The sequence below is a fragment of the Paraburkholderia sediminicola genome (assembly GCF_902859805.1).
In the GTDB taxonomy this organism is placed as follows: domain Bacteria; phylum Pseudomonadota; class Gammaproteobacteria; order Burkholderiales; family Burkholderiaceae; genus Paraburkholderia; species Paraburkholderia sediminicola.
The window spans coordinates 288358-489455 of the sequence record NZ_CADIKC010000006.1 but is presented as its reverse complement, the minus strand read 5'-3'; the positions used below and the strand labels follow the sequence as shown (position 1 = coordinate 489455).

General features: G+C 61.2%; 181 protein-coding genes and 2 pseudogenes (1 of these 183 running past the window's edge). 95 read left to right on the top strand and 88 right to left on the bottom strand.

Annotation, left to right across the window (positions count from 1 at the left end):
- Nucleotides 1–219: 219 nt before the first annotated feature.
- The 3 genes from R8871_RS23115 to R8871_RS23105 are packed head-to-tail and all read right to left on the bottom strand — an operon-like array spanning nucleotide 220 to nucleotide 5790.
- The gene (locus R8871_RS23115; RefSeq protein WP_175052536.1) at nucleotides 220–3270 is read right to left on the bottom strand and encodes an efflux RND transporter permease subunit; all 3051 of its coding nucleotides are present in this window, start codon (nucleotides 3268–3270) and stop codon (nucleotides 220–222) included.
- Nucleotides 3267–4394, bottom strand: coding sequence for an efflux RND transporter periplasmic adaptor subunit (locus R8871_RS23110; RefSeq protein WP_175052535.1), 1128 nt, complete (start codon nucleotides 4392–4394; stop codon nucleotides 3267–3269). The genes R8871_RS23115 and R8871_RS23110 overlap by 4 nt, the downstream gene beginning before the upstream one ends.
- A complete protein-coding gene (locus R8871_RS23105; protein WP_175052534.1) occupies nucleotides 4384–5790 on the bottom strand; it encodes a TolC family protein in 1407 nt (468 codons plus the stop codon). The genes R8871_RS23110 and R8871_RS23105 overlap by 11 nt, the downstream gene beginning before the upstream one ends.
- Before the next feature lie 202 nt (nucleotides 5791–5992).
- Here R8871_RS23105 and R8871_RS23100 point away from each other — a divergent pair, with 202 nt between their 5' ends.
- The 3 genes from R8871_RS23100 (at nucleotide 5993) to R8871_RS23090 (ending at nucleotide 8971) form a co-directional block, all read left to right on the top strand.
- Entirely contained in the window at nucleotides 5993–6652 is a 660-nt protein-coding gene (locus R8871_RS23100) for a response regulator (RefSeq protein WP_175052533.1), read from the top strand.
- Nucleotides 6652–8016, top strand: coding sequence for an ATP-binding protein (locus R8871_RS23095; protein ID WP_175052532.1), 1365 nt, complete (start codon nucleotides 6652–6654; stop codon nucleotides 8014–8016). Before R8871_RS23100 ends, R8871_RS23095 begins: the two co-directional genes overlap by 1 nt.
- 250 nt (nucleotides 8017–8266) lie before the next feature.
- On the top strand, nucleotides 8267–8971 hold the full coding sequence (locus R8871_RS23090) for a ProQ/FinO family protein (protein WP_175052531.1): 705 nt from the start codon (nucleotides 8267–8269) through the stop codon (nucleotides 8969–8971).
- A gap of 16 nt (nucleotides 8972–8987) precedes the next feature.
- On the opposite strand, the gene R8871_RS23085 is transcribed toward R8871_RS23090, so the two are convergent.
- Complete coding sequence (locus R8871_RS23085) at nucleotides 8988–10331, bottom strand: TAXI family TRAP transporter solute-binding subunit (protein ID WP_175052530.1); 1344 nt, start codon at nucleotides 10329–10331, stop codon at nucleotides 8988–8990.
- 150 nt (nucleotides 10332–10481) lie between these two features.
- Here R8871_RS23085 and R8871_RS23080 point away from each other — a divergent pair, with 150 nt between their 5' ends.
- The 19 genes from R8871_RS23080 to hypB all read left to right on the top strand — a co-directional run bounded on the left by R8871_RS23080 (nucleotide 10482) and on the right by hypB (nucleotide 28339).
- On the top strand, nucleotides 10482–10937 hold the full coding sequence (locus R8871_RS23080; protein WP_175052529.1) for a DUF2946 domain-containing protein: 456 nt from the start codon (nucleotides 10482–10484) through the stop codon (nucleotides 10935–10937).
- Nucleotides 10938–11043: 106 nt separating this feature from the next.
- A complete protein-coding gene (locus R8871_RS23075) occupies nucleotides 11044–11940 on the top strand; it encodes a hypothetical protein (RefSeq protein ID WP_175052528.1) in 897 nt (298 codons plus the stop codon).
- A gap of 31 nt (nucleotides 11941–11971) precedes the next feature.
- A complete protein-coding gene (locus tag R8871_RS23070; RefSeq protein WP_175052527.1) occupies nucleotides 11972–12352 on the top strand; it encodes a copper resistance CopC family protein in 381 nt (126 codons plus the stop codon).
- 159 nt (nucleotides 12353–12511) lie between these two features.
- Nucleotides 12512–13567, top strand: coding sequence for a HoxN/HupN/NixA family nickel/cobalt transporter (locus tag R8871_RS23065; protein ID WP_175052526.1), 1056 nt, complete (start codon nucleotides 12512–12514; stop codon nucleotides 13565–13567).
- A 402-nt stretch (nucleotides 13568–13969) separates the two neighbouring features.
- Nucleotides 13970–15028, top strand: coding sequence for an NADH-quinone oxidoreductase subunit B family protein (locus R8871_RS23060; RefSeq protein ID WP_171929114.1), 1059 nt, complete (start codon nucleotides 13970–13972; stop codon nucleotides 15026–15028).
- Nucleotides 15029–15076: 48 nt separating this feature from the next.
- A complete protein-coding gene (locus R8871_RS23055) occupies nucleotides 15077–16891 on the top strand; it encodes a nickel-dependent hydrogenase large subunit (RefSeq protein WP_175052525.1) in 1815 nt (604 codons plus the stop codon).
- Nucleotides 16888–17538, top strand: coding sequence for a NifU family protein (locus R8871_RS23050; protein WP_175052524.1), 651 nt, complete (start codon nucleotides 16888–16890; stop codon nucleotides 17536–17538). Before R8871_RS23055 ends, R8871_RS23050 begins: the two co-directional genes overlap by 4 nt.
- Entirely contained in the window at nucleotides 17535–18170 is a 636-nt protein-coding gene (locus R8871_RS23045) for a DUF5947 family protein (protein ID WP_175052523.1), read from the top strand. The genes R8871_RS23050 and R8871_RS23045 overlap by 4 nt, the downstream gene beginning before the upstream one ends.
- Complete coding sequence (locus tag R8871_RS23040) at nucleotides 18163–18810, top strand: DUF6084 family protein (RefSeq protein WP_175052522.1); 648 nt, start codon at nucleotides 18163–18165, stop codon at nucleotides 18808–18810. The genes R8871_RS23045 and R8871_RS23040 overlap by 8 nt, the downstream gene beginning before the upstream one ends.
- Nucleotides 18807–20255: a hypothetical protein gene (locus R8871_RS23035; RefSeq protein ID WP_175052521.1), complete on the top strand. Its 1449-nt coding sequence runs from the start codon at nucleotides 18807–18809 to the stop codon at nucleotides 20253–20255. Before R8871_RS23040 ends, R8871_RS23035 begins: the two co-directional genes overlap by 4 nt.
- Nucleotides 20252–20803: a hydrogenase maturation protease gene (locus R8871_RS23030; RefSeq protein WP_175052520.1), complete on the top strand. Its 552-nt coding sequence runs from the start codon at nucleotides 20252–20254 to the stop codon at nucleotides 20801–20803. The genes R8871_RS23035 and R8871_RS23030 overlap by 4 nt, the downstream gene beginning before the upstream one ends.
- A gap of 74 nt (nucleotides 20804–20877) precedes the next feature.
- Nucleotides 20878–20979, top strand: coding sequence for a DUF6893 family small protein (locus R8871_RS38860; RefSeq protein WP_372341842.1), 102 nt, complete (start codon nucleotides 20878–20880; stop codon nucleotides 20977–20979).
- A 24-nt stretch (nucleotides 20980–21003) separates the two neighbouring features.
- Nucleotides 21004–23415 carry a carbamoyltransferase HypF gene (gene hypF / locus R8871_RS23025; protein ID WP_246287652.1) on the top strand — a complete coding sequence of 804 codons (2412 nt, stop codon included), beginning with the start codon at nucleotides 21004–21006 and terminating at the stop codon, nucleotides 23413–23415.
- Between the two features lie 90 nt (nucleotides 23416–23505).
- On the top strand, nucleotides 23506–23847 hold the full coding sequence (locus R8871_RS23020; RefSeq protein ID WP_175052519.1) for a HypC/HybG/HupF family hydrogenase formation chaperone: 342 nt from the start codon (nucleotides 23506–23508) through the stop codon (nucleotides 23845–23847).
- 30 nt (nucleotides 23848–23877) lie between these two features.
- Complete coding sequence (locus R8871_RS23015) at nucleotides 23878–24594, top strand: D-sedoheptulose-7-phosphate isomerase (RefSeq protein ID WP_175052518.1); 717 nt, start codon at nucleotides 23878–23880, stop codon at nucleotides 24592–24594.
- A complete protein-coding gene (gene hypD / locus R8871_RS23010; protein ID WP_175052517.1) occupies nucleotides 24591–25871 on the top strand; it encodes a hydrogenase formation protein HypD in 1281 nt (426 codons plus the stop codon). The genes R8871_RS23015 and hypD overlap by 4 nt, the downstream gene beginning before the upstream one ends.
- Nucleotides 25868–26959, top strand: coding sequence for a hydrogenase expression/formation protein HypE (gene hypE / locus R8871_RS23005; RefSeq protein ID WP_175052516.1), 1092 nt, complete (start codon nucleotides 25868–25870; stop codon nucleotides 26957–26959). The genes hypD and hypE overlap by 4 nt, the downstream gene beginning before the upstream one ends.
- Nucleotides 26960–26975: 16 nt before the next feature.
- The gene (gene hypA, locus R8871_RS23000; protein WP_175052515.1) at nucleotides 26976–27305 is read left to right on the top strand and encodes a hydrogenase maturation nickel metallochaperone HypA; all 330 of its coding nucleotides are present in this window, start codon (nucleotides 26976–26978) and stop codon (nucleotides 27303–27305) included.
- Nucleotides 27305–28339, top strand: coding sequence for a hydrogenase nickel incorporation protein HypB (hypB, locus tag R8871_RS22995; protein WP_175052514.1), 1035 nt, complete (start codon nucleotides 27305–27307; stop codon nucleotides 28337–28339). Before hypA ends, hypB begins: the two co-directional genes overlap by 1 nt.
- A gap of 861 nt (nucleotides 28340–29200) precedes the next feature.
- On the opposite strand, the gene R8871_RS22990 is transcribed toward hypB, so the two are convergent.
- From R8871_RS22990 to R8871_RS22980, 3 genes are all read right to left on the bottom strand, one after another.
- Nucleotides 29201–30403 carry a porin gene (locus R8871_RS22990; RefSeq protein WP_175052513.1) on the bottom strand — a complete coding sequence of 401 codons (1203 nt, stop codon included), beginning with the start codon at nucleotides 30401–30403 and terminating at the stop codon, nucleotides 29201–29203.
- Nucleotides 30404–30534: 131 nt separating this feature from the next.
- The gene (locus R8871_RS22985) at nucleotides 30535–31998 is read right to left on the bottom strand and encodes an amidase (protein WP_175052512.1); all 1464 of its coding nucleotides are present in this window, start codon (nucleotides 31996–31998) and stop codon (nucleotides 30535–30537) included.
- A gap of 45 nt (nucleotides 31999–32043) precedes the next feature.
- Nucleotides 32044–33357 carry an MFS transporter gene (locus R8871_RS22980; RefSeq protein WP_175052511.1) on the bottom strand — a complete coding sequence of 438 codons (1314 nt, stop codon included), beginning with the start codon at nucleotides 33355–33357 and terminating at the stop codon, nucleotides 32044–32046.
- 363 nt (nucleotides 33358–33720) lie between these two features.
- Here R8871_RS22980 and R8871_RS22975 point away from each other — a divergent pair, with 363 nt between their 5' ends.
- Nucleotides 33721–34653, top strand: a complete 933-nt coding sequence (locus tag R8871_RS22975) for a LysR substrate-binding domain-containing protein (RefSeq protein ID WP_175052510.1) — start codon at nucleotides 33721–33723, stop codon at nucleotides 34651–34653.
- Between the two features lie 43 nt (nucleotides 34654–34696).
- Here R8871_RS22975 and hpaC read toward each other — a convergent pair whose 3' ends face one another.
- Nucleotides 34697–35245, bottom strand: a complete 549-nt coding sequence (gene hpaC / locus R8871_RS22970) for a 4-hydroxyphenylacetate 3-monooxygenase, reductase component (protein WP_175052509.1) — start codon at nucleotides 35243–35245, stop codon at nucleotides 34697–34699.
- A 269-nt stretch (nucleotides 35246–35514) separates the two neighbouring features.
- On the opposite strand from hpaC, the gene R8871_RS22965 reads away from it, so the two are divergent.
- Entirely contained in the window at nucleotides 35515–36177 is a 663-nt protein-coding gene (locus R8871_RS22965; RefSeq protein WP_175052508.1) for a response regulator transcription factor, read from the top strand.
- Here R8871_RS22965 and R8871_RS22960 read toward each other — a convergent pair.
- The 5 genes from R8871_RS22960 to R8871_RS22940 are packed head-to-tail and all read right to left on the bottom strand — an operon-like array spanning nucleotide 36167 to nucleotide 40209.
- Nucleotides 36167–36910 (bottom strand): SDR family NAD(P)-dependent oxidoreductase, encoded by a 744-nt coding sequence (locus R8871_RS22960; RefSeq protein WP_175052507.1) that lies wholly within the window; start codon nucleotides 36908–36910, stop codon nucleotides 36167–36169. The genes R8871_RS22965 and R8871_RS22960 overlap by 11 nt on opposite strands.
- Nucleotides 36911–36938: 28 nt before the next feature.
- A complete protein-coding gene (locus R8871_RS22955; RefSeq protein ID WP_175052506.1) occupies nucleotides 36939–38060 on the bottom strand; it encodes an amidase in 1122 nt (373 codons plus the stop codon).
- A complete protein-coding gene (locus tag R8871_RS22950; protein WP_175052505.1) occupies nucleotides 38057–38572 on the bottom strand; it encodes a nuclear transport factor 2 family protein in 516 nt (171 codons plus the stop codon). Before R8871_RS22950 ends, R8871_RS22955 begins: the two co-directional genes overlap by 4 nt.
- Nucleotides 38573–38592: 20 nt before the next feature.
- Complete coding sequence (locus R8871_RS22945) at nucleotides 38593–38970, bottom strand: hypothetical protein (protein ID WP_054041509.1); 378 nt, start codon at nucleotides 38968–38970, stop codon at nucleotides 38593–38595.
- 48 nt (nucleotides 38971–39018) lie between these two features.
- The gene (locus tag R8871_RS22940) at nucleotides 39019–40209 is read right to left on the bottom strand and encodes an acyl-CoA dehydrogenase family protein (RefSeq protein WP_175052504.1); all 1191 of its coding nucleotides are present in this window, start codon (nucleotides 40207–40209) and stop codon (nucleotides 39019–39021) included.
- Between the two features lie 252 nt (nucleotides 40210–40461).
- Here R8871_RS22940 and R8871_RS22935 point away from each other — a divergent pair, with 252 nt between their 5' ends.
- Nucleotides 40462–41952: a PAS domain-containing sensor histidine kinase gene (locus tag R8871_RS22935; protein ID WP_175052503.1), complete on the top strand. Its 1491-nt coding sequence runs from the start codon at nucleotides 40462–40464 to the stop codon at nucleotides 41950–41952.
- A 7-nt stretch (nucleotides 41953–41959) separates the two neighbouring features.
- On the opposite strand, the gene R8871_RS22930 is transcribed toward R8871_RS22935, so the two are convergent.
- The 4 genes from R8871_RS22930 to R8871_RS22915 are packed head-to-tail and all read right to left on the bottom strand — an operon-like array spanning nucleotide 41960 to nucleotide 45528.
- Nucleotides 41960–43276, bottom strand: coding sequence for an MFS transporter (locus R8871_RS22930; protein WP_175052502.1), 1317 nt, complete (start codon nucleotides 43274–43276; stop codon nucleotides 41960–41962).
- Nucleotides 43277–43314: 38 nt separating this feature from the next.
- Nucleotides 43315–43707: a tautomerase family protein gene (locus R8871_RS22925; RefSeq protein WP_175052501.1), complete on the bottom strand. Its 393-nt coding sequence runs from the start codon at nucleotides 43705–43707 to the stop codon at nucleotides 43315–43317.
- Between the two features lie 40 nt (nucleotides 43708–43747).
- Nucleotides 43748–44248, bottom strand: coding sequence for an aromatic-ring-hydroxylating dioxygenase subunit beta (locus tag R8871_RS22920; RefSeq protein WP_175052500.1), 501 nt, complete (start codon nucleotides 44246–44248; stop codon nucleotides 43748–43750).
- Nucleotides 44245–45528 carry an aromatic ring-hydroxylating oxygenase subunit alpha gene (locus R8871_RS22915; RefSeq protein WP_154560755.1) on the bottom strand — a complete coding sequence of 428 codons (1284 nt, stop codon included), beginning with the start codon at nucleotides 45526–45528 and terminating at the stop codon, nucleotides 44245–44247. Before R8871_RS22915 ends, R8871_RS22920 begins: the two co-directional genes overlap by 4 nt.
- Nucleotides 45529–45633: 105 nt before the next feature.
- Between R8871_RS22915 and R8871_RS22910 the strand changes: the two genes are divergently transcribed.
- On the top strand, nucleotides 45634–46554 hold the full coding sequence (locus tag R8871_RS22910; protein ID WP_175052499.1) for a LysR family transcriptional regulator: 921 nt from the start codon (nucleotides 45634–45636) through the stop codon (nucleotides 46552–46554).
- Nucleotides 46555–46580: 26 nt separating this feature from the next.
- Here the strand turns inward: R8871_RS22910 and R8871_RS22905 are convergent, their stop codons facing one another.
- The 5 genes from R8871_RS22905 to R8871_RS22885 all read right to left on the bottom strand — a co-directional run bounded on the left by R8871_RS22905 (nucleotide 46581) and on the right by R8871_RS22885 (nucleotide 52521).
- Nucleotides 46581–47960 (bottom strand): 2-hydroxycarboxylate transporter family protein, encoded by a 1380-nt coding sequence (locus R8871_RS22905; protein WP_175052498.1) that lies wholly within the window; start codon nucleotides 47958–47960, stop codon nucleotides 46581–46583.
- 48 nt (nucleotides 47961–48008) lie between these two features.
- Nucleotides 48009–49376 carry a short-chain fatty acid transporter gene (locus R8871_RS22900; protein ID WP_175052497.1) on the bottom strand — a complete coding sequence of 456 codons (1368 nt, stop codon included), beginning with the start codon at nucleotides 49374–49376 and terminating at the stop codon, nucleotides 48009–48011.
- 60 nt (nucleotides 49377–49436) lie between these two features.
- Nucleotides 49437–50330, bottom strand: a complete 894-nt coding sequence (locus R8871_RS22895; RefSeq protein ID WP_175052496.1) for an amidohydrolase family protein — start codon at nucleotides 50328–50330, stop codon at nucleotides 49437–49439.
- A gap of 51 nt (nucleotides 50331–50381) precedes the next feature.
- Nucleotides 50382–51587, bottom strand: coding sequence for a CaiB/BaiF CoA transferase family protein (locus R8871_RS22890; RefSeq protein WP_175052495.1), 1206 nt, complete (start codon nucleotides 51585–51587; stop codon nucleotides 50382–50384).
- Between the two features lie 61 nt (nucleotides 51588–51648).
- Entirely contained in the window at nucleotides 51649–52521 is an 873-nt protein-coding gene (locus R8871_RS22885; protein ID WP_175052494.1) for an HpcH/HpaI aldolase/citrate lyase family protein, read from the bottom strand.
- 103 nt (nucleotides 52522–52624) lie between these two features.
- Here R8871_RS22885 and R8871_RS22880 point away from each other — a divergent pair, with 103 nt between their 5' ends.
- Both R8871_RS22880 and R8871_RS22875 read left to right on the top strand, forming a co-directional pair.
- Nucleotides 52625–53527: a LysR substrate-binding domain-containing protein gene (locus R8871_RS22880; RefSeq protein ID WP_175052493.1), complete on the top strand. Its 903-nt coding sequence runs from the start codon at nucleotides 52625–52627 to the stop codon at nucleotides 53525–53527.
- A gap of 167 nt (nucleotides 53528–53694) precedes the next feature.
- The gene (locus R8871_RS22875) at nucleotides 53695–54651 is read left to right on the top strand and encodes an alginate lyase family protein (protein ID WP_175052492.1); all 957 of its coding nucleotides are present in this window, start codon (nucleotides 53695–53697) and stop codon (nucleotides 54649–54651) included.
- 19 nt (nucleotides 54652–54670) lie between these two features.
- Here R8871_RS22875 and R8871_RS22870 read toward each other — a convergent pair whose 3' ends face one another.
- Nucleotides 54671–56491: a DUF4832 domain-containing protein gene (locus R8871_RS22870; RefSeq protein WP_175052491.1), complete on the bottom strand. Its 1821-nt coding sequence runs from the start codon at nucleotides 56489–56491 to the stop codon at nucleotides 54671–54673.
- Nucleotides 56492–56848: 357 nt separating this feature from the next.
- On the opposite strand from R8871_RS22870, the gene R8871_RS22865 reads away from it, so the two are divergent.
- Nucleotides 56849–57877: an alginate lyase family protein gene (locus R8871_RS22865; RefSeq protein ID WP_175052490.1), complete on the top strand. Its 1029-nt coding sequence runs from the start codon at nucleotides 56849–56851 to the stop codon at nucleotides 57875–57877.
- A 64-nt stretch (nucleotides 57878–57941) separates the two neighbouring features.
- Here the strand turns inward: R8871_RS22865 and R8871_RS22860 are convergent, their stop codons facing one another.
- The 3 genes from R8871_RS22860 to R8871_RS22850 all read right to left on the bottom strand — a co-directional run bounded on the left by R8871_RS22860 (nucleotide 57942) and on the right by R8871_RS22850 (nucleotide 61124).
- Nucleotides 57942–58931, bottom strand: a complete 990-nt coding sequence (locus tag R8871_RS22860) for an alpha/beta hydrolase family protein (RefSeq protein WP_246287651.1) — start codon at nucleotides 58929–58931, stop codon at nucleotides 57942–57944.
- A 101-nt stretch (nucleotides 58932–59032) separates the two neighbouring features.
- Nucleotides 59033–60178, bottom strand: coding sequence for a hypothetical protein (locus R8871_RS22855; RefSeq protein ID WP_175052489.1), 1146 nt, complete (start codon nucleotides 60176–60178; stop codon nucleotides 59033–59035).
- Nucleotides 60179–60236: 58 nt separating this feature from the next.
- A complete protein-coding gene (locus R8871_RS22850; protein ID WP_093642783.1) occupies nucleotides 60237–61124 on the bottom strand; it encodes a LysR family transcriptional regulator in 888 nt (295 codons plus the stop codon).
- A 102-nt stretch (nucleotides 61125–61226) separates the two neighbouring features.
- Here R8871_RS22850 and catB2 point away from each other — a divergent pair, with 102 nt between their 5' ends.
- The 3 genes from catB2 to catC all read left to right on the top strand — a co-directional run bounded on the left by catB2 (nucleotide 61227) and on the right by catC (nucleotide 63788).
- Nucleotides 61227–62384: a muconate cycloisomerase CatB2 gene (gene catB2 / locus R8871_RS22845; RefSeq protein ID WP_175052488.1), complete on the top strand. Its 1158-nt coding sequence runs from the start codon at nucleotides 61227–61229 to the stop codon at nucleotides 62382–62384.
- Between the two features lie 47 nt (nucleotides 62385–62431).
- Nucleotides 62432–63340 carry a catechol 1,2-dioxygenase gene (gene catA, locus R8871_RS22840; protein ID WP_175052487.1) on the top strand — a complete coding sequence of 303 codons (909 nt, stop codon included), beginning with the start codon at nucleotides 62432–62434 and terminating at the stop codon, nucleotides 63338–63340.
- Nucleotides 63341–63497: 157 nt separating this feature from the next.
- On the top strand, nucleotides 63498–63788 hold the full coding sequence (gene catC, locus R8871_RS22835) for a muconolactone Delta-isomerase (protein ID WP_175052486.1): 291 nt from the start codon (nucleotides 63498–63500) through the stop codon (nucleotides 63786–63788).
- A gap of 54 nt (nucleotides 63789–63842) precedes the next feature.
- Here the strand turns inward: catC and R8871_RS22830 are convergent, their stop codons facing one another.
- Together R8871_RS22830 and R8871_RS22825 are read right to left on the bottom strand one after the other, a co-directional pair.
- Entirely contained in the window at nucleotides 63843–64820 is a 978-nt protein-coding gene (locus R8871_RS22830; protein WP_175052485.1) for a PDR/VanB family oxidoreductase, read from the bottom strand.
- A 168-nt stretch (nucleotides 64821–64988) separates the two neighbouring features.
- Nucleotides 64989–65879, bottom strand: a complete 891-nt coding sequence (locus tag R8871_RS22825; protein ID WP_175052484.1) for a LysR family transcriptional regulator — start codon at nucleotides 65877–65879, stop codon at nucleotides 64989–64991.
- Between the two features lie 161 nt (nucleotides 65880–66040).
- On the opposite strand from R8871_RS22825, the gene R8871_RS22820 reads away from it, so the two are divergent.
- Entirely contained in the window at nucleotides 66041–66790 is a 750-nt protein-coding gene (locus tag R8871_RS22820) for a sulfite exporter TauE/SafE family protein (protein ID WP_175052483.1), read from the top strand.
- A gap of 152 nt (nucleotides 66791–66942) precedes the next feature.
- On the opposite strand, the gene R8871_RS22815 is transcribed toward R8871_RS22820, so the two are convergent.
- Nucleotides 66943–67902 (bottom strand): LysR family transcriptional regulator, encoded by a 960-nt coding sequence (locus R8871_RS22815; protein WP_054041525.1) that lies wholly within the window; start codon nucleotides 67900–67902, stop codon nucleotides 66943–66945.
- A gap of 139 nt (nucleotides 67903–68041) precedes the next feature.
- Here R8871_RS22815 and R8871_RS22810 point away from each other — a divergent pair, with 139 nt between their 5' ends.
- The 3 genes from R8871_RS22810 to R8871_RS22800 all read left to right on the top strand — a co-directional run bounded on the left by R8871_RS22810 (nucleotide 68042) and on the right by R8871_RS22800 (nucleotide 71454).
- Complete coding sequence (locus R8871_RS22810; RefSeq protein ID WP_175052482.1) at nucleotides 68042–69352, top strand: MFS transporter; 1311 nt, start codon at nucleotides 68042–68044, stop codon at nucleotides 69350–69352.
- 79 nt (nucleotides 69353–69431) lie between these two features.
- Nucleotides 69432–70454, top strand: coding sequence for a histone deacetylase family protein (locus R8871_RS22805; protein ID WP_175052481.1), 1023 nt, complete (start codon nucleotides 69432–69434; stop codon nucleotides 70452–70454).
- Between the two features lie 253 nt (nucleotides 70455–70707).
- The gene (locus tag R8871_RS22800) at nucleotides 70708–71454 is read left to right on the top strand and encodes a glucose 1-dehydrogenase (protein WP_175052480.1); all 747 of its coding nucleotides are present in this window, start codon (nucleotides 70708–70710) and stop codon (nucleotides 71452–71454) included.
- A gap of 128 nt (nucleotides 71455–71582) precedes the next feature.
- Here the strand turns inward: R8871_RS22800 and R8871_RS22795 are convergent, their stop codons facing one another.
- A complete protein-coding gene (locus tag R8871_RS22795; protein WP_175052479.1) occupies nucleotides 71583–72464 on the bottom strand; it encodes a LysR substrate-binding domain-containing protein in 882 nt (293 codons plus the stop codon).
- A 172-nt stretch (nucleotides 72465–72636) separates the two neighbouring features.
- Here R8871_RS22795 and R8871_RS22790 point away from each other — a divergent pair, with 172 nt between their 5' ends.
- From R8871_RS22790 to R8871_RS22780, 3 genes are all read left to right on the top strand, one after another.
- On the top strand, nucleotides 72637–73812 hold the full coding sequence (locus tag R8871_RS22790) for a 2-aminoethylphosphonate--pyruvate transaminase (RefSeq protein ID WP_175052560.1): 1176 nt from the start codon (nucleotides 72637–72639) through the stop codon (nucleotides 73810–73812).
- Between the two features lie 76 nt (nucleotides 73813–73888).
- A complete protein-coding gene (gene phnX / locus R8871_RS22785; protein ID WP_054041481.1) occupies nucleotides 73889–74692 on the top strand; it encodes a phosphonoacetaldehyde hydrolase in 804 nt (267 codons plus the stop codon).
- Nucleotides 74693–74976: 284 nt separating this feature from the next.
- Nucleotides 74977–76008, top strand: coding sequence for a diguanylate cyclase (locus tag R8871_RS22780; RefSeq protein WP_175052478.1), 1032 nt, complete (start codon nucleotides 74977–74979; stop codon nucleotides 76006–76008).
- Between the two features lie 31 nt (nucleotides 76009–76039).
- Here R8871_RS22780 and R8871_RS22775 read toward each other — a convergent pair whose 3' ends face one another.
- The 4 genes from R8871_RS22775 to R8871_RS22760 form a co-directional block, all read right to left on the bottom strand.
- Nucleotides 76040–78928: an Hsp70 family protein gene (locus tag R8871_RS22775; protein WP_175052477.1), complete on the bottom strand. Its 2889-nt coding sequence runs from the start codon at nucleotides 78926–78928 to the stop codon at nucleotides 76040–76042.
- Nucleotides 78925–80775, bottom strand: coding sequence for an Hsp70 family protein (locus R8871_RS22770; protein ID WP_175052476.1), 1851 nt, complete (start codon nucleotides 80773–80775; stop codon nucleotides 78925–78927). Before R8871_RS22770 ends, R8871_RS22775 begins: the two co-directional genes overlap by 4 nt.
- Complete coding sequence (locus tag R8871_RS22765) at nucleotides 80772–81356, bottom strand: DUF2760 domain-containing protein (protein ID WP_175052475.1); 585 nt, start codon at nucleotides 81354–81356, stop codon at nucleotides 80772–80774. Before R8871_RS22765 ends, R8871_RS22770 begins: the two co-directional genes overlap by 4 nt.
- A gap of 300 nt (nucleotides 81357–81656) precedes the next feature.
- Entirely contained in the window at nucleotides 81657–82553 is an 897-nt protein-coding gene (locus tag R8871_RS22760; protein ID WP_175052474.1) for a LysR family transcriptional regulator, read from the bottom strand.
- 133 nt (nucleotides 82554–82686) lie between these two features.
- Here R8871_RS22760 and R8871_RS22755 point away from each other — a divergent pair, with 133 nt between their 5' ends.
- Both R8871_RS22755 and R8871_RS22750 read left to right on the top strand, forming a co-directional pair.
- A complete protein-coding gene (locus R8871_RS22755) occupies nucleotides 82687–83346 on the top strand; it encodes an NADPH-dependent F420 reductase (protein WP_175052473.1) in 660 nt (219 codons plus the stop codon).
- Nucleotides 83347–83630: 284 nt separating this feature from the next.
- Nucleotides 83631–84218: an ATP phosphoribosyltransferase regulatory subunit gene (locus R8871_RS22750; RefSeq protein ID WP_175052472.1), complete on the top strand. Its 588-nt coding sequence runs from the start codon at nucleotides 83631–83633 to the stop codon at nucleotides 84216–84218.
- Nucleotides 84219–84232: 14 nt separating this feature from the next.
- Here R8871_RS22750 and R8871_RS22745 read toward each other — a convergent pair whose 3' ends face one another.
- Genes R8871_RS22745 through R8871_RS22730 form a run of 4 tightly spaced genes read right to left on the bottom strand, consistent with a single transcriptional unit; the run spans nucleotide 84233 to nucleotide 87718 of the window.
- Nucleotides 84233–85525, bottom strand: a complete 1293-nt coding sequence (locus R8871_RS22745; RefSeq protein WP_175052471.1) for an NAD(P)/FAD-dependent oxidoreductase — start codon at nucleotides 85523–85525, stop codon at nucleotides 84233–84235.
- The gene (locus tag R8871_RS22740; RefSeq protein ID WP_175052470.1) at nucleotides 85522–86271 is read right to left on the bottom strand and encodes an amino acid ABC transporter ATP-binding protein; all 750 of its coding nucleotides are present in this window, start codon (nucleotides 86269–86271) and stop codon (nucleotides 85522–85524) included. Before R8871_RS22740 ends, R8871_RS22745 begins: the two co-directional genes overlap by 4 nt.
- Nucleotides 86268–86924: an amino acid ABC transporter permease gene (locus R8871_RS22735; protein WP_175052469.1), complete on the bottom strand. Its 657-nt coding sequence runs from the start codon at nucleotides 86922–86924 to the stop codon at nucleotides 86268–86270. Before R8871_RS22735 ends, R8871_RS22740 begins: the two co-directional genes overlap by 4 nt.
- 29 nt (nucleotides 86925–86953) lie before the next feature.
- The gene (locus R8871_RS22730; RefSeq protein ID WP_054041519.1) at nucleotides 86954–87718 is read right to left on the bottom strand and encodes a substrate-binding periplasmic protein; all 765 of its coding nucleotides are present in this window, start codon (nucleotides 87716–87718) and stop codon (nucleotides 86954–86956) included.
- Between the two features lie 153 nt (nucleotides 87719–87871).
- Between R8871_RS22730 and R8871_RS22725 the strand changes: the two genes are divergently transcribed.
- Nucleotides 87872–88705, top strand: a complete 834-nt coding sequence (locus tag R8871_RS22725; protein ID WP_246287649.1) for an IclR family transcriptional regulator — start codon at nucleotides 87872–87874, stop codon at nucleotides 88703–88705.
- A gap of 1203 nt (nucleotides 88706–89908) precedes the next feature.
- On the opposite strand, the gene R8871_RS22720 is transcribed toward R8871_RS22725, so the two are convergent.
- From R8871_RS22720 to R8871_RS22700, 5 genes are all read right to left on the bottom strand, one after another.
- On the bottom strand, nucleotides 89909–90634 hold the full coding sequence (locus R8871_RS22720) for an aspartate/glutamate racemase family protein (RefSeq protein WP_175052558.1): 726 nt from the start codon (nucleotides 90632–90634) through the stop codon (nucleotides 89909–89911).
- A gap of 8 nt (nucleotides 90635–90642) precedes the next feature.
- Nucleotides 90643–91860: a DUF917 domain-containing protein gene (locus R8871_RS22715; protein WP_175052468.1), complete on the bottom strand. Its 1218-nt coding sequence runs from the start codon at nucleotides 91858–91860 to the stop codon at nucleotides 90643–90645.
- Entirely contained in the window at nucleotides 91850–94168 is a 2319-nt protein-coding gene (locus R8871_RS22710) for a sigma-54-dependent transcriptional regulator (RefSeq protein ID WP_175052467.1), read from the bottom strand. The genes R8871_RS22715 and R8871_RS22710 overlap by 11 nt, the downstream gene beginning before the upstream one ends.
- Before the next feature lie 447 nt (nucleotides 94169–94615).
- A complete protein-coding gene (locus R8871_RS22705) occupies nucleotides 94616–95746 on the bottom strand; it encodes a polyamine ABC transporter substrate-binding protein (protein WP_175052466.1) in 1131 nt (376 codons plus the stop codon).
- Nucleotides 95747–95815: 69 nt separating this feature from the next.
- Nucleotides 95816–97120: an NAD(P)/FAD-dependent oxidoreductase gene (locus R8871_RS22700; protein ID WP_217468909.1), complete on the bottom strand. Its 1305-nt coding sequence runs from the start codon at nucleotides 97118–97120 to the stop codon at nucleotides 95816–95818.
- Between the two features lie 155 nt (nucleotides 97121–97275).
- On the opposite strand from R8871_RS22700, the gene R8871_RS22695 reads away from it, so the two are divergent.
- Complete coding sequence (locus R8871_RS22695) at nucleotides 97276–98193, top strand: LysR substrate-binding domain-containing protein (RefSeq protein WP_175052464.1); 918 nt, start codon at nucleotides 97276–97278, stop codon at nucleotides 98191–98193.
- A 118-nt stretch (nucleotides 98194–98311) separates the two neighbouring features.
- Here the strand turns inward: R8871_RS22695 and R8871_RS22690 are convergent, their stop codons facing one another.
- Nucleotides 98312–99004: an NnrU family protein gene (locus tag R8871_RS22690; RefSeq protein WP_175052463.1), complete on the bottom strand. Its 693-nt coding sequence runs from the start codon at nucleotides 99002–99004 to the stop codon at nucleotides 98312–98314.
- Between the two features lie 182 nt (nucleotides 99005–99186).
- Here R8871_RS22690 and R8871_RS22685 point away from each other — a divergent pair, with 182 nt between their 5' ends.
- Entirely contained in the window at nucleotides 99187–99561 is a 375-nt protein-coding gene (locus tag R8871_RS22685; protein WP_175052462.1) for a VOC family protein, read from the top strand.
- Between the two features lie 78 nt (nucleotides 99562–99639).
- On the opposite strand, the gene R8871_RS22680 is transcribed toward R8871_RS22685, so the two are convergent.
- The 3 genes from R8871_RS22680 to R8871_RS22670 all read right to left on the bottom strand — a co-directional run bounded on the left by R8871_RS22680 (nucleotide 99640) and on the right by R8871_RS22670 (nucleotide 102130).
- Nucleotides 99640–100410 carry an SDR family oxidoreductase gene (locus tag R8871_RS22680; protein ID WP_175052461.1) on the bottom strand — a complete coding sequence of 257 codons (771 nt, stop codon included), beginning with the start codon at nucleotides 100408–100410 and terminating at the stop codon, nucleotides 99640–99642.
- 86 nt (nucleotides 100411–100496) lie between these two features.
- On the bottom strand, nucleotides 100497–101351 hold the full coding sequence (locus R8871_RS22675; RefSeq protein WP_175052460.1) for an alpha/beta fold hydrolase: 855 nt from the start codon (nucleotides 101349–101351) through the stop codon (nucleotides 100497–100499).
- An 83-nt stretch (nucleotides 101352–101434) separates the two neighbouring features.
- Nucleotides 101435–102130, bottom strand: coding sequence for an alpha/beta fold hydrolase (locus R8871_RS22670; RefSeq protein ID WP_175052459.1), 696 nt, complete (start codon nucleotides 102128–102130; stop codon nucleotides 101435–101437).
- A 178-nt stretch (nucleotides 102131–102308) separates the two neighbouring features.
- Between R8871_RS22670 and R8871_RS22665 the strand changes: the two genes are divergently transcribed.
- Entirely contained in the window at nucleotides 102309–102941 is a 633-nt protein-coding gene (locus R8871_RS22665; RefSeq protein ID WP_175052458.1) for a CGNR zinc finger domain-containing protein, read from the top strand.
- A gap of 21 nt (nucleotides 102942–102962) precedes the next feature.
- On the opposite strand, the gene R8871_RS22660 is transcribed toward R8871_RS22665, so the two are convergent.
- Genes R8871_RS22660 through R8871_RS22650 form a run of 3 tightly spaced genes read right to left on the bottom strand, consistent with a single transcriptional unit; the run spans nucleotide 102963 to nucleotide 105926 of the window.
- On the bottom strand, nucleotides 102963–103400 hold the full coding sequence (locus tag R8871_RS22660) for a hypothetical protein (protein ID WP_175052457.1): 438 nt from the start codon (nucleotides 103398–103400) through the stop codon (nucleotides 102963–102965).
- Nucleotides 103400–105358, bottom strand: coding sequence for an RICIN domain-containing protein (locus R8871_RS22655; protein WP_175052456.1), 1959 nt, complete (start codon nucleotides 105356–105358; stop codon nucleotides 103400–103402). The genes R8871_RS22660 and R8871_RS22655 overlap by 1 nt, the downstream gene beginning before the upstream one ends.
- A 25-nt stretch (nucleotides 105359–105383) precedes the next feature.
- Entirely contained in the window at nucleotides 105384–105926 is a 543-nt protein-coding gene (locus R8871_RS22650; RefSeq protein ID WP_175052557.1) for an SCO family protein, read from the bottom strand.
- 684 nt (nucleotides 105927–106610) lie between these two features.
- Between R8871_RS22650 and R8871_RS22645 the strand changes: the two genes are divergently transcribed.
- Together R8871_RS22645 and R8871_RS38740 are read left to right on the top strand one after the other, a co-directional pair.
- The gene (locus tag R8871_RS22645) at nucleotides 106611–107585 is read left to right on the top strand and encodes a response regulator (protein ID WP_175052455.1); all 975 of its coding nucleotides are present in this window, start codon (nucleotides 106611–106613) and stop codon (nucleotides 107583–107585) included.
- Between the two features lie 73 nt (nucleotides 107586–107658).
- A complete protein-coding gene (locus R8871_RS38740; RefSeq protein WP_175052454.1) occupies nucleotides 107659–109098 on the top strand; it encodes a sensor histidine kinase in 1440 nt (479 codons plus the stop codon).
- A 94-nt stretch (nucleotides 109099–109192) separates the two neighbouring features.
- On the opposite strand, the gene R8871_RS22635 is transcribed toward R8871_RS38740, so the two are convergent.
- The 3 genes from R8871_RS22635 to prs all read right to left on the bottom strand — a co-directional run bounded on the left by R8871_RS22635 (nucleotide 109193) and on the right by prs (nucleotide 112445).
- Nucleotides 109193–109690 carry an acyl-CoA thioesterase gene (locus R8871_RS22635; RefSeq protein ID WP_054041457.1) on the bottom strand — a complete coding sequence of 166 codons (498 nt, stop codon included), beginning with the start codon at nucleotides 109688–109690 and terminating at the stop codon, nucleotides 109193–109195.
- A 201-nt stretch (nucleotides 109691–109891) separates the two neighbouring features.
- Nucleotides 109892–111601: a nicotinate phosphoribosyltransferase gene (locus tag R8871_RS22630; RefSeq protein WP_175052453.1), complete on the bottom strand. Its 1710-nt coding sequence runs from the start codon at nucleotides 111599–111601 to the stop codon at nucleotides 109892–109894.
- Nucleotides 111602–111650: 49 nt separating this feature from the next.
- Nucleotides 111651–112445: a ribose-phosphate diphosphokinase gene (gene prs, locus R8871_RS22625; RefSeq protein WP_246287648.1), complete on the bottom strand. Its 795-nt coding sequence runs from the start codon at nucleotides 112443–112445 to the stop codon at nucleotides 111651–111653.
- Nucleotides 112446–112591: 146 nt separating this feature from the next.
- Between prs and R8871_RS22620 the strand changes: the two genes are divergently transcribed.
- Nucleotides 112592–113290: an NUDIX hydrolase gene (locus R8871_RS22620; protein ID WP_175052451.1), complete on the top strand. Its 699-nt coding sequence runs from the start codon at nucleotides 112592–112594 to the stop codon at nucleotides 113288–113290.
- A 112-nt stretch (nucleotides 113291–113402) separates the two neighbouring features.
- Here R8871_RS22620 and R8871_RS22615 read toward each other — a convergent pair whose 3' ends face one another.
- From R8871_RS22615 to R8871_RS38800, 4 genes are all read right to left on the bottom strand, one after another.
- Entirely contained in the window at nucleotides 113403–114875 is a 1473-nt protein-coding gene (locus R8871_RS22615) for a benzaldehyde dehydrogenase (protein WP_175052450.1), read from the bottom strand.
- Nucleotides 114876–114918: 43 nt separating this feature from the next.
- Complete coding sequence (locus R8871_RS22610; protein ID WP_175052449.1) at nucleotides 114919–116565, bottom strand: GMC family oxidoreductase; 1647 nt, start codon at nucleotides 116563–116565, stop codon at nucleotides 114919–114921.
- Nucleotides 116566–116689: 124 nt separating this feature from the next.
- Nucleotides 116690–117451, bottom strand: coding sequence for a LysR family transcriptional regulator (locus R8871_RS22605; protein WP_322789524.1), 762 nt, complete (start codon nucleotides 117449–117451; stop codon nucleotides 116690–116692).
- Complete coding sequence (locus R8871_RS38800) at nucleotides 117448–117621, bottom strand: helix-turn-helix domain-containing protein (protein WP_322789523.1); 174 nt, start codon at nucleotides 117619–117621, stop codon at nucleotides 117448–117450. The genes R8871_RS22605 and R8871_RS38800 overlap by 4 nt, the downstream gene beginning before the upstream one ends.
- 164 nt (nucleotides 117622–117785) lie before the next feature.
- Between R8871_RS38800 and R8871_RS22600 the strand changes: the two genes are divergently transcribed.
- From R8871_RS22600 to R8871_RS22575, 6 genes are all read left to right on the top strand, one after another.
- Nucleotides 117786–119045, top strand: coding sequence for an alpha/beta fold hydrolase (locus R8871_RS22600; RefSeq protein ID WP_175052448.1), 1260 nt, complete (start codon nucleotides 117786–117788; stop codon nucleotides 119043–119045).
- Between the two features lie 15 nt (nucleotides 119046–119060).
- Nucleotides 119061–119924, top strand: coding sequence for a VOC family protein (locus tag R8871_RS22595; RefSeq protein ID WP_175052447.1), 864 nt, complete (start codon nucleotides 119061–119063; stop codon nucleotides 119922–119924).
- A gap of 26 nt (nucleotides 119925–119950) precedes the next feature.
- Nucleotides 119951–121642, top strand: a complete 1692-nt coding sequence (locus R8871_RS22590; protein WP_175052446.1) for an AMP-binding protein — start codon at nucleotides 119951–119953, stop codon at nucleotides 121640–121642.
- 2 nt (nucleotides 121643–121644) lie between these two features.
- Nucleotides 121645–122784: an FAD-dependent monooxygenase gene (locus tag R8871_RS22585; protein ID WP_175052445.1), complete on the top strand. Its 1140-nt coding sequence runs from the start codon at nucleotides 121645–121647 to the stop codon at nucleotides 122782–122784.
- A gap of 158 nt (nucleotides 122785–122942) precedes the next feature.
- Nucleotides 122943–124280 (top strand): MFS transporter, encoded by a 1338-nt coding sequence (locus R8871_RS22580; protein ID WP_175052444.1) that lies wholly within the window; start codon nucleotides 122943–122945, stop codon nucleotides 124278–124280.
- 154 nt (nucleotides 124281–124434) lie between these two features.
- A complete protein-coding gene (locus R8871_RS22575) occupies nucleotides 124435–125130 on the top strand; it encodes a TetR/AcrR family transcriptional regulator (RefSeq protein ID WP_246287647.1) in 696 nt (231 codons plus the stop codon).
- 12 nt (nucleotides 125131–125142) lie between these two features.
- Here the strand turns inward: R8871_RS22575 and R8871_RS22570 are convergent, their stop codons facing one another.
- The 4 genes from R8871_RS22570 to R8871_RS22555 are packed head-to-tail and all read right to left on the bottom strand — an operon-like array spanning nucleotide 125143 to nucleotide 127793.
- Nucleotides 125143–125616 (bottom strand): nuclear transport factor 2 family protein, encoded by a 474-nt coding sequence (locus R8871_RS22570; RefSeq protein WP_175052443.1) that lies wholly within the window; start codon nucleotides 125614–125616, stop codon nucleotides 125143–125145.
- A gap of 28 nt (nucleotides 125617–125644) precedes the next feature.
- A complete protein-coding gene (locus R8871_RS22565; protein ID WP_175052442.1) occupies nucleotides 125645–126475 on the bottom strand; it encodes an SDR family NAD(P)-dependent oxidoreductase in 831 nt (276 codons plus the stop codon).
- Entirely contained in the window at nucleotides 126472–127371 is a 900-nt protein-coding gene (locus R8871_RS22560) for an NAD-dependent epimerase/dehydratase family protein (protein WP_175052441.1), read from the bottom strand. The genes R8871_RS22565 and R8871_RS22560 overlap by 4 nt, the downstream gene beginning before the upstream one ends.
- Nucleotides 127372–127403: 32 nt before the next feature.
- Nucleotides 127404–127793 carry a nuclear transport factor 2 family protein gene (locus R8871_RS22555; RefSeq protein ID WP_175052440.1) on the bottom strand — a complete coding sequence of 130 codons (390 nt, stop codon included), beginning with the start codon at nucleotides 127791–127793 and terminating at the stop codon, nucleotides 127404–127406.
- A 194-nt stretch (nucleotides 127794–127987) separates the two neighbouring features.
- Between R8871_RS22555 and R8871_RS22550 the strand changes: the two genes are divergently transcribed.
- A complete protein-coding gene (locus tag R8871_RS22550; RefSeq protein ID WP_175052439.1) occupies nucleotides 127988–128881 on the top strand; it encodes a LysR family transcriptional regulator in 894 nt (297 codons plus the stop codon).
- Between the two features lie 60 nt (nucleotides 128882–128941).
- Here R8871_RS22550 and R8871_RS22545 read toward each other — a convergent pair whose 3' ends face one another.
- Together R8871_RS22545 and R8871_RS22540 are read right to left on the bottom strand one after the other, a co-directional pair.
- On the bottom strand, nucleotides 128942–129709 hold the full coding sequence (locus R8871_RS22545; protein ID WP_175052438.1) for an SDR family oxidoreductase: 768 nt from the start codon (nucleotides 129707–129709) through the stop codon (nucleotides 128942–128944).
- A gap of 192 nt (nucleotides 129710–129901) precedes the next feature.
- A complete protein-coding gene (locus tag R8871_RS22540) occupies nucleotides 129902–130789 on the bottom strand; it encodes a LysR substrate-binding domain-containing protein (RefSeq protein WP_175052437.1) in 888 nt (295 codons plus the stop codon).
- A gap of 215 nt (nucleotides 130790–131004) precedes the next feature.
- Here R8871_RS22540 and R8871_RS22535 point away from each other — a divergent pair, with 215 nt between their 5' ends.
- From R8871_RS22535 to R8871_RS22520, 4 genes are all read left to right on the top strand, one after another.
- Nucleotides 131005–131997 carry a polysaccharide deacetylase family protein gene (locus R8871_RS22535; protein ID WP_246287646.1) on the top strand — a complete coding sequence of 331 codons (993 nt, stop codon included), beginning with the start codon at nucleotides 131005–131007 and terminating at the stop codon, nucleotides 131995–131997.
- A complete protein-coding gene (locus tag R8871_RS22530) occupies nucleotides 131994–132914 on the top strand; it encodes a polysaccharide deacetylase family protein (protein ID WP_175052436.1) in 921 nt (306 codons plus the stop codon). Before R8871_RS22535 ends, R8871_RS22530 begins: the two co-directional genes overlap by 4 nt.
- The gene (locus tag R8871_RS22525; RefSeq protein ID WP_175052435.1) at nucleotides 132911–134305 is read left to right on the top strand and encodes an MmgE/PrpD family protein; all 1395 of its coding nucleotides are present in this window, start codon (nucleotides 132911–132913) and stop codon (nucleotides 134303–134305) included. Before R8871_RS22530 ends, R8871_RS22525 begins: the two co-directional genes overlap by 4 nt.
- A 70-nt stretch (nucleotides 134306–134375) precedes the next feature.
- On the top strand, nucleotides 134376–135230 hold the full coding sequence (locus R8871_RS22520; RefSeq protein ID WP_246287645.1) for an ABC transporter substrate-binding protein: 855 nt from the start codon (nucleotides 134376–134378) through the stop codon (nucleotides 135228–135230).
- Nucleotides 135231–135240: 10 nt separating this feature from the next.
- Here R8871_RS22520 and R8871_RS22515 read toward each other — a convergent pair whose 3' ends face one another.
- On the bottom strand, nucleotides 135241–136119 hold the full coding sequence (locus R8871_RS22515) for a LysR substrate-binding domain-containing protein (protein ID WP_175052434.1): 879 nt from the start codon (nucleotides 136117–136119) through the stop codon (nucleotides 135241–135243).
- Nucleotides 136120–136231: 112 nt separating this feature from the next.
- Here R8871_RS22515 and argH point away from each other — a divergent pair, with 112 nt between their 5' ends.
- The 4 genes from argH (at nucleotide 136232) to R8871_RS22495 (ending at nucleotide 140285) form a co-directional block, all read left to right on the top strand.
- A complete protein-coding gene (argH, locus tag R8871_RS22510) occupies nucleotides 136232–137665 on the top strand; it encodes an argininosuccinate lyase (protein WP_217468908.1) in 1434 nt (477 codons plus the stop codon).
- 47 nt (nucleotides 137666–137712) lie between these two features.
- Nucleotides 137713–138567: an amino acid ABC transporter permease gene (locus tag R8871_RS22505; protein ID WP_217468907.1), complete on the top strand. Its 855-nt coding sequence runs from the start codon at nucleotides 137713–137715 to the stop codon at nucleotides 138565–138567.
- A 32-nt stretch (nucleotides 138568–138599) separates the two neighbouring features.
- Nucleotides 138600–139364 carry an amino acid ABC transporter ATP-binding protein gene (locus R8871_RS22500; RefSeq protein WP_175052432.1) on the top strand — a complete coding sequence of 255 codons (765 nt, stop codon included), beginning with the start codon at nucleotides 138600–138602 and terminating at the stop codon, nucleotides 139362–139364.
- A gap of 81 nt (nucleotides 139365–139445) precedes the next feature.
- Nucleotides 139446–140285, top strand: coding sequence for an ABC transporter substrate-binding protein (locus R8871_RS22495; protein ID WP_175052431.1), 840 nt, complete (start codon nucleotides 139446–139448; stop codon nucleotides 140283–140285).
- A gap of 149 nt (nucleotides 140286–140434) precedes the next feature.
- On the opposite strand, the gene R8871_RS22490 is transcribed toward R8871_RS22495, so the two are convergent.
- Complete coding sequence (locus R8871_RS22490) at nucleotides 140435–141355, bottom strand: LysR family transcriptional regulator (RefSeq protein ID WP_175052430.1); 921 nt, start codon at nucleotides 141353–141355, stop codon at nucleotides 140435–140437.
- 130 nt (nucleotides 141356–141485) lie between these two features.
- Between R8871_RS22490 and R8871_RS22485 the strand changes: the two genes are divergently transcribed.
- The 6 genes from R8871_RS22485 (at nucleotide 141486) to R8871_RS22460 (ending at nucleotide 147415) form a co-directional block, all read left to right on the top strand.
- Nucleotides 141486–142235: an SDR family NAD(P)-dependent oxidoreductase gene (locus tag R8871_RS22485; protein WP_175052429.1), complete on the top strand. Its 750-nt coding sequence runs from the start codon at nucleotides 141486–141488 to the stop codon at nucleotides 142233–142235.
- A gap of 52 nt (nucleotides 142236–142287) precedes the next feature.
- A complete protein-coding gene (locus R8871_RS22480; protein WP_175052428.1) occupies nucleotides 142288–142827 on the top strand; it encodes a carboxymuconolactone decarboxylase family protein in 540 nt (179 codons plus the stop codon).
- A 173-nt stretch (nucleotides 142828–143000) separates the two neighbouring features.
- The gene (locus R8871_RS22475; protein WP_175052427.1) at nucleotides 143001–143336 is read left to right on the top strand and encodes a YbjQ family protein; all 336 of its coding nucleotides are present in this window, start codon (nucleotides 143001–143003) and stop codon (nucleotides 143334–143336) included.
- Nucleotides 143337–143528: 192 nt separating this feature from the next.
- On the top strand, nucleotides 143529–144380 hold the full coding sequence (locus R8871_RS22470) for a hypothetical protein (protein ID WP_322789522.1): 852 nt from the start codon (nucleotides 143529–143531) through the stop codon (nucleotides 144378–144380).
- A gap of 204 nt (nucleotides 144381–144584) precedes the next feature.
- On the top strand, nucleotides 144585–145643 hold the full coding sequence (locus R8871_RS22465; RefSeq protein ID WP_175052425.1) for an ABC transporter substrate-binding protein: 1059 nt from the start codon (nucleotides 144585–144587) through the stop codon (nucleotides 145641–145643).
- Between the two features lie 74 nt (nucleotides 145644–145717).
- Nucleotides 145718–147415 carry a GMC family oxidoreductase gene (locus tag R8871_RS22460; RefSeq protein ID WP_175052424.1) on the top strand — a complete coding sequence of 566 codons (1698 nt, stop codon included), beginning with the start codon at nucleotides 145718–145720 and terminating at the stop codon, nucleotides 147413–147415.
- 98 nt (nucleotides 147416–147513) lie between these two features.
- Here R8871_RS22460 and R8871_RS22455 read toward each other — a convergent pair whose 3' ends face one another.
- The 6 genes from R8871_RS22455 to R8871_RS22430 form a co-directional block, all read right to left on the bottom strand.
- A complete protein-coding gene (locus tag R8871_RS22455) occupies nucleotides 147514–148941 on the bottom strand; it encodes an aldehyde dehydrogenase family protein (protein ID WP_175052423.1) in 1428 nt (475 codons plus the stop codon).
- A gap of 22 nt (nucleotides 148942–148963) precedes the next feature.
- A complete protein-coding gene (locus tag R8871_RS22450; protein WP_175052422.1) occupies nucleotides 148964–149758 on the bottom strand; it encodes an ABC transporter permease in 795 nt (264 codons plus the stop codon).
- Entirely contained in the window at nucleotides 149755–150621 is an 867-nt protein-coding gene (locus tag R8871_RS22445; protein ID WP_246287644.1) for an ABC transporter permease, read from the bottom strand. The genes R8871_RS22450 and R8871_RS22445 overlap by 4 nt, the downstream gene beginning before the upstream one ends.
- A gap of 38 nt (nucleotides 150622–150659) precedes the next feature.
- The gene (locus tag R8871_RS22440) at nucleotides 150660–151997 is read right to left on the bottom strand and encodes an NAD(P)/FAD-dependent oxidoreductase (protein ID WP_175052420.1); all 1338 of its coding nucleotides are present in this window, start codon (nucleotides 151995–151997) and stop codon (nucleotides 150660–150662) included.
- 4 nt (nucleotides 151998–152001) lie between these two features.
- Nucleotides 152002–152715 carry an HAD-IA family hydrolase gene (locus tag R8871_RS22435; protein WP_175052419.1) on the bottom strand — a complete coding sequence of 238 codons (714 nt, stop codon included), beginning with the start codon at nucleotides 152713–152715 and terminating at the stop codon, nucleotides 152002–152004.
- Between the two features lie 79 nt (nucleotides 152716–152794).
- A complete protein-coding gene (locus R8871_RS22430) occupies nucleotides 152795–153871 on the bottom strand; it encodes an ABC transporter ATP-binding protein (protein WP_175052418.1) in 1077 nt (358 codons plus the stop codon).
- A 101-nt stretch (nucleotides 153872–153972) separates the two neighbouring features.
- Here R8871_RS22430 and R8871_RS22425 point away from each other — a divergent pair, with 101 nt between their 5' ends.
- Nucleotides 153973–154986, top strand: a complete 1014-nt coding sequence (locus R8871_RS22425) for a LysR family transcriptional regulator (RefSeq protein WP_175052417.1) — start codon at nucleotides 153973–153975, stop codon at nucleotides 154984–154986.
- Nucleotides 154987–155070: 84 nt separating this feature from the next.
- On the opposite strand, the gene R8871_RS22420 is transcribed toward R8871_RS22425, so the two are convergent.
- Entirely contained in the window at nucleotides 155071–156345 is a 1275-nt protein-coding gene (locus R8871_RS22420; protein ID WP_175052416.1) for an MFS transporter, read from the bottom strand.
- Nucleotides 156346–156406: 61 nt separating this feature from the next.
- Nucleotides 156407–157597 carry a M20 aminoacylase family protein gene (locus R8871_RS22415; protein WP_175052415.1) on the bottom strand — a complete coding sequence of 397 codons (1191 nt, stop codon included), beginning with the start codon at nucleotides 157595–157597 and terminating at the stop codon, nucleotides 156407–156409.
- A gap of 113 nt (nucleotides 157598–157710) precedes the next feature.
- On the opposite strand from R8871_RS22415, the gene R8871_RS22410 reads away from it, so the two are divergent.
- Nucleotides 157711–158661: a LysR family transcriptional regulator gene (locus tag R8871_RS22410; protein ID WP_175052414.1), complete on the top strand. Its 951-nt coding sequence runs from the start codon at nucleotides 157711–157713 to the stop codon at nucleotides 158659–158661.
- 480 nt (nucleotides 158662–159141) lie between these two features.
- On the opposite strand, the gene R8871_RS22405 is transcribed toward R8871_RS22410, so the two are convergent.
- The 5 genes from R8871_RS22405 to R8871_RS22385 all read right to left on the bottom strand — a co-directional run bounded on the left by R8871_RS22405 (nucleotide 159142) and on the right by R8871_RS22385 (nucleotide 165337).
- Nucleotides 159142–160680 carry an efflux transporter outer membrane subunit gene (locus R8871_RS22405; protein WP_175052413.1) on the bottom strand — a complete coding sequence of 513 codons (1539 nt, stop codon included), beginning with the start codon at nucleotides 160678–160680 and terminating at the stop codon, nucleotides 159142–159144.
- Nucleotides 160677–161753 (bottom strand): HlyD family secretion protein, encoded by a 1077-nt coding sequence (locus R8871_RS22400; RefSeq protein ID WP_175052412.1) that lies wholly within the window; start codon nucleotides 161751–161753, stop codon nucleotides 160677–160679. The genes R8871_RS22405 and R8871_RS22400 overlap by 4 nt, the downstream gene beginning before the upstream one ends.
- 12 nt (nucleotides 161754–161765) lie before the next feature.
- Complete coding sequence (locus R8871_RS22395) at nucleotides 161766–163391, bottom strand: MFS transporter (RefSeq protein WP_175052411.1); 1626 nt, start codon at nucleotides 163389–163391, stop codon at nucleotides 161766–161768.
- Between the two features lie 328 nt (nucleotides 163392–163719).
- Nucleotides 163720–164298 carry a G/U mismatch-specific DNA glycosylase gene (mug, locus tag R8871_RS22390; protein WP_175052553.1) on the bottom strand — a complete coding sequence of 193 codons (579 nt, stop codon included), beginning with the start codon at nucleotides 164296–164298 and terminating at the stop codon, nucleotides 163720–163722.
- A gap of 31 nt (nucleotides 164299–164329) precedes the next feature.
- Entirely contained in the window at nucleotides 164330–165337 is a 1008-nt protein-coding gene (locus R8871_RS22385; RefSeq protein ID WP_175052410.1) for a GlxA family transcriptional regulator, read from the bottom strand.
- A gap of 407 nt (nucleotides 165338–165744) precedes the next feature.
- On the opposite strand from R8871_RS22385, the gene R8871_RS22380 reads away from it, so the two are divergent.
- From R8871_RS22380 to R8871_RS22370, 3 genes are all read left to right on the top strand, one after another.
- The gene (locus R8871_RS22380; RefSeq protein WP_175052409.1) at nucleotides 165745–168576 is read left to right on the top strand and encodes a 2-oxoglutarate dehydrogenase E1 component; all 2832 of its coding nucleotides are present in this window, start codon (nucleotides 165745–165747) and stop codon (nucleotides 168574–168576) included.
- Between the two features lie 395 nt (nucleotides 168577–168971).
- Entirely contained in the window at nucleotides 168972–170837 is a 1866-nt protein-coding gene (gene ilvB, locus R8871_RS22375) for a biosynthetic-type acetolactate synthase large subunit (RefSeq protein ID WP_175052408.1), read from the top strand.
- A gap of 53 nt (nucleotides 170838–170890) precedes the next feature.
- On the top strand, nucleotides 170891–171796 hold the full coding sequence (locus R8871_RS22370) for a LysR family transcriptional regulator (protein WP_175052407.1): 906 nt from the start codon (nucleotides 170891–170893) through the stop codon (nucleotides 171794–171796).
- Nucleotides 171797–171908: 112 nt separating this feature from the next.
- Here R8871_RS22370 and R8871_RS22365 read toward each other — a convergent pair whose 3' ends face one another.
- Together R8871_RS22365 and R8871_RS22360 are read right to left on the bottom strand one after the other, a co-directional pair.
- Nucleotides 171909–173402 (bottom strand): CoA-acylating methylmalonate-semialdehyde dehydrogenase, encoded by a 1494-nt coding sequence (locus R8871_RS22365; RefSeq protein ID WP_246287642.1) that lies wholly within the window; start codon nucleotides 173400–173402, stop codon nucleotides 171909–171911.
- A gap of 149 nt (nucleotides 173403–173551) precedes the next feature.
- On the bottom strand, nucleotides 173552–174820 hold the full coding sequence (locus R8871_RS22360; protein WP_322789521.1) for an MFS transporter: 1269 nt from the start codon (nucleotides 174818–174820) through the stop codon (nucleotides 173552–173554).
- Between the two features lie 143 nt (nucleotides 174821–174963).
- Between R8871_RS22360 and R8871_RS22355 the strand changes: the two genes are divergently transcribed.
- From R8871_RS22355 to R8871_RS22310, 10 genes and pseudogenes are all read left to right on the top strand, one after another.
- The gene (locus tag R8871_RS22355; RefSeq protein WP_175052405.1) at nucleotides 174964–175884 is read left to right on the top strand and encodes a LysR family transcriptional regulator; all 921 of its coding nucleotides are present in this window, start codon (nucleotides 174964–174966) and stop codon (nucleotides 175882–175884) included.
- 380 nt (nucleotides 175885–176264) lie between these two features.
- Nucleotides 176265–177578, top strand: a pseudogene (locus tag R8871_RS22350) (replication endonuclease); the annotation flags it as partial.
- A complete protein-coding gene (locus tag R8871_RS22345; protein WP_322789520.1) occupies nucleotides 177557–177856 on the top strand; it encodes an ogr/Delta-like zinc finger family protein in 300 nt (99 codons plus the stop codon). The pseudogene R8871_RS22350 and the gene R8871_RS22345, both read left to right, overlap by 22 nt.
- The gene (locus R8871_RS22340) at nucleotides 177853–178065 is read left to right on the top strand and encodes an ogr/Delta-like zinc finger family protein (protein ID WP_175052404.1); all 213 of its coding nucleotides are present in this window, start codon (nucleotides 177853–177855) and stop codon (nucleotides 178063–178065) included. Before R8871_RS22345 ends, R8871_RS22340 begins: the two co-directional genes overlap by 4 nt.
- Before the next feature lie 1360 nt (nucleotides 178066–179425).
- Nucleotides 179426–180751, top strand: coding sequence for a hypothetical protein (locus R8871_RS22335; protein WP_175052403.1), 1326 nt, complete (start codon nucleotides 179426–179428; stop codon nucleotides 180749–180751).
- A gap of 107 nt (nucleotides 180752–180858) precedes the next feature.
- Nucleotides 180859–181344, top strand: a complete 486-nt coding sequence (locus tag R8871_RS22330; protein WP_175052402.1) for a hypothetical protein — start codon at nucleotides 180859–180861, stop codon at nucleotides 181342–181344.
- A 627-nt stretch (nucleotides 181345–181971) separates the two neighbouring features.
- Nucleotides 181972–182301: a hypothetical protein gene (locus tag R8871_RS22325; RefSeq protein ID WP_175052401.1), complete on the top strand. Its 330-nt coding sequence runs from the start codon at nucleotides 181972–181974 to the stop codon at nucleotides 182299–182301.
- 31 nt (nucleotides 182302–182332) lie between these two features.
- A complete protein-coding gene (locus R8871_RS22320; protein ID WP_175052400.1) occupies nucleotides 182333–183010 on the top strand; it encodes a hypothetical protein in 678 nt (225 codons plus the stop codon).
- 320 nt (nucleotides 183011–183330) lie between these two features.
- Nucleotides 183331–184689 (top strand): DUF262 domain-containing protein, encoded by a 1359-nt coding sequence (locus R8871_RS22315; RefSeq protein ID WP_175052399.1) that lies wholly within the window; start codon nucleotides 183331–183333, stop codon nucleotides 184687–184689.
- 3 nt (nucleotides 184690–184692) lie between these two features.
- Complete coding sequence (locus R8871_RS22310) at nucleotides 184693–185331, top strand: HEPN domain-containing protein (protein WP_175052398.1); 639 nt, start codon at nucleotides 184693–184695, stop codon at nucleotides 185329–185331.
- Between the two features lie 190 nt (nucleotides 185332–185521).
- On the opposite strand, the gene R8871_RS22305 is transcribed toward R8871_RS22310, so the two are convergent.
- Together R8871_RS22305 and R8871_RS22300 are read right to left on the bottom strand one after the other, a co-directional pair.
- Complete coding sequence (locus R8871_RS22305; protein WP_175052397.1) at nucleotides 185522–186565, bottom strand: phage portal protein; 1044 nt, start codon at nucleotides 186563–186565, stop codon at nucleotides 185522–185524.
- Nucleotides 186562–186966, bottom strand: coding sequence for a terminase gpP N-terminus-related DNA-binding protein (locus R8871_RS22300; protein ID WP_175052396.1), 405 nt, complete (start codon nucleotides 186964–186966; stop codon nucleotides 186562–186564). Before R8871_RS22300 ends, R8871_RS22305 begins: the two co-directional genes overlap by 4 nt.
- A gap of 154 nt (nucleotides 186967–187120) precedes the next feature.
- Between R8871_RS22300 and R8871_RS22295 the strand changes: the two genes are divergently transcribed.
- From R8871_RS22295 to R8871_RS22265, 7 genes and pseudogenes are all read left to right on the top strand, one after another.
- Nucleotides 187121–187735, top strand: a complete 615-nt coding sequence (locus R8871_RS22295; RefSeq protein ID WP_175052395.1) for a GPO family capsid scaffolding protein — start codon at nucleotides 187121–187123, stop codon at nucleotides 187733–187735.
- Nucleotides 187728–187829, top strand: a complete 102-nt coding sequence (locus R8871_RS22290; protein WP_175052549.1) for a tail protein X — start codon at nucleotides 187728–187730, stop codon at nucleotides 187827–187829. Before R8871_RS22295 ends, R8871_RS22290 begins: the two co-directional genes overlap by 8 nt.
- A 27-nt stretch (nucleotides 187830–187856) precedes the next feature.
- On the top strand, nucleotides 187857–188198 hold the full coding sequence (locus R8871_RS22285) for a putative holin (protein WP_175052394.1): 342 nt from the start codon (nucleotides 187857–187859) through the stop codon (nucleotides 188196–188198).
- Nucleotides 188198–188431: pseudogene (locus R8871_RS22280) on the top strand (hypothetical protein); the annotation flags it as partial. The gene R8871_RS22285 and the pseudogene R8871_RS22280, both read left to right, overlap by 1 nt.
- 659 nt (nucleotides 188432–189090) lie before the next feature.
- Nucleotides 189091–190434, top strand: a complete 1344-nt coding sequence (locus R8871_RS22275) for a hypothetical protein (RefSeq protein ID WP_175052393.1) — start codon at nucleotides 189091–189093, stop codon at nucleotides 190432–190434.
- A 202-nt stretch (nucleotides 190435–190636) separates the two neighbouring features.
- Nucleotides 190637–190852 (top strand): type II toxin-antitoxin system RelE family toxin, encoded by a 216-nt coding sequence (locus R8871_RS22270; protein WP_246287640.1) that lies wholly within the window; start codon nucleotides 190637–190639, stop codon nucleotides 190850–190852.
- On the top strand, nucleotides 190836–191162 hold the full coding sequence (locus R8871_RS22265; protein WP_175052392.1) for a helix-turn-helix domain-containing protein: 327 nt from the start codon (nucleotides 190836–190838) through the stop codon (nucleotides 191160–191162). The genes R8871_RS22270 and R8871_RS22265 overlap by 17 nt, the downstream gene beginning before the upstream one ends.
- Before the next feature lie 71 nt (nucleotides 191163–191233).
- Here R8871_RS22265 and R8871_RS22260 read toward each other — a convergent pair whose 3' ends face one another.
- The 3 genes from R8871_RS22260 to R8871_RS22250 form a co-directional block, all read right to left on the bottom strand.
- Nucleotides 191234–191752, bottom strand: coding sequence for an IS21 family transposase (locus tag R8871_RS22260; RefSeq protein WP_175052391.1), 519 nt, complete (start codon nucleotides 191750–191752; stop codon nucleotides 191234–191236).
- Nucleotides 191753–192159: 407 nt separating this feature from the next.
- Nucleotides 192160–194991: a response regulator gene (locus tag R8871_RS22255; protein WP_175052390.1), complete on the bottom strand. Its 2832-nt coding sequence runs from the start codon at nucleotides 194989–194991 to the stop codon at nucleotides 192160–192162.
- Entirely contained in the window at nucleotides 194988–196121 is a 1134-nt protein-coding gene (locus R8871_RS22250) for a substrate-binding domain-containing protein (RefSeq protein WP_175052389.1), read from the bottom strand. Before R8871_RS22250 ends, R8871_RS22255 begins: the two co-directional genes overlap by 4 nt.
- Before the next feature lie 286 nt (nucleotides 196122–196407).
- Here R8871_RS22250 and R8871_RS22245 point away from each other — a divergent pair, with 286 nt between their 5' ends.
- From R8871_RS22245 to R8871_RS22235, 3 genes are all read left to right on the top strand, one after another.
- Nucleotides 196408–196560: a hypothetical protein gene (locus R8871_RS22245; RefSeq protein WP_175052388.1), complete on the top strand. Its 153-nt coding sequence runs from the start codon at nucleotides 196408–196410 to the stop codon at nucleotides 196558–196560.
- A 30-nt stretch (nucleotides 196561–196590) separates the two neighbouring features.
- Complete coding sequence (locus R8871_RS22240; protein ID WP_175052387.1) at nucleotides 196591–197088, top strand: RidA family protein; 498 nt, start codon at nucleotides 196591–196593, stop codon at nucleotides 197086–197088.
- Between the two features lie 229 nt (nucleotides 197089–197317).
- Nucleotides 197318–198058: a COG4705 family protein gene (locus tag R8871_RS22235; protein WP_407673184.1), complete on the top strand. Its 741-nt coding sequence runs from the start codon at nucleotides 197318–197320 to the stop codon at nucleotides 198056–198058.
- A gap of 83 nt (nucleotides 198059–198141) precedes the next feature.
- Here the strand turns inward: R8871_RS22235 and R8871_RS22230 are convergent, their stop codons facing one another.
- Together R8871_RS22230 and R8871_RS22225 are read right to left on the bottom strand one after the other, a co-directional pair.
- Nucleotides 198142–198681, bottom strand: a complete 540-nt coding sequence (locus R8871_RS22230; RefSeq protein WP_175052385.1) for a cytochrome b — start codon at nucleotides 198679–198681, stop codon at nucleotides 198142–198144.
- Nucleotides 198678–199739 carry a catalase family peroxidase gene (locus R8871_RS22225; RefSeq protein WP_175052384.1) on the bottom strand — a complete coding sequence of 354 codons (1062 nt, stop codon included), beginning with the start codon at nucleotides 199737–199739 and terminating at the stop codon, nucleotides 198678–198680. The genes R8871_RS22230 and R8871_RS22225 overlap by 4 nt, the downstream gene beginning before the upstream one ends.
- A gap of 321 nt (nucleotides 199740–200060) precedes the next feature.
- Here R8871_RS22225 and R8871_RS22220 point away from each other — a divergent pair, with 321 nt between their 5' ends.
- Nucleotides 200061–200996: an SMP-30/gluconolactonase/LRE family protein gene (locus R8871_RS22220; protein WP_175052383.1), complete on the top strand. Its 936-nt coding sequence runs from the start codon at nucleotides 200061–200063 to the stop codon at nucleotides 200994–200996.
- 25 nt (nucleotides 200997–201021) lie between these two features.
- Here the strand turns inward: R8871_RS22220 and R8871_RS38335 are convergent, their stop codons facing one another.
- Nucleotides 201022–201098: the 3' portion of an alcohol dehydrogenase gene (locus R8871_RS38335; RefSeq protein WP_217468913.1), read on the bottom strand. The gene runs 52 nt beyond the window's last position; the window shows 77 of its 129 coding nt (coding positions 53–129); its start codon lies beyond the right edge, outside the window; the stop codon is at nucleotides 201022–201024.

The window sequence follows — 201098 nt, the reverse complement described above, 5'->3', positions numbered from 1 at the left end:
CAGCAGCGGCTGCATTCGGCGGCCGGCAATATGCCGCCCGCCGAATACGAAATCACCATGCAGAAAAAGTGGAAAGCGGAAAAAGTGTCCAGGATTACTTGACCACCACAGTGCCCCCCCGCACAGGGGGAACGCTAATAGACCACTACCAAATCAAGGAAAGGCCAAAGCCCTAAGAACACAGACAAACAAGCACCGCGCAAACCAAACACCTGCCCATCAAATGGGCCCCTCCTTCATCAACAACTTCAAAAGAACAGGCAACAAAACCAACACCAACGGCAACTGCACAATCAACCCAGAAATAATAGCAACCGCCAAAGGCTGCTGCATAGCAGCCCCTTGCCCAAGGGCAAAAGCAAGCGGCAGCAGCGCCAGAATAGCTGCAATAGTGGTCATGGCAATCGGCCGCAACCGATTCCGCCCAGCCGCGATCAGCGCTTCCTCAACCCCCATACCTTCATCCCGTACCAACCCCTGCAGCTCCGATACATAAAAAATCGCCACCTCGGTCACGATACCGATAATCATCGTCATCCCCATCATCGCGGAGATGTTCAACTCGATACCGGTGATCCACAACCCGATAAACACCGCGCCTGCGGCCAGCAACGGCATCGCCATCACCGCCAGCGCGACCCGGAAGCGCTCGTACAGAAACAGCAGTAACCCAAACACCAACGCAATCGCAGCACCAAACACGGTCAACAAACCCTTGAAGGCAATCTGCTGTTGCTGGTACAAGCCGCCCAGTTCGTAATACACGCCGGTCGGCAACAAGCTCTTGTCGCTCAGGGTCTTCTGCACATCCGCGATCGTCGAACCCAGATCGCGGCCATCAATGCGCGCCGTCACCGCCACCATCCGCTTGAGGTTGTCGCGGCTGATCTCCGGCTGGCCAGTCACCGTCACCTGATCGGCAACGCGGTTCAGCGCGAACAGATGGCCGTCCGGTGCGCGAATCTGCAACAGCCCCAGTTGCGTATCGGTGAGCTTTAGTGCGCCCGCCACGCGCACCCGCACGCCCACTGTCTTCGGCCCGGTCTGGAATTGCGTTGCAACGTTGCCTTCCACCATGTCGGACACGGCCTGCGCAATCGACTGCGGGTCCATGCCTTCGGCCGCCGCGGCCTCGGGGCGGATGTGCAATTCGAGCGCGTCGCCCGCCGGATTGATGCCGTCGTTCACGTCCACCACGCCCTGAATCTTGCCGATCTGCGCGGCGACCTTGCGTGCGGTGGTGTCGAGTGTGTTCTGGTCGTCGGAATAGATCTTGATCTGGACTGGTTGCGGCACCGCGGTCAGGTCGCCGATCAGGTCTTCCATCAATTGCGCAAGCTCGATATTGACGCCGGGTACCTGCGTTTCGATCTTCGAACGGATTTCTTCCATCACCGTTTCGATCGGCTCGCGGCCAGTCGATTTCAATCGCACAAAGAAGTCGCCCTTGTTGGGCTCGTTCAGGTCGCCGCCGAGTCCGGCGCCGGTGCGGCGCGAATAGGTTGCTACGTTCGGATTCGCGCGGATGATGCCCTCGATCTGCTTCATCAAGCGGTCGGTTTCCGTGACGGACGTGCCCGGCTCGGTGTGATAGTCGAGCACGAAGCCGCCTTCGTCCATGCTCGGCATGAAGCCGCTGCCCACACGCGTGAACGCGAACGCGGCCACCACGATCAGCGGCAGCAGGCCGAACAGCACGAGAATCGGGCGTGCGGTGACGCGCTCGATCAGAAAGCCGTAGCGCCGGTTCATCCACGAAGCGAAGCGGGTTTCCTTGTGCTCCTCGGCGTCTTTCGGCTTCAGCCAGCGGTCGCACAGAATCGGCACCGCGAGCCAGGTGACGAGAAACGATATGAACAGGGCGCTTGCCATTGTCACCGAGAGCGCCTTGAAGAACGCGCCCGTCACGCCCGACAGAAACGCGAGCGGCACGAAAATGATCAGCGTCGCCGCCGACGACCCGGCGAGCGGCCGCGTGAATTCGAGCGCTGCCGCCATCACGCGGCCATGGAACTTGTGCGCGCCGCCCTCGCGCATGCGCCGCACGATGTGCTCGATCATCACGATGGCGTCGTCGATCACGAGGCCGACCGCGGCCGCCATGCCGCCAAGCGTCATGATGTTGAAGCCCATGCCGAACACGTCGAGCAGCAGGATCGTCGCGGCCATCACGACCGGCACCAGCGCGACGGCAATCGCGGTGATCTTCCAGTTGCGCAGGAAGGCAAATAGCGTGAAGGCGGCCAGCACCACGCCGATCATGATCGCGTCGCGCACGCTGGTCGCCGAGGCGATCACCAGTTCGCTCTGGTCGTACCAGTTCGAGAGATGCACACCCGCCGGCATCTGATGCTGGAAGTCAGCGAGCTTCGCACGGATCGCCTTGGCCATCGCCACGCTGTTCGCGCCCGGCTGCTGATAGACGTTGAGCAGCACGGCGTCCTGGCCGTCGGCGGTGACGCGCATCCATTGCGGCACGACACCCTGGCGGACGGTCGCGATGTCGCCGAGGCGGATTTGCGTTGCGCCGTTGGCCGACACCACCACGTTGCGCAGTTCGTCGAGTTGCGTGATCGTGGTGTTGGCAATCACAAGGTACAGCTTGTAGTGGTCCTCGATGCGGCCCGTGGCCATCAGCACGTTGCTCGCGCCGATCGCTTTCGACACATCCGGGAGCGCGATCTTGTAGGCGGCGAGGCGCGCCGGATCGATCGCGACTTCGAATTCGTCCTGCGCGCCACCGGTTACTTCGACGCGTGCCACGCCCTCGACTGACGACAGCAAGGGCCGCATCTGAAACTGGGCAAGATCACGCAGCGCCGACAGCGATTGCTGGTTCGACGTCAGGCTATACGCGAGCACCGGGAACACGGTCGGATCCATGCGCCGCACCTGCATCGAGGTGCCTTGCGGCAGCGTCGCGAGGATCTCGCTGATGGCCGACTGCGCCTGCAACGTGGCTTGCGCCATGTCGGTGCCCCAGTCGAAATTGATCGAGATTTCCGCCGACCCTCGGCTCGTAGTCGATTCAACGTCACGGACGTTCGGCACGCGCCGCAGCGCCTCTTCGACGGGCATCGTGACGAGCGTGGCCATCTGTTCAGCCGGGCGGTCGCCTGCGTCGAGCGAGACGACGGCGCGCGGAAACGCGACGTTCGGAAACAGCGAGATCGGCAGGCGAAACGCGGTCAGCGCGCCCGCGATCGCCAGCAGCGCGATCACGAACAGCAGCGAGCGCCGGTGCTTCTGCATCCATTGACCGAAATTCATCGCGGCGCGCCTCCGCCGGCCCGCACTGCCATGCCGTCCTTCAGTTCATAGTTGCCGCTGACGACGAGGCCCTCAGCTGCATCGATCGGGCCGTCCACGCCGTAGCGGTCGCCGTTCTCGACCTGCGTGACCACGGCCACGCGGCGCGCCCTGTTTTGCGGCGTGATCTGGAACACGTACGCGCCTTTGCCGTCTTTCAGCACGGCGGCACGCGGCACGACCCAATGCGTGCCGCTGCGGGTCGCGATATCGGCGCTGACACGCGTTCCCGGAATGAATGCGCTCTGTCCGAGCGGGACGTTCGCGCCGACATTGACGAGCTGGCTTTGCTGATCGACCGATGCCCCGACCAGCACCACGTGGCCGTCCGCCGCGGCCCTGGCGAGCGAGGTAGACAGGCCGTGCAGCGTGACCGTATCGCCGGCGTGGATGGCAGGGGCGTCCGACGGTTCGACGCCAAGCATCACATTCGCGCGCGCATCCTTGCCGTTTCCGCCCGCCAGCTGCAGGATCGCAGCGCCCGCTTGCACCTGATCGCCCTGTGCGGCCGATACCTGCAAAACCACGCCGTCGAGCGGCGCCGCGACGATCTTGTTGCCGCTCGCGACCCCCGTCTGGCTTTGCGCCGCGAGCGCCTGCTGCGCGTCCTCGGCTGCCTTGCGGGCCGCGGCGAGTTGCGATTGCGTGGCGAGCCCTTTGTCGTACAGCGATTGCGTGCGCGCGAGTTCGCCTTGCGCCAGCGTCACGGCGCTTTTCGCCTGAGTGGCGGCGAGCACCGCGGCAGGGTCGGCCTGCACGACGAAAAGCGGTGTGCCGCGTGTCACGCTCTGTCCGGCTTGCACGCGCAACTGCACGATACGTGCGAGGTAAGGCAGGTTGACCGTCGTCAGATTCGACGCGGACGCCGCGACGATGCCATAGGCGCGAACCGGTTGTGCGATGACGGCGCGCTGCACCCGTACGGTTTGCACGGATACGACGGCCTGGTCGGCCGCGTCGTCGCCGGCGGGCGCGCTAGCTGCACCGGCCGCATGCGCGACGATGCTCACCAGTGCAGTGCAGGCGAGAGAAATCGCATAAGCGGCGATGCGCGGCCGCCGCGCTGCAAGTGGGCTATTTCGCATGAGTTTCGGTGAAGGTCTGAGCGGAGGTAAAGGCGTCTGGGATCGCGCTGCCGAGCAACGCCTGCAAGCCGACGCGTTGTTCGGCGAGCGATTCGCGCAGCGTGGCGACGTCGACACGTTTGGTGAGCGCGGCGGTTTCTGCATCGGTGTAGGCACCGAGCACGAGATTGTGCTGCGCGTAGGCCGCTGCCGCATGCCGCGCGGCGAGGTCGACGTCGGGCAGCGCGGCCTCGGTCTGCTGCAACTGGTGCGTGAGAATCACACTGTCCGCACGCATATGAGCGACATCGGCATAAGCCTGATTCAGGCGCGACTGATACTCGTCGCGCAGGCGCTGGCGCGTCGCTTTTTCAATCGCGACGTTGCCTTGATTGCGGTTGAAGATCGGCAAACTCAGATTGATCTGGAAGCCGCTGGTGTAGATGTTCGAGGTGTCCCGCGCGCGCACGAAACCCACGGAAAGACTCGGAAACTGGCTGAGAATCGCCGCGCGGTATTTCTGCTCCTGCGCTTCGTAGCCCGCCTGCAGCGCAATCAGGTCCGGACGGCGCTGTGTGAGTTTGGCGAGTGCTGCGTCGAGCGTCGCGTCGGGCAGTTCAGTCGCGTCTTCGCTGCCGGTGAGTTGCAACTGCACCTCCGGCGAGAGGCCGAGCAGCGCGTTCAGATCGTGATGCGTCTGTTCCGCAGCCCGTTCGGCGTCCGTGTATTGCTTGCGTGCGTCGCTGTAGGCGGTGAGCGCGGCGCTCAGCGTATCGTCGGTGAGATTGCCGTCGCGATGCGCTTCGGCCATGCGCTCGTAGCGCGTGCGGGCGAGGTCGCGCTGCTGTTGCAGCAACGGCAGCGTGTCCTGCTGAAAGCGCGTCTTGATGAACAACTGCCGCGCTTGGGCGATGATCTGCCATTCCTGCCACAGCAGGCCGAGATCGGTTTTGGCGACCGTCGCGTCGGCGGACTGTTTGTTCGCACTGCGCAGCACGATCGCCATCACATCGATGCTCAGACCATAATTGAACGCGCGTGTGGCGCCGGCTGCGCCCGGATAATCGCTCGATACGCTCAGTTGCGGGTCGGGTAACAGTCCGGCTGAATACGCCTGCGCCCGGGCAATGCCGAGATCGTCGCGGGCCAGCTTCAGGTCGGGATTGTTCGCCACTGCAAGCATCGCGACTTCGTCGATGTCGAGTCCGTCGGACGGATCGAAGCGGTGCGCGGCCAGTTCCGGCAGCGGCATGGTGGACGGATCGATCTGGATGCGTTCGAGCGTGCGGGCCGAGGTCGACGTGTCCTGCGGTGCGAGCGGCTCGCGGTGATACCACGTGCACCCGCCGAGCAGCATCGCGCAGAGCGGCACGAGCACGCGCAACCGTGCTGCCGCGGCGGCGTTGAAAACGGGCAAAATTCGGCTCCTGAACGAAAAGTGGGACAACCGCGAGCGGATGTCGCAGAACAGGGCCGATTCTGCTGACGGGGTGCTTAAGGAACGCTTAACGGACATTAAGCCTCGCTTCAGCGTCCCCTAAGCTTCACATAAGCGAGGCATAAGGAAGCGTTAAGCTAACAGGCCGGACAATGCGGGCAAACTGGAGAGAGGAGAGGCCATGCGTCTGCTACTGGTCGAAGACGACGAGATGATTGCGGAGACCGTGCTGGGCGCGATGCGCCGCTCGGGTTACGCAATCGACTGGGCCGAAGACGGCCGTGCGGCGGAGCTGTCGCTGGGTAACGGCGTGTACGACCTCGTGCTGCTCGATCTTGGCTTGCCGAAGAAGGACGGCATCGAGGTGCTCAATGCCTACCGCAAGAACGGCGGTGCCGCGCCAGTGATCATCCTGACCGCGCGCGATGCGGTCGACGACCGGATTCGCGGCCTCGATGCGGGCGCCGACGACTACCTGATCAAACCATTCGACCTCGACGAACTGGCCGCGCGGGTGCGCGCGCTCTTGCGGCGGCGCACCGGGCAAAAACAGCCCGTCTATGCGCACGGCGAGCTCACACTCGATCCTGCGGCGCACGAAGTCACCAAAGGCGGCGAACTGTTGCCGCTGGTGCCGCGCGAATTCGCCTTGCTGCAGGCATTGATCGAAGAGCCCACGCGCGTGTTCACCAAGCCTGAGCTGGAAGAGAAGCTGTATGGCTGGGGCGAGGAAGTGGGCAGCAACACCATCGAAGTGCATGTGCACAGCTTGCGGCGCAAGATCGGCGCGGAGCAGGTGGTGACCGTGCGCGGCGTGGGCTACCGTCTGAAGAGGTGCTGATGACGTCGATTCGCCGCTGGTTGCTCGGCTGGCTAATTTTCGGGCTGGCCGCGGCCTCGGGCGTGGCCGGCTTCGGCATTTTCCACACCGCGCGCGAAGAAGCGGGCGAACTGTTCGACTACGAACTGCGTACCGTGGCGCTGTCCTTGCCGTCGAATCTGGCCGGTGCGGGCGACGGCGAGCACCGCAATCCCGACCTGGGCGATCTGGCCGACGACCGGGTCGTGATCGAAATCTGGGACCGCTCCGGCAAGCTGATCTATCACTCGATGCAGGAGCCGGTGTTCTCGCGTTTGCCTGCGGGTTTCAGCACGGTCGAGCGCGGCGAAAGTCACTGGCGCGCATTCGGTCTGGAACAGCGCGACCGTTATATCCAGGTCGCGCAACCGATCTCCGTGCGCGAAGACCTTGCGCTGCAACTGGCGCTGCATACGCTGTGGCCGCTCGGCGTGCTGGTGCCGGTGACGATCGTGCTGGTGCTGCTGGTGGTGGCAAGGGGACTGGCGCCGATCGGCGGCCTGACGCGCGCGCTGACCACCCGTTCGCTCGATTCGCTGGAGCCATTGCATCTGGACGGCAGCGTGCCGGTCGAAATCAAGCCGCTGGTACAGGCGCTCAACGATCTCCTGCAACGTCTGAACGTGGCTTCTCAGGCACAGCGCACGTTTATCGCCGATGCCGCGCATGAGTTGCGCTCGCCGCTTGCGGCGCTGAAGCTGCAATTGCAGGCGGCTTCCCGTGACGGCTCGTTAAAGGGCGAGGGCCAAACGCTGGAGCGCGTCGAGGGGAGGGTCAACCGGATCATTCACCTGGTGCAGCAGTTGTTGACGCTGGCGCGTGAGGATGCGCATCCGGTGACGTCGATGGTGCCGGTGAGTTTGCGACGGATCGGCGAGCAGGTTGTCGGCGATTTTTCGCTGCTCGCGGAGACGAAGGAGATCGATCTCGGCCTCGAGTGCGAAGACGCTCGCGCAAACTACGACGTCTATACCGTGCTGGCCGAGCCGCACGGAATGAGTGTTCTGCTAGGAAACCTGATCAACAATGCGATCCGGCATACGCCGCGCGGTGGGCGTGTCGACGTGATTCTGAAACGGTCGGGCGAGCGCGTGGGGTTTGACGTCGTAGACAGCGGGTCCGGAATCCCGGAGGCTGAGATCGAGCGGGTGTTCGACCGCTTTTATCGAGGGGAAGAGGCGAAGGGCGAGGGCAGCGGACTTGGGTTGGCGATCGTGGCGCGGATCGCCGCACGGCACCAACTGCAGCTTTCCCTGCGCAACAACGCCGGCCGGCCCGGCTTGTGCGTGTCGGTTTCTGGTCTGACGGCGGTTGAGGTGACGGCGCCTGTGGCGGTCAAAAGCTAATTTTCTCCTCTGTTTTTACCTAAGCGGCAAAAAACAAGATCTTCAACCCCATCCTTCGAAAAGCGCAATGAAATACGGGCTTTATTCGAGGTCAATGAAATGTGAAAGCAGCAAGCGGGGCGGAAAGTATCGAGTTTAATCGTGCCACAGCAGAACCTTCGCCGCCGCTGGCGCACAGCGTCTTACCGCCTCTCACGAGTATGTTTCAACACGCTGCTACAATCCTGTCTTTCTCGATTGATTGTGCGCTATGGGTTTCGAACAACTCGCTGAATTGAAGAAGCAACTGGCCGCGGCACGCGCCGAAGCTGCGCCTGCGGCCAAGCCGGTCGCCAAGCCCGGTGCGAAGCCCGCGCGCAAGCCGTCGCCGCCGCGCCGTGCCGCGCCTGGTCACAAGCCAGCGACCGACGCCAAACCGGCGGCTGACGCCAGGCCGGCGGCCGACGCGAAGCCGGTGGACCCGGTGGTGAAATCGATCGGGAGACTGCAGAAGCGCTTCCCGAATGTTTTCCCGAAGAATCCGGCGCCCAAGCTGCCGCTGAAGGTCGGCATCTTCGAGGACCTCGTGGTTCACGCGAAGGAGCTGTCGCTGAGCGAAGCCGAGTTGCGCGACGCGATCAAAACCTGGTGCCGTGGCAGCCGCTACTGGAAATGCCTCGTTGAAGGCGCCGCGCGCGTCGATCTGACAGGCGGTGAAGCAGGCAAGGTCACGGCGCAGGAAGCGGCCGGTGCGCAGCGCCTGCAGGCGCATCGTGCGAACAGGGGCGCGGCGAAAGCAGCGGCTTCGCCGGCTGACGCGTCCGCTAATGCTTCTGCCCCGGTAGATGCAGCAGCGCAAGCAGCGGCCACTCCGCAAGCCGAGACTCAGAGCCAGCCGCAAGTCGCCTCGACGGACACGCCCGCCGTTGAATCGACCACGCCGCCGGCGGCACCGTCGGCCACCGCCGAAGCGTAAAAGTCCCGCCGCCCTGTTAAAGGCGGCTGCCTTGCGCCGCCAGCCGGATCCTCACGAAGCCGACGTGCTCGCGCAGCACATAGAACGCGTCGGCGTATGCGAGCGGCATACGCAAGCGGCTCAGCGAGGCCTCGATATGATCGAGCTCCGCGAAAAGCTGCTTGCGTTCCTCCTCGGTCGAATCGGCCAGTGCGCCGCGTTCGATCGCAATCAATGCGCCGTAATAGCGATAGATGCGCGAGCGTACGCGCCACCGGTACAGCGCCGGGATCAGGCGCATCGCCGGAAACAGCAGCACCGCCATCGGCAGCAGCAGAACGAGCGTGCGATCGCCGATGCTCGCGAGCCAGAACGGCAGCGTGCGGTATAGAAAACTCTTGCCGGTCTTGTAGTAGCGCTGCGCGTCTTCACTGACCTGATATTCATGAGCAACCGGACTCGGAAACTCCCCCGCATGCTGCAACAGCCCCGGCATGCCGTGCACCTCCTGCGCGGCCTCGATCAATAAGTCGGAAATCGCCGGATGCAGACCGGTCCGGGCCACGAGCTCGACCGTCGGGCTGATCAGGTGGATGGTGTCAGGCGGAATTCTGCGCCGGAGATCCAGCACGCCGGGCGGCAGGTCGATCTCGTCGAGGTAGGGAAAGAGGCGCGTATAGGCGCTCGCTTCGTCGAAATCCATCACCGAGATGCCGGGCACTTTCAGGAGCCGCAGCATCAGCCCGCGCGTTGCCGAGTCGCCGTTGAGAATCGCCGCGTCGACATCGCCCGCTACGAGTTGCGTGGCGGCCTGCATGCCGTCGCTCGGCACCAGCACGGTACTGCCGCCCGGCTGGATGCCGTTTGCTTCCAGCAGTTTGAGCGAGAGGAGGCGCGTGCCGCTGCCTTCGCGGCCGATTGCAATCCGTTTGCCTTCCAGTTCTGAAAGCTCGCTGATACCCGTGCCGCGATAGAACACCACCACCGGAATATAGAAAACGCTGCCGAGCGACATCAGCGATGATGTATCGCGCCCATCGGCCACACCGCCTTGCACGAGCGCGAGATCGACATGCTGCTTCGGGTCTAGCAGACGGCTCAGATTCTGCACCGAGCCATCGGACTCCAGCACCTTCAGTGTGATGCCGTTGCGCGCGAGGATCTTCTTGTACTGATTCGCGGTGACGAGGAACGAACTATCGTGCGGACCCGCGCTGATGGTGATGGTCTTCGGCGGCGCCGGATCGACCACCCAGACGATCAGCGTGATGATCAGCACGATCAGCGCGGCCACGATGATGTAAGGCACGGTGTGATCGCGCCACTCCGCATGCGACTGATCGCCGGGAAAATGCGGGGGACGCGGGCGATACGCTTTCATGGGCACTCCGTACCGGTAGCCGGGATGAGGCATTGTCCACTGTCTGCAGCCTATCGGCCAAATGTTCGGCATAACCGACGCGTTGCCGGCCAGGACACGCGATTGGCCATGGCATAATCTGCGACAGCTTCTTATCGTGTCGCCGGGCGCATGTTGAGTCGTTTCCATCGGAAGATCGGCAGTTGGCTGGGATTGTTTGCGATCCTGATGGCCACGCTCGCGCCTACCATCTCGCATTCGCTCGCCGCACGCAATGCCGGTGAAGCCGGAATGGAAGGCGAGCATTGCTCGATGCCGTCGATGGCTTCCATGTCGGACATGGAAGCCATATCGTCGATGCCGTCGATGCACGCGATGCCTTCCATGCACGATCCGGCATCGGATGACCCCGGCAGCAAACACGCTCAACACTCGGCCACATCCGACGGCGACGCCTGCGGCTATTGCAGTCTGCTCGCCCACATGCCGGCGGTGCCCAGCGTCGAGGCGCTGTTCTTCGTCACCGTTCGTGCTGTCCAGCACACCGTTGCGACCCGCTTCGAGCGCGTTCGCCGCGTCGAGCCGCTCACCTTCGCGCAGCCTCGCGCCCCTCCGTTCGCATCCTGATTCGAGTCATACCGTTGCGATGCCATGACCGCATCGCGACGCCGCCGCACGTCCATCAGCCGATGGCGCGCGCCGGCATTGTCACGACCCATGAACAGGATGAACCATGCAAATCCAGGCAACGCGCAGTGCGATACCGCTGCGCGCGGCGTCGCTCGTTGCGGCTACCGCCAGCGTATTTCTCTTCGCTCCTTCACTCGCCAGCGCTCACGCAATTGCGGGTAATCGCATCTTTCCGTCGACGATGGCGGTCGACGATCCGGGTGTCGGCGACGAAGCCAACCTCGAGTACGGCCACCAGCGCGTGCCGGGCGACTCCGGCGATCAAAGCATCAATACCTTCGACTTCGAGTACGACAAGCTGATCACATCGCGACTGGCGGTCTCGGTAGACGGCACGTACGCGATGCAAAACAATCCCAGGGCGCGTGGCTTCGACAACTTCGGCGTCGGTCTGAAGTACCTGCTCTACGTTAACGATGAACACGAGTTCATGACCTCGGTCGGTGTGAACGCTGAACTCGGCGGCACGGGAAGCCGTGCGATCGCGTCCAACTTTTCGACGATCTCGCCAACGATTTATGCCGGCAAGGGCATGGGCGATCTTCCCGCATCACTTGCCTATTTGCGGCCGATCGCAATCACGGGTGAAGCCGGCCCGGCGCTGACAACCGGAGCGGGGCAGCCGAACGCGTTCAACTACGGCTTCACGGTGCAATACAGCCTGCCGTATCTGCAGCAGCACGTGCACGACATCGGCTTGCCGCAGCCGCTGGCGAACGTGATTCCGCTAGTGGAAATTCCGCTCTCGAGAAGCCAGGGGCAGACAACCGGCACGGTCAATCCGGGCTTCATCTGGATCAACCGTTACGGCCAGTTCGGCGTTGAAGCTCAACTCCCGATCAACCACGCAAGCGGCTCGCATGTGGGCATTCTGGTTCAGGCGCATATCTTCTTCGACGATGTCGCGCCCACCACGATCGGCAAGCCTCTCTTCCAGTAAGGTATGAACAACCGTAACGCAGGAGCAAGCGATGAAAAACGATCGACATGACTGGCTGCGCGCCGCAGCGAGGGCGCCCTTGCTGATTGCCGGGCTCGCGTTCGCGAGCGCCGCTTTCGCCCATGTATTTCCGCAGAAGCAGGAGCCGGGTGCGGGTGCGGCCGTGGCGTCGCCCGCTCAGGTGCGGGTGATATTCGACGGGCCGCTCGAGCCGTCATTCAGTTCATTGACGGTAACCGACGCGAGCGGCAAACAGGTCAACACGGAGAAATCCGCAGTCGACGCGCATCAGGCGGCGGCGATCGCCGTACCGCTGCCGCCGCTCGCGGCCGGCCACTACACCGTGCACTGGGTGGCGGTGGCATCCGACGGGCATCGCACGCATGGCGACTACGCATTCGACGTGAAGTAGCGCTGAAACCGTGCCGCGCTGCGTCATCGCAAGAACGGTGACGCAGTGTGTCCGATTTCGCCCGGGATCGGATGCGCTTGAAAAGTACTATCATCGAATGCAGGCATTAAGCGCCTGGCTGTGCAACGCAGCCGGCCTTGGCCTCCCGGGAGAGAACCCATGGTGGAGTTTGTGAAGGCGCTCCTCGGCGAGGAAAACGGCCATCAACGCCGCCAGATCGCATGGCTTTACGCGTTACTCCTTACTTTCAATATCGCGGCATGGGTGGCGGCCTTCGTGGCGTTCCGCGGCTATCCGCTGCTGATGGGTTCCTGCCTGCTGGCTTACTCGTTTGGTCTGAGGCATGCGGTGGACGCGGATCATATCGCGGCCATCGACAACGTCACGCGCAAACTGATGCATTCCGGCAAGCGTCCGGTGACGGTGGGACTCATGTTCTCGCTCGGCCACGCCACCATCGTCGTTCTTGCGACCATCGGTATTGCGGCGACCGCCATGGCGTTGCAAAGCCGCATGAGCGGCTTCAGGGAAACCGGCGCCATGATCGGCACGCTGGTGTCGACGTTCTTCCTGTTTGCCATTGCGCTCCTGAATCTGCTCGTACTGCGCTCGGTGCTGCGCGCTTTTCGGCGCGTCCGCCGAGGCGAGCCTTACGTCGATGAAGACCTCGACATGCTGCTTGCGAATCGGGGCGTGCTCGCGCGCATTTTCCGGCCGTTGTTCCGCCTGATCAGCCGGAGTTGGCACATGTACCCGCTAGGCTTTCTGTTCGGACTGGGTTTCGATACCGCAACGGAAGTCGGGCTGCTCGGCATATCCGCGGCCGGCGCCGCGCAAGGCATGTCGATCTGGTCGATCCTCGAGTTTCCGGTGCTGTTCATGGCCGGCATGACGCTGATCGATACGACCGACAGCATCCTGATGCTGGGCGCTTATGGATGGGCTTTCGTGAAGCCGGTCCGCAAGCTCTACTACAACGTCACCATCACGACGATCTCGGTGCTCGTCGCGCTTCTTGTCGGCGGTATAGAAGGTCTCGGATTACTGGTGGACAAGCTGCATCTGAATGGCGGGTTCTGGCAGGTGGTGGGCAGTCTGAATGAGAACTTCGGCATGATCGGCTACGCGATCATCGGCGTATTTCTGGCGAGCTGGTTATTGTCGGTCGCGGTTTACAAATGGATGCGATTCGAAGAACTCGAGATCCACTCGTGAGCGTGACGGCATATCAACGATCGCGATTGATGACGCTTACGCGCGATGAGCTAAACCCTTAAGGGCTATCGTCAGAGAATTGCAAAAGCCACGAGAAGCCACGAGAAGGCACGAGAAGGCACGCCTGTCGAGTCCTTATCGGTTCAATACGCTGCGCGTAGTTTAATGAGTTAGTTACGGAAACTGGTTATTTCGTATCGCTGAACTATACTCAAAAAAGTTTTTCGGGCTCATCACGGTGGGCACCTATCCCCAACAATACATGCAGCAAATCCGATCGTTTTAACCGCATCGCGCGGAATACCTATCGATCGATTGCTGGACACGTGACTGCCGTGCGGCACTCGCCACGTATCTTTGCCTGACCTGAAAAGAACGTGGTTCGCAGTGGAGACACTCATCATGGCAGAAGCAGACAACGTCCCCTATGGGCGCAAGACTCAGCACGCGCCGGCTCTCAAGGAAGTGCACATCATCTGGATTACCGCCGGCCTCGGCTGCGACGGCGATTCGGTATCAATTACCGCGGCGACTCAGCCGAGCATCGAGGACGTAATTCTTGGTGCGATTCCCGGTCTACCAAAGGTGCATTTGCATAACCCCGTATTGGCGTATGAAAACGGCGACGAGTTTCTCAAACCGTTTCATCAGGCTGCGCGTGGCGAGCTTGAGAATTTCGTGCTCGTAATGGAAGGGTCGATTCCAAACGAACGTATCAATCGCGAAGGATACTGGGCCGCGCTGGGCACCGACCCCGATACGCAGGAACCGATCACGATTCCGCAATGGCTCGACCGGCTTGCGCCGCGCGCGCTGGCGGTGGTCGGTGCGGGTACTTGCGCGACCTACGGCGGCATTCATGCGATGGAAGGCAATCCGACCGGCTGCATGGGCCTCGCCGACTATCTCGGCTGGGACTGGAAGTCGAAAGCGGGCCTGCCGATCGTCAACGTGCCGGGCTGTCCGGTGCAGCCGGACAACTTCATGGAGACGCTGCTCTACCTGCTCTATCAACTGGCGGGTCTCGCGCCAATGATTCCGCTCGACGAGGCGCTGCGGCCGAAGTGGCTGTTTACGCGCACCGTTCACGACGGTTGCGATCGAGCGGGTTCCTACGAACAGGCGATCTTCGCCACCGAATACGGCAGCCCGAATTGCATCGTCAAGCTGGGTTGCTGGGGGCCGGTCGTGCAATGCAACGTACCCAAGCGCGGCTGGATGGCCGGCATTGGCGGCTGTCCGAATGTAGGGGGGATTTGCATTGGCTGCACGATGCCAGGTTTTCCCGACAAGTTCATGCCGTTCATGGATGAGCCGCCGGGAGCGGTGCTGTCGTCGAATCTCATCAAGAGCTATGGTCCGCTGATTCGCAGCTTGCGCAAGCTGACCAACAACACGCTCAATGACGAGCCGAAATGGCGTCACAACGGTTCGAAACTCACTACCGGCTACCGTCGCTGATTAGGCGGCGTAGTTGGCGGAATTCGACTTGTCAGCAGGGAGAAGGTCATGGCCGTTAGTACCGCACCTGAAGCGACCACCAGTGCCCAGGCAGCGCCGGGCAAGCTGGTCGAGATGAACTGGGATCCGATTACGCGGATCGTCGGCAGTCTGGGGATTTACACCAAGATCGATTTTGCGAACCGCCGCGTGGCGGAGTGCTACAGCACGTCGTCGATCTTTCGTGGTTACAGCATTTTCATGAAGGGCAAAGACCCGCGCGACGCACACTTCATCACGAGCCGCATCTGCGGAATCTGCGGCGATAACCACGCGACCTGTTCGGTGTACGCGCAGAACATGGCCTACGGTGTGAAGCCGCCGGCGATTGCCGAATGGATCGTCAATCTGGGCGAAGCGGCCGAATACATGTTCGACCACAACATCTTCCAGGACAATCTCGTGGGCGTGGATTTCTGCGAGAGGATGGTCAAGGAAACCAATCCCGGCGTGTGGGACAAGGCACAGAAAACACCTGCGCCGCACGCGGACAAGCACGGCTACAAAACCATCGCGGACATCATGACCGCGCTCAATCCGTTCACCGGCGAGTTCTATCGCGAGACCTTGATGGTGAGCCGCTATACGCGCGAGATGTTCTGCCTGATGGAAGGGCGTCACGTGCATCCGTCGACGCTCTATCCCGGTGGCGTGGGTACGGTACCCACCATTCAATTGTTCACGGATTACATCACGCGTTTGATGAAGTACGTCGAGTTCATGAAGAAAGTCGTGCCGTTGCATGACGATCTGTTCGACTTCTTCTATGAAGCGCTGCCGGGTTACGAAGAAGTCGGCCGCCGTCGCATTCTGCTCGGTTGCTGGGGGTCGTTCCAGGACCCTAACGTGTGCGACTACAGCTACAACACGATGACGCAATGGGGCCGCGGCATGTTCGTCACGCCGGGCGTGGTGGTGGACGGCGAACTGGTGACGACCGATCTCGTCGATATCAACCTGAACATCCGCATCCTGCTGGGCAGTTCCTATTACGACGACTGGGATCACGAAGAGACCTTCGTCAAGAACGATCCGCTCGGCAATCCGGTAGACCGTAAGCATCCGTGGAATCAGACCACGTTGCCGCATCCGCAGAAGCGTAAGTTCGAAGGCAACTACACGTGGGTGATGTCGCCGCGCTGGCTCGACAAGCGAACCGGCGATCACCTTGCGCTCGATACCGGCGGTGGACCGATCGCGCGCTTGTGGGCCACTGCGTTGGCGGGTCTGGTCGATATCGGCTATATCAAGGCGACTGGTCACAGCGTGAAGATCTATTTGCCGAAGACCGCGCTCAAGCCCGAAGTCGAATTCGAATGGAAGATTCCGAAGTGGAGCAATGCGATTGAACGCGATCGCGCCCGCACGTATTTTCAGGCTTATTCGGCGGCAGCGGCCTTGTACTTTGCCGAGCAGGCGCTGGCCGAGTTGCATGCGGGACGCACTCGCACGTTCAGCGATTTCACGGTGCCGGAAGAGGGGATCGGTTGCGGTTTCCATGAAGCAGTGCGCGGCGTGCTCTCGCATCACCTCGTGATCCGCGAGGGCAAGATTGCCAACTATCATCCGTATCCGCCCACGCCGTGGAACGCCAATCCGCGCGATATCTACGGTACGCCTGGACCGTATGAAGACGCGGTGCAGAACACGCCGATCTTCGAAGAGAACGGCCCGGACAAGTTCAAAGGCATCGACATCATGCGTGCGGTGCGCAGCTTCGACCCATGTCTGCCGTGCGGCGTGCATATGTACGTCGGCAACGGCAAGACGATCGATACGTCGCACTCGCCGACCTTTGGTTTGATGCAGGGAGCGCACAAGTGAGCAACGAGAGCGCGGTCGTCGCCCAGCAACACCGCATCGACGAGTTGATTGCGGCGCTGGAAGCGCTCGACGATCCGCGCGCGCGAGAGCCCGCCAAAGAACTGCTGCAGGTCGTCCTCGATCTGCATACGAACGGGCTCGCACGGTTGATGGAGATCGTGTCGGAGGCGGGTGTGATGGACGACGCGATGATCGAGGCGTTCGAGCGCGATGCCGGTGTGTCCGCGTTGCTGCTGTTGCACGGCTTGCATCCGCAGGATCTGCCGACGCGCGTATCGCGTGCAGTCGAGAAGATGCGGCCGTTGCTCGGCGTACAGGGCATCCAGATCGAGCTGCTCGACGCAGCGGAAGAGGCCGTGCGTGTGGGCGTGGCCGGCCGCTTGCAGGGCAAGCACAACTCAGTGGGCGAATTGCAGCAGGAAATCGAACGCTCGATTTTCGAAGCGGCGCCAGAAGCGATGCGTGTCGAGATTGCAGGCCTGCCGGACGTCAATGTGCATGAACTGCGCTTTGTGCCGCATCACACCGAGGCGTTGAATGACGTAGTAAAGGATGCGGCAAATCACGTAGCAAATCAGATAGCGAGCGACGTAGTAAGCGACGTAACAAGCGAGGTAGCAAGCCGGACCGAGGCCGGCGCGCAATGACGCCCGCCGCCCCGACACGCGGCTGGGTCGCGCAGCTGCGTCGATTCGTGCGCAAAGCCGACGACATCCAGTGCGAGTTGTGCGGCCTGCCGCTATTGCCGGATCATCCGCATCTGTTCGAAACCGCCAAACGACAGCTCTTTTGTTGTTGTCGCGCGTGCGCGCTGCTGTTCGGCAGTCAGCAGAATGCGCGCTATCGTCCGGTGCCGCGCGACGCACACTATCTCGACAGTTTTCGCATGAGCGATGCGCAATGGGACGCGCTGGCGATTCCCATCGATATCGCTTTCTTCTTTCATGACAGCGCGGCGCAACGCGTCGTGGCGTTGTATCCCGGACCGGCCGGCGGCACGCAATCGCTGCTGGAATTGCGGGCGTGGGACGAACTGGTCGCGGAAAACCCGTTGCTCGCGCAACTGCAACCCGACGTCGAAGCGCTGCTGGTCAACCGCAGCGAAGGCGCGCGCGATTACTACCGTGTGCCGATCGACCAGTGTTACGCGCTAACCGGCGTGATTCGCGCGCGGTGGCGCGGACTGTCCGGCGGCAGGGAGGCGTGGGATTCGATTCATCGTTTCTTCGCCGCGCTGAAGGCCCATGGCCGGTTGCCGGAGGGCCTGCTCCATGCCTGATCTCGAGTTCACTGTCGAGTCGGCGGAAGTCGTGCCGTTTGCCGCGGCGCCGCTGCTGACGTTCAGGCTGCACATCGCCAATACGCCCGCGCAGGAAGAGATTGCCAGCATCACGTTGCAATGCCAGATCCAGATCGAAGCGACGCAGCGCCGCTACGCGCCCGCCGAGCAGTACGGACTCGAGGACCTGTTCGGTTCGCCACCGCGTTGGGGCGAGACGCTGCGTACGCTGCTATGGGCGCATACGTCGATAGTCGCACCGCCGTTTGCCGGCGAATGCACGCTCGATTTGCCGGTGCCGTGCAGCTACGACTTCAATGTGGCCGCAACCAAATATTTTCACGGCCTTGAAGAAGGCGAGATTCCGCTGATGCTGCAATTCAGCGGGACGGTGTTCTATCGCGAAGACGACGGCGCGCTGCAGGCCGCGCCGATTCCCTGGCACAAGGAAGCGGCGTACCGGCTACCCGTTGCGCTATGGCGCGACATGATGACCCGCTACTACCCGAACGGCGCCTGGCTGTGTTTGCACCGGGATGTGTTCGATCGTCTATCGCGCTACAAAAGCAGGCGGGGTCTCACGAGCTGGGAGCAGGCGGTGTCGAGCCTGCTCGACGGCGTCGAGGAGGACATATCGTGAATGCGGTCGAGAGCGTGGTTCAGGCGGTGCTGTACGAAGGCTACATGCTGTATCCGTACCGGCCGACCTCGGTGAAGAACCGGCAGCGCTGGACCTTCGGCGGCGTGTATCCGCGCGCCTATGCCGAGGCGTCGGGTAGCGATCCGTGGGTGACGCAGACCGAGTGTCTGCTGCGCGGCGACAAGCACACCCGCGTGGTCGTGCGGCCCGGTTTTCTGCAGGTGATCGAGCGGATGGTGCTCGACGTGGACGAAGGGTCCGCCGCGCGGCCGGAGTCGGGTGAGCCTGCCTGGCGCAGCGTGCCCGTGCTCGATATCGACGAGCGGCGTTACACCCCATGGCAGGAAGCGGCCGAGCGGCACATCGCCGTACCGGTTCTGGTGATGGGTGAACTGCTTGACGCACCGCTGCGGATCGCGTTCTCGTTCGATGCAGCCAGCGATCTCGAACCGCTCGCTGACAGGCAAGGCACGCTGCGTGGCGCTCTGCGCCGTATCCGCGCTTCGCTGCAAGGTCATGTCGAATTGGGCGCTGAGAGTGTAGCCGCTGGCGTTTATCGTTTGACGGTGCGCATTGTCAATGAGACACCGCTCGACAATGCCCACGGCTTGAAGCGCGATGCAGCTTCGCTGTACGCGCTGGTGTCCTGTCACACGGTGCTGACCGTCGAGGGCGGCACGTGGATCTCCTCTATCGATCCGCCCACGGAGCTGGCCACGGCTGCCGCCGCGAGCCGCAATATCGGCGTGTGGCCAGTTCTCGTGGGTGACGAACAGCAGCCCGACACGATGCTCGCCTCGCCGATCATTCTCTACGACTTCCCGCAGATAGCGCCTGAAAGTGCGGGTGATCTATTCGACTCCACGGAGATCGACGAAATCCTCACGCTGCGCATTCTCACCATGACCGACGACGAAAAGCGCGAAATGATCGCCACGGACGAGCGCGCGCGTGCCTTGCTTGCACGTACCGAAAGTCTCGGTGCCGAGCAGATGGAAAAGCTGCATGGCACGTTGCGGCAAGTGTGCGTACTCGACGGGCCGAGTGTCGGCGGATTTTCACCGCTGGAAATGCCCGCCATGCCGGTGTCGCCATGGGCAGAGCTCGACGCCCGGCCTCATCTGGCTTGCGTGCGGGTGGCGGGTGTCGAGATACGGATCGGCGATCAGGTGCGTTTGCGTCCACGCGGTCGTGCGGACATCTTCGATATCGCGCTGAGCGGCATGGTTGCCACGATCGAATCGATCGAGCGCGATTTCGACGATCACGTGCACGTTGCCGTGACGGTCGACGACGACCCCGGCAAAGACTTCGGCCTGCAACGCATGCCTGGCCATCGCTTCTTCTTCGGGCCAGACGAGATCGAGCCGCTGGTCAGTAGTGCTGCCCCGTCCAGGCCATTCGGCTCGTCCCGTCACGCCAGCCGTAAAGGAGGGCATGCATGAGCGCGATTCTGGTGGCGGGTATCGGCAATGTGTTTCTCGGCGACGATGGTTTCGGCGTCGAAGTGGTGCGCCGTCTACGGGAGAAACTGGCGGCGGGCGAGTTGCCGGCGTTCGCTGACGGCGTGAGCGTGGCGGACTTCGGTATTCGCGGCATCGATCTCTGCTATGCGCTGCTCGACGGCGTGGACAGCGCGATTCTGATCGACGCGACACAGCGCGGCGGTGCGCCGGGCACGCTGTATGTGATCGAGCCGTCCGTTGAGGATGCCAACGGCGATGAACCGGGTGATCCGTATGCGGCGCCGATCCTGATGTCGCCGCACGAAATGGATCCGGCCAAAGTGCTGCAAACGGTGCGGATGCTGGGCGGTGGCTGCGAGGACATTGTCGTGCTCGGTTGCGAGCCGCAAGACTTCGGGTTCGAGCACGGCGAGGAAGGCAGGATGGGGTTGAGCGGCACAGTGGCGGCGGTCGTCGAGCAGGCGGTCGAACTGGCTGTGACGCTTGTGATGGCAAGGATGGAGCGGTTGCCCGCACGGGCTGCTTGAGCGATCGGGCAGCGGAGCGGCTGAGGGATGGGCCGTCACGGATACGGTGTGAAATAACTGAAGTGGGAGGCGTCATGAAAGGCTTTCTGAAGTACCTCTTGTTGCCGGCGTTGGTGCTCGGCGTGATGGCGAATATGAAGGACATCAAGCGCTATATCCGCATCCGCAACATGTAGGCAACGACAGTCAGGGAGGTGGCCATGAGCACGCATACACAGCCTGCAGGACAGTCTTCACCTCCACACCCGATGGTTCACGGACCGGTCGGCGAGGAAATTCGTGTGCGCGGACTGGTGCAAGGCGTCGGCTTTCGCCCGACCGTTTGGCGGCTCGCGCATGCGTGCGGTGTGGTCGGCGACGTGCGTAACGATAGCGACGGCGTGCTGATTCATGCGTGGGGCGATGCGTGGACGCTGCAGCGCTTCATCGAAAGCCTGAGCGCGGAGTGTCCGCCGCTCGCACGCATCGACGCCATCGAGCGGCATCAATTGAGTGAAGCGGCCGATGCCAGCGATTTCCGTATCGTGGCGAGCGAGACCGGCCATGTGCAGACCGGCGTCACGCCTGACGCAGTGATCTGCGCAGACTGTGCCGCGGAAATCGCCGACCCGGCGAATCGTCGTTACCGTTATCCGTTTACGAACTGCACGCATTGCGGGCCACGTCTTTCGATCGTCCAGGCCATTCCCTACGATCGCGCCAACACAACCATGGCCGACTTCGACCTGTGCGATGCGTGTCGCGCCGAGTATGAGAATCCTGCCGACCGGCGCTTTCACGCGCAACCGGTTGCGTGTGCTGTATGCGGCCCACGTGTCTGGCTGGAAACCCGGCACGGCGCACGGGCTGACGGCGACGATCCCTGCCGCGCCGCAAGCCTGCTGTTGCGGCACGGCTCGATTGTCGCGATCAAAGGCCTGGGCGGTTTTCAGCTCGCTTGCGACGCGTGCGATGAAGCCGCGGTCGCCCGTTTGCGTCAATTGAAACGGCGCGAGCGCAAACCATTCGCGCTGATGGCGCGCGATCTGCAGGCCGTACGCCGCTATTGCAAACCCGACGAGGCAGAGCTCGCCCTGTTGCAGAGTGCGGCCGGACCCATCGTCATCCTGCGTGCCGACGGCGCGGAGTGCATCGCGTCTGGCGTTGCGCCCGGTGTGGGCACGCTCGGTTTCATGCTGCCGTCCACGCCGTTGCATCGGTTGCTGATGGAGTCGATCGACACGGCGCTCGTGGTGACCAGCGGCAACACGAGCGACGAGCCGCCGTGCATCGACAACGCGGATGCCCGGGCGCGTCTCGGCCGTATTGCCGATGTTTTCCTGATGCACGATCGCGATATCGCACGCCGGGTCGACGATTCGGTGGCCCGCGTGGTGCAGGGCGAACCGCGCGTGCTGCGTCGCGCGCGTGGCTATGCGCCTGCTCCGTTGCGGTTGCCGGCGGGCTTTGCCGAAACGCCGGCGGTGCTGGCAATGGGCGGCGAACTCAAGAACACCTTCTGCCTTGCGGGCAATGCGCAGGCAATCGTCTCGCACCATCTCGGCGATCTGGAAGACGCGCTGACTTATGCGGACTATCGTCGCTCGGTGGCGCAGTATCTGCGACTGTTCGAGCATGAACCGCAGGCGGTGGCGCTCGACTTTCATCCCGAGTACCTGTCGCGCAAAATCGGTTATGACCTCGCACAAACGTGGCAGGTCCCGGTGGTCGAAGTGCAGCATCATCATGCGCATCTCGCCGCGTGCATGGCGGAGAACGGCGTGGCGCTCGACGCGCTGCCGATGCTCGGCGTCGCGCTCGACGGTCTCGGTTATGGCGACGACGGCACGCTGTGGGGCGGAGAGTTCATGCTGGCGGATTATCGCGGCTTCACGCGTCTGGGCAGATTCAAACCGGTTGCGATGCCGGGCGGCGCACGCGCGATCGACGAACCGTGGCGCAACGCCTACGCGCATCTGATGGCTGCATTCGACTGGCGCGGCTTCACGCGGCAATACGCTGGACTCGACGTACAGCGGTTCCTTAGCAGCCGTCCACGCGACACGCTCGATACGATGATCGCGCAACGCGTCAATAGCCCGCTGTCAAGCTCCGTGGGCCGACTGTTCGACGCCGTGGCGGCGACACTCGGCGTGTGCCGGGAACGCGTGCTTTACGAAGGGCAGGCGGCGATCGAGCTAGAAGCGCTGGTCGATCAGCACGCGCTGCGAAACGACAGCGACGCCCACGCGTACCCGTTTGAAATCATCAGCACCATGCCGGACGGCCTGCGTTGTATCGAGCCGCAGCCGATGTGGGAGACCTTGCTGGACGACCTGTTGCGCGGTACATCCGTGCCGGTGGTCGCAGCGCGGTTTCACAAGGGGTTGGCCATTGCAATTGTTCGAATGGTCGAATGCCTGGCCGACCTGCTGACTGGCCCGGTCGATGCACGCAGTGTGGCGTTGTCCGGCGGTGTTTTCCAGAATCGCATCCTGTTCGAACAGGTAGCCGGACGGCTCGGCGCAGCGGGCTTCCGTGTGTTGACGCACCGGCAGGTGCCGGCCAACGACGGTGGGTTGTCGCTGGGGCAGGCGGTCGTGGCGGCGGCGCAGGGACGCGACGGATTTTGAGCGTGGCGCTGAGACGGCGGTGTAGCGATATTGATGCGGAAGTAGCAGTGCAGAAATAGCGGCGCACAAGCGGGTTAAAGGGAGAACACCATGTGTTTGGGCATCCCGGGGCAGATCGTCGAAGTGACCGACGCGGCGAACGATCTCGCGCTCGTTAACGTCGGCGGCGTGCGGCGCGTGATCAACATTGCCTTCGTGATCGGCGAGGGACGGACGGCGAACTCGTGCGTCGGCGAATGGGTGCTGGTGCACGTGGGCTTCGCGATGAGCCGGCTCGACGAGCAGGAAGCGGCGCGCACGCTCGCGTTATTGCACGAATTGGGCGTCGCGCAGGCAGAGATGGACGACATGGCCACGCTAGACGAACTGCAGGGCGAACTGAAGAGCGAACTGAAGGACGAACTGCGTGAAGAATTGCGCAGCGCGCCTTAAACGTCCGATCGGAAGCCAACGGAGACCGGCATGCCCGAACATGAATCCCTGCAGGCGTTGTATCCGTTCCTGCATGGCGCACGCCAGGACGCGGACAAGCTCGACGCGGCGTTGCTCGATTCAGTGCGTCTGAAAGCCCAGGACAGCGTCGACACCAAACAACGCTTCTTCGACGAAAACGGCCCGGCAGTGGTGCGGATCGCTCACGCGATTGCGGAGATGTACCGCCGCGACGGCAGGCTCTTCACGATGGGCAATGGCGGTTCGAGCTGCGACGCCTCGCATATCGCCGTCGAATTTCTGCATCCGGTGACCACCGGTCGTCCGGCGCTCACCGCCATCAACCTCGTAGCTGACACGGCCATGATGACCGCGGTCGGCAACGATGTCGGCTTCAGCCATATTTTCGTGCGGCAACTGGTGGCGCAAGGCCGGCGTGGCGACGCGCTGATCGGCGTGTCGACCAGCGGAAATTCCGAAAACCTGCTGACTGCCTTTGCGAAAGCGAAAGAGATGGGCTTGCTGACCATCGGACTGTCCGGTCACGACGGCGGACGCATGGCTGCCAGCGCGGCTGTCGATCATTGCCTCGTGGTGGGAAGCGACAGCATTCACCGCGTGCAGGAGACTCACGTCGCGATTTATCACATTCTGTGGGACCTCGTGCATACGCTGCTTGCCGACGACCGCGGCGGCCTCGCCGGTTCAGTTGGGCTGGCCAGCTCGCCGGAGGGAGGTGCGCCATGAAATACGTCGATGAGTTTCGCGACCCGCACAAAGCGAAAACGCTGGAGAAGGAAATCCGCGCGCTGGTGTCCCGCATCGAGCGCGCCAAACAACGGCCGCTGCAAATCATGGAAGTGTGCGGCGGCCATACCCACACGATTTTCCGCTACGGCATTCAGCAAATGCTGCCCGATGCGGTGGAGTTCGTGCATGGCCCGGGTTGCCCTGTGTGCGTGCTGCCGATGGGCCGCGTCGACGATTGCGTTGCGTTGGCCGAGCGTCCGGAAGTGATCTTTACGACCTTCGGCGACGCGATGCGCGTACCCGGTTCGAAGAAAAGCCTGCTGAAAGCGAAAGCCGACGGCGCGGACGTGCGGATGGTCTATTCGCCGCTCGACGCCTTGAAGATCGCACAGCAAAACCCGGACCGCGAGGTGATTTTCTTCGGACTGGGCTTCGAGACGACCATGCCCAGCACTGCAATGACGGTCCTGCAGGCGCACGCGCAAAAGATCCACAATTTCTCGCTGTTCTGCAATCACATCACGATCATCCCGACCATCAAGGCGATTCTCGATTCGCCCGATTTGCATCTCGACGGCTTTCTTGGCCCCGGGCACGTCAGCATGGTAATCGGCACACGGCCCTATGATTTCATCGCGCGGCACTATCGCAAGCCGATCACGGTGGCGGGGTTCGAGCCGCTCGATATATTGCAATCGATGTGGATGGTGTTGCGGCAGATCGAAGAAGGGCGCTGCGAGGTGGAGAACCAGTATGGCCGGATCGTGACCGAGGACGGCAATGCGCAGGCTTTGTCGGCGGTGATGCGCGTGTTCGAGACGCGCGAGTTCTTCGAATGGCGCGGACTGGGTTCAATCGATCACTCGGGCGTCAGGGTTCGTGAGACGTTTGCCGCTTACGACGCGGAGCGCAAGTTCGACGTGCCGAACCTGAAGATCGCCGATCCGAAAGCATGCCAATGCGGCGAAGTATTGAAGGGCGTGATCAAACCGCATCAATGCAAAGTGTTCGGCACCGCCTGCACACCGGAATCGCCGCTCGGCTCGTTGATGGTGTCGAGCGAAGGCGCCTGCGCGGCTTACTACAACTATGGGCGTATCGATACGTCGCGGATCGATGAGCGGCGCGCGGCGCGGCAAAGCGTGAAATCAGCCGACGCGGCGGCACCCGCGTGCCTTGGCGCAAGTGGCCTGGCCGTTGTGTCTGACGTGCCTGGTGCGCCCGCGCTGATTGACGATGCGATCGCTACGACGGCCATGCGGGGCCATTCATGAACGACCGCGTGCCCGACCCTCTGCAGCCCGCGGCGCCTCGCCGCGTCGCCCGCATTCACGACGCTTCCGTCAATCTCGCACATGGCGGCGGTGGCCGCGCCATGCGGGATCTGATCGAAGACGTATTCGTCTCGACCTTCGACAATCCCACGCTCGCGGCGCTGGAAGATCAGGCGGTGTTCGCGCTAGCCGATCTTGCGATGCATGGGGACCGTCTCGCGTTTACGACCGATAGCTACGTAGTCGATCCGTTGTTCTTTCCAGGTGGCGACATCGGGACGCTGGCTGTCTCGGGAACGGTCAACGATCTTGCCGTATGTGGTGCGAGACCGTTATATCTGTCGTGTGCGGTGGTCATCGAAGAGGGTCTTGCCGTCGATATCTTGCGGCGTGTTGCCACGAGTATGCAGCGGGTCGCGCTCGAAGCGGGCGTCGCGATCGTGACGGGCGATACGAAGGTGGTGGAACGCGGTTGCGCGGACAAGCTCTTTATCAACACCGCCGGCATCGGCGTGGTGCGCCGCGACGTGTCGATTTCAGCCCGCAACGCGCGCCCCGGCGACGTCGTGATCGTCAACGGTTATCTCGGCGATCATGGTGCGGCGATTCTGGTCGCGCGCCAGCAACTTGCCCTGGAAGCCGATGTGGAAAGCGATTGTTGTCCCCTCAACGGCCTGATCGCGGCAATGCTCGATGCGTGCCCGCAGATTCATTGTTTGCGCGATGCGACCCGCGGCGGCGTTGCGACTGTGTTGAACGAGTTCGCACAGAGTTCGAACGTGACGATACGGCTACGCGAAGCGGACCTGCCGTTGCGGGAGGAGGTCAAGGGCGCGTGCGAGATTCTCGGCCTCGATCCGCTGTATCTGGCTAACGAAGGCAAGCTGGTGGCCGTCGTGCCCGCCGAGGCGGCCGGGCGGGTGCTCGCTGCCATGCGCGCGCATCCGGCGGGGCGTGAGGCAGCGGCAATCGGTACGGTGGAGGTCGGCGAGGCGGGCGCGGGTGGTCTTGTCGTCATGCAGACCGCGTTTGGTGGACAGCGCATCGTCGACATGCTGGTGGGCGAGCAACTGCCGCGCATCTGCTAACGCTGAGAGGCTCGCCATGCATGAGTTGAGCATTGCCAACAGCGTCGTCGAGATTTGTGCGGAACAGGCCAACGGCGCGCGCGTGCGCAGGGTGACGCTGGAGATCGGGCGATTGTCGGCCGTGATGCCTGACGCGATCCGATTTTGCTTCGACGTCTGCGCGAAAGATACCGCCGTGGAGGGCGCGACTCTGGAAATCATCGAAATTCCCGGGCAGGCACGTTGTCTCGCATGCGGTGAGACGCTCGACATCGATGTGCCGTTTGGGCAATGCGAATGCGGGAGCGAGAATCTCGAACTGATTTCGGGGCAGCAGTTGAAGATCCGGCAGATGGAGGTGGTGTGATGTGTACAACATGCGGATGCTCGAATACGCAGGGCGCGGCGGTGACCGATCTGGATGCGGAGGAGGCGGCGCAGGCGCAGGTGGACGCGCAATCGCAATCGCAAGCTACGCGAGAAGCCGTTGCAGTCGGCACGCGTGAAGCGTCGTATCGGCGAGTGAGTACACATGAAGAGGGGCATGCACACCTGCATCCGCAGAGCCATTCGCACGTGCACGGCCAGCCACATTCACACGACTTGCAGCATCCTCACCATCACGAGCATGAGCATTCGCACGACGGTGTCCACACGCATTCCCATCCGCATGAGCATTCACATGACGGCGACCACCCGCACGATCATACCCATACGCATGATCACCCGCACAACCACGGGAGCGGTCACGGCACGTCGATCACCCTGGAGCAGGACATTCTGGCGAAGAACCAGCTGCTGGCCGAACGCAATCGCGGCTGGCTGGCGGGGCGATCGATTCTCGCGCTGAATCTGATGAGTTCACCTGGTGCGGGCAAGACTACCTTGCTCGAGCGCACGATCCACGATCTTGGCGAGACGTTGCCGCTCACGGTGATCGAAGGCGACCAGGCGACGCTTAACGACGCCGAGCGAATTCACGCCACGGGGGCACGTGTGGTTCAGATCAACACCGGCAGGGGATGTCATCTGGATGCGGAGATGGCGTCGCGGGCGCTGACACAACTCGATCCGCCGATGCATTCGGTGGTGATGATCGAGAACGTCGGCAACCTGGTGTGTCCCGCGTTGTTTGATCTTGGCGAGGGGGCCAAGGTGTTGATTCTTTCCGTCACGGAAGGTGAGGATAAACCGATCAAGTATCCGCATATGTTTCGGGCTTGTTCGTTGTTGTTGTTGAACAAGATCGATCTGTTGCCGTATTTGCGGTTTGATGTCGAGAAGTGTATTGGCTACGCCAGGAGGGTCAATCCTGGGATTGAGATTTTGCGGGTGTCGGCGCTGAGCGGGGAAGGGATGGATGCATGGTATGGGTGGCTTCGTGCGAAGCGGGTGGGATGAGGAAGGTTTTTTTTATTCCTGCGCGGCGCTTGTTTTTCCGTGTTCCTGGGGCTTTGGCCTTTCCTTGAATTGTTAGTGGTCTATTAGTGTTGCCCCTGTGCGGGGCGGCACCTACTTCTCTTTGCCGGCTGCAAAGAGAAGTAGGCAAGAGAAAGCAGCTTAAACCGCTAATGCTAAGTGGGCACCGTAGCCTGCTGCAGGTAGTGGTGCATCTGGAATCTGTGTCCTCCCGCATTCGGCGCCAGTGACAAGGGCGTCATACTTCCGGCGGCGCTGCGCGCGCCGAAGAGCTGTTCATAAAACCGATCGCTACGCTTTGACGCCCGCGTCTCGCCATCAGACCATGGCCTCATCATCGCGTCGCCGTCGCCGTCGCCGTCGCCGTCGCCATCGCCATCGCCATCGCCATTTTCATTGGAACGGCATCTGCAACCGCACCCGCGCCATGACCATGATTGTGGGGCACCGACAAACCATTTGAAGTGGGGGGTTCCCGAGCAAACGCAGGAACGCGTCGCCGAGGCGAAGCCGACGGCCCCCCAGACCTCAACCGAAGCCGGCGGTTTCCCCTGCAGACCCGTCCGCGACGCACGCAGTGCGCAGTGGGAGCTGATGAGTCCTTTGTCACTAGCGCGGAATGAGCGAGAGCACGGATTCCAGTCGCACCACTACCTCAAGCAAACTCCGGAGCCCACTTAGCATTAGCGGTTTGAGCCGCTTTCTTTGCTTATCTTTCTTTGCGGCGGCAAAGAAAGTAAGTGCCGCCCCGCACAGGGGCAACACTAATAGACCACTAACAATACAAGGAAAGGCCAACACCCCAAGAACACAGACAAAAACCACCCCACAGGCAAAAAAAAATCAAAACTTATGCCGCATCCCAACCCGCACAACAGCCTGCTTACCATCAGCCGAAGCCGAAGGCCCATTAACAGCAGCCACAGCCTGCCGGCCAGTCGAGTCCGTCCCAGACGCCTTCTGATAAACCCCAATCAAATAAACATCAGTACGTTTCGACACGAAGTAATCAATCCCTGACGCGACCTGCTGATAGGTCGCCCCAGTCATACCTTTAACCGAACTGCCCTTCGTATAGTCATACGCCACCCCACACAGCAAATCAGCGGTGATCTGATACTTGAAGTTCACTTCCGCATTATTCAGCGTAGCGTTGCCACTCAGCCCAGCAGGATTCGGCCCCGACGACAGATCCCCCAGATCACGAAAACTCGTATTCGAATACGTCGCGCCAAACGTCGCAGCGCCAAACAGATACGACGCCCCAGCCCCAATCACGTGCAACGATTTCGCCGACGCGTACCCGGAATAAACAGGCGACACCATATTGCTGCCAGGCACGCCATTCACAGTAGCAGCCGCACTACCGGTACTACCAAAGAACGATGTATTCGGATTGGCGACATCGAGATAACCCACACCAAGCGCCAACGGCCCATTCACATAACCAGCCGACACCGACCAGATCCGGTTGCGCGAGAAATTGCCCGCGACGCCGCCAAGGCTGTACATACCTTCTACCGTCAAACCACCATACGTATTGCTGGTGAACTTGATCGCGTTGTTGGTGGAGTTGGTGTTGTTGATGTTGTCGAGGTCGCCAGGATGCGCCGCCATATACCCACCCCATTGATCGCCGACTTCAAAGGGGCCGAGAATGTCGACGTTCGTGTCGTACTGGCGGCCAAGCGTCACCGTGCCGAACGGGCCCGACAAGCCCACCCAGGCCTTCTTGCCAAACAGCAGCCCACCTTGCCCGAGCTTGCCGGTGCTGGCGTCGAAGCCGTTCTCCAGCATGAAGATCGCTTTCATGCCGCCGCCAAGATCCTCAGCGCCGCGCATGCCCCAGCGGTTTTGCTGCATCACGCCGCTCAGCAGGCGAACTGCGCTATGGCCCGAGACGCCGCCGTTGGCGTTCGCCGTCGCCGCATTGCTCGTGTAACTCACCCCTTCATCGATAATGCCGTATAGCGTGACGGCACTCTGTGCATGCACCACAGCCGGAAAGAGTGCGGTAAGGCTTACTGTCAGTAGCGTTTTTTTCATGTGGTTTGACGCTCGTTTAGAGAATGTGCGAAAAGTGACGGACGTGCTCGCTCCCGCGAGCCACGCGTTGCTTGTCTGCAAGCAGCCGGCGGCGAAGCCGGCTACTGGAAGAACCTCGGAATTAGCGGTGTTTAACGGTGCTCGCCAATCAACGGCGGCCGTATCGTGCGGTGGGCCGCAGCGGCCTCGTAGGCGTGGCCGAACTGCAGCAGGCCCCAGTCGTCGCGAAAGCGTCCGGCGATCTGCAAGCCGATCGGCAAGCCGGATACGCTAAAACCGCATGGCATAGCGAGCACCGGCGATTCAGTGGAAGACAGGTGCCAGCAGATGCGCATCCAGTCGATGTACGAGTCGTAGTGCGTGCCCATGAATTCGGTGGGCCAGCGTAGATCGGCGTCGAAGGGCAGCATCTGCGTGGCGGGCAGCACGTAGTACGCGTGGTTGTCCATGAAGCGGCGCATGCGCTCGAACAAGGCGGTCTTGCGCGCGAACATATCGCCCAGATCCGCGGCCGATAGCGAGCGGTGCAGACGGCACTCCGCTTCGATTTCCGGCTTCAGTTGTGCGCGAGCCTCGGCATCGAGCCGATCAACGAGGCTGCCGATCATCCAGGCGCGCTCGATCCGGAACACGTCCTCGGCATCGCCGAGATCGGGATCGGCGAATTCGACCTCGCAACCCATCGACTCGAACACGGCCGCCTGGGCCTGTACGGTCCGCTGAATCTCGGGGTCGACAGCAAGACCGGCAAGCTGGACCGACATGGCGACGCGTGTGCCACGAAAGTCGCGTTGCAACGGTTGTGCGAAGCGCGATCCTGGTTCGGTGATTTCGGTCGCGGTTTCGCCTGAGGGTCCGGCGATCGCGCTGAGCAGCAAGGCGGTATCGGCGACATTGCGCGCCATCGGCCCATCTACGCCGAGCGTTGCCCAACCGTTCGGATCCGGCGCGCGCGGCACGCGTCCCGGCGACGGACGCAAACCCACTACCGCATTCCACGCGGCGGGATTGCGCAGCGAACCGCCCATATCGCTGCCGCACGCAAGTGGATTCATCCCGCACGCAACGGACGCCGCCGCGCCGCCGCTGCTTCCGCCGGCGGACTTGCTCAGGTCCCACGGATTACGTGTTACACCAAAAACTTCGTTGAACGTGTGCGAGCCGGCGCCGAATTCAGGGGTATTCGATTTGCCGATCATCAGTGCACCCGCGGCGTCGCAGCGACGCGCGATCAGTGCGCTGTGCTCGGGTATGTGACGTGCGAAGGCCTTTGAGCCGAACGTAGTGCGCACGCCGCGCGTCGCGGTCAGATCCTTTTGCGAAACGGGCAGCCCATGCAGCGGACCTTGCCAAACGCCGCGCGCCCATTGCGCATCGATTTCGGCGGCACGGTTGCGTAAGGCGGACTCATCGGCGATCGTCACCAGTGCGTTGACTTGCGGGTTGACGGCTTCGATGCGCGAGAGGTGGGAGTTCAGAATGTCGACGGCGCTCACTTCTTTCTTGCGCTGTAGATCAAGCAAGGTAAGGGCGGACAGGTCGCAAAGATCGCTGCTCACAGCGAGCCGTGTATTGGCGTGAAGAGTATCTGACATGAGAATTTCGCGGTGTTGGAGAACGAATGACGTGTGTGTGGTGGCCTAGATGTCCTGACGTGTGCGGTCGACCACGAACAGGAGCGCGATCAGCGAGAGCACTCCGCAAACGATCACGTACCAGGCGGGGGCGGCCGGATTGCCGGTTGTCTGAATCAACCACGTGACGATGAATTGCGCAAAGCCGCCGAAGATCGACACGCCCGCTGCATAGGCAAGGGAAAGTCCCGTTGCACGCGTGCTGCGCGGGAACATCTCGGGAAGCATTGAACCGGTTGCGCCTGCGTTGATGGAGTGCAGCGCTGCGAGTGCGCAGACCACCAGATATAACGTGCTGACCGAAGGCGAATGCTGGATCAGATAAAAGCCCGGCAGAATGAGCACGGTCAGCAGCACGCGCGAGATGAAGGTCACGCGTTTGCGGCCGAACGTATCGGACCAGATGCCGCCCACCGGCGACATCACCAGCATGACCGCACCTGCGAGAATCCCGCACCAGAGTGCGGTATCCATCGGCAGATGTAGTACCTTGATCGCATACGTCGACATGTAATAGATCACGATGAAATGCGCCGACGTACCGCCGACCACGAGGAAAAGCGCTACCAGGACGAGGCGCCAGTCGCGTTGCAGAACAGTCTTTAGCACGCCGACGGAATCGGGCCCGGCGTCGGCAGGTGCATCCGCTTCGCCGCCCAGCCGCGAACGCAAATAGAGGCCGAGCGGCGCGATCAGCACGCCCGCGAGAAATGGAATACGCCATCCCCATGCTTCGAGCGAAGCCTTGTCGAGGTAGTGGGAGAGTAGAAAACCCACCAGCGAGCCGGCCAGCGCCGCCGCACCCTGGCTCGCAAACTGCCAGCTCGTGATGTAGCCACGTCGCGAGGAAGAGGCGCGTTCCGCGAGCAGCGTGGTCGCGACACCGACTTCGCCGCCCGCGGAAAAGCCCTGCAGCAAGCGCGCGGCGACGATCGCGAGCGGCGCGGCGATGCCGATTTGCGCGTAGGTGGGCATCACGCCGATCAGACCGGTGCCGACCGCCATCGTCACGAGCGTGAGGTTCATCGCGGCGATGCGGCCGAAGCGGTCCGCCAGCACCCCGAACAGTACGCCGCCGAGCGGACGCGCGATAAAGCCGATACCGAACGTGCCAACCGAGAGCAGGAGTTGCTGTTGCGACGAAGCGAGTGGGAAGAACAGCTTGCCGAGCAGCACCGCAAAGAAGCTGTAGACGGTGAGATCGAAGAATTCGAACGCGTTGCCGATCGTCGTCGCGACGATTAACCCACGCGTCGATGGGCCATACGTCGCGCTTTGACTGATATTGTTGAGCGACGAACTGAGTGACGGTGACTTCATGAACGGGATCCCTCTGGAGGTGAATCAAACCGTGATGCTTCGATATCGTTTCGAGCGCGCGTCACTATCAATTCGAGCGCTTTGGTCGGGCAGAGCGCCTTCAATAACGGCGACAGGAAAAGTCTAGGGAGTCAAAAAAGCATTCTGGATTTGCTTTTTCTTATTGTGATAACGCTGGGTTATCGCTCCCGGCCGGGCTGCGTTCGCACGGGAGCAGGGCTCGCGCGGGTCGCACGGCAATGGGTATTTGGGAGCATGGCCGGGGGTTTTCCTGCGGTGTACCATCGATTCAAGCCATCAGCCGCCGGTTGATGCCGGGCGTGATTCCTCTTTTTCCAACGGTTCATCCGACCGCTCTAACCCGTGAAATACAACCAGTTGCGCGCTTTAGTGGCGATTGCCCAGCACGGCAGCATTCGCGCCGCGGCCAAAACAGTGTGTCTGTCCCAGCCCGCGTTGACCAAGGCGATTCGTGAGCTCGAACAGGAATTGGGCGTGCCTCTGGTGTCGCGCAGCGCGCGTGGCGCGCAACTCACGCAGTTCGGCCAGGCCGTGTGCGCGCGTGCGAGGCTCATCCTCGCGGAGATGCAGCACGCGAAAGACGACGTGGTCCATCTATCCGGTCAGGCGGGCGGGACGGTGTCATGTGCGGTCACGCCGCTGGTGTCGCTGAAGTTTCTGTCGCGCGCCATTCACTCGTTCCGGCAGCGCATGCCGAAAACTCGGCTCTCGGTTCAGGAAGGCTTCCTGACTGCAGCATTGGCACGTCTGCGCGATGGTTCGCTCGATTTCGTGATCGCGATCGTCGATGAAAAAAAGCTCGCGCCGGAATTCATGTTCCGCTCACTGCTCGAAGGCGAATTGATCATTTCCGCGCGCAAAGGGCATCCGTTGGCGAATGCCGAATCGATCGTGGAACTGGAGGGCGCGGAATGGATGCTGAACACTACGCCCGAAAGCATCGGCCAGTCGCTGCAGGATTTTTTCGTGCAGCATGGGGCGAGCGCGCCGAAGGTGGTGGTGGAGTGCAGCTCGTTTAGTGCGAGCTTTTCGCTGTCGGTGAATAGCAACCTGCTGTCGTGCTGTCCGAAGAGTTTTCTGGAAGCAGACTGGATTCGCGAGCGGCTCGTTTCGGTGCCGGTGCGTGAACCATTGCCGCGCGTGTCGGTAGGCATCATCTCGCGGCGTGACGCATTGAATACGTCGGCCTGCGATTATCTGATCGACTGTTTCGTTGAAGCTGTCGCGGCGGTGCCGCAGTTTCAGTTCGACACCGATAGCGCGGGCGTGGTTTAAGGGGCCACGCGCCGCGGCTGGTTTCAATTGCTCCCGTCGCGCGTCAATGCGATGCCGAGCGCTTGATCCGGTGGAAATTGCGATCGAAGTAGATCAAGCCATCACCGTCCGTGCGCACGCTGATGCAGGTGGTTTTGACGAACATGACCGAGTGCGAACCCACTTCCTTCAGATCGACGATCTCGCCCTGCAGACTCGCAAGTGCGTCGCGCAAGACCGGCACGCCGTGCGTGCCGTCGTCCCAGATCGGCCAGCCAAAGCGTTCTTCCATCGGCACTTGCGTCATGCCGGCGAAGTGACGCGCGAGCAGTTCATGCTCACCGGGCAGTACGTTGATGCAAACATGCCGGTTGCGTTCGAACGTAGCGTGCATCGCGCTCGAGCGGTTCAGGCAAACGAGCAGCGTGGGCGGCGTATCGGTCACGGAACACACGGCGCTCGCGGTGACGCCGCAGCGTCCATGCGGACCGGCAGTCGTGATGACGTTCACGGCCGCGGAGAGATGCGCCATGGCCTGACGGAATTGCTGCCTGGCTGCGAGCTCGGGGTCGGCGGCGGGAGTCGCTTGCGTTACTTGTGAGGTCGGCGTCATGTTCTGGGTTCCTGGGGGCGCGGTAGGGATCTGGATTCAAGCGTAATCAATCCTCGCGCGGAAAAAAATCAGCGCGAGCGGTGCGCGTAGAGGCCTCTTTCCCAGTCCGTCTAAAGGTTTCCCCAATGTCTGTCTGCACAGTGCAGCGTATGAGCGGCTTTTATCTCCGTTACAGGGTAACTATCGCTTTGCAGCGCTTTTTCCACTGGTTATCATGAGCCCGCAAGACGCTTCGAATCGCACCCATCCCGAACCGTTCCACAGACTCCATGTCCCAGCAGCCTCAGTCCGCTCCGTCCCTCGCACCGATCGTCTATATCGTCGACGACGACAACGGCATGCGCACCTCACTCGCGTGGCTGCTCGAGTCGGTTGGCGTGAAGTCGGCGGGCTTCGCCAACGCGAGTGAATTTCTGAGCGCGTTTGATCCGGGTATGCCCGCGTGTCTCGTGCTGGATGTGCGCATGCCTGAGCAAAGCGGCTTTGACGTGCAGGCCGAGTTGAACCGTCGAGGTGCGACGCTGCCGATCATTTTCGTCAGCGGTCACGGCGACATTCCGATGTCGGTGCGCGCTTTGCAGAACGGCGCGATCGATTTCGTCGAGAAGCCGTATAACTCGCAGCAGATGCTCGATCGCGTGCAGCGTGCGTTGAAACTTGCGTCGCAACGTCACGCCGCTGATCAGAAGCAGCGCGAGTTACGCAAACGCCTGGCGTCGCTAACGGCGCGCGAAAAAGAAGTGCTGCGCGGTGTGATCGACGGTAAGGGCAGCAAGCGTATCGCCTCCGATCTATCCATCAGCGTGAAGACCGTCGACGTGCATCGCGCAAGCATCAAAGACAAACTTGGCGCGGCGTCTATCGCGATGCTGGTGCGCGACGTGATGGCGGTGTGGGACCAGGAGGCGGCCGCGTCGGGCACTAACGCATGAACAAGCCGCCGTTCACATCCCAGCATGCGCCGTTTGCAAAGTAAGCATTCTCGGCAGCGAGCATGACTGCGACATCGGCGACATAGTCCGCTGAGCCCAGACGTCCCGCCGGAATGTTGGCGATCACCGCCTTCAGCTTGTCGGCCGCAACGCTCTCGTGCACGATCGGCAAATCCATCGGCCCTGGCGAAATTGCATTGACGGTTACACCCGCTGCGCCGAGGTCACGCGCGAACACCTTGGTCAATGTGATGACACCACCTTTAGCCGCCGCATAGTGCGCGCCGGTGGCCGATCCGCCGTTCTGTCCCGCCAGCGAGGCGATATTGACGATGCGGCCCGCGCCGGCGTCGGCGAAATGCTGGCCGAACACCTGGCAGCCGAACAGCACGCTGCGCAGATTCACGTTGATCACCTGATCGAACTGCTCGGCGGTGATCTCCATCACGGATACGACTTTGGATGCGCCCGCGTTGTTGATCAACGCGTCGATGCGGCCCCAGCGTTGCAGGATCGCATCGCGTGCGGATTCGAATGCGCGCTTCGAGGTGACGTCGAGATTCAGCGCGAAGGCGCTCGAGCCGTCCGCGCTCAGATCGCGGGCGAGGGCGTGGGCGGCATCGAACGCGATGTCGCCGATGGCGACCGCGTAACCCGCTGCATGAAAGCGCGCGGCAATCGCGGCGCCAAGACCACGCGCGGCGCCGGTGACAAGTACGACTCTTTTCTGCATTGCTTTTTACTCCGTGAGAGGTGCGGCTTCAAATCGCGGCTTCAAATCGCGCCGCAATCGCGCACACCTGTTCATCCGCCCCTTTGCGTCCGATGATCTGCAAGCCCGCCTTGAGCGGCGAACCATCGATAGGCAAGGGCAAGCTCAGCGCCGGATGGCCGCTCAGATTGAACGGCCGGATCAACGACGACATGGCGATGACCGGAGTGCCGCCGCGTGCCTCGTCGAGCGTGATCGGCAGCGCGGGAAGTGTGGGCAGAATCAATACGTCCACGCTTTCAAGCGCGTGATCGACCGCGGCTGTGAACTGCCGACGTATCAACTCCGCTGCCTCGCATTGCGCTGCGGTTGTATTCGCAGCGGCGTGCAGCCGTGCGTCGAGATCGGCACCGAGCTTGCCGCTTGCCACGAGATGGCCGAACGCATGAAAAGTTTCTACGTTGATGATCGCGAGGCCCGCTTCGAAGGCGGCGGCAAGCCCTGCAAGTTCCAGCGTGCGAGCGGTGCAATCGGCCTGGTCCGCGGCGCGCGTGACGGCTTTAAGGATTTCCGGCGTGGCGTCGACCTGCACGATCCCGACGTTCCATGCGCCGCTTCGTGCCGGCTGGGCTGCCTGCGTGTCAAAGTCGGCGGTGATCGCCTGCATCGCGGCGACGATCATCCGCATCTCGCGCGCGAACGGCCCGACGCAATCGAGCGTCGATTCACGCGGTGCGACGCCGCGCCGTGAGACGCGTCCAAAAGTCGGCTTCAAACCGATTACGCCGCAACACGCTGCGGGGCCGCGAATCGAACCACCGGTGTCCGTGCCAAGCGCGACATCGGCAAGCTTCAAACCAACGGCCGCAGCCGATCCACTCGACGAGCCGCCGGGAATACGCGAGGCGTCCTGAGGATTTTGCGGTGTGCCGGTGTAATCGTTGATACCCGTCATGCCGAACGCGAGCTCGTGCATATTCGCCTTGCCGACGATGTGCCAGCCGGCATCGAGCAAGCGCTCCACGACTTCCGCATGCTGCTGCGCGGGTGCTGCGTCGGCCAATGCGCGGCTCGCCGCCGTGGTCGCATAGCCGGCGATATCGATCGAGTCCTTGATCGCGATGCTGGGGCCCGTGCCGCCTATCGACAAAGTCTCTATAAACTCATTCATGGGTTCGGTTTCCTTGCGTTGACCTGCCAGGGCGCATCGAAAAGACGTTCGGTGCGAAAGTGCGTGATGAGCCAGTCTCGGCCATTGTCAGCGGGCGCGAAATCCACTTCGAGGCGCGCCGAGATCAACTCGGCCTGCGCGTCGACGTAGCCAGACGCTTGCAGCATGATCCAACGGCCTTTCGCGGTTGCGCCATGCACTTCGATGGTTTCCGACGTGAGGAAATGCACATTGACGGAGAAATGCGGCGACGGCGGCAAGTAGCGCGTGAGCATCGCGAGGATTTCCGCATGGCCGGTGAGGCGGCCGAACTTGCTCGCGTACTGCGGGCCGATGCCCTCCCAGATCGCGTCGGCAGCGAAGAGGGCCGCGAGCGTTTCGCCTTCGAGCGTACCCGAGGGTACATCGCAGAGCGCCATATAGCGCGCCATCGTGCGGCGCACCGCTGATTCGGCCTCGAGCGCGGCAAGCCGTTCGGTCAACCTGACAAGCGTATCCGGGTTCTCGGTCATCGCATCGTGCTCCGGCGCGTTCAAGCCGCGTTGGCGTGTTGCGGCGGCACTTGCAGCGCGCGGCCAACACGCGCTTCGATCTTGCCGTAGCGCCACAGGTTGTATTCGCCGACCGGTGTGGTGCGATACAGATTGCACACCGCCACGGCGGTATCGAAGTCGCGCACGTCAGCCATGATGTAGAAGGTCCACGGCGAATTGTCGGCGTTGCCGACGGTGAGGCGATCGTCGTCCATGATGCCGAGCACGCTGACGCCGTCCATCGATTCGACCGCCGCCAGCATCTTGCCGTAAGCCTGCCAGACTTCACCGATTTTCTCGCGCGGCAAGTCGAAGAAATTCTGCGTCACGCCGCAGCAGAACAGAACGCGCAAGGGAAGGTTCGGGTTATCGGACATTGTGTGGTTCTCCATGAAATCGTTTGAACGGCAAAATCAGAAAATAGCTTACAGGTAGCCCGGAATCGGCGGCACGCCGACGAACACCGCACCGGCGCCGTCGAAGTTGCCCTCGCCGAGGAACGCATGCTGCGTGACCACCATGGCGTCGCGCACCAGGCGCTGCAGCGGATGCGAGCGGTAGATGGCCATCGTGCCACCGAGCCGGTAGGCGCGCTGCACGACGTCGGCGCCTTCGCGGGCGATCTGCGTAGCGGCGAGCCGCAGCAGGCTGGTCTGGTCGGGTGTAACGGGGTTGCCGGCGAGGATCGATTGCCAGACGTCGTCGGTGGTGTCGTAGAAGAATGCGCGGGCCGAACGCAATTGCGCTTCGGCTTTCGCCAGTTCGATCCGGTAGTACGCGCGGTCGGCGAGTTGCGGCGCGCCGGTCGTCGTCTTGCGGCCGCCGGCCATCTGGTTGGCGACATCGAGCGCGGCGCGCGCAAGGCCGAGGTTGACTACGGCCAGCACTTGCGCCGCGTAGGCGATAGTTGGATAGCGATACAGCGGTTCGTCCACGCACGGTTCGCCGCCCCGCACGAAGGTCCAATCGTCGGTGACGAACTGGTCGGTGACGCGCAGGTCGTGACTGCCGGTGCCTTGCATGCCGACCACATCCCAGTTCTCGACGATCTCGACCTGATGCGGACGGAACACGGCGGTGCGTGGTTTGCCCGGCGCGCCAGAGGCTCCCGAGCCGGAGCTGGCCGCACCGATTCCGACACCGAGCCAATCCGCGCCCTTGCAGCCGCTCGCGAATTTCCACGTGCCGTTCACACGCCAGCCGCCGTCGGCGGGCTGAGCGGCTTGCACCGGGAAGAGACCGCCTGCGAATACCTGATCGGGGCCGTCGGCGTAGATCTGTGCCTGAGTGGCCAGCGGCAACGCCGCGAGATACACGTTCGCCGAGCCGAAACTCGCGACCCACGCCGCCGAACCGTCCGCTATCGCAATGCGTTCGATCATGTCGAGAAACGCGGTAGGCGCGAGCGCATCGCCACCAAAACGCTTAGGCGTTGCAGCGCGATACACGCCCGCGCGCTTGAGCTTGGTTATCACATCGCGCGGCACATGCGACAGTCGCTCGAACTCCTCGCGACGTGCGGCGATTTCGACGATGACGTCGGCGAGCGGCAAACGCGCGGCATCGCGGCTGGTTTCTGCGACGTCGGCAACAGTGTCGATGGCGGTGTCTGACATGGCGGGGGCATCTCCTTGATTCGTTATCGGCTGGAACACGAGGCACGTTTCGGTCGCGGGCAAAGATGCCGGCGACGGCGCGTGCAGAGTGAAGCCAGTCTAGAAATGCAAAAAGAACGCTTCAATTGGGACGCAAGACGTGTTTTTAGGTACGGCGCCGGGGGTATCTAAAGAAATCTTCAGACGCGAATCATGCCGACTGGTGTTATGTTCCTCCACGTACGCGATCGAACTTTTGTGCAGCCTCGCCCGATGAATTTCCCCGCCGAAGAAGATTTTCACCGCCTGCTCGACGCGCTGACGCTGTGCGTGCTGCTGCACGACGCCGAAACGAAGGCGATCGTGTGGGCCAATCGCGCGGCTTGCGAAGCGCTTGGTTTCACGCTTGAGGAAATGCTCCCGCTCAAGGCGAAAGACATGACCCGCCCGGTGCCGAAGTACCGGCGCGAGATCGGCGTCGGGGCCATGGACCGTGCGATCACAGAGGGCCCGCAGGTCTACGAGTGGTGTTACCGCTCGCGCACGGGCGCCGATATGCTGTCCGAAGCCATTGCAACTTACGTGCCGCTGCAGGAGCGCGCGGTGGTGATGGTGCAGTTTCGCGACATCAGCGTCGAGGACACGCTCAAGCAAACGCTGCGGCGCTACGAGTCGCGGCTGCGCGAATTCATGCAGGATCTCGGTGAGGGCGTGGCCGTACTGACACCCGCGGGCGAAGTGGAATTCGTGAGCGAATCCGGACGGCGTGTGCTGGGCCTGGAAGAGGGCGCACCGATGGGCGACGTGCTCGACTATTGCAGCGAGCCGGATCGCGACCGCCTGCTCGCACAGCTCGCCACCGCACCGCGCATCCAGCCTTCGCCACCGCAGCGCTATCGCATCACACGTCGCGACGGCACGCCGGGCTGGTTGCGCATCACGTGCCGGCGAATCGAGATCGAAGACGATCTGAATGGACGCCTGCTGCACTTTCGTGACATCACGGATGAAGTCGCGGTTGAAGAGGCCCGTCGTAACGAGGCGCGGCTGCTTGAATACGCAGGACGCTACAACGCGATGGGCGAAATGGCCACCGCGATTGCGCACGAGTTGAGTCAACCGCTCGCTGCGGTGCGCAATTTCATTGAGGGCGCGATTCTGCGGCTCGGGCAGCCCGGTTCCGTCGACGATGCGTTGTGGGGCCTGCGCAGCGCCGATCGCCAGGCCGAGCATGCGGCGGTGATCATCAAGAGCGTGCGCGATTACATCGTCAAGCGGGAGCCGAGCGAGACCCACGCGGACGTGCGTGAGGTCATCGCGGATGTCGCGTACTTCATCGAATTGCGCGCGAGAGATGCGGGGGTTGCGGTCACCATTGAGCAGGCGCCTGAAGCGTTGCCGGTGTATTGCGAGCGTGTGCTGATTGGCCAGGTGGTGCTGAATCTGGCCTTCAACGCGATCGAGGCGCTGACGGAATGCCCCAACGCTGCGGCGCGGCGCGGTGAATTGCGCCTTGTCACCAGTCTGCGCGGGAAATACGCGCTCGTGCAGGTCATCGACAACGGTCCGGGCGTGCCCGCCGAAGCGCACGGCCGCCTGTTCGACGGGTTTTCTTCGTCGAAGGCGGGCGGCAATGGCATCGGTTTGTCGCTGTGCAAAAACATCGTCACGCGGCATGGCGGCGAAATCTGGGCCAAACCGGCGCGGCAAGGCGGCCTTCAATGCAGCTTCACGCTGCCCATTGTGGCCGTTCCTGCCGGCTGATCGCATTTCAATCATGCGCTGTGTTGATGTTCTTCGGAATGGTCATGAGCGTGATCGCGGTGATGAGGCCGAAGCCGATCAGCATCAACGCGACTGGCCAGGGCGCATGGAACTTCGAATACAGCGCGATAGCGACCAGAGGCGCGAGTCCGCCGGAAAACACCGAGGCAATTTCATGACCTAGCGCCATGCCCGAATAGCGGACCTCGGTGGGGAAGAGTTCACCCATCAGCGCAGGCTGTGTGCCGATCATCGCGGCGTGGCAGAAGGGCAAGCCTAACGCGAGCGAGAGAAACACGAGCAGCGGTTCATGCGTATCGATCAGCCAGAACGCGGGAAACGCGATCACGACGAGGCCGAGCGCGCCGATCATATATACCGGCCGGCGTCCGATCACATCCGACAATCGGCCCCACAGCACGATCGTGGCGAGTTCGAGCAGCATCGCGAGCATCACGCCGCCGAGCATCACCGGGACCGGCACACCGATCGCCTTGCCGTACACCAGCACGAACGAGAGGAAGATATACGTGCCGCCGTTTTCGGCGATACGCAACCCCATTGCCTGTAATACCTGCTTCGGGTGATTGCGCAAGACGGTCAGCACTGGCATGTGCTTCGGTTTGGCAGCGGTAAAGTCGCGGCTTTCAGGCAGGCTCCGGCGAATATAGACACCGACGCCGAAGATCAGCACGCTCGCGAGAAACGGCAGGCGCCAGCCCCATGACATGAAGCTCTCAAGCGGCAACCGCTGCACCAGATAGAACGCAGCCGCCGACAGCACGAAGCCACCCGCCACGCCCAACTGACTGAACGATGCGTAGTAGCCACGGCGATTGGCTGGTGCGCTCTCGCTGATGAGCAGCACGCCGCCGCCCCATTCGCCGCCGGACGCGATGCCTTGCACGACCCGCAAACAGATGAGCGCAATAGGCGCGAGGAAGCCGATCTGCGAGAACGTCGGCAACAGGCCGATGCCGAAGGTCGCCACGCCCATCATCATCAGCGTTACGACGAGTGCGCGTTTGCGCCCATGCCGGTCGCCGATGTGACCGAACACAATGCCGCCCAGTGGCCGTGCGAGAAAACCGATCGCAAAGCCTGCAAAAGCGGCGAGCGTGCCCATCAGCGGGTCGCCGTGCAGCGGGAAGAACAGCGGCCCGAAGATCAGGGCCGCGGCTGTGCCGTACAGAAAAAAGTCATACCACTCGAGCGCGTTGCCGATCACGGAGGCGACGATGATCCGTCGCAATGTCCGCGAGGTCGCAGGTGCCGCTGGCGTCGCGGCTGATACGGCCGTGGGAGAAAGCGTGTCGTTTGGCATCGTCGTGCTCGCTGGTTCGCTTGTGGGGGGAAGGGACGCTAGCGCCCGAGTGACTTCGCGGTCTGGCCGCCGATACCGAAGTCGGTATTCGGAATGTCCTTGATCATCACGCGGGCGGCGTCGAGCGGAGAGTTGAGCACAGAAGCACTCGTTTCACTAAGCTTGTTGATCAGCGCGGTCTTTTGCGCGGGTGTGCGGCCTGCAATCAGGATGGCGACGATCACGAGCAGCGATGCGCGGCTGCCTGCACGATCCGCTGCGCTCGAGCCACCGATGCCGAAATCGTGCGGCGGCAATTCGCTCAGCAGAACCCGCACCGATTCAGCGGGCGCGCCGATCGCGTCGACAGTGGCCTGAGTGAGACCGGCAATCAGTTGCGCTTTACGCGCTTCTGCGTGACCGGCCGGTAGATAAACCTCTAGTGTAGGCATTGTTTTGCTTCGCTTGCGTTTCCAGGGCTCACTGCAGAGTTCACAGCAGGAACCCGATCGCGCTGAGCGCCTCGGTCGAATCGATCAGACGGATCACCTTCTGCACGATGCGCGGCTCGCCGCTCGCGAAACTGATGCGATGCGTGAGATCCGCCGCGAACAGGGTCGACTTGCCGCGTTTGTATGCGACGATGATCTGCGCCGAGCTCACCTCGACCTCGTCGCTCGCATCGCTCGTCAGCGTGAAACGCGAGACCGTGCGCACAGTGCGGGCGGCGTCGCTCGCGGAGGCCGAATAGCCGGACGTCATGCGTTGCACGCGCTTCTCACGCATGTCCTGGTCGTCGTATGCGTAATTCAGCGTGGCGGCGAAGTCGGTGGTGTCGTGATCGATCGGCACCACGTAGAAGCCTGCCGGGTCCCACAGCGAAAGCCATGCGTGATAATCCTTGCGGTCCAGCAATTCGGCTTCCCGCCAGATCAGTTCGATCGCGCCGGCAAAGGTCTTCTGCGAGAACAGCGTGTTCCTGTCATCCATCATGCTTGCTCCATCATCGTGCGCCATTGCGCGTACGCTTCGCGCATCCCGGTTTCGTCCGTAGCGTGGGCGGTCTTTTCGCCGTTCGGCGCGGTGCTCTCGCGATTCAGGCCGCGGTTCACGAGGATCGGCAGATCGGGGCCGGCATGCGAGCCGCGCTGCACGCGTTCCCATGCTTCGGCGTCGTCCGGGCTGCCGAAACCGAACGGGCCCTGGAAGTGTTCGTGAATGCGCAGACGCACGCGGTTCGCTTCGTCCGGGCCGCCATCCATTGCAAGGGCGACGTGACGGATTTCCGTCTCGTTCGCGGAGATGGGCCGCAGTACGCGGAAAAACGCCATTGAGAGTGCGAGGTTCGGAAACAGATTCAGGTTGAAGCCGACGCCCATCAGCGAACGCACGATGCGGCGAACTTCATCGGGCGTGTGCTTTTCGCCAAGCGTGGCGGCAAGTTCCTGGAAGCGTTCAGGAATCGGTGCGCCGTCGTCCTTGTCGAGATCGACGAGTTCAGGCACCAGCACGGCGAGGCTATGGCCGTTGCCGAGCGAGCGGCAGAAGGCTTCGTCGCTCGTCATGAAGCTCGTGATCGCAGCGGCGGTTTCGTCGTCGATCGATTTCATCCACGACTTGTGGACGACCGGGAAGTGATACAGATCGGTGGTGTTTTCGAGCTGGATCTTCCAGTTGCCGTTAAAGCGGAAGCGATGTTCGCCGTTGGCTTTGATCGGATAGCCCGCGCCTTGCTTCATGAAGAGGTCGATCCACGGCTTGGCGCCGCCGAGGAAATCTTCGAGCGGCTCGATCTCCTGATTGAAGCTCGCGAAGATCAGACCTTGGTAGATGCCCACGCGCAAACTGGCGAGCGGCAACTCGGTCTTGTCGATCACGCCTTCGTAGCCGTCGCCATAGGGCAGCGCGCGCAAGGCGCCGTCGAGGCCATAGGTCCAGCTGTGATACGGGCAGGTGAAGCCTTTCGCATTGCCTTTGTGCTGTTCGCACACGGTTGCACCGCGATGACGGCAGCGGTTTTGCAGCACATTGACGGCGCCGCTCTTGTCGCGCACCACGATCACCGGCTGGCGGCCGATCGTGGTGGTGCGGAAGTCGCCCGGATTCGGCAGTTCGCTTTCGTGCGCGACCCAGATCCACGTCTTGTAGAAAATGCGCTCGAGTTCGGTTTCGAAAACCGCCGGGTCGTAGTACAGCGACGGGGCGACGCGGTCGGACTGCGCGCGCTGGTACAGAGCGCTCGTGTCGACGGTCTGATATGAGGAATCGCTCATTAGAATCGTAGGTGGGGTGGTCGATGGAGCAAAGTCTCGCTGAGCCACTGATATGCGTCAAATTGATCTAAAATAAAATATAAAATCAATCTCATGGATATCTCGATGAATTCGCTAGACCACGTCGACCTCAATCTGCTGCGCGTTTTCCAGGCGATCGTCGAGGAGCGCAGCCTCACGCGGGCCGGCCAGCGGCTTGCGCTGTCGCAGCCGGCGATCAGTTATTCGCTGGGACGTTTGCGAACCCTGTTCGACGATCCGCTGTTTATTCGCACGCGCGCCGGTATGCAGCCCACGCCGATTGCGCTCGAACTGTCGGGCATCGTCGCGCGGGCGCTGGATACGGTGCGTGAAGCGCTGCGTTACGCGGAGCACTTCGATCCCGCAGTGAGTACGCGCACGTTCCGCTTGTCGCTGTCCGATGCAGGGGAGTTGGCGTACTTGCCGCCGATTTGCGAGGCGTTGCATCAGCAGGCGCCGCGCGTGAAATTGCGCATCGAACCGCTGCCGGTGGAAGAAATCGAAGATGCGTTGCGTGCCAGCCGGCTCGATTTTGCAATCGGCAATCTGCCGACGTTGACCGCGCGCACGCGACATCAAGCCTTGTTCGAAGAGACTTACGTTTGCATGACACGCAAACGGCGCGGCCTGCCGCGCACGAAAGAACTGGCCATGAAGACGTTTCTTGACGCGTCGCACGTGCAGATCACGTCGGTCGAGCACAGCCACTATGCACTCGACGATGCATTTCGTGCCCAAGGCGTGGGCCGGCATATTGCGCTGGAGCTACCGCATTTCGTGGCCTTGCCGAGCGTACTGGCCGTGACTGACCTGTTTGCTACGTTGCCGCGGCGTCTTGCACAGATTTTCAATCGTGATGGTGGGTTTCAGCTTTACGAGTTGCCCGTTACGTTGCCGATGGCGGCGGTCACGATGCATTGGCACGAGCATTTCGATCAGGACGAAGGCAACGTGTGGTTGCGCAATCTGATGGGCAATATCGTGCGGCGTTTTGATGAGCGTTGAGACGGGCGCTGCAGTTGCAAACGAAGTCAGTGAATCCATGCAAAAGCGGCAAGCGCCACCATCACCGTGACGGCACCGCCGATACGGGTCGCAATCTGCGCAAACGGCATCAATTCCATTCGATTGGCGGCGGTCAGGATCGCGACATCGCCGGTGCCGCCCAGCCCGCTATGCGTGGCGTTGACGATCGCGGCTTCGACTGGATACATTCCGACCAGCTTCCCGACGACAAAACCGGTCAAAACGAGCGTCAAGACTGTCGAAACAGCCGTGACGATATTGACCCAATGAAAAGCCATAACGATTTCACCCCAAGGCGTCATTGCCACGCTGATCGCGAACATCAGCGGATACGTTACGGCGGTCGAAAAGAAGCCGTACATGAAGCGGGCACCTCCGCGAACGCGCGGCGACACGACGTGGAACAGCTGAGCCGCGACGACCAGAATCAGCATGACGACCGGCGCAGGCCAGTCGAACAGTTGATGACTGAGCACGCCGAGCAGATACAGCGCAATCGCCGTGGCACCCGCTGCGGCAACCGAACTCACGTCGAATTCGAACGACTGCGGCGCGTTGCGCATTGCTGCGTCGTCGGCGTGGCTCGCGACGGTCAAGCGGCCGTTGCCGGTCCAATGCGGCTTGCGCGTGCCGAGATAGCTCAACAGGCCTGCGCAACAGATGGCGGCGATATTGCCGAGCATCACCGCGGACAGCGCCTGCGCGAACAGCGGTCCCTGTTCGACACCCATGATCTGCGCATAGCCCGCCGACAACGGCAGCGCGCCTTCGCCCACGCCGCCGGCCATGATCGGGACCACGACCATGAACAATGCGTGCCGGAGGTCCATGCCGAGCGCGACGCCGACTCCGGTGCCGACGCATGCCGCCGCAACGGACCCTGCCGCGACCGGAATGAAGATACGCACGAAGCCTTTGATCAGCGTCTCGCGATCCATGCTGAGCACGCTGCCGACGATGATCGCGGCGATAAACAGGTAGAGGAAATTCGATGTTTTGGTGAAGTCGGTGACGGCTTTGACGACCGGCGCCGGCATCAGCTTGTAGTAGATGAGCATCGACGGAATGAACGCCGCGAAGATCGACGTCGCGCCGATATGGCGAATCCACGGAATGCGCTTCGCGAGTTCGGCACATGTGAAGCCGCCGACCGCAACGAGTGCGATGCCGGTCGGCAGATCGGAGGCCAGCTTGCCGCGCAGCGTCATCGCAGCAAGCACCGCGAGCAGCACGAAGTAGACCGGCACCGGCAACGATCCGATACGCGCATCGAAAATCGCCCACCAGCGATTTTTCAATGTTGCGTGGCCGGACGGCGAGTCCGTCGCCTTTGCAACCGTTGAATCCGACCCGGGAGTGGCCTGCTGCGTCGTGACTGCTTTCATCGAATTGTCTCCGTTCATATTTGTTGTCGGTGGGTGAGGTGCCGATGGTCAGACGAGTAGCAGCAGCGCGGCGCCGTACACGAGTGCGCCAACCACGAAGGTCATCACGGTGAAGCCGAGCACGCGCTGCACGCCAATACCCGCCATCGCGACGACTGGAGCGGCCCAGAACGGCTGCAGCATGTTCGACACCTGCTCGCCCATGGCGACTGCCATCGTGGTGGCTGGCACGGACGCGTGCAGCGCGACTGCGGCAGGCACGACGAACGGTCCCTGGACGGCCCAGTGACCGCCGCCGCTCGGAATGAAGAACGTGACGATCAGTGAGCACACATAGCTCCAGAACGGCAGCGTGTGCGCATTCGAAATAGCGATGAAGAAATGCGAGATCACGTCGGGCAATCCGGTCGCGTCCATCATCCCCATGATCCCGCCGTACAGCGGATACTGAAGCATCATCGAACCAGTCTGCTTCGCTGCGTTCTTGACGGCGTCCGCATAGGCGAGCGGATAGCCATGCAGGATCACACCGGCGATGAACATCACGAAGATCACCGCGTTCACGCCTGAAAACGCCAGATGGTCGACACGCGCGAGAATCAGAAACGCAATGCCGGCCGCACCGATGAAGGCGCTGCCAAGCCACGAATGTTCGATCCAGCGCGCGAAACTCAGCTTGCCGGTTGGGCGTTCGCGCGGCGGTGCATCAGGATGCTTTTCCGTGTCGAGCACGACTGCGTCTTCATCGGACGGTTTGAGCCAAGCGAACACGAACGGCATCGCGATCAGCATGATGATCGTCGGCACGAGGTTGAAGCCGGTGAACACCGTGCTGCTGAACGGCAGCACCTCGCCGGTCAGCTTCTGCACGACATTCATCGCGCTGCCGGGCGTGGATTGCGCGAGCGCGATCGAGCTCGAAATGCCGCTCGCCCACACGACCCAACCGGAAAAACCCGCTGCGACGATCCACGCGAAATCCACCCGCATCCGTTTGGCCACTTCACGCGCGAGCAGCGCGCTGACAACGAGCCCCAGGCCCCAGTTGCAGAACGACGCAACCGCGACGAGGATGAACGTGAGCGCCGCCGCTTGCACGGGCGTGCGCGCGACCGACACCAGCGCTTTGAACATGCGCTGCACGAGCGGCGCGTGCGCGAACGCGTGGCCAGTCACGAGCACCAGCGTGATCTGAAAAGCGAAGGTCAGAATATCGAAGAAGCCCTTGTACCAGCCACCGATCAGGTGCGAGGCCGACGCGTGCGGCGCGAACGCCACCGACAGCAGGGCGACCACGACGGTAATCAGGATGGCGAGCACGAACGGGTCCGGAATGGTTCGTTCGAAAAGCCGGATGGTCGCTTCGGTGAAGCGCGTCTTGCGGATGGTTGGCGGTGCGGCTGCTGCGGGTTTCATCTTGTGTCTCCGAAGAATCTTGTGGGTGACGCGTTCTATGCGCGCTCAGGTGTTGGGGATTCAGGCTGTGGTGACCAGGTTCGCCTGAGGGGGAAAGCCGTACAGCGTCGCAGCGTTGTCGACCAGAATGCGGTCGCGGATCGCATCGTCGCCGGTCCATGTGCCGAGCAGATCGAACAGCCGCGCGTCGTCGGGCTTGTGCGACTCCGTCGTGTGCGGCCAGTCGCTGCCCCACACGAGGCGCTCAGGCAGCGCGTCGATCCAAGCGCGCGCGGTCGAGGCGATGTCCGCGTAGTCGTTGACGATGCCTGCAACGGAGTCGAGATACGGGCCGGACAGTTTGACCCAGACACGGCCGGAATCGGCCAGATCGCGCACGATTCCGAACGCCGGATGCAACGCGCCATCGGGCATCGGCAGACGCGCAAGATGATCGAACACGATCGTCGAAGGCAGGCGCGCCAGCATCGCCCGATGCTCGACGATCTGCGCGGCGGTCCAGTGCAGTTGCACGTGCCAGCCGAGTTCCGCGACACGTCGCGCGAGCGGCTCGACCATCTCGAAGGTGACGGCGGCATGGGCGGGTGTGTACAGCGTGAAACGGATGCCGCGAACGCCGCCGTCGTGAAGCGCGGCGAGTTGCTGATCGGTGACCGCGGGCGTGAGCACCGCGACGCCGCGCGTCCGGTCCTGGCCGAGGCGCTGAATCGCATCGAGCGTGACGCGGTTGTCCGTGCCGTAATTGCGCGGCGTTACGACGACGGTGCGTTGGGTGCCGGTTCTGCGCTGCACGTCGAGATAGTCGGTGACGGTTGCGTGCTCGGGGAAGGTCGCCTGATTCGCGCCGTCCGCGAGGAAGCGGCGGTCGTAGATATGCATGTGCGAATCGCACGCACCTGCCGGCGCTTTGCTCCGTGGCAATTGCGTGCCGTCGTCGCACTGTTGCGTTTCCATCGTCGTCTCCGTTTTATGTCGCGCGGCGCTCATGCGTCACCGCAAGCCCGCTTACAGCACCGCGCGCTTCGCACGCAGTGCGGCGATTTCGTCGTCGCTCCAGCCGGACTCGCGCAGCACGGCATCGGAATGCTGGCCGAATGCCGGCGCGGCGAGCGGCGTGGGGCCGGTCGTGTCGCCAAAGCGGATCGGCTGACGGAAACCCCGGTAATGTCCGACGCCCGGATACGTGTAGGTCGCGACCATGTCTTCGGCCAGCACCTGCGGATCGTCGAACATGTCTTCGATGCCGCGTGCGGCGGCACACGGCACCGCGTCGCCGAACAACGCTTCCCATTCGAGCGCGCTGCGCGCCGCGAGTGCCGCGTGCAGTTGCGGCACGATTTCGTCGCAATGCAGCGCACGCTTGCGCACGGAGTCGTAGCGTTCGCTGCTCGCGAGCGCGTCGAGCCCGGTTTTCTCGCAGAGTGCCTGCCAGAAATGCGGCGTGTTCGCGGAAATGTAGAGATAGCCTTCGCGGGTCGGATGAATGCCGGTAATGCCGCCTGAGCGCATATCGCGGCCGATATCCTTCGGTTCGCCTTCGGCCCAGATCATCCGCGCGGATTGCATCGTCAGCGCACTGCGCAGCAGCGACACGCCAACGTACTGTCCCGTGCCTTTGCGCTCGCGCTCGAACAGCGCCGATGACACGCCCGCGGCGACCATCGCCGCGGCGTAGTAATCGACCACTGAGCCGTACAGGATCTCCGGCGGCCCGCCACGCTTGCCTTGCAGCATGCACATGCCGCTCATGGTTTGCAGCACCTGGTCGTAGCCGGCCTTGTCCTTGTTCGGACCGGTTTCGCCGTAACCGGTGACCGCGCAATAGATCAGACGCGGATTGACCTCGCGAAGCTGCTCGTAAGCAATGCCGAGGCGCGCGGGCACGCTGGGGCGGAAGTTATGGACGAGCACGTCGGCGGTCTTCACGAGTTGCATCAGCACGTCGAGCGCTTCGGGCTGTTTCAGGTCCAGCACGAGACCACGCTTGCCGCGATTCACGCCGAGAAAAGCACGGCTCTCGGCTTCGAGCGTAGACGGATATTTGCGCAGGTTGTCGCCGGAGGGCGGCTCGATCTTGATGACTTCGGCACCCTGATCGGCAAGCAGCGTACAGCCGTAAGGACCGGCAATGTACGCGCTCAGGTCCAGCACGCGAATCCCTGCCAGCGGGCCTGTTGCGCCGGCTTCGGCTGTGTTGGACGAACGTTCCATGATTGGCTCCATCGGTATCGGATTGGGGGCGGCTCGGCAGCGCTAGGCGTTCAGCGGCCGCCTAGCGGCTGTTCAGCAGGCCGAGGCGCGCGGCATCGCGAACCAGCACGCGCGCCCGTTCGACGAACGGCGGATCGATCATCTTGCCGTCCACCACATAGGCGCCGATGCCGTTCGCGTCGGCTTCGCGGGCCGCTTCGACGACGCGCAGCGCATGCGCGATTTCGTCGTCGGAGGGGCGGAAGACTTCGTTCGCGAGCGCGATCTGGCTCGGATGGATGCAGCTCTTGCCGAGAAAACCCATCGACCGGGCGAGTTGCGCCTCGGCACGAAAACCGGCTTCATCCTTGATATTGGCGAAGGCCGAGTCGTACGCGAACACGCCGGCTTCGCCCGCCGCGATGCGCAGGCCGAACATGGCCTGCTGAATGGCCGACGGTTCGCGGCGCGCGATACCGAGCGGCTCGAACAGATCGCCAAGCCCGAGTTGCAAACCCGCGACGCGCGGATGCGCCGCGGCGAGTTCGGCCGCAAGGTGGAACGCCTTCGGCGATTCGATGTTGAGCAGCAGCCGGATCGGCGTCGTTACACCGTTGGCGGCTTCGGCGCGTTCGAGCGCGGCTGCGGCGGCGCGCACGTCGTCGGCGGATTCGGGTTTCGGCAGATTGATCAGATCGAGGCCGCGTTGTGCGACGGCGTTGATATCCGCGCTGAAATGCGGCGTGTCGAGCGCGTTGACGCGGACGATCAGCACCTTTTGCTTGCCGGCGACGAGATCGGAGCCCAGCAGTTCGCGCAGCTCCACACGTGCTTGCGGCTTGCGGTCGGCGGCGACGGAGTCTTCGAGGTCGAAAGACAGCGCGTCGGCAGCGCTCGCGAATGCCTTCGCGAACAACTCGGGGCGCGAGGCCGGCACGAACAGTTTGCTTCTCATGTCTCCGCTTCCAGTTTCTGATTTATCGGAAGCCAGTCTAATTCCGGGCTGAATTTAGATAAACTATCCAGACCTATCTTCAAAAAGCACATAAACTATCTTTATGGACGTCGCCTTTCTCGCCAATCTTTTGCTGGTCGTCGATAGTGGTTCGATGGCGGAGGCCGCGCGCCGCATCGGCGTGACGCCGGCTGCGGTCGCGCAGCAGGTTCAGGCGCTGGAGCGTGAACTCGGCGTCGAGTTGCTGGTGCGTTCGGGGCGCACGGTGATGCCGACCGAAGCGGGCCATCGTGTGATCGAGCGCGCGCGCGGCCTGGTACGCGAATTCTCGGAACTGAAGGCGTTTGCGCTAGAAGGTGAAGCGGCGGGGGAATTGCGGATCGGCACGATCACGACCGCGCTGCTGAGTCTCGTGCCTGATGTGTTGTCCGGTTTCGCGGCGTCGTTTCCGCACGCGAACGTGCTGATTCGCGCGGGAACGTCGATGGAACTCTACGAGGCGCTACAGCGTGGCGATGTGGACGTCGCTGTCTGCCTGCACCCCGCATTCACGTTGCCAAAGGCGTACGACTGGCATCTGTTGCGCGAAGAACCGATCGTCGTGCTCGCGCCGTCGCGTCTTGCCGCGCACGCGCCTCACGACCTGCTGGCGCGCGAGCCGTTCATTCGCTACGACCGCTCGCTCGGCGGCGGCAAGCAGGCGGATCAATACCTGCGCGCGGCGAAGATCGTGCCGCACGAACTGTTCGAACTGAACTCGTTGATGGCGATTGCGATGATGGTCGATCGCGGACTCGGCGTGTCGCTTGTGCCGGATATCGTCTCGCCGCTGACGACCCATCTGAACGTCGCGAAGCTCCCGCTGCCGGTGCAGACGGAGCCGCGTCGATTTGGCGTGCTGTGGAATCGGGCGTCGCCGCGCGGGCGTCTGATCAGAGGTTTTCTCGCTTGCGCCGATGCGGTGCTGGAAGGCGAGCGGAAGGGGCCGGGAGCCGTTGCTACTTGATTGTGCCGTGCGTATGTGCCGACTCGCCGGCGTCTGCGCGCGAGACTTTCCTCGTGGTTATTGCGTTCTGGATTACTAGCGAGTCAAGGCGCTTGGGATATGCCAGCGCGACAAGGTGCGCATTGCAAAAGATCCATATCTACTAGCTAAACGTGACAGGAGTAGTTATGCGTAGTCGATTCATTCGAATACTCGGCGCTGTGTCCTTAATGATGTTCATGGGTCTTGGCATTAACCAGGCCGTCGCCGCGTGTACCGTACCCGCGCCGGTGAAGTCAATCGATCCAGCGGGGTTTTACGACGATCCGGCCGCCTATGCGCAAGCGGTCAAACCGATGCGGGACTATATCTACCGGCTCAACAATGCTGCTGAATCGAAGCAATGGACCTGCGTGCTCGCGCTTCTGGACAGTTGGGCCCGCGCGGATGCCTTAATGGGTCCGATCAGCGGGTACCAAGGCTACTACGAGCGTTCATGGGCCGGGACAGATTTCGCACTGGTGCTGCTGCGGCTACCTCGGGAAGTCGGCGAGGCCAATGCGGATCAGTTGCGCGTCATTACGTCATGGCTGACCCGCATTGCAATTGCCACGCGGGACGCGGATGCGATCAACCATTTGCACAACAATCTGGTCTATTGGGCAGGGCTGAATCTTGTCGCTATCGGCACGCTTGCGCAGCAGCAGGAACTGATCGATGCGGGACTCGCGCGTGCCCGGGAGGGCATTCGCGACATAGGTCCGCGTGGCGAACTGCAACGGGAGATCAAACGTGGCGATCGCGCGCTCCATTACCACACGTTCGCGCTGATCCCGCTGGTATTCACGGCGGAACTGGCCGAGCGGCAAGGCGTGAATCTCTATCAGGAGAATCACGGCGCAATTGGCCGGCTGGCGAATCTGGTGATCCGGGCGGTGCAGGACCCCGACACCTTTACCGAGATTACTCCGGTTAAACAGAAGCTCTTTCCCTGGACATTCCAGGACGAGCTATCGTGGATGGAGCCGTACTACGCTCGCACGCATGACCCCCGGCTCCCCATGCTGATTGCTCCGCGCCGTCCGTTCCGCGAATGGCGTCTTGGCGGTAACGTCACCATCGCGTGGGGCGTTGCACTGCCCTGATGAGCGTTGCATGGATGTCCTATGGCAATACTTTCCTGCCGCTACCTCGGGTGTTCCCGATCCGCACCGTACCGAGCCTGTAGTAGCCGTCGGCCCCACTATCCTTCAGTGCCAATTGCATAGGCGTTGAATAATGCCGCGGGTCGGTAACCCTAACATCCAGCTCATATTCGCCGGGGGGCAGGTCAGCCGGCAGAGCGAAGCTGTCTTCAAAGGAATAGGGACTACCTGGTAAGACGTTGCGCATCTCGACGCCGGATACAAAGCGGCCCGGTGTCTGCCACGGAGCCGCCTTGATACTACCCGACGCTCGCAACGCGAACTCGACCCGCCATGCAGTGTAAGTGGGCGTGATGCCGTCATTGCTCCATTGCGTATTCACTGAAAGAGCCGGCCGGGCCCGATCCGATCGAACGACCCGCACGGCAATTCTGCTGGGCCAATAGCGGTAGCCGGCCGCGAGGCCCGCCGTCCATACAGCCGCTTGCTCCGTCTGCGTCAGCGCGGACCATGTCCCTGTACAGAAAGCCCCGTTCTTGATTGCGGCGAGATGGTATTGCGGCACCTCTTCAAGAATGGCGAGCTGGTTCGTAGCGGGATCGGTCTCGAACGTTTGACACGGGAATTCCGGTGAGCTGCCGTTGCCGAATGGTTCGACGACAAAGGGTGCATGCTGCCAGCGCTCGGCCACGAGGTCTCGTCCGTCCGGCGACTTGCATTCGGAAACTGGTGGGAAGCCTGCCGCCCACCCTGTATAGGAGCCCAGACTGTCGCGCCGCAAGCCAATCGGCAGGTTGCCGACATTGATATGCATGGCGGTGCACAGGCTGCCGGCATCGTCGGTCAGCATGACGAGCTGCTTGTTTGGGAACGCCCTCACATGCGCCCAGATGATCGCCTGCTTCGAGGCTGTGCTGCCCGCCTGGTACGCGCCGGGCACGCCGTTGTTTGCCTCGTACGCCTGCTCGTTGAGCCCGTAGTACGTATTGTTGGCGGCGTAGGGAATGGCCCCCCACTTATAGTCCTTCGAATCGGGGAGTCCTGCCGTGTGCCATTCGCCCCAGCTGCCGTAGAGACCGATGTCGATTGTGCCGATCCTGGGATCGTCGTCGTATCGGCCGCCGAGGGCTTTGAGGAGCGCCCATATCCTGTCGATAACGAATTTGTCGTTCCAGTCCGGAACGAAGTAGTGTCCCTGTGTCACGTCGGTTGGGTTGACCGGCAACAGCCATCCATGCGCTTTCCCGGCACCGTCTTTAAGCAGATAGGCCGGTGAGTCGCTGTAGATGGGAAAACCGTCGTCGCCTGTCGTGACGTTCGTATCGGACTTGTATTGCGGATTGAGCGCCATCACGCGGAAGCCAAACGTCGCGCCTCGCGGCAGGCAAGCCGATTTCGGCTGCGATGGCGTACAAGGTTCTAAAACATGATCGATCACCGAGAAGTCGTAGCGCCCTTCGACCGGTTCGAGGGTATGCCATGACAAGCGCCCATAGACGTTTGCCGGCACACCGGGCAGAGGTGCCGCATCCGATGTATTAGGCTGGAAATCCAGATCTGGCGCACAGTGCGGGCAAGGCCGATTGTTTGGCCCGAGCTGCTTTTGAGCGACCACCGTATAGAAGCCACTGGTGGGATTGAACAACTCACCGGTGACGATCCATTGATGTGTTCCAGGATCGAGTGTTGCCTGGGCCGGTGGCAATTTCGCTGGCGTCAAAACTTGCGATCCGCTTTCGATAGGGGTGCGTTCGCTTTGGGCGACCGCCGCCGTTACGACGAAAAACAGGCAGGCGAAAACGGGGAATCGGGCGATACCGCGGAGTGTCTGGATGCGCATGTCGGCGCTCTCCTGTCGTCGTCAATTAGATCGTGGCGTGGCCAATGCAGCCTTGTATTCAATAGGTAACGCGCATATTGCCCCGCTCCCATTTCGAGAGTCATAGCATACGAATGAGGCACGCATGCAACAAAATTCCCGAGTCCTTCAGGATTCTGGTCGCGTGTGATGTTTTAATTTGGCAGGATCAGCCCCAGTAGTAGCCGGCCGCGTTTGTTGGGAATACCGCCTTCGAGTATCTGGAATACTCAACCCTCACGGAAAGCCGGGATAGGGCGTGACGCGAGCGCTGCGGAAAAAATAAAGATCTGGAACATTTGATCTTTCGTGAGAATGTAAACAAAGCCAAGGAAGGTCATGAAACATATAGCCATGGTTCTCCTCCTTTTATTTTCTCTTTCTGCCAAGGCGCAGTCCGGGATGCATTGCCCGAGTTATCCGCCTGTGCTTAACGTTAGCGGGCCGGAGTTCTACTCGGACGCCAGGGGATCAAAAGTCGATCCTTCAAAGGAAGCAGAACTCGACAAAGATAGAAAACCGATCAACGATTTCCTGTCCTACGAGACACAGTCACTCGATGGAGCACCGTCCTGGAGCAAGCTGACAGGACTCTCCCCTGCATGTGCCAACCTGCTGCTTGAAAAGTGGGCGGCGGCTGACGCCATGTCGACGACGGTCGACGCAAACGGAAACTACAGCCGTGAAGGAGGCGTTGATAAGGGCGAGTTTACGCGCGGCATGGTCATGCTTGCCATCAAGTTGAAGTCTCAAGGTTTGGACCTGGGTCCCGACGTCGCTCCCTGGCTTGGGCGACTTGTGAATGGAAAAATCGAAGGCGATCGCAAACATCTCGCGGAGGGAAACAGAGAGGGCAATCTTTACTACGAAGATGGCGCGACAGCAGCCGGCTATGCCTTATTGACGCGCAACGAAAATGCCAATGCATTTCAGAACGAGGTGTGGCGTTACTTTCTTGCATCCGTCCATGACGACGGGTATCTGGACTCCGAGCTTTCGCGAGGTTCGCGAGCACTCATTTACCACGATCGGGCATTGTCCATGCTGCTTTCTCTGCGAGAAATCCGCAAATCGCTGCACATACCCGACACGGCAGAGGATCGTGCCAGGCTGAAATCACTCTCCGATCTGGTCGGCCGTGCCATTTGCGATCCTCAGGAGATGGCAGCACGAGCCCACGTGCCATCTGAAGAGCCGATGGGCGATTGGGGCTATCGCGTTCAGCAAGCTTATGGCGCGGATCTCATGAACGAGGATTGGCAAACTTGCGGCATAAAAACGACTAACCTCATCGATCTGAATGGTGGCGGTGACCTGATCAAGATGCATCAAGTGCTTCTGAGCTTTTCAAATAGCATGACGAAATAAGAACATCCACGCTCGTCTGCTGGAACATCTTCAGATGTACTGGGCAGACTTCCTGAAATGGTCCCTATGGCAGTGTTGCCTGAAAAAACCGCACGACGTCGGCATTGAATCGATCATGAAAGCCTGCTCGGTCGAAGTCCGGCAGACTGCCGCAGACCTCCGGCCGCGCCTTGGCAAAACGCGCATCGCAAGGTGGCAGGAAGTCGTAGTGGCCTGCATTGCCAACCACGTGGTACTCAGGTGCACGGGGCAAGTCGTCGCGTACCGCCTCGTCATAGAAGGGATGCGTCTGATGACGGTCATCGCTCGCGCTCCAAAGCTGGACCGGGACGCGAACGCCAGTCAGCCCTGACTGGCCGAAAGCAAAGCCGAATGCCGGCGCGGCGATGACGATGGACCGGATGCGCGAATCATGGATCCACGCGCTGGCGGGAACACCCGGAATGGCATGAAGGTCGACGCCGGCTTTCCGCAGGGCCTCGCACAGATCTTGATCCGGGTGCGCCTCGCAAAACGGGCGGATGGTCGAAAGGTCTGGAGTGCCGCCAGCGGCCACAAGCGCGGTAAAGCCGCCGTTGGAAAACCCGAACGCACCAATGCGCGTTTCGTCCAGTTGTCCGTGCCCGCGCCACTCGCGAAGCATGTAGTCAACCAGCCGATGGAGCTGGGCAGGCCGACGCCAGAGTTGCAAGACCTTGCTCTGATCTTTGAACGTGTCGCCATCGTGGCTAACCGCTGCCGCGACAAAGCCCGCGTGAGCCAGCGCGAGCGCCGTGTCGTAATGGCCGTCGTACCAGCCACCTCCACCGTGTGACATCACCACAAGCGGCAGACGATTGCCTGCGACCGGCGCATTCGGCGCTACTGTCTGGCTGGCGTTACCCAACGCATGCGATGTCGCCGGTGCGTCGGTCGGATACCAGATGCCGGCAATGAGCGGCGGTTCGTCGCCACTCGGTATCTTGACCTCCTCGAAGCCGACATTCGCTGAAACGGCTTGTGCTTGTGTGACGGCCAGACACAAAAGGACGGTGAGGGCGACCAGAAGTCTCACGAAGTTCTCCGTTTGAGTATCAGTTCAGACTGAACCGGACTAACCAGGCCCGGCGAAAGCGTGCGTTGCTTGCGTCTCTGGTTGGAGCGAGGGCCACAGCTTCAGAAGTTGTGCGACGAAACCTGGGCAGCACGCACCGACAGAACGTTCGCGGCTGGAACAAATTTTCCTTGAGTATCCACCAGGCCACTGGGACGTCCGTCAGCATCCTGTAACCCGGAATTGTAGGAATAGAAAAACATCGGTCCAATTGGCACTCGCTGGCCGAGATCATCAAACGCGTTGAGAATCTCTTGCATCGCCTTGGCTGCAGTTTGTTCCTTTTGATTCGGAAACTTCGTGGCATCGGTAAACCCCCATTCTGTAATCCAGAAGGGCTTGTCTCGGCCGAGCGCCCATACGTCCTGGCGCAGGAGAGCCGTCGCAGTTGCACCAGGACTGCTCGGTGAGGCGTAAATGTGGGTGCCGTAACCATCGACGTGATAGCCGCTATTATCCAGATAGTTCACGTGATCCACATCCTTCAACATGGCAACGATTTTCGCCGGGTTTGAAAGAGACTGTGGGGGGTGGCCAGGCGCTATATACCCATGGGCGATACCAAAAGTGATGATTTTCGCCTCTGGATAGTAACGAGGGTCATGCAAAATCGTCGCACCGGTCTTCAAAAACTGTCCATAGCCCTGGAGCCATGTATGTAGCTCGGCCTGACTGGCGTAGTGTCCGTTTGGCACGTCTGCATCGTAATAGTAGCTGTCGTCCTCGTTACCGAGTTCGACCGCATCAATCGTGAGATTTGCGTGCTTTAAAGCACCAAGCAGATTGCTGAATCGCTGGGCAAATTTATCCAGATCTATTTCGCTCAATTTCTTGGATCGCCAGCCGTGATCATTCATAGGTGGCGCACTATCGTAGTCCTCGTCCATCTGAAGAATGTTGACTAGCACCTTTAATTTCTGCTGCCTGGCCTCCCGTATTTCTTCGACGAAGTTGGCAACTCCCTGGGCCGATCCAGAAGTGGGTTCATCACGAAACCAGGTAGCATGAAGCGCACGAATATCCTCAAACGTCTTTTGCCTCGTGGCTCCGTCCTGGCTACCCAGCCCTGAACGATCAATACCAATTTCTGAAATCGCATGCGCAGAATTGCCAGATGCTGCTTCTTGCGCGATTGCCGAACCGGACAATACCGAACCGAGGAAAGCCACAGGAATGATGAACGCGCTGCATCGCTTCGTGACACGCATGATCCTCTCCGTGAACGTACTGACGCTCAGAGTCCGTTTCAAACCTCCTTGCGCACCTTCAACCCCGCTTGAACAACTCCCGCGCCAGCGAACACAGCAACGTGGTTGTCGGCGACTCATCCTGCAGGCGTCGGCTCATGATGATCGGCGACGAGATATTGGCCGCCGGCACCGGCCGGTACACCACGCCATGCGCGCGCAAACCCTCGACGCTTTCCGGCACTAGACACACGCCGACCTGCGCCGCAACCAGCCCCAAGGCGGTTTGCAACTCCCGCACTTCATGCACCGCTTTCGGTTCCAGCGCGTGGTCGTGCATCGCCGATAACTGCTGGTCCGCATAGCTCGGCCGCGGCGTGCTCGGATAGACGATCAGCGTTTCCTCGGCGAGCGCGGCAAGCGTCAGCGCCTTCTTCTGGCGTGCGAGCGGGTGGTTTTGCGGCAATGCGGCAATCATGCGCTCTTCGACGAGCACTTCACGCGCCAGTTGCGCATCGTCGAAACGCAAGCGGCCGAAACCCACGTCGATACGGCCGCCTTTGAGGGCGCCGAGTTGCTCGATCGTGAACATTTCGATCAGCGACAACTCGATATGCGGCGCCGCTTCACGAAATGCGCGGATTACCGCGGGCAATGCACCATAGAGCGTGGACGGTACGAAGCCGATCACGATGCGCTCGGCCAGTTGCGCGAGGCGCCGCGTGAGCGGGGCGAGTTCGTCGGCGTCGTCGACCAGACGCTTGGCCTGCGCATAGAAAATGCGGCCGGCTTCGGTCAGCCGCAGCGGCCGCGAGCCGCGCTCGAACAGCGCGAGGCCAACGCTTTCCTCGATCTGCTGGATCTGGCGGCTAAGCGGCGGCTGCGTCATATGCAGGCGATTGGCGGCCCGCGTGATGTTCATTTCTTCTGCGACCGCAATGAAATAGCGGAGTTGGCGAAGTTCCATGCATACCCCTAAGGTATGGAAGTAGTCGGAATCGGTGTTGGACTGCTTCGCGGGTTCTTTCTACTATGAGGCTCTCATGAAAGCAGTTCAGGAGAGCACCGAATGATAGCAACACCCGTGAAGATCGAGAGCGTGGAGACGATTCTCGTCGACGTACCGACGATTCGTCCGCACCGGCTTTCGGTTGCAACGATGAATTGCCAGACGCTCGTGCTGGTGCGCATCCGCACATCCGACGGCGTGGTCGGCGTGGGCGAGGGCACGACCATCGGCGGCCTCGCCTACGGCGAGGAAAGCCCTGAAAGTATCAAGGTCAACATCGATACGTACTTCGCGCCGCTGCTCAAAGGCATGGACGCAACCCGTCCGGGCGCGGCGATGGCGAAGCTGCGCGCGCTGTTTCAGGGCAACCGCTTTGCGAAATCCGCGGTTGAAACCGCTTTGTTCGATGCCCAGGCGCAGCGTCTCGGCGTGCCCCTGTCGGAGCTGTTCGGCGGCCGGGTACGCGATTCGGTGGACGTGGCGTGGACCCTCGCCAGTGGCGACACGACCCGCGATATCGACGAAGCCGAGCGCGTTTTCGAAACGAAGCGGCATCGCGTGTTCAAGCTGAAGATCGGTTCGCGCGCGTTGGCCGATGACGTTGCGCACGTCGTGGCGATTCAGAAAGCCCTGGAAGGCCGCGGTGAAGTGCGTGTCGACGTGAATCAGGCATGGACCGAATCCGAAGCGATCTGGGCCGGCAAGCGCTTTGCCGATGCAGGTGTTGCGCTGATCGAGCAGCCGATTGCCGCGGAGAACCGCGCGGGCCTCAAACGTCTGACGGATCTCGCTCAGGTGCCGATCATGGCGGACGAAGCATTGCACGGCCCGGCGGACGCATTCGCCATCGCCAGCGCGCGTGCGGCTGATGTCTTCGCTATCAAGATCGCGCAATCGGGCGGTCTGACCGGCGCGGCGCAAGTGGCAGCGATTGCGCTCGCCGCGAATATCGACCTGTATGGCGGCACGATGCTCGAAGGCGCGGTGGGCACGATCGCCTCGGCGCAACTCTTCAGCACCTTCGGCGAACTGAAGTGGGGCACTGAACTCTTCGGGCCGTTGCTGCTGACGGAAGAGATTCTCACCGAACCGCTGCGCTACGAGAATTTTGCTTTGCATCTTCCACAGGGACCCGGTCTCGGCATCACGCTCGACTGGGACAAGATCGACCGCTTGCGGCGCGATACGCGCAAAGGCGCAAGCGTTACCACGAACTGACGGTTCATCCGCTAACCGCCGAGAACATTAAACGAAGGAGATACCCCATGAACAAGCAAGCTATCGACGCACTGCTGCAGAAATTCAACGACAGCGCCACCAGCGAAGGCAATCCGCGCACAAAGCAGATCGTCCAACGCATCATCCAGGATCTGTTCTATACGATCGAAGACCTCGACGTGCAGCCGGCCGAGTTCTGGACCGCGCTGAATTATCTCGGCGACGCAGGCAAGAGCGGCGAGCTGGGCCTGTTGGCCGCGGGCCTCGGCTTCGAGCATTTTCTCGATCTGCGTATGGACGAAGCGGAAGCCAAGGCCGGTATTGAAGGCGGCACGCCGCGCACCATCGAAGGGCCGCTGTATGTGGCGGGCGCGCCGGTGTCCGACGGCCATGCACGACTCGATGACGGCACCGATCCCGGCCAGACGCTGGTGATGCGTGGCCGCGTATTTGCCGAAGACGGCAAGCCGCTCGCGAATGCGCTGGTTGAAGTGTGGCACGCGAATCATCTCGGCAACTACTCGTACTTCGACAAGTCGCAGCCGGCTTTCAATCTGCGCCGCTCGATTCGCACGGATGCCGAAGGCAAGTACAGCTTCCGCAGTGTGGTGCCGGTCGGTTACTCGGTGCCGCCGCAAGGGCAGACGCAGTTGTTGCTCGATCAGTTGGGCCGTCATGGGCATCGTCCGGCGCATATTCACTTCTTCGTGTCGGCGCCGGGCTGCCGCAAGCTGACCACGCAGATCAACATCGACGGCGATCCGTATCTGTGGGACGACTTTGCGTTCGCCACGCGCGACGGTCTGGTGCCGGCGGTCAAGCAGGCCGAGGGCGCGGAAGGCAAGCCTTATGGCGTGGAAGGCCAGTTTGCGTTGATCGACTTCGACTTCACGCTGTTCAAGGAGCGCGACAACCTGCCGGGCGCTGAGATCGACCGGTTGCGCGCCGAAGCCTGAGGCTGCAACTGTGGCTGCGGCTGCGGCTGCGGCGCTCTAACGCGCCGATGTTTGAAAACGCATACACGTACCGCATGAATCAATCGACCCTGGCTGCGCGGCGGAGTATTCCGCGTAGTCGGGGTTTTTCATTACCGATCAAAAAAGGAGAGCCAGCATGCTGTTTCACGTTGAGATGACCGTCAACCTGCCGCTCGATATGGACGCCGAACGCGCCGCGCGCCTGAAAGCCGATGAGAAAGCCATGTCGCAGAAGCTGCAGGAAGAGGGCGTATGGCGGCACTTGTGGCGCATCGCCGGGCGCTACGCAAACATCAGCGTGTTCGATGTGGAAAGCCCCGCGCAACTGCATGACGTGCTGAGCCAGTTGCCGCTGTTTCCGTACATGGATATCGAAGTGCGCGCACTGTGCCGGCATGCATCGTCGATTCGCGACGACGACCGGTAAGGGCCGAAGGAAGAAGGTGCTGCGAACGCAGCACCTGGTTTGCATCAAAGAGTCTTAGAGATCGAGCACCAGCAGCGGTGACGTGGCGCGCGAGACGCAGCAGCAGATCACTTTGCCGCCGGCTCTTTCAGCTTTGCTCAGGCAATGGTCGCGATGCTCGGGCGTGCCGCTCACCACATCGACCATACAGGTCCCGCATACGCCTTCGCCGCACGAGGTATCGACTTCGATACCGATCGACGCCAGCGCCGCGACGATCGTCGTATTTTTATCGACGTGGACGATGGCGCCGCTGCTGGCGATCTGCACGTCGAATGCGTCGAGCGCGTTCGATTCGCTGCTAGCCGCCGAAGCGGGCTCGGCGGCGAAGCGTTCAAGGTGAATCGCCTCGGAAGGCACGCGCGTTTCGCCGATCGCCACCACGCGCTCCATGAAGGGCCCCGGACCGCAGGTATAAATGTGCGAACCCTCACGCGCATTTGCCACGCAGTCGGCCAGCACCGCATCGAGCTGTTCTTTTTCGACGCCGAAATGAGGCCGCACAAACTCACTGAACGGTGCGCGCGAGAGCAGCGGCAAGAACGCCGCATGCTCCGCGCTGCGCGCGAAATAGTGCAACACGAAGCGCTCGTTCTGCTTGAGCAGGCGATAGGCCATGCTCAACAGCGGCGTGACGCCAATGCCTGCCGCAATCAGAATATGCTCGCTCGCGCCGGCCGCAAGCTGGAACAGATTGCGCGGCGCGCCGATCGTCAATTCGCAACCGACCGTCACGTCGTCATGCAGCGAGCGCGAGCCGCCGCGCGATGCGTCTTCACGTTTGACGGCAAAGAGGTGCGCCTCACGATGATCGGGGTCGCCGCACAGGGAATACTGTCGCGTGATGCCCGAGGGCACGGTGACGTCGATATGCGCGCCGGGCTCGTAGCGGTCGAACGGTTGTCCGTCCAGACGCGAGATGCTGAACGAGCGCACGCCGTGTGCTTCGTCACGCACGCTGTCGACGCGTACGCTGAAGGTGGTTCTTTCCATGATCTTGCTGGCCAAAGGACAGGGAGGGGCAGAGCGGACGCCGCATGCAATGCGCGGCGGCCGGTTGTGCGTCAAGGATAAGAAACCGCCGACAATCAGGCAAATCGATTAAAAATCGGTTATGAAATAAGTGAGGTTGATAATAAGGTGTTCAGCCGTGCGCCCTCGTTACCCTTCGACACCGGCCAGATGACGGACCAGCGCCTTTTCCGGCCGTTTCAGCGCGTTCAGGTCGCGCATGCAGATCAGCAACTGACGCGTGGCCCAACTGTCCGTCAGTTCGATCGTGCGAATGCCCGGCGCGCCGCGATAGCGTTTGGCGGCGGTAGCCGGCACGATGGCGATGCCCGCGCCCTGTTCGACCATGCAGCAGATGCTATCGAAGGTTCGCATATGCGCCCGGACGCTGAGCGGCTGTCCGGATAGCAGGGCGCGTTCGCCGAGGTAGGCGTGCAACGCGCTGCCCGTACTCAAGCCGATGAATTCACGGTCAGCCACTTCCGCAAGCGTTACGCGGCGCCGCGCGCCCAGCGGGTCGTCACGGCTCGTGACCAGCACGAGTTTGTCCACGGCAAAGGGCAGCGTCTGCAACGCGCCGTGTTCGACGGCATCGGAGATGATGCCGATTTCCGCCGCGCCGGTCAGCACCGCTTTCACGGTTTCGCTACTTTGCCGCTCCTTCAGATCGATCTGCACGTTGGGGTGGTCGCGCAAAAAGAGCCCAACCGGGGCCGGCAAAAACTCGGTGATCGCGGCGGTATTGGTCCACAAACGGATAAGCGCTTTGCTCCCGGCCTGATGTTCGCCGAGCTCGCCTTGCATCCGGTCGATCTGGCCGAGCACGAGTCGCGCATGATGCGCGAGGGTATCGCCTGTTGCGGTGGACTCCACGCCGCGCCGGCCCCGCTCCAGCAAGGGCACGCCCAATGCGTCTTCCATGCCGCGCAAACGCGCGCTGGCCGACGGCAGCGACATGTTCGCGCGCGCCGCGCCGTGCGTGATGCTGCCGGTGTCGAGGATGTTAAGGAAAAGGCGGAGGTCGATCAGGTCGAAGCGCATGGGGTCGGATTTGAGTGGGTGCGGCAACCGTGACTGGAGTTGCGGCTGCCGTTGCAGTTTTAGCCTTAGCCCTGGCCTAAGTCACAGTACGTATCTTACGCATTGTGGACGGTGCTGCGGCAATCGAAAATCGCAGACATGACATCCAGAACCTCATCCCGATGACCTCTTCTTTTGCTCTGCACGCGAGCGTGGTTGCCGCGACCTTCCTGCTGGCCGGCTTCGTCAAGGGCGTGACCGGCATGGGTCTGCCGACGGTCGCCATGGGCGTGCTCGGCACGCTGATGCTGCCGGCGCAGGCGGCCGCGATGCTGTTGTTGCCGTCGTTCGTCACAAACGTCTGGCAACTGTTCGCGGGGCCTAGCGTGCGGGAGTTGGTCAAGCGGTTGTGGCCGATGATGGTGGGTATCGTCGCGGGCACGCTCGCGGCTGCGTCCTTCATTGCGGGCGGCGGGGGCGAATGGGCCGTGGCCGGATTGGGCGCCGCGTTGACGCTCTATGCTGCAGCCGGGCTGATGGCGTGGCGCTTCTCGGTGCCGGCACGGCACGAGCGCTGGCTGTCGCCCGCGGTCGGCGTGGTCACCGGTGCGATCACCGGCGGGACAGGCGTGTTCGTCGTGCCGGCAGTGCCTTATCTTCAGGGGTTAACGTTGAAGAAAGAGGACCTGGTTCAGGCGCTCGGGCTGTCGTTCACCGTATCCACCATCGCGCTTGCTATCGGACTGACACGGGAGCATGCATTTGCGGTCGACGACCTCGGCACGTCGCTTGGCGCCGTGGTGCCTGCCTTGCTCGGCATGTGGATCGGCCAACGCGTGCGCGGGCACATTAGTCCGGCGACCTTCCGCCGTTGGTTTTTTATTTGTCTGCTCGGCTTGGGTATTCAGTTACTGGCGCGCGCATTCGTTTGATCAGGAAGTGAGGAGTGTGAAGCAGGAGGGCTGATTGTGTGGTCGACTATTCTGGATACGTTAGGCGCGTTAGCTGTGCTGGCAAGTGTGGCGGTGCAGATCGCGTTCATCCGCAAGTGCGGAAATCGGTGAACCGGCAGGTTCATCTTCGGTTAGCGCGGCGCAAGCCGTTCGGGTAGCGCATAGCGTTGCATCGTGCGCTCCATTCCATCGAGAAATGCCTGCTCGGCGGCATTCATCTTGCGTGCGCGCAGCCACAGCAGATCGATGTCGACGTCGACCAGACCCTCTTCGGGCGGCAGACGCCACAGCCGCTGCTGCGCGAGATCGTCGCGCACGATGTGCTCAGGCAGGCAGCCGATGCCGTAGCCCGCGAAGATCAGTCGCCGCACTTCGTCAAGGCTCGGCGAGGCCGCCACGATGCGTCCGGTAAAGCCGCGTTGATCGCGAAACACGGTGAGGGGCGAGAGGCTGTCGCCGATCTGGTCGCTGGTGAACGACACGAAGTTTTCCGCCAGCAACTGATCAATCGACAATGCATGCCGCCCGAACAGCCGATGATGCCGCCCGCAGAAAAGTGCATACCGTTGCCGCAGAAAGCAGCGCTGTTCGAGTTTGTCGACGGGTGTGCGGCACAGGCCGAGCCCGGCGGTGGCCGTTTTTTGCAGCAGCGACGAAATGATGTCCGACGAGCGCATCACTTCGATCTGCAAATCCACACGCGGATAGGTCTTGTGGAATTCCGCGAGGAATTCGTCGTAGACGCCGGAGTCGATCCGGCTCACCGACAGAAGCCGGATCGACCCGGTGATGTCGTCGCTGCGGTCGTCGAGTTCGGTTTCCAGCCGCGACATGTGCCCGTAAATATCGCTCGCGATGCGGTACACCTCCTCGCCGGCGCGGGTCGGTTCGAAGTGCGGGCCGCGGCGCTGGATCAGATTGCGTCCGAGCGTGTCTTCAAGCCGTTTGAGCGCCTGGCTAACTGCCGGTTGCGTCAGGTGCAAACGCGCCGCGGCACGGCTGACGCTGCGCTCCTGCATGATCACGAGGAAGGTGCGCAACAGGTTCCAGTCGAGCCGGTCATTCAAAAAACGCGTGACGTCCGCGCGCAACTGAGTCATGGAATCACCTTCGACATTAGCCAGATTTATAGCCGGGATAATAAACCGAAATTTGACTAATATTTTATGGCTGGCGATAAAACACCTCATAAGATGCCCTGATATCAGGCATCGCGACTGAGGAGCCGCCATGAACGCTTCACCCCAAGCCACCCGTCAGCCCGTGCGAGCGGCCAGCGCCGCTTTCATCGGTACGATGATCGAGTGGTATGACTTCTACATCTATGCCACGGCCGCCGCGCTGGTGTTCGGCGAGCTGTACTTCCCCTCGCATGACCCGTTTGTCAGCACGATGGCCTCGTTTGCGACCTTCGCGGTCGGCTTCTTCGCGCGGCCGCTGGGTGGCGTGATCTTCGGCCACCTGGGCGATCGCATCGGCCGCAAGAAGGCGCTGATGACCACGCTGATGATGATGGGGGTCGCCACCGTGTGCGTCGGCTTGCTGCCGTCTTATACGAAGGTGGGCGTGCTCGCGCCGGTGCTGCTGGTGTTGCTGCGCGTGGTGCAAGGCGTGGCGGTGGGCGGCGAGTGGGGCGGCGCCGTGCTGATGGCCGGCGAACATGCACCGAAGGGGCGGCGCACATTCTTCGCCTCGTTCGCGCAACTGGGCAGCCCCGCCGGGCTGATTCTCTCGCTGATCGCATTTCGGGCGGTCACGTCGATGCCCCACGACGATTTCATCGCGTATGGCTGGCGTCTGCCGTTTCTGGCGAGCGCGGTGCTGCTTGCGGTCGGCATTTTCATCCGTATCGGTGTGAACGAGTCGCCGGAATTTCAGCGCGAGAAAGAGGCGAAGCGTACCGTCGAGTTGCCGATTGCCGAAGTGTTCCGTTCTTCCGGCGCGCTCGTTGCGCTGTGCATCGGCGCGAATACGATCGGCATCGCGGGCGTGTACTTCACCAACACTTTCATGATTTCGTACACCACGCAAAACATCGGCGTGTCGAAATCGCTGATTCTCGATTGCCTGTTCGCGGTTGCAATCATCCAGTTTCTTTCGCAACCGCTTGCTGCTTGGCTCGCTGAAAAGATCGGCGGTGCGCGCTTCCTCAAGCTGGCCGCGTTCGCCGCGATGCTCTCGCCGTATCCGATGTTCACGCTCGTGCAGAGCGGCAGCCGGCTGTCGATGATTGTCGGCATCGCGCTTGCCGTGGTGTGCATGGCGAGTTTCTATTCGGTGATCGCGGGTTTTGTGAGCGGCGTGTTTCCGGTGCGGGTGCGTTATTCGGCGATCTCGCTGTCGTACCAGGTGTGCGGCGCGATCGCGGGTGGTTTGACGCCGTTGGCGGGAACATCGCTCGCGCACAAATTTACCGGGCAATGGTGGCCGCTTGCGGTGTTTTACACGTGCCTCGCGGGCATCTCTTTGTCATGCATCGTCGCGCTGGATGCGCTGAAACACCGTCGTGCCGACGCACCCGAAGCACTGCCGGCACGCTGAATCAAATGAAATCAAGGACGTTGCCGGCGCGTGCGATGATGGACGCACCGGCCTACGCCTGAAGCAAAGGAACTGGAATATGCAGACGTTTTTTCATCCGGCGCAATTGAAGCATCATCCGCGCAGCTATCTGTCGCGTGGCCAGATGCGCACGCCGCAGGAAGTGCCCGAACGTGCGTTGCGGCTCGTCGAAGCCGTGAAGAAGCTCGGCTTCGACGTGCAGGAACCGGCGGATTTCGGCGCCGCGCCGCTCGCCGCGGTGCATGGCATGAACTATCTGCGCTTCCTCGAAGAAGCACACCGCGAATGGAAAAAGATTCCCGCGGAGTGGGGCGACGAAGTGATGTCGAACGTGTATATCCGCGAGAACAATCCGTTGCGCGGCGTGCTGGCGCAAGCTGCACGCTATCTCGCCGACGGCAGTTGCCCGGTCGGCGCGGATACCTACGAATCCGCTTACTGGTCGGCGCAGAGCGCGCTGGCCGGCGCGCAGGCGCTTCTCGACGGTGCGGGTGAAGCGTACGCGTTATGCCGCCCGCCCGGTCATCACGCGCGAGCCGAAGCGGCGGGCGGTTTCTGCTATCTGAACAATGCGGCGGTTGCAGCGCAGGCGTTGCGGCAAAAATATGGGCGCGTCGCGATTCTCGATACCGACATGCACCACGGCCAGGGCATTCAGGAGATTTTCTACGGCCGTGACGACGTGTTGTACGTGTCGATCCATGGCGATCCGACGAATTTCTATCCGGTAGTGGCGGGGTTCGAAGACGAACGCGGCGCAGAGAAAGGTGAGGGCTATAACGTCAATTTGCCGATGCCGCATGGTTCGTCGGAAGCCGTGTTCTTCGAGCAACTCGACGCGGCGCTGCGCGTACTCGCACGTTTTCAACCGGACGTGCTGATCGTTGCACTCGGCTTCGACATCTACAAGGACGATCCGCAATCGATGGTAGCGGTGACCACCGAAGGCTTCGGCCAACTCGGCGGCCAGATTGGTGCGCTGAAACTGCCGACGTTGATCGTGCAGGAAGGCGGGTATCACGTCGAAACGCTCGATGCGAACGCGCGGTCGTTCTTCGCCGGGTTTGCGTCGAAGCGATAAAGTCAGGCGGGTGTCAGCGTCGGCACCCGCGGTGCCCTTGTCTAACCTTGCCTCGTGCGTTCCGCCCCCAACGTCTTTCCGATTGTTCGGCTCATCCGACGTATCTATTCGTTTCCAGCCGCTTTATCCATGCGGCCAGTGTGCCTACATTGTGTCCAGTGACAGCGCCACTACATGTCTCGCTTCATCGGCGTCAGCCCGCGAATGTTCGCGACAGCGACGCCGGCGCGAACTCCATCCAAAGGAAACGATCATGAGCAAACTCACAGGTAAGGTTGCGGTTGTAACGGGCGCATCGAAAGGTATCGGCGCCGCAATTGCGAAGGCGTTGGCCGCGCAAGGTGCATCGGTGGTGGTGAACTATGCGTCCAGTAAGGCAGGCGCGGACGATGTGGTCGCGGCAATCACCGCGGCGGGTGGCAAGGCAGTGGCCGTTGGCGGCGATGTTTCGAAAGCTGCGGACGCGAAAGGCATCATCGATTCGGCAGTCGAAACCTATGGCCGCCTCGACATTCTCGTCAACAATTCCGGCGTGTATGAGATGGCGCCGATCGAAGACATCACCGAAGCGCATTTCCACAAGCACTTCGACGTGAACGTGCTGGGTCTGCTTCTCGTCACGCAAGCGGCAGTGAAGCATCTGGGCGAAGGCGGCAGCATCGTGAACGTCAGCTCGGTTGTCAGCCGCATCACGCCGCCGGGCAGCTCTGTCTATACGGCCACCAAGGGCGCGGTGGACGCCATCACCGGCGTGCTCGCACGTGAACTCGGCCCGCGCAAGATTCGCGTCAACTCGGTGAATCCCGGCATGGTTGAAACGGAAGGCACGCATACGGCCGGCTTCATCGGTTCGGACTTCGAGGCCTGGGCGGTCAGCACAACGCCGCTTGGCCGCATCGGTCAGCCTGACGATATCGCCGACGTCACCGTGTTCCTCGCCTCCGACGACTCGCGCTGGATGACCGGCGAAAGCCTGATCGCCAGCGGCGGTTCGCGGTAACAGGATTGGCGGGCGGCGTGTCGTGGTGGGTTCGTCTGGCGATGCCATGCACCACCCCGACACGCGTCCGCTGCGCCAGGACCGTATGAAAAAGCCGCCGGGCAATCGTTGCCCGGCGGCTTATTGTTTCATTGCGCTGCCGCAGTAGCGGCGCTTGTCAGCTCCACCGCAAACAAAGCATCCAGCAGATTCGACCCCGGCCTTTCAGCCAGCCGCGTGAGCGATTCGATCATCTGCACCTGGCAATCCTGAAGCGGAATCATCCTGATCCGCCGCGATTCCTTGAATTCGGCGCGTGCGATCACGCCGACCCCCATGCCTTGCGCGACCGCTTCCTCGAGCGCTTCACGCCCGTCCACATACATCACCGGCTCGACCTGCAACGACTCGCGCACCAACTCGATTTCCAGCAACTGCTGCGTGACCGATTGCCGCTCGCGAAAAATCATCGGCTGTTGCACGAGTTCCGCGTAACTCAGCTTGCGTTTCTTCGCCACCGCATAGCTCGCCGGCACCATCGCCACCAGCGGATCGCGACGCAGCACGCGTGACTCGAGCCGGCTATGTACCTGTGGGGCGGCGGTAATGGCGGCGTCGACCGCGCTCGACAGCACGCGCTGCATGCAGTCCGCGGCATTGGCGATCGAGAGCGTTACGACGATCCCCGGATGCAGCTTGCGAAACGCACCGATCAGCGCGACGGCGAGATCGGGCGCGTCTGCCGCCAGCGAGAGCGAGCCGGACTCGAGCCCACCTGCCGATTCGAGCAGTTGCCGCGCATCGCGCTCGCAGCTGAGCATCTGCCGCGTCACGGTAAAGAGACGCAGACCGAGCTCGGTGGTTTCGACACCGCGCGGGCCGCGCTCGAACAATTTGACGCCGTAATCCTGCTCGAGCCGCTTCACGTGATCCGACACCGCCGGCTGCGTGAGCGACAGCGCCAGCGCCGCTTTGGAAAACCCGCCGTGTTCCGCGACCGCATGAAAGGCCCGCAATTGCGCGTATTGCACGTCTGCCTCGCCGAGAGATAAGTTTTTGCGATATCAGCATCGATTATATCGATTTTGCCGATGGACAGCCTTTCTGTACTGTGTCATGACCGCAACAGCGATATCGGAGATTCCGACCATGGAAAGCGTCATCGACAGCGTCCCGACAGTGTCGGCACTGCCTTCAACCGTGATGTGCGCGGCGCCGGCTCAGGGCGAGCCGTATCTGTTGACGCCGGGACCGCTGACCACGGCGTTCTCGACCAAGGAAGCGATGCTGCGCGACTGGGGTTCGTGGGACGGCGATTTCCGCGCAATGACCGCTCAACTGCGCCGCAGCCTGCTGGACATTGCCGGCGACACCGCCGGTGAGTACGACTGCGTACCGCTTCAAGGCAGCGGCAGCTATTGCGTCGAAGCCATGCTCGGCAGCCTGATCCCGCGCGACGGCCACGCCCTGGTGCTGGCCAACGGCGCCTACGGCAAGCGCATTGCGACCACCCTCGGTTATCTCGGCCGCGCCTGCACGGTGCTCGACAAGGGCGACTACCTGCCACCGCGCGGCGCCGAAGTCGAAAGCATGCTGGACGCCGATCCGCGCATCACGCACGTGGTCGCGGTGCATTGTGAAACGAGCTCCGGGATTCTCAATCCGATCGAAGAAATCGCCGCTGCCACCGCCAAAAAAGGCCGCAAGCTGCTGATCGACTCGATGAGCGCGTTCGGCGCCGTGCCGCTCGATGTGCGTCAGATTCCTTGCGAGGCGTTTGTCTCGTCAGCGAACAAATGCATCGAGGGCGTGCCCGGCTTCGGGTTTGTGATCGCTCGCAAGAGTGCGCTGCAGGAGGCCAAGGGCCGCAGCCATTCGCTCTCGCTCGACGTGTACGATCAGTGGGACGTGATGAACCGCACGGGCCAATGGCGCTTCACGCCGCCGACGCACACCGTAGCCGCGTTTATCGAAGCATTGCGTCTGCACAAGCTCGAAGGTGGCCAGGCCGGGCGCCTCGCGCGTTACGCGAACAATCGCGACGTGCTGGTCGCGGGCATGCAGGAACTCGGCTTCGAGCCGTTGCTGAATGCTCGCTGGCGCTCGCCGATCATCGTGACGTTTTTCGCGCCGGCGCATCCGTCGTTCAAATTCGAGCACTTCTATGAATTGATGAAGAAGCAGGGTTTCATCATCTATCCGGGCAAGCTGACGGTGGTGGACAGCTTCCGCATAGGTTGCATCGGCCAGGTGGATGAGCGCGTGATGCACCGCGTGGTGCGCGCTTGTGCGCAGTCGCTGCAAGCGATGGGCGTCGCGCACGCCGCGCCGCCGGCAGCGGCGCTCGAAGAGCGCAAGACCCTGGCCGAAGCGGCTTGATCAGCGCGGCCTGAGTACGCCATACAAATGCGCGGCACGTCGCGCGAGCCTTACAACTTCCAGAGAACCGAAGTAAATGAAACACGTAAAAGCAGTGATTTTCGATTGGGCCGGCACGGTGGTCGATTATGGTTCGTTGGCGCCGATGGGCGCGTTTGTCGAGACGTTCGAGCAGTTCGGCGTGTCGATCACGATCGACGAAGCACGCGGCCCGATGGGCATGGCCAAGCGTCCGCATATCGCCGCGCTGATGGCCTTGCCGCGCGTGTCGCAAGCATGGGCCGACAAGTATGGCCACAAGCCGGGCGAAGCGGACATCGACGCCGTGTACGACGTCTTTGTGCCGAAGAACATCGCGGTGGCCGCAAGCTACAGTTCGGTGATCCCGGGCGTGGCGGAAGTGGCAAGCGCGCTGCGCAGCGACGATATCAGGATCGGCACGACCACCGGCTATACGCGCGAAATCATGGCCGAGATCGTGCCCGGTGCTGCGGCTCAGGGTTTTTCGCCGGATAGCATCGTGTGTACGGGTGACACGCCGGAAGGGCGTCCGTCGCCGTACATGATCTACAAGACGTTGCCGGAACTGGGCGTGTGGCGCGCGAAGGATGCGATCAAGGTCGACGACACTGAAGTGGGTATCGAGGAAGGCATCAACGGCGGCACGTGGGCGGTGGGTGTTGCCGTGAGCGGCAATGCTTTCGGCATGGCCGAGGACGACGTCAAGGCGCTGGCGCCGGATGAGTTTGCATGGCGGCGCAAGGTGGCGATCCAGAAGTTGCAGGCCGCCGGAGCGCATTATGTGATCGATAGCGTGGCGGATCTGATGCCGGTGGTGCGCGATATCGATGCGCGTCTCGCGCGAGGTGAGCGGCCTTAAGTTGTCGAAGCGCGGGCTTCGGTAAACGGACGTAGACTTTTCTTGCTGTATTTTTCGAAGGCGTACTGTTGAGAGACAGTGCGCTTTTTTGTTGTGCGCTTTTGTTGAGAGTAATCAGCCAGGTGATCGTGGTCGTTAAGGAGAGTCGCTTCGGCTGCGGCGCAGAAGATCGGAATTAAGCAAGGACGGGTTGCAATTGTCTGTTGAATGAACCCGATTCCTGCCACTCAAGTTTCGGATCCAGATGCCGTTGACACGAGCTAGTCACTTCCGGGAACCCAGCCGTGCAACTCGCTTACAGTAATGACCGTCTGTCCAGCAGAATGTCGGTTGATCCGTCTGTCGCCGTCGAACCCGAAGTGGAATCGTCGGTTATCGAATGGCTGTTGCATGACGATCAGGTGATGCGCGAGTGCTTCACCCACGCAGCGGAAATTCTGAAGAGCGTAACCGGTGCGGCGATCACCGCGATCACGCTGCTCGATGAGGAGCATCAGCACTACCGGGCTGAAGTCGGCATGGCGATGCCGCTCGTGACCCGCGCGCGCTCGCTGGCCGACTATGCGGTGCGCGACGCGGACCTGTTCGTCATCGAAGATGCCCACGACGACACCCGTTTCGGCGAATGCATGCTGGTGCAGCGCCATCCCTTCGTGCGTTTTTACGCGGCGATTGCACTGCGCGCGCCGAACGGTGAGATCGTCGGCGCCCTGTGCGCGATGGACCCCGCACCCGGCCGCCTCGATGCGTCGCAACGCGGCGTGTTTTACCACCTGCGCGCGATGATCGAAAACGATCTGAAAATGCGCACGGCCACTGCGATCGATCCGCTCACCCAGTTGTACAACCGCCGTTTCCTGCTGGAAAGCATCGCGCGCAAATGGAAAGACGCACGCGAGGGCGACGTGATGGGCTCAGTGGTGGTCGACGTGGACTGGTTCAAACAGTACAACGACACCTACGGCCATCAGGCCGGTGACCATTGCCTGCGCAAGGTGGCCTCGGTGATGCAGGCGGCGGCCGACGGCGAGCGCATCATCGCCGGGCGTATGGGGGGTGAGGAGTTCGGCCTGCTGGTGCTGCGAGCGGAGCCGGTGGCGCTTGAAGACACGCTCGAAGCGCTGCGGCAGGGTGTCGAAGACCTGGCGATCGAGCATCGCGCCTCGCCGCTCGGCATGGTGACGGTGAGCGTGGGCGCCTCGTTGACGCGCATGACCGAGGGGTCTCGGCTGGCGCATCGCGAGGGCTTCGCGAGTGCGGACCGGGCGCTGTATCGCTCGAAACACGAAGGCAGGAATCTGGTGACGATGGCCTAGGGGCAGGCCGTCTCGCCGCCTCGCCGTCTCGCTATGGCGCTGTCGTTATCAGCTGCAACCCGGCAGGCAGCGATTCACCAAACACACGGCCTTCGTCGGCGTCATCGAGTTCCACGGTCTCACCGACCATGGTGATCCATGCGCGCGGCGCATTGATCGCTTCGAGCTTGCGCACCACAGCCTGGCGCAGGTCTTCCGGCAGGTCGCGCGAACGGTCGCCGGTCATGCGGGCGATCTGCACGGCGGCGAACGCCGCGGGGTCGACCTTCTTCCAGTCGAGCGCGAGGATCGTGTTCAGCCAGGACGCCGCGACGTCCGGCGGCACGACGCTGTGCGCGCTGCCATAGAACGGCCGCCGTGCACCGATGCGGCCGACCGCCCACCAGCTCTGATGATTTTCTGCGGGCTTCTTCAGGCGCGTGAGCACGGACTCGCCAAGCTCGATCTTGCGTTCAACCGGAATGCGTTCGAGCGATGCGCTCAGCCGGACCATATCCGTGAAGCCGGTTTTCGACACGTCGAACGGCAACTTGTGACGCGATTGCGCGGCCGTTTGCAGATAGGCCATCGCGTCGAGCACGCGCAGTTGCGCGCTTTCGTCGAGGCCGCCCGCAGCGCGGCGCCATAGCGTCCACCATTCTGACCAGACCTGGCTTTCGTTGACGTACTGGATGCCGTCGTCGAAGATCGACCAGAGTTGCTCCACGCGCCATTCGTCGAGCGGATAGCCGAAGCCAGGCCGCACGCAATAGCCTGCGAGATTCAGCCACGAGCGTTCGTGATCCGCCGAACGCCGCCGGCGCCGCGCGCGTTCCCATAGCGCGCCGAATAGTTCGCGCAGCAACGCGCTGTTCCATCCGTCGCGCGGGCCGAGCAACTGTTCGAGTTGCGAGCGCAGGCGTTTGATTTCTTTCGGGTCGACGTTTTGCGCGCGCGTGCCGAAGCAGCGGTCGATATGGTCGATTGCCTGGTCGAGTGCGGGGTGCCGAGCTTGTGCCAGGTCTGCCGCCAGGTTCACCTGGGGATCTTCGCGGCGCAACTGGAATTCGAGCAGCCAGCGCTGCGCCGGATTGTCGAGTTCGATGCAGTGCACTTCAAGCGTGCCTACTTCGGTCAGCGACGTTGCGATCTGTACCGCGGTTTCGCCGCGCGTCGTGCTCGCGCCGCGCGGTTGCACGATCGTCGCAACAGGCGGCAGCCGAACAAAATCGCCTTGTGCAAGGTCGGCCATCTCGCCTGGTTGATAGATCGTGTCCGCGCTTGAAGAGGCCAGGTGAAAACGCACAGGGTGGCCGAGGCGCAGCGCGAACGTACGGTCTTCGATCCGGATTTCGTGACCTTCTTCGGTGCCGCGCGGCAGCAGGCAGATGCCGCGTTGCGTGGGTTCGGTGTCGCGTGCGCCATCGCCGGTTTCGTCCAGCACGAGGAAGTAACTGCGTGCCGAGCCGCCACCGATTTTCGGCGCCTGGCCCGCGCGGGCGAGAGCATAAGCGACCGCGCCACGCGCCACGGCGACGTCGGGATTGTCGTTGTGCAGAACGTTGAGCGGTTCGCCGCGCCACGTGCCCAACGTGCTGGACAGGCGCTGCGCGAGCGCTTCAGCACGGAACACGCCGCCGTTCAGTAACAGCGTGTCGGGCACCGGCAAAGGCTCGCCCTGAGCTTCGCCCGTATCGGAAGGAAGCGCGGAGGAATCGGTAGCCGAACCCAGCGCCTTACGCGACTGCGCCGCGAAGCGGTTCAGAAACGCGGCGATATGACGCGTAACCGCCGCGTCGGTGGCATAGGGCAGGCCGAACTCGACGATCGCGCCACGCGGCCTGCCGGGCCGCCCGTTCGATGCCACCGCCGGAAAGAATCCATCGACGATGATCTGCTCGACTTCCTCACGCGTGACCTGCGCCGTGCGTGCACCGCCGATCAGCTTCGAGCCCGCGCCGAGCAGCGTGATCGACGCCGACTCCGGCGCGTCTGGGCCGAGCAGTTGTTCCTTCGCGCCGCGGCAACGCTCGACCAGTTGCGAGAGGCTCGCCGCCGATAGACGCGTGCGCTCGTTGCCCGCTTGCGGCAAACGCGACTCGACCCGATGCGCGAGCGCGAGATCCATGTTGTCGCCGCCGAGCATCAGATGATTGCCCACGCCGATACGCGTGAGCTCCGGCTCGCCGTCACGCATGCGGACTTCGATCAGCGTGAGGTCGGTCGTGCCGCCGCCCACGTCGCAGATCAGCACGAGCCGCGTGTCCGACAGTTCGGTCGCAAGGCTTTCGCGATGATGAAACAGCCAGTCGTAGAACGCGGCCTGCGGCTCTTCGAGCAGCCTTAACGTGGGCAGGCCCGCCATGCGTGCCGCTTCCACCGTTAGCGCTCGCGCGCCTTCGTCGAAAGAAGCGGGCACCGTCAGCACGACGTCTTGCGCTTCGAGCGGCGCGTCGGGAAAGCGTTGATTCCAGGCGGCCCGCACGTGCGCCAGATAGCTCGCGCTGGCTTCGACCGGCGAGACCTTACGGACATCGTCCGCGGCGCCCCACGGCAGGATCGGCGCGACCCGGTCCACCGACGCGTGCGACAGCCAGCTTTTCGCACTGGCTACCAGCCGCCCGGGCACCTGGCCACCGAGGGCACGCGCGAGCCTGCCGATCACTACGGGTGGATCCTGCTGACTTCCGGCAGCGTTGCCGGTCGAACCGTCAGGCGCGCGCCAGGGCAACTGCAGATCGCCCGCATTCAACTCGCCCGGCGCCGCGTGATACCTCACCGAAGGCAGCAACGGCCGCGCGGCGACTTCGCCGAGACTCACCAACTGATCGATCTCGAAGACGCGAATTTCCTGCGAGCCCAGCGCGGCATAGGCCAGCACCGTATTACTGGTGCCGAGATCAATGCCGACGCTGTAGCGCTTCTGCTTCACTTCAGTCATGCATTGGCGTTGCCGCGCACGTCGAACTCGACCTTCCAACGTTCGTCGGTGCCGCGCGGCACGGCTTCGAGTTCGAGCGTGCCGGCTTCCGTCACCCGCGCATGCAGTTTCACCGGCACGACTTCACCAGCGGTGCGGCCGGCGGACGGCAGCGTCGCCTGGATTTCTTCGAGCTCCTGCAATTCCTCGGGGCCCCAGAAGTCGAGCAGCGTGCCGACCTGATCCTGACGACGCACCGACGAGCCGAAGAAGCGGAAGTGCACCGGTTCGCCGACAACCAGCCCGAATTCCTGCGCCGGTAATTCAGCGTCCGTACCTTCTTCCATGCCGAACGGTGCGACGCACAGCGCCTGCACCGGCGGCTCGAGACCGGGGACGGCGGGCATCGCCGATTCGATCGCGATGTAGTACGCGCGTGCGGTGCCCCCACGAATGCGCACGCCCTGGCCGCGCCGTACATAGCCGTAATAAGCCGCGCCGCGCGCGACGGCGAGATCCAGATCTGCGCCTTCGAGCAGGCGTGCTTGCGGCGCACCTTCGGCACCGAGCCAGCCATTGAGCGTGCCCATGATCCGCTCGACCAGCAGCGGCGACTTGAACACACCACCGTTGAAGAGCACGGCGGTGGGATGCAGGAACGTTGCACCTTCCGCCGTGGCGATATCGCGCAAACCTTCGAGTTCGGCCAGCGCGCCCACCTGACGGCCAAGGAAAGCCGCCAGATGCCGCGTGATGCCCGCGTCCTGTGCATACGGCAGGCCGAGTTGCGTCAGACCGGCACGCGCGCGGCTCACCGGACGCGCGGCGCTCTCCACCTGCGGGAAAAAGCCTTCGAGGATCGTCTGGGTCAGCTCCGCGCGCGTGAGTTCGGTGCGGATCGAACCGCCGATCAGCTTCGAACCGCGGCTCGGCACGACGAGCGGCACGGTATCCGTCGACGGATCGCTCAGCAGCGTTTCCTTCGCCGAGCGGCAGGCATAGGTGAGGGCGCGCAGTTGCCACGCGTCGGCCTGGGTACCTTGCGCCGCAAGTTTGCGCGCGACCACATGGGCAAGCGCCAGGTCCATGTTGTCGCCGCCGAGCAGAATGTGTTCGCCGACTGCAACGCGATGCAGTTCGAGATTACCTTCGCGCTCGATCACGGCGATCAGCGAGAGGTCGGTTGTGCCGCCGCCCACGTCGACCACGAGAATGATGTCGCCGACCTTGACCTGCTTGCGCCACTGGCCGCCGCTCTTCTGGATCCAGCTATACAGCGCTGCTTGCGGTTCTTCGAGCAGCGTCATGCGGCCGTAACCGGCGGCCTCAGCTGCTTCGGCGGTCAATTCGCGCGCGGCCGGATCGAACGACGCCGGGATCGTCACCGTGATGTCCTGCTGGCTGAACGGTGCGTCCGGATGCGCGTGATCCCATGCTTCGCGCAGGTGCGTCAGATAGCGCACCGAGCTTTCGAGCGGCGACACGCGCGCGACTTCGGGTGGCGCGTCGTTCGGCAGAATCGCCGCGCGACGGTCGACGCCCGGATGGCACAACCAGCTCTTGGCGCTCGACACGAGCCGGATCGGCGTGGCCGCGCCGCGGCTGCGGGCGAACTCGCCAACTGCGAATTCGCGCTGGCCGGTCCACGGCAGGTACAGGTCGCCCGAGGCGAGTTCGTCCGGATGCGGCAGGTAGAGGAACGACGGCAGCAGATCGAGGTTGTCGATCGCGCCCGGGCCTGTGAGTTGTGCGACCGGCAGCACGCCTTGCGTGGTCTTTTCGCCGTCGCTGGCGGTGGTGTCCACGTAGGACAGCGCGCAGTGCGTGGTGCCCAGGTCGATACCGATCGAGAAGCGTGCGTCGCTCATAGCTCCACCTCGGCCGGTGCGATCACCTTGGCATTGTGGCTGTCGGTCAGCTTCGGCAGACGCACTTCGTCGACACGCCAGCCGCGGTGGCTAATGCTGCCGTTAAACGGCGCCTTGCCGACCACATTGCCGGTCAGGCGAATCGAGGTGGCGTCGAAGCCTTCGGCCAGCGTCACGCGGCTGCCTTCGGCTTCGTCGCGCACCGGACGGATCGTGAAGTGCTCGCGCAGCGTCGTGCGGCAGCCGTCGTGCACGAGGCGGGCGGCGGCGCCGATGTCGGCGTCGCTATAGGCCTTGATGTCTTCTTCGACGAAATCGATGAAGCGCGCGTCGCGTTGCAGCAGGCCGAGCAGTTGGAGTGCGGCGTCCGGGCTCGCTTCCTTCAGCATGGGCGCCGGTTGCGGGGCAGGGGCAGGGGCCGCAGCGGGAGCGGGCGTGGGTGCGGGGGCGGCGCCACCGGCGGTGCCACCGTTACGCAGACGCAGCACGCCGGCGGCGAATTCGCCATCGCCGAGGATGCTGAAAAACGTACTGACGGCAAGTGAAATCCTGCCGAGGAAAGACGGGTTCGAATCGGTCATGAATGCTCCTGAGGGGCTCTGTTAAAGGACGAGCTGTCCTGGCTGCGCCGCACGCGACAGGTCCGACGTGCCTGATTGGCTCGATGGGCCGTCGCCATGCGTCTTTGCGAGGGTCCGCGGCAAGGCAAGCCTGCCGCCGAGATCTGATTCATCCGGATTCGCGGCGCGTTTTGCGCGCGCAAAACCAGTATTTTGCCTTGTCGCGCGCCCGACGCGGGCAAAGGCGGGAATTCTAGCGGCTAATGGGTGGAGATTGGCGGGTGGCGGAGGCCGTCTTCCAGCTATGCGCGGCTGCCCATTTCACGCTGCGTGCGGGCCGAATTCGGCCACCACCTGATCGATAAATGCGCGCAATTTCGGGGTGGCGCGGCTGGCCGGAAACACCAGATGCATAGGTCGCGCGGGTGCTTCGTAAGCGTTCAGCAGACGCACCAGCCGACCGGCGGCGAGTTCGTCTTTCACTGCCACTTCGGGCGCGAGGATCACACCACTGCCATTGAGAGCCGCGGCCAGCAGCGCTTTCACGTCGTTGGCCTGAAAGCGGCCTGAGATCGGCGCCACATGTTCGCCCTCGGCGTCGGAGAAACGCCATGCGGTCTCAACCGGCAGACTCGTATAGACGAAGCTCAGGCACTCATGCTCCGCCAGCGCTTGCGGCGTCTGCGGCTCGCCACGCTCGGCCAGGTAGTCTGGCGAGGCGCAGGCGACCAACCGGTACGGCATTAACGACCGCGCGATCAACGACGAATCCGACAACGAGCCGAGACGGATCGCGGCTTCATAGCCTTCGTCGATCAGATCGACGAAGCGGTCGGTCAGCGCCAGTTCGACCCGCACCTCGGGATTGGCCTTCAGGTAACGCGTGATCATCGGCGCGAGACAGCAAGTGCCGAAGGTCACCGGCGCGGTGATGCGCAAACGCCCGCGCGGCGAGGCGGACAGCTCCTGCGCGACCGATTCGGCCGCGTCGGCGTCCGCCAGCAGCGCCTTGCAACGCTCGTAGAAAATCTGGCCGATTTCCGTGAGGCTCTGGCGGCGCGTGGTCCGGTTGAGCAACCGTGCGCCGACGCGTTCTTCCAGCGTGCTGACATGCTTGCCGGCCATCTGCGCGGAGATGCCGAAGGCGAGGGCCGCCGCGGCGAACGAGCCGCTGTCGGCCGTCTTCACGAACACGGCCATGCTGGTCAAGCGATCCATGATTCACCACTGCTATTTTCGACAGTCATCAAATTACGCCCGTTTATCCGGCTGAAGTTTTGAATCATAGTGCTTCTCACCGATGGGAGGGCGCTCAACCGAGCGATCCGCGGATAAACATGGAGTGTGAAACATGAAGATAGGCATTCTCGGCGCCGGTTTTCTAGGCCGCGCGATGGCGATCGTCGCGAAGAACCATGGCCACGAAGTGATGATCAGCAATTCCCGTGATCCGCGAACCTTGATCAGTACGGCAGCGGCGCTTGGCTGTGCGCTCGGCACCGCTGAAGACGCGGCGAAGTTCGGTGACGTGGTGGTGGTGACCGTGCCCTTCAGCAACATTGACGGGCTGCCGGTTGCGGCGCTCGACGGCAAGATCGTGATCGACACGTGCAACTACTATCCCGACCGCGATGGCCACATCGAGGCGCTCGACAGTCGGTCGACGACCACCAGTCAGATGCTGGCCGCCGCCTTGCCGGGCGCGAAGGTGGTCAAGGCCTTTAACGCGATTCTGGCGAAGGACCTCGAAACGGATGGCAAGCCTGCGGATGCGCCGAACCGCCGGGCATTGCCGTTCGCCAGCGATGACGAACAGGCCAAACACGTCGTGCGCGGGCTTCTCGATCAGTTCGGCTTCGATCCAGTCGATGCCGGTGCGCTCGCCGACAGTTGGCGCTTCGAGCGTGCGAAGCCGGTCTACTGCATTGCACTGGATCGCGCGGGCATTGTTGAAGGATTGGCGGCGGCGCAGCGGGACGTCGAGTTGCCGCATGGATCGTGGCGGCATTGAGTAGCGCGCGGGGATGTGTTCCCAAACTTAGATCGATGTGCGACCATGCCCTCCATGGAATCCCGTAACGTACTGTTCAACTTTCACCACCATCACGGCCGCATGCTGTTGCGCCGTGGTTCGTTACGTCCATAGCAGGGAATCGGGACTTCACTGATCCCGTTTCATGCACCAACGACCAAGGCGCCCCAGGGCGCCTTTTTTCATTTCTACGCACAAGAGACCAGACATGACCATGATTCGTGGAACCCGTTTTATCGTCGGAACCGAAGCCGCACAGATTCGTGCACTCGAAAATCGCTTCCGGAGCTACCTTCATTGAAGCCGGGGCAGAGGAGGCGATCGTTCCCGCGCTGTGGGGGCAAGACACCTTCATCCAGAAAGCCGGTGGCAGTGAGGTCATCGGGCAGATGTGGGCTTTCCCGGACAAGAAAGGCAGACCCTGCTGTCTGATCCCGGAGGCGACCGCGCTCTTCCAGGAGCGCTGCACGGAATTACTGGGACGGCAGACGGAGCGCATGCTGTTCTACGTCGCGCGGTGCTATCGGTATGAGCGGCCTCAGGCAGGCCGATACCGCGAATTCTCGCAACTCGGTTTCGAATATCTGTGCCCGGACCCTCAAAGGGCCAACCTGCGCAGCCAGGAGATCGTGGCGGGTTTTCTGGATTCGTTCGGACTGCGGTACGAAATCGACAGTTCGGCTCGCCGCGGTCTTAGCTATTACCTGAACGGCATGGGCTTCGAGATGCGCTGCACCGAACTCGGCGCGCAACAGCAGATCGTCGGCGGTGGGGCGTATCGGGAAGGCGCGGGGTTTGGCATCGGTGCAGAACGGTTGCTGCTTGCGATGGTGGCCCAAGGCGTCGTGTAGAGGGCACGTTGGATTCAACTCATCGCATCGAGCAATCCATACCAGGCAACCCCAGCGCTGATATAAAAGCGTTGAAGCGCATGCAGCGGGATCCGCCGGATCGATGTCGGCGGCAACGGCAGTCCACGCGCAGCGCCTGCCAGATGCACGGCGAGGTGCTTGCCGAGCGTCGTGGCCATCGCGATCCCGCGGCCGTTGTAGCCTAACGCGATCGTCAGCCCCGGTGCGGGAAGATGAACATGCGGCAGAAAATCCCGCGTGATGGCGATGCGCCCGGCCCAGCGATACTCGTACTCGACGTCCGCCAGTTGCGGATACAGCAATCTGGCGGCACGTTCGAGGTGCGCCCAGTCCGCCGCGCCGCGTGGTTCGCGAAAAGGTCCGCGGCCGCCGATCAACAAACGGCCTTCGCTGTCGCGCCGGAAGTACAGCAGTAAGCGCCGCGAATCCGACGCCACTTCGCGCCCGGGCAGTATGCTTGCGCTGACGCTAGCGGCCAGCGGCTTCGTCGCCACGATGAAGCTGTTTGCCGCGATCACCGACTGCGCGATCCCCGGCCACAGCGAATCGCTGTATCCATTGGTGGCAAGCAGCACCTGACGCGCGTCAATGGTCAGTCCGTGAGCGGTGTGAATGCGCCACCCATCGGCGCGTTGTTCGAGACGGCTCGCGAGCGTCGCGCCGTGAATCGCGACGCCACGCGCGAGGGCAGCGCGCGCAAGTCCCCGCGCGTAGCTGAGCGGTTGCACGCTGCCCGCGCGCCGGTCCACCCAGCCCCCGACAAACGCCTCCGTGCCAAGGCGCTGTGTAATCTGCGCGCGATCGAGCAACTCGACGCGCGCGCCACGCGATTCCCACTGGCGCGCACGCGCATGCAGCGTATCGAGCAGCCTGGTCGAATGCGTGGGCTGAATCCAGCCGGCGCGTGTCGCATCGCATGCGATGCTGTGGCGCTCGATCAGATCGAACACGGTGTCGGCTGCGCCGCCCGCCATGCTGACGAGCGCGTTGCCGTCCTCCGGGCCGAAGCGGCGCATGAGTTCGTCGGGGTCATACTTGAGTCCCGGAATCACCTGTCCGCCATTGCGTCCCGATGCGCCCCAGCCCGGCTCGTTCGCATCGATCACGCAGACGTCCACACCGAGTTCGCTCAAATGCAGCGCCGTGGATAAACCCGTGTAACCCGCGCCCACAATAGCCACCTCAACACGCTTCGATGCATCGAGCGCTGGCGTGCGCACCGCGGCCTCAGCGGTGGCTGCCCAGAGCGACGGCGGCAGCGGCTGGCCGGCTTCTACTGACTTCATTGCGCGATTCCGTTCGACGTGGGCGTGAGCATGCGGCGCAGAAAATCGCGCGTGCGCGGATGAGTCGGCCGCTCGAGCAGATCGGCTGCCGCGCCTTCCTCGCAAATGGTGCCGTCGTACAGAAAGCACACGCGATCGGCTACTTCGCGCGCGAAGCCCATCTCGTGCGTGACGACGATCATCGTCATGCCGTCGTTTGCGAGTTGCCGCATTACGCCAAGCACTTCGCCGACGAGTTCCGGATCGAGCGCGGAGGTCGGTTCGTCGAACAGAATGGCTTTCGGCTCCATCGCGAGTGCGCGCGCGATGGCGACGCGCTGTTGCTGGCCGCCCGAGAGTTCGGCTGGATACGCGTCCATCCGGTGCGCGAGGCCAACCTTGTCGAGCAGATGCCGCGCTTTCTCGCGCGCCGCATCACCGGCTTCCTTTTTCACATAGAGCGGCCCTTCGCAGACGTTCTCCAGCGCCGTGCGATGCGGAAACAGATTGAAGCGCTGAAACACCATGCCGACCTGCGTGCGCAATTCATGGATGTGCTTCGACCTGGCGTCGACACGCGCGCCTTCGACAGTGATCGTGCCTGCGTCGTAGGTTTCGAGACCGTTGATGCAACGCAGGAGCGTCGACTTGCCCGAGCCCGATGGTCCGATCAGACAGACCACCTGGCCGGCGTCGACGTTGAGGCTGACGCCTTTGAGCACTTCCTGATCGTGGAAGCGCTTGTGAATGGATTGAACTTCGATCATCGCTTTCCCTTCTGAGCGAGACGGCGCTCGAGACGCCGCAAGCCGTAGACGAGCGGCAGGCTGAGCGCAAGATAGAGCAGCGCGACGAGCGTGAATACCGTCATGTTCTGGAACGTCGACGACGCAATCAGCTGGCCGGCGCGTGTCATTTCCGCGACGGTGATGGTCGAGGCCAGCGACGAGTCCTTCAGCATCATCACGAGCGTGTTGCCGTACGGCGGCAGCGCGATTCGAAACGCTTGCGGCAGGATCACGCGACGCATGATCAGCGCGTTACGCATGCCGATGGATTGCGCGGCTTCGATCTGACCGTGGTCGATTGCCTGGATGCCGGCACGAAAGTTCTCCGCCTGATACGCCGAGTAGGCAACGCCCAGCCCAATGAAACCCGCCTGGAACGCGCTCAACTGCACGCCGAGATCGGGCAGCACGAAGTAGATGTAGAACAGCTGCACGATGATCGGCAGGCCGCGAATCACGTTGATAAACGTGGCCGCCGCGTTCGAGAGCACCTTGTTCGACGACACGCGCATCAGCGCCAGCACGAGGCCGAGGAGCGTACTGAGAACGAACGCGCAGAAGGTGATCTCGACGGTGACGACCGCGCCTTTCAGCAGGATCGGCAGGAAGTCGAGCGCATTCTGGATGAACATGACGTGATCTCCTCAGGCAGCGAGCCGCGTCATTCCACCTGCCACTTCTTGATGATCTGCGTGAGCGTGCCGTCTGCCTTGATCTTGCGGATGCCGGCGTTCAGCTTCTCCAGCGTCGCGTTATCGCCCTTGCGCACCACGAAGCACAGTTGACCCTTCACGCTCGGCTGATAACCGTCGACGAGCCGCAACTGCGGGTTCGGGTTCTTCTGCAACTGGTACGCGATGATCGGATGGTCGCCGAAGCCCGCCTTGATGCGGCCGAGCGCGACGTCGCGCATGATGTCGGCGACCGAGTCGTACGTGCGCACTTCCTTGAAGATGCCTTTCTTGTTCAGCGCGTCGACGAAGGCGGTGCCCACTTGCGCGCCGACCACTTCGCCCTTGAGATCGTCCATCGACGTGTACTTGCCCTTGTCGTCGGCGCGCACGATCAGACCCTCGCCATACGAATAGACCGTGTCGGAGAAATCGACGACCTGCTCGCGAGCCGGCGTCTTCAGCATGGCGGCGGAGATCACGTCGATCTTCTTGGTGGTGAGCGACGGGATCAGCGCGGAAAAGGTGGTCTGTTCCACCTTCACGTCGAAACCGGCGGCCTTGCCGGTTGCGGTGATCGCATCGACCAGCAGGCCCTGGATCGAATTGCTCTTCACGTCGAGGAAGGTGAACGGCACGCCGGTGGCCGTCGCGCCGACCGTGTACTCAGGCTCGGCGGCCGCCATGGCCGGCGTTGCTGCGAGGACCAACAGCGCGACTGCTGCGCCGGCGATGCGCTTGACTAACTGGATCATGAGATTCTCCACGACGGTGACGGACTACGATTGAGGAATCGGTGACTGGTATGACTTCATCATATTCGAGTCAAAAATATCGAATAACATTATTTGCGTATCGACATTCGATATGCTAACGTCAATGCATCACGATCACCATTGGGTATTTCCATGAGCGGTAAAGGGGTGGAGCAGGCGAGCGAGAGCGAAGCACCGGATGAGGTGCCAGGTGAGGTGCCGGACGCGCTTTTCAATCAATCGCTGGAAAAGGGCATCGCGGTGCTGCGCGCATTCAGCGCGCAACGCCGGACCATGAGCCTGCCCGAAGTGGCCGAGGCGACTTCGATCACGAAGAGTTCGGCTCAACGGATGATCTACACGCTGGAGAAGCTCGGCTACGTGCGCAAACATCCCCGCACGAAGCGCTATCAACTGACCCCGCGTGTCGTGCAGATTGGTTTCAACTACCTCGCGGCGGATACGCTCATCGACGTGGCCAACCCGTTCCTCTCCGAGCTCACGAACGTGACCGGTGAAACGACCAGCCTGACCGAACCGGACGGCGCGCAGATGTTGTACGTCGCGCGTTTTGTCTGCATGAAATTCGTGCCGATTCACATGCCGATAGGCAGCCGTATTCCGATGTACTGCACCGCATCGGGCCGTGCCTATCTGAGCGCGCTGCCGGACGATGAGGTCCGCGCGCTGCTCGAGGCGAACGACCGGGTCGCGCACACGCAGTACACGGTGACGGACATCGGCGAGATCGAAGCGTTATTAGGGGAAGCGCGCCGCAGGGGTTATACGTCGAACCGTGAGGAACTGTTCATCGGCGATATGACGATTGCGGCGCCTGTGCTGGATGGCGAAAGAAGACCCGTGGCGTCGGTGCATGTGGTCGCGCCGACCAGTCGCTGGACGCTGGCCGACGCCGAGCAGCGCCTCGCGCCCGCGGTGATCGATTGCGCGCGCGGCATCAGTAATTCGATCAGGACGCTGGGTTGACCTATCCGTGCAATTCGCCGACAAGCTGCGAAAGGCGTGCAATACGATGGCGATACATCGGCGCCTGCGGGGAATTTTTCAGATGTTCGACGCGATCGCGCCAGTAGGTCGGGGGAAAAGGTTTTTGCGGCGCGCATGCGACTACGCGTTCAAGATGAACGAGCTCGCTTTCGAAAAGATGGTGATGCATTGTTCGAATTCCCCGTGGATGGCCAGTCTGGTCCGTTCGCGACGCCGCTAACTATCTGACACCGCTCAGGGCTTCTAAAGCAGATTCTCGTCCGCGCGGTGGATCTGCGCGGTAATGCAATGCAAAAAGACCGCTTACCTGGCTAACCTGGCTATCCGGGAAAATCTGTGGGGGCGGCCGGGTGCGTGAGTGCCGCAACGTGCTTCACGCAGGATCGGTCGATGTGCCGCGATTGACGCGGTCAAATTAAAAGGGCAGGCCGCCGCTACTGGTCCCCGCAAAGGGAGGCAACGACGGCCGAACCTCGCAGTGGCCCGCCTGATGCATAGCCAGGCGGATTCCACCATGTCGGTTTTACGCATTGCAACGATCTTCTCTACGGAAGTATTCGGTCGCCACGTGCCGACACACAGCAGTTACAGCTACAACAACAGCACAGCCCTCTCTCAATCTGCCGCCAGCGACTTCGCATCGTTGGCGTTGATCACGCGTCAGACATGGTTCGGATCACTAATCGCAGGATCGTGATCACTCACGGCGATCCCTCGATCAGCGGCGTCGGCGATCCGCAAACAAACGGATGTCGCCAGACGTTGGTGCGTCGAACACATGGCAGCGCGCGATCTTTTTTGGTCCCTCAGGTTCCCCGGCTTGTCTGGCAGGCTTATTGCACGTTCTGGGTATTACTGCCGCCCTGGTGTTTCGTTTTTATCGGTCCGTGGCGGCTAACAACCTTATATAAGCAATCAATGTGCCATGTTGCGGAGCCGCATGGCAGCGGGAATGCCGAGATATTTCGATCGCGGCATTGGTCAGTCTCGTCCATGCGTGCGCCCGGAAGTGGACGATTTCGTCCAATCGACAAATCGCGGTGCATCGAAGGACTAATTCGTCCGTATGACGGCGAACCCGGCGAGGAGGCAGGAAGATTTGCGGGGGGAAGGCTGATTGAGGCGAGGACATCCGGCGCGCCGCGCCGGATGGACAGACAGGCAGGGGGAAGGAAGCGCTGCTTACGATTGGAGACTGACCTTGCTATAGGTCAACCGGCTGGGGCGCACCTGCATACGCACCAGTGACACGAGGAAGCTGAACCCGGCCTGATTCGGATCGATCACCGGCACATAGGCGCCCAGTTCCTTGGTGAGCAACTGGGAGACGCGGCTCGCGACGTCCACGAAACCTGTGCACCCGAGCAGAATGGACTGCGCGCCGTCCTCGTTGATCGCCTTCAGCGCCGCTTCGAAGGTGCGAATGACCACCACGTCGACGTCATCGAGTTGCGCGACGGGGCAATTGATCGCACGGATCGACGCGAACGAGTCCTGGATGCCATAGGTCTGCGGATGACCACGCTGCATCGCGAGCGTGCTTTGCAGGATCGTGACGATCGAGAAACGCTGGCTAAGCGCGAGCGCCGTGAAGGCCGTAGCGGGAAAGCCGCCGATGATCGGAATGTCGATCACTTCGCGCGCGGCTTCAACGCCGCACATATCGAAGTCGGTCAGCCAGATACCGTCGAAACCGTCGTTTGCGATTGCCTGCGCAAGCTCGACCACCGGCATGCCGTTCTGCAGCCAGTTCGTGCGGTTCTCGATATCGGGATGCCCCTGCGTGATGTTGCGAATCTCGACGTGCACGTCCGGCGGCACGACCGGTGCGACCGCCTTCAGGATGCGCTCGTTGTATTGCGACGTGGCGACGGGCACGAGCACGCAGATGCGCAGAGTGGGATTCAAAGGCGTGTTCAAGATAGGTTTCCCTTGGTCGTGGAGGGGAGCGATTCCAGCGGCACATACGGTCCGAGATAGCCGAGCGAGTTCAGCAACTGCATGAAGCTGTCGAGAATCAGACCGGGCTTGCGCAGTTCGGCTTCGGCACGCCAGGCAATCAGCGTGACGGGGCGCTTGCCGATCGCCGGGTTCAGCGAACCGTCATCCTGCACGAGGTCGCCGTTGCTGTAGATCGACTGGCCTTCGCCGCCGACGAAATAGGCGACGCTGTCCGGCGACAGCACGATCGGCTGCGGACTCTCGCTGTCCCACGCTAGCAGCGACTCGTTCTGGTACATCACCGTGTAGGTATGTTGGCCGGCCTGGATGCGAATCTTGCCGACGTCGAAGCCGCCGCTCGTATCGACTTCGGCCGAGACCAGTTGGCCCGGCTCGGAGATCGCGCGCGCGGCGAGCCCGCAACGTTCGTCGAGATAGCCGATCATCTGCTGGGCGCTGCCGATCTGGCCGGCCTGCACCGCGCGCCCGAGATCCAGTGCGCGTTTCAACGTGCCGCGAATGGGTGTCGCGCGGCCGATATCGGCCGGCGTCATGACCCACATCGCGAGGCCGCCGAACTGCCCGAACTCGGGATCGGCGACGACCGGACGCATCATCTGCTCGACGATCGCCGACACGTCGCGCTGGTGGGTCGGACCACCGTGGTTGCTGTCGCGCGGCGTCACGTCGAGTTCGACGCACAGGCCGCCCTGGCTCACGAGGAACGCCGGGCGCGGGTCGATCTCGGCGGCCGCGAAGGTGAGCATCGGCAGTGAGGGGACGGCGCGGCCGGCTCCGTCAGCGTCGATGACCGCTAGGCCGAGTTTCGCCGCCACGAGCGCCGCCACCGTGAAGCCCAGCGCACCGCTTTCCGGCGGCATCACATAGGCGAGCTTCGTACCTTGCGATGCGAGCCGGGTCTGGACGTTCTGCACGGCCGTCACCGGTCCGAGCGGATAGGTGGCTGAATTGATCGCTTCAGGCGCGCCGAGATAGGCGACCATGACTGCCGCGCCTTCGGTGGCTTCTTCGACGGACACAACCTTGATCGTGTCGGTCGGGTAGTAATCGCCGGGGACAAAATGCGCAGCCAGATGCCGCGCGGATTCGATTGTGCCGCCGCCACCGCTGCCAAAGAATGCCGCGCCCAGCAGCAGCGGTTCCAGGTCTTCCTTGCGTAACTCATAGGCCATTTGTTATTCCTTTCGTGTAGACGTCGATAGAAACTTCGCGCTGGAGTTCGGCGAGCAAACTCATGGCGCTGGTGACACGCGCGGTTGAATCAGTCGTCAGCGAACGCAAACCGCGCTCGAGGATGTCGATTGCTTCGGCAATGCGGCCGGTGGCGCGCAACAGATCGGCGAGGTAACGCGCGGCATCCACGCGCGCCGGCACCGAGCCGAACGCGAGCGCAGTAGACAGCGCGGTACGCAGGCCCAGTTCCGCCGCGTTCGTCTCGCCGAGTGCCCACTGCGCGCGCGCCCGGGTAACCAGCAGCTCGCCCAGGTAGACACGTTCCTGACGGGCCAGGGTTTCATCGATCGCGGCGGCGAGCATTGCCTCGCACGTTTTCGCACGGCCGGCGCGCAGCAGCAGCTCGCCGTGCTGCCACGCCATGAAGGAATAGAACAGCGCACCGCCGTTGCAAACAACGTGGTTATCGTAGCCGTCGAGCATGACAGTTTCCGCTTCGTCGGAATGGCTGAGCGCACTCAGGTGGCATGCACGCAGGATCTGCCCGATGCCCCGGTAGAAGGCGAAGCCGTTCGCGATCGAGACCGACTCGAGTTCGCTCGCGAGGTGTCCCAGCCGGTCCATGTCTTCGAACAGGCAGGCAAGCCACGCGGCGCCCTGCAGGTTGACGGCATGAGCGAACGCGTGCGCGCCGGGCTCCGAGGCGCGCAGGATCAACATTTCCATGGCGCGCCGCGCCTGCCCGAAGGCGCCGATCTGGTAGGCCGCGAGTCCTTCAAAAGTCAACGCGAGACTGGCGAGATCGATCCCTTGCGAGCCCGTGCGGGTGTCGTCGCGTGCCACACCAAGCAGGTTGCCGCGCGCGAGACAGGCGAGGGCTTCTTCGCTGTCGCCGAGCCAGAAGAGGGTGTTCGTCATCGCGACGTGAGCTTCGTCGAGCGACACCCGGTCGCCGCCGTTCTGCGCGCGCTCCAGCATATTCTGCGCGGTTGCGCGCGCCTGCTTGAGCTGGAGCGTCGTCAATTGCGTGGTCCAGACGCCGAACTGGATCGCGGCGATTTCTGCGGGGGCACAGACGCCTTCGCCGACGGCCAGCGCGGCGGCGTAGCAGGCGGTGGCCTCCGCGTAGAGCCAGCCGTGCACGCTCCGCAGGCTCATGCCGAGCAGACGGTAGGCGTCGAACTGAAGACGGCGTGCGGCCTCCTGTTCGTGCGGCGTTTGCAGCAGGGCGAGGCAGCGGCGCAACGGCGGAATGGCTTCGGTGAACTTCGATTCCTCGATCAGCGCGCTCGCCTGTTCGAGACATTTGCGCGCTTCCCGGTGGTGTTCCTCGCGCGACTTCAGTCGCCGCTCGATTGTCTTGCGACCCACGCCAAGCATGGTGGCCGCCGCACTCTTGTTGCCGCCGGTCCGCTCGAGCGCGCGGTCGATCAGGAGATCTTCGGCGGCGGCGAGTTTGTCGCGCCCTTCGAGTTGCAAAAGCATGTCGGCGAGGCTTGCGCGCGACACCGGTCCGCCGGTTTCATTGGCAAGAAACGGTTCGAGCGCGTCGACGTCGATGCTCGTGTTTTCAGCGAGCACGCTCAACTGGCTGATCAGGTTGCGCAATTGCCGGATGTGCCCCGGCCATGCGTGCTGGGCAAGCCGGCGGACGGCGGCCGGCGAAAACTCCAGACGGCGCGTGTGCTGCGATGCGAAATGGGTGACAAGCGCGGGAATGTCCTCGATGCGCTGTTCGAGTCCGGGTACGGCAAGCACGAAGACCGCGAGACGGTAGAAGAGGTCCTCGCGGAAGAGCCCTTGACGTGCGAGTTCGCGCAGGTCGCGGTGAGTCGAGGCCACCACGCGTCCTGCGAAGTGCAGACTGGTCGACGAACCGATTGGACGGAAGGTTCGCGTTTCAAGTACGCGCAACAGCTTGGGCTGCAGCGCGAGCGGCAGTTCGCCGATTTCATCGAGCAGCAGCGTGCCTTTGCCGACCTGCTGAAAAAATCCCTGGCGGTTTTCGCCCGCGCCGGTGAAGGCGCCTTTGACGTGGCCGAACAATTCGGCTTCGACGAGGTTCTCTGGAATCGCGCCGCAGTTGACGTCGACGAAGGGTTGATCCTGGCGCAGGCTGTGCGCGTGCACGCGGCGGGCGACCAGTTCCTTGCCCGAACCGGTCGGCCCAAAAATGAGCAGGGGATGATCGGTGGGGGCAACCCGGTCGATCATGCGGACCAGTTGACGAAACGCTGGCGCGCCGCCCACGAAGGCGCCGGAATCAGCCTTGTCGTGAGCGAACGGAACGTCAGGGGTGTAACTCATTACAAAATACGCTCCACGTGACCCGCGCGTTGCGCAACGCGGAAATTACCGTCGAAAAGACGGGGCGGACAGTCATGCATCGATCCGGCTCTGGCGTCGGGCCAATTAGTCCAGTCGTATGGTCGAAATCGTCCACCGCAATAAAGAGACAGAGTATGACGGCTTGTCGCCGATGTTGTCTTTTCGAAAATAACCCTTGCAACAGCGTGATTGCGGATTGCATTGCGATGTGCTGCGTGCTCGGGCGAGTGGATGAGTGCTCTGCGACGGCAGGGGTCGCAGAGATGAAAGTATCAGTGGGGAATGTAAATATCGGCGGGAAATGAAGCGTGGGAAACGTGGGAAACGTGACCCGGATGCCGTGCCGGGCTCATCGAATGAATGAAAGGGGAATGTCAAACTCGATGGCTGCGCCGCCGCGGCTTGCGGCGGACGCGGGCCGGGACTTCAGTGAAGGGTTTTCAATTGCGCCCACAAGCGGTTTTCAAGGCGCACGATCTCAACCGGCGTCGGCTTCATCAGCGTCATCTTCTTGAGCACGTCGTCCGGCGGGTACACCGTTGGGTCCTGGGCCACGGCCGGCGTCACGAACTGACGCGCTGCGTGGTTTGCCGTCGGGTAGAACACCTCATTGGTGATTGCCGCATTGACCTTCGGGTCCTCGATGTAATTGATCCATCTAAGCGCGGCTTGCGGGTGCGGTGCGTCTTTCGGGATCACCATCACATCGAACGCCAGCAAACCGCCTTCCTTCACGTTTGAGAAACGGATGTCGTACGGACGCCTGGCCTCAGCGCTGCGCCGGTGTGCGATGCCGACGTCGCCCGCAAAACCGATCGCCACGCAGACGTCGTTGTTCGCGAGATCGTTGATGTAGCCGGACGAGTTGAACTCGGTAATGTATGGGCGCGCTTTTTTCAGCAACTCGAACGCCGCCTGGTAGTCGGCCGGGTTGGTGCTGTTCGGATCTTTATGCATGTACTGCAGCGCCGCGGCAAATACGTCGACCGACTCATCGAGGAAAGCGACGCCGCAGCCCTTGAGCTTTGCGAGGTTGGCCGGATCGAAGACCAGCGCCCAACTATCGACCGGTGCGTTCGCGCCGAGCGCTTTCTGCACGGCCTGCACGTTGTAGCCGATACCCGTGACGGCGAACGCCCAAGGCACGCCGTACTGGTTGCCCGGGTCGGCACCCGCCACCATTTCCATCAGCACAGGGCTGAGATTCTTCAGGTTCGGCAGTTGCGATTTGTCGAGCTTCTGGTACGCGCCGGCCTGAATCTGCCTCGCCATGTAGTTCGACGTCGGTACCACGATGTCGTAGCCGGAACTGCCCGCGAGCAGTTTCGCCTGCAGTGTGTCGTTGCTGTCGTAGTTGTCGTAACGGACGTGAATGCCCGTCTGTTTCTCAAAGGTCGGGACCGTTTCCTTCGCGATATAGTCCGACCAGTTGTACACGTTCAGTTCGACGTCCGCGGCGCGAGCGGCGGGCGCTGCCCATAGCGACAGGGTTGCCGCAATACAGGCGCTGGCGATGGCCGCGCGGCGCAGACGGGTGACAGGATGACAAGCGCGCATGGTGTTTTCCTTGCGGGGTAAAGATTGAGCAGGGGGGGCGAGTGGCTTTGCGGACGGCGCAAGCCGCTCTCAGGACTCGGTTCTTGCCTGATGCGCTTCATATCGCAAACGTATCGAGGCGCCGATGTCAAAAAACGGTCGGGGAGGGAGCCAGCCTGGGTTCGCGTTGCCAAGCACGGAGGTCAGCAAGGCTGACTGGCCTCCCGACGCCATTTCTGCTAGCAGCCGCCCCCACAGCGTGCCGCGCGCGACTCCGGAGCCGTTGCATCCGGCTGCGGAATAAACCCCTTCCGCCAGCTTGCCGAAACGTGGCTCACCGGACCGCGTGGCGCTCAGATGGCCGGTCCAGGTGAATTGCAGATGCTCATCCGTAATCCAGGGAAAGCGTCGCTGCAAGCCGCGCAGGTGCCTCGTCCGGCGCGCCACCAGAGAAGGGCCGGCAAGATCGTGGCGTCGATACTCCACGGTGTTGCGGATCAGTAGCCGCCGGTCCGGCGTCAGGCGTAACGTTGCGCCGGCAGGGCGCGTCGACAGTACGCCCCAAGGGGCCGCGCGCCCCAGGCGAAGATACTCGTCGTCGTTCAACGGCCGGCTCAGCGAGGCACTGAGTTCAAGCGGGAAGACAGTGCTGTCTGCGAGGCCTATCCGTGGCAAAAATGCCCCGACGCACGCCAGCACCTGCTTTGCCTCGATGTCACCGCCAACAGAGCGTGCGCGGATACCACCTCCGCTCAAGTAATCGAGACCCGTGATTTCAGTGTTCTCGTAGAGCGAAACATTCTCGGGCAAGGTGTCGAGCAGACCCTTTGCATACTTCGCCGGCTGCAATAACCCATTCCCGCCTCGACACCATATTCCCGCTTTGTAGAACGGCGTGCCCAGCCGTTGCGATAAAGCGTGGCCCTCCAGCAATTCGGCGCTCGCACCCGCTTCACGCAGGGTCTGCACCTGGATGTCCGCTTCCGCAAGTTTGGCCGGATCGTGGACCGCGAAGAAGTAGCCGGCATCGCTCAGATCACACGCGATGCCGAGCTTCGTCACACGTCGGCCAACCTCGGCGCACGCGGCTTTGCCAATGGCGGTCGCGGCGTGGTACTGCGCATGGCGTTGCCGACCAGGCAATTCGTCAGCCGCCGGCCGCTCGTAGGCGACCACGAAACCCGAGTTGCGCGCTGAAGCACCTTGAGCGGCGCGCTGCCGATCGACCACGATGATGCGCGATTGTGGATGCAGTTCGGCGAGCGTATGCGCCGCCGACAATCCCGTGAAGCCGCCGCCGATCACCAGCCAATCCGCTTTCTGCGTTCCGGTCAGGATTGCTCCGGGAGGCGAGACGCCGGCTTGGGCGATCCAGCCGCATATGTTCTTGACCAAAATAATGTCCCCTCTGCGCGCCATAGATGACCAGACTGCCGAAAGCATGAATAATCAGCATGCTTGCTCGGCAATCCATTCGCTTGAGTGTCAATATATTGGGAGCTGGATGCACGATCCAGCGTTATAAATTCATTGGAGAATTCCAAAAACGCATGGATAAGCTCTATCGACCGCCGTCTATCGGAGCCCTTCAGGCGCTGTTGCTCGTTGCGGAGTCGGACAACTTCACCGAAGCAGCAGAAAAGCTGCATCTGACCCAGAGCGCGGTGAGCAGGAAGATTCAGCAACTGGAAAGTCACTACGGCGTGCCGCTGTTCGTTCGCAACAGTCGCAGCGTGCAACTAACGCGGCAAGGCAAAGAAGTGCTGGAGGTGACGCGCAAGATACTCGACGAGCTCCAGACGCTCGACGAGCGGATATCGCCGCGGGACAGGCCGTTTCGCATCCGCATCTTCGTCTCGCTCGCAGTTCGCTGGTTACTGCCAAGGCTGACGGACTTTTATGCCCGGCATCCCGATCTATCTCTTTCAATTGAGACCGTCGCGACGGAAGTGGTCGATCCGTCGGGTCACTGCGACGCCTATATCCTTTACCTGCCCGAAGCGCGGGAGGAACCGACGCCGGAGTCGCCCACGTTCCTCAGGCTCTTCGACGAGATTCTGGTGCCGGTGTGCGCGCCTTTCTCCGTCGACAACAAGCCGCTGCCGGGGTCGCTGGAAGCGTTGGCACAGCACACGCTGATTCATGGTTCCACGGGTCAGCACGAGTGGTCGATCTGGCTGAAGGCCAACGGGGGATCGGCGGCCAAAAACTACAAGCACATCACCTTCAATCTCGACGAGCTGGCGATGAATGCCGCAGCTCGCGGGTTGGGCGTGGCGATGACGGACTTGACCCTGGCGCAGGAATCAATCAATCGCGGCGATCTGGTTATTCCTTTTGGTACGCCGTTGAAGACCAAAGGGGTCTATGTCCTTTGGTTGCAAACCGCAGGCGCGCTGCATCCAGGCCGGCAACGCATCCTGCAATGGTTTGCTGAGCAGGAGGGAGGGGCGCTGGGAAAAGCGTGATCTTCCGGACAGCGCGAGACGGCGTGAGACAGCGCGACGAGGCGCGACAGCCTCAGCGCCCTCACGGTCAGGGCGCATTGGCCAGCTACCGTTTTATGGTTCGCATGCCGCGCCGCGTTTACAGCCAGCGCCAGACACCCGCGGCCCATCCAGTAATCGGCATATGAGCCCAGGTCGCGACGAGCCACACAACGAAACCGCCCAGCAACGCGTGCAAGCCGAAGCCGCCGAGTCGCGCACGGCCAGCGGCGATCGCCGCGAACGGCAGGTAGCTCGTCTTCGACTCCCACTCAGGCCAGAGATCGGGCTGCAACTGCTCTTTCTTCCGATCCTGCAAGGCGGAGCCGACGAGCGCGAGAATCGCGATAGCCACCGCAACGATGATGCTCTTGGCCACCGGAAACACAGCGATGTGACACAGCCCCCACAGTACGAACGACCACATCATCGGGTGGCGCGTCACTGCGTACACGCCGAGCGCCGCTTGCGGGAACGCAGTGGGCCGGCCGCCGGTGGGCAGCGCCGGGTTGCGGATCAGAGAGCCCATCAGGAGGATCGATGCTATCAGCATGACCACGGTTGCAACCGCCCAGAGCCCGTCTCCTGCTTGCCATAGCGGTGCAGTCAAAGGCGCCTTCAGGTAGGCGGCGATCAACCAGCCGAGCGTCGCGAAGGCCACCAGCGAATAGACGCCCAGAAACCCCGTTTCGCCAATCGCGCTGACCAGCCGCCTGCGCAGCGGATGGGACAAAACAAAGTGACTTCCCACGAAGGCGACTGCTGCCGCCGCTACCGCGTTAGTGCTTCCCATTGGTCCGGCTCCTCACGTTATATCGCTGGTTGACCGTATTGCGCGTGCTCCATTTCCAGTACCGAAGATTACTCCTTTGCGGTTTCCCTTCTGGTGACTGCGTGTGGTTGCGTGTGGCAACATCGCGGAGATCTCTAAATCGCGTCCGGCCTCGCGCAGGCCCAAACACTTCAGGAGAGTTCATGTTCGATCACGTCAAATTCGGAGTCAGCGACTTTGCAGCGAGCAAAGCGTTCTTCCTCAAGGCACTCGAACCGATCGGCGTAGCGGTTGTCGGGGAGGGGCCGCCGACGTACGGGATCGAGCTTAGCCCGCCAGGCAAGGCTTCATTGTGCCTGTACCAGACTGATGAGAAGCCGGCGCATCTTCACCTGGCATTCACGGCCGACAATCGCCAGCAAGTCGACGCTTTCTATCGCGCGGCTCTGGAGACGGGGGCAAAAGACAATGGTGCGCCGGGTCTGCGCCCGCGCTACCACGCGAACTACTATGCAGCTTTTGTGATTGGTCCGGACGGGCACAACATCGAAGTGGTTTGCCACCGGCCCGAGGCCTGAGCTTTCCATTGAGCGGACTCGCGAAGCCCGGCGCGCGTCCGCTTCGGGCCTCGCTGCGAACGATCAGTTTGATGGTAGTCAGATCGACTTGACCTCGCCGCCATCCATCCTCAACGTCGAACCCGTCATCCAGTGTGCGGCGGGCGACACGATGAACGCCATCAGCTCGGCAATCTCTTCGGGTGTGCCGTAGCGCGCGATTCCCGCTTCGACCGGAAAGCGGGCCGTCGCTTCTTCGACCGTCATGTTGTGCAGCGGCGCCCAATGTTCCAGATACGATTGCCGCCGGCCTGTCATCACCGGGCCGGGCAGCACGCTGTTGACCTGCACGCCGTCTGCAATCCCACGGTCGGAGAAAGCCTTCGCCAGCGCCACAATCGCCGCGTTGATCGTGCCCACGGCCGCGTAGGGCGCTTTGGGAAACAGCGCCGAGTTACCCGACATCAGCACAACCGATCCTGAGGTTTTCTTCAACGACGGCCATGCCGCGATCGTCAATCGCCGCGCGCCGTGCAGTTTCAACGCGAAGCCACGATCCCATTGATCGTCGCTCATCTCGAAGACGTCGATCTGCGGCACTGCGCCCGCGATGTTGAGTAACGCGTCGATCTGGCCGAACGCCGACAGCGTCTGATCGACCACCTTCTGTGCGGCTTCCGGATCTGACAGATCGAGGTCGATTGCGAGCGCTTTTGCACCGGCCTTTCTGACTTCGTCCGCGGTCTGATCGAGATTCTCACGATTGCGCGCAACCACCACGACAGATTCGAAGTCTCGCGCCAACCTGATGGCAGTTGAACGGCCGATACCCTGGCTCGCGCCTGTAACGATTGCTACCTTGTTCGACATTTCCTTTCTCCTTCATTCCTGAACTGAACTTGATGAGTCGCCAAACCGGCGACTCAATGGACAACCCACCACGCTGCGCCCGCCTGTCAGCGAATCAGAAATCCGGAAATAGCCGCGGCGATCTCTGCCGCGTGCGTTTCCAGCGCGAAGTGGCCGGTATCGAAAAAGCGCACCTCGGCATTCGGGATGTCGCGTTTGAAAGCCTCAGCGCCGGGCGGCAGGAAAAACGGATCGTTCGCGCCCCACACGGCGAGCAAAGGGGGCTGGTGGCTGCGGAAATATTGCTGGAAGGCGGGATACAACGCGACGTTGTTCCGGTAGTCGCCGAACAGATCGAGCTGGATCTCGTCCGCGCCCGGGCGGCTCAGATAGAACTCGTCAAGCGAGTAGCCATCGGGCGATACGGAAGCCGCGTCCTGGACGCCATGCGTGTACTGCCACATGGTCGTTTCGTGCGTCAGCATCGCGCGAAGCGCCTCGCGATTGGCCTGCGACGGATCCTGCCAGTAAGCGCGAATCGGATTCCAGCCTTCGCTCAGGCCTTCTTCGTATGCGTTGCCATTCTGCGAGATGATCGCCGCGATCCGCTCAGGGTGCCGGACTGCAAGCCGGAAGCCGGTCGGCGCGCCGTAGTCGAATACGTACATGGCAAACCGGTCAAAACCGATCTGCTCGGTGAAGCGTTCGATCACGGTGGCGATGTTGTCGAACGTGTACGCGAAGGCATCGCGGCCAGGCATGTCCGACTGGCCGAAACCCGGCAGATCGGGCGCGACGATATGGAAGTGCTCGGCCAGCAGCGGGATCAGGTCCCGAAACATATGGCTCGAACTTGGAAAACCGTGGAGGAGTAGCAGTTTCGGCGCGGTCGGACGGCCTGCTTCGCGATAGAACACCTTGACGCGGTCGACGTCAGCATAGCGATAGGAAATGGCGGACATGAGTTGACTCCCGGTTGGGTAGACGTGCGTTCGAAATGGCAGGCGAGACGAGCGCCTGTCGGCATGACGGGTTTGAATAATCCCTAGCGGGTCGAGACGGCTTGAACCGCTTCGACGATCACATCGGTGACGACGTCAGGGGCTGTGACGATGGGCGTGTGATCGACCTGGTGTGAATGCACGCGGGCGTTCATGCGCTGTGCCATGAAATGTTGCGTGTCGGGACTGATCATGCGGTCCTGCTCCGCGCTCAGGAACCAGCTCGGCCGGTCCGTCCAGAGTGGGCGCTCGACCGGCTCGCCAATGCACGACACTGAAATGGGACGTTGAACCGCACCGAGCACCGTCAATTCCTGCGCCGTGGCGTTCTGTGCGAACGCCGCTGCGAATGCCTCTTCGGGCAGCCAGATCAGGCCATGCTGATCCGGTGACAGTTTGGGCGCCAGCGGATGCGCTTCGCCGCGGTAGAACACATCGCCCACTGTTTCCCCTTCGGCAGGCGCAAGCGCGGCGACATAGACCAGCGCCTTGACGCTGTCGGCTCGCGTCGAGCCGATTACTGCGCCGGCGTACGCATGCCCGGCAAGAACAACCGGACCTTCAATGCGCTCCAGCGTTCTGTTGAGGGCGGCCACGTCGTCGTGCAAGGAGGTCAGCGGCAACGGCGCCGCAACAGCGTTGATGCCGTGCGCCTTCAGGCGTTCGACCACCTTGCTCCAGCTTGATCCATCTGCCCACGCGCCGTGCACAAGCACCGCGCTCACATTGCCAATAGACATTTCTCGCTCCTTTGAAGGAAGGGGGTGCTGCTTGTGATGCACGGCCATCGTGTCGATGCTGTGCGTTGAGTAACCTGTTTAACGTGTTTTTAAAGGTTACAAACGAGACATGTAACTTGTCAAGTGCATTTTTAGTGGTTACGATGTAGTCATCGTCACTTCATATTCGTCATGAGAAATGGACTACCGTCAGATGCCCGCGATCCTGGTAGCCGATGCGCCGGGTCTGGATTTCCTGAACTCGGTCGCGACGCCGGTGGATGATCCGGTCGACTGGATCAGCGATGGAGAAGGTCTGCTCGCCTGGCTGGAGCAGACTGGGTTCGTGCCGCCCGCGGCGCTCGCGGAAATACGGACCCGCTCGACGCCGGCCGAACTCGACGGCGTTGCGGCACGCGCGCGCGAATTGCGCGAGTGGTTCAGGGGATTTGTGCGAAAGAGGAAAGGGCGGCCGCTTGCCGCCAAAGATTTACGCGAGCTCGAACCGCTGAATCAACTGCTCGAACAGGACCAGCAGCATGGCGAAATCGTGCCGAACACGTCGGGCGGCGCGGCAAGCTTTGAACTTCGGGCGAAGCGGCGCTGGCAGTCGGCGGAGTCGCTACTGATGCCCATCGCCGAGGCAATGGCGAAGCTGGTATGCGAAGAGGACTTCACGTACGTGAAAGCATGCGAAGGCCCCAAATGCACGTTGCTGTTTGCGGACCACACCCGTGGCCACGCCAGGCGCTGGTGCAGCATGGCGATCTGCGGCAACCGCGCGAAGGTCGCGGCGCACCGCAAGCGTCTCAAGGAGTTGGAGAACGGCTAGGTTGCGGCTGTCGCTACGCAACTAGCCGCTCGTGATGTAACGCCAAAGCGCAGCGCACTCGGTATCGGAAATCTGATAGTTGGGCATGGACTTGCGCAGCATGACGCTGGCCGGATCGACGCCGTCCTTGAGCACGCGGCAGAAGGTGTCGGGGTTATAGCGACTAGGCGGCCCCCCTCGGCGGCTGATCGCATCCAGCAGATAGCTGGGCGTCAGGAGCGGGGCGAAAGACTCCACCGGTTGCTTGCCGGTGTGACAGTTGATGCACCGGGTTGTCCAGTCCGGTAACGCACGATCGTCGTCGCGCAGATGGGCTGGGATCGCATGCTGCCCATTGAAGATCGCGCAGCCCAGATCAGCGGATTCACACGGCTGCCCGGCGTTGGCCAGACACGCCAGGGCGAAAAGCGCGAGGCCGATCGCGGAGCGTATCGTCTGGTGCCGGCGCCGTAATGCCATCACTGGATCAGCAGCGTGCGTGAGACACTCGGCACGCCCTTCGCGTTGAGGGCGAACAGCATGTAGTAACCCGGCACCACCACACCCGGATCGGACGGAATGCTCACCAGGTATTCGCCGGCCGTGCCCACCGTGAAACTCACCGGCACGCGCCGCTGCTCATTGTTGACCGAATGCGTCACCGACGACAGCCGCATCAGCGCGAACGCCTTCATCCCACTGGTAGCGGCCACGGCAATCGACGTTCCGAGTTGCGCCACTGTCGGCGCCGAACTGATAGTCGGCCGTGTTGCCGCTGACCCATCCGCATTGAGCAGATACGGCGGCGTGAGTATTTCGATGTTGGTGTGATTGGTCGAACAGCTGCCGCACACGCCGCCGCCGCCGCTTAGCACACGCCCGTCCGGCAGCAGCAGCGCAATGCTGTGATAGGTGCGCGGCACAGCCTGAGGCGCGAGCAGCGAGAAGGTCTTCGTCGTCGGGTCCCACAACTCCGGCGCCAGCACCGCGGTATCGTCCGAGAAGGGTTGGGCAAACGCCTGACCGCCCACCACCACGACCTGGCCGTTCGGCAGCACGACGCTGTTGTTGAATGCGCGCTGGTAGTTCATCGAATGGAGCGTCGTAGCGACGGCCGTGCCGCTACTGATATCGATGAGCGTGGCATCCGATGTGGCATTGGATTGCTCGTAGCTTGGCGCGCCGCCCACGGCGAGAATTTTGCCGATGTCGTACATGACGGCGTTGCCGTTCATCGCATCGTTGTCGCTGCCCCGATTCCCGGCCGGGGACACGTTGCCGGCGCCCGCCGTATCGAACCAGTGCATGGCCTTGCTGGGACCTGCGTGAAAGACCCGGCCGTTGGAGACCGCGAACAACCACGCGTGATTATCCTGGCGGAAAATGCCTGCTGCGTCGTTCGTGAGGATGTAGTCGGCGAGGATCGCGCTATTGACTTTCCAACCCGAACCCGATGTCCAGGTTTCGCCGGTCTTGCCGCCCAGGCCGCCGTTCCATGAGCCGCCCACCAGGAACACGTTGCCATTGCTTAACGTGACGCTGCCCTGGTAGCCGCGCGGAATATTCATCAGGTCGCCGGAAGACCAGGCGTGGGTTGAAGGCGTGTAGAAACTCGTCTTGTCGCTGCTCGAGCCGCCGGTCACAAAAATGCGGCCGTCCGGGAGATTGACAATGCCAGGGCAGAACATGTCGTGTCCGGTATTGGTGACCAGCACCTGTTTGCTCGTGCCCGTCGCCGGATTGAAGATCGCCGTATACGTGTTGCCCGGCGTGACCTCGCCCGACGTGAAATCCAGCTGGCTGTCAGCCGACCACACCACGACGGTCCCGTCGGGAAGATTGGCTGCCGCCGCCGGGACGAGCGTCAGGTTGTACGGCGCGGTCCACTTCGACGGCAGCGTCTTCACACTCATGCCGCTGATCTGCCAGGTTTGCAGCGCGGTCCCGTTACAGGCCTGCTGCGTGATCTGCGGACCCTGTGCGGTCAGGCTCGCCGAGGCCAGACACAGGCCGCTGTGCGCCGCGATGATCGCGAAACCATTATTTTGCGGCGTCAGCGTGAAGCTTTGGTTTGCCTGGCCGTTGCAGGTCCATTGATCGACGGCCGCGCCGGGATCCAGGCTGATTCCCGCCACGTCCATGCATAGCTTGCTGTTCTGATTGACGAATTTATATTGGGTGCCGGCGGGTGTCGGCACCCAGCTCTGATTGTTGCCGCCGTTGCAAGCCCAGGAAATCACCGCGGCGCCAGGTGTTTTCGATTCCGCATTGACGTCCGCACACAAACTCGTGCCGCCCAGGGTGATCGTGGCCGCCGTTTGCGCTTCGGCGCGTCCGGAAAATGCGCCAAAGCTTGTCGTAAGTGCAATGAGCAGCAGGACTTTCACGTACCTGTCGAGCAATGCGGATGAGATCCTGACGGAACGAACGCGTGTCATGGCCTTGCTTCCAGTTGAGGTCGAACTAGGTACGCCCCAGCGCGCTGAGCACATCGCAGACTTCGTCTACGCGCGGAAGGTCGGCACTGCGCCAGCGCAATCGGGCGCTCGCATCGAAGCAATAGATCTGGGTTGAGTGATCGGCGAGGTTGCCGAGCGGCAGCGCGCTACCCGAGAGCGCCGTGCGCATCCGGTCGACGTCGTGCAATGTCGGCGTGGCCGCATTCCACCCTGGACCGGCCTGAAAGCGCGCGAGCCACTCATGCAAAGCGGAAGGCGAGTCGGAGAGCGGATCGATTCCGATCGATAGCAATTGAACCGGATAACGACCCTGGAGGTGAGGCATGCGATCCTGAACGCCGCTAAACAACGCGCCCTGCAGAGGACATACCGAACTGCACCCGGTGTAGATCGTCTGTACTGCGGTAATGCGTTGAAGCAGCAAGTCGCTCAGCAGTTGCTTCCTGCCGGTCTGGTCGACCAACCAGGCATCGTCGAGACGAACCGGAGGGCTGACGAGCCCTATCGTTCCGTGCTGCGCGCAGGCAGGGAGCGACACCATGGCCATCGTGGCCAAGGCCGCGTCACACAGCAACGCACGTCGGGTCAATTTCCGAATCGACGCGGGCTCGGCCGATTCCGGTCGCTTACGAACCTTTTGATGGAACACCGCTTCGCTCTCCGCGGAAATTCGATGAATCCGCCAACTGCGCGCAGTCAACCATGCCGGCAGCGCGACAATCGGTGAACCAGGCGGGAGATCCGGGTGACGGGCTACGCAGGCTCGCTCTCGTACCCGCAAACAGGGAATGCACGCAAGCGTAGCAGGGAAGGTTGGCGCCGGTTGCGGTTCCAGGGGAACGAATTGCTCGCGTACGTGCTGTGGCCCACACTTCTCCGTGGCCAGGCAAGCGGCACGATGATTGCTGGAATGATCGCGGCTCGTTGTCTTTGCGCGAAGTTGACACTCAATTGACGCTCGGCAACAGAGAAGGAAACGGATGATGCATCGCGGCCAATTCCGGACTCAGACAGCGCCAGTTCCGGCGTAATTGCGGCAGAATAATCATCTCGACGCGATTGAGATTAATTATTCCATTCGCATACTCTGACGGAAAGGCCGCGCAAGTTTGCACTGTTCAAGCAAAGACCCCGGTACTATATGGTTCAGCGGGAATCGGCCCGGGAGCCAGCGTGAGAGAAGCCGGCGTGTAAGCCGGTGTGAAACGCGCCGCATATTCCACGTATAAACATGAACAATTTTATTCGACCCCCTGTTTCCTATCCGGCATCCGTCGTTTTCGTGGACGACAGCGACAGCTACCTCGATGCATTGCGCCGATTCTTTCCGGATATTTCAACCAATCTGTTTTTCACGCGGCCTCAAACCGCACTCACTTTCATCCGCAAGCATGCTCGCGAGCATTCGCTGGTGTTTGCGCCGGCGTCGGCCGGTTTAAGCGAGGTCGGTCTGGAACGGTTCGTCGAAACCTCGGCCGAGCGGGACGTACTGGCCCGGAATGCCCGATTTTCGGAGGTGGCCGCGGTTGTGGTCGATTACGACATGCCTGGACTCAGCGGCGTCGAGTTCCTGTCGTCCATATCCAATTTGCGTTGTGCGAAGGTGCTCCTGACCGGCGTTGCGGACGAGACCGTCGCGGTAAAAGCTTTCAATGCCGGCATCGTCGATCTGTATCTGAGAAAGACCGACGCGGATTCGGCTAACCGACTGGTTCATTTTCTGAAAGATGCCAGAAACCGGCATTGTTCGGAGGCAGGCTGGTTGGGTCTGGGCGAAAACGGGCTGACCTATTGCGATCCGCGAACGAGGAAGGCCATCGACACGGTGGTCGCCGCCGAAAATATCGTCGAGTATTACTGGCGTCCGGAGCAGAATGCCATCCTGATGTTCGACCGGGCGGGCAAGCCGAGCGTTTTCCTCGCCTGGGCTGAGAACGACTGGATCGCCCAGGCGGAAATTGTGGCGGACGAGAGCGGGCCGGCGGATCTGTTGAGGCGGATGGCGGTACGCGAGTCGATGCCCGTTTTCTGGCCGCACCTGGCCTATCGTCCCGGCACGAACTACAGAACGGTCACGCCGCAATCCATTCCGGGTTGGGACGACGCTTTCTATTGCTGGAGCAGAATCGATTCGGCCGACGTGGGTCTGAGCACGCAGACATTTTCGCAATGGCGCAGCGACCGGATTCAGCAAACCCACTCATGAGGGATCGGCCCCTTCGCATAGTCCGCTATGAACCTGCCGGAATAGACCAACGTTTTACGCCCCATTGAGCCACATGTACGCCATTCCGACCGCCTTTGTTTCTGCGCTGTTCGTGGTGTTCGGCCTCTATGTACTCATCACACAGGGCGTGACGCGCCTGTCCGCGCCGTTCCTGTTGATGTGTGCGGCGACATTTGCCTGGCAGGGCACATGGACCTTGCTGTTCCAGACGGAAGATCCGCACATTGCGAGCGTGCTGGTCCGTGTCGGTTATCTCTTCATTCTCTTTCTGCCCACTACGTTCTATCACTTCGTCACGGAGGTGGCGGCGCGGCGCCGCGAGCAGCCCATCTTGCTCGCGTCTTACGGCATGTGTGTTGTCCTCGCCGTGCTGCTGCCCGGCAACGAAGTCGTCTCCGGCTACCGGCACTTTTTCTTTGGCTACTATCCGAGCGCCGGCACATTGCACCCTTTGCACGTCTTGCAAACCGTGTTGCTTGCCGGGCGCAGCGGACAGCTTCTGCTCGCCGCCCGCAAGCAGGCCGGCAGTGAAGCGCGCAGGCGTCTCGATCTCTGCTTCGCAAGCCTCTGCCTATACTCGTTCGCGGCAGTCGACTATGCGGTCAACTACGGTTACCCGTTCTATCCGCCGGGTGTGCTGTTTATTGCGCTGAGCCTGGGCCTTCTCGCGATCACGATCGTTCGCTATCACCTGATTCACCCCTACGCGATCGCAGCGACAATCGCGCACGAAATCGCGACGCCGCTCGCGACGATCGCCATGCACGCCGACGAAATCGCCAGCGTATGGGCGCACGTGTTCAAAGGTTACAAGCTGGCGGTCACGCATGGGCTGTACGACGATCAGGAAGGGCATTCCGGGCAGTCCGAGCGCATCAGCCATCTCGCCACGGCGATCAGAAGGGAGGTGTCGGGCACCAGCGCGATGGTCGAGATGGCGCTCGCATCGTTCACCCTGGATCGTCTGGACCGTACTCGCTTCAGTCCTCACTCCATGCAGCAATGTGTGACGTCGGCGCTGGAGCGTTATCCGTTCCGTAGCGACGAACGCGTACGCGTCACCGTGGCGCCGATCGACCCGGCGTTATGCTTTTCGGGTTCGGACACGCTGGCGGTTTTTGTGCTGTTCAACCTTTTGAAAAACGCGTTGCACGCGATTCACGTGAGCGGCGAGGGCGAGATCGCCATCAGCGCGGTTCAGGAAAACGGCTTCTGCGTATTGCGATTCCGCGATACGGGGCCGGGCATCGCGCCCGACGTGTTGCCGCATATCTTCGACGCCTTCTTCTCGACCAAGCGCCACGGAAGCGGCGCGGGCATGGGGCTCGCGTTCTGCCGCCGCGCTGCGGAGCTTCTGGGCGGCACGATCGAATGCATGTCGATGCGCGGTTCGCACACCACCTTCACCGTGCGCTTACCGGTGCCGGGTTCGCCGGGGGACCGCGCATTGAGTAAAGCGCCGGCGCGCTCCTTGCGCCGGCGTCCGCAGTGAAGATTAAGGGTGGAAGTTAGCGGTGAAACTCAAAGATCAAACTCGAAGATAAAACTCAGCGGAAAAACTGAACGGCGAAAGTCCGCCGCTGAGATCAGGCGGCCAGTGCCGTCATCGGCAGTTCATATTCTTTGACCCGCTCGACGATTCCTTCCGGAAACCGCCTGATCTTCCGGTCCCGCCCGGCGTACAGGATCTGCTGGTAACCCTGCGAAACCTGGCGCCCATCCACGCAGAAGCGAAACAGCAGGTAGGCCGAGCATTGCTTGACCTGCACCGTGTTCAGATAGCAATCCACGTGCTGGAAGGGGAAGGTTTCGTGGACGTACTCCTGGTGCGCACGCTTGGTCACGAACATGCCGTCCGATCCCAGCAGGTCATTGTGGATGCACTCATGAAACCACCGCTCGCGGCAAACACCTTGCCACTCGAAGTAGCGTGAGAAGTACGTATTCATGAACGCGTTCGAGTCCTTTAGATAAATGTCGAACGTGTGGTGGAAGGTCTTGAGCGAGCCCGTGGCGATCGGGTCTTCCGAAAGAAGGGCGGATCCTCGGTTGAGGGCGGTAGGGATATTGTCACGCATCAACATACGATTTTCCTTTCGCAGGAACGGCTGCTTGCGGCAACCACGCATGCCTCCCTGTACGGCAGGCACATCCCATTCTGTTGGGGATGTGGGTCGTGTGGCTATTGGCTGACAAACATGCGACAAAGAAAACCTGGACTTTCGATGTCCACGATGCGGGGCCGCAACCCCGGAACGTGGACATCCCCGCGCCTGGCGCAGGCTTCAGGCCCAGCTAATCGAGCCGGGCTCCGGACACACCCACGACGATTGCAGCCGCTCGCGAACCTCCGCTAACGATTGCGTGACCAACAACTCGCCGTCGCGAAACACCGGCACCAGTGCGCCGCCTTCCGCCTGCCCGACAGTCTGCTGTTCGTACAGCACGAACCGGTCGCCTTCTTTCTCGACCCGCAGGAGCCCCTTGGCGGACTTTTTGGTCCCGTCGTCGGTTGCCGGATCCTTGTAGATGTCGACTGCTTCGCCGCCCACTTCGGCATAGATCGCTTTGAGCGCATAGCCGAAGGTGTCGCGGGAATTCATGCCATAGACATAGCTCCCGATACCGAGCACCACATTGCAGGACGCAAAGCCCTTTGACGCGAGGCGCAGCATGATGTCACGCGCGCGCGGCAGCGTGATCGAGTCGCCGTAAATCAGCCCGACGTGCGAATCCAGCACCTTATAGCCCTTGGCCGTGGTCGTGCCGCCATAGATATTCCACAGGCATTGCACCGCGCCCGTGCGCTCCGCTTCGCTAATCGACTCGCCGGTCGCCTTGACCGTGTACTTGCCGGCTTCGGACACGGCCAGCACGCCGTTGCTGTGGAGCAATTCTTCGTCGGTGTAGCCGGTCAGGATCTTCACCGGGTCGCCGGAATCCGGCCGGAACACCACTTTTGCGTTGCCGAGCGCGTCCGGCTTGCGGGCGAGGATGTCCGCCTTGAGTTCCTTTGCGACGACCGTCATCACGTTCCAGAAGTCGAACGTGTCGCTAACAATGGAGACCATGCCTTGCGGGTAGCCTTGCGTCACGAATTCGCGGACGACTTCCAGTTCCGCCTGACGGCGCAGCGCCTTGGGTTCGAGCGCCGCATGGGCGGGATCGCGTTCGAGGCGCTGCAAGGTCAGCAGAATCCGCAACGCCATCACGCTGTGCTCGGATGCCGGAATCGAGCCGCCGACGAGTTCGCGGTCGGCATCCGCGCCATAGTGGTCTTCAAGGTAGTCGATCGCCGGAATCGTGTCGGTGCCGGTGAAAGACAAAAGGTGGCCGGCGCCGCAGCGCATTGCATCGTGCACGCCGCTCATGCCGCGCATCGAGAAGTCGTGACCTTGCCAGTTCACGAAGTCGAGCGGCGCGCCGGTCAGGTTCGCGAAATAGGTCAGCAGCTTGCGGAATTCGAACGCAATGGTTGCAACGGTGGAGGGTTTCCACGATTCACAACTGACCACTGTTTCGAAGTACGTCGATACCCACGGGAAATCCGGATGCGTGTTGATGAAAATGACCGGGGGCACCTTGATATCGACACGCGAGCCTTCCGGCAGCGAGCGGATTTCGAGCGGCAGATAGCCCAGATCGTGCAAGCGTTCCAGATTCGACACCGGCACCGCATCCGGTCCCAGAGCCGTATCCATGCGGCGCTTGTATTTGCGCACGGCCTGCGCCTTGGGCTTGCGGAAGAACTCGTTGCCGAACAGCTCGATCAGGAATTCCTGAATGAAGCCTTGCAGACCGAACCAGACGACCTTGTCGTCGAAAAGTTCGCGCAGAACCGGCGCGTACTTTGCCGAGCGCGGCGTGAAGTTCGCGACGAGCTTTGTGGTCGCCTTCGGATACATTGAAGGGTGGCCGGTCTTGTAGAAATCGGCCAGGTTGAACGGGACGAGGTTGTTCTTTTCAAGGAATTCGTTGCGGTCAGGGGCGTTCATGAAAATCTCCTGGCGATGGGCGTAGGGCGATGGGCAATGAGCGATGGGTTCAGACAACCTGGCAGCGGGTGTCGCTGGTCCAGTTGTTGCGCGTGAAAATCGTCTGGTAGTGTTCGAGCAGCGGCCCGAGGCCTTTGCTGAAAATGCCGTGCGTCACGTAGAGATACAGCGCTTGGTCCTGGCGCTGTTCGGCCTGGCGGGTCTTGAGCACCGAGGCCAGTTCGGTGAAGGTGCGGCCACCGTCGCAGATATCGTCGACAACGAATAACGGGCAATCGGGCAGGGCGCCCACCACCTGGGTGCCGCTAATTTTGCCGGTTTGGGTATTGCGCACCTTCTCCGCAAATACGACATCGAGTTCCAGGGCGCGGGCCAGCGCTGTTACCCGCTTGCGCGCGCCGGCATCCGGCGCCACCAGCGCGACCCGCCCGAGGCTTGCGAGCGCCTTGCGAAGCGGAGGCAACGGATCGACGACAACGACCCGGTCCAGCAGGGCGGTCACCACGTCGCTGTGCGGATCCTGCACTTCGACCTGTGCATAGTTCTGTGTGTTGATCAGGTCGCAGAAAACACGCGCGCTGAGCGCTTCACCGGCATTCGCGACGCGGTCCTGGCGGGCGTACGGCACGTACGGCATCGACAGGCGAATCGGCGTGGCGGGGTAGCCGCGGCGCAACGCATCAGTCACCATCAGCAGCGTCATGACCGACCCGGCATCAGGGAGGTGCGCCTGAATGCGAAGCGCATCGGCCGGCTTGCCCAGCTCTACGGTGACGTTGACTTCGCCCCCGGGAAACACCAGCGTGCGTACCTCCAGCGCTTGCTCCTGCAGATCACGCGACACGGCAAAAACCTGAATCATGGCTATCCTCCGTCGGCCTTCGTCGAAATGTTCGACTAACTTGCAGCAAGTATATTTCAACTTAGTTGAGATTTACAACTATGTATGGAAAAATACTTATGCCGCATACGCGGTCGAGGGAGTTCTCAATGAAACAAAGCCATACCACGCCCGACGTAAGCGTCGATGTCGTCCTGCTGACCCTGGACGAGGGCATGCTGAAGGTGGCGCTGCACAAGCGCGCGAGCGCGCCAGGGAAGGGCAGTCTGGCGTTACCGGGCGGGTACGTGCATGTGGATGAGGACGCTTCGCTGGAAGCAACGGCCTATCGCGTGTTGAGGGAGAAGACCGGGCTTGAACCGCGCTATCTCGAACAATTGCGCACTTTCGGTGGTCCTGAGCGCGATCCGCGCGGCTGGTCGGTTGCGGTGTCGCATGTGGCACTGATTCCCCATGGCGAGTTGAGTCAGGCTGGAGCCGGTGTGTTTCACTTTTACGACGTGGACGATCTTCCCGATCTCGCATTCGATCACGCCGGGCAGATTCAGGAGGCGGTGCAGCGGGTACGCAACAAGGCAAGTTACTCGACGCTGCCGTGCTGGCTGCTGCCCGAATTGTTCACGCTGACACAGCTGCAAGGCATTTACGAACAGATCTTTGGGGAAACCGTCTCACGCGGAACGTTCCGCTCCCGTCTGGGGATCAGGGTTAGCGAAGTGACGCCGGGCGAATCGGCCGACGAAGCCGATATTCTGATTGCCACCGAGCAATTTCAGGGAGGCAACCAGCGGCCGGCGCGTCTGTTCAGGGTGAATCGCCTCAGTCTTTTCAAGCGTGCGTTCTGGTAGGAGTGCCTGTCGGACTTTCCAGATTTTCAACTCGCTGCGGTGAATGCGATCATTGAGATGAAGGCGGTGACGGGCGCGGATGCCGCATCTATGACATCCGCACCCAGCCGGATCAGAACGGATAAACAGGAATCTGCGACCGGGTCGTGATCCACTGCCACTCGCTGAACTGATCGGCGTTGGTCAGCGTGCTGTGATTGAAGCCATTGCCCGATGCGCCGACCCCGCCGATCGGACCATACACCTCGTGAAGCACCGTCTGATCGTTGATGTGGATGACACCGGCGTGAAGCCGGTCCGCAATGCTTTGCGCGCGGGCGAGATTGGCCGATGCGACGGCGGCGACGAGACCGTACTCCGTGGCATTGGCGAGTTCGACCGCCTCGTCGTCAGTTCGGAACGTGGTGATCGGCGCGACGGGGCCAAAGATCTCTTCATCGAACGCTGCCATGCCACGCGTCACGCCAGTGATCACGGTCGGTTCGAAAAAGAGCCCGTTACGCGAGCCGCCGGTCAATGCCTTCGCGCCTTTGGCGAGTGTCTCGGCAACAATACGCTCCACGTTGGCGGCCTGACGCTCATTGATGATGGGGCCGAGCTGCACCTTCTCGTCAAAGGGATCGCCGACGATCAGCGCCCTGGCTTTTTTCACTAGTGCTTCTGCATACGCATCGGCAACTTTCTCATGAACGAGGTGGCGCCCGGCGGTGAGGCAAATCTGTCCCTGATGGAAAAATGCACCCCACGCTCCGGCGCTCGCCGCCGCCTCGATATCCGCGTCGTCCAGCACGATATAGGGATTGTTGCCGCCAAGCTCGAGTGAGACCCGCTTGAGCTGTCCGCCGGCGATCGAGCCGATCTGCCGGCCCACGCGGGTCGACCCGGTGAAACTGATCATATCGACGAGCGGTTCCTTGACGAGTGCCGCACCCGTGTCGGCGCCACCCGGCAGAACATGGAAGAGCCCTGCGGGCAGGCCGGCTTCTTCGAACAGGCGCGCGAAACTCACACCGCCCGCCACCGGTGTTTGCGAATCGGGCTTCAGTATCACCGAGTTGCCCATCGCCAGCGCCGGGCCGATTGCTCGCGAGCCCAGAATGAACGGCGAGTTCCAGGGCGTGATGATGCCGACAACGCCAACGGGGATGCGCCTTGCAATGCTCTGGCGACCGGCCTCAGCGGTGGACGTAAGAACGCCCACGGGTTGACTGCCGAGTGCCGCGGCTTCCAGCACTTCGCGGGCGGACATGTGGACTTCCCACAATGCTTTCGCTCTGATCGAGCCGGTTTCCCTGACGATCTGATCGGCGAGTTCATCGGCATGCACGAGTACCAGCCGGGCAAACTCTCTAAGCACATCGCCCCGCAGCGGGCCCGGTGTTTTTGCCCAGTCCTTTTGCGCCTCGCGGGCGAGCGCGGCCGCTACCGACACATCCTCCGGCGAAGCGATGCCGATTTCACCAAGCTTCGCGCCCGTTGCCTTTTCGATTACGCTCTCTGCGCCGAGACCGGGGTTCTTCCATCCATTGCTGTAGATTTTCGCGCGCCAGACTTCTGTCGGCGTGAGCAATGCGTGGGTCGTCATTTTTGTATCTCCGGATACTGCAATTGTTGGAATTCACGCTGATTTACGCGGACAATTTTGCGGCGATGCGCTCGGCCACCATGATGGTCGTGACGTTCGTCGGCGCCGACGGGATGTCGGGAATAATCGATGCATCGACAACCCGCAGCGCTTCGACGCCGCGTACCTTGCCCCACGCGTCGACTACCGCAGTGGGATCGGAGTCGGCACCCATCGGCACGGTCGACGTAGGGTGCAGATACGCGGCGACATTCGACACGATGTTCGCCCTGAGAGCTTTGCCATCGTCCACGGTATTGCCCGGCGCCATCTCGTGATCGATCACGTCGAGGAACGGTGCGCTTCGGCCAATCCGGCGGGACAGTTGCACGGCTTCGACCAGCCGGTCGAGGTCATTCTGGTCATCGAAAAAGTTGTAGCGAATGTCGGGTGCCGCGCGTGGATCGCGGCTCGAGAGCCGCAATTGACCGATCGATTTCGGCAGTGTCACCGCGCAGGCGAGGACAATCGCTCCACCGGTGGGACTAACCTTAGGGTCGATCAGATGCGTGCCCGAGATGTGCAGGTCGAGATCGCCAGGACCTGCGCTCTGCGAGCGCGTCCACACGAGCGCGCCGGAGGCGGGCTTCATCGCGTTTGCTTCGCGCTTGAGCGCGTAGACGTTGTAGAAAAACGGATGGTCCTGCAGGCGGTTCCCCACCGGCAGGTCGGCGACGGTCGCAATGCCGAATTCGGCGAGATGCGCAGCAGGCCCAATGCCGGAGCGCATGAGAATCGCCGGGCTGCCGAACGCTCCTGAGGCGAGAATGACTTCACCCGCGGACAGAACGTGGCCGTCGACCAGCTTGACGCCCACGGCACGCTTGCCTTCGAACACCACGCGATCCACTTCGGCGCCGCCCTGGATCGTCAGATTCGGGCGTGCACGCACGGCAGCCGTGAGATAGGCCATGCCCGTATTGATGCGCACGCCATCGACGACATTGAGCGTGTAGGGCCCGGCACCGTGCTGGTTCGCGCCGTTGAAGTCCGAGACGTGTTTCAGCCCCAGCGTTTGCGCACCGGCCACAAAAGCTCGCATCGAGGGTGTGTTCTCCGCGGCAGTACGCTGCCGGATCGGAAATGGGCCGCTGCGTCCGTGCCAGGCGTCGTCGCCGGAGGGGGTGTTTTCCATCGACTTGTAGGCGGCCAGCACGTCCTCCCACGACCATCCTTCGATGCCGCGTTTGGCCCAGCGCGCAAAGTCGGCTTCTCGCGCGCGTATTGCAACGGCGGCATTGACTGCCGAGCTGCCACCGATCACGCGGCCTCGTGGCACAGGTATGTCGTGGCCCAGACTGGCGGCGTCATCGGTGTGGTAGTGCCAGTCATAGGCCGGCGAGCCCGCAACGATATTCGCGTCTTTCAGTACCTGAGGGTAGTCGTTCGGCGCGAAGTTCGGTCCCGCTTCCAGCAGCAGAACACGGCGCTGCGAGTTTGCGCTGAGGCGCGCCGCGAGAACGGCGCCGGCCGACCCTCCACCAACGATCAGGATGTCGAAATGCTTCGCGGACTTCGACGGCCGACCGGATTCGGTGCTGCCAGATTGCTTTTCCACTGCTATGGCTGACGCGGTGCCGGTAACCGTACCGACTGCGGCAATTGTCGCTGCCGCGCCTGCAATAAGGACTTCACGTCTGGACATCTTCATTGTTGTACTCCTGAACACGTTTGCAGCGCTTCAAGCGCTCGTTAAACCGTTCGATCGATGCCGACCGGCTGTGTGCTCAGAATGGGCCCGCTTCAGGGAGACAACAAGATGACTTGCCTGGACCTCAGGTCCAATGAGATGGACGATCCGACATTACGCGACGACCAGTGGGATGCGCTCGATCAGAAAGTCGAGAAAAGCGCGAACGGAGGGCAGCATGCCGTGACGAAACGGGATGACCGCGGTGATACTGGCTTCGCCTGCCAGCCAGGCGGGCAAAAACCCGCTGGAGCGTGCCGGATCGCAGGTCTTCGCTGCAGACGTAGGCGGGCAGGGCAACGATGCCGAGGCCGTCCTGCGCAGCCTGCTTGAGGGTGACGATGTCATTGCCGGCCAGCCGGGGGTTGAGCGGCACAACTGCTTCTCCGTTCACAGGGTGCTTGAGCTTCCACGCCATTGGACTGTTGTGCCTCAACATGACCAGCGTCTCGTGTCCGGCGAGGTTCTCCGGCGCGAGTGGCATACCGTGGCGTTCCAGATAGCTGGGCGCGGCGAACAGAAACCAGGGCGCCGGCGCCAGCGTGCGCTGCACGAGGGTCGAGTCGGACAGTGGACCGCTGTGCGAGCGCAGCGCGAGGTCATAACTGCCGCCCGCAATATCGACCTGCTCGTCGCTGATGTGCTGGACGACGTTGATCTTCGGATAGCGGTGAATGAAATCCGGGAGTATCTGGCGCATGGCGAACAGCGAGGTCGCCACCGCGGTGGTGAAGCGAATCGTGCCGCTTGGTTCGGCCAGCCGCTCGCGCACGGCGCTTTCGGCAAAGTCCGCTCGTTCCAGCATGGCGACCGCATGCCGGTAGAACACCTCGCCGGCATCGGTCATGCTGAGTCTGCGTGAAGTCGGTTGACGAGCCGCACGCCGAGCGCTGTTTCGAGCTGCTGGAGGCGATGGCTGACCGTCGACTTCGGCACGTTCAGATTGCGGCTGGCGGCGGTGAGTCCTCCGCACTCGACAATGCGAACGAAATAACGGAAGTCATTGAGATCTAGCATGGGCGCACCTTGCGAGTCCGGTTTGATAGACCGCGCCACTGTATACCGTTTGACGATCCGCTGAACTGATGACGTCGTTTTTGACACACCGGGTTCCTTTGTCAAAAATTTGACGACAACGTCAAAAAAGCTATACTAACGTCAACGAATACGGAGACATTGATATGAGCAATATGCAGGCCGGTACCGTTCTCGAAGGTCCTCACGCATTGACGATTGACTGGTTTCCCGATGCATTGCCGCATGCCACACAGCAGACCAGTGCGACGCTTCGCACTGAAGACGGCGCCGCCACCTGCGGGGTTTTGTATCAGGGCGCGTCGGCGAAGACTGTTGTTTGTCTGATGCACCCGCGCGAGAACTTCACGTTTCACTATCTGATTCCCGGATTGCTGCGAGCGGGGGCGTCGGTTTGGGCCCAGGCGGCCCGTTCAGTCGGCAACGACCTTCGGCTTGAGCATGAACTTGCCCTGCACGATGTCGCGGCCGGTTTGCGCTACCTGCGCGAAGCGGGTTTCGAGCGCATCGTGTTGCTCGGCAATTCGGGCGGTGCCGGGCTCTATAGTTTCTACATCCAGCAATCGACGCTATCCGCGCAAGACCGGATCGCAAAGACGCCAGGCGGCCGTCCCACCCATCTGGCAAGCGCGACCTTGCCGACGGTGGACGGCATGATCTATCTCGCACCGCATCCTGGACAGGGGCGTTTATTGATGGGGTGCATCGATCCGTCGGTCATTGACGAAGGCGATGCGCTATCGATCGACGATACGTTAAACCCGTTTAACCCCGAGAACGGCTATTCCCGCGAACCCGGGGCGACGCGCTATAGCGCTGAGTTCGTCTCCCGTTATCGCGATGCACAACGGGCGCGCGTGGCGCACCTTGACCGGATGGCGCGGCAACTGATCGCCGTGCGCCAGGACGCGCGGCAAGCCGTGAAGGACAAGGTGGCGACGCATCGGCAGAAACTCGTGGCCAACCACACGCCGGTCATGACCATATGGCGCACGGACGCCGATTTGCGCTGTCTTGACCCGTCGCTCGATCCCTCCGACCGTAAGCCCGGTTCGCTGTGGTCGCCGAATCCGGTGATCTCGAACTATGGTTCGGTGGGCTTTGGACGCTTGTGTTCTCCAGAGTCCTGGCTCTCGACATGGTCCGGTCTCTCGTCGAATGCAGCGTTGGAAGCCACCGCGCCTTCGGTCACCGTACCCTCGTTGCTGGTCGAATACACCGGCGATCAGACTACTTTCCCATTAGCCATTGCCGACATTTTTGCCGGTATCGGTTCGACGGATAAGACCCACGTCCGCGTGCGTGGCGATCATCACGGCAGACCGCTTGAGACGGCGGACGAACCGGGGCGGGCAATCGCCGCGCGCGCGGTCGGCGAATGGCTGCATCAACGGTCTTTCTTATAACTCGGGAGTTGACGAATGAATCAATCAGTACCGCTCAGGCTGTCGGGGGTCGATCACACGGCGCGCCCAACATGGAAGCTGCGCGAAACCATCGAGTTCTATCGCGACACGCTGGGCCTACCGCTTGTCCACACGATCTCCGCGCGAGGCTGGGGCCCGGAGAGCCACCCGGACTTTCTTCACTTCTTCTTCGATAGCGGCAATGGCAGCACGATCGCCTTTTTCTACTATCTGGGCGAACCGCGGCCGCAAGAACGTCCCTTGATGCCGCCCACACCCGACGATCACGTATTCGACGCGACGCACACCGCGTGGCTGACCGACAGCCCGGAAAAGTTGCTCGCATGGAAAGAGATGCTCGAAGCGAAGGGTGTCGAAGTCTCGTCGGCCACTCAGCACGAAGTGATCGAATCGATCTACTTTCGCGACCCCAACGGCTACTTCATCGAGATCACCGTCAAGCTGCGCGAACTGCAATCGCTGGACGCACGGGATGCTGCACTAACACTTGAGGCGGCGATCACGGCGGAGCAGATCGCCAGCGACCGTGCAGGACGAGTCCAGGAGATCGATACTGTATGGCAGGAAAAGGGCAGACTGTTGAGTGAGCAATGCGGCATAAAGAGCGACGGTCCGGGCATTTTCGTGCCGGCGCTGGCAGAGTTTGCGAGCCTGGTGGATGCAGCGCGGCGCAATTCCGAATATCGCGTGTCGCAACCGTCGCCGGGCTACTTTCTGATCGAATCGAACGAGGCACTCGAATTCAACCGTAGGGAGCTGGGTCTGAAACCGGCGATCTGGTATGGCCTCTTTACAGGCGGTTTGTGCGGGCGTATCGATACGTTTGACAAAGACCGCGTTCGCATCGTCGAACAATAAGAACGCGTCGACTGGAGAAGACAGACATGGCAGGTATTCACTATCCGCTCGAAGGTGTCGCGTATTGCGAGCCGTCGGTCGCTCAGCATTATTTTCAGGTCGGCGCGTGGGTCGACAGAACGTTCGGCGAGGCGCTTGCAGCGACGGCACGACGCCTTCCCGACAAGCTGGCCTTGATCAGCGACGAGCGCAGTATCACGTTTCGCGAGTTGGATGAACAAAGCGACCGTCTGGCCGCGGCATTGCTCAAACTCGGACTCGAACCTGGAGCACGTGCCGTGTTTCAGATGGGGACGACCGTCGACACCGCTCTCGCGCTGTGTGCATGCTACAAGAGCGGCATTGTTCCGGTCTGCGCGCTGCCGCAGTATCGCGAGGTCGAGATCGGCAAGCTGGCGAGCCTGTCGTTGCCGCAAGCGTATTTCGTGCAGGCCGACGTGGGGCAGTTCGATCAGGTCGGCTTTGCGCAGAAGATGTGCGTCGAGCATCCGTCGTTCAGGCACCTTGTCGTCGCACGCGGCGACGCGCCAACGGGGACGCATTCGATGTCCGCCTTGCTGGAGTCGATCTCGCTGGATGAGGCACAGGCCGTTCTGAACGGTGTGCACATCGGCTCGGAAGACGTTCTGAGCTTCCAGCTGTCTGGCGGCACGACCGGCGTGCCCAAGATCATCCCGCGTTTTCACGCGGAATACCTCGCGCATGCCGAAGCGTGGGCGAGGCACGTGGAGGCAGGTGAACACGCCACGTTGATCTGGTCACTGCCTTTGCTTCACAACGCGGCGCATCTGTATGCGCTGGTGCCCACGATATCCCTTGGGCAAACCACCGTACTCATGCCAAAAGTCGATATCGTACGGATGGCGGAATTGATCCAGCAGCATCGCGTGACGCATGCTGTTTCGATCGGACCGGTCGCGCCGCAGATCATGGCCTGTGCTGAAGTGCTCGACTACGACCTATCCTCGCTGAAACTGTTTTTCTGCCTCACGCGCGCCGATAGCCTCGAGGCCTTCCTCGGCGTGCCGAGTTCGAATTTGTATGGCACGACCGAAGGATTGCTGATCGGCTCGGGCCCGGCAGTCAAGGCATTCATTCGTCATCAAACGCATGGACGCTCGGGTTGCGAACATGACGAAATCGTTCTGCTCAATGCCGACAACGAATCGCCCGTCGCACCCGGCGAAATCGGTGAGTTGTGTTTTCGCGGTCCGTCCAGCCTGAGAGGCTACTACAACGCACCGGAGGCCAACGCCACAGCCTTTACGTCGAATGGTTTCTTCCGGACCGGGGACATGATGCGCGCGCATGTCATTGACGGCGTGACCTACTTTTCGTTCGAAGGGCGCCTGCGCGACAACATCAATCGCGGTGGCGAGAAGATCGGTGCGGAAGAAGTCGAGGCGTTTCTGAGCCGTCATCCCGCTGTTCTCGACGCGAAACTGGTGGCCATGCCCGATCCGTTTTACGGAGAAAAGGGCTGTGCGTTTCTGATTCTTCGTGAAGGACACGCCGCGCCCAATATCCCGCAGATGATCGAATTCCTCTCCTCGCAGGGGCTCGCGAAGTTCAAGTGTCCGGAGCGGATTGAAATCGTGGACGCGTTTCCGGTAACACGGGTTGGCAAAGTCGACAAACCGGCGATGCGCCGGATCATTGCCGAAGCTATCGAAGCCGAAACCGCCGCGCACGCTTCAACGTCCAGAACAGGAGGCTGAGGATGGACATCAATATCGTAGGAGGAGGGCCGGGTGGGCTGTTTTTCGCGTATCTGGTCAAACGACGCTTTCCGGAATGGACGATCCGGGTCTATGAACAGAACGACGCCGGCGCAACTTACGGCTGGGGCGTGGTGTTCTCTGATGTTGCGCTGTCGTTTCTTGAGAAATCGGATCCCGAGTTCTTCCGCCGGTTTACCGCCGGCCACGTGCGTTCGGAGCACATGGAAATCGTCCATCGCGGCTTGCATGTGCCGATCCATGGCAACTGCTTTTCGCGGGTCGCCCGCATTGCCTTGCTGCAGTTTCTACATGCCGAATGCAGATCGGCGGGCGTCGATCTGCGGTTCAATGCTCGCGTGGACGATCTGGGCGCATTGCGTCAGGCAGATCTCGTAGTGGTGGCGGACGGCGTGAACAGCCGGACCCGCGCGCAGTATGCGGATGCCTTCAAACCTTCCTTTGTGCAGCGTCGCAACAAGTTTGCCTGGTACGGAACCAGCAAGCCGTTTCATGCCGTTTCGCTAATCTTCCGCGAAACCGGATTCGGTGTGTTCATCGCCCATAGCTACGCGTACAGCGACCGGACGAGTACGTTTCTCATCGAAACGGATCCACAGACATGGGCACGCGCCGGCTTGGGCGAGATGAGCGACGCGGAGAGCCGCGCTTTCTGTGAGCAAGTTTTCGCCGACGACCTGGAAGGACACGGTCTGTTGTCGAACAAGTCCACCTGGTTTGAAGCCGTCACAGTCAAAAACGAGAACTGGCACCATGAGAACATGATTCTGATTGGGGATGCGCTGCGCTCGGTGCACTTCTCGCTCGGCTCCGGTACGCGTATGGCAATGGAAGATTCGATCGCGCTTTACGAAGGTCTGTCTGCCCACACAACTGACATCAAGGCTGCATTCGCGAATTTCGATGCGTCGCGCCGCTCCGCTTCGGACCGCTTCCAGCTGGCTGCGGCAAAGAGTCTTGACTGGTATGAAAACGTCGGCGACAAGCTGCATCTCGATCCGATCGGCTTCACCTACGACTATATGCGCCGTACCGGACGTGTCACGCATGAGGATCTGCGCGAGCGCGACCCCGAGTTCATTCGAGAATACGAACGGCTTTACGGTGAGCCGGTGAACTGAAGCTTCGACCGGTACGCTTCATTTTTTTACCCAGTATTTGTCAAACTCGTCAAATAAAAGATGTGAAAGTCAATTGAACGACAGACGAGTGGTGCGGCAGCGGTGCGTCCATTTACGGGCATCCGCACCGCCGATAGAAATCAGGTCAGGAGACAGACATGGCATCACCTGGGGAAGAGACCACTTTTTCGTTGTTTGACGGCAAACCCATTACCGCGACGCAGTGGCGCGTGCTCGGTTTATGTGCGTTATGCATGGTGATCGACGGCTTCGATGTCCAGGCGATGGCCTATGCCGCTCCCGCCTTGATAAAAGCCTGGGGCGCCAGCCGTTCCGTGTTGGGTCCGGTGTTTGCGGCCGGGTTGCTGGGGATGTTCGCCGGATCGCTAATGCTCGCAGGATGGGCCGACACGATTGGCCGCCGTCCGATGCTGATCGCGGCGACTGCCTGGATCGCGCTTTGCATGGTGCTGACACCTTTCGTCCACTCGATCGGCGCACTGATCGGCATTCGTTTTGCCGCGGGTATCGGAATGGGCGCGATCGTTCCGAATGCCATGGCTCTCGCAGGCGAATACAGCCCGGCACGCGTCCGCGTGAGTTTGATGATGGCGGTGTCGTCGGGTTACATCGTCGGTGGGGTGGTTGGCGGAGGGATTGCCGCTCTGGTGATTACGCCGTTTGGCTGGGGCGGTGTTTTTTACGCCGGCGCATTGCTCACAGCGCTGCTGTCCCTCTCAATGTTCGCGGCGCTTCCTGAATCGCTGCAATTTTGCCTGCTACGCCACCCGCAAACACCTCGTACCTTGCTACTGCTGCACCGGGTGGCGCCCGGCGCCGCCATGCCCATGGTGCCGCCCGCGAACAAAGTACCTGGCGGCGGCACGCTTACGATGTTGTTGAGCGAAGGCCGGCGAATCGTCACGCCTCTGCTTTGGGCCGCAAACTTCGCCAACATGCTGTGCGCGTACTTCCTCGCGGCATGGATCCCCGTGTTGATGAGCGGCACAGGCTATTCATCCAGTAAGGCGGTGCTGGCGGGCATGGCGCTTTGGCTCGGCGGACTAGTGGGCAATTTTGCGCTCGGCATGTTGATAGATCGCCGTGGTTTTGCAGCGGTGTTGTTTGCCAATTTCGCGCTCGGCGGCATCGCCATTGTCGGCATCAGTTACTTCCATACGGTGCCGCTTGCCGCCATCTCGTGCATCGCATTCGCCGGATTCTGCATTCTCGGCGGTCAATCCGGCCTGAATGCCCTGGCGGTCACGATCTATCCGACAAGGACTCGTGCTACCGGCGCGGGCTGGGCGCTCGGTTTCGGCAGACTCGGCGCCGTGCTTGGCCCGCTAGCCGGTGGCCAGTTGATGGCGCTCGCGTGGAGCGTCGATCAAACCTTGCTCGTGTCAGCCGTGCCGACCGTGTTGGCGGCGGTGGCTGTCGGCAGCCTTGGCCGTCTGCATGAGCGCCGCGTGAAGCGCATCCCGGCTTCCGGGTGAAAAGTGCCGGTCCGGCACAACACGTCCAATCCGCAGGACAAAGAGGCATAGCCGAGGGCAGTACGGAACGCCAAATCCGGGCGTTACAATCACGCAAACACAACACTACGGTAGGGCGGCATTCTGGCCGTCGACCGCTATCAGGAGTGGTTTCGTGGCAAAGGTGAATGCTGACGGACAAAAAGAACAGATACTGAACGCCGCGGCCGCGCTCTTCATCGAGAAGGGTTTCGGCGGTGCGTCGATGCAGGAAATCGCCGAGGCGCTCGGCGTGACACGTACTGCGGTCTATTACTACTTCAAGAACAAGGACGAGATACTCACGGCGCTGGTCGAGGAGGTCACATTAAGAGCAAGGCGGCTGTCGAGCCAGGCAGTGGCTGAGACGGACGCAGATCCGAAAGAGCGCCTGCGTCTGCTGGTTCACCAGCATACGATGCTGATTCTGAGCCACTACAACGAGTTCCGCGTGATCCAACGCACCGAGCAGCAGTTGCCCGAGCGCGCCTATCGTGCGAACGAAGATGCGAAACGCGCGGTGCTGAACAACTTTACCGCGGCAATCGAAGCAGGGGTGAGCGCCGGGGTGTTCCGTGTCGTCGACGCAAAGGTCACGGCGTTTACGCTCATTGGCATGTGCAGTTGGCCTGCGTTCTGGTACAAGCCGGAGGGCGCGAGCAGCGCAATCGAGATCGCCGACACGATCGCGGAGCTCGCAGTGCAATCGGTCGTGCGGCCGGCCAAACGGCAATTGAAAGGCAGCAGCGCCGTCAGCGAGGCGTTGGCGCTGCTGCGCGAGGACCTGGATCATCTGTCGTTGATGATCGACAAAGCACCGAAGGCCAGCTAGTGACTTATTCGCCTACGATTTGACGCTCTCGCTGCCCGCAACCGGTGTCCAGTTGACGAGCGGCGTGAGGAAATGAAGGTCGAAACGGCGTTCGACGAACGCCCAGCGACCGTCGCGACGTTCAAAGCGGTCGTGGTAGAGGCCGCTGATTTGCACCGGACCCAATTCGACGTGGGTGCACAGGCAATCGACGGCAGCCCGGCCGGTCGCCGTATCGCCGTCGATATCGATCATTGGGTTGGCCATCCAGTGATGCATGTGGGGCATCTTCTGCCAGTTCAGCCGGGCTGATTCGAGAATCGCTTCGACACCTTCAAAGTTGCCGAAGGCGTCGCCGAGCGACAGAAGCGCGCCCTCATGCCATATGCTGTGCAAAAGTTTTTCGTCATGGCTGTCGAAGGCTTGTGCGTATTCAGCGATCAGCCGTTCAAGAGCAAAACGGCTCTCCAGTGCATCGAGCCTTGAGTCCAGAGTTTGAACATTCATGAATGAAATGTTTCCTGTGATGGGCGATTTAGAAGTCGGTGGAGCGGGACAGCGCGCGCCAGCGCTCCACCTCGACGGCAACGCCTTTGAGCTTGTCGTCTACAACCTTGAGCGCATCGGCTCCGGCGACGAAGCGCAGCGGCGGGTCCGTTTCGTTAGCGAGCTGAACTAGCGCGCGGCCAAGTTTGTCGGGGTCGCCGACCTGGTTGTGATTGCGCGCTTCGAACACCGCATTGGCCTTGGCCCGGAAATCGGCGTAGTCATCCAGAGCGTGCGTGCCGCGTTTTAACGAACGGTCGTCGAGAAAGTCGGTGCGGAACGCGCCTGGCTCAACGATGGTGAGCTTTAAACCAAAGTCCGCGATTTCCTGCGCAAGAGCCTCGGAGAATCCTTCGATGGCGAACTTGGTGGCCGAATACATCGAGGCGCCACGAACGCCTTTGAATCCACCATTCGAAGACATGTTGATGACGAGCCCTGCACGTTGCCGGCGCATCACCGGCAATACCGCCCGGGTAACGTTGAAGGTGCCGAATACGTTGGTGGCGAACTGGCGTTCGATCGCCTCGGGCTCGATTTCCTCGAAGGGTCCGAATTGACCATAACCCGCGTTGTTGACCAGTACATCGATGCGGCCAAAACGGGTGAGCGTGGCTTCCACGGCAGCCTCGGCCTGCGCCGCGTCGCGAATGTCCAGTTGCGCTGTCAGAACGTGCGCTGCGTTCGCTGCATAGACCTGCTGCAGTCGGTCAAGGTCGAGATCGGTTGCAACTACGACGTCGCCTGCAGTCAACGCTGCCCGCGCAATGCCGGCGCCGATGCCACCGGCGCTGCCGGTGATGAACCAGACTTTGCTCATAGCGGCATGTCCTCTTCAATCCAGGTCAATGCCGACGTATGACGTGGTGTCCAGCCGAGCTCCTTGCGGGCACGCTTCGCGCGCACACGGCTATTCGAGCCGAAGGTATAGTGCGCATGGACCTTGCCCCAACGCTCGGTAGCTTGCTCCACGGTCCATGATTGAGCCGGCGCAAGCTTTAGACGCCGCGCGATAGCAGCGCCAATTTCACCGAACGACGCCTCGCCGTTTTCGATGAAATAGAACGCGCCGGCCGGTGCTTTCTCCAACGCGAGCAGATAGAGTTCGGCGACGTCTTCAATATGGACGTTCGACCAGCGATTCACGCCCTGTCCGACAATGTGCACCACACCGCCTTTGCGCGCGTCGTCGACCAGAAACGGGATCTGCACGCTGCGCGGATTGAGCCCAGTGCCGCTGCCGTAGATGTTGCTCGGGCAGATCACCACGGCGCGCACACCTTCCGCGGAGGCGGCCAGCACCCGCAGTTCAATGTCGCGACGGGGTTGCTTGACTGGCTCGACGACCATCGGCGTGTCTTCGTCGTAGATAGCTTCGGAAACGCGATTGCCCAATGCGTCATCGCCGATCACACTCGAACCGCTGGTGTGCAGCAATGGCTTGCCGGAGCCCCGCAGTCCTTCGAGAAGGGCTTCGATCGCCGGCCGATGGTCGCTGTCGGCAGCATGAATCACACCCTCCGATTGCTGCGCCTCACGCGTCAGCAGACTGCTGTCTTCGAGGCTGCCGATCACGGGTTCGATACCCAGTGCCTTCAACGCATCAGCTTTGCTTGCGTCGCGTATCAATCCACGAACGCTGTGGCCTGCGGCGAGAAGACGGCGAGCGACAGTGCCGCCGACGAAACCGCTGGCGCCAGTAATAAAAATGTTCACAATCTGTTCCTTTGGATAACGTAGTTAACGGCTCAAGCCGGCAGCAAGGTAGTCTGGTGCGCGACAAGCCGCCATGTTTCCTGCTCGCGGCGCCACACCACCATGAAGAGCGAATGGAGACTCCGTTCTGTTCCACGCACCGTTGCTTCCATTTTCAGAGCGCCGCTCGCGACGAACGATTCATCGCCAAGGGGCACGACGGTCTCGATGCGGCTATTGGCGCTTCGGTAGATCACCGTGCCCGCCCGGACGGCGTCGAGATAGTTCGTCTTGTCGTCCTTCAGGCCGCTCGAATGCACGAATTGCAGATCGTCGGAAAGAAGATCGGTTAGCGCGTTAGCATCCGCATTCAGCAGTAACTGCCATCGTGTGTCTTCGAGCTTGTGTGCGAGATCGAAAAAGTCGGGTCCGGTTGTCATCATGCGTTCCTGTTCAGGCAGCGGTGCGCTACCGCTGCATATTCAATTCGACGGAAATAGAGGTCGTGACCTCTACGAGGCAAAGCGTTCGCGTCGTGCCTGCCATGCAAAAGTAACGGCTTTTCAGGCTTGAATTAAGTAGGTTAGAGTTCCCGATAGAGCGGACAATGTGTCCGCGTAATGGATGCTGCGAGACTATGGATAGCGTTGCGCTTAATGTGTTTGTTCAGGCCGCCGAGACACGCAGCTTTGTCGCTGCCGGCCGCATTCTGGGTATTTCCGCTTCTGGTATTGGTAAAAGCGTGACTCGTCTCGAGCAGAGTCTCGGCGTCAGGTTGTTTCATCGAAGCACACGTAGCGTCACGCTGACGGCCGAGGGCGAGATGTTTTTCGAACGCGCGCGGCGCATCCTGGCGGAGTTCGACGCGGCGCAGGCCGAGTTGTCCGAGGCATCGGCGGTCCCCAAGGGGCGGCTGCGCATAGGCTTGCCTATGATCAGTGAGCCCTTTCTACCTGTGCTCGCCGATTTTCAGCGGCGTTATCCCGCGATCGAACTCGATCTCGACTTCGACAACCGGAAGGTCGATGTGATCGAAGAGGGTTACGACGCGGTCGTGCGCAGTGGCGACGTTGAGGATTCCCGGTTGACCTCACGGCGATTGGGCTCTTTCCGAATGCTGCTCGTCGGCGCGCCGGACTATTTCGAACGCTGCGGGAAGCCGGCGCATCCGGGAGAACTCGCCGAGCACGCCTGCATTCAATTCCGCATGCCGAACACGGGCAAACTGCAGGTCTGGCAACTGCGGCACGACGCCGACGAACCCGAAGCGCAACTCGCCACGACGGTGACGTGCAATACCAATGAGGCGCGCCTGTGCTTCGCGCTGGAAGGTCTCGGCATTGCCTATATGTCGGACTTCACGGTGCGCGACGCCCTCAATGACGGCAGGCTGGTGACGGTTCTGGACGACTACACGACCGACCACAACACCTTTCAACTGTTGTGGCCGTCCGGCAGACATATCACGCCAAAGCTACGAGCGTTCATCGATTTCATCAGTGAGCACGTGCCGCTCGAGAAGTCGCGTTAAATCGCAGACGAGCGGTGCATGTCGTAACGAAAACGTTCCCGGAGTAGATCGCCCAGCGATCTACCAGACCGAGTCGCCACGAATCACCGCATCGGCGCCGCCGTCGATGAAAATAGTCTGGCCGGTCATATGACCGTTCTTTTCGCTGGCGAGCCAGGCAAGGAACTCGGCCGCCGCTGCGGGCTCGTACGGACCGCCGAGTGGCATCGGGGTGCCGGCGCTAACAGCGCGCTTTTTATCGGGGTCTTCGAAAAGTCGCGCCAGCAATTCGGTCTTGACGAGTCCTGGCGCAAGCGCATTCAGCGGTATCCCCGAGGCTGCCCAGTCCGCACTGATCGCACTGCGCCGGATCCATCGTGATAGCGCTCGCTTGGTGGTCGCGTAGACGTAACTCGCGTCTCGTGCTCGCTCCAATGCCTGTTCTTCCGTGCCGTTGAGCAGCATGTTCAGGAGTTGCTCATCGTGAGGATGGACGGAGGTAATCCAGGAGACCGCCACGGCGCGAGGAGCCGACGATTTCAGCAGCAGTGGCCGGAGCCCTTGCAGCGTCGCCACGGCGCCGTAATAGTTGATTGCAGCGGTGGCGGGGCCCGCAATATCGACACCTGCCACGGCGAGAACGGCGTCGATCGAACCACCGCTTTGTCTCGTCACCTGCTCGACGAGCGCAGTGCGTCCTTCAGGCGTACCGAGGTCCGCAACGACTTCGGCATTGCGAATATCCGCGCCAATCACACGATGACCCTGTGCTTCGAGTAGCTGCCTGGTGGCCAGGCCAATGCCGGATCCTGCACCTGTAATGACGTAAGTTCTGAACGTACTGGACATACTGAGTTCTCCATTCAAGACGGGCTACGAGGGCGTACCAGCGCATGCACAAACCCGTAGCCGGGGTCGGTTTGCATGTCGCAAAGGTAGCGGCTTAGCCACGAAAGATGAAGAAGGGTGCGGTTCCTGACAGTGCGGACAAGTTGTCCGAACCGATGCCGCGTGCATGTGAAACACGCGCACTGCTGCGGACTACGCCGCAACACTCGCCTGCAACCACCGAAGAAGCGGCTTCAATTTCTCGCGATATTCATTGCGCGGCGGATGCACCAGATAATATCCAGCCCCGGTCTCCACTACTCGCCTGAACGGCGTCACCAGTGAGCCGCTGGTGAGATTCTCTCCGACCAGGTTCAGATCCCCCAGCGCCACACCCAACCCACGTGCCGCAGCGCTGAATGCGAGGTCCAGCGTGTCGAACACCTGCTCCCGATACGTATGTGCGGCAAGGTTGCCTTCCTGCTGCAGCCACAAAATCCAGCCGCGCCGGCCGAAGCTGGAATGCAGCAACGTGTGGTGTTTCAGATCTTCGGGTTCCACGAGCGGGGGTGTGCCGCTGGCGATCTGCGGCGAGCAGACCGGCGTCAATCTCTCGCGCATCAGACAGGTGGCTTCCAGTCCTTCCCAATTGCCGGTTCCGAACAGGATCGCGGCGTCGAGCGTGCCTTCACCGAAATTGGTCGGCAGGAACCATGCGGTGTCGATATTCAACTGCGTACCTGGAACTTCAGCGTAGAAGTCGGTCAGGCGCGGCAACAGCCAGCGCGCCGCCAGCGTGGGCGTGACACGCAGGGTAATGGTCTGGCCGCCGGAGTTGGTGATGTGCATCGAGCGGCGCGCGGTTGCCAGCAATTCTTCGACGATCGGCACCAGCCGTTGGCACTCCGCAGTCTGCACGACCATGCGGGTGTGCCTGACGAACAGCGCGCAACCGAAATACTCCTCGATCTGCTGGATATGCCGGCTCACCGCGCTCTGGCTGAGAAACAGCTGTTGCGATGCAGCCGTGAAATTGCCGCAACGAGCCACCACCAGCAGGGTTTGCAGCACGTTGAAGGGAGGATAACGTTCGATCTTCATTTATGCACAACTCGCATGGTAACCATGAGATTTTACCGTTTGTGGCCGGAAAATTGGCGTTCTTAAATCCCTTCAACAAGTCCGGATTTCCATACCCGAAACAGCCTCGCCGGGAGTGCCACGCGGCCAGCGCCAAGGATCGGGTTTGCCTTACCCAGCGGGCAGAAACACCGGATCGACGCCGTGTCGAACAATGCGTTCAAGGGAGTTTTCGTTTGATCCGATCTACCGTCACATTGCCCTTGCAACAGGGTATGCGAGCGTCGCAAAGCCATGCACACGGTGCAAGTGCGTCTGAGGAATCGGGCAACGTTTCCCGAATGGCGTATATCGAGCGCGAGCTGACTCTGAGCGCGCCGCGCTGGCCGGAAGGACACCGTTCCTGCGTCGCGCTCGCGTTCGATCTCGACGGCCCGACCGGCGATGCGATGCTCAACGGTTCGATCTGGACCAACCCGTCGTATTTCACCCTGGGCAGTTACGGCCCGTGGCGTGCGCTTGGCCGTCTGCTCGATATGCTCAACGAGCGGCGCGTGCCGGCGACCTTCTTCGTGCCGGCCTGGGTGGTCGAAAACTGGCCGGATCAATGTGCGGCGATTATCGCGGGCGGCCACGAGATCGCTTACCACGGGTACCGGCACGAGGCCTTCTGGACCTTGGATCGCGACGGCCAACGCGCCGTGATGGAACGCTCAGCGGAAGTCTTCGCCAGGTATCTCGGCATGCAGCCGGTTGGTTTTCGCACGCCGTCGGGCGACTGGGGGCCGGACACAATTCGCGTATTGATGGAAGCCGGCGTGCGCTATTCGAGTTCGATGCGTGGCGACGATCGTCCTTATCTGCTGCACGCCGAGGGTATCGCCGAGCCCATGGTTGAAATTCCGGGCCGCTGGGAGCTCGACGACTATGCGTCGCTGGCTTATCACCGCAACCCGGATTTTCCGGCGAGCCTCGATCGCATTGCCAGCTATGACACGACGCTCGACAACTGGCGCCGTGAATTCGACGGCTCGCATCGCGACGGACTTTGCCTGACCACGCTATTTCATCCAAAAGTGTCCGGCAAACCCGGCCGGATTGCGCTACTGGAAAGACTGATCGATCACATGCAGGCACAAGGCGACGTATGGTTCGCCACGTGCCGCGACGTCGCGCAATGGTGGCTCGATAACAATACGTCGGGACACGCGCAGGAGTTCAGCGCATGAATGCACTTCACTGGCCACACAACGCGCGCTGCGCGGTGGTCGTCACGGTCGACTTCAACGACGAACACGGCATCCTGACTCAGGAGCCGCGTATCGCGGGTCGCGAGAAATCGCTTTCGGTCTGGCGCTATGGGGCGAAGCGGGGCGTGGATCGCGTGCTCGACGCGCTCGATGAGTTCGATGTCCGCTCGAGCTGGTTCCTGCCCGGACGCGTTGCCCAAACCCACACGGATTTGCTGCATCGTATCGACGCGCAGCAGCACGAAATCGGCACAAGCGGATTTCGCTGTGAGAACTTCGACACCCTCACGTTCGATCAGCAACGGCAAGCGTTTCTCGCGGGCCAGCAAGCGCTCGTCGACACGCTCGGTCGGCGCGTGCAGGGTTTTCGTTCCTTCACCGGCAATTGGGCGCCAGGTTTCGCGGACTTTCTGCGCAGCGAAGGCGTCACATGGTCGTCTTCATGGCGCGGCGACGATCTGCCGTATTTCCATCTGCCTGATGCCGACGCGAACGCTGGTAGGGTCATGGCGAGCGACACGCCGCCGCTGATCGAACTGCCGCTTCACTATGAACTCGAAGACGAGCCGTACTTCGTCTATAACCTCTCGCCTGCAGTACCGGTTGGACAGCCAAGGATCCCCTCATATCGGGAAGTGCTGGCGAACTGGAAGCAGGATTTCGCGGCGTTCCGCCGCTTCGGTTTGTGCTTTGTGCTGAGGCTGCATCCGGAGCTCATCGGTACAGCGGGACGTATTGATGTGTTGCGCGAGTTGCTGGCGGAGATGCGTTCGCACGACGACGTGTGGTTCGCGACCGGCGCGGAAGTGGCGGACTGGTGGCGCCAGAATGTCGACGGTAACGAACCCGGTCATCCGGTCGACGTTTTTGCACGGCATCGCGAGGCTGCACGATGAGCGCGCGTGATCTTTCGCTGTCGGAGCAACTGGCGGCATTCGTCGCCGGCGTACCCAACGATGCACTGCCTGCTGCCGTCGTCCATAAGGCCAAGCGCCATATTCTCGACACGCTCGGCGCGTCGCTGGCCGGTGCCGCGGCTATCGAGTCGCGCAGCGCGCGGGCGGTCATGTCCGGCGACGGACCCGGTGTCGCGCAGGTCTGGGGCACGCGGCAGTCGCTCGGCCCGCGCAACGCGGCCTTCGTCAACGGTGTCGCCGCGCATGCATTGGAACTCGACGACTCCGGCGGCTGCGATCATTCCGGCGCGGTCGTGCTGCCCGCCGCATTCGCGGCGCTTGCCTGCTCATCGCGCCCGGTGTCGGGGCGAGAGTTTCTTGCGGCCGTGGTGCTCGGCTACGACGTTGGCCGACGAGTGCTCGAAGCGTGCGGCGGATATTCGCCGCACAACGCACGCGGCTGGCATTCGACCATGACCTGCGGCGTGTTCGGCGCGGCGGCGGCAAGCGCGCGCCTCCTTGGACTCGACGCCGTGCAAACCGGCGCGGCGTTCGGCCATGCGGGTAGCTTCAGCGGCGGCCTGTGGGGTTTCATTCACGACGCGTCGCAAACGAAACGCATGCACACCGGCCGCGCGGCTGAAGGTGGATTGCTGGCGGCATTGCTGGCGCGTGAAAACGTCAGTGGCCCGACGCAGGTATTCGCGGACGTGTGGGGCGGCTTCTTCAACGCGTTCGCGCCCGACACGCAGAAGCCCGAAGCCTTGCTGCACGAACTGGGCGACACGTGGAAGATCATGCGTTGCTCGATCAAGCCACACGCATCGTGCCGCAGCACACATGCGGCAGTCGATGCCACGCTCGATCTACTGCGTGACATCAGATTTGACCCGGACAGGCTCTCCAGCGTGCACGTCAGATTGAGCGCATTCGTCGAAGGCATGTGCGGTGGCCGCGACTTGCGCAACCTGGCCTCGTCGCAGATGAGTTTGCCGTATGCAGTCGCTTCGGTGCTGGTCTATGGCCACGCGGGAATTGCCGCTTATCTCGAGGCTGCGCGAACCGATCCGCGCATGGCCGCGATGATGGAGCGCATCACACTCGAAGTCGATCTGACGATGTCCGATCTGGACGAACCCATCGTCACGCTCACGATCGCCGATGAGATGCCGCGCTCGCGCCAGGTGCTCACGCCGCTCGGCGATCCGCGCAATCCGTTGTCGGATGCAGACCTGCTGTCGAAGTACCACGCGCTGGCCACCATGACGCTCGACGACACGTCGGCAAACGCGCTTGCCGATGCCGTACTCGATCTGGACAATCTCGCCGACGCGCGCACGCTTCTATCGTGGCTCGGCGGCGATGCCGAGGCCACACCCGTGCTGCGGTAGCGCGACAGGCCACAACGGAAACTCAATAGTTTTGATGACAAGCGTTCAATTCTTTAAAGGTATGTTCTCCATGTCCAAGCCGAACCCGCTGCGCGCTGCGTCCCGTTTGATGGCAGTCTGCCTGTCGACATTTCTCTTCGGCGCTGCTGCTCATGCGCAAGCGTTGCCTGATTCGATCGCCAAGGCCAAGGTCATCAAGGTCGCGGTCAACTCGATCTATCCGCCGATGGAATACAAAGACCCGGAGAGCGGCGAGTTGACCGGCTTCGATATCGACCTCGGCAATGCGATCGCGAAGCAACTCGGCGTCAAGCTGGACTGGCAGGAGTCGGCGTTTGAACAGTTGCTGCCCTCGCTCGCGACCGGGCGAGTGGACATGGTGCTGAGCGGATTGAGCGACGTGCCGGGGCGCCGCGATGCAGCAGACTTTCTCGACTACCTGAATTCGGGCGCGCAGTTCTACATCCTGACGGGCGCGCATGGCGGCGAGATCCGGCAGTCGGCGGATCTGTGCGGAAAGTCGGTCGGTACGAGCCGCAGCACGTCGTTCCCGGCGGACACCGCGGCATGGAGTGTGAAGAACTGCGTCGGCAAGACGCCGATCACGGTGGTGGGTACGGAAGACACGTCATCTGCGCGTATGCAATTGAAGCAGGGGCGAATCGTGGCGGGCGTGCAGGGCAGCGAAACCCTGCCATACGCAATGAAGCTCGAACCGAACACCTACAAACCGATTGGCGAACCGTTCGCCGCCTCACCTGAAGGGATCGCCTTTGCGAAATCCAATCCGAAGCTGCGCGATGCGGTGCGGGCCGCGCTCGACAAGCTGGTCGCCAACGGCACCTACAGTGCGATCGTGGCGAAGTGGGGCCTGCAATCGAGCGCGGTTCAGCAGGTGACGATGAACGGTGCGAAGGATCATTGAAGCAGCCGGATCACTCGACGTTTTCGCTCAGCCACATGGCGAACGCCGACACGAGCGGCGTATCGGACAACTCCTGCCGGGACACCAGGTAATACGCGTGTCGAGACGGGACGGTGATGTTGAACGGCCGGATCAGCGTGCCGTCCATCAGGTCGTCCCGCACCGAGAAACTGTCGCCGAGCGCCACGCCCTGACCGTGAATCGCTGCTTCGATACCGATATGCGCATTGCCGATTTCCAGAATCCTGATGCCCTCGAGTTTGTCCGCCGATGCATGTGCGAGCCATCGCATCCACGATCCCGAGTGCTCGCAAAACAGCGCTTTGCCCGCGAGGTCCTCGGTCTTGCGGATCGCATTGGGACCGTTCATCAAGGCGGGGCTGACCACCGGAAACAGTGCGGGATGCGTAATCAGCGTGACGTGACGATCGCGCCAGCGGCCTTCTCCGTAGCGCACGCATACGTCGACGTCCGGCGAATACACCTCGCGGTCGTCGTTGGAGGGGATCACTTTCAGATTGATGGCCGGGTACTGGTCGAGAAACTCGCCGATGTGCCGGGCCATCCAGCGCGACGTGAACAGCAGCGGCGTGGACACGACGAGATCGCCGGCCATCTCCGGTGAGTCCAGTTTGACCACGGCGTTGGCGATCATGTCGAAGGCGTTTTTGACGGGCTGCAGCAAGGCCTCGCCTTCGCGCGTCAGCTTCACGCGCGCCTTTGATCTGACAAACAGCGTGACGCCGAGTGACTCTTCGAGAATGCGGATCTGATGGCTGACCGCGCTGGCGGTCACGTGCAGCTCCTGCGCGGCGCCGGCCACGCTCGAGCGCCGCGCGGCGGCCTCGAACGCGCGGAGTGGATTGAGCGGTGGCAGACGGTTTCGCATGAGGTGGGGCGAGATGCTGAGAAAAATTTCATTTGAACGGAATTTAATTCTCGCTACAAGAAGAAAAACTGGATACGTACAGTAGGGTCAATTTAACTGAGGGCTGGCAGCGATGAACATTTCTGAACCGATCGAGCGTTTGTGGGGTGGGCGTTTCAAGACGGGGCCGTCGGCGGCGCTGAAGGCGCTGTCGCGCTCGGACCCGAGCTTCTTCCGGCTCGCGCCTTACGATCTGGCCGGTTCCCGCGCGCATGCACAGGAGCTGCGCCGTGCGCAGATCCTGACCGAGGAAGAACTGCAGCAACTGCTGGGCGAAATGGACACGTTGCAAGCGCAGTACCTTGCAGGCGAGATCGGACCGTCGCAGGATGACGAGGACGTGCACACGTTCCTCGAGCGCGAATTGACACAGCGTTTGGGCGCCACCGGCGGCAAGCTGCGCGCGGGCCGCTCGCGCAACGACCAGGCGGCCAACGACCTGCGCCTGTTTCTGCGCGACAAGGCACGCACGCTGACGCACGCGGTGATCGATTTGCAGAACGCACTGATCGAACAGGCCGATGCGCACACCCGCAGTGTGACGGCGGGCTTTACTCATCTGCAGCCGGCGCAACCGGTCGTGTTCGCGCATCACTTGCTGGCGCATGCGCAGTCGATTTACCGCGACGTCGATCGTCTGGTGGACTGGGACCGGCGCAGCGCGCGCTCGCCGCTGGGCGCGGCAGCGCTGGCGGGCTCGGCGATCTGCGTGCGCCCAGAACTGTCGGCTGTGGAGCTAGGCTATGACGCGCCGTGCGAGAACTCGATCGACGCGGTCGCCTCGCGCGATCACGTGGCGGAGTTCGTGTTCATTGCGAGCATGCTGTCGGTGAATCTGTCGCGGCTGTCGGAGGAAGTGATCCTGTGGACGACGCGCCAGTTCGGCTGGGTCGTGCTGGACGATGGCTACGCCACGGGCAGCTCGATCATGCCGCAGAAGAAGAACTCGGACATCGCGGAGCTCACGCGCGGCAAGGCGGGGCGGCTGATCGGCAATCTTGGCGGCTTGCTGGCGACGTTGAAGTCGCTGCCGCTCGCGTACAACCGCGATCTGGCGGAAGACAAGATCGCCGCGTTCGACAGTATCGACACGCTGGAGTTGGTATTGCCGGCAATGGCTGGCATGATCCGCACGATGCAGGTGAACGTGGCCGAGATGCGCCGCCAGGCGCCGCTAGGATTCACGCTCGCCACGGAGGTGGCCGACTGGCTCGCGCTGCGCGGTATTCCGTTCAGCGAGGCGCACGAGATCACGGGCGCGTTGGTGAGAACGTGTGAAGAGCAGGGCATCGAGCTGGGCGAGGTGTCAGTGGCGACGTTGGCGCAGGTGGATGCGCGGCTGGAAGCGTCGGTTCTGGAACACGTCACGCTCGACGCGGCGGTGGCCGCGCGCAGCGGCTACGGCGGCACAGCGCCGGCTCGCGTGGAAGAGCAGATCACCCGGCTGCGCGCGGCGATCGACCGGCAGACTGCGTGGGCGGCCGACTACAGGGGGCCATCATGGTAAGCGTTTCCAACGATCGGGCGGTACTGCCCGCGGAGGCTCAGAAGCAGATGACAGAGACGAATGAAGACGTCACCGACATTTCGCATCTGGAGCATGTTCGGCGCCGCTACTGGGGCCGTTATGTAGCCTCGGCGGCGATCATCGCGGTGATCGGGTATGTGGTGCTGGCGTTCGCGCATGGGCAGATCGAGTGGAGTTACGTCGCGCGCTTCCTGACGGCGCGTTCGATCCTGACCGGCCTCGTCAACACGATCGTGATGACGGTGCTGGCAATGATGCTGGGCGTGGCGCTCGGCGTGATCACCGCGCTCATGCGGCTGTCATCCAATCCGGTGTTGCAAGCGGTCGCGCAAGGCTATGTGTGGCTGTTTCGCGGCACGCCGGTGATCCTGCAACTGCTGCTGTGGTTTAACCTGGCGCTGGTGTTTCCGTCGATGGGCATTCCGGGCCTGTTCGAATTTCGCACGGTGGACATCATGACGCCGTTCCTCGCGGCGTTGCTGGGTCTGGGGATCAACCAGGGGGCGTACACGTCGGAAGTGGTGCGCGCGGGGCTGTTGTCGGTGGACACGGGTCAGTATGAAGCGGCCAAGTCGATCGGCATGCCGCGGCTGCAGGCGCTGCGCCGGATCATTCTGCCGCAGGCAATGCGGGTGATTGTGCCGCCGATCGGTAACGAGACGGTGAGCATGGTGAAGATGACGTCGCTCGCGAGCGTGATCCAGTACGCGGAGATGCTGCACAACGCCGAGAACATCTACTACGCGAATGCACGGGTGATCGAGCTGCTGATGGTGGCCGGAGTCTGGTACCTGGTGGTGGTGACGGTGTTGTCGTTCGCGCAGTCGCGGGTGGAGCGGCACTACGCCCGCGGGGCGGGACGTGCCTCGGGCCGGCAATGAAGGCGCCGGTGACGACAGGACAAGGAGCCGACATGAATTCAATCGTTCGCGCGGTCGACGTGCGCAAATCATATGGCGAGTTCAAGGCCTTGCAGGGCATCACGCTGGATGTGGCCAAAGGCGAAGTGCTGTGCGTGATCGGGCCGTCGGGCTCGGGCAAGAGCACGTTTTTGCGGTGCATCAACCAGTTGGAGAAAATCAACGACGGGGCGCTGTGGGTGAACGGCGAACTGGCGGGCTACCGGCGGGTGGGCAACCGGCTGCACGAACTGTCGGAGCGGCAGGTGGCGCGCCAGCGTCTGTCGACCGGCATGGTGTTCCAGAAATTCCACCTGTTCCCGCACAAGACGGTGCTGGAGAACGTGACCGAAGGTCCGGTGCAGGTTCTGAAACGGCGTCGCGCGGAAGCGGAAGAAGAGGCGCGTTCGTTGCTCACGCGCGTAGGGCTCGCTCATAAGTGCGATGCGTTTCCGGTGGAACTGTCCGGTGGACAGCAGCAACGGGTGGCGATTGCACGTGCACTGGCAATGCATCCTCAACTGATGCTGTTCGACGAACCGACCTCGGCGTTGGATCCTGAACTCGTGGGCGAGGTGCTGGCGGTGATGCGGGACCTGGCGCGAAGCGGCATGACGATGATCGTGGTGACGCATGAACTGGGCTTTGCACGCGAGGTAGCCAACCGGGTGGTCTTCATGGATCAGGGGCAGGTGGTGGAAACCGGCACGCCTGATCAGGTGCTCGGGCAACCAAAACACAAACGTACGCAGGATTTCATCTCGGCCGTGCTTTCCTGATCACAAGATGATCACAAGATGACACAAGCGCGGGTTCCGCCTGGGACCCGCTTTTCAGATTCTTCTAACAAGCGAGTTTCTATGAACGCGTCCCTTCGTTTGCGTGAATGGTTCACCCTGGTGGTTGGCGTCGTGGCGCTGCATGCACCGCTGCTTCATGCACAAACTGCTCCGTCAATTGGCAAGAGCACGCTCGTCGCGGCGATCGTGCCGAACTATCCGCCGTTCGAATACAAGGACCCGGCCACCGACAAGCTGATGGGCTTCGACGTTGATCTCGGCGAAGCACTCGCCGCGAAGCTCGGTGTCAAGCTTGAATGGCAGGAAACCAACTTCGACCAGATGATGAGCGCGCTGACCACGAAGCGCGTCGACGTGATCCTGTCGGGCATGACCGATCTTCCCGAGCGCCGCGGAGCGGTCAACTTCCTCGACTACATCACGACGGGCCCACAGTTCTATACGGTGAAGGCGCGTGCGGGTGAGTTCGCGACAATGGACGCGTTGTGCGGCAAGACTGTCGGAACGAGCCGCCGCACATCGTTTGTCAACGACACCACAAAGTGGAGCAATGAGCATTGCGTGAAGGCAGGTAAGCCGCCCATCAAGGTAGTCGGTACGGATGGCTCGTCGGACGCGCGCATGCAGTTGCGCCAGAACCGGATCGATGCGGCGGTGCAGGGCGGCGAAACCTTGCCGTACCAGAACTCGATTGAGCAGAACGCGTATGCGCCGATTGGCCAGCCGTTCCTGTCGCAGTACACCGCGCTTGGTATGTCGAAGGACAACGCAGCGCTCAATACGGCGCTGACCAATGCGTTCAATCAACTGATCGCCGACGGCACCTACCAGAAGATCCTGGCGAAATGGGGTTTGCAGCAACATGCTGTGCCGAAGGCGCTCGTGAACGCCGGAACGTGATCGGGGCGTAGGCCTCGCTCAGACCGTTATCACGCTCGATAGATGGTTTGACCGCGCCGCTGGCTCCGGAGCCAGCGGCCCACCCACGGTAGTGGGCTAAACGTTTCGATGCTTCTGAGCCGCTGTCTGCCCGTGCGTGGTGTCGGCTTTCAGCTCTGAGCCATCGCCTTGCCGACATGTTCAGCAAACGCTTTCACCTTGGCCGAATGCCGGCGCTCCAGCGGGCTCACCAGATGGATCGGGATGGGGATCGTGTCCCAGTCCGGCAACATCCGCAGCACTTCGCCACTGGCTAACTCGTCATCGAGCAGCCACGTCGGCGAATAGCCGATCCCCATACCCGCGAGCACCGAGGCACGCATGACCTCGCTGCTGTTGGTTTGCAGATTGCCTTCGACCCGCACGATGCGCGTGGTTCCCACCGGATCTGTCGCGCCGGGCCCCGCCGTAAAGCGCCACGCGTTGCGCATCGCCAGTTCGGTGTAGACGATGCAGTTGTGCTCGACGAGATCGTCGGGAACGCGTGGCGCTTTTGTTCCTTTGGGCAGTGAGCGCACGTAGCTGCGATGCGCCATCAGCATCCGCTGGGCCGTTCCCACGCGACGCGCGATCAGACTGCTGTCCGGCAGATCGCCGAGCCGCACCGCGACGTCGATCCCCTGTTCCACAAGATCGACAAAACCGTCGCTCAGGCGCAGGTCGATCTTCACGCCCCGATGCGCTGCCAGAAACGACTGAACCAATGGCATGAGCTTGAGGCGCCCGAAGCCGACCGACGCCGCGATCCGCAACCAGCCCGTCAGTTGCTGCTCGCCGCGCCGCAGCGCGCCTTCTGCCTCCGCGATCTCCGCGACCAGACGCCGCGCCTGCTCGAAATAGTGTTCACCTTCTTCCGTTAGCGCGAGCGAACGCGTGGTTCGCGTCAGCAGCCGCGCGCCCAGTTCGCGTTCCAGCGCCGCCACCTGTTTGCTCACGGCACTTTGCGTGGTGTCGGCCTCGTGCGCGACCGCGGAAAAACTGCCGGCCTCCACCACGCGCACGAACGTCTTCATTGCCTGCAGCTTGTCCATTTTCGCTCAATATATTCCTGCATGGAATCAGTCATATGAGCATACACCATCTATATCCCCAATCTGGACTCAGTCAAAGTGCAGTCATCGCAAACGCGATTCGATGCAACCCAACCCAAGGAGTACGGACATGAACTCACCCGTCGTTCTTATCACTGGCGCGCTGACCGGCATCGGCCGCGCTACCGCTCTTGCTTTCGCTCGCGAAGGAAACCGCGTTGTCGTCAGCGGCCGTCGCGAAGAGGCAGGTCAGGCGCTTGCCGCTGAATTGCGTGCGCTCGGTGCTGAAGCCGAATTCCTGCGCGCCGATGTGCGTTTCGAAGCCGAAGTACGTAGCGTGGTCGAGCAGACCGTGGCGCGTTTCGGACGCCTCGACGTGGCGGTCAACAACGCAGGCACGGAAGGTCAACTGGCGCCGATCGCCGAACAGACAGCGACCAACTACGAAGACACGTTCTCGGTCAACGTGCTCGGCACGCTGCTGTCGCTCAAGCACGAAATGCGCGTGATGCTGGAGCAGGGCGCGGGCTCGATCATCAATCTCTCGTCGATCGCAGGGCAGGTGGGCATTGCGGGTGCATCGGTCTACGTAGCCAGCAAACATGCGGTTGAAGGTCTCACGAAGAGCGCGGCGCTCGAAGGCGCCGCCGCAGGCGTGCGCGTCAACGCCGTGGCGCCGGGTCCTGTTGCCACCGAAATGCTCGACCGTTTTGCCGGCGGCAGCGAGGAGGGCAAGGCCAGTTTCCTCGCGACGATACCGGCGCGACGCGCGGCGACTCCGGACGAGATCGCCCAGACCATCGTCTTCCTTGCGAGCGACAAGGCGCGCTACCTCACCGGACAGAGCATTGCAGTCGACGGCGCCTATACGGCGCAATGACGCACGGTTTTTTCATTCGACTTCATTCATCTTTTTTACTCAGGAGCATCACATGACCGCCATCAACGTCCCGACACGCGACGAAGTTTCCCCGGCTAACCAGGCCATCTTCGACAAGCTCAAGAGCAGTCTCGGCACAGTGCCTAACCTCTACGCAACGCTGGCCCATTCGGAGCATGCGCTCGGCAATTACCTCGCGTTCCAGAACGCGAAGAGCACGATCGCCGGCAAAGCGCGCGAAATCGTGAACCTCGTCGTGAGTCAGGTCAACGGTTGTGAATACTGTCTGGCCGCCCACACGATGATCGGCAAAATGAGCGGCTTCACCGACGAACAGATTCTCGAAATCCGCAGTGGCAAGGCAAGTTTCGACGCGAAGTTCGACGCGCTCGCGCGCCTGGTGAAGAACATCGCGGTCAACCGCGGGCATGCCGATCAGGCGCTTGTGGATGCGTTCTTCGCTGCGGGCTGGACCAAGGCGAATCTGGTCGACACGATCGTCGTGATCGGTGACAAGACCGTCACTAACTACCTGCACTCGACGACTCACGTACCGGTGGACTTCCCTGCTGCGCCGCAACTCGCTGCATGACAGTTTCAGCCGGGCAGCGCGTGGTGTTCATAAGATGCCCGCATTGCCCGGCTGACTGGCGCGTTACCGTATATCTATCCAGTCAGCAATCCCAGCACGTGCCTCGCTACAATAAAGAGCCTTGAAAGCACTCCCGATGAAACGCAAGCGATCAATCGAGCACGGAGAAGACAATGATAGAACGACACATGGTGACGACAGCGTTTGACCTTCCGGGACACAGGATAGAGCGTTCGTTCGGCATCGCTCGCGGGATCATCGTTCGGTCCCGATCCGTCGTTGGCGCGCTTGGCGCGTCGCTGCAGACGATTTTCGGAGGCAACATCACCCTTTACACGTCGCTGTGTGAGCGAGCACGGCAGGACGCATACGACCGCATGATTGTGCAGGCTGCGGATCTGGGCGCAAACGGCATCATCGGCATGCGGTATGACGCAACCGAGATAGCGAGGGGCATCACCGAGGTGCTGTGTTATGGGACGGCGGTCCACGCGACATTGCTGGTTTGAAGAGCGCGTGGTGATCAGGGCTGCGAACATGACCACGTGGTCATGTAATGCTTTGCGAGTGAAATGAGTTTGTATGCCTACACGAATCGTGGCACGATGGTTTTTTGACCGGGCGTGATTCTGTGCGATCCGCGCCAGTACTGGCGAGTCGCACATGTGTCGACTATACCTATGCATCGCAGGCGTTTTGTATTGGCTGCACTGAGTGCGGCGGGCGTGACGCTCAGTGCGCATGCAGCATCCGCTGATCCATTCGATATCGTTTACCCGCATTACCGCCCCGAAGATCGGGCACGTGCGATCTTCCCCCTGGCGGTGCTCGACCTCGCAATGAAAGCGGCCGGCGCCGATTACGTGGCGCGGCAGGCTGACGTCCTGATGGAACGGGGACGCGCGCTGGCAGAGCTGGCTGGTGGGAGCAACGCCATCAATCTGCTCTGGACGAGCACCGACGCTGAGGCTGAGCGCGGCTTGAACGTGGTACGGATTCCTATCAATCGCGGACTGATCGGTTACCGGATTTTTGTCATACAAAAAGATCGTCAGGCCGATTTCGACAAGGTGGGGAGCCTCGCCGATCTGAAGGCATTGACGGGTGGTCAGGGGCTTGGCTGGATCGACACAAAAATCATGAGAGCAGCCGGTCTGAACATAGACACGGTTCCCTATGAGACCGTGTTCGACATGGTTCAGGGCGGCCGGCTGGACTATTTTCCGCGCGGTGTCATCGAAGCTTTCGCGGAACTGGACGAGCCGCGACACAGGGATCGGAATCTTGTCGTCGAGAAGCGATTGCTTCTGAAATACCGGTCGGACTTTATTTTCTACGTCTCCACGAAACACGCAAGCCTGGCCCAGACCATTAACAGGGGGCTGGAGAAGGCGTATCTCGACGGATCGTTTATGCGGCTTTTCAACTCGCATCCCTACATTCAGGACGGGCTGGTCCGTTCCGACCTCGCGAGCCGCAAGGTCTTCGTCCTCGACAATCCGTTCCTTTCCGAAGCGGATCGCAGGATCCCGGACAAGTACTGGATGAGCTGAGATCGCGCGGGTCCGGCGGCGGGCGTTGCTTCAAGCATCATCGCGGCGGACGGAAGCCGCGGACTGAAGCGGCAGACCCATAACGTCATGTCATGGGCACCACAACAATTGCGGCGTTGTCGCCATTAAATAGACTCACTATATTGGGCTCAATGCGCATTACATCCATGATCTCTTTCGCTTAACCCTTTCGAGGACAAAGTCGTGATCAAGAAGCCCATGTTGCGCCCGCTGGCGGCGGTTCTGATTCTTGGTGTCGCGGGACTGGTGCCTGCGTGTCTCACGCCTGTTTTTGCTGCGGGGAAGATTACCTTTGTTTCTCAAGGCGGCACGTATCAGGAAGCGCAGACCAAGGCGATCCTCGATCCTGCTGCGAAACTGCTGAACATTACGGTGAACCAGGACAGCATCCCGGATGCGTGGCCGCAGATCAAGGCTCAGGCCGCAACCGGCAAGCCGATCTGGGACGTAGTCGATACGCCGACGTCCAATTGCCTGCGTGGCGGCCACGAAGGTCTGTTGGAGAAGCTGGATTTCTCGAAGATTCCGAATGGGGCGGCGATGCCCGAGAAATACCGCACGCCGTATTCAGTCGCCTATGAGTTCTATTCGACGGTGATAGGCTACAACAAGAAGTCGTTAAAGAAAGTGCCGCAGAGCTGGGCCGATTTCTGGAATGTGAAGGGATTCCCCGGTACGCGCGCGTTGCGCAACGATCCGCAGACGGTACTCGAAGCCGCGCTTCTGGCAGACGGCGTGCCGCGCGACAAGCTTTATCCGCTCGATGTCGATCGTGCGTTTAAAAAGCTTCAACAGATCAAGCCGGACGTGACCGTCTGGTGGACCTCGGGCGGACAGTCGGCACAATTGCTGCACGACGGCGAAGTCGACATGACGATGATCTGGAACGGCCGCGCGAGCGCCGTGCGTAAAGACAACCCCGATATCGACTTCACGTTCAACGACGGCATTTTGCAGAACACTCAGTTGTGCGTGCTGAAGAACGCGCCGAACCTCGCCGACGCGATCAAATTCGTCAACGCCGCTGTCTCGCCCGACTTGCAGGCGAACCTGCCGCTGTACATCGACTATGGTCCGGGCAATCCGGCTGCCTTCAAGACCGGCAAGATCGACGCGAAACGCGCGAGTGAGCTGCCGAGCTCGCCAGATAACGCGGCGAAGCAGGCGCTTATGTCGGAGGAGTGGTGGGCCTCGGACGCCGGCATTCAGGCGAAGGCGCGCTGGCTCAAGTTCATGCAGTAAAAGGCGCAGGCCTGTCTGGTCGCGTGGGCTTCCAGGCTCGCGCGCACGTTTTAACGCCCGCGTAACCATCGAATGTGATCGACTATCTGATTCTCGGCGGCGGGTCGGCTGGCTGTGTGCTCGCTGCGCGCCTGTCCGAAGACGCCGGCAAGACCGTCTGTCTCGTCGAGGCCGGCCGCAATATCTCGCAGACAGACATGCCTGCAGCCGTGCGCAGCCGGTATCCCGGCCGTGCTTATCTCGACACGGCGAACATCTGGCAGCGTTTGAAAGCGCGTATGAGCATGTCGGCGACGACACGACGCTACGAACAGGCGCGCCTGCTCGGCGGTGGCTCGGCGATCAACGCGCTGATGGCAAATCGCGGCGCGCCCGCCGACTACGACGAATGGCACGCGCTCGGCGCACACGGCTGGAACTGGAATGCCTGCCTGCCGTACTTCCGAAAACTCGAATCCGATTGCGACTTCGACGGCGAACTGCACGGTAAGAGCGGTCCGGTCCGCATCCAGCGCGCAAAGTGGGCGCAGATCTCGCCCTTCGTGCGCGCGGTGCTCGGCACGCTCGCCGAGCGCGGTCACGTGCGGCGCGACGATCAGAACGGCGCATGGGAGGACGGCACGTTCATCGGATCGATCGCGGTTAGCGAGGCCGGTGAGCGTATCCCGACGTCGGTCTGCTATCTCGACGATGCTGTGCGCGCCCGTTCGAACCTCCAGATCCGCACCGGAACGCTCGTCGAACACGTGATATTCGACGGCACGCGTGCAGTCGGTGCGCGCATCGTCGGCAGCGAGGGCAGGGATGGCGGAGATGGCGCCAGCGAAGAACTGCGCGCTGCGCATGTCATCATCTGCGCCGGCGCGATCCACAGTCCTGCGCTGCTGATGCGAAGCGGCATCGGGCCGGCCGCTGAGCTCGCCGCGTTCGGTATCGAAGTGCGTGCGGACCGGGCCGGCGTCGGCGGCAATCTGATGGAGCATCCGTCGATCGCTGTTTCCGCAGTTTTGCCGCGGACCGCTCGCACACCGTTTCCCGACGAGCATCACGAACAGGCCATCGTGCGCTTTTCGTCAGGCGTTCACGGCAGCGTGCCTGGCGACATGCACGGCGCGATCCTGTCGCGCTCGGGTTGGCATTCGGTCGGCTATCGTCTCGGCACGATCTTCTTCTGGGTGAACAAGTCGTACTCGCGCGGCCGGGTGACGCTTCAGTCGGCGAGTCCGCATAGCGAACCCGCTGTCGATTTCAACATGCTGTCCGATGCTCGCGATCTCGAACGCCTGAAGCGGGCGTTGCGTTTCGGCGCTGAAACGCTGGCCGATCCGATGATGGCGAAACATTGCACGACACACCTGCCTTCGAGTTATTCACCGCGTGTCGCGAGTGTGGCCGTGCCGGGTGCGTGGAATGCGTTACAACGCGGCGTGCTGAGCGCGCTGCTGGACATCGCGGGACCGTTTCGCGCATGGCTCGTGCGGCGCGTGGTCACTCAAGGCGTAACGCTTAAGGATTTGCTCGCCGACGATCGTGCACTGACGCAATTCGTCACGCGTTCGGTGGGCGGCACCTGGCATCCGTCGGGAACCTGCCGGATGGGCGCCGTGGACGATCCGCTCGCTGTCTGCGATGCGCGGGGCGCCGTGTATGGCGTGGACGGGCTTTACGTCTGCGATGCGTCGCTGATGCCGTCGATACCGTGCGCCAACACGAATATTCCGACCATCATGATCGCGGAGCGCATCGCGGATATGCTGCGTGGCCGGGTTTGAACGCTGCGCCGGGCCGGAATAGTCATGCTGAAGCTCCGCGCTGGCCCGGCAAGCGGCAGAGCCGCTCAATCGTCCTAAGTACAGTAGCCTTAGTCGCCTCAGTCTCCATACCCCACGATGCCCTTCACCTCGAGAAACGCTTCGAGCCCCCACTCGGCGTATTCGCGTCCGTTGCCCGACTGCTTGTAGCCGCCGAAAGGCGAGGCCGCGTCCCACGACGGATAGTTCAGGTACACGCTGCCCGCCCGCAATCTGAACGCCACGCGCCGCGCGCGATCGTGATCGGCGGATTGCACATAGGCCGCGAGACCGAAGGGGCTGTCGTTCGCAATCGCGATTGCGTCTTCTTCGTCGCGATACGGCATGATCGCGAGCACGGGGCCGAAAATTTCTTCGCGCGCGATCGTCATGGACGGATGCACGTTCGCGAACACAGTCGGTTGCACGTAATAGCCGCGTTCCAGACCTTGTGGACGACCGAGGCCACCAGCCACGACTTGCGCGCCCTCGTCGATGCCGATCGCGATCAGCCGTTCCACGCGCTCGAACTGCACGCTGCTGACAACCGGCCCCATCGTCGTGCGCTCGTGGTCTGCAGGGCCGACGCGATGTGCTTCTGCCGCCCGCCGGGCGATCTCCACCGCATCGTCATGACGCGCCTCCGGCACCAGCATGCGCGTCGGCGCATTGCACGACTGGCCGCTGTTGTTGAAGCACGAGTTGACGCCCGCCGTCACGGCGGCTTCAAAGTCGACGTCGTCCAGCAGGATGTTGGCCGATTTGCCACCCAACTCCTGATGCACGCGCTTGACGGTCGGCGCCGCGAGCTTCGCGATCTCGATGCCCGCGCGCGTCGAGCCGGTGAACGACACCATGTCGACATCGAGGTGCGCTGCAAGCGCCGCGCCGACGGTCGGCCCATCGCCGTTCACAAGATTGAAAACCCCCGGCGGCACGCCGGCGGCGTCCAGAATCTCGGCGAACAGCAGCGCGTTGAGCGGGGTGACTTCGCTGGGCTTCAGCACCATCGTGCAGCCGGCCATGATGGCGGGTGCGGCCTTGCAGACGATCTGATTGATCGGCCAGTTCCACGGTGTGATCAGCGCAACGACGCCCACTGGCTCGTGATTGACGAGCGTGGTGCCTTTTTTGCGCTGCCATTCGAACGTTTCGCAGGTACGGATCAATTCGTCGAGATGCCGTCGCCCGATTCCTGCCTGCCACGCATGCGCCATCGCGCGCGGGGCGCCGAGTTCGCGCGAGATCGTGTCGCCCATCTCGTCGTGACGTTCGAGAAAAACCTCGAGAATGCGGCGGATCAGCGTGAGACGCTCTGCAGGCGTGGTCTGCGAGAACGACGTGAACGCGCGTTTTGCGGCAGCAACCGCGCGATCGATATCGGCGGGTGTGCCCATCGCGACTTCGGCGAACGCTTCTTCGGTGCAGGGATCGATCACGGGCAGGCGTACGGTGCCCAACGGCTCGACCCAGGCGCCGTCGATATAGAACTTCAGTGCATTGGTCATGTGAGTGGTGAGTAGAAGGAGTTCAGGCGCGTGCCGCGCCGGAGCGCCGGCTCACCACGACGATCATCACAAGGCACAGCGTCAGCGCGGTAAGCATCGTGCTGATCGCGGCGATGGTCGGATCGATCTCGTCACGCAGCGTGACAAACATGCGGCGCGTCAGCGTCTGGTTCGAGCCGCCCGACACGAAGAGGGCGACCACCGTTTCATCGAGCGCCTGAATGAAGACGAACACAGCGCCCGAGATCACGCTCGCCTTGATTTGCGGCAGCGTCACCGCCATGAAGCTGCGAAAGCGATTCATGCCGAGGCTGCGTGCAACCATCTCCTGAGTGCGGTCGAAGGTGCGAAGGTCGGCGCCGACCGAGATCAGCACATACGGAAGCCCGAGCATCGTATCCGCGAGAATCAGCCCGCCGAGCGTATTCACATAGCCGGCCTGCGAGTACACGAAGAACACGCCCACCGCGACGATGATGATCGGCACCATCAACGGCAGCATCAGCAGCGTGCGCAGGTAGCGCATGATCCAATGCGTGCCGTTCTGGATCGCATAGGCGGCGCACACGCCGAGTGGTGTGGCGAGCAGTGCGGCGCAGGTTGAGGCGATCAGCGTGGTGCGCGCGGCGTCGATCCACGCGGGGTTGTCGAAGAACGAGTGATACCAGCGCAGCGAATAGGCGGGCGGAGGGAAGGTCATGAAGCGCGTGTCGGAGAACGACAGCGGCACGACGATCAGTACCGGCACCATGAGGAACAGCAGGATCAGCACGACCGCCGCGCCTAGGACGATCCGTCCGAACGAGAGCTTTGTCATTTCGCCCCCAGGGTCTTTTCGAGTGACACCACGCGGCTCGCGGCATAGAAAATCGCGAACACGCAGATCAGCAGCACGACGCTCACCGCGCTCGCCGCGCCCCAACTGTTGTAGATCTCGACGTTGCGGCTCACCACCATCGACACCATGATCGACTTGCCACCGCCCATCAACTCGGGCGTGATGTAGAAGCCGAGGCACAGCACGAACACGAGCGTGACGCCTGCGAACACGCCGCTCATCGAAAGCGGCAGGAACACGCGCATGAACACATGCAGCGGCGAGCCGCCCAGACTCGCGCCCGCCTGCGAGAGATTCGGCGGGATTTTCTGCATAGCCGAATAGAGCGGCAGCACCATGAACGGCAGCAGGATATGAACCATCGCGATGATCGTGCCGAACTGGTTATAGGCGAGCTGCACCGGCCGATCGATCAGACCTGAGGCGATCAAGGCCTTGTTGACGAGACCCGTGCGCTGCAGCAACACGAGCCATGCGTAAGTGCGCACGAGCACGCTCGTCCAGAACGGCAGGATGACCATGCCGAGCACAAGCGCGCTCAGCTTCGGTGACACCGAGGCCGCGAAGTAGGCCACCGGATAGCCGAGCACCAGCGTGATGACGGTCACGATGATGCTCAGTTTGAACGTGAGCAGGAAGGTTTCGAGGTAGGCGCCCGAGAACATGCGCCGATAGTTCTCGAGCGTGAAGCCGTCGTGATAGATCGACTGCCACGACAGCCAGGCAAGCGGCACGACGAGCAGCACGACGATCACAAGGAGCGCCGGCGCCATCAGGAGAAGCATCGTGCGATCTTCGCGGCGCTGGTAGCGCGCGGCAGGATCGGACTCGGTGGCCTGCATCAATGAGTGTCCTTGGAGCATCCGTTTGGCGGTCGTCATCATGCACCTACGGCGTCGAGAAACTGATACCACGCGGCGACGAGCCGCACACCCGGCGCACGCAGCGAATGAAACGGCACGGGTCGCAGACCCGGCGCGCCGAGCAGCGAAAGCTCAGGCGTCTCGCCGAGAGCGAGCGCGGCAGCATGCTGTCCGAGCAGGCTGGCCATCGCGACGCCTGCTCCGTTATACCCCAGACAGAAGGTCGTGACATCGTCGCTGCGCCCGACATGCGGCAGCGAATTGAACGTCATGCCGACATAGCCCGACCAGCGATACGCCACCCGCACGTCAGCGAGATCAGGAAAGAGCGCGACCATCGCGCGCTGCAGCCCATCAAAGCCGGTCGTCTGGCCTTCCTTGCCGAATGCGTCGCGGCCGCCGAACAGCATGCGACCGTCCACCTTGCGGAACCACTTCATCATGCGGCGCGTTTCCGTGTAGCTGCGACGCTCGACCATCAGGCGTGCGTCGAGCTCAGCGGGCAGGCGCTCGGTGGCGATCATCGCGCTGCGGAACGGCACGAGTTCGCGCTGATACGGCGAGGTGGCCGGCGTGAGGTCCGAATAGGCATTGGTCGCGACGATCACCTGCTTCGCGCGCACCGTACCGCCTGGTGTGCGTAGCGTCACATGGGTATCGCCGGGCGCGCGGTGCATCTGCAGTACCGGCGTCGATTCGTAGATCGGTACGCCGCGCAGCGTTATGCCGCGCGCGAGTCCGCGCACATATTCGAGCGGCAGGATCGTGCCGGCATCCGCGCTCAGCACACCGCCGACAAAACCCTTCGAACCCGTCTCGTGCTCGACTTCGGCGCGCAATTGCACACTCATCGACGTATCGCCGAGCTTCGCGCGCACCCAGTCGGCTTCGGCGCAGATCGCCGCGAGCGCGCGCTCGGTGTGCGCGCAGCGCAGGCTGCCCGTATGCTCGAAGCGGGCCTGCGTGAGTCCGAACTCGTCGATTAGCGATTCGACCACCCGCACGCCTTCATGCGCGAGCCGGTGCATGCGCTTCGCGGTATCGAAGCCATGCAACTGGTCGATCGTGGGAAACGACAGCCTGAATTTTGACGACACCACGCCGCCATTGCGCCCGCTCGCGCCCCAGCCGACCACGTTCGCGTCGAGTACGGCGCAACCGACACCGCGCCTTTGCAGCGCATAGGCGGCGGCGAGGCCCGAATAGCCCGCGCCGATCACCGCGACTTCGACGTCGAGATCGCGCGTGAGCGGCGCACCGGCGCTAACGGCCGCGCCCGCATCGGGCGATGCGGCAACGAGCGCTTGCCAGAGCGAGTCGGGCAGGGGCGAGGGGCGTGCCGTCGGCGCGAGCATCGGCTTACGCGGCGAGACGTGCTTCGGCTTCGACGGCGTCCGCGAGTTCGGCGAGCGTCGGGAACGTGAACGTCGGCGTCGTGACAGCCTCGGGCACCGGCGTAGCGCCGAAGCCCCGCTTGCCTTTACGGCGCTCGATCCAGCAGGTCGCATAGCCGAGTTCCGTGGCGACGCCGATGTCGTGGTACTGGCTTTGCGCGGTGTGCAGGATCTCGCCGAACTTGTAGCCGAATGCCGCCTGACGGCCGCGGTTGTACGCGAAGAATTGCGGATCGGGCTTGGCGACGCCGGTTTCGTCGCAGCAGACCGTGTCGTCGAACGGATCGCCAAGCGTGTGCGCGTAGGCCGACAGCGCGACGCGGTCCGCATTGGTCATGGCAACCAGGCGGAAGTGTTTGCGCAGACGCTTGAGCGCCGCGACCGAATCCGCGAAGGCGGGCCATTCGAGCACGTCGCGCTGGAAGGCGGCGGCCGATTGCGCGTCGTCGGGCAGACCGAGTTCCTTCGCCAGCGACAGGTAGACGTTCGCCATTTCGTGGCTCGAGCGGCCCGGATGGGTCGCACGGCCGCGCATGTACGGCTCGAAAATCTGGTCGTCGGTCAGGTCCTTCGCGGCCGGCCCGCCGAGGCGCCGCACGGAGGCGAGCACGCCGCGCTCGAAGTCGATGAGTGTGCCGACGACGTCGAACGTCAGGACCTTGAAATCGGTGAGCTTCATGAAATCATCCTTTTGCAATGGGCTGTGAATCGGAAGAGGGAATGCCCGTGTCCGGGCGTGGGCGGTCAAAAAAGTGGAGTCAGGCGGGCACGACGATCGTGTCCTGCGGATCGAGCACGACGCTCATCGGTGCGCCCGGCTCGGGAATGCGCCGGCGCGCGTCGTGGCCGCCGGGCTGTCTGAGGCTGATGGCCGTGCCATCGGCAAGCGTTGCGAACACGCGCAGGCTTTCGCCCTGGTACAGCACCTCGGTGACATGGCACGACAGACGATTCACGTCGTCGCGCCGATCGCCGCCGTCGATGACGAGCTTCTCGGTCTGCACCGCGAGCAGCAGTTTGTCGCCGCGCGGCAGCGGATGCGCGGTGCGCAGAATCGTGTCGCCGAGACGCACGGCATCGTCGCCGGCGCGTGTCACGGCGAGCAGTGTCGCCTCACCGATGAAGCTCGCCACAAACGCGTCGCACGGACGGTCGTAAAGCCGCTCAGGCGTGTCGATCTGCACGAGCCGGCCGTTCTTCAGCACGGCCACGCGATCGCTCATGGTGAGCGCCTCGCGCTGATCGTGCGTCACATAGACGATCGTCGCGCCGAGCTTGCGATGCAGCCGCCGCAGCTCGATCTGCATGGTTTCGCGCAGTTGCTTGTCGAGCGCGGAGAGCGGCTCGTCCATCAGGATCAGTTGCGGCTCGAAGACCATCGCGCGGGCGAGCGCCACGCGCTGGCGCTGGCCGCCGGACAGTTGCCCGATGCCGCGGCTTTCGTAGCCCGAGAGTTCGACCATCGCGAGTGCATCGGCGACTTTCTTTGCCCACGTCGCTTTGGGCTGACGGCGCGCGCGCAGCGGAAACGCCACGTTCTCGCCGACGCTCATATGCGGAAAGAGCGCGTAGTTCTGAAAGACGATGCCGATGTCCCGTTTGTGCGGCGGCGCAAATGTAATGTCGCGCTCGCCGACCCACACGGCGCCTGAACTGGGCTGCACGAAGCCGCCGAGAATGCCGAGCAGGGTGGTCTTGCCTGACCCGGACGGGCCGAGCAGCGAGACGAATTCGCCCGGGGCGATGTCGAGCGACACGTCGTCGAGAGCCACGACCGGGCCATAACGTTTCGCTGCCGATCGGATCGAAACACCTGTTTTCGCTCGTGCGTCCATTGCGTCCTGTCTCGCTGTAGAGGCCTGCGTTAGGGAAAATATAGGCCGCGTCATTATTGGCGGCAATTCCCAAATTGTTGGATAAGGCATAACATCAGGTCATGCCTAACCTTCGCAAAAAACTGCCGAGCGCCAATGCGCTGTTCGTGTTCGAAGCTGCCGCGCGCTGCGGCAACTTCACGCGCGCGGCGCAGGAGTTATATGTGAGTCAGCCCGCGGTGAGCCGCATGCTGGCGCGCATGGAAGACCATCTCGGCGTGCGCCTTTTCGAGCGCGTGCGGGGTGGGATCGAGTTGACCGAGAACGGCAAAATCCTCTACCGGAAGATCTCGGAAGGCTTCAATGGCATAGAAGGCGCAATACGTGAGATCGAGGCGCGTGCGACGGGCGTCGAGTCCGTCACGCTGTCGGTGTCCACCGCGTTTACCACGCACTGGCTGATGCCGCGCATGAGCCGGCTGAATCAGGCGTTTCCGAATGTCGACTTGCGGTTTCAACTGATCTCGGGGCGAATCGGCGGGCCGCTAGTCGACGTCGATCTCGGCATGCGCTTTTTGCGCGAGGACGAGATCGGCGAGAACAGTGTGCTCGTCATGCCGGAGACGTTACTGCCGGTGTGCAACCGGCGCTATCACGAGACGGCCGCGACGCAGACGGGCCGCGAGCACGGCGACACGGTGATCGTGATGGACGACGGCGAGCGCGGCTGGCATGAGCGCTTCGCCACGTTCGCGGCACACGGGCGGCACGTAGCGAGCATGCTGAGTTTCAACGACTACGCGATCGTCGTGCAGGCGGCGCTGTTGGGGCAGGGCGTCGCGCTCGGCTGGCTCAACGTGGTGTCGCATTGGCTTCTCGAGGGCGCGCTGCTGCCGGCCGAGGAGGAGTTGATCGTAACGAACCGGCGCTGCTGTCTGGTGTGGCCGGAGAATCGGCCGTTGCGTCCAGTGGCAGCGGATGTGCGCGACTGGATCATCGAGGAAACGCGTGCCGATGTGCGGGCTGTCGACCGCAATTATCCGAAGCTGGGACTGCGGCGTTTGCTGGCGGAGGCGGGGCTCGTGATCGGGGCGGGCCAGGAGGAGGGGCGAAGGATCAGGGCAGCCACGCCCTGATCGCGCTGCAAAACGTCCGCCACTCGTTTTGCCACTCGTTGTTCCAGCCGGCCCTGGTTTCCAGGGCCGAACTCCCCGGCACAATCAGGCCAGATCGCGTCCACCGGTTTCTTCGAGCATCATCACGGCGCCGAGCGAAATGATGACGCACGCGATCATGTACCAGGCCGGCGCCATAGTATTGCCCGTCACCTTGATGAGCCACGCGACGACCAGTTGCGCCGTGCCGCCGAACACCGACACCGCCACGGCATACGCGCTTGCCAGATAGCCTGCGCGCACGTGTTTCGGGAAGTTTTCCGGCATGAGCGCATACGCAGGCGCCGATCCCATCGTGTAGAAGAACATCAGAAGGACGATCAGGCCGGTGACGACCGGCAGCGTCGGAAACTGGTTCATCAACCAGAACGCGGGGTACAGCAGCGCAATCAGCACAACGCGTCCAAACACGGTCAGCGGTTTTCTACGACCCATGCGGTCCGACAGCGCGCCCCAGATCGGGCACATAAGCAGTGACACGCATGCCGCACCGATCGAGACCAGCATCGACAGCTTGGGCGGCATCTTCAGATACTGGATCGAGTAGGTGGGGATGTAGTACATCAGCACGTAGGTCGCGACCGTCATGCCCATGATCGCAAAGACAGTCAAAAACCATTTGCGCACGAGGGCCGGTTCGAAGCGCGAGCGCTCTGTTTTGACGGGCTCGTCGTCCACGATATGACGGCGCAGATACACGCCCACGGGCATGATCAGCGTGCCCGCCAGAAACGGAACGCGCCATCCCCAGTCGAGCAGTTGCGGACCGGTCAAATGATAGGTGAGCAACGCAGCCATGCCCGAGCCGAGCAGCGCGGCCGCGCCCTGGCTCGCCAGTTGCCAGCTCGCGCGAAAGCCACGCCCTTTTGCCGAACCCGTTTCCAGCAGCGTCGCGGTGGCCGCGCCAAACTCGCCGCCCTGCGCGAAACCTTGCACGAGGCGCGCTACTATGATCAACGCGGGCGCGGCAATGCCGATCGTCTCGTAGGTCGGCGCGAGACCGATTGCTGCGGAGCCGACCGCCATCAGGAAGATCGTCAGCGTGAGCGCGGCCCGGCGCCCGCGCTTATCCGCGTAATGGCCGAGCACGAAGCCGCCGACGGGTCTCGCCACGAAACCGATCGCGAACGCCGACAACGCCAGCAGCGTCGACACGACCGGATCCTGCGACGGAAAGAACAGCTTTGCGATGGTCAGCGCAAAAAAGCTGTAGACCGTGAAATCGAAGAACTCGAGCAGATTGCCGATGACGGCCGCCACGACAATGCGGGTCTGCGAAACCGCGATCGTGCCGGACGACGTAAGAGGCTGGGTTGACATGGTTTAGGTCCTCACCGTAGGTGGTTTTATGATGGTTCTGTCTGCGCTTTCTCTGGTGCGCTTAGACTTTCGACGCAAGAAACCGCTCGACCAGCCGCGTCCAGAATGCGGCGCCGACGGTCAGGTTGTCGTCGTTGAAGTCGTACTTCGCGTTGTGCAGCATGGGCGTGTCCTTGCCATTGCCCACGCGCAGGAAGCAGCCCGGCTTCTTTTGCAGGTAATAGGCGAAGTCCTCGCTGCCCGCGATCGGACCGAAGCCGTCGACCACGCGTTCGTCGCCCACCAGTTCTCGTGCGACCTGTAGCGCGAACTCAGTCTCCTGCGCGCTGTTCACAAGCACCGGGTAGCCCGGCACATAGTCGATATCGACGCTGGCGCCGTGCGCTTGTACATGTGCATTGGCGAGCGCGCGAATGCGGGTTTCGAGCAGCTTGCGCACCTCGGGATCGAACGAACGCACGCTCAGTTGAAGGCGCGCCGTTTCGGGGATCACATTGGGCGCGTGTCCCGCATTGAACGCACCGATCGTGACCACGGCCGGTTGCATCGGATCGATATTGCGCGACACGACAGTTTGCAGCGCCGTCACAAGCCCTGCGCCGATTACGAGCGGATCGGTGGCGAGATGGGGGCGGGCAGCGTGACCGCCGCGGCCGTGGATCGTGATGTCGACGGTATCGCACGCGGCCATGAACGGACCGCTGCGGAACATGAACGTGCCCGCCGGTGCGCCAGGATGGTTGTGCAGGCCGAAGATGGCCTCGCAAGGGAAGCGCTCGAACAAACCGTCGGCGATCATGCGTTGTGCGCCGCTATCCGAGCCGATTTCTTCCGCTGGCTGGAAGACGAGATGGACGGTTCCGTCAAAGCGGCGCGTACGCGCCAGATGCCGCGCTGCACCAAGGACCATCACCGTGTGACCGTCGTGACCGCATGCGTGCATCTTGCCCGGGTGAACGCTGGAATAGGGCAGCCCCGTGGCCTCGGTGATGGGCAGGGCGTCCATATCGGCGCGTACCGCAACGGCTCGCGACCCCGTTCCCGACTTGAGCGATGCAACCATGCCCGTTCCGCCCAGACCGCGCGTGACTTCGTAACCCCAACTTGCGAGCGCTTCGGCGACAAGATCCGATGTCTGGAACTCCTGATAAGCCAGCTCAGGGTGCTGGTGCAAGCGGTGACGGATGCCGCGCAGTTCATCGTTCAGATCGCTGGTGTCGTCGAGCGTGCAAAAGTGCTGGGTATTGGGCATTTGGATTGACGTGCATAGGGAAAGCAAAGCGTCAGTATTTCGCTGCAAAAACGTGCGATCAATGACGTCTTTCAGTCGATAATGTTGACTTGAATGTCAACACTCAAGAAAGCATGTCAAATGACACCGATATCCCTCAAACCGGCGCCCTTAATCCGCGCAGCCTGCGTTATCTGCATGAAATCGCCGTGCATGGTGGCGTGCGGGCGGCGGCGGACGCGCTCGGCATCAATGCGTCGGTGATCAGCCGGCAGGTGACGCAGCTGGAGCGTGCGCACGGTGTGGCGCTGCTCGAGCGGCAGGGCCGGCGCGTGGCGCTCACGGAAATCGGCCTGAATCTCGTCGATCATTTTCGCGAAAGCCGGCGCCGCGATGCGGAGATGCTGGTGCAACTGGAGGACTATCGGGGGCTGCGGCGCGGACGGATCGGCATCGGCTGCGGCGAGGGCTTTGTCGGTAATCTGATGGCGATCGTGCTCGAGCGGTTTAGCGCGCAGTTTCCGGATATCGTCGTCGATCTGCATACGGGCGCAACGTCCGAAATCATCGCGATGGTTCGCAACGATGAGGTCGATCTTGGTCTATGCGCGGGCGGAGCGAGGGATCCGGCGATACGCTCGCGTACGTTTCGCGCCGCGCCGTTCTGCGCGTTCGTGAGCCCGCGGCATCCGTTGGCGGGACTGCAGCGTATCCGCTTCGAGCAGCTTGCCGATGCCCGCCTGATTTTCATGCCGCCGCGTTTCGGCGTTCAGCAGTATGTCGACTCGATTATTCGCGCGGAGCGGCTCAGCCTGACGCCGGCTTACCGGTGCGATATGTTCGCTGCGGCGCAGGCGATCGCGGCGGCCGGTCTTGGCGTCGCGTTTATGTCGACCGATGCCGCGCGGCAATATCTGGATGCCGGCAAACTCGTTGCGCTGGAGATCGATCATCCGATTGCACGCGACTTCAGCAGCCAGGTGATACGTCGGGTTGGCCGGCGTTTATCGCCTGCGGCGGAGTTTTTGTGGAAGCAGTTGGTGGGGGCGATGCAGAGGGGATGGGCGGCGGCTGGGGACGGTTGATGGGTTGAAGGGTTGGGTGGCTTGCAGGACTGGCCCTGCGGATTGCGGTGATAACACCTCTTATCGCGGCAAACCTCGGCGAGGCGTGGTGGAGCAGGGCGCTCGAAGCGGTGTTGGCGCGATTTTGCAACGTGCAGGGCACGGGAATACGCTGGTCGGCCTTCTTTCGCCAACTTGCAAGGACAGCATTGTCACCTACGCGACGACTGAATCACCTGAACTTGAGCGCAGTGGACTCGGACTTTTGTAACTATGCGGTTTTCATCGACATGGAGAGATCGATGATGTTCGTTCTCCTTTCCTGAGCGGCCACTCCGAGTATCAGTCGGTGAAGGCCGGATCAGGGTCGAACTGAGGCGGTCATCGTCCATTTCCGCGCGTTCGATCCTTCGGTGGCAGTCGGCCGGTAAGTTACAACGACTACATGCCACGTCACCGGTTACTACATAAAGCGCTCACCGGTTACCCAACGCGCCTCTGTCAATGAAGACCGTCCTTTCTCGCATACGTTGATTCCCATCCGCCGCCGAGCACCTTGCAAAGCGTGATCAGATTGGCGTCGGCGTCTGCCTTACTTTGCTCAAGCTTGCTCTGCGCGTCGAGCAACTGCTTCTGTACGTTCAGTACGTCAAGAAAGTCGACCGCCCCTGCCTTGTACCGTTGCTGCGCAATGGACAGCGCGCGCTGGTTCAGGCTAACGACCGCCGTCAGGCGATCACGCCGCCGCTGTTCAGCGTCATAAACGACGAGCGCATCGTCTACCTCTCGCCAAGCCTCAAGTACAGTACGTTTGTAGACAATCGCGGCCTCCTGCTGTTGCGCCTCCCGCAAATGAAGGGTTCCCTTGAGGCGTCCGCCTTCGAATATAGGCAGTGTGATCGACGGTCCGACGACAAACTGGCCAGACGCCCAGTCGGCGAGATTCGTGAGCTGAAGACTCTGGAACCCTGCGCTGCCGTTCAGCGAGATGCGTGGATAGAAGTCGGCCTTCGCCATGCCGATCGTCGCCGTGGCCGCGTGTAGTTGATCCTCGGCTTTTCTGATGTCGGGCCTGCGCTCCACCAGCTCCGACGGAACGCCGATGGGTACCTGCTCAGGCAGCGCCGGCACGTCATGCGGCTCGCCGAGCGTTTGCTGTAGCTCGCCTGGTTCCTCGGCCAGTAGTACGCCAATCGCATTGATCGTGGTTTCGCAACGCGATTCGAGCGTCGGGATCAGGCTTTCGATCGACTCCGCCTGTGCCATGGCGTTGGCCACGTCCAGATTCGTGCTGACGCCCTCGCGCACACGGGTTTGTGTGAGCTTCGTGGTGTCGTGGGCGATTTCAAGGTTCAGTTTCGCAATCTGAAGGAGAGCCTGGGTGTCGCGCAACTGAATATAGTCTCGTGCGAGTTCAGCGCGTGCGGACAATAGAATCGCGTTGCGGTCCTCGTAGGAGGCATCGGACATCGCCGTCGCAGCTTCGACACCGCGTCGAGCCCGGCCCCAGATGTCGAGTTCCCACGATGCATCGAAGCCGAATTGGTAGAGGTTGTAAGCCGGTGAGCCTTTGGCGCCCGGCAACGGCGCCACGCCAAGCGGCGTGCCGCCCGAAGCCGACTGCGCCTGATTGCCCGTCGGGGTGACGCCGAGTAACGACAGAATACCGTTCGGACTTCCGCGCTCCCGGTCATAGGATGCGGCGCCATCCAGCGTCGGATATTCGTCGGCACCCGCAATCCGTTGCTCGGCCCGGCTTTGCCGCAGACGTGCCGACGCTGCCGCCACGTCAAGGTTTGCATCGGCCAGCTGCTTTTCCAGTGAATCCAGAATGGGATCGTTGAACAGCGTCCACCATTGCGGACTGAATTCGGATTCGACCGCTTTGCTTGGTGCTTGCGCAGACTGGGTGCGGTTAAACACGTCGGGTGTGCTCGTCTGCGGACGTTCGAAGTTCGGGCCGACAGTACAGCCTGTCATCGCGACGCACGCCAGGATAAACAGCGCTAACTCGCGGAGGGAGAATTCGCTCGCTTTCATTTCTTGTCGACCCCTGCGATCGCCATATCGGCATGCTTGCCGACGGCGACCTCCGTTTCGACAGAGAGCCCCACGCTCAATGCAGAAGCGGCCTCCTGGCCACGGTCGATGGTGATCTTGACCGGCACGCGCTGGACGATCTTCGTGAAGTTGCCCGTTGCGTTGTCGGGCGCGATAGGTGCGAAGCTCACGCCCGTCGCGGGCGAAAGGCTATCGACGTGTCCGTGAATCACCACGCCCGGAAAGCTGTCGACCTTGATGCGCACGCTTTCACCGGATCGCATCCTGGCGAGCTGGTTTTCCTGAAAATTGGCGATGATATAGGCCTCTGACAGCGGGACGATTGCGAGCAGGGGCGCGCCGGGTGTAACGAATGAGCCGACCCGCGCCGAACGTCTTCCCACCTTGCCGTCGATGGGCGCGCGAATCTCCGTATAGGACAGGTTGAGCTTCGCCTGTTCGAGCGCGGCCTCGGCGTGGGCCAACACGCCAGCAGCCTTGTCGCGTTGGGTGCGCAGAACGTCGAGGTTCTGCTCGGTCGCCACGAAAACGGCCTGGTTGCGGGACTGCTGCGCGAGTTGCTCGGCCAGCGCGCTCGTAGCGTGCTGTTGCTCCTGCGTCGTTCCCGCACCGGCTTGCGAGAGGTTCTGGTAGCGCGAGGCGTTCGCTCGCGCAAACTCAAGCGAAGCTGCATCTGACCGAAGCGTGGCACGCGCCTGGTCGACAAGCGCGGGCTGCCGCGCGATCTCGGCATCGTAGTTCGCGACCGACGCGGTTGCTGCCGCCACGTCGGCCTGCGCGCTCATCAATGCGGCGCGGAAGTCACGATCATCGATACGTACCAGTAGTTGTCCGGCTTTCACCTGCTGGTTGTCGTCTACAGGTACCGCTGAAAGCTGGCCAGCAACACGCGGCGCTACCAGCGTGAAATCGGCCGTCACGTAGGCATCATTGGTGGTCTCGCTATTTGAGTCTGCAAACAGCCTGATGCCGGCCCATATGGCGACGCCCAGTATCACCACATACGCGGCAAGACGAATTGTTCTGGGAGGAAATCGGGTAGCGGATGACATATATATCGACGCTTAGTGGGAAGAGGGCGGCGTAGTGCTCCAGGGTGGATAAATACGCACGGGTAACACCGGAATAACCAGAAGAAAGGCGACGGCTATACCTGCCATCACGCGATAGAGATCTGCCGAGGTCAGGACGACGGCCTGCTCGTGGATCCGGTGTGCGAGTTCGCCGAGACCATGAACTGCATCAATGCTTTGGCCTGTAACCAGCGCGTTATTGCCCAGGCGGTCTACAAGCATGCTCGAATGAAAATGCTCGCGCGTAGTACCCAGCCCTTCGATGAAACCGGTTGCCGCGGCGGCAGTAAACGTTTTGACCGTGTTGAACATGGCCGAAGCAAACGGCCCCTCCGTTGGCGGCAAGCCTGTCGTTACGCCCATCAATATCCCCATGATCACCATCGGTTGCGCGAGGATCTGCAACGACTGAAGCCAGTAAAAATTCTCGCGAACCCACTCGGAGGTCATGAAACTCCCCATAAAACACGAGGTGGCCATCAGCGAAAGTCCAACGGCCATAACCCAGCGGTGGTCGACATGCCGGAGGTTCAGGACGGCGGCGGTCGCGGGTAGCGTAATTAACAGGGGAATGGCAAGCAGCAAAGACAGCGGGGTGGTTTGCAGCGGCCTGTAGCCGTGAATTTGTGCGAGATATTGACCGGGTATGGCGGCAACGCCCACCAGCAGCGTCACCGCGCCTACCAGTGTCAGAAGCCCGTGCGCGAAGTTTCTTCGGGAAAGCAGTTGAAGTTTGAAAAACGGCAGCGGATGAAACCACTCGTTGACAAGGAACGCCACCAACAACAGCGCGCCGCCCAAAAACATCGTGGAGATAAACGTAGAATCCAGCCAGTCAAGGCGTTCACCCTGCAGGAAGCCAATGACGAGCATGGCGACAGCGGGATATCCCAGTATGAATCCGCTCCAGTTAAATGAACGGAACCGTTCCAGCCTGGTGGGATCTGCCGGAAGTCCTTGGTAGATTGCGAGGCAGCTCACTAAACCAAGCGGCACGATTTGCCAGAATGCCATTTGCCAACCGACATATTCGGTCCATAAGGCCGCGAGAGGCGCGCCGAGCGCAGGGCCGAAGGTCGCAGTCAGTGCGTAACCGGCAAGTCCGTATAGCTTGATTTTCGGGGGAAGATAACGCAGCGCCACGATGATCAACATCGGAGGCAGACATCCGCCCGCTACGCCCTGGAGTGCCCTCAGCAAATAGAGCGTCTGCAGGTTCGGCGCAAAGGGACAAAGGAATCCAAGGAACATTACGGCCAGCACGGCGCCGATCGTAAATCGCTTCAGCGTGAACGTCATTCCGAACCACGGAGCAAATACCATCGTGGCCACGTTGGTCGCCTCGAAGAGAGCGGTCAGCCAGGTCCCATCGTCACGTCCGATCGAAAACGCGCCACGAATATCGGTCAGCGCCACCGCGGTGACCTGTTCGTTCAAGATTGCCAGCAGCGACGCCAGCAACATTCCGATCAGGCCGATTGCGAGACGGAGTGGCAGCGTGGGTTCTATGGGGGTTTGCTGTGCCGGCGTCTCTGTCTCCCGTACAGAGACCGGCGCCGACGATTCCGCGAGCTTCGGTTCTCCCGTTCCAGCTGGGCTTGGATTGGCGGTGTTCATAAGGGTCCGGCTACTAGTGTTTAATGGGGCATTCCATCGGGAAATCTCGCTGTCACGCCCGGTGCTCGCCAAGACCTAAAATGCTCCGCGAAAAAGCTCAATCCGATGACTTTGTGGTTTTTCCCATAGTCATTCCAATCGACTCGTTACCGTATCGCTGCCGCGCAATGGATTGATCAATTCTAGGAGACGGGTGGGCATTCATAAAGCCGATACAGGTCGCGTATCAGGCCATTCCGTGTGGAAATCTGGCCAAAGCCGTTGTCGCTACGAGGACAACGAGCTCACCCGGAAACGAGTCCTGTCCGTTCGTAGGACAAAACAAATTTCACTGACGTGAAATATCGTGAAGGGCCGAATCAGCCGGCGCGACTGCAAGACGAAGTTCGCGGTAGGCAGCCACCAGCGCGTCGAGGCTGAATGTCCGGTTCAGGCCGCTGGGATTGGGCAACACCCATGCGCGGGCGCCGCCGAATGTTGCCGGTTGCAAGCCCCAGTGAATGTCGGGCCTGCCCAACATGGCGGAAAGCGCCATCTTCCCGAGAAAGGCAACACATTGCGGCGCATAGCGTTCAATCTTCTGCTCGAATTCCGTCGCAGCCGCTTTGAACTCCCATTGCGACAGTTCGTCCGCTCGTGCGGTTGGACGCGAGACCACGGTTGTCAGGCCGCAACCATACTGCAGGAGAGTGCGATCGTCCTCAGGATCAATCTGTTCAGGAGTAAAGCCCGCCAGATGAACGGTCCTCCAGAACCGATTGCCTCGGCCGGCAAAATGGCGGCCGGTCGATGCCGCAAGGACGCCCGGATTTATTCCGCAAAAGACCACCGATAAACCCGGTTCAAGGAGATCAGGAAGACTTTGAAGTGCAGCGGAGCGAGTCACGGACGGTATTGGCCTTTTCATGAAATACATTCAAGCCGCCGAGTGGGCGGCATCAGGCTATCTCAGCGACACGAGGTTGTTCGCTCACCGGTGCTTGCGTGCCTGCCGCACCACGGAATCGCTGGCGATACTGTCTGGGCGTTACGTTAAGCCGCCGGAAGAAAATCGTGCGCATATGCGTCGCGCTGTGAAAACCACAATTGAACGCCACAGTCTTGAGAGGCGCATCGCTCTCCTCGAGCAGCTTCCTCGCGGTGTCAACACGAACCTGTTCAACAAACGCGGACGGCGTCACCTTTGCATACTTCGCAAATAGCCTCGAGAAGGTACGTCGGCTGACTGAAACTGCGCTCGCCAGCTGTTCGATCGATAGCGCATCGGTGATGTGCTCGGTCACGTATCGGAGCACCTTGCCGACGATCGGATCATGGTCCTTCCGCACACCGAGGTAAGGACTGTATTGAGACTGTCCGCCATCCCGCTGGATGTAGACGACCAGACGTTTTGCAACCCGCACCGCAAGCTCGTGCCCCCAGTCCTCCGACACGAGCGATAGACACAGGTCGATGCCTGCCGTCACGCCGGCGGATGTAAACAGGCGTCCGTCACGGATAAAAATCCTGTCGGGCTGCACACGAGCTTGCGGAAACTCGTCAGTGAGACGGTCCGCATCGGCCCAGTGGGTCGTCACATCCTTACCGTCAAGCAGCCCGGCGTGCGCGAGCACGAATGCTCCGTTGCAAACGGAGCCGAAGCGTGCTGCGCCGCGCGCCTGGTCTTGCAGCCATTTCAGAAACTCGCTTCGTGGCGGGGTATCAGGCAACTGCGGCCCTCCTGCTATCAACAGCAGGTCAAATGGCGTGTCGAAATCCGCATAGCCGTGAGGAACTGAGAGTCCCATCCCGTTCGAGCAGGACACGATGCCAGCCTCGTAGCCTACGAGGGAGACCTGATATCGCTGATGCTCAGGCAGAAATGTGTTTGCTTCCGCGAATACGTCCAGGGGGCCGGCAACATCCAGCGCCTGCACACCATCGAATATGACAATGGCGACTTTCATGCCGTGACCCTCATTGATTGTAAGCACGCCGCCGTTGCTACGATTCCGCGCCGTCCTGTGATCGGCATGCCTGCCGACTCGTTACACAAATTTATCCTATGCGCGAGCGAGTTTATAAGCGGAGCGTGGCGAGATAAATGGCCTGTGCTGAAAGTCACTTGTTACATGGTGAATGGGTATGCAACCCAAGCATGCTGGTAAGGATTCGTGCACGAATTCGATCAGCGGCCACGTGGCCCAAATCTGATCCCGATTGGCCAGGCGCGGCGCTATCTACGCATTCCAGTTGCCGTGCCGACTCTCTATTCTTGATCCCATCAATGCGGCTGCCCGGATGAGGTTACAGCCGCCTCACGACATGTCACGGTCGAAGTGCGGACCTGACGCCAATCGAGGACGGATTCATCATGCTGATGCAAAAAATTCAAAGCTCTTTCTTATTCGGGGGAAACGCCCCCTATGTCGAGGAACAATACGAGCTCTACCTGGCTGACCCAGCGTCGGTCCCGGATGAGTGGCGCGCTTATTTCGATGCATTGAGCGCAACCCCCGCCATCGACGGGAGCGATCGCGATGACCAACCACACGCTCCTGTCGTGTCCACCTTCGTCGATCTGGGTAAGCGGTCGCGGGTCACGGAGATGACGCTCGATGACGGTCTTGCGATCGCCAGAAAACAGGTAGCGGTACAGTCGCTGATTGCGGCGTACCGTATGACCGGCACGCGCAAGGCGAAACTGGACCCGCTGCTGTGGACGTTGCCGCAGGCTTCGATCGAACTCACGCCAACGTTCTACGGCCTGTCGGTGGCAGACATGTCTACGCGATTCAGCACAGCCGACACGTTTTTCTTTGATGAAGACGCAACGTTGGGCGACATTGTCGCGGCGCTCGAACAGACGTATTGCGGCACGCTGGGCGCCGAGTTCATGCATCTGACCGATGCCAACGAGCGGCGTTGGTGGCAGATGCGGCTTGAGTCAACACGCGCGAAGCCTTCGTTTTCAGTAGCGGAGAAAAATCGGATTCTCGAGCGTTTGACAGCCGCCGAAGGACTGGAGAAGTATCTTCACACCCGCTACGTCGGGCAAAAGCGATTCTCGCTGGAAGGTGGGGAATCGTTGATCGTGTTGCTGGACGAACTCGTGCGCTATGGCGCATCGAAGAAGGTGAGCTCGGTGGTGATGGGCATGGCGCATCGTGGACGTTTGAATGTGCTGGTGAACATTGTCGGCAAGCCTCTGCGCGCGCTATTCGATGAGTTCGACGGGAAGGTTGGGGACCATCTTCCAGCAGGCGACGTCAAGTACCACAAGGGCTTTAGCAGTGTCACGCAGACGAACGACGGGCCGGTGGATGTCGTACTTGCATTCAACCCCTCACATCTGGAAATCGTCAACCCGGTTGTGCAGGGCATGGCACGTGCCAAAGGGGATGCTCTGGGCTCGGAGGACGGTAGTGACGTGCTGCCCGTCGAAATTCATGGCGACGCGGCAATGTCCGGGCAAGGCGTCGTGATGGAGACGTTGAGCCTAACGTACACCCGTGGGTACGGCACGGGCGGAACCGTCCACGTCGTTGTCAACAACCAGATCGGATTTACGACTTCGGATCCGCGCGATACGCGCTCGACGTTCTACTGCACGGACATCGCGAAGATGATCGAGGCACCCGTTTTGCACGTCAACGCTGACGACCCCGAAGCGGTGGCCATGGCGGTGCGGCTCGCGCTCGACTATCGCACAGCTTTCAAGCGTAGCGTAGTGATCGATCTCGTCTGCTTCCGCAAGTATGGGCATCAGGAGCAGGACACACCCAGCATCACGCAGCCTCTCATGTATCGCGCGATCGCCAGCCATCCAGGTGCGAGGACCATTTACGCTCAACGGTTGATTCAGGAAGGCGTGGTGACGTCCGTACAGGCCGACGACTACGTCAATGCAAGCCGCGACGGTTTTGAGCTTGCGCGCCAGAGCGAGACGCCCGCGGCATCCGTCGGGCCAGACGAAATACCAGCCTGGCCGAAGCTTCTCGAGGACTATTCCGGCCCTGTCACCTATGGCCCACCGTTGCCCGCGCAGGTACGTGCGCTGGCGCAGCAGATATCGACTATTCCCGACGGTTATGAACTCCATCCGCTGGTTGGCAAGATGATGGCCGCGCGCCGCGAGATGGCGGCCGGAAGTAAGCCGATCGATTGGGGAATGGGCGAGCACCTGGCATTCGCCTCGTTGCTCGGCGCGGGGGTGGATGTCCGGTTGAGCGGGCAGGATAGCGCGCGGGGGACATTCAGTCACCGTCACGCCGTTCTGCACAACCAGAGACGGACGAGCCGGTCGGACGGCGTGTACATCCCGCTCGAACACATTGACGAGGCACGAGGCAGGTTTACCGTGACGAACTCCATTCTGTCTGAGGCGGCCGTGCTGGCCTTCGAGTACGGCTACTCGACGGCGAACCGCAACGCGCTTGTCGTGTGGGAGGCGCAGTTCGGCGATTTTGCGAATGGCGCACAGGTTGTGATCGATCAGTTCATCGCCGCGGGTGCCGCGAAGTGGGGGCAGCTCAGCGGATTGACCTTGTTCTTGCCGCATGGGCAGGACGGGCAAGGACCGGAGCACGCGTCGGCGAGGCTGGAGCGCTATCTGCAACTCTGCGCGCAGGACAACATGCGGGTCGTCCAACCAACGATGCCTGCGCAACTGTTCCATTTACTGCGGATGCAAGCGACTGTCTTCGATCGCCGACCGCTCGTCGTGATGACGCCCAAGTCACTGTTGCGTCATCCGGAAGCGGTAAGCACGCTCGACGACCTGGCCAAGGGCGCGTTCCGTGAGGTGCTGGGCGATACGCAGGTCGAGCCGTCGCGGGCGTCGACTGTGGACCGCGTCATCGTGTCTTCGGGCAAGGTGTACTTCGACCTGCTCGAACATCGCCGCACCTCTGGCGTTGCCGATACACCGCTCATCCGTGTCGAACAGCTGTATCCGTTTCCGTCCCGGCAACTGGCCGCGGAGTTTGCGCGCTATCCGAATCTGAAGACGGTAGTCTGGAGTCAGGAGGAATCGCGTAACCAGGGTGCATGGGGCGCTATCGAACCGCAGTTGCGTGAGATCCTGCCTTCGGCCGCGCAACTGCGGTATGCGGGGCCGCCTGCATCCGCATCGACTGCGCCAGGTTATCACTCGGCACACGTGGCGAGACAGGCGGCGCTTGTTTCGAGTGCATTCGCGATGTAACGGCGCAGGCGGATTGGGATGATCCTGCATGCAGGATCTCAGCTGCTCGGGTGCGAATAACTCGCCCGAGCAGCGGTCGTTTGCATGTTGTTGGAAAGCGATGCGGCAGAAGTGGCGTTGTGATGGCCAGAATGAAGCCTATTCTGGCCCATATGCAACCTTCTTGGGCGTGCGCGCAGCGTCAATCATCGTCACAATGGGTAAAACCATTTCTCACGATTCTTCCAGAAGCACATCAAGAAAGTGCTGGGTGGGCAGCGCTTTGCACGGAGAACCCGTTAGAGCAGTCGTCCATAAGCTGGTACGGAACATACGCTGTTCTCGAGTTGGAAGGGAAATTGCCCTTCGATTGTGGCCGCTGACAGTGTTGGCGCCCTTTTCCATGCGAACCAGTCATGACCCGAAATCCGAACCCTGTTTTAGAAGCCCTCCCGAAACCGCCGCTTGCCGGCGAATTGATGTCGGGTGCTGACATCATCCTGCGCGTACTCAGCGAACAGGGCGTCGACACCGTATTTGGTTATAGCGGCGGCGCGATTTTGCCGACGTATGACGCTGTCTTTCGTTTCAACGAAATGCACGCGGAAAATCCCGAGCGCCAGATCAACCTCGTTGTACCCGCCAATGAACAGGCCGCCGGCTTCATGGCTGCTGGTTATGCGCGCGCGAGCGGAAAAGTTGGCGTATTCATGGTTACGTCCGGTCCCGGAGCGACGAACGCGGTGACGCCGATCGCCGACTGTAACGGTGATTCAATCCCCGTCGTCCTCATATGTGGACAGGTGCCTCGTGCCATGATCGGCAGTGACGCTTTTCAGGAGGCGCCTGTCTTTAACATCATGTCGGCGTGCGCAAAGCAGGTGTTTCTGGTTACCGACCCGGCGAAGCTGGAACAGACACTGCGGACCGCATTCGAAGTCGCTCGCACCGGCCGTCCTGGCCCAGTTGTCGTGGACGTGCCGAAGGACATCCAGAACTGGACCGGCACTTACCACGGGCAAGGCACTTTGGAGTTTCGAGGCTACTCCGACCGTCCTCGAAAGGTGGCCAAAGGCGCGCTTCTCGAAGATGGCAAGCGCAGTGAATTTTTCGATCTACTGGCGCGGAGCAAGCGACCGCTGCTATATGCCGGCGGCGGAATCATCACGGCTGGCGCAACGGTTGAATTGCGTCAGTTTGCAGAGCGCTATGGGATTCCTGTGGTGACCACGCTGATGGGTCTTGGCGCAATATCCCTGAAGCACGAACTGGGACTTGGCATGCTGGGCATGCACGGCACTGCTTGTGCGAACTACGCCGTGGAAGATTGTGACTTCCTCATCGCGGTGGGTGCCCGGTTTGATGACCGGGTCGCCGGTGGCCGCCCTGACTCATTTGCGCCCGGAGCGAAGCATGTGGCGCATATCGACATCGATGAGGCGGAAATTAACAAGGTTAAACGGGCGCACTGGACACACGTAGGCGACGCGAAGGATGCCTTGCTGTCACTGATGAAGCATGATCCAGCCACGCAAGCGTCGTCGGGCTGGCTGGATCATATAAAGGAACTGAAACGGGTCTACGGTATGAACTACGACCGGAACAGTCCACTGATCCAGCCGCAGCTCGTTGTCGAAAAGCTCAGTGAAATTACCGGCGGGCGAGCAATCGTCAGCACAGGCGTCGGCCAGCACCAGATGTGGGCTGCGCAGTTTTTCGACTTCGTCGAGCCGCGAAGCTTCCTGACGTCGGGCAGCATGGGGACGATGGGTTTCGGGCTGCCTGCCGCTATCGGTGCTCAACTGGCGCGACCGAATGCGCTCGTGATCGACATCGATGGTGACGGCAGCATCCGCATGAATATTGGCGACCTGGAAACGGCAACCACGTATGGCGTGCCCGTCAAGGTACTGCTGCTCAACAATCTCGGTGACGGGATGATCCGGCAGTGGCAGCGTCTTTTTTACGAGGGACGATTGTGCGTGAGCGACAAGTCGCTACATCGCAAGGATTTTGTCATGGCAGCCCGGGCCGACGGGTTTGAGTTTGCGTATCGCGTTGAAGCCATGAGCGAGCTCGAGGACAAACTTAAGGCCTTTGTAGAATTTGACGGACCGGCTTTCCTTGAAGTGATGGTCGACCAGGACGCTGACGTGTTTCCGATGGTGGGACCTGGGCAAGGCTACGCGAATATGATCACCGGGCCATTTATCCCCTCGCGGTCTGAGCGGGAATCCGGAGAGGAGGGCGCAGAGCGTCAAGCGGCGGCGGATATGTTCTAACCATCCTTCGTGCAGCGAACCTCAACATGTAAAGAGAAACGTAACGACACACGATGGACAAGATTTCCGCAATGAAGGTGTATGTGAAGGTGGTCGAAGCGGCCACCTTCACGAGAGCCGCCGAAGTTCTGCATACCTCGGCGGTCTATGTTACCCGTATGGTTCAGGCGCTCGAGTCGGATCTGGGCGTGAAACTTCTTATCCGCACAACCCGCCGAAGCAAGCCGACAGACGCTGGCTTGCGCTACTACGAACGTTGTGTCGCGCTTCTTCGGGATCTGGACGAAATGGACGCCGATGCTCAGGCTTCCACGGGAAGCAAAAGCGGAGTAGTCCGAGTCAGCATGCCCTCGCTAGTCGCGAAGTCGACGGTTATCCCGGATCTACCGAAATTTTTCGCCAGTAATCCTGACATTCGCCTGGACATCAGCATTGCCGATCACCACTCCGATTTGATCGAAGAGGGACTGGACTGTGCCCTGCGCGTGGGAGCGGTGAGCGAACCCGGACTAGTTGCTAAAACGGTGGGCCATTACAAAACGCTGACCTACGCGTCGCCCGAATATATCCGTGTCCATAGCGAGCCCTTGAACCTGGATGACCTCAGCGATCACATCGGCGTGAGTTACGCCCTGAAGTCAGGCCGTGTCAGAGGTTGGGAGTTTCTCGAGGGAAGTGAGGTGCGTTCCGTTCAGCTGAAGAGCGCGATCCTGGTGAACGACACAGATACCTACATGGCATGTGGGCTCGCGGGCCTCGGATTGATACAGGGGAGCACTTTTATACTTGACGCTCATGTGCGAGCAGGCCGACTGTGCAAGGTTCTGAGCGACTATCCGTTAAATCCCCGCCCAGTGTCCGTTGTGTATGTGCCTAATCGAACCAGGCCAAAGCGGGTCGACATTTTTATCGACTGGTTAGTCGACTTGTATTCGATTCATCGTGCCGACCAAAGCTAGTTCGCTTCAGCAGGCTTGGCATTACTAGTTACGTGTGCGTTATCGGATGAAAGAGAGGTGTTGCAATGCCCGGGTCGGCGAACCTGACCACAGGCATTGCGAATTCCGCACTTTAGGCGACGCTGTCGGGCCAGCGTTGCATGACGCTCTTGTAGTGCGTGTAGAAGCGCACAGCCTCTTCGCCGTACGCGTGATGATCGCCGAACAGCGATCGCTTCCAGCCCCCGAACGAATGCCATGCCGACGGCACCGGACTCGGCACGTTAATGCCCACCATGCCAACCTGAATCTGCCGGGAGAATGCGCGCGCCGCAGCGCCGTCGGAGGTGAAAAGCGATACGCAGTTGCCCAGTTCGTGCGCGTTGACGAGTGCGATCGCACTCGCGAGATCAGGCACGCGCACAACCGACAGAACCGGCCCGAAAATCTCTTCCCGATAGATGCTCATATCCGGCTTCACGTCGTCAAAGAGCGAGCCGCCGAGAAAGAAACCCTCTTCGCGGCCCGGCACGGTCTGGCCGCGGCCATCGACGACGAGCTTCGCACCTGCCGCGATGCCCGCGTCGATATAGCCCAACACCTTCGTGCGATGCGCGGCGCTGATGAGCGGGCCCATGTCCAGACCGGGCTCCTCCATGCCGCTGCCCATCCTGAGCGAGCGCACACGCGGCGCGAGGCGCTCGATCAGCTCATCGCCAATAGGACCAACCGCCACTGCGACTGAGGTTGCCATGCAGCGTTCGCCCGCCGAGCCGTACGCCGAGTTGATCAGCGCATCCACGGCTTGATCGATATTCGCGTCGGGCATGACGACGAGATGATTCTTCGCGCTGCCTAGCGCCTGCACGCGCTTGCCGCGCTTTGCGCTTTCGCCGTAGATGTATTCAGCAACCGGCGTCGAGGCGACGACAGATATCGCGACCACATCGGGATGCTGGATCAGCCCATCGACGACGGCCTTGCTGCCATGCACGACATTGAAGACGCCTTTCGGAAAGCCCGCCTCGATGAACAGCTCGGCAAGGCGGATCGATGCCGACGGCGTGCGCTCCGAGGGCTTCAGTATGAACGTGTTACCGGTCGCGGCGGCCATCACAAACATCCAGCACGGGACCACCATCGGGAAATTGAACGGCGTGACGCCCGCCGCCACGCCGAGCGGTTGGCGTAGATTCCAGGCGTCCATGCCGCCGCTGATCTGATCGGTGAAATCGGTCTTGAGCAGGTTCGGAATGCCACACGCGAATTCGACGATTTCGATACCGCGCATCACCTCGCCCTTCGCGTCCGAAAACAGCTTACCGTGGTCGCGCGTAATGAGCTCGGCGAGTTCGTCGCTATGCGCCTCAAGCAGTTCCTTGAACTTGAACATCAAACGAGCACGCGTTAGCGGCGAAGTTTCGCTCCAGGCCGGGAACGCGGCTTTTGCAGCGGCGACGGCGGCGTCGACTTCAGCTGCGTTTGCGACCGGCACGCGGGCCGTCACACGGCCTTGCGCCGGATCGAATACCTCGGCGAACTGCCCGCTCACGCCAGTGGCGCGTTGACCGTCGATGAAATGACTCAGCTCGCGCACACGCGTGGCGCCTTGATCTGCTTCGCTCATACGTCTCTCCTAAAAGGTAGATTGGCGGTACGCGCTTGAGTAACTAGCGCGTCCCTGGCGGGGTCGGTGCGATCTTTCAGTGCCATCCTGCCCGCGTCAACTCGTGCAAAACCCGCTGACTCCTGTCACCAGGTTCTCAATGGATTACTTCAATCCGGGTTCGATGTGATTTGCCCCGCGTTGATTGGTGCGTCGGGAAGCGGACCTTGCGGTGCCCCTGTGCGGCGAGGAGCGCCGATCAGGTGGAATGCCGAAGCGACGAGCCCGAGCGCGATACCGAAGGCGACGATGCCCGTCCAGCCGAAGTGGGTCATCAGCCAGCCACTGACCACTGTGCCGAGGGCGCCGCCGAAGAAGGTGGCGGTCATATAGAGGCTGTTGATGCGGCCCTGAGCTTTCGGATCGACTGCGAAGGCGCGAGTCTGATTGGATACCAATCCGGCCTGCACGCCGATATCGAGCACAACGACACCGATCACGAGGAACGTAAGCGAGGAGTTCGCGCCGGAGAGAAGCAGGTAGGCAAGCGTAACGATGCCGATACTGGCCCCAACCACAGTGCGGGTCCCGAGCCGGTCGGAGGCACGCCCGCCGAGCGAAGCGGCAAACGCGCCGGCCGCACCGATGATGCCGAAGGCACCCGCCCACGCACTGCCAAGATGCCATGGTCCGCTGGCAAGGAGCGCCGCCAGATTGACCCAGAAGGCGTTGAAACAGGCCCACAACAATGCCTGCACAAGCATCGATTCACGAATCGGACGATTGTCCCGCGCCAGTGGCCACAGCGAAGCGAGCAGCCGGCCGTAGGAAAGATTCGTGGAGGGCACACCCCGCGGCAGGAGCGAAGCGGCAGCGATCCAGACCGGCACCATGAACGCCGCTTCCATGCCGTAGACCGCGCGCCAGCCATAAGCCGCACCAACCAGCCCGGCGATCGTGCGGCCGAGCAGGATGCCGACCATGATGCCGCTGACGACCGTCCCGACGTTACGCCCTCGCTCGGTCGGCCGCGACATGACGGCCGCAAAAGGCACAAGTTGCTGCGGCACGCAGCTGACGATGCCAAGACCAAAGGACGCCGCAATCAGTGTCCAGATACCGGGCGAGATTGCCGCGGTGGCGGCGAAAACGAAGGCAAGTGCGATCTGGCCAAGCACCAGCTTGCGCCGGTCGAAGCGGTCGCCGAGTGGCAACAGCAGCGCGAGCCCGGTAGAGAAACCGAGCAACGCCGCAGCGGCGACCAGATCAACCGTCGTCAGGTCGACCCCCAGCCCCGCTTTGATCAATGGCAGGATCGGCTGGGTGCAATAGATATTGGTGATCACCGCGCCAGCGATGATCGCCATCATGGCGATCCTGCCGCGCGACGCTACCGCGGGCGGTGTTGCAATTTCGGGGGTAGTGGGCAGGCCGCGCACGGTGTTCTCCGGTTAGTTCGATCTCTCCGGCATCGACAGCAAAATGCTGCGAACCAGGGTTCAGTTGCGAACTGTATGCGCTTGCATAAACAAAGAGAATCCATCAGGATTAGGAATCATCCTTCCATTATTTGATAGAGTTCATGAATCGTCTTGAATCCATGTCTATCCTTGTCGCTGTCGTTGATTCGGGCAGTCTGTCGGCTGCCGCGCGTCGCCTCGGCATGCCGCTGGCAACGGTCAGCCGCAAGGTTGGGGACCTGGAGTCTCATCTGAAGACGCGTCTGCTTCACCGCACGACGCGACAACTTTCGTTGACGGATGCCGGGAGCTCATACGTGGCAGCCTGCCGGCGCATTCTCGAAGAAATTGGGGAGGCCGAGCGCGCCGCGACTGGAGAATACGCCGCGCCTAGAGGCGAGCTCGTGGTGACCGCGCCCGTCGTTTTCGGGCGCTTGCACGTCGTACCGGTGGTTGCGGATTTTCTAGCGCACTATCCGGAGATCGACATCAGTCTCGTGCTCACGGATCGCGTCGTGCATCTGATGGACGAACACACCGACATCGCGGTCCGGATCGGCGAACTGCCAGATAGCACGTTCATGGCGACGAGAGTTGGAACGGTTCGCCGGGTGGTATGTGCGAGTCAGGCGTATCTGGCAACTCATGGCGAGCCGACAAACCCACGCGATCTCGCCGGCCATGAGTGCATTACCTTCGAGGTCCTCGAGTCCGTGCGCGCCTGGGTTTTCGGGAGCGGTAAGTCAGAGTTGTCCGTGCCGGTTCATTCACGGCTAACAGTCAATACGGCGGAGGCAGCTATTGCTGCCGCGAGTCTCGGAGTTGGATTAGTACGTGTGTTGTCCTACCAGGTTGCAGACGCCATACGTGACAACACACTTCGCGTCGTGCTCGACACTTTTGAGTCGGCGCCATTGCCTATCAATCTCGTGCATAAAGGACAAGCGCCGCTGCCGTTGAAGTTGCGTGCTTTTCTCGACTTCGTGACGCCGCGCCTACGCACTCCTACGGCGCACGAATTCACTGATGTCACGAGGCCTTGACTGCTTCGGTCGGAGCGACTGCATGGCATGTCTCGCGCCGACCGGCTTTCTGTTCGTTCGGCGCCGACTCTGAACATCACAACAGCGAACACATCAGGAAACTTCTGAGCGTTCGCCGGATCGTCAGAACTTGTGACGGATGCCTGTGACGGCAATAAATTGCGTGTGGCTACTCGACGGGCCGGATGCCCCCTCGATCTGCGCAACTGCGTTCGTGGCGCGTTGGTACAGCAAGTCAATGTAGACGTCTGTCGATTTGGAAAGGAAGTATTGAAGTCCTGCCGTCGTCTGCCAGTAGCGCCACGAGTCCACCTTTCCGTTCGTCGATACATTCGTATAGATTTCGCCGAGCGCGGCATGGAAAGTGGGGGTGATGCGGTATCCGCCTGCATTACGTTCACTACAAGGCTGAACCGTACGCGAGCGATGAAGCCGTGCGCCGGCGCATTGCGCAGAACCGACGTAACGCGGCCACGCTTGAAGCTGTCACGCTGGAAAACGAACTCGGCCACCGTTTCACGCTCGCCGAGCTGGCAGCAAAGAGCATTTCCAACAAGGCACTTAAGCGCGGCGAGCTGATGACGCGCCTTCGCGGCTGTGAAGATCTGGCAGTCGCAGCCCACTTTGAAGGCGTGATGTTCACGCTCACTTGCCCGAGCCGTTTTCACGCCATCCGGCAATTGGGCAACGGCACCCGGTTCATTCCGAACAAAAAATACAGCGGCGCCTCGGCTCGCGACGGACAGGTGTATTTGCGCAAGGTATGGGCGCGGATTCGCGCGCAGCTCAAGCGCGAGGGCGTGACGTATTTCGGCATGCGCGTGGCAGAGCCGCATCACGACGCTACACCGCATTGGCACGGCCTGATTTTCTCGAACGATGTAGACCGCGTTTGCGCTGTGATGCGCGCCCACGGCCTGCGCGATTCGGGCAACGAGGCCGGGGCGCAGGAACGGCGTGTGAAGTTTGAGCGAATCGACAGCGCCAAAGGTTCAGCAGTTGGCTACATCGCGAAGTACATCGCCAAGAACATCGACGGTCATGCGGTCGGCGACCACAAGACGCAAGAGGGCTACATCGTCCAGGCGGATATGTGGGGCGAAGACGAAATTACACCATCGCAACGCGTGGAAGCTTGGGCCGCGCTGTGGGGCATTCGCCAATTTCAGCAGTTCGGCGGTGCGCCTGTTGGCGTGTGGCGTGAGCTGCGGCGTGTGAAGGCTGAAGACCTCCCGACCGCTGAAGAATCCCCCGCAATTGTGGCGGCATGGCACGCGGCACAGAAGACCGATACCCATAAAGCGGATTGGGCGCTATACGCGCGGGCCATGGGTGGTGTTGCAGGCGAAGAACGCCTCATTTACGTGAAGCGCACCACGCAGCACAGGGAAGGCCGCTACGGGATCGCGCCGGTCAAGGTATCACACGGCGTTGCAGCGACGGGCGTTGCCTACATCGTGGACGGTATGTGTGCGTACTCGAAGGAAACAGAGATTTTTGTTCCGGCTACTCGCTACGAGTGGCGGAAGGTTGAGCGCAGCGGCGAAGCCGCGAGCACTCGGACTCGTGTCAATAACTGTACGCGCAGCATTCGGCCAGGGGTGGCCGATCCCGTTGCGCAGTTGAATCGCGGCAATGAAATCAGCGTCAGCGGGGAAGGGCGAGGCGAGAAATGGGGTCAACGGAACCTGTAGAGCAAAAAATTTCCATGACACAAATGAAAATCGATTGCCCGTGCTGCGGCGGTGAAATTGATGCGCGCCATACCGAAAGTCTATCGACAACTTTGCGGCGCATGTACTTCGTTTGTGAAGACTGCGGCTATCGCACGCCAGCAGGTTTCGAGATCCTGTTTTCGTTGTCGGCGTCATCCCGGCCGCGCGAAGGCGTGTCGCTCCAAGTGCGGCCGTCGCCGATGCTCCGCGGTGCGGTGAACGCGCGAACGACGATGAATCGGGAGAGCCGGCCGTGAGGTTCACGATCGCTTGCCCGCAATGCGGCGCTCGCGGCATCGCGCGGGCGATGGAAAAGAAATCGGAGACGGATTGGGAGATTGACTTCCAGTGCGATGACGTGACGTGCGGTCACACATATCGCACGAAGCTCGAGATGTTCCCGCCCGAACTGCCCATACCCAAACGGCAGAGGCGAAGCAACACCGAATTGCAGTTCGACCTTTAATAAGCTCCGGGGGAGAGATGTACATCAAAATGACCATGCCAATGAGAGCACAACCAGCGCCAATTGCACTTGTGGTCACGGTGACTGCCGCCTGTCTGTCGGTGGCAGCGGGGCGGGTGGCCCGCGGAGCGCGTGCTGCTTATCTGCGTCGGTGTCATGCTGGTTGTCGCCGCCCATTTGGTCCCCGCCCTGTTCCGCCCGTACGGCTGGCGCATTAGGGTGATCGGCGCAGCTCTGTGGATGGCTGCACGGTGGCGAACTGTTACAGCCACACCATGTTTTTCTTGATGGCACAGAAGCATGCAGGCGACCTCCGCGCGGCGGCCGTCCCGGTAGTCTCTGCCCCTAATCGCAATCTAGCAGAGATCGCCAGCGATCGTGCCGGCATCGTGGCGCGACTGGCAGCTCTCGACGCCAGCGGTCGGTCGCTCAGGCGGGTGTTGCTGCGATAGGGCCGCCGAGGTTGACGCTGAGCGTACATCCCGAGCGCGCATAAGGACACCAAAATTCGCTACAAAATGGCGGTCCGCTCCACCGAGCGACGCCTATCCTCTAGTCAGGCACCTAGTTCAGCGTGCTTATGTTGCGTTGGCGCACCTTGATCTGACCAACTTTTCGGACGTAGTTATACGTACTGTAGCGCCAAGAATCGTCCTTATAGCGACGCTCGCCTGTGTCCACATGATAAGTGCGCTCTTAAAACGCACTTTTCCTGAACTAGAACTGATCTAGTCGTTGAACAATCGCGCGGGGAATTCCGCTCACTGGCCAAGTCACCCGCTGGAAGCAAATTGATGGTTAATTCAGCCGAACCAGAAGGGAGTACTAGGACGAGCGATGCGCCAACGGCGCCCACCCCGGGAACTGGCCGAGCACCGTCAGGACTGTCAGGCGGTCCTTCGCCTGAACTTGACTCTTCCCGCGGCGGCATTGGCGTTTCAGACTCCAAAAATGATCCAAAAAATGCGACTTCTGAGGGACCGAAGGATCCGATTATAAATGGCGTGCTAAACGGCTACGGAACATCCCCCGCCGAACTTTTGCAGACGCAGCAAGGAACTCTATTAACTGACTCCCCTGCGCCAATGACGTGCACTCCTGATAATCCAACCGGGCAGGCTCAGCAACCAACGCCTCAAATGGGCCCATGGGACGGGAAACAAAGTGGACCAGGTCAAGGTACGCCACCCGCACAAGTCATGGAGCAAATCTCCGGCGCACCAATTGCGGCAGTGGCAGGTTCTGTCGTCGCGGAAACTCTTGGGGCTGCATACATTGGGGCTGAGATTATTTACAAGACGTACGAATACTTGAAAGAGGCAATTCGCGGTAGTTCTGATGATAACCGGGAACGTTAATCATGGATACGAACATTAAGCCCATCCAACCTAAGCCGGCGGATTGGACGCAATTGAAGAAATTATTGGTGAAAAAGGGAGTGCTTGACAAAATTTTTATAACGCCAATTTCAGTGTCTCGCAGGGAGGCCGCTGCGGATAAATTCGAACCCTTGTTGATTTCCACGCAGATCGACAAGCTTGGGGATTTGATCGAGAAATGCATGGCACTACGCCGAGAGATTCGCGAGCTGGAAGTCCTGGCCGTCAAGTCAATAATGGACTATGAGTTATTTATTAAAACGTCGGCCATTGACGAGGAGGCTGAAAAAATCAAGCTTTTAAGGTCGGCAAAGGAAGCCGAGAAGCAGGGCGAAGACTCTGCAGCAACGGCGTTTGGCACTACGGCACCTCTAAACAGTGGCTTCGCAGCCATTTCAGAGGGGCGAAGCGTCGGGCTAGATCATGAATTGACGGCTGGTGATCGGTTAGCTGAATTGATCAAAGCCCGCTGGAGCAGTGTAAGAGAGTATCAGGCCTCGTATTATTCAAGATACAAAGAGTCAGGTAATGCGCATAATTATACGGAACGAGTTAGAAATTTAAAAACAATAATCGAAGAAGAAATGTCCGAAGCAATGGATAGAGCGATTGCTCTCGATGTGGGTCTAAAGTCCATTTACGGTTGGTCTCCCGCCCCGGCTCCCGCGAAAATTGATCTAGTAGTGCTCGATGCATTTGTGGTCTGGGTGTTAAAGGCGCGAAGAGGCGTAAATAGTCGGTCCGAAAGGGAAACATCGTTTGATATCACTGTTCCGCTAGTTCAACCGTGGTCCAACAAAGCACACGGGATTATCAATCGAGACGTCTTCGATCAAGCGATTAAGTCCCCTACAGATCAACCCATATTGCTTCGTTTCGATATTGACCGGTCAATATTCTTCGATCAGGATGTCCGACTGAAAGGTTTTGGTTTAGCGTTTGGGAACAAGTGTCAAATTCTTCAAACGAGCGGAATTGATAGGATTCAGACGGCCGATGGCTTTGCGCGAATAGCTGCGATCGTCGCTACACCTGAACAAACATACTCCAACGGAGATAAATATAAACGCCCCCCCATTATTCTAGGCAATATTGGTCCGCACCAATCAGGGCAGCCAACCGCATTTGTTGACGGAGCGTTGATCGAAAATATATGTCCAGTGGGATCATGGGAAATCAGACTTCACCCGTGGATTGTTTGGAAAGAATCTGACGCCAAGAAGATTAGCGATGGAATAGAAGACGAAAATTCGCGAATTAGGGACTTGAAAATCATGTTCAGGGTGTATTTGCCAGCTTTGTCTTAGGCCGAGTAGAGACGCTGTGTGAGACTGGGGAGAAATCTTCTAGCAACCTGATAAAACCCGATTCGCACTCCAATTTAGAAGGTAAAGTTTGCAAGAAGGAAGGTGATATGTCTCTGTACAAAATAAATGGCGACGCGCAGGAAATTCGCCAAGATCCTGCCGACCGGAGTGATAGTTCAGGAGAGATGCGGAACATTATTTTTCTTCTCGCCAATTATAAATGCGAACCTGCCCGCACTGGCTTGCCCGTTATGATCTCGGTTCGAATGACGTTGAGCAAGCCAGCGCCATCGTTTGAGGGGATGGCGACAGAAGTGACAGGCAAATTTGGTGCAGAGGACGGAAGCTTTGATGCATATTCAATATTTGTCCCGAAAATTTTATTTCGAGACAAAAATTATTGGCACCAACCTTTCGCTTTCATTGCTGGAATAATTTTCGGGTTGATTTTCATTGGCGTGGGAATTGCGACTCTATTGTCATGGCCAGGTGCGGGCGGCCCATGGCCGATCGCTGCAGTATTCATACTCATCGGATTAGGAATTGCCGGATTCGCGACGTTCCGCCTTATCCGAGATGTGTTAAATGAATAGTTTGCTTGCTGTTCACTTAGACTTGTAAAGCGCATGAGCAACCTAGCTTGTACAGCAATCACTTTGACCTCGCGTCAATCTCGCCAAATGTTTCCTTTATGAATAACTCGGAAAGTTGGAAGGACAAATTCGTCGGTCAGGCACTGGCAGCCCCCGGCTGAACTGCGACGGTGCAGCCGCGCGGTCAATCCGGAGGAATACCGGCAGCGCGCATCGCATTGCAGCACTCGATCGGCTCTGAGACAGGCCCGAATCCGGTGCAGACTTGTGCTGTGGGGGCCGGCGGCCTGCTGCATCAAATCTATCGACTCAAGAGGGGGGCAGGCGGGGAGGGGGACTGCGATCCGGAAGCCGCCGGAACCACCAAGGGCCCGTAGGGCCGACCAGTGGCCACATTGGTCCCCCACCCCGCTGTTGGATCACGGCCGGCCCGTCATGAGGCGGTCAAACGAATCGAGAGCCGCCACGCACTGTCGGGTTTGGCGACCCACGATCATTCGACGCCGCTACGCTATGTGGATCGTTGTTTCCTTCCAATATTCTGACAGGCGCGTCTTGGCTTTATTGCTGTCTGAGGCAGTCTGGCCGCCATGCTACGATCCTCGAAATGCACACACGGAGGTTAATATGTCCCGCGAGTCCGAATGGATCGAGGCCATCCTTCGAGGCGAATTTCCCGATGATGTTGAATTCCAGGAGGGCAGTCGTCCGAACCACGTCGTCGTCACCTGGGCAGTCGTCGGGCCTGACGATGCGCCGCGACGCAACGCTCCGTTCGTTGTCGTTGTAGATAGGGAGGCGATCGACCGATACGACTCAAGTAATGGTGTAGAGCAGGCGAGGATCGGGGCCCGGGTACGCGAGATGGTCGGGCATCGTCGCGGGCGCTACGATCCGAATGGGCCGGTCGACGTTGCCACCCCGTTCGTCGTTCAGATTGACGAAGGCGATCTCTAACAATTGTCGAACGCGAAGAGAGACTAGCCAAATGCAAGTATGGGGGAAGCCGCTGGAGTTCTGGGACGCAGCATCTGTTTGGTTGATATGGATCGCGGCCGTTTGTGGCGCCGTGGCGGCAATCTCCGGGCTCCTCGGGGCAATCGTCAGCAGAGAAGTGACCGCCGTCGCTCAGCGGGAATCCGATGAGCGTATAGCTGCAGCGAACGCATTGGCGGCAAAGTCAAATGAGTCTACTGCAACTGCGGTGCTCAAGTTGGAGCAGCTCCGTGCACAGGTCGGACCGCGGCAGTTCAATCGCGCCGCGTTTCTAGAGGCGCTCCGAGGCGAAACCGCAGGCAGCGTTCAGATTGTCTATCTACGAAACGACCCCGAGTGTTTCGACGTCGCACAGCAGGTTTGGCACCTCTTAGAGGATGCTGGCTGGCAAGTCACGCCACCTACCCCGATCTTCGACGGTCGGAATAACCAACCTGCCGCAATGAACGTTGACGGCCAGCCCGCTGGACTGACGGTCGTGGCTTCGATTCAGTCGCCAGCAGAAGCAGACGCGGAGCTACTTCGCGCAAATGGCGAAGCTTGGGTGCACACGCCGTTCACAACCCTGACGTATGCGATTGAGCGCGGCATTGGCAGGATTGCGACGCACATTAACGGCCCGAATCGCCCTGCGCCTGGCACGCTTCGCGTGGTGGTGGCGCCTCGTTAGGACCCGCGTAATAGAGGATGGCCGTTCCGAGTGGAAGCAGGCCGTTGAAACCACGCGACGTCGATGAGCCGCTCCATGTCATCCTATGCTTTTTGCTTGCAGCGTGCGCCCAAAGCGATCTCCGATCTCGGGTGTGGGACGCGGTACGGCCACAGCTTCCGTTCGCGAACTGCAGCTTTCAGGTTGACTTGGGTCAACCGCGAACGCGGAATCGGCTCGAACCGATTTCGAGCGGAAGTGGCGCGCCTTGTTTACAAGAGCAAGCTCGTCAGGGATGATGGCGCCACCGAGGATCTTTATCATTCATACAAGGACACCCGATGGGCACTCAGAAGCCTGCAGAGCTAGAGTTCGACGACGAGTTTGAGGACCAGGATGTTTCAGAGGCGTTGGATCCGCGGTCAGTAGCAGCGGTCGTCAGCGGAAACGACTGGACTACAGAGACAATCGTTTCCCAACTCGAACGTAAAAATATTCAGCTGAGTCCCGGTTTTCAACGGCGTGATGCGTGGAAGAAGGATCGAAAGAGCAGGTTTATCGAATCTCTAATAGTTGGTTTGCCGATTCCTCAAATCGTTCTTGCCGAAGTGAAAACAGAGCGCGGTAAATTTATTGTTTTGGACGGTAAGCAGCGGCTATTGAGTATCTTGCAGTTTTGGGGGAAAGGTGCCGGCGAAAACAATGGATTTGCGCTGTCCTCTCTCACACTACGCGAAGACCTAAAACGGAAAACCTTCGAAGCGTTGGCCACTGATCCTTCGCTCGAATCAGACTACAATGCCCTTTGTAACCAGCCCATCCGAACGGTCGTCATTCGTAATTGGCGTGATACGAATTTCCTTCATACCGTGTTCTTGCGACTTAATACGGGCAGCGTAAAGCTCTCGCCGCAAGAGCTTCGGCAAGCCTTGCAGCCGGGTGCCTTTTCTACCTTTATCGATGAGGCAGCGAGCAACTCGATGGGGATTAAGAAAATCCTTGGTCTGACCGATCCAGACCCCCGCATGCGGGACATTGAGATACTCGCGAGATTTCTTGCATTCCGATTCTTTGCGCCAAGATATCCTGGGCGATTGAAAGCGTTCCTGGACTACGCGTTCGAGACGTTCAATGAGGATTGGGACCAATACGAGCCGAAGATTGTGGCTGCAATTAGTGAATTTGAAGCAGGGGTTTCGAGCCTCTCGGAGATCTTTGGAGATACGATAGCGAGAAAACCCGATTCGCGGCAATTTAATCGTGCGGTTTTTGACGCCTTGATATATTTTCAATCTAAAAAGTCCGTTAGAGCTGCCTTGGCGGGTAAAGGCACTGCTATAGTAAAATCTTACAAGGCCTTGTTCGCGGGAGATTCTAGATTTCTGGCTGCAGTGGAAAGTGATACTGCCGGCGCAGGGAATACATTCACGCGACTGCAGATTTGGGCGGCAGCTATTTCTGAAATCTCGGGTGCCGATATTTCGCCGCCGTTAATACCCAACACGACGGCAGCTGATGCAGGCGCGGCCAGTACCGCGACAAAGAACATTACTGCAAAAAAGGTACCGGCAAAAGCGGCGCCTGCAAAAAAGGCAGCGGCAAAAGCGGCGCCTGCAAAAAAGATAGCGGTAAAAAAGGCGACTGAAAAAAGGGAACCTGTTGCCGCTGGGAAGACGCCTCGCCGCTCTGGACGTCACTAAATAATGGCTGCCACTGCTCGCTGGATAGATCTTGAGACCGAGATCGAAAAAATCCGCCAAGTTTTCTTGCCGGCGGCCTTCGATCCGGGTGGTACCTATCCCGATCAACTCCAAGTCCATACTCATACTCGGGCTTTCTTGCTGCTCTCGCACGCAGAGATCGAGCATTTTCTTGAGGCGTGGGCAAAGGCTATTGCTCGCGCTGCGGAGGACACTTGGAAGTTGCATGGAAAATTTTATAAGCCGACGGCATTCATCGCGGCCGCGCATTCCGACCGCGTTCCAGTAAGCGAAAAAGTCTCGGGTACTTCTAAAGGTGATTTTGAAAGCATATTTCGCCAGAATCTTAGTGCTGCATTCTCATATTTCTACAAAATAATCAAGGAAAACAACGGCATAAAAGAGCACAATTTTGCGAAGATGTTTACGCCAATCGGATTGTCGATTTCTGATTTATCCGGGACGCTTTTGACTCGGTTGGATGCACTTGGCGAAAAGCGGGGGGCAGAAGCTCATAATTCTGGAAAATCGGTTCTCGTTCTTCTCGATCCAGAAACCGAATATAAGAGTGTCAAGGAGCTAGTGACGGATTTAGAGCTGCTCGACGGTTATCTAGATACTTATAGGGCGAGTCTCGTCTAACGGCTGCCGAGTGAGGCGGAATTTGCGACTCGCATGTTTGTGCCGTCAGAGGACGAGATTGCGCACTTGGAAGATAGCATCGGGCGGAAGGCGCTGACGTTCTAAATGACCGGTATCCGGTAGATCGACGTGACCTCGCCACCGTCAACAACGGGTCGGACACGGCCCGTCGCGGTCGGCTGTATGCTGCTCAAGCTGCGGCGACCGCCCTCTTGATACTGTAAGGATTGAACCGCACGACCTCATCGCCGATCCACTCATTGAGTTGCGTAAAGCGGCGCTGTAGCGGTTCGATTTCGTTGGCGCCGAATACCTCGGCAGCCGTGTCTGCGGCCCCGAACCCGCCCGTGTTGCTCGGCACTACGCCGATAAGCTGCGGTGGCACGCGATGCGCCGCAAGCAGGTCGTCGCGCGTCACATTCTTGATGTTGAAAAACTCGTCTTTCGCCGTGACCTCGGACACCGGGATGAGCTGAATCCCTTCCTTCTTGCCGTTCGGCGCGTACATGAACAGGTTGCGGAAATTCCCCGGTCCCTTGCTGTTTTTCAACGCCTCGCGCAACGCGTCAACGTCTTCCTGCTTCTGCGCTGCGTCCGTCATATACAGGATGAAGCCGGCGTGTGATCCATTTTCATAGTAGCGCCGGCGAAACAGCGTCGCAGACTCGTTCAACCATGCCGCGTGTAGCGCGCCGAGATATTCGGGCAGGCCATACACCTCCTGATTGATATCCGGTTCCATCAAGTTAAAGATCACGCCCGGTTCGAATTCGTGCTTTTCCTGTATGCCGTTGATCTGAAAGAAACGCTGCAAATCGGTCGCGCGACGCATGTACTTCGCCGGCGCTCGCTTGAGCGCGAGCGTACCGCCGAGCCGGTTCTTTTGCCTCTCTATCGGGCCGTTCCCAAACACCAGAAAATCAAGCGCCCACTTGTCGAATTCCTCGCGCGTGAGCAACTTGTGTGGAATGAACGTGGATGACAGCACATTGCGCTTGAAGTAAATCGCGGAGCTGTGATGCACGCCGGCGCGAAATGACTTCGCCAGGCCCGCGAACGACACCGGCGGCTCAAACCATTCGCCGGCCGACCAGCTCTCCACGTAATCCAGAATTTCGGCCCGATCCATAACCGGCATCGGGTCGCCGAATGTAAAAGCCTCGGCCCGCGCTGGCTGAGCTGCGGTCGGCGCCGGCGCTGCGGCGTGCGTGTGGTTGTGTCTGCGTTTGCTCAATTTGAGAACTCCATAAAGCCTGTGTTGTTGGCAGTAATGCCCTCTAGCGGTTCATTGCCGAGCGCGTGCAGGCATGCCCATGCAAGATCCGCGTGCCCGGTTTCCTCGCTGCGGCTCGCCTCATAGGTGAGCAGATCGACCTCCTTGAAGTCACGGCCGTCTTTTTCCTGCTTGGCAATCAATACCGCGAGCCGCGTTTCTAACGACGACTCGATGCGCTCGATCGGCGTCGCCTTGTCCCATTCGTCGCGCTGTTTCCACGCTTCGACTGTCGCGCGCTTGATTTCCAGATGACGCGCGATCGACGTGACGCGCCAACCCTGCCAGTAGAGCGCGCGGGCTATACGGCGTGGGTCGGCATTCGATTCAAGCACAGGGGCGATATCAGCGGTTTCTAGCATGGCCCCAAGTTTCTCGCGACGCGCGCGCGCAAGCACGCCTAAGCGTTTGTATCCAAGCCTAAAACAAACGCAAAGCGTTGAGCCGAAGCGCTCGTAAACGCAAGATATGAACTCACGCCGAATCAACCTTTTAAACCCGCTGGAGACCTAATACATGCAATCTCGCAAGCTGTCGCTCATGTCGTTCGCTGTTGCGGCGATCGCGTTCGCTTTCACGATGGACGCGCACGCGGCGACGCTCGCCGTGAGTAGCGTTCTCAACCATTCCGATTTCATCGGCGGCCATCTCGGCGCCGGAGCGCTCGCGATCGGCTCCGTGGCGGCGACTGGCGCCGGCGGGTCGGTCAAGCATACGGCAACGAAGTTTTTCCGCATCGCTGTCGAAGGCGCAACAAGCGATGGCCGGAGCATCGATCGCGCATCGCTTGTACAGATGGCGAAGAACTACAACCCCGACGTGTACGGCGCACGGCTGAACCTCGAACACTACCGCGGCATCATCCCTGATAGTCCGTTCAAGGCATACGGTGACGTGATCGCACTGGAAACCCGCGATGAAACCGGCCCGCTCGCCGGAAAGCTCGGCCTGTATGCGCAGATCGCGCCGACGACCGACCTCGTCGCACTGACGAAGGCAAAGCAGAAGATCTACACGTCGTGCGAAATCGATCCGTCATTCGCCGACACGAATCAGGCGTACCTGGTCGGCCTCGCTGTGACCGACAGCCCCGCAAGCCTCGGCACTCGAAGCGAACGCTGGCCTGGCTGATTTCGGCGTATTTCTGCCGATCGGAACCCCTGTTTTTCTTCCCGAGCTGGCGAGTGTCGATACATCGACGCCGCTCTTACAACTGTTTGACTGATTGATCTACACCGACTCAGGAGCCGACATGGCCGAACCGAGCACCACCACCCTCGCACTGTCGGCCGCGATCGGCCTCGCGAGCCTCGCGCCGGGTATCGACGGCAACGCGTTGATTGGCGCCTTCACGGGCGCCGCGCTCGTAGTCGTTACGTCGAAAGATATCGGCGCCCTGAAGCGTGTCGCCTACATGCTGATTTCCCTGGTGATGGGCTATCTGGCCGCGCCGGAGATCGTCACCGCGACACCGATCAAGTCAACCGGCGTGGCGGCGTTCTTCGCGGCCGCATTGGTGATCACCGTGACGCTGCAACTGATTGACCGGGTCAAGACGTTAGACCTGTTCTCAATGTTCAGGAAAGGGGGGTGATCGGCGCATTTATCCTCAACTGGTCACCCCTCGGCCTGTTCTACCAGGCATTTGCGGGCGTGCTGTCATGGTTCGGAATCGACATGCCGGCGAAGTTTTCGGAGTTTGGCGCGAACCTGCTCTCTGGCCTTGTGACCGGCATCACCAGCGGGCTGGGCGCCGTAAAAGACGCGATCGTCAACGTCGCCAGCTCGACCGTTGGATGGTTCAAGGAAAAACTCGGCATCCATACCTCCCGTGGATCTTCCAATGATAGTGCCAGATGCAAACAGAAAAATCCCGGCTATACTGTATATCCATACAGTATTTTGTGTGCAGCCATGCGGCACCGTCGCCCACTAACCGCCGCTGAACTGGCCGAAATCTACGATCGCGAGCCGACCGAAACCGTTCTGCGACTGTTGCAGGAGATCCATCGCTTGCGCTCGACGATAATCCGCGCCGACCAGGTCCGAAGAATGATCGGCAAGAGCGGAACCGCGTATGTGGCGGATTGCGTGTGGGAATGCTTCGAACAGGAATTGGATGCTGAGCCGTGTCTGACAGCCCCACCCACGCCGCGGCAACAGATACTCCCCTAAGCGACTATGCGCACTTTGGAAGAAGGGCGAAAAAACGGCGGAAGGAGATGAACATGACCTTGGATGACTTGAAGGGCCTTGGAATTGTTGTCGGTAGAATCGTCGATGCCGAACTTGGGAACAAGTCGATAGCGTGCGCCGGGAAGGTGACGCCGGGTGGTGTGAGATCTGATGATGGGCAATACTGGCTAGGGGACTCCGAACTCGAAGCCGCGATGCGTTGCTACATTGAATCGCCGAGATTCTTGAGATAGCTGGCGATCGGCCATAATAATCGGATATTCGATCATGTCAGCTTGATGGAGATTTCCTTGAACCCCTCTCACACGACTGCATTTTTCAATGCGCTGGACAACTGGACATACGACGGGTACCACGTTGACCAACGCTTGATTGCGCGTCGCAAACCTGGCGAAAATCAAATTTTCGAGATTTGGGGTGCATCCATCGTCTTCCACCCGGTACCGGCGCAGAACAACTATTCGGGGGTAGTTAGAACAGAGACCGTGTTTGCTGAGCAGCTACAAAAACGCGTTGATTCGAAGGACGAGATAGTTGAGATTGTCAACCGAGCGATGCGTGGAGAGATTCAAACTAACGACGGGATCAGTGTTTGTCTACGGGGAGTGTTGGGCCCAACGACAGAGATTAACCGTGAGGGGTGGTTCTTTGATTCGAATATCTGCGTGGTCGGCGACGCAAATGGTGATGTTGCGCGTGATCTTCAATCAGTTGACAACGAGCTACGGCTTGCAGAGATTCCCTTCGACGGAATCTCCGACCTGGCCGGTTGGTTCGGGATCACACTGCCGATAGAATATGGAACACCATCAATCACTGTGCGTATTGCCGCGCCGGCTGACCTGCGGATAGCAGAGACGATCCTTGAGCAGGATAAGTTATCTTTAGTGATTCATACCCATCCGGCCTTTGATACATCGCAACTTCGCCTCGCGTTGCGGGCTGTGCCAGGCGACGGACTCTCCGCTCGTATGCAAGTCGCTCAGAGAATCGAATGGGCTAGCTTAGAGGGTCGCCTCGAAGGGACGGCAGTAATCCCCATAAAGGACGCCGACCAGGTTCTGACCATGCTGATGGTGGGCAAGAATCCAGTACGGCGTCAGTGGTTCGCTGACAAAACTAAGGCTCGTAACCAGAGGCTTATGGCATATCGACTGTACGACAAAGATCTATCGCAGTTGCGAAAAGCGGTTTTAAAGGAGGATGATTCGTCTCGATTTGAGAAGGCGGTCGCAGGAATGTTATTTCTGAGAGGATTTACACCGGTAGAGCTGCTCGAAACAGATGGTCCCGATCTGATTGTCGCCACCCCGCTGGGCAGACTTGCAATTATCGAATGCACACTCAGGTCAGCCGATATCGCAAAGAAAATTGGCAAGTTAGTCGATAGGCGCGCGAAGTTGGAAAAAGCACTGGAAGAAAGCAAGCACCTCCCCACTGTGATCGCCGTCCTAGTTTGTCGACAAGACGCGAACGAGCTAGCCGCAGAGGCTAAGAGCGCTGAAGAAAATCGAGTGCTTCTCGTCACGGGGGAGAACCTGAGACATCAACTGGATGTCGAGCCGAGAGCTCCCGTAGACCCAGACAGCTTGTACGAGCAAGCGTTACAGATGCTGGCCACCAAACGTCTGTAAAGCCGACCAAGGCGCGCAACTTCAGTGCGCTGATGCCGCCCGCAGCGGACGAACGCCGTACTCGAGCCGCAGCACGCAGCGCTGTGAAAGGCGGGCAGGGGGGCTTGTCTGCGGAAATAAGTTAAGCTGGCAAAAAAACTTATATTATTCTTATAATAGAAGCATGAACGCGATAAACTGAACCCAGAAAGCGGCAAAGCAATTGCGCAAGCTAGACCGGCAGCATCAGGTTGCGATTCGTGACGGCGTCAGCACTCTGGCCGCGATGCCAGATTGCCAGAGCGTGAAAGCGCTGACCGATCACGAATACGGCTACCGGCTCCGCGTCGGCAATTACCGGGTCTTGTTCAACTGGGACGGCGCTATCAAGGTCGTCGAGATTGAGGAAGTGAGGAAACGCAATGAACGCACGTACTAACATTCAGGTCATCAACGGACCGGACGGCAAACCCGCCTATGTCGTGATTCCGTACGCGGAGTATGTCTCCGAGCATAGTGCTGAACGCGGCCTGATTCCGCACGAAGTCGTGAGCCTGACAGTTGACGGTGCAACGCCGGTTCGCGCCTGGCGCGAGCATCTTGGCCTGACGCAGGTTGAAGTCGCTGCACGTATGGGCATCAGTCAATCGGCCTACGCACAGCAGGAAGGCAGCGATCGCTTGCGCAAGGCGTCGCGCGAAAAGATCGCGACCGCGCTCGGCATCACTGCGGCTCAGCTCGATTTCTGACCGTTCCCAAACCATCCAGATTACATGGGGCGCTAGACGCCCCATTTTTCCGTCCATACTTCCATTAGCCGTCACGATGCGGTTTTGTCGTGCACGTACGCAGGTGGGCCGATGCCCGCAAACATTCGACCTGAGCGCCACATTCGCGGTAGCTCGACTGCCTGCGTACGCCAGCGTGCGAGTACAGCCGCGAACGTGCCTTTACGCTTGGCACGTCGGATTTTTTCGACCACGTTCCAGCCGCGTACATATAGCGCGAAGCTGCGCCTGCTGGAAAGGTAATGCGGGGCGTGAACGCCGACCCACGCGAGCAATTCAGCAGGCGGGACGTCCGGAGCTGCGGGATCGGCTTCGATATTAGCCACTACAGGCGTTTCGTCGGCCGTCATACTGCCGTGCGTCGCGGAGGGCTCAAGCGCGAGCAGGCGAAGCATTTCGATGCGATGCCAGGGCATTGGCGAACGGCCGGCGACGTAGTTGCGGATCGTTCGCGAACAACAGCGCAGCTTCCGAGCAACTTCGGCGATTGAAAGACCGCCGGTCAGCGCCAGAAACTCATGCAGACCGCCATGTCGTTGTTCTGCGAACACCTGAGAACCCTCTGAAGTCTGAAGGGCGCGCAATCTAACGTAAACATTACAATCCTGCAAAATACACTACAAATTGTAAGCAACGTGGATCTGGTGTTAGCAACACTATTTAACATAATATAAATTATCAACATTTTGTGTGTAGTAGCTTTATAGAAATGTCTGGTTCTGGCTCATTAGAAATGTCCGGTTCCCGGCTGTCCTTCAACGCTGCGTGAGATTGAAACCGTTAAAGACGGAATCAAACCCAACGTCAAACCCCGACATTTCTACTTTGCTGCCGCTACGACACTTCAGGATGGCCTCGACATAAGTTGATCGACATGAACGGTCGCGCCGCTATGTTTATGTATCAGCATCGAATCGATGCATCCTGCAACGAATCTGAACCGCGCTTGACACGGCAGTCATGGCACTTGCCGCTTTTCCAGATATCGCCCCACAAAGCTGAGGATTGCCTTGGACCGGTAATCCTTTGCAAGCCGGCAAAGATGATCGGCGAAAGGACGGAAGCGCTCGTCGAGTTCGGGCAGGTGGGTGGCGTGCCGGGCGATGGCTTGCATGTCACCGAGTCGCGCCAGACGATGCAGCGCTTCGATTTCCGAAGGCGGCGGTGCGATCAAGGTTCCGATGGACGGATCGCCAGTGGGTACTGCCGCTTCACCTGGTCCGGCGACTTCCGGCCTGGCAACCTCGTCGCTCCATTCGATGTTCAGGAGCGCCGCGACCTTTGATAGCAGCTCATCGAAATCGATCGGTTTAGGCAGAAACGCATTCGCGCCGGCCGCCAGGCTTTGCGCAGCATCGGCGCCAGAGGCCCCGGCGGAGACTGCGACGATGGGCAGATCCCGAAACTCTGGTATCTCGCGCAGGCGGCGTGTGGCTTCGAGCCCGTCCATGCCCGGCATGACAACGTCCATCAGGACAAGCGCCGGCCGCAGGGATTTGACTTTCTCGAGCGCTTCCACTCCGTCACCGGCCTCCTCCATGACGAATCCGAACTGGCTAAGCATATCAACCGCCACGGCGCGGTTTTCCGCCACGTCATCCACGACCAGGACCGTCTTGCGCGCGCCCTTGTAGCCGCCTATCGTCCGCTCCGGTGGGACGACTGCTGCATGAGGCATTACCGCAGAAACATTCAGCTCGAAGGAGAAGGCGCTGCCAGCACCGCGGCGGCTCGAGACATGAATCTCGCTACCCATCAGACGCAGGAGCTGCTGGCTGATGGCGAGGCCCAGCCCCGTGCCTCCCAACCGGTGGCGGGCGCCACTCACCTGTTCAAAAGGCCGGAAGATCGCCTCCAGATGCGCGTCCTCAATACCAATGCCCGTGTCCTGTACTTCGAAACGCAATCGCGATGGCGGCATAAAGCCAACGCCCAGACGCACGCTCCCTTCCTCGGTAAAGGTAATCGCATTGGAGAGCAGATTGAGCAGCACCTGGCGCAGCCGTTTTTCGTCGACGCGCACGCCCGCGGGCAAATCAGCGGCCATCTCGCAGGTGAAGGCGAGCCCCTTTTCCATTGCCTTCACCCCGATCGTCTCGGCAATGAAATTGATGAACCGGTCGAGCGGAATGTCGGAGAGGTTGAGCTCCATCTTCCCGGCCTCGATTTTAGCCATGTCCAGGATGTCGTTGATGAGCGCAAGCAGGTGTTCGCCGCTGCGCTGGATCACCCGGAGCCCGTCGATCTGCCGTTGGTCGAGGCGCCTGTCGCGGCCAAGGATCTGCGCGTAACCCAGAATCCCGTTCAACGGCGTGCGCAGCTCGTGGCTCATGTGCGCGAGAAAGTCGCTCTTGGCCTGGTTGGCCGCATCGGCGTGTTCCTTTGCGATGGCCAGTTCAGCGGTTCGTTCGAGGACCATCTCTTCGAGGCGCTCGCGATAGCGCCGCAGTTCCTCGTCGGCACGCTTGTGTTCCGTAATGTCGCGCGAAATGCCGAGCAGGAACTGCGGCTCGCCCCGCGCATCCGGGATCGGAATCTTCATCGTGTGCAAGAAGCGCAGTCCGTGGCGCGTATGGACCGACTCCTCCGGCACGTCGACCATTTTCCGCGAGTCCAGCACGGCACGATCCTTCAACGCGAAGAAATCAGCTTGATGCGCAGGAAACAGCTCGTGGACCGATCTGCCAATGAGTTCCTCGCGCCTGTAGCCGAGCAGTTGTTCCGCCGCCTTGTTAAAACGCACGAAGTGCAGGGTCGCCGCCTCCTTGACGAAGATCATATCCGGGATGTTTTCGATGATGCTGCTCAGGAAGCGCTCGCTTGCCCTCGCGGCCTCTTCGGCGTGCTGGCGTTCGACGATCTCCGCTGTCCTGCCCTCGAGCGCCCTGCTGAGTTCGGCCGTCCGCTCCGCGACGCGGGCCTCGAGTCCGGCGTTGAGCTCCTTTAGCGCATCCTCGGCTTGCCGGCGCTGACGCCGGTCTTCAAGGAACTGCTCGACTGCGCGCGCCATGTCGGCAATCTCGTCGTCCCCCTGCACCGGAAGGCTGGTCTGTGCGCCCTCCCCGTCACCGTGCCGCAGCGTGTGGCTAACCCGGCGCAGCCGCGTCACCACATGGCGACCCAGAAATACGCGGGCAATCAGCCAGGTGAGCAACAAGCTCATCGCAACTTCTGCGGCCACCCATGCGCGCGTGCGGTCCGAGCTATCGGCGAGATTCTGGACCGCCTGGCGATAGTCGCGCGTCAAGTATTCCGATTGGAGGCGAGCCGCGACGGCCAAGGCGTCGGCCTGGCGGCGCAGATCATCGTCGAGGCTGGCGAGTGACGCGCCAGGTGCCGGCGCGGACGGGGCCGCGGCTCCGTCGCGCAGCGCGCTCTCACGCACCTGCGCCTCGATGTTGACCGTATTACGAAACCGCTGACTCGATCGATGCAGCGCCAGCGCGTCGACGCCGGGGTCGTCGCTCGAGGTGGCGGAGGCAAGACCTTCCACCAGACGGTCAAACGATGCCAACCGTTCAAGGACGTGGCGATGCGTCTCGCGCACGGCGTCGACCGTGCCGTCACTCGACAACTGTAGCGCCAGGCGCTCGATCATCAGAGTGTGCTGCGCCAGATCTTGAGCATCCTCCATGCGGGCCAGCCGATTGTCGGCCAATACGCGAAGCGCGTGCGCGGAGCCGGCCAGTGAGTAAAGCGTCGTGGCGCCGACCGCGACCACCAGGGCGGCAAGACACGAGACCACGAGCGCGCACTGGGCAGTCAGCGAGTGTGGGAGGGTGAGCTTCACGGGCGTTTCCAGATGCGTCGATAGATGTCGCGATAGCCGTTGGCGGGGTCGTAGAGCAAACGATCGCCGCCGTCCGCAGCAATGTTGCCTGCGGTCACGAGATGCACCGGAAACACGTAGCCCGTGACACTTTGCCCTGCGAGGAGTCTGTTCATCTCATCAACCAGTTGCCAGCCGTGCAGGTTCAGGGGCTCTGCCACCGTGCCCGTCTGGAACGTACGCGCCCGGATGCGCAGGAAGGCGGACTCGCTCCCGTCGCCGGCCGACAGCATCGCCATGGCGGTGTCCGGCAATCCCGCCTGGGTCAGCACGGGGGCGGCGTAGTCGAAGTAAATGTCGTTGATTGCCAACGCATGCGTCCAGCGTCTGCCATAACGCGCGAGCAGGTTGCGCGTTATGCCGGGCATCAGTTGCTGGCTGCGCGAGAGGGGTACGTCGCGCACTTCGAGCAAGGTGCAGCCGCTACACGCACGCACAGCGGCGGCCATTGCGCTCGCCTTGTCTTGCGCGATCCGGAAACTGCTGTCGGTGAAGATGACGACTCCTGCCCGTCCGCCGGACTGCGCGATGGCCGCCAGCGCGGTGACGCGTGCGACCTCGAGCGGATCCGTCGAGACGTTCATCGCCACAGGCGTGCCGGGCACCGCGCCAGCGCGGCCCGCGACGTGCCAGCCGATGATCGGGATGCTCTGCTCGGAAAAAGGCCGCAGCGCAGGCAGCAGAGCACGCGCGTCGTCGCCGACGATAATCAGACCGTCCGGACGGCTCGCCAGCGCATTGGCCAGCGTCGGCAGCCGCAGATCCGGCGAGCCGCCGGAGTCGAATATCTTCGCGCTCCAGCCGATGACTTTTGCGGCCTCCAGCACACCGTCGACCACCCCGAGGATGCCACCGTTGCGCAAATCCAGGGCGACGACGGCGATGCGTTTCGCAGGCTGCGCACGTGGCCCGTCACGTGGTCCGTTCCAGGGCGTAGCCGGTTGCGCCGCAGCGTCGACGACGCGCTTCGCCTCGTCCACGTAGTTCCTCGCGGCATCCGAGGCTTCAGGTGCGGGAGCAGGCAACAATCCCTGCGCCGCGACAATCGACGGCATGCACGCACATGCCCACGCCAGAAGCAAGCCCCTCATACTGTTCCCCACGGGTCTCGTCGTTGGGTGTCCCTGAATATCTAGCCAAATGCCCCGCAGGGGACCCTGCCAAGACGATATTACACTCCGGCGGCCGCATGTCAGCATGGGGTATGCGCTGAGGCAACTGACAGCGGCCTCACGCACATACACTCGCGCTTGCGTGCGGCCGAGTTCAACTCGCAAAACGTCGTTCGCTCGATCCGTTGGGACCGGCCCGGGTTCGGCCACGAGCGGCCGGTGGCTCATTGTGCTGGGACGACCGCTCGCATAGCAGCTTCGAATCGTGACGATCGGTTCTGAACGCCACGGCCGCGTTCTTTGCATCAACGATATTGCACGCAGCCCGTTCCTCGGGGCCGCCTTATTGTCGGGATCGATCCGCACGGTTTTCGTGATCGGCGCAGCACGACTTGAAAAGCCGACCGCCAGCATCTAACGTTCTTCGCAGGCTCCCGAGGAGACGGCCATGGCAAGAATCGAAGCAAAGCTGGCGGAGATGGGACTGACGTTGCCGCAGGCGCTACAGATGCCTGCAAACGTAAATATGTCATTGCCCTTTACATGGGTGCGCGTGAGCGGCACACGAGCTTTTGTCTCGGGACACGTGCCGCTCAACCTCGATGGGACGATTGCACAACCGGTCGGTAAGGTCGGCGCCGAAGTTTCTTCAGACGAAGGCTACGCGGCAGCACGCCTTGTGGCGCTTGCACAGTTGGCGAGTCTTCAGAAGGCGCTCGGGGATCTGGATCGCATTACGGCCTGGGTACGCGTCTTTGCAATGATCAACGCAGCCCCCGGTTTCGACCAGATGCCGCGGATCGCAAATGGCTTCTCGGATTTGATCCTTGAGCTGTTTGGGCCGGACATCGGTATGCATGCCCGGTCAGCCGTCGGCGTCGCGCTCCCTCTAAACGTGCCCGTCGAATGCGAAGCGGAAGTTGAGATTGACGGACTGCGCCTGTAATCCGAGATTGCCGCCGCGAGCGCCTTGCAAGAAAGCACGGTCGCACCTAAGGATTTCCTAAGGAAGTGTCCTGCAAACTAAATCCCAACGTTGGCTTACTTTGCTTAACGGGATGTCCCACATTGCGAAGGAGACGCGAAGTTTGCGCTTTCAGCGCCGCGTCCCCGCATGACGGTGACGGGACCCCTGGGCTACCTACACATGAGGGAATATGGACACAACGAAGCACATGGCGATGACCAAGGTGCCTGAAATCACGCTTGGTTTCTGGATCGTCAAGATCGCAGCGACAACACTAGGTGAGACCGGCGGAGATGCAGTCTCGATGTCGATGAATCTGGGCTACTTTGTCGGCACGATCATTTTCGCGGTGATATTCTTCGCCGCTGTCAGCGCCCAGATTCGGGCGAACCGGTTTAATCCGCTTCTTTACTGGGTAACCATCGTTGCCACAACGACAGTCGGTACGACGCTTGCCGACTTTGCCGACCGATCTCTCGGGATCGGCTACTCGGGCGGAAGTGCGATCCTTCTCGCTTTGCTGATGGGCTCGCTCTTCACCTGGTACAAGATGATGGGTTCAGTATCGGTGACGACTGTGTCTTCGCCCAAGGCGGAGATGTTTTACTGGGTGACAATCATGTTTTCCCAGACGCTCGGCACGGCGTTGGGCGACTGGACTGCTGACACGGTTGCGCTCGGCTACAGCGGCGCGGCCATTGTTTTCGGTGGCTTGCTGCTGGTGCTGGTTGTTGCGCACTACTGGACCAACATCTCATCGACGATACTCTTCTGGGCCGCCTTCATTCTGACTCGCCCGCTCGGGGCGGCGCTGGGTGACTTCCTCGACAAGCCAATCGACCATGGTGGACTGGCGATGAACCGTTATGCCGCTTCGATCGCGCTTCTAGGCTTCATCCTCACCAGTTTGATGGTCTTCAGGCAAAGAGCAGCAAAGGCCGCTCACTGATTGAAATCCCGGGCAGCCGCACACCCTGTGCGGCCCCGTTCCCGTCTAATGGTCGCTTCGCCAGGATTCTTCCGCTTAGACCTCTACCCTTTTCGCCACGACGCCATTGCCTCAAAAACGCCGTCACGCCGGACCAGCGCATGAAATAGCGCGGCTGCGATATGAAGAACAATCAGCGCGAAGAAGCACAGCGCGAGAAATCTGTGCGCATTCCAGAGCAGCGTGTGCAGTTCGTTGCTGTGAGGCAAAAACGACGGCAGTCGAATGCCGGCCACCACGACGGGATAGTCGGCTGCTGACAGCATGCCCCAGCCAAGCAGCGGAAGTGCAATCATCAACGCATAGAAAGCCACGTGCGAGAGATAAGCCGCGAGTTTCATCGGCTCAGGCATGTCCGATGGCAGTGGCGGCGCACCTCGCACCAGTCTGACTATCAGCCGGATCACCGCGAGCACGAGAATCAGCATGCCTAACGGCTTGTGAATCGAAACCAGCGTGAGATAGTCGGGCCGAACGGTCGATACCATGCCCACACCGATAAACAGCATCGACAGAATGCATATCGCCATGATCCAGTGCAAAGCGCGCTGTACTGGCGTGAAGCGCTTGTGACTCGATGTCATGGCTTGGCCCCTTCGGTTGGCGTATGCGGATAGTCTTTGTCCTCGGCGCTCCGACGGTTGAACGATACCGAGTAGGCAGCCGAGCGCGCAGCAGGGAACGGATCGTCAGAAACACGAATGCCCGAAGGAAGGACGGTCGGATCGAAATTGAGGTCGCGGCACGGTCCATTAGCTTCGGGTTCGATGGCGTTGACCACAAGCGTGCCGGCCTCTACTTTGCGGCGATCATCGGGCCATGCTTTGCTCGGATCGGACGTCGGGTCACCCGGATTGGCGACGGTGATGATCATCGTCCAGCGTTGCGGAGCGCTGCTCACCCGCTGCGCAATGTCCGAAGCAAGGAAGTCGGGGCTGCGCTGTTTGAGATCGTCCGGAGAGACGGTCTCCGGTTTCGCTTCCGGCACAAAGGACCAGCGCACGACCTGATCCTGTCCTTCAGCGTTCGTGAAGATAAAGCTGTTGAGGCTGTTATACCGCTCTTGCGCATAAGACGCCGTCCAGGGTGCGCTGGTTGCCCACGCACCGAATTTCGCAAACTCAGGGTGGGCGGCAATGAAGTTCTTCATCGCATCGGGGTCGTCTTTTCGGGCCGAAGCTTGCAACAGAGCATAGAAGCCCTGGGGCGTCGCAACGGCGAAGAACGGTGCATCGATCATCGCCGAGCGCCACTCGTTTCCATCGGGTGTCACGATACGCAGGCTGAGGCCGCGAACGCGCACCGTGGCGTCTGTGGCTTTGGCATCCGGCGTGGCCAGATTGAACCGTCCTGTGACCTGATACGAGCCCGGCGCAAACATCTGCGCCTTGGACAGCGCTGCTGCTGCTCCATTCGACTGGAACGTGCCGGTAAAACAGACGCCTTTGGCGTGGTTACGCCGGAAACCCAAAGCGGGTCCGCCTGGAGGCGCCAGGCCATTGACGATTTTCGCGGGGGTCAGGCGGTCTGGCGAAAGCCAGCCCGCGGTGTAGGCGAAGGCAAGCACTACCACGGCTACGACAAGTGCAATCAGGGCCAGCGAACGCGCGACGGGAACGTTGGAACTCGGTCTGTCGGTCATGGGACTCCCGATCAAGAGTGCGGGTAGCGAAAATCTAGCAGCATAACGAAACTCGTGCCAGGAAGATGCACGTTTGACTGGCATTCGTCTTGCCAGGCATTGGCACTTCCATTTCCCTGACTGTGAACGCGTAAGACCGGGAAAGCCGCCAGCTTCCGGCCCACAACCACACGATCGCCCTGTCCACTCCAGGCAACAACCGTCACGAAGTTCTCGTACAACCTAAGGTAGTCTGTCAGGACCAGTTCAGCAGCGGCGGGTCGACTGATCGACTCCGCCAGTACGACAACGGTTGTAAAGACCTGATGGAGGGTACTTACTGTGGCTACGAACAATGGCGGTACGCTGTATGTCCTGCAGGCACGTCCACCGGCAATCATCGCCCTGTCGCCGGACGGTTCACACGAGGTCGTTCTCGCGAACCTCACGCGCACGCCCGACGGCATCAAGGTCGATGCTGAAACCCAGATGGTCTACTGGACCAACATGGGAACCGGCATTCATCTGGTCGACGGCGATCCCGCTTCCGGCGCCGTTCCCCCGAACGACGGCACGATCGAAAGCGCGAAACTCGACGGAACCGGGCATCAGGTGCTGGTGCCTTCCGGTAAGGCCGGAACGCCCAAGGAAATCGTGCTGGACAAGGAAGGTGGTCACCTGTACTGGTGCGATCGCGAAGGCATGCGAGTCATGCGCGCGCGGCTGGACGGCTCTGAGGTAACGGAACTCGTCCGCACCGGAAACTTCCCGGAGGATACGGCCGACGCGAAGCGCCATTGCGTGGGCATCGTCCTGGATAAGGCAAACGGCCATGTCTACTGGACGCAAAAGGGCGCGCCGGATGCCGGCGAGGGCCGCATCTTCAGGGCAGGCATCGAGCTGCCGCCTGGCGCGACACCCGATCGGCGCCCGGATATCGAATGTTTGCTGGCCGATCTGCCCGAGCCGATCGATCTCGATATCGATCACCGTGATGGCATGCTTTACTGGACGGATCGGGGCGACGATACGCATGACGGAAATACGCTGAATCGCGCAAAAATCACGGCGTCTGGACTGGTCGATCGCCACGTGCTCGCCCGGGAGCTGAAAGAAGGGATTGGCGTGTCTCTGGACTCACGGGGGCGCCGCGCTTTTGTGACCGATCTGGGTGGCAACGTGCGCGAGCTGGACATCGATCTGAAGCAGGAGGCGCATTTCACCACCGTTGCTCATCTGGGTGTGCTGACGGGTATCGACTACGCGGAAGACATCTGAGTCGGATACCTCTGAGCCGCCCGGCTCAAAGCGCCTGACGCGTCGGCCTGAACAGGATTTCGTTCAGGCCGACATCGGCCGACCGGCGCATCGCGAAGACCA

Excerpts from the sequence above, each read along its gene's own strand:
- R8871_RS23115 (WP_175052536.1), bottom strand. The coding sequence starts at position 3,270 with ATGAATTTCGGTCAATGGATGCAGAAGCACCGGCGCTCGCTGCTGTTC.
- R8871_RS23110 (WP_175052535.1), bottom strand. The coding sequence starts at position 4,394 with ATGCGAAATAGCCCACTTGCAGCGCGGCGGCCGCGCATCGCCGCTTAT.
- R8871_RS23100 (WP_175052533.1), top strand. The coding sequence starts at position 5,993 with ATGCGTCTGCTACTGGTCGAAGACGACGAGATGATTGCGGAGACCGTG.
- R8871_RS23095 (WP_175052532.1), top strand. The coding sequence starts at position 6,652 with ATGACGTCGATTCGCCGCTGGTTGCTCGGCTGGCTAATTTTCGGGCTG.
- R8871_RS23090 (WP_175052531.1), top strand. The coding sequence starts at position 8,267 with ATGGGTTTCGAACAACTCGCTGAATTGAAGAAGCAACTGGCCGCGGCA.
- R8871_RS23085 (WP_175052530.1), bottom strand. The coding sequence starts at position 10,331 with ATGAAAGCGTATCGCCCGCGTCCCCCGCATTTTCCCGGCGATCAGTCG.
- R8871_RS23080 (WP_175052529.1), top strand. The coding sequence starts at position 10,482 with ATGTTGAGTCGTTTCCATCGGAAGATCGGCAGTTGGCTGGGATTGTTT.
- R8871_RS23075 (WP_175052528.1), top strand. The coding sequence starts at position 11,044 with ATGCAAATCCAGGCAACGCGCAGTGCGATACCGCTGCGCGCGGCGTCG.
- R8871_RS23070 (WP_175052527.1), top strand. The coding sequence starts at position 11,972 with ATGAAAAACGATCGACATGACTGGCTGCGCGCCGCAGCGAGGGCGCCC.
- R8871_RS23065 (WP_175052526.1), top strand. The coding sequence starts at position 12,512 with ATGGTGGAGTTTGTGAAGGCGCTCCTCGGCGAGGAAAACGGCCATCAA.
- R8871_RS23060 (WP_171929114.1), top strand. The coding sequence starts at position 13,970 with ATGGCAGAAGCAGACAACGTCCCCTATGGGCGCAAGACTCAGCACGCG.
- R8871_RS23055 (WP_175052525.1), top strand. The coding sequence starts at position 15,077 with ATGGCCGTTAGTACCGCACCTGAAGCGACCACCAGTGCCCAGGCAGCG.
- R8871_RS23045 (WP_175052523.1), top strand. The coding sequence starts at position 17,535 with ATGACGCCCGCCGCCCCGACACGCGGCTGGGTCGCGCAGCTGCGTCGA.
- R8871_RS23040 (WP_175052522.1), top strand. The coding sequence starts at position 18,163 with ATGCCTGATCTCGAGTTCACTGTCGAGTCGGCGGAAGTCGTGCCGTTT.
- R8871_RS23030 (WP_175052520.1), top strand. The coding sequence starts at position 20,252 with ATGAGCGCGATTCTGGTGGCGGGTATCGGCAATGTGTTTCTCGGCGAC.
- R8871_RS38860 (WP_372341842.1), top strand. The coding sequence starts at position 20,878 with ATGAAAGGCTTTCTGAAGTACCTCTTGTTGCCGGCGTTGGTGCTCGGC.
- hypF (WP_246287652.1), top strand. The coding sequence starts at position 21,004 with ATGAGCACGCATACACAGCCTGCAGGACAGTCTTCACCTCCACACCCG.
- R8871_RS23020 (WP_175052519.1), top strand. The coding sequence starts at position 23,506 with ATGTGTTTGGGCATCCCGGGGCAGATCGTCGAAGTGACCGACGCGGCG.
- R8871_RS23015 (WP_175052518.1), top strand. The coding sequence starts at position 23,878 with ATGCCCGAACATGAATCCCTGCAGGCGTTGTATCCGTTCCTGCATGGC.
- hypD (WP_175052517.1), top strand. The coding sequence starts at position 24,591 with ATGAAATACGTCGATGAGTTTCGCGACCCGCACAAAGCGAAAACGCTG.
- hypE (WP_175052516.1), top strand. The coding sequence starts at position 25,868 with ATGAACGACCGCGTGCCCGACCCTCTGCAGCCCGCGGCGCCTCGCCGC.
- hypA (WP_175052515.1), top strand. The coding sequence starts at position 26,976 with ATGCATGAGTTGAGCATTGCCAACAGCGTCGTCGAGATTTGTGCGGAA.
- hypB (WP_175052514.1), top strand. The coding sequence starts at position 27,305 with ATGTGTACAACATGCGGATGCTCGAATACGCAGGGCGCGGCGGTGACC.
- R8871_RS22990 (WP_175052513.1), bottom strand. The coding sequence starts at position 30,403 with ATGAAAAAAACGCTACTGACAGTAAGCCTTACCGCACTCTTTCCGGCT.
- R8871_RS22985 (WP_175052512.1), bottom strand. The coding sequence starts at position 31,998 with ATGTCAGATACTCTTCACGCCAATACACGGCTCGCTGTGAGCAGCGAT.
- R8871_RS22980 (WP_175052511.1), bottom strand. The coding sequence starts at position 33,357 with ATGAAGTCACCGTCACTCAGTTCGTCGCTCAACAATATCAGTCAAAGC.
- hpaC (WP_175052509.1), bottom strand. The coding sequence starts at position 35,245 with ATGACGCCGACCTCACAAGTAACGCAAGCGACTCCCGCCGCCGACCCC.
- R8871_RS22965 (WP_175052508.1), top strand. The coding sequence starts at position 35,515 with ATGTCCCAGCAGCCTCAGTCCGCTCCGTCCCTCGCACCGATCGTCTAT.
- R8871_RS22960 (WP_175052507.1), bottom strand. The coding sequence starts at position 36,910 with ATGCAGAAAAGAGTCGTACTTGTCACCGGCGCCGCGCGTGGTCTTGGC.
- R8871_RS22955 (WP_175052506.1), bottom strand. The coding sequence starts at position 38,060 with ATGAATGAGTTTATAGAGACTTTGTCGATAGGCGGCACGGGCCCCAGC.
- R8871_RS22950 (WP_175052505.1), bottom strand. The coding sequence starts at position 38,572 with ATGACCGAGAACCCGGATACGCTTGTCAGGTTGACCGAACGGCTTGCC.
- R8871_RS22945 (WP_054041509.1), bottom strand. The coding sequence starts at position 38,970 with ATGTCCGATAACCCGAACCTTCCCTTGCGCGTTCTGTTCTGCTGCGGC.
- R8871_RS22940 (WP_175052504.1), bottom strand. The coding sequence starts at position 40,209 with ATGTCAGACACCGCCATCGACACTGTTGCCGACGTCGCAGAAACCAGC.
- R8871_RS22935 (WP_175052503.1), top strand. The coding sequence starts at position 40,462 with ATGAATTTCCCCGCCGAAGAAGATTTTCACCGCCTGCTCGACGCGCTG.
- R8871_RS22930 (WP_175052502.1), bottom strand. The coding sequence starts at position 43,276 with ATGCCAAACGACACGCTTTCTCCCACGGCCGTATCAGCCGCGACGCCA.
- R8871_RS22925 (WP_175052501.1), bottom strand. The coding sequence starts at position 43,707 with ATGCCTACACTAGAGGTTTATCTACCGGCCGGTCACGCAGAAGCGCGT.
- R8871_RS22920 (WP_175052500.1), bottom strand. The coding sequence starts at position 44,248 with ATGATGGATGACAGGAACACGCTGTTCTCGCAGAAGACCTTTGCCGGC.
- R8871_RS22915 (WP_154560755.1), bottom strand. The coding sequence starts at position 45,528 with ATGAGCGATTCCTCATATCAGACCGTCGACACGAGCGCTCTGTACCAG.
- R8871_RS22910 (WP_175052499.1), top strand. The coding sequence starts at position 45,634 with ATGAATTCGCTAGACCACGTCGACCTCAATCTGCTGCGCGTTTTCCAG.
- R8871_RS22905 (WP_175052498.1), bottom strand. The coding sequence starts at position 47,960 with ATGAAAGCAGTCACGACGCAGCAGGCCACTCCCGGGTCGGATTCAACG.
- R8871_RS22900 (WP_175052497.1), bottom strand. The coding sequence starts at position 49,376 with ATGAAACCCGCAGCAGCCGCACCGCCAACCATCCGCAAGACGCGCTTC.
- R8871_RS22895 (WP_175052496.1), bottom strand. The coding sequence starts at position 50,330 with ATGGAAACGCAACAGTGCGACGACGGCACGCAATTGCCACGGAGCAAA.
- R8871_RS22890 (WP_175052495.1), bottom strand. The coding sequence starts at position 51,587 with ATGGAACGTTCGTCCAACACAGCCGAAGCCGGCGCAACAGGCCCGCTG.
- R8871_RS22885 (WP_175052494.1), bottom strand. The coding sequence starts at position 52,521 with ATGAGAAGCAAACTGTTCGTGCCGGCCTCGCGCCCCGAGTTGTTCGCG.
- R8871_RS22880 (WP_175052493.1), top strand. The coding sequence starts at position 52,625 with ATGGACGTCGCCTTTCTCGCCAATCTTTTGCTGGTCGTCGATAGTGGT.
- R8871_RS22875 (WP_175052492.1), top strand. The coding sequence starts at position 53,695 with ATGCGTAGTCGATTCATTCGAATACTCGGCGCTGTGTCCTTAATGATG.
- R8871_RS22870 (WP_175052491.1), bottom strand. The coding sequence starts at position 56,491 with ATGCGCATCCAGACACTCCGCGGTATCGCCCGATTCCCCGTTTTCGCC.
- R8871_RS22865 (WP_175052490.1), top strand. The coding sequence starts at position 56,849 with ATGAAACATATAGCCATGGTTCTCCTCCTTTTATTTTCTCTTTCTGCC.
- R8871_RS22855 (WP_175052489.1), bottom strand. The coding sequence starts at position 60,178 with ATGCGTGTCACGAAGCGATGCAGCGCGTTCATCATTCCTGTGGCTTTC.
- R8871_RS22850 (WP_093642783.1), bottom strand. The coding sequence starts at position 61,124 with ATGGAACTTCGCCAACTCCGCTATTTCATTGCGGTCGCAGAAGAAATG.
- catB2 (WP_175052488.1), top strand. The coding sequence starts at position 61,227 with ATGATAGCAACACCCGTGAAGATCGAGAGCGTGGAGACGATTCTCGTC.
- catA (WP_175052487.1), top strand. The coding sequence starts at position 62,432 with ATGAACAAGCAAGCTATCGACGCACTGCTGCAGAAATTCAACGACAGC.
- catC (WP_175052486.1), top strand. The coding sequence starts at position 63,498 with ATGCTGTTTCACGTTGAGATGACCGTCAACCTGCCGCTCGATATGGAC.
- R8871_RS22830 (WP_175052485.1), bottom strand. The coding sequence starts at position 64,820 with ATGGAAAGAACCACCTTCAGCGTACGCGTCGACAGCGTGCGTGACGAA.
- R8871_RS22825 (WP_175052484.1), bottom strand. The coding sequence starts at position 65,879 with ATGCGCTTCGACCTGATCGACCTCCGCCTTTTCCTTAACATCCTCGAC.
- R8871_RS22820 (WP_175052483.1), top strand. The coding sequence starts at position 66,041 with ATGACCTCTTCTTTTGCTCTGCACGCGAGCGTGGTTGCCGCGACCTTC.
- R8871_RS22810 (WP_175052482.1), top strand. The coding sequence starts at position 68,042 with ATGAACGCTTCACCCCAAGCCACCCGTCAGCCCGTGCGAGCGGCCAGC.
- R8871_RS22805 (WP_175052481.1), top strand. The coding sequence starts at position 69,432 with ATGCAGACGTTTTTTCATCCGGCGCAATTGAAGCATCATCCGCGCAGC.
- R8871_RS22800 (WP_175052480.1), top strand. The coding sequence starts at position 70,708 with ATGAGCAAACTCACAGGTAAGGTTGCGGTTGTAACGGGCGCATCGAAA.
- R8871_RS22790 (WP_175052560.1), top strand. The coding sequence starts at position 72,637 with ATGTGCGCGGCGCCGGCTCAGGGCGAGCCGTATCTGTTGACGCCGGGA.
- phnX (WP_054041481.1), top strand. The coding sequence starts at position 73,889 with ATGAAACACGTAAAAGCAGTGATTTTCGATTGGGCCGGCACGGTGGTC.
- R8871_RS22775 (WP_175052477.1), bottom strand. The coding sequence starts at position 78,928 with ATGACTGAAGTGAAGCAGAAGCGCTACAGCGTCGGCATTGATCTCGGC.
- R8871_RS22770 (WP_175052476.1), bottom strand. The coding sequence starts at position 80,775 with ATGAGCGACGCACGCTTCTCGATCGGTATCGACCTGGGCACCACGCAC.
- R8871_RS22765 (WP_175052475.1), bottom strand. The coding sequence starts at position 81,356 with ATGACCGATTCGAACCCGTCTTTCCTCGGCAGGATTTCACTTGCCGTC.
- R8871_RS22760 (WP_175052474.1), bottom strand. The coding sequence starts at position 82,553 with ATGGATCGCTTGACCAGCATGGCCGTGTTCGTGAAGACGGCCGACAGC.
- R8871_RS22755 (WP_175052473.1), top strand. The coding sequence starts at position 82,687 with ATGAAGATAGGCATTCTCGGCGCCGGTTTTCTAGGCCGCGCGATGGCG.
- R8871_RS22745 (WP_175052471.1), bottom strand. The coding sequence starts at position 85,525 with ATGAAGTCAGTAGAAGCCGGCCAGCCGCTGCCGCCGTCGCTCTGGGCA.
- R8871_RS22740 (WP_175052470.1), bottom strand. The coding sequence starts at position 86,271 with ATGATCGAAGTTCAATCCATTCACAAGCGCTTCCACGATCAGGAAGTG.
- R8871_RS22735 (WP_175052469.1), bottom strand. The coding sequence starts at position 86,924 with ATGTTCATCCAGAATGCGCTCGACTTCCTGCCGATCCTGCTGAAAGGC.
- R8871_RS22730 (WP_054041519.1), bottom strand. The coding sequence starts at position 87,718 with ATGATCCAGTTAGTCAAGCGCATCGCCGGCGCAGCAGTCGCGCTGTTG.
- R8871_RS22725 (WP_246287649.1), top strand. The coding sequence starts at position 87,872 with ATGAGCGGTAAAGGGGTGGAGCAGGCGAGCGAGAGCGAAGCACCGGAT.
- R8871_RS22715 (WP_175052468.1), bottom strand. The coding sequence starts at position 91,860 with ATGGCCTATGAGTTACGCAAGGAAGACCTGGAACCGCTGCTGCTGGGC.
- R8871_RS22710 (WP_175052467.1), bottom strand. The coding sequence starts at position 94,168 with ATGAGTTACACCCCTGACGTTCCGTTCGCTCACGACAAGGCTGATTCC.
- R8871_RS22705 (WP_175052466.1), bottom strand. The coding sequence starts at position 95,746 with ATGCGCGCTTGTCATCCTGTCACCCGTCTGCGCCGCGCGGCCATCGCC.
- R8871_RS22695 (WP_175052464.1), top strand. The coding sequence starts at position 97,276 with ATGGATAAGCTCTATCGACCGCCGTCTATCGGAGCCCTTCAGGCGCTG.
- R8871_RS22690 (WP_175052463.1), bottom strand. The coding sequence starts at position 99,004 with ATGGGAAGCACTAACGCGGTAGCGGCGGCAGCAGTCGCCTTCGTGGGA.
- R8871_RS22685 (WP_175052462.1), top strand. The coding sequence starts at position 99,187 with ATGTTCGATCACGTCAAATTCGGAGTCAGCGACTTTGCAGCGAGCAAA.
- R8871_RS22680 (WP_175052461.1), bottom strand. The coding sequence starts at position 100,410 with ATGTCGAACAAGGTAGCAATCGTTACAGGCGCGAGCCAGGGTATCGGC.
- R8871_RS22675 (WP_175052460.1), bottom strand. The coding sequence starts at position 101,351 with ATGTCCGCCATTTCCTATCGCTATGCTGACGTCGACCGCGTCAAGGTG.
- R8871_RS22670 (WP_175052459.1), bottom strand. The coding sequence starts at position 102,130 with ATGTCTATTGGCAATGTGAGCGCGGTGCTTGTGCACGGCGCGTGGGCA.
- R8871_RS22665 (WP_175052458.1), top strand. The coding sequence starts at position 102,309 with ATGGACTACCGTCAGATGCCCGCGATCCTGGTAGCCGATGCGCCGGGT.
- R8871_RS22660 (WP_175052457.1), bottom strand. The coding sequence starts at position 103,400 with ATGGCATTACGGCGCCGGCACCAGACGATACGCTCCGCGATCGGCCTC.
- R8871_RS22655 (WP_175052456.1), bottom strand. The coding sequence starts at position 105,358 with ATGACACGCGTTCGTTCCGTCAGGATCTCATCCGCATTGCTCGACAGG.
- R8871_RS22650 (WP_175052557.1), bottom strand. The coding sequence starts at position 105,926 with ATGGCCATGGTGTCGCTCCCTGCCTGCGCGCAGCACGGAACGATAGGG.
- R8871_RS22645 (WP_175052455.1), top strand. The coding sequence starts at position 106,611 with ATGAACAATTTTATTCGACCCCCTGTTTCCTATCCGGCATCCGTCGTT.
- R8871_RS38740 (WP_175052454.1), top strand. The coding sequence starts at position 107,659 with ATGTACGCCATTCCGACCGCCTTTGTTTCTGCGCTGTTCGTGGTGTTC.
- R8871_RS22635 (WP_054041457.1), bottom strand. The coding sequence starts at position 109,690 with ATGTTGATGCGTGACAATATCCCTACCGCCCTCAACCGAGGATCCGCC.
- R8871_RS22630 (WP_175052453.1), bottom strand. The coding sequence starts at position 111,601 with ATGAACGCCCCTGACCGCAACGAATTCCTTGAAAAGAACAACCTCGTC.
- R8871_RS22620 (WP_175052451.1), top strand. The coding sequence starts at position 112,592 with ATGAAACAAAGCCATACCACGCCCGACGTAAGCGTCGATGTCGTCCTG.
- R8871_RS22615 (WP_175052450.1), bottom strand. The coding sequence starts at position 114,875 with ATGACGACCCACGCATTGCTCACGCCGACAGAAGTCTGGCGCGCGAAA.
- R8871_RS22610 (WP_175052449.1), bottom strand. The coding sequence starts at position 116,565 with ATGAAGATGTCCAGACGTGAAGTCCTTATTGCAGGCGCGGCAGCGACA.
- R8871_RS22605 (WP_322789524.1), bottom strand. The coding sequence starts at position 117,451 with ATGACCGATGCCGGCGAGGTGTTCTACCGGCATGCGGTCGCCATGCTG.
- R8871_RS38800 (WP_322789523.1), bottom strand. The coding sequence starts at position 117,621 with ATGCTAGATCTCAATGACTTCCGTTATTTCGTTCGCATTGTCGAGTGC.
- R8871_RS22600 (WP_175052448.1), top strand. The coding sequence starts at position 117,786 with ATGAGCAATATGCAGGCCGGTACCGTTCTCGAAGGTCCTCACGCATTG.
- R8871_RS22595 (WP_175052447.1), top strand. The coding sequence starts at position 119,061 with ATGAATCAATCAGTACCGCTCAGGCTGTCGGGGGTCGATCACACGGCG.
- R8871_RS22590 (WP_175052446.1), top strand. The coding sequence starts at position 119,951 with ATGGCAGGTATTCACTATCCGCTCGAAGGTGTCGCGTATTGCGAGCCG.
- R8871_RS22585 (WP_175052445.1), top strand. The coding sequence starts at position 121,645 with ATGGACATCAATATCGTAGGAGGAGGGCCGGGTGGGCTGTTTTTCGCG.
- R8871_RS22580 (WP_175052444.1), top strand. The coding sequence starts at position 122,943 with ATGGCATCACCTGGGGAAGAGACCACTTTTTCGTTGTTTGACGGCAAA.
- R8871_RS22570 (WP_175052443.1), bottom strand. The coding sequence starts at position 125,616 with ATGAATGTTCAAACTCTGGACTCAAGGCTCGATGCACTGGAGAGCCGT.
- R8871_RS22565 (WP_175052442.1), bottom strand. The coding sequence starts at position 126,475 with ATGAGCAAAGTCTGGTTCATCACCGGCAGCGCCGGTGGCATCGGCGCC.
- R8871_RS22555 (WP_175052440.1), bottom strand. The coding sequence starts at position 127,793 with ATGATGACAACCGGACCCGACTTTTTCGATCTCGCACACAAGCTCGAA.
- R8871_RS22550 (WP_175052439.1), top strand. The coding sequence starts at position 127,988 with ATGGATAGCGTTGCGCTTAATGTGTTTGTTCAGGCCGCCGAGACACGC.
- R8871_RS22545 (WP_175052438.1), bottom strand. The coding sequence starts at position 129,709 with ATGTCCAGTACGTTCAGAACTTACGTCATTACAGGTGCAGGATCCGGC.
- R8871_RS22540 (WP_175052437.1), bottom strand. The coding sequence starts at position 130,789 with ATGAAGATCGAACGTTATCCTCCCTTCAACGTGCTGCAAACCCTGCTG.
- R8871_RS22530 (WP_175052436.1), top strand. The coding sequence starts at position 131,994 with ATGAATGCACTTCACTGGCCACACAACGCGCGCTGCGCGGTGGTCGTC.
- R8871_RS22525 (WP_175052435.1), top strand. The coding sequence starts at position 132,911 with ATGAGCGCGCGTGATCTTTCGCTGTCGGAGCAACTGGCGGCATTCGTC.
- R8871_RS22520 (WP_246287645.1), top strand. The coding sequence starts at position 134,376 with ATGTCCAAGCCGAACCCGCTGCGCGCTGCGTCCCGTTTGATGGCAGTC.
- R8871_RS22515 (WP_175052434.1), bottom strand. The coding sequence starts at position 136,119 with ATGCGAAACCGTCTGCCACCGCTCAATCCACTCCGCGCGTTCGAGGCC.
- argH (WP_217468908.1), top strand. The coding sequence starts at position 136,232 with ATGAACATTTCTGAACCGATCGAGCGTTTGTGGGGTGGGCGTTTCAAG.
- R8871_RS22505 (WP_217468907.1), top strand. The coding sequence starts at position 137,713 with ATGACAGAGACGAATGAAGACGTCACCGACATTTCGCATCTGGAGCAT.
- R8871_RS22500 (WP_175052432.1), top strand. The coding sequence starts at position 138,600 with ATGAATTCAATCGTTCGCGCGGTCGACGTGCGCAAATCATATGGCGAG.
- R8871_RS22495 (WP_175052431.1), top strand. The coding sequence starts at position 139,446 with ATGAACGCGTCCCTTCGTTTGCGTGAATGGTTCACCCTGGTGGTTGGC.
- R8871_RS22490 (WP_175052430.1), bottom strand. The coding sequence starts at position 141,355 with ATGGACAAGCTGCAGGCAATGAAGACGTTCGTGCGCGTGGTGGAGGCC.
- R8871_RS22485 (WP_175052429.1), top strand. The coding sequence starts at position 141,486 with ATGAACTCACCCGTCGTTCTTATCACTGGCGCGCTGACCGGCATCGGC.
- R8871_RS22480 (WP_175052428.1), top strand. The coding sequence starts at position 142,288 with ATGACCGCCATCAACGTCCCGACACGCGACGAAGTTTCCCCGGCTAAC.
- R8871_RS22475 (WP_175052427.1), top strand. The coding sequence starts at position 143,001 with ATGATAGAACGACACATGGTGACGACAGCGTTTGACCTTCCGGGACAC.
- R8871_RS22455 (WP_175052423.1), bottom strand. The coding sequence starts at position 148,941 with ATGACCAATGCACTGAAGTTCTATATCGACGGCGCCTGGGTCGAGCCG.
- R8871_RS22450 (WP_175052422.1), bottom strand. The coding sequence starts at position 149,758 with ATGACAAAGCTCTCGTTCGGACGGATCGTCCTAGGCGCGGCGGTCGTG.
- R8871_RS22445 (WP_246287644.1), bottom strand. The coding sequence starts at position 150,621 with ATGCAGGCCACCGAGTCCGATCCTGCCGCGCGCTACCAGCGCCGCGAA.
- R8871_RS22440 (WP_175052420.1), bottom strand. The coding sequence starts at position 151,997 with ATGCTCGCGCCGACGGCACGCCCCTCGCCCCTGCCCGACTCGCTCTGG.
- R8871_RS22435 (WP_175052419.1), bottom strand. The coding sequence starts at position 152,715 with ATGAAGCTCACCGATTTCAAGGTCCTGACGTTCGACGTCGTCGGCACA.
- R8871_RS22430 (WP_175052418.1), bottom strand. The coding sequence starts at position 153,871 with ATGGACGCACGAGCGAAAACAGGTGTTTCGATCCGATCGGCAGCGAAA.
- R8871_RS22425 (WP_175052417.1), top strand. The coding sequence starts at position 153,973 with ATGCCTAACCTTCGCAAAAAACTGCCGAGCGCCAATGCGCTGTTCGTG.
- R8871_RS22420 (WP_175052416.1), bottom strand. The coding sequence starts at position 156,345 with ATGTCAACCCAGCCTCTTACGTCGTCCGGCACGATCGCGGTTTCGCAG.
- R8871_RS22415 (WP_175052415.1), bottom strand. The coding sequence starts at position 157,597 with ATGCCCAATACCCAGCACTTTTGCACGCTCGACGACACCAGCGATCTG.
- R8871_RS22410 (WP_175052414.1), top strand. The coding sequence starts at position 157,711 with ATGTCAAATGACACCGATATCCCTCAAACCGGCGCCCTTAATCCGCGC.
- R8871_RS22405 (WP_175052413.1), bottom strand. The coding sequence starts at position 160,680 with ATGAAAGCGAGCGAATTCTCCCTCCGCGAGTTAGCGCTGTTTATCCTG.
- R8871_RS22400 (WP_175052412.1), bottom strand. The coding sequence starts at position 161,753 with ATGTCATCCGCTACCCGATTTCCTCCCAGAACAATTCGTCTTGCCGCG.
- R8871_RS22395 (WP_175052411.1), bottom strand. The coding sequence starts at position 163,391 with ATGAACACCGCCAATCCAAGCCCAGCTGGAACGGGAGAACCGAAGCTC.
- mug (WP_175052553.1), bottom strand. The coding sequence starts at position 164,298 with ATGAAAAGGCCAATACCGTCCGTGACTCGCTCCGCTGCACTTCAAAGT.
- R8871_RS22385 (WP_175052410.1), bottom strand. The coding sequence starts at position 165,337 with ATGAAAGTCGCCATTGTCATATTCGATGGTGTGCAGGCGCTGGATGTT.
- R8871_RS22380 (WP_175052409.1), top strand. The coding sequence starts at position 165,745 with ATGCTGATGCAAAAAATTCAAAGCTCTTTCTTATTCGGGGGAAACGCC.
- ilvB (WP_175052408.1), top strand. The coding sequence starts at position 168,972 with ATGACCCGAAATCCGAACCCTGTTTTAGAAGCCCTCCCGAAACCGCCG.
- R8871_RS22370 (WP_175052407.1), top strand. The coding sequence starts at position 170,891 with ATGGACAAGATTTCCGCAATGAAGGTGTATGTGAAGGTGGTCGAAGCG.
- R8871_RS22365 (WP_246287642.1), bottom strand. The coding sequence starts at position 173,402 with ATGAGCGAAGCAGATCAAGGCGCCACGCGTGTGCGCGAGCTGAGTCAT.
- R8871_RS22355 (WP_175052405.1), top strand. The coding sequence starts at position 174,964 with ATGAATCGTCTTGAATCCATGTCTATCCTTGTCGCTGTCGTTGATTCG.
- R8871_RS22345 (WP_322789520.1), top strand. The coding sequence starts at position 177,557 with ATGGGGTCAACGGAACCTGTAGAGCAAAAAATTTCCATGACACAAATG.
- R8871_RS22335 (WP_175052403.1), top strand. The coding sequence starts at position 179,426 with ATGGATACGAACATTAAGCCCATCCAACCTAAGCCGGCGGATTGGACG.
- R8871_RS22330 (WP_175052402.1), top strand. The coding sequence starts at position 180,859 with ATGTCTCTGTACAAAATAAATGGCGACGCGCAGGAAATTCGCCAAGAT.
- R8871_RS22325 (WP_175052401.1), top strand. The coding sequence starts at position 181,972 with ATGTCCCGCGAGTCCGAATGGATCGAGGCCATCCTTCGAGGCGAATTT.
- R8871_RS22320 (WP_175052400.1), top strand. The coding sequence starts at position 182,333 with ATGCAAGTATGGGGGAAGCCGCTGGAGTTCTGGGACGCAGCATCTGTT.
- R8871_RS22315 (WP_175052399.1), top strand. The coding sequence starts at position 183,331 with ATGGGCACTCAGAAGCCTGCAGAGCTAGAGTTCGACGACGAGTTTGAG.
- R8871_RS22310 (WP_175052398.1), top strand. The coding sequence starts at position 184,693 with ATGGCTGCCACTGCTCGCTGGATAGATCTTGAGACCGAGATCGAAAAA.
- R8871_RS22300 (WP_175052396.1), bottom strand. The coding sequence starts at position 186,966 with ATGCTAGAAACCGCTGATATCGCCCCTGTGCTTGAATCGAATGCCGAC.
- R8871_RS22295 (WP_175052395.1), top strand. The coding sequence starts at position 187,121 with ATGCAATCTCGCAAGCTGTCGCTCATGTCGTTCGCTGTTGCGGCGATC.
- R8871_RS22285 (WP_175052394.1), top strand. The coding sequence starts at position 187,857 with ATGGCCGAACCGAGCACCACCACCCTCGCACTGTCGGCCGCGATCGGC.
- R8871_RS22265 (WP_175052392.1), top strand. The coding sequence starts at position 190,836 with ATGAACGCACGTACTAACATTCAGGTCATCAACGGACCGGACGGCAAA.
- R8871_RS22250 (WP_175052389.1), bottom strand. The coding sequence starts at position 196,121 with ATGAGGGGCTTGCTTCTGGCGTGGGCATGTGCGTGCATGCCGTCGATT.
- R8871_RS22240 (WP_175052387.1), top strand. The coding sequence starts at position 196,591 with ATGGCAAGAATCGAAGCAAAGCTGGCGGAGATGGGACTGACGTTGCCG.
- R8871_RS22235 (WP_407673184.1), top strand. The coding sequence starts at position 197,318 with ATGGCGATGACCAAGGTGCCTGAAATCACGCTTGGTTTCTGGATCGTC.
- R8871_RS22230 (WP_175052385.1), bottom strand. The coding sequence starts at position 198,681 with ATGACATCGAGTCACAAGCGCTTCACGCCAGTACAGCGCGCTTTGCAC.
- R8871_RS22225 (WP_175052384.1), bottom strand. The coding sequence starts at position 199,739 with ATGACCGACAGACCGAGTTCCAACGTTCCCGTCGCGCGTTCGCTGGCC.